General features: G+C 33.7%; 196 protein-coding genes and 3 tRNA genes (1 of these 199 cut by a window edge). 102 read left to right on the top strand and 97 right to left on the bottom strand.

Features of this window, described 5'->3' with window-relative positions:
* The 14 genes from CLV55_RS06420 to CLV55_RS06360 all read right to left on the bottom strand — a co-directional run.
* Positions 1-906: part of an Ig-like domain-containing protein coding region (locus CLV55_RS06420; RefSeq protein WP_449403972.1), annotated on the bottom strand (this coding region is incomplete at its 3' end). 2,022 nt of the annotated region lie to the left of the window's left edge; the window shows 906 of its 2,928 annotated nt.
* A 794-nt stretch (positions 907-1,700) separates the two neighbouring features.
* On the bottom strand, positions 1,701-2,852 hold the full coding sequence (locus tag CLV55_RS13060; RefSeq protein ID WP_112112921.1) for a glycoside hydrolase family 16 protein: 1,152 nt from the start codon (positions 2,850-2,852) through the stop codon (positions 1,701-1,703).
* A 53-nt stretch (positions 2,853-2,905) separates the two neighbouring features.
* The gene (bglX, locus tag CLV55_RS06410) at positions 2,906-5,194 is read right to left on the bottom strand and encodes a beta-glucosidase BglX (RefSeq protein WP_112112920.1); all 2,289 of its coding nucleotides are present in this window, start codon (positions 5,192-5,194) and stop codon (positions 2,906-2,908) included.
* Positions 5,195-5,275: 81 nt separating this feature from the next.
* A complete protein-coding gene (locus CLV55_RS06405) occupies positions 5,276-6,925 on the bottom strand; it encodes a family 16 glycosylhydrolase (RefSeq protein ID WP_112112919.1) in 1,650 nt (549 codons plus the stop codon).
* Positions 6,926-6,949: 24 nt separating this feature from the next.
* The gene (locus CLV55_RS06400; protein ID WP_112112918.1) at positions 6,950-8,032 is read right to left on the bottom strand and encodes a hypothetical protein; all 1,083 of its coding nucleotides are present in this window, start codon (positions 8,030-8,032) and stop codon (positions 6,950-6,952) included.
* 11 nt (positions 8,033-8,043) lie between these two features.
* Positions 8,044-9,516: a RagB/SusD family nutrient uptake outer membrane protein gene (locus CLV55_RS06395; protein WP_112112932.1), complete on the bottom strand. Its 1,473-nt coding sequence runs from the start codon at positions 9,514-9,516 to the stop codon at positions 8,044-8,046.
* 10 nt (positions 9,517-9,526) lie between these two features.
* Positions 9,527-12,574, bottom strand: a complete 3,048-nt coding sequence (locus tag CLV55_RS06390; RefSeq protein ID WP_112112917.1) for a SusC/RagA family TonB-linked outer membrane protein — start codon at positions 12,572-12,574, stop codon at positions 9,527-9,529.
* Between the two features lie 252 nt (positions 12,575-12,826).
* Positions 12,827-15,658: a triple tyrosine motif-containing protein gene (locus tag CLV55_RS06385; RefSeq protein WP_112112916.1), complete on the bottom strand. Its 2,832-nt coding sequence runs from the start codon at positions 15,656-15,658 to the stop codon at positions 12,827-12,829.
* 96 nt (positions 15,659-15,754) lie between these two features.
* Positions 15,755-17,689, bottom strand: a complete 1,935-nt coding sequence (locus CLV55_RS06380) for a T9SS type A sorting domain-containing protein (RefSeq protein WP_112112915.1) — start codon at positions 17,687-17,689, stop codon at positions 15,755-15,757.
* Between the two features lie 676 nt (positions 17,690-18,365).
* The gene (locus tag CLV55_RS06375; RefSeq protein ID WP_112112914.1) at positions 18,366-18,872 is read right to left on the bottom strand and encodes an ATP-binding protein; all 507 of its coding nucleotides are present in this window, start codon (positions 18,870-18,872) and stop codon (positions 18,366-18,368) included.
* Between the two features lie 84 nt (positions 18,873-18,956).
* Positions 18,957-19,409 (bottom strand): hypothetical protein, encoded by a 453-nt coding sequence (locus CLV55_RS06370; protein ID WP_146739543.1) that lies wholly within the window; start codon positions 19,407-19,409, stop codon positions 18,957-18,959.
* A 26-nt stretch (positions 19,410-19,435) separates the two neighbouring features.
* A complete protein-coding gene (locus CLV55_RS13000) occupies positions 19,436-20,524 on the bottom strand; it encodes a hypothetical protein (RefSeq protein ID WP_245902687.1) in 1,089 nt (362 codons plus the stop codon).
* The gene (locus CLV55_RS12995; RefSeq protein WP_245902686.1) at positions 20,431-21,693 is read right to left on the bottom strand and encodes a hypothetical protein; all 1,263 of its coding nucleotides are present in this window, start codon (positions 21,691-21,693) and stop codon (positions 20,431-20,433) included. The genes CLV55_RS13000 and CLV55_RS12995 overlap by 94 nt, the downstream gene beginning before the upstream one ends.
* Before the next feature lie 142 nt (positions 21,694-21,835).
* Positions 21,836-22,579 (bottom strand): hypothetical protein, encoded by a 744-nt coding sequence (locus tag CLV55_RS06360; protein WP_112112912.1) that lies wholly within the window; start codon positions 22,577-22,579, stop codon positions 21,836-21,838.
* Between the two features lie 232 nt (positions 22,580-22,811).
* On the opposite strand from CLV55_RS06360, the gene CLV55_RS06355 reads away from it, so the two are divergent.
* Entirely contained in the window at positions 22,812-23,864 is a 1,053-nt protein-coding gene (locus CLV55_RS06355) for a 2Fe-2S iron-sulfur cluster-binding protein (protein ID WP_112112911.1), read from the top strand.
* A 63-nt stretch (positions 23,865-23,927) separates the two neighbouring features.
* Here CLV55_RS06355 and CLV55_RS06350 read toward each other — a convergent pair whose 3' ends face one another.
* From CLV55_RS06350 to CLV55_RS06340, 3 genes are all read right to left on the bottom strand, one after another.
* Positions 23,928-24,623 carry a Lipl32 family lipoprotein gene (locus CLV55_RS06350; RefSeq protein WP_112112910.1) on the bottom strand — a complete coding sequence of 232 codons (696 nt, stop codon included), beginning with the start codon at positions 24,621-24,623 and terminating at the stop codon, positions 23,928-23,930.
* Between the two features lie 193 nt (positions 24,624-24,816).
* Entirely contained in the window at positions 24,817-26,622 is a 1,806-nt protein-coding gene (locus CLV55_RS06345) for a 1-deoxy-D-xylulose-5-phosphate synthase (protein ID WP_112112909.1), read from the bottom strand.
* Between the two features lie 54 nt (positions 26,623-26,676).
* On the bottom strand, positions 26,677-27,444 hold the full coding sequence (locus CLV55_RS06340; RefSeq protein ID WP_112112908.1) for an energy transducer TonB: 768 nt from the start codon (positions 27,442-27,444) through the stop codon (positions 26,677-26,679).
* 59 nt (positions 27,445-27,503) lie between these two features.
* Here CLV55_RS06340 and CLV55_RS06335 point away from each other — a divergent pair, with 59 nt between their 5' ends.
* The 3 genes from CLV55_RS06335 to CLV55_RS06325 all read left to right on the top strand — a co-directional run bounded on the left by CLV55_RS06335 (position 27,504) and on the right by CLV55_RS06325 (position 28,813).
* A complete protein-coding gene (locus CLV55_RS06335) occupies positions 27,504-27,947 on the top strand; it encodes a nucleoside deaminase (RefSeq protein ID WP_112112907.1) in 444 nt (147 codons plus the stop codon).
* An 82-nt stretch (positions 27,948-28,029) separates the two neighbouring features.
* The gene (locus tag CLV55_RS06330; protein ID WP_112112906.1) at positions 28,030-28,500 is read left to right on the top strand and encodes an Lrp/AsnC family transcriptional regulator; all 471 of its coding nucleotides are present in this window, start codon (positions 28,030-28,032) and stop codon (positions 28,498-28,500) included.
* Between the two features lie 34 nt (positions 28,501-28,534).
* Positions 28,535-28,813, top strand: a complete 279-nt coding sequence (locus CLV55_RS06325) for a hypothetical protein (protein ID WP_112112905.1) — start codon at positions 28,535-28,537, stop codon at positions 28,811-28,813.
* A 56-nt stretch (positions 28,814-28,869) separates the two neighbouring features.
* Here CLV55_RS06325 and CLV55_RS06320 read toward each other — a convergent pair whose 3' ends face one another.
* Together CLV55_RS06320 and CLV55_RS06315 are read right to left on the bottom strand one after the other, a co-directional pair.
* Positions 28,870-29,910: a glycosyltransferase family 9 protein gene (locus tag CLV55_RS06320; RefSeq protein ID WP_317048366.1), complete on the bottom strand. Its 1,041-nt coding sequence runs from the start codon at positions 29,908-29,910 to the stop codon at positions 28,870-28,872.
* 21 nt (positions 29,911-29,931) lie between these two features.
* Positions 29,932-30,537: a DUF4254 domain-containing protein gene (locus tag CLV55_RS06315; protein WP_112112904.1), complete on the bottom strand. Its 606-nt coding sequence runs from the start codon at positions 30,535-30,537 to the stop codon at positions 29,932-29,934.
* Positions 30,538-30,638: 101 nt separating this feature from the next.
* Here CLV55_RS06315 and upp point away from each other — a divergent pair, with 101 nt between their 5' ends.
* The gene (gene upp / locus CLV55_RS06310) at positions 30,639-31,292 is read left to right on the top strand and encodes a uracil phosphoribosyltransferase (protein ID WP_112112903.1); all 654 of its coding nucleotides are present in this window, start codon (positions 30,639-30,641) and stop codon (positions 31,290-31,292) included.
* Here the strand turns inward: upp and CLV55_RS06305 are convergent.
* On the bottom strand, positions 31,287-32,216 hold the full coding sequence (locus CLV55_RS06305; RefSeq protein ID WP_112112902.1) for a DUF6427 family protein: 930 nt from the start codon (positions 32,214-32,216) through the stop codon (positions 31,287-31,289). The two genes, upp and CLV55_RS06305, sit on opposite strands and share 6 nt — an antisense overlap.
* A gap of 48 nt (positions 32,217-32,264) precedes the next feature.
* On the opposite strand from CLV55_RS06305, the gene CLV55_RS06300 reads away from it, so the two are divergent.
* On the top strand, positions 32,265-32,495 hold the full coding sequence (locus CLV55_RS06300; RefSeq protein ID WP_112112901.1) for a DUF6341 family protein: 231 nt from the start codon (positions 32,265-32,267) through the stop codon (positions 32,493-32,495).
* On the opposite strand, the gene purD is transcribed toward CLV55_RS06300, so the two are convergent.
* Positions 32,487-33,761, bottom strand: a complete 1,275-nt coding sequence (gene purD, locus CLV55_RS06295; protein ID WP_112112900.1) for a phosphoribosylamine--glycine ligase — start codon at positions 33,759-33,761, stop codon at positions 32,487-32,489. The genes CLV55_RS06300 and purD overlap by 9 nt on opposite strands.
* Before the next feature lie 114 nt (positions 33,762-33,875).
* Between purD and CLV55_RS06290 the strand changes: the two genes are divergently transcribed.
* The 4 genes from CLV55_RS06290 to CLV55_RS06275 are packed head-to-tail and all read left to right on the top strand — an operon-like array spanning position 33,876 to position 38,858.
* Positions 33,876-35,216 carry a T9SS type A sorting domain-containing protein gene (locus tag CLV55_RS06290; protein ID WP_112112899.1) on the top strand — a complete coding sequence of 447 codons (1,341 nt, stop codon included), beginning with the start codon at positions 33,876-33,878 and terminating at the stop codon, positions 35,214-35,216.
* Between the two features lie 48 nt (positions 35,217-35,264).
* Positions 35,265-36,578 carry a phenylacetate--CoA ligase family protein gene (locus CLV55_RS06285; protein WP_112112898.1) on the top strand — a complete coding sequence of 438 codons (1,314 nt, stop codon included), beginning with the start codon at positions 35,265-35,267 and terminating at the stop codon, positions 36,576-36,578.
* Position 36,579: 1 nt separating this feature from the next.
* On the top strand, positions 36,580-37,671 hold the full coding sequence (gene wecB / locus CLV55_RS06280; protein WP_112112897.1) for a non-hydrolyzing UDP-N-acetylglucosamine 2-epimerase: 1,092 nt from the start codon (positions 36,580-36,582) through the stop codon (positions 37,669-37,671).
* A 2-nt stretch (positions 37,672-37,673) separates the two neighbouring features.
* Positions 37,674-38,858 (top strand): glycosyltransferase family 4 protein, encoded by a 1,185-nt coding sequence (locus tag CLV55_RS06275; RefSeq protein WP_112112896.1) that lies wholly within the window; start codon positions 37,674-37,676, stop codon positions 38,856-38,858.
* Here CLV55_RS06275 and CLV55_RS06270 read toward each other — a convergent pair.
* The 17 genes from CLV55_RS06270 to CLV55_RS06190 all read right to left on the bottom strand — a co-directional run bounded on the left by CLV55_RS06270 (position 38,855) and on the right by CLV55_RS06190 (position 58,350).
* The gene (locus CLV55_RS06270; RefSeq protein WP_112112895.1) at positions 38,855-40,207 is read right to left on the bottom strand and encodes an exopolysaccharide biosynthesis polyprenyl glycosylphosphotransferase; all 1,353 of its coding nucleotides are present in this window, start codon (positions 40,205-40,207) and stop codon (positions 38,855-38,857) included. The genes CLV55_RS06275 and CLV55_RS06270 overlap by 4 nt on opposite strands.
* Positions 40,208-41,191 (bottom strand): UDP-glucuronic acid decarboxylase family protein, encoded by a 984-nt coding sequence (locus CLV55_RS06265; protein WP_112112894.1) that lies wholly within the window; start codon positions 41,189-41,191, stop codon positions 40,208-40,210. It lies immediately after the preceding gene.
* Positions 41,188-42,498, bottom strand: a complete 1,311-nt coding sequence (locus CLV55_RS06260; protein WP_112112893.1) for an O-antigen ligase family protein — start codon at positions 42,496-42,498, stop codon at positions 41,188-41,190. Before CLV55_RS06260 ends, CLV55_RS06265 begins: the two co-directional genes overlap by 4 nt.
* A 181-nt stretch (positions 42,499-42,679) precedes the next feature.
* On the bottom strand, positions 42,680-43,414 hold the full coding sequence (locus CLV55_RS06255; RefSeq protein WP_112112892.1) for a class I SAM-dependent methyltransferase: 735 nt from the start codon (positions 43,412-43,414) through the stop codon (positions 42,680-42,682).
* 5 nt (positions 43,415-43,419) lie between these two features.
* Positions 43,420-44,541 carry a glycosyltransferase gene (locus CLV55_RS06250; protein WP_112112891.1) on the bottom strand — a complete coding sequence of 374 codons (1,122 nt, stop codon included), beginning with the start codon at positions 44,539-44,541 and terminating at the stop codon, positions 43,420-43,422.
* A gap of 12 nt (positions 44,542-44,553) precedes the next feature.
* A complete protein-coding gene (locus CLV55_RS06245; protein ID WP_112112890.1) occupies positions 44,554-45,819 on the bottom strand; it encodes an O-antigen ligase family protein in 1,266 nt (421 codons plus the stop codon).
* Entirely contained in the window at positions 45,782-46,852 is a 1,071-nt protein-coding gene (locus CLV55_RS06240; RefSeq protein WP_112112889.1) for a hypothetical protein, read from the bottom strand. The genes CLV55_RS06245 and CLV55_RS06240 overlap by 38 nt, the downstream gene beginning before the upstream one ends.
* 4 nt (positions 46,853-46,856) lie before the next feature.
* The gene (locus CLV55_RS06235) at positions 46,857-48,200 is read right to left on the bottom strand and encodes an MATE family efflux transporter (protein ID WP_245902684.1); all 1,344 of its coding nucleotides are present in this window, start codon (positions 48,198-48,200) and stop codon (positions 46,857-46,859) included.
* Positions 48,201-50,255 (bottom strand): OstA-like protein, encoded by a 2,055-nt coding sequence (locus tag CLV55_RS06230; protein ID WP_394338237.1) that lies wholly within the window; start codon positions 50,253-50,255, stop codon positions 48,201-48,203. It abuts the gene before it with no gap.
* A 127-nt stretch (positions 50,256-50,382) separates the two neighbouring features.
* Positions 50,383-51,267: a dTDP-4-dehydrorhamnose reductase gene (gene rfbD / locus CLV55_RS06225; RefSeq protein ID WP_112112887.1), complete on the bottom strand. Its 885-nt coding sequence runs from the start codon at positions 51,265-51,267 to the stop codon at positions 50,383-50,385.
* The gene (rfbC, locus tag CLV55_RS06220; RefSeq protein ID WP_112112886.1) at positions 51,261-51,812 is read right to left on the bottom strand and encodes a dTDP-4-dehydrorhamnose 3,5-epimerase; all 552 of its coding nucleotides are present in this window, start codon (positions 51,810-51,812) and stop codon (positions 51,261-51,263) included. The genes rfbD and rfbC overlap by 7 nt, the downstream gene beginning before the upstream one ends.
* A 1-nt stretch (position 51,813) precedes the next feature.
* Complete coding sequence (gene rfbA / locus CLV55_RS06215; RefSeq protein ID WP_112112885.1) at positions 51,814-52,677, bottom strand: glucose-1-phosphate thymidylyltransferase RfbA; 864 nt, start codon at positions 52,675-52,677, stop codon at positions 51,814-51,816.
* The gene (locus CLV55_RS06210; protein ID WP_112112884.1) at positions 52,674-53,642 is read right to left on the bottom strand and encodes a hypothetical protein; all 969 of its coding nucleotides are present in this window, start codon (positions 53,640-53,642) and stop codon (positions 52,674-52,676) included. Before CLV55_RS06210 ends, rfbA begins: the two co-directional genes overlap by 4 nt.
* Positions 53,643-53,645: 3 nt before the next feature.
* On the bottom strand, positions 53,646-55,334 hold the full coding sequence (locus tag CLV55_RS06205; RefSeq protein WP_112112883.1) for a DUF6909 family protein: 1,689 nt from the start codon (positions 55,332-55,334) through the stop codon (positions 53,646-53,648).
* A gap of 130 nt (positions 55,335-55,464) precedes the next feature.
* On the bottom strand, positions 55,465-56,343 hold the full coding sequence (locus tag CLV55_RS06200) for a carboxypeptidase-like regulatory domain-containing protein (RefSeq protein ID WP_112112882.1): 879 nt from the start codon (positions 56,341-56,343) through the stop codon (positions 55,465-55,467).
* A complete protein-coding gene (locus CLV55_RS06195; protein WP_112112881.1) occupies positions 56,330-57,829 on the bottom strand; it encodes a GH3 auxin-responsive promoter family protein in 1,500 nt (499 codons plus the stop codon). Before CLV55_RS06195 ends, CLV55_RS06200 begins: the two co-directional genes overlap by 14 nt.
* 11 nt (positions 57,830-57,840) lie before the next feature.
* Complete coding sequence (locus CLV55_RS06190) at positions 57,841-58,350, bottom strand: peptidase (protein WP_112112880.1); 510 nt, start codon at positions 58,348-58,350, stop codon at positions 57,841-57,843.
* A gap of 118 nt (positions 58,351-58,468) precedes the next feature.
* Here CLV55_RS06190 and CLV55_RS06185 point away from each other — a divergent pair, with 118 nt between their 5' ends.
* On the top strand, positions 58,469-58,669 hold the full coding sequence (locus CLV55_RS06185) for a Sec-independent protein translocase subunit TatA/TatB (protein WP_112112879.1): 201 nt from the start codon (positions 58,469-58,471) through the stop codon (positions 58,667-58,669).
* 79 nt (positions 58,670-58,748) lie between these two features.
* Here CLV55_RS06185 and CLV55_RS06180 read toward each other — a convergent pair whose 3' ends face one another.
* The 4 genes from CLV55_RS06180 to CLV55_RS06165 all read right to left on the bottom strand — a co-directional run bounded on the left by CLV55_RS06180 (position 58,749) and on the right by CLV55_RS06165 (position 63,200).
* Positions 58,749-60,872: a Tex family protein gene (locus CLV55_RS06180; RefSeq protein ID WP_112112878.1), complete on the bottom strand. Its 2,124-nt coding sequence runs from the start codon at positions 60,870-60,872 to the stop codon at positions 58,749-58,751.
* An 11-nt stretch (positions 60,873-60,883) separates the two neighbouring features.
* On the bottom strand, positions 60,884-61,801 hold the full coding sequence (locus CLV55_RS06175; RefSeq protein ID WP_112112877.1) for a cation diffusion facilitator family transporter: 918 nt from the start codon (positions 61,799-61,801) through the stop codon (positions 60,884-60,886).
* Complete coding sequence (rpiB, locus tag CLV55_RS06170) at positions 61,802-62,233, bottom strand: ribose 5-phosphate isomerase B (RefSeq protein WP_112112876.1); 432 nt, start codon at positions 62,231-62,233, stop codon at positions 61,802-61,804.
* 730 nt (positions 62,234-62,963) lie between these two features.
* Complete coding sequence (locus CLV55_RS06165) at positions 62,964-63,200, bottom strand: DUF2007 domain-containing protein (protein ID WP_112112875.1); 237 nt, start codon at positions 63,198-63,200, stop codon at positions 62,964-62,966.
* 142 nt (positions 63,201-63,342) lie between these two features.
* Between CLV55_RS06165 and rnr the strand changes: the two genes are divergently transcribed.
* From rnr to CLV55_RS06150, 3 genes are all read left to right on the top strand, one after another.
* A complete protein-coding gene (gene rnr, locus CLV55_RS06160) occupies positions 63,343-65,523 on the top strand; it encodes a ribonuclease R (protein ID WP_112112874.1) in 2,181 nt (726 codons plus the stop codon).
* A 44-nt stretch (positions 65,524-65,567) separates the two neighbouring features.
* On the top strand, positions 65,568-66,239 hold the full coding sequence (locus tag CLV55_RS06155; RefSeq protein ID WP_112112873.1) for a head GIN domain-containing protein: 672 nt from the start codon (positions 65,568-65,570) through the stop codon (positions 66,237-66,239).
* Between the two features lie 63 nt (positions 66,240-66,302).
* Positions 66,303-66,989: a LysE family translocator gene (locus CLV55_RS06150; RefSeq protein ID WP_112112872.1), complete on the top strand. Its 687-nt coding sequence runs from the start codon at positions 66,303-66,305 to the stop codon at positions 66,987-66,989.
* A gap of 150 nt (positions 66,990-67,139) precedes the next feature.
* On the opposite strand, the gene CLV55_RS06145 is transcribed toward CLV55_RS06150, so the two are convergent.
* Positions 67,140-67,210: transfer RNA gene (locus CLV55_RS06145), tRNA-Cys, on the bottom strand.
* 113 nt (positions 67,211-67,323) lie between these two features.
* A complete protein-coding gene (gene folB, locus CLV55_RS06140; RefSeq protein ID WP_112112871.1) occupies positions 67,324-67,683 on the bottom strand; it encodes a dihydroneopterin aldolase in 360 nt (119 codons plus the stop codon).
* Positions 67,684-67,799: 116 nt separating this feature from the next.
* Here folB and CLV55_RS06135 point away from each other — a divergent pair, with 116 nt between their 5' ends.
* The 4 genes from CLV55_RS06135 to CLV55_RS06120 all read left to right on the top strand — a co-directional run bounded on the left by CLV55_RS06135 (position 67,800) and on the right by CLV55_RS06120 (position 70,701).
* Positions 67,800-69,485, top strand: coding sequence for a glutamine--tRNA ligase/YqeY domain fusion protein (locus tag CLV55_RS06135; RefSeq protein ID WP_112112870.1), 1,686 nt, complete (start codon positions 67,800-67,802; stop codon positions 69,483-69,485).
* Between the two features lie 278 nt (positions 69,486-69,763).
* Positions 69,764-70,093 carry a YtxH domain-containing protein gene (locus tag CLV55_RS06130; protein WP_112112869.1) on the top strand — a complete coding sequence of 110 codons (330 nt, stop codon included), beginning with the start codon at positions 69,764-69,766 and terminating at the stop codon, positions 70,091-70,093.
* A complete protein-coding gene (locus CLV55_RS06125) occupies positions 70,093-70,443 on the top strand; it encodes a competence protein (RefSeq protein WP_112112868.1) in 351 nt (116 codons plus the stop codon). The genes CLV55_RS06130 and CLV55_RS06125 overlap by 1 nt, the downstream gene beginning before the upstream one ends.
* Positions 70,444-70,446: 3 nt before the next feature.
* On the top strand, positions 70,447-70,701 hold the full coding sequence (locus CLV55_RS06120) for a DUF6327 family protein (protein ID WP_112112867.1): 255 nt from the start codon (positions 70,447-70,449) through the stop codon (positions 70,699-70,701).
* A gap of 29 nt (positions 70,702-70,730) precedes the next feature.
* On the opposite strand, the gene CLV55_RS06115 is transcribed toward CLV55_RS06120, so the two are convergent.
* The gene (locus CLV55_RS06115; RefSeq protein WP_112112866.1) at positions 70,731-71,708 is read right to left on the bottom strand and encodes an SPFH domain-containing protein; all 978 of its coding nucleotides are present in this window, start codon (positions 71,706-71,708) and stop codon (positions 70,731-70,733) included.
* A 70-nt stretch (positions 71,709-71,778) separates the two neighbouring features.
* Between CLV55_RS06115 and CLV55_RS06110 the strand changes: the two genes are divergently transcribed.
* A complete protein-coding gene (locus CLV55_RS06110; RefSeq protein WP_112112865.1) occupies positions 71,779-72,426 on the top strand; it encodes a hypothetical protein in 648 nt (215 codons plus the stop codon).
* A 63-nt stretch (positions 72,427-72,489) separates the two neighbouring features.
* Here CLV55_RS06110 and gltX read toward each other — a convergent pair whose 3' ends face one another.
* Positions 72,490-74,010, bottom strand: a complete 1,521-nt coding sequence (gene gltX / locus CLV55_RS06105; protein WP_112112864.1) for a glutamate--tRNA ligase — start codon at positions 74,008-74,010, stop codon at positions 72,490-72,492.
* Between the two features lie 232 nt (positions 74,011-74,242).
* On the opposite strand from gltX, the gene CLV55_RS06100 reads away from it, so the two are divergent.
* The 6 genes from CLV55_RS06100 (at position 74,243) to CLV55_RS06075 (ending at position 84,062) form a co-directional block, all read left to right on the top strand.
* Entirely contained in the window at positions 74,243-77,617 is a 3,375-nt protein-coding gene (locus tag CLV55_RS06100) for a hypothetical protein (protein ID WP_112112863.1), read from the top strand.
* 1 nt (position 77,618) lies between these two features.
* The gene (gene ybeY, locus CLV55_RS06095) at positions 77,619-78,038 is read left to right on the top strand and encodes an rRNA maturation RNase YbeY (protein ID WP_112112862.1); all 420 of its coding nucleotides are present in this window, start codon (positions 77,619-77,621) and stop codon (positions 78,036-78,038) included.
* 63 nt (positions 78,039-78,101) lie between these two features.
* Positions 78,102-79,973 (top strand): tRNA uridine-5-carboxymethylaminomethyl(34) synthesis enzyme MnmG, encoded by a 1,872-nt coding sequence (gene mnmG / locus CLV55_RS06090; RefSeq protein WP_112112861.1) that lies wholly within the window; start codon positions 78,102-78,104, stop codon positions 79,971-79,973.
* A gap of 35 nt (positions 79,974-80,008) precedes the next feature.
* Positions 80,009-80,857 (top strand): class I SAM-dependent methyltransferase, encoded by an 849-nt coding sequence (locus tag CLV55_RS06085; RefSeq protein WP_112112860.1) that lies wholly within the window; start codon positions 80,009-80,011, stop codon positions 80,855-80,857.
* 233 nt (positions 80,858-81,090) lie between these two features.
* Positions 81,091-81,660, top strand: coding sequence for an OmpH family outer membrane protein (locus CLV55_RS06080; RefSeq protein ID WP_112112859.1), 570 nt, complete (start codon positions 81,091-81,093; stop codon positions 81,658-81,660).
* A gap of 131 nt (positions 81,661-81,791) precedes the next feature.
* The gene (locus CLV55_RS06075; protein ID WP_112112858.1) at positions 81,792-84,062 is read left to right on the top strand and encodes a helix-turn-helix domain-containing protein; all 2,271 of its coding nucleotides are present in this window, start codon (positions 81,792-81,794) and stop codon (positions 84,060-84,062) included.
* A gap of 4 nt (positions 84,063-84,066) precedes the next feature.
* On the opposite strand, the gene CLV55_RS06070 is transcribed toward CLV55_RS06075, so the two are convergent.
* Together CLV55_RS06070 and CLV55_RS06065 are read right to left on the bottom strand one after the other, a co-directional pair.
* Positions 84,067-84,399: a DoxX family protein gene (locus CLV55_RS06070; RefSeq protein WP_245902683.1), complete on the bottom strand. Its 333-nt coding sequence runs from the start codon at positions 84,397-84,399 to the stop codon at positions 84,067-84,069.
* A gap of 54 nt (positions 84,400-84,453) precedes the next feature.
* Positions 84,454-85,602: a DNA polymerase III subunit gene (locus CLV55_RS06065; RefSeq protein ID WP_112112929.1), complete on the bottom strand. Its 1,149-nt coding sequence runs from the start codon at positions 85,600-85,602 to the stop codon at positions 84,454-84,456.
* A 170-nt stretch (positions 85,603-85,772) separates the two neighbouring features.
* On the opposite strand from CLV55_RS06065, the gene CLV55_RS06060 reads away from it, so the two are divergent.
* The 5 genes from CLV55_RS06060 (at position 85,773) to CLV55_RS06040 (ending at position 92,752) form a co-directional block, all read left to right on the top strand.
* Positions 85,773-87,602 carry a hypothetical protein gene (locus CLV55_RS06060; protein ID WP_112112856.1) on the top strand — a complete coding sequence of 610 codons (1,830 nt, stop codon included), beginning with the start codon at positions 85,773-85,775 and terminating at the stop codon, positions 87,600-87,602.
* Between the two features lie 91 nt (positions 87,603-87,693).
* Complete coding sequence (locus CLV55_RS06055; protein WP_112112855.1) at positions 87,694-88,881, top strand: phosphoglycerate kinase; 1,188 nt, start codon at positions 87,694-87,696, stop codon at positions 88,879-88,881.
* Between the two features lie 89 nt (positions 88,882-88,970).
* The gene (locus CLV55_RS06050; RefSeq protein WP_112112854.1) at positions 88,971-91,277 is read left to right on the top strand and encodes a LysM peptidoglycan-binding domain-containing protein; all 2,307 of its coding nucleotides are present in this window, start codon (positions 88,971-88,973) and stop codon (positions 91,275-91,277) included.
* A 40-nt stretch (positions 91,278-91,317) separates the two neighbouring features.
* A complete protein-coding gene (locus CLV55_RS06045) occupies positions 91,318-92,301 on the top strand; it encodes a DUF4837 family protein (protein WP_112112853.1) in 984 nt (327 codons plus the stop codon).
* A gap of 1 nt (position 92,302) precedes the next feature.
* Positions 92,303-92,752, top strand: a complete 450-nt coding sequence (locus CLV55_RS06040; RefSeq protein WP_112112852.1) for a GNAT family N-acetyltransferase — start codon at positions 92,303-92,305, stop codon at positions 92,750-92,752.
* On the opposite strand, the gene CLV55_RS06035 is transcribed toward CLV55_RS06040, so the two are convergent.
* The 8 genes from CLV55_RS06035 to CLV55_RS06000 form a co-directional block, all read right to left on the bottom strand.
* A complete protein-coding gene (locus CLV55_RS06035; protein WP_112112851.1) occupies positions 92,749-93,597 on the bottom strand; it encodes an OmpA family protein in 849 nt (282 codons plus the stop codon). The two genes, CLV55_RS06040 and CLV55_RS06035, sit on opposite strands and share 4 nt — an antisense overlap.
* Complete coding sequence (locus tag CLV55_RS06030; protein WP_112112850.1) at positions 93,594-94,409, bottom strand: OmpA family protein; 816 nt, start codon at positions 94,407-94,409, stop codon at positions 93,594-93,596. The genes CLV55_RS06035 and CLV55_RS06030 overlap by 4 nt, the downstream gene beginning before the upstream one ends.
* A complete protein-coding gene (locus tag CLV55_RS06025; RefSeq protein WP_112112849.1) occupies positions 94,410-96,044 on the bottom strand; it encodes a S41 family peptidase in 1,635 nt (544 codons plus the stop codon).
* A complete protein-coding gene (gene rnpA, locus CLV55_RS06020; RefSeq protein ID WP_112112928.1) occupies positions 96,041-96,421 on the bottom strand; it encodes a ribonuclease P protein component in 381 nt (126 codons plus the stop codon). Before rnpA ends, CLV55_RS06025 begins: the two co-directional genes overlap by 4 nt.
* Positions 96,422-96,433: 12 nt before the next feature.
* Positions 96,434-96,844, bottom strand: a complete 411-nt coding sequence (locus CLV55_RS06015) for a hypothetical protein (protein WP_112112848.1) — start codon at positions 96,842-96,844, stop codon at positions 96,434-96,436.
* Between the two features lie 67 nt (positions 96,845-96,911).
* Positions 96,912-98,798 carry a M1 family metallopeptidase gene (locus tag CLV55_RS06010; protein ID WP_112112847.1) on the bottom strand — a complete coding sequence of 629 codons (1,887 nt, stop codon included), beginning with the start codon at positions 98,796-98,798 and terminating at the stop codon, positions 96,912-96,914.
* Between the two features lie 56 nt (positions 98,799-98,854).
* Positions 98,855-100,456, bottom strand: coding sequence for a S8 family peptidase (locus tag CLV55_RS06005; protein ID WP_112112846.1), 1,602 nt, complete (start codon positions 100,454-100,456; stop codon positions 98,855-98,857).
* A 68-nt stretch (positions 100,457-100,524) separates the two neighbouring features.
* The gene (locus CLV55_RS06000) at positions 100,525-101,385 is read right to left on the bottom strand and encodes an MBL fold metallo-hydrolase (protein WP_112112845.1); all 861 of its coding nucleotides are present in this window, start codon (positions 101,383-101,385) and stop codon (positions 100,525-100,527) included.
* Between the two features lie 165 nt (positions 101,386-101,550).
* Between CLV55_RS06000 and CLV55_RS05995 the strand changes: the two genes are divergently transcribed.
* The 4 genes from CLV55_RS05995 to sufD all read left to right on the top strand — a co-directional run bounded on the left by CLV55_RS05995 (position 101,551) and on the right by sufD (position 105,575).
* Positions 101,551-101,880 carry a HesB/IscA family protein gene (locus tag CLV55_RS05995; RefSeq protein WP_112112844.1) on the top strand — a complete coding sequence of 110 codons (330 nt, stop codon included), beginning with the start codon at positions 101,551-101,553 and terminating at the stop codon, positions 101,878-101,880.
* Between the two features lie 77 nt (positions 101,881-101,957).
* Positions 101,958-103,406 (top strand): Fe-S cluster assembly protein SufB, encoded by a 1,449-nt coding sequence (sufB, locus tag CLV55_RS05990; RefSeq protein WP_112112843.1) that lies wholly within the window; start codon positions 101,958-101,960, stop codon positions 103,404-103,406.
* A 37-nt stretch (positions 103,407-103,443) separates the two neighbouring features.
* A complete protein-coding gene (sufC, locus tag CLV55_RS05985; protein WP_112112842.1) occupies positions 103,444-104,193 on the top strand; it encodes a Fe-S cluster assembly ATPase SufC in 750 nt (249 codons plus the stop codon).
* Between the two features lie 65 nt (positions 104,194-104,258).
* Positions 104,259-105,575, top strand: coding sequence for a Fe-S cluster assembly protein SufD (gene sufD, locus CLV55_RS05980; RefSeq protein ID WP_112112927.1), 1,317 nt, complete (start codon positions 104,259-104,261; stop codon positions 105,573-105,575).
* Positions 105,576-105,649: 74 nt separating this feature from the next.
* Here sufD and CLV55_RS05975 read toward each other — a convergent pair whose 3' ends face one another.
* Positions 105,650-107,002 (bottom strand): serine hydrolase domain-containing protein, encoded by a 1,353-nt coding sequence (locus CLV55_RS05975; protein ID WP_112112926.1) that lies wholly within the window; start codon positions 107,000-107,002, stop codon positions 105,650-105,652.
* A gap of 141 nt (positions 107,003-107,143) precedes the next feature.
* On the opposite strand from CLV55_RS05975, the gene CLV55_RS05970 reads away from it, so the two are divergent.
* From CLV55_RS05970 to CLV55_RS05945, 6 genes are read left to right on the top strand one after another with little or no spacing between them, the layout of a single operon-like run.
* Complete coding sequence (locus CLV55_RS05970; protein ID WP_112112841.1) at positions 107,144-108,358, top strand: aminotransferase class V-fold PLP-dependent enzyme; 1,215 nt, start codon at positions 107,144-107,146, stop codon at positions 108,356-108,358.
* A gap of 11 nt (positions 108,359-108,369) precedes the next feature.
* Positions 108,370-108,810, top strand: coding sequence for a hypothetical protein (locus CLV55_RS05965; RefSeq protein WP_112112840.1), 441 nt, complete (start codon positions 108,370-108,372; stop codon positions 108,808-108,810).
* An 11-nt stretch (positions 108,811-108,821) separates the two neighbouring features.
* A complete protein-coding gene (locus CLV55_RS05960; protein WP_112112839.1) occupies positions 108,822-109,241 on the top strand; it encodes a SufE family protein in 420 nt (139 codons plus the stop codon).
* A gap of 4 nt (positions 109,242-109,245) precedes the next feature.
* Entirely contained in the window at positions 109,246-109,569 is a 324-nt protein-coding gene (locus tag CLV55_RS05955) for an SUF system Fe-S cluster assembly protein (protein ID WP_112112838.1), read from the top strand.
* 31 nt (positions 109,570-109,600) lie between these two features.
* Positions 109,601-110,107 (top strand): DUF2480 family protein, encoded by a 507-nt coding sequence (locus CLV55_RS05950; RefSeq protein WP_112112837.1) that lies wholly within the window; start codon positions 109,601-109,603, stop codon positions 110,105-110,107.
* Positions 110,108-110,124: 17 nt separating this feature from the next.
* Positions 110,125-111,012, top strand: coding sequence for a DUF3078 domain-containing protein (locus CLV55_RS05945; protein ID WP_394338238.1), 888 nt, complete (start codon positions 110,125-110,127; stop codon positions 111,010-111,012).
* Here CLV55_RS05945 and hflX read toward each other — a convergent pair whose 3' ends face one another.
* Positions 111,013-112,233, bottom strand: a complete 1,221-nt coding sequence (hflX, locus tag CLV55_RS05940) for a GTPase HflX (RefSeq protein ID WP_112112835.1) — start codon at positions 112,231-112,233, stop codon at positions 111,013-111,015.
* A 193-nt stretch (positions 112,234-112,426) separates the two neighbouring features.
* On the opposite strand from hflX, the gene CLV55_RS05935 reads away from it, so the two are divergent.
* The 9 genes from CLV55_RS05935 to CLV55_RS05895 all read left to right on the top strand — a co-directional run bounded on the left by CLV55_RS05935 (position 112,427) and on the right by CLV55_RS05895 (position 131,203).
* A complete protein-coding gene (locus CLV55_RS05935; RefSeq protein ID WP_112112834.1) occupies positions 112,427-121,858 on the top strand; it encodes a fibronectin type III domain-containing protein in 9,432 nt (3,143 codons plus the stop codon).
* Positions 121,859-121,889: 31 nt separating this feature from the next.
* The gene (locus CLV55_RS05930) at positions 121,890-122,813 is read left to right on the top strand and encodes a PorP/SprF family type IX secretion system membrane protein (RefSeq protein ID WP_112112925.1); all 924 of its coding nucleotides are present in this window, start codon (positions 121,890-121,892) and stop codon (positions 122,811-122,813) included.
* Positions 122,814-122,830: 17 nt separating this feature from the next.
* Positions 122,831-124,693, top strand: coding sequence for an OmpA family protein (locus CLV55_RS05925; protein ID WP_112112833.1), 1,863 nt, complete (start codon positions 122,831-122,833; stop codon positions 124,691-124,693).
* A gap of 144 nt (positions 124,694-124,837) precedes the next feature.
* Positions 124,838-126,304, top strand: coding sequence for a lipopolysaccharide biosynthesis protein (locus tag CLV55_RS05920; RefSeq protein ID WP_112112832.1), 1,467 nt, complete (start codon positions 124,838-124,840; stop codon positions 126,302-126,304).
* Positions 126,304-126,738 (top strand): dUTP diphosphatase, encoded by a 435-nt coding sequence (dut, locus tag CLV55_RS05915; protein ID WP_112112831.1) that lies wholly within the window; start codon positions 126,304-126,306, stop codon positions 126,736-126,738. Before CLV55_RS05920 ends, dut begins: the two co-directional genes overlap by 1 nt.
* A 23-nt stretch (positions 126,739-126,761) precedes the next feature.
* Positions 126,762-127,772: a sugar phosphate nucleotidyltransferase gene (locus CLV55_RS05910; RefSeq protein WP_112112830.1), complete on the top strand. Its 1,011-nt coding sequence runs from the start codon at positions 126,762-126,764 to the stop codon at positions 127,770-127,772.
* Positions 127,773-127,774: 2 nt separating this feature from the next.
* A complete protein-coding gene (locus CLV55_RS05905; protein ID WP_112112829.1) occupies positions 127,775-129,130 on the top strand; it encodes a tetratricopeptide repeat protein in 1,356 nt (451 codons plus the stop codon).
* A gap of 28 nt (positions 129,131-129,158) precedes the next feature.
* Positions 129,159-129,944, top strand: coding sequence for a DUF4292 domain-containing protein (locus CLV55_RS05900; protein ID WP_112112828.1), 786 nt, complete (start codon positions 129,159-129,161; stop codon positions 129,942-129,944).
* Between the two features lie 5 nt (positions 129,945-129,949).
* On the top strand, positions 129,950-131,203 hold the full coding sequence (locus CLV55_RS05895) for a murein hydrolase activator EnvC family protein (RefSeq protein WP_112112827.1): 1,254 nt from the start codon (positions 129,950-129,952) through the stop codon (positions 131,201-131,203).
* 5 nt (positions 131,204-131,208) lie between these two features.
* Here CLV55_RS05895 and CLV55_RS05890 read toward each other — a convergent pair whose 3' ends face one another.
* Genes CLV55_RS05890 through CLV55_RS05880 form a run of 3 tightly spaced genes read right to left on the bottom strand, consistent with a single transcriptional unit; the run spans position 131,209 to position 133,660 of the window.
* Positions 131,209-131,853 carry an HD domain-containing protein gene (locus CLV55_RS05890; RefSeq protein ID WP_112112826.1) on the bottom strand — a complete coding sequence of 215 codons (645 nt, stop codon included), beginning with the start codon at positions 131,851-131,853 and terminating at the stop codon, positions 131,209-131,211.
* 46 nt (positions 131,854-131,899) lie between these two features.
* Positions 131,900-132,889 carry an acyl-ACP desaturase gene (locus tag CLV55_RS05885; protein WP_112112825.1) on the bottom strand — a complete coding sequence of 330 codons (990 nt, stop codon included), beginning with the start codon at positions 132,887-132,889 and terminating at the stop codon, positions 131,900-131,902.
* Between the two features lie 36 nt (positions 132,890-132,925).
* Positions 132,926-133,660, bottom strand: a complete 735-nt coding sequence (locus CLV55_RS05880) for a lysophospholipid acyltransferase family protein (RefSeq protein ID WP_112112824.1) — start codon at positions 133,658-133,660, stop codon at positions 132,926-132,928.
* Between the two features lie 133 nt (positions 133,661-133,793).
* On the opposite strand from CLV55_RS05880, the gene recA reads away from it, so the two are divergent.
* The 4 genes from recA (at position 133,794) to CLV55_RS05860 (ending at position 137,283) form a co-directional block, all read left to right on the top strand.
* Positions 133,794-134,798, top strand: coding sequence for a recombinase RecA (gene recA / locus CLV55_RS05875; protein WP_112112823.1), 1,005 nt, complete (start codon positions 133,794-133,796; stop codon positions 134,796-134,798).
* A 91-nt stretch (positions 134,799-134,889) separates the two neighbouring features.
* Positions 134,890-135,297, top strand: a complete 408-nt coding sequence (locus CLV55_RS05870) for a hypothetical protein (RefSeq protein WP_112112822.1) — start codon at positions 134,890-134,892, stop codon at positions 135,295-135,297.
* A gap of 10 nt (positions 135,298-135,307) precedes the next feature.
* Positions 135,308-135,850, top strand: coding sequence for an RNA polymerase sigma factor (locus CLV55_RS05865; protein WP_112112821.1), 543 nt, complete (start codon positions 135,308-135,310; stop codon positions 135,848-135,850).
* On the top strand, positions 135,847-137,283 hold the full coding sequence (locus tag CLV55_RS05860) for a hypothetical protein (protein WP_112112820.1): 1,437 nt from the start codon (positions 135,847-135,849) through the stop codon (positions 137,281-137,283). The genes CLV55_RS05865 and CLV55_RS05860 overlap by 4 nt, the downstream gene beginning before the upstream one ends.
* Before the next feature lie 79 nt (positions 137,284-137,362).
* On the opposite strand, the gene CLV55_RS05855 is transcribed toward CLV55_RS05860, so the two are convergent.
* Complete coding sequence (locus tag CLV55_RS05855; RefSeq protein WP_112112819.1) at positions 137,363-138,100, bottom strand: lysophospholipid acyltransferase family protein; 738 nt, start codon at positions 138,098-138,100, stop codon at positions 137,363-137,365.
* 100 nt (positions 138,101-138,200) lie between these two features.
* On the opposite strand from CLV55_RS05855, the gene trpS reads away from it, so the two are divergent.
* Entirely contained in the window at positions 138,201-139,172 is a 972-nt protein-coding gene (gene trpS, locus CLV55_RS05850; protein ID WP_112112818.1) for a tryptophan--tRNA ligase, read from the top strand.
* A 62-nt stretch (positions 139,173-139,234) separates the two neighbouring features.
* On the opposite strand, the gene dprA is transcribed toward trpS, so the two are convergent.
* Positions 139,235-140,344: a DNA-processing protein DprA gene (gene dprA / locus CLV55_RS05845; protein WP_112112817.1), complete on the bottom strand. Its 1,110-nt coding sequence runs from the start codon at positions 140,342-140,344 to the stop codon at positions 139,235-139,237.
* A 115-nt stretch (positions 140,345-140,459) separates the two neighbouring features.
* Here dprA and CLV55_RS05840 point away from each other — a divergent pair, with 115 nt between their 5' ends.
* Entirely contained in the window at positions 140,460-141,407 is a 948-nt protein-coding gene (locus CLV55_RS05840) for an HU domain-containing protein (protein WP_112112816.1), read from the top strand.
* A 56-nt stretch (positions 141,408-141,463) separates the two neighbouring features.
* On the top strand, positions 141,464-141,973 hold the full coding sequence (locus CLV55_RS05835) for an acyl-CoA thioesterase (RefSeq protein WP_112112815.1): 510 nt from the start codon (positions 141,464-141,466) through the stop codon (positions 141,971-141,973).
* Between the two features lie 196 nt (positions 141,974-142,169).
* Here the strand turns inward: CLV55_RS05835 and CLV55_RS05830 are convergent, their stop codons facing one another.
* From CLV55_RS05830 to CLV55_RS05775, 12 genes are all read right to left on the bottom strand, one after another.
* Entirely contained in the window at positions 142,170-142,412 is a 243-nt protein-coding gene (locus tag CLV55_RS05830) for a hypothetical protein (RefSeq protein WP_112112814.1), read from the bottom strand.
* 67 nt (positions 142,413-142,479) lie between these two features.
* Complete coding sequence (locus CLV55_RS05825; RefSeq protein WP_317048365.1) at positions 142,480-143,295, bottom strand: helix-turn-helix domain-containing protein; 816 nt, start codon at positions 143,293-143,295, stop codon at positions 142,480-142,482.
* A 214-nt stretch (positions 143,296-143,509) separates the two neighbouring features.
* The gene (locus CLV55_RS05820; protein ID WP_211306485.1) at positions 143,510-143,989 is read right to left on the bottom strand and encodes a GyrI-like domain-containing protein; all 480 of its coding nucleotides are present in this window, start codon (positions 143,987-143,989) and stop codon (positions 143,510-143,512) included.
* Positions 143,990-143,994: 5 nt separating this feature from the next.
* Positions 143,995-144,201 (bottom strand): helix-turn-helix domain-containing protein, encoded by a 207-nt coding sequence (locus CLV55_RS05815; RefSeq protein WP_112112811.1) that lies wholly within the window; start codon positions 144,199-144,201, stop codon positions 143,995-143,997.
* A gap of 3 nt (positions 144,202-144,204) precedes the next feature.
* Positions 144,205-144,753, bottom strand: a complete 549-nt coding sequence (locus tag CLV55_RS05810) for a DUF2975 domain-containing protein (RefSeq protein ID WP_112112810.1) — start codon at positions 144,751-144,753, stop codon at positions 144,205-144,207.
* Between the two features lie 557 nt (positions 144,754-145,310).
* Positions 145,311-146,861 carry a Fic family protein gene (locus CLV55_RS05805; protein WP_112112809.1) on the bottom strand — a complete coding sequence of 517 codons (1,551 nt, stop codon included), beginning with the start codon at positions 146,859-146,861 and terminating at the stop codon, positions 145,311-145,313.
* 674 nt (positions 146,862-147,535) lie between these two features.
* Positions 147,536-148,474, bottom strand: a complete 939-nt coding sequence (locus CLV55_RS05800; RefSeq protein ID WP_112112808.1) for a HipA domain-containing protein — start codon at positions 148,472-148,474, stop codon at positions 147,536-147,538.
* Entirely contained in the window at positions 148,471-148,800 is a 330-nt protein-coding gene (locus CLV55_RS05795; RefSeq protein WP_112112807.1) for a HipA N-terminal domain-containing protein, read from the bottom strand. The genes CLV55_RS05800 and CLV55_RS05795 overlap by 4 nt, the downstream gene beginning before the upstream one ends.
* Complete coding sequence (locus CLV55_RS05790) at positions 148,787-149,002, bottom strand: type II toxin-antitoxin system Y4mF family antitoxin (protein WP_112112806.1); 216 nt, start codon at positions 149,000-149,002, stop codon at positions 148,787-148,789. Before CLV55_RS05790 ends, CLV55_RS05795 begins: the two co-directional genes overlap by 14 nt.
* A gap of 237 nt (positions 149,003-149,239) precedes the next feature.
* Positions 149,240-149,313: transfer RNA gene (locus CLV55_RS05785), tRNA-Asn, on the bottom strand.
* 128 nt (positions 149,314-149,441) lie between these two features.
* Positions 149,442-150,788 (bottom strand): RIP metalloprotease RseP, encoded by a 1,347-nt coding sequence (gene rseP / locus CLV55_RS05780; protein ID WP_112112805.1) that lies wholly within the window; start codon positions 150,786-150,788, stop codon positions 149,442-149,444.
* Between the two features lie 77 nt (positions 150,789-150,865).
* Positions 150,866-152,791, bottom strand: a complete 1,926-nt coding sequence (locus tag CLV55_RS05775) for a M1 family aminopeptidase (RefSeq protein WP_112112804.1) — start codon at positions 152,789-152,791, stop codon at positions 150,866-150,868.
* Positions 152,792-152,955: 164 nt separating this feature from the next.
* On the opposite strand from CLV55_RS05775, the gene serS reads away from it, so the two are divergent.
* The 6 genes from serS (at position 152,956) to CLV55_RS05745 (ending at position 159,856) form a co-directional block, all read left to right on the top strand.
* Positions 152,956-154,227 carry a serine--tRNA ligase gene (serS, locus tag CLV55_RS05770; RefSeq protein ID WP_112112803.1) on the top strand — a complete coding sequence of 424 codons (1,272 nt, stop codon included), beginning with the start codon at positions 152,956-152,958 and terminating at the stop codon, positions 154,225-154,227.
* 80 nt (positions 154,228-154,307) lie between these two features.
* Positions 154,308-156,086, top strand: a complete 1,779-nt coding sequence (locus CLV55_RS05765; protein ID WP_112112802.1) for a tetratricopeptide repeat protein — start codon at positions 154,308-154,310, stop codon at positions 156,084-156,086.
* Positions 156,087-156,130: 44 nt separating this feature from the next.
* Positions 156,131-156,454 carry a DUF4286 family protein gene (locus CLV55_RS05760; protein WP_112112801.1) on the top strand — a complete coding sequence of 108 codons (324 nt, stop codon included), beginning with the start codon at positions 156,131-156,133 and terminating at the stop codon, positions 156,452-156,454.
* Positions 156,455-156,707: 253 nt separating this feature from the next.
* Positions 156,708-157,487: a 16S rRNA (adenine(1518)-N(6)/adenine(1519)-N(6))-dimethyltransferase RsmA gene (rsmA, locus tag CLV55_RS05755; protein ID WP_112112800.1), complete on the top strand. Its 780-nt coding sequence runs from the start codon at positions 156,708-156,710 to the stop codon at positions 157,485-157,487.
* A complete protein-coding gene (gene mgtE / locus CLV55_RS05750) occupies positions 157,477-158,826 on the top strand; it encodes a magnesium transporter (protein ID WP_112112799.1) in 1,350 nt (449 codons plus the stop codon). Before rsmA ends, mgtE begins: the two co-directional genes overlap by 11 nt.
* Positions 158,827-158,902: 76 nt before the next feature.
* Positions 158,903-159,856 carry a 2-hydroxyacid dehydrogenase gene (locus tag CLV55_RS05745; RefSeq protein ID WP_112112798.1) on the top strand — a complete coding sequence of 318 codons (954 nt, stop codon included), beginning with the start codon at positions 158,903-158,905 and terminating at the stop codon, positions 159,854-159,856.
* A 1-nt stretch (position 159,857) separates the two neighbouring features.
* Here the strand turns inward: CLV55_RS05745 and CLV55_RS05740 are convergent, their stop codons facing one another.
* Positions 159,858-161,654, bottom strand: a complete 1,797-nt coding sequence (locus CLV55_RS05740) for a GNAT family N-acyltransferase (RefSeq protein ID WP_112112797.1) — start codon at positions 161,652-161,654, stop codon at positions 159,858-159,860.
* Between the two features lie 161 nt (positions 161,655-161,815).
* Here CLV55_RS05740 and CLV55_RS05735 point away from each other — a divergent pair, with 161 nt between their 5' ends.
* The 6 genes from CLV55_RS05735 to CLV55_RS05710 all read left to right on the top strand — a co-directional run bounded on the left by CLV55_RS05735 (position 161,816) and on the right by CLV55_RS05710 (position 170,016).
* Positions 161,816-162,577, top strand: coding sequence for an exodeoxyribonuclease III (locus tag CLV55_RS05735; RefSeq protein ID WP_112112924.1), 762 nt, complete (start codon positions 161,816-161,818; stop codon positions 162,575-162,577).
* A 92-nt stretch (positions 162,578-162,669) separates the two neighbouring features.
* Positions 162,670-163,635: an OmpA family protein gene (locus CLV55_RS05730; protein WP_112112796.1), complete on the top strand. Its 966-nt coding sequence runs from the start codon at positions 162,670-162,672 to the stop codon at positions 163,633-163,635.
* Between the two features lie 160 nt (positions 163,636-163,795).
* Positions 163,796-164,194, top strand: coding sequence for a hypothetical protein (locus tag CLV55_RS05725; RefSeq protein WP_112112795.1), 399 nt, complete (start codon positions 163,796-163,798; stop codon positions 164,192-164,194).
* 130 nt (positions 164,195-164,324) lie between these two features.
* Positions 164,325-165,407 (top strand): efflux RND transporter periplasmic adaptor subunit, encoded by a 1,083-nt coding sequence (locus tag CLV55_RS05720; protein WP_112112794.1) that lies wholly within the window; start codon positions 164,325-164,327, stop codon positions 165,405-165,407.
* A gap of 18 nt (positions 165,408-165,425) precedes the next feature.
* Complete coding sequence (locus CLV55_RS05715) at positions 165,426-168,590, top strand: efflux RND transporter permease subunit (RefSeq protein WP_112112793.1); 3,165 nt, start codon at positions 165,426-165,428, stop codon at positions 168,588-168,590.
* The gene (locus tag CLV55_RS05710) at positions 168,583-170,016 is read left to right on the top strand and encodes a TolC family protein (protein WP_112112792.1); all 1,434 of its coding nucleotides are present in this window, start codon (positions 168,583-168,585) and stop codon (positions 170,014-170,016) included. The genes CLV55_RS05715 and CLV55_RS05710 overlap by 8 nt, the downstream gene beginning before the upstream one ends.
* A gap of 40 nt (positions 170,017-170,056) precedes the next feature.
* Here CLV55_RS05710 and CLV55_RS05705 read toward each other — a convergent pair whose 3' ends face one another.
* The 3 genes from CLV55_RS05705 to CLV55_RS05695 are packed head-to-tail and all read right to left on the bottom strand — an operon-like array spanning position 170,057 to position 172,538.
* The gene (locus tag CLV55_RS05705) at positions 170,057-171,433 is read right to left on the bottom strand and encodes a saccharopine dehydrogenase family protein (RefSeq protein WP_112112791.1); all 1,377 of its coding nucleotides are present in this window, start codon (positions 171,431-171,433) and stop codon (positions 170,057-170,059) included.
* A gap of 5 nt (positions 171,434-171,438) precedes the next feature.
* Positions 171,439-171,765: a hypothetical protein gene (locus CLV55_RS05700; RefSeq protein WP_146739542.1), complete on the bottom strand. Its 327-nt coding sequence runs from the start codon at positions 171,763-171,765 to the stop codon at positions 171,439-171,441.
* A gap of 11 nt (positions 171,766-171,776) precedes the next feature.
* The gene (locus CLV55_RS05695; protein WP_112112789.1) at positions 171,777-172,538 is read right to left on the bottom strand and encodes a DUF3108 domain-containing protein; all 762 of its coding nucleotides are present in this window, start codon (positions 172,536-172,538) and stop codon (positions 171,777-171,779) included.
* Between the two features lie 122 nt (positions 172,539-172,660).
* Here CLV55_RS05695 and CLV55_RS05690 point away from each other — a divergent pair, with 122 nt between their 5' ends.
* The gene (locus CLV55_RS05690) at positions 172,661-173,053 is read left to right on the top strand and encodes a DUF423 domain-containing protein (RefSeq protein WP_112112788.1); all 393 of its coding nucleotides are present in this window, start codon (positions 172,661-172,663) and stop codon (positions 173,051-173,053) included.
* Between the two features lie 78 nt (positions 173,054-173,131).
* Positions 173,132-174,757 carry a phosphoenolpyruvate carboxykinase (ATP) gene (gene pckA, locus CLV55_RS05685; protein ID WP_112112787.1) on the top strand — a complete coding sequence of 542 codons (1,626 nt, stop codon included), beginning with the start codon at positions 173,132-173,134 and terminating at the stop codon, positions 174,755-174,757.
* A 63-nt stretch (positions 174,758-174,820) separates the two neighbouring features.
* Here pckA and CLV55_RS05680 read toward each other — a convergent pair whose 3' ends face one another.
* The 4 genes from CLV55_RS05680 to CLV55_RS05665 all read right to left on the bottom strand — a co-directional run bounded on the left by CLV55_RS05680 (position 174,821) and on the right by CLV55_RS05665 (position 180,934).
* A complete protein-coding gene (locus tag CLV55_RS05680) occupies positions 174,821-178,222 on the bottom strand; it encodes a hypothetical protein (RefSeq protein ID WP_112112786.1) in 3,402 nt (1,133 codons plus the stop codon).
* A 107-nt stretch (positions 178,223-178,329) separates the two neighbouring features.
* The gene (locus CLV55_RS05675) at positions 178,330-179,583 is read right to left on the bottom strand and encodes an aspartate kinase (RefSeq protein ID WP_112112785.1); all 1,254 of its coding nucleotides are present in this window, start codon (positions 179,581-179,583) and stop codon (positions 178,330-178,332) included.
* 13 nt (positions 179,584-179,596) lie between these two features.
* The gene (locus CLV55_RS05670; RefSeq protein ID WP_112112784.1) at positions 179,597-180,073 is read right to left on the bottom strand and encodes a GNAT family N-acetyltransferase; all 477 of its coding nucleotides are present in this window, start codon (positions 180,071-180,073) and stop codon (positions 179,597-179,599) included.
* 6 nt (positions 180,074-180,079) lie between these two features.
* Positions 180,080-180,934, bottom strand: coding sequence for a M48 family metalloprotease (locus tag CLV55_RS05665; protein WP_112112783.1), 855 nt, complete (start codon positions 180,932-180,934; stop codon positions 180,080-180,082).
* Positions 180,935-181,060: 126 nt separating this feature from the next.
* On the opposite strand from CLV55_RS05665, the gene fbp reads away from it, so the two are divergent.
* The 5 genes from fbp to CLV55_RS05640 all read left to right on the top strand — a co-directional run bounded on the left by fbp (position 181,061) and on the right by CLV55_RS05640 (position 185,971).
* The gene (gene fbp / locus CLV55_RS05660; protein ID WP_112112782.1) at positions 181,061-182,068 is read left to right on the top strand and encodes a class 1 fructose-bisphosphatase; all 1,008 of its coding nucleotides are present in this window, start codon (positions 181,061-181,063) and stop codon (positions 182,066-182,068) included.
* Positions 182,069-182,177: 109 nt separating this feature from the next.
* Positions 182,178-182,771, top strand: coding sequence for a HupE/UreJ family protein (locus CLV55_RS05655; protein ID WP_112112781.1), 594 nt, complete (start codon positions 182,178-182,180; stop codon positions 182,769-182,771).
* Positions 182,772-182,846: 75 nt separating this feature from the next.
* Positions 182,847-183,275 carry a deoxycytidylate deaminase gene (locus CLV55_RS05650; protein WP_112112780.1) on the top strand — a complete coding sequence of 143 codons (429 nt, stop codon included), beginning with the start codon at positions 182,847-182,849 and terminating at the stop codon, positions 183,273-183,275.
* A gap of 181 nt (positions 183,276-183,456) precedes the next feature.
* Positions 183,457-184,347, top strand: coding sequence for a transglutaminase domain-containing protein (locus CLV55_RS05645; protein ID WP_112112779.1), 891 nt, complete (start codon positions 183,457-183,459; stop codon positions 184,345-184,347).
* A gap of 49 nt (positions 184,348-184,396) precedes the next feature.
* The gene (locus CLV55_RS05640) at positions 184,397-185,971 is read left to right on the top strand and encodes a S41 family peptidase (protein WP_112112778.1); all 1,575 of its coding nucleotides are present in this window, start codon (positions 184,397-184,399) and stop codon (positions 185,969-185,971) included.
* A 19-nt stretch (positions 185,972-185,990) separates the two neighbouring features.
* Here the strand turns inward: CLV55_RS05640 and CLV55_RS05635 are convergent, their stop codons facing one another.
* Together CLV55_RS05635 and CLV55_RS05630 are read right to left on the bottom strand one after the other, a co-directional pair.
* Positions 185,991-186,191, bottom strand: coding sequence for a hypothetical protein (locus tag CLV55_RS05635; RefSeq protein ID WP_112112777.1), 201 nt, complete (start codon positions 186,189-186,191; stop codon positions 185,991-185,993).
* A gap of 37 nt (positions 186,192-186,228) precedes the next feature.
* A complete protein-coding gene (locus CLV55_RS05630) occupies positions 186,229-186,807 on the bottom strand; it encodes a MarC family protein (protein ID WP_112112776.1) in 579 nt (192 codons plus the stop codon).
* 127 nt (positions 186,808-186,934) lie between these two features.
* Here CLV55_RS05630 and CLV55_RS05625 point away from each other — a divergent pair, with 127 nt between their 5' ends.
* Entirely contained in the window at positions 186,935-187,507 is a 573-nt protein-coding gene (locus CLV55_RS05625) for a DUF3109 family protein (RefSeq protein ID WP_112112775.1), read from the top strand.
* Positions 187,508-187,540: 33 nt separating this feature from the next.
* Positions 187,541-188,146, top strand: coding sequence for a hypothetical protein (locus tag CLV55_RS05620; protein ID WP_112112774.1), 606 nt, complete (start codon positions 187,541-187,543; stop codon positions 188,144-188,146).
* Here the strand turns inward: CLV55_RS05620 and CLV55_RS05615 are convergent.
* From CLV55_RS05615 to CLV55_RS05595, 5 genes are all read right to left on the bottom strand, one after another.
* Positions 188,141-188,830: a porin family protein gene (locus tag CLV55_RS05615; RefSeq protein WP_112112773.1), complete on the bottom strand. Its 690-nt coding sequence runs from the start codon at positions 188,828-188,830 to the stop codon at positions 188,141-188,143. The genes CLV55_RS05620 and CLV55_RS05615 overlap by 6 nt on opposite strands.
* 14 nt (positions 188,831-188,844) lie before the next feature.
* A tRNA-Ser gene (locus CLV55_RS05610) sits at positions 188,845-188,931 on the bottom strand.
* A gap of 43 nt (positions 188,932-188,974) precedes the next feature.
* Positions 188,975-190,006, bottom strand: a complete 1,032-nt coding sequence (locus CLV55_RS05605; RefSeq protein ID WP_112112772.1) for an asparaginase — start codon at positions 190,004-190,006, stop codon at positions 188,975-188,977.
* Positions 189,990-191,126 (bottom strand): 1-acyl-sn-glycerol-3-phosphate acyltransferase, encoded by a 1,137-nt coding sequence (locus CLV55_RS05600; protein WP_112112771.1) that lies wholly within the window; start codon positions 191,124-191,126, stop codon positions 189,990-189,992. Before CLV55_RS05600 ends, CLV55_RS05605 begins: the two co-directional genes overlap by 17 nt.
* Before the next feature lie 61 nt (positions 191,127-191,187).
* Complete coding sequence (locus CLV55_RS05595) at positions 191,188-191,955, bottom strand: TatD family hydrolase (protein WP_112112923.1); 768 nt, start codon at positions 191,953-191,955, stop codon at positions 191,188-191,190.
* A 135-nt stretch (positions 191,956-192,090) separates the two neighbouring features.
* Here CLV55_RS05595 and CLV55_RS05590 point away from each other — a divergent pair, with 135 nt between their 5' ends.
* The gene (locus CLV55_RS05590) at positions 192,091-192,564 is read left to right on the top strand and encodes a retropepsin-like aspartic protease (protein WP_112112770.1); all 474 of its coding nucleotides are present in this window, start codon (positions 192,091-192,093) and stop codon (positions 192,562-192,564) included.
* Here the strand turns inward: CLV55_RS05590 and CLV55_RS05585 are convergent.
* From CLV55_RS05585 to CLV55_RS05570, 4 genes are all read right to left on the bottom strand, one after another.
* On the bottom strand, positions 192,535-192,792 hold the full coding sequence (locus CLV55_RS05585) for a hypothetical protein (protein WP_146739541.1): 258 nt from the start codon (positions 192,790-192,792) through the stop codon (positions 192,535-192,537). The genes CLV55_RS05590 and CLV55_RS05585 overlap by 30 nt on opposite strands.
* Before the next feature lie 91 nt (positions 192,793-192,883).
* A complete protein-coding gene (locus CLV55_RS05580; RefSeq protein ID WP_112112768.1) occupies positions 192,884-194,095 on the bottom strand; it encodes a TCR/Tet family MFS transporter in 1,212 nt (403 codons plus the stop codon).
* An 84-nt stretch (positions 194,096-194,179) separates the two neighbouring features.
* Positions 194,180-195,403: a 2-oxoglutarate dehydrogenase complex dihydrolipoyllysine-residue succinyltransferase gene (gene odhB, locus CLV55_RS05575; RefSeq protein WP_112112767.1), complete on the bottom strand. Its 1,224-nt coding sequence runs from the start codon at positions 195,401-195,403 to the stop codon at positions 194,180-194,182.
* 94 nt (positions 195,404-195,497) lie between these two features.
* Positions 195,498-198,272 carry a 2-oxoglutarate dehydrogenase E1 component gene (locus tag CLV55_RS05570; RefSeq protein WP_112112766.1) on the bottom strand — a complete coding sequence of 925 codons (2,775 nt, stop codon included), beginning with the start codon at positions 198,270-198,272 and terminating at the stop codon, positions 195,498-195,500.
* A 110-nt stretch (positions 198,273-198,382) separates the two neighbouring features.
* On the opposite strand from CLV55_RS05570, the gene CLV55_RS05565 reads away from it, so the two are divergent.
* A complete protein-coding gene (locus CLV55_RS05565) occupies positions 198,383-198,934 on the top strand; it encodes a hypothetical protein (RefSeq protein ID WP_112112765.1) in 552 nt (183 codons plus the stop codon).
* Here the strand turns inward: CLV55_RS05565 and CLV55_RS05560 are convergent.
* The gene (locus CLV55_RS05560) at positions 198,931-199,287 is read right to left on the bottom strand and encodes a hypothetical protein (protein WP_112112764.1); all 357 of its coding nucleotides are present in this window, start codon (positions 199,285-199,287) and stop codon (positions 198,931-198,933) included. The genes CLV55_RS05565 and CLV55_RS05560 overlap by 4 nt on opposite strands.
* Positions 199,280-200,254 carry a polyprenyl synthetase family protein gene (locus CLV55_RS05555; protein WP_112112763.1) on the bottom strand — a complete coding sequence of 325 codons (975 nt, stop codon included), beginning with the start codon at positions 200,252-200,254 and terminating at the stop codon, positions 199,280-199,282. The genes CLV55_RS05560 and CLV55_RS05555 overlap by 8 nt, the downstream gene beginning before the upstream one ends.
* Positions 200,255-200,523: 269 nt before the next feature.
* Here CLV55_RS05555 and CLV55_RS05550 point away from each other — a divergent pair, with 269 nt between their 5' ends.
* The 4 genes from CLV55_RS05550 (at position 200,524) to CLV55_RS05535 (ending at position 207,195) form a co-directional block, all read left to right on the top strand.
* The gene (locus tag CLV55_RS05550; protein ID WP_112112922.1) at positions 200,524-201,117 is read left to right on the top strand and encodes a TetR/AcrR family transcriptional regulator; all 594 of its coding nucleotides are present in this window, start codon (positions 200,524-200,526) and stop codon (positions 201,115-201,117) included.
* Positions 201,118-201,130: 13 nt separating this feature from the next.
* The gene (locus CLV55_RS05545) at positions 201,131-202,471 is read left to right on the top strand and encodes a TolC family protein (RefSeq protein ID WP_112112762.1); all 1,341 of its coding nucleotides are present in this window, start codon (positions 201,131-201,133) and stop codon (positions 202,469-202,471) included.
* 18 nt (positions 202,472-202,489) lie between these two features.
* A complete protein-coding gene (locus tag CLV55_RS05540) occupies positions 202,490-203,629 on the top strand; it encodes an efflux RND transporter periplasmic adaptor subunit (RefSeq protein ID WP_112112761.1) in 1,140 nt (379 codons plus the stop codon).
* Positions 203,630-203,718: 89 nt separating this feature from the next.
* Positions 203,719-207,195, top strand: a complete 3,477-nt coding sequence (locus tag CLV55_RS05535; RefSeq protein ID WP_112112760.1) for an efflux RND transporter permease subunit — start codon at positions 203,719-203,721, stop codon at positions 207,193-207,195.
* 63 nt (positions 207,196-207,258) lie between these two features.
* Here CLV55_RS05535 and CLV55_RS05530 read toward each other — a convergent pair whose 3' ends face one another.
* Positions 207,259-208,254, bottom strand: coding sequence for a TlpA family protein disulfide reductase (locus CLV55_RS05530; protein WP_112112759.1), 996 nt, complete (start codon positions 208,252-208,254; stop codon positions 207,259-207,261).
* A 187-nt stretch (positions 208,255-208,441) separates the two neighbouring features.
* Between CLV55_RS05530 and aspS the strand changes: the two genes are divergently transcribed.
* From aspS to CLV55_RS05435, 19 genes are all read left to right on the top strand, one after another.
* Entirely contained in the window at positions 208,442-210,223 is a 1,782-nt protein-coding gene (gene aspS / locus CLV55_RS05525; protein ID WP_112112758.1) for an aspartate--tRNA ligase, read from the top strand.
* Between the two features lie 213 nt (positions 210,224-210,436).
* Entirely contained in the window at positions 210,437-210,637 is a 201-nt protein-coding gene (locus CLV55_RS05520) for a cold-shock protein (RefSeq protein WP_112112757.1), read from the top strand.
* 206 nt (positions 210,638-210,843) lie between these two features.
* Entirely contained in the window at positions 210,844-211,209 is a 366-nt protein-coding gene (locus tag CLV55_RS05515) for an NADH-quinone oxidoreductase subunit A (protein WP_112112756.1), read from the top strand.
* Between the two features lie 51 nt (positions 211,210-211,260).
* Positions 211,261-211,806, top strand: coding sequence for an NADH-quinone oxidoreductase subunit B (locus tag CLV55_RS05510; protein WP_112112755.1), 546 nt, complete (start codon positions 211,261-211,263; stop codon positions 211,804-211,806).
* 3 nt (positions 211,807-211,809) lie between these two features.
* On the top strand, positions 211,810-212,328 hold the full coding sequence (locus CLV55_RS05505; protein WP_112112754.1) for an NADH-quinone oxidoreductase subunit C: 519 nt from the start codon (positions 211,810-211,812) through the stop codon (positions 212,326-212,328).
* Between the two features lie 19 nt (positions 212,329-212,347).
* Entirely contained in the window at positions 212,348-213,583 is a 1,236-nt protein-coding gene (locus tag CLV55_RS05500; protein ID WP_112112753.1) for an NADH-quinone oxidoreductase subunit D, read from the top strand.
* A gap of 80 nt (positions 213,584-213,663) precedes the next feature.
* Complete coding sequence (locus CLV55_RS05495; protein WP_112112752.1) at positions 213,664-214,194, top strand: complex I 24 kDa subunit family protein; 531 nt, start codon at positions 213,664-213,666, stop codon at positions 214,192-214,194.
* 4 nt (positions 214,195-214,198) lie between these two features.
* A complete protein-coding gene (gene nuoF, locus CLV55_RS05490; protein ID WP_112112751.1) occupies positions 214,199-215,566 on the top strand; it encodes an NADH-quinone oxidoreductase subunit NuoF in 1,368 nt (455 codons plus the stop codon).
* 86 nt (positions 215,567-215,652) lie between these two features.
* Positions 215,653-216,675 (top strand): 2Fe-2S iron-sulfur cluster-binding protein, encoded by a 1,023-nt coding sequence (locus CLV55_RS05485; RefSeq protein ID WP_112112750.1) that lies wholly within the window; start codon positions 215,653-215,655, stop codon positions 216,673-216,675.
* Between the two features lie 7 nt (positions 216,676-216,682).
* Positions 216,683-217,714: an NADH-quinone oxidoreductase subunit NuoH gene (gene nuoH / locus CLV55_RS05480; protein WP_112112749.1), complete on the top strand. Its 1,032-nt coding sequence runs from the start codon at positions 216,683-216,685 to the stop codon at positions 217,712-217,714.
* 7 nt (positions 217,715-217,721) lie between these two features.
* Positions 217,722-218,267 (top strand): NuoI/complex I 23 kDa subunit family protein, encoded by a 546-nt coding sequence (locus CLV55_RS05475; RefSeq protein WP_112112748.1) that lies wholly within the window; start codon positions 217,722-217,724, stop codon positions 218,265-218,267.
* Between the two features lie 2 nt (positions 218,268-218,269).
* Entirely contained in the window at positions 218,270-218,791 is a 522-nt protein-coding gene (locus tag CLV55_RS05470) for an NADH-quinone oxidoreductase subunit J family protein (protein ID WP_112112747.1), read from the top strand.
* 1 nt (position 218,792) lies between these two features.
* Complete coding sequence (nuoK, locus tag CLV55_RS05465; RefSeq protein ID WP_112112746.1) at positions 218,793-219,113, top strand: NADH-quinone oxidoreductase subunit NuoK; 321 nt, start codon at positions 218,793-218,795, stop codon at positions 219,111-219,113.
* 6 nt (positions 219,114-219,119) lie between these two features.
* A complete protein-coding gene (gene nuoL, locus CLV55_RS05460; protein WP_112112745.1) occupies positions 219,120-220,997 on the top strand; it encodes an NADH-quinone oxidoreductase subunit L in 1,878 nt (625 codons plus the stop codon).
* A gap of 10 nt (positions 220,998-221,007) precedes the next feature.
* Positions 221,008-222,444 (top strand): complex I subunit 4 family protein, encoded by a 1,437-nt coding sequence (locus tag CLV55_RS05455; protein WP_112112744.1) that lies wholly within the window; start codon positions 221,008-221,010, stop codon positions 222,442-222,444.
* A 57-nt stretch (positions 222,445-222,501) separates the two neighbouring features.
* Complete coding sequence (locus CLV55_RS05450) at positions 222,502-223,878, top strand: NADH-quinone oxidoreductase subunit N (RefSeq protein ID WP_112112743.1); 1,377 nt, start codon at positions 222,502-222,504, stop codon at positions 223,876-223,878.
* Positions 223,879-223,991: 113 nt separating this feature from the next.
* Positions 223,992-225,257, top strand: coding sequence for a Y-family DNA polymerase (locus CLV55_RS05445; protein ID WP_112112742.1), 1,266 nt, complete (start codon positions 223,992-223,994; stop codon positions 225,255-225,257).
* Entirely contained in the window at positions 225,248-225,682 is a 435-nt protein-coding gene (locus tag CLV55_RS05440) for a LexA family protein (RefSeq protein ID WP_112112741.1), read from the top strand. Before CLV55_RS05445 ends, CLV55_RS05440 begins: the two co-directional genes overlap by 10 nt.
* Positions 225,683-225,842: 160 nt before the next feature.
* A partial coding sequence (locus CLV55_RS05435; protein ID WP_394338235.1) for a beta strand repeat-containing protein occupies positions 225,843-230,686 on the top strand: 4,844 nt, incomplete at its 3' end.

Below are 230,686 nucleotides of genomic sequence, written 5' to 3'. Positions count from 1 at the left end.
CAATAAATTGTAACTATTCCATCCATTTTGAGTTGGAGTTAAATTAATTTGATGCTCTACATCATCTCCTCCTCCATAAGAAGCATCAGCACCGAAATCAACCAATTTCACTCCAAAAGTAGTCATATTTGGAGTGTACATGTCAATATGAAAAATATTCATATTTGTTGCATTTATTGGACTAGTTACGGCTTCAATACCTACAAATCCTAAATTTGTATATTTCAAAGTATTATTACCTGATAATAAAACATTTTCTAGGGATGCAGAAGACCAACTAGTTCTGTAAGTGTCAATTGTTGCTGTTGTAGCTCCAATGAAAGAATCATTATATATTTTAATGACATTTGATGAAGCAATTGTAGGACTTGGGGCAGCTGGAGTAGAATCAATAGCTCCTTGCTTTGCCAATTGAAAACACCACCATGCACCTCCAACATTGATATCGAGAGTAAGAGTTGTTGATGTCAATGAACTTATCTGATAGGTAACTGAACTAGGTGCAGAGTTTGGACTTGAAAGTTCGGAGCCGTTAACTGCTTTGGCAAGACCTATGTATGCTCCAACTCCTAACAAAGTTAAAGTGGTACTAGTAGAAGAATAGGTTGCAGCATTTAAACCATTATGAGGAGCCACAGGGGTACCACAAGAATCCGATCCCCCTTGCCAACCCTCTACCCAGGTCTGATTACCTTGAACATTTTGAAATGTTCCATTTTCATTAAACACATATGTGTCATCAAAAAAACATGCTCTTTCCCCAGAATTAACAGAAAGAGACCACCAACCAATATCTCCTTGATTTGGTCCAACACCTATAGAAGTAACTTTCCAAGTACCCGATAAGGTTTGTGATTGTCCTAATGAAAAAATCATTAAGAAAAATAGTAAAAAAAGTTTTTTCATTTAAATTAATTTTATGGTTTGAGATGTAAATGTAAAAAACAAGAATTCAAGACCGAAATCGTTTGCGTATACAAAAACTATACATTTTTAAATTACATTAAATAAGCTATTAACAGTGATTTTATTCTAATTTCATCGTTAATTTTAGCTTTTAATTTTAAAAAAAATTAAAAAATGATAAGGGAATGTAGAGGTAATTTATTAAATATTTTTTTGAAAAAATGTTGTTTTTAAAAGATGTTATTTTTAAATTAGTTTTTTGTGTTAAATAAAAAATAATAAAGCAAATATTCGGTTTACTATCACTGGAAATTCTAATTTAGATTAGAGTTTGAGTTAAAAGAAAAAATTAATTTTAACAATTGACACGAAAAAGAAAAATTTATAATTCTCTTTTTAAAACAAAACCTGTTGAATTAAGAAAAGTAAGGACATATCTCAGAATAAACCATAATAAATGGGATAAATATTTGCTTTACAGATGCCTAAGACAAAACAAAGAATTTAGAGAGACACTTTTTCCTAGAAAAGTAAATCTAAAAAACTCCCTAATAAAAGAGTAAATTAATGATGAGCTTAAAAAAATTGACATAAACAACGGATAAAAAAGCAATCTTTTAATAAATCACCGACATTTTTTCCACTTTTGATCAATGAAATATAAGTTCTTTAAAAAGAATAAATACGAATTACAGATTAAAAAAATGGTAATTATAGAAAATATATAACTAATTCCTCAATTAAACACTTCAAAAATAAAAGAAAACAACAAATAAGAACCATTTTTGATCACATTATTGATATACTCTAATATAATCTATTTCCATAGAACTTGAAGTAAAATTAGAATCAATAATGGGTTGCATAGCAATGTTTAATAATAAATATTGTGGAGCATCAAAAGGCCAAGTTGTAGCATCTTTTATAGATGGCTGGTATGTATAATGTACAATTCCATCAACACTAAATACTAATTTTTGTGAAGTCCATTCTAAAGTATATATGTGAAAGTCTGTTGATGCAGTAGAAATTATTTGACTACCTAAATTAATTGTATTCCCATAACTTGAAGGAGTATGTAAGGCACTTTGAATATAATTTTGATTGTTTCCCCAATGTTCCATAATATCTATTTCTCCGCATGCAGGCCAATTTGCTGTTCCAAATGCACTAGACCAATAAGCTCCAGTTTCAATTATATTTTTACCTAGCATCCATATTGCTGGCCACGTACCAACTCCACTAGGTAGTTTTGCTCTAACTTCAACCCTTCCATATGTAAAAGCAAATTTCGAATTTAATCTAGCTGAGGTATATTGTTTTGTTACTCCTTGATCTGTATAAGATTCTTTTTTTGCTACAATCTTTAAGGTTCCATTACTAACATATGCATTATCAATTCGATTAGTATAATGTTGTTGTTCATTGTTATACCAGCTATTCCCATTTACCAATTGTGTTTGCGCAAACCAATTATTTGAAGATACAGCACCTGAAGTACTAAATTCATCAGACCATATCAAATTATTAAAATTGGAACAAGACCCATAAATATATTGTCCATTGCAAAATGATACTAATTGACCTAAAGTGCCATTTTGATCAAATGGAATATTTACCCATTGACAAGAATTAGTTCCTGTAAAAAACTCAACAGTTAAATAATATGGTCCAGAAGTCCAATTAATTTGAGAAAATAATCCTATTGTAGGATATCCATTACCTATTAGTACAGAAATATTTCCTTGTGAATTTGTTAATGGATGCTGTATTTCTGAATAAACAGTTGTACCAGTAATTGCATATGATTTTATGTTAAATCTGAGAGAAATTATTTGATTACTAATAACTTGTCCAGTACTATTCCTTATTGTTGATTGATAATTAAATTGAGCTGAAGTTATAGCAACACAAAATAAAAACAGTAAAATAAATGGGTTTTTCATATGTATTATAATTATAAAATGTAAATAGATTATAAAATTCTTAAGAGTTTATATTATTCAAGTTTGAAATTACTCTCAAGAGTATCTACTGAATTACCTCCTATAAAAATTTTAAAATCTCCTGATTCTGCTTCCCATTTACCATTTGAATTATAAAACTTTAAAAGTTTTTCATCTATAATGAAAGTAACAGTTTTTTTCTCCCCTGGATTTAATTCTATCATTTCAAAACCTTTTAACTCTTTAACTGGTCGAGTAATACTTCCTATATCATCTCTAAGATAAAGTTGTACAACTTCTTTACCTTTTATGGAACTTGTATTCTTAACATTAATTGAAACTGTTATAAAAGAATTTCTGGGTAATATGTTTGAACTCAATTTTATATCTGAATATTCGAACTTTGAATAACTTAATCCAAACCCAAATGGATATAACGGAGTTTTTTCTTGATCGATATAATGTGACCAAAAAACGCTTTCAGGTTCATTCATTATTGGTCTTCCTGTATTTTTGTAATTATAATATATAGGTACCTGACCTACACTTCTTGGGAATGTCATAGGTAATTTTCCGCTAGGATTATAATCTCCATAAAGCACCTGTGCTATGGCATTTCCACTTTGTGTACCAAGATGCCAAGCTTCAAGAATAGTAGGTATATTTTCTGCTGCCCATGGTAGAGCTAATGGCCTACCATTATTTAATACTAATATTATTTTTTTATTAACCTTAAATAACTCCTCGAGTAACTCTTGTTGTACTCCTGGTAATCCCAAATCTGTTCTACTTCTTCCTTCTCCAGTTTGTAAGCCATGCTCGCCTAGAACGGCAACTACTACATCTGAATTTTTGGCCAGAGCAATAGCATCTTGAAATTGAGATGTATCATTGGTATTAATATGTAACTCTCGAACAAAACTTGTAGGCCCAATTGTTAAATCGGCTCCTTTGGCATATTGTAATTGATTTCCTTGATATTGTTGCATTCCCTCTAAAACAGATACCGCTGTATTATCATCAGCTCCAATTCTCCAACTACCTAATGGACTGGTTTTGTCGGAAGCTAAAGGACCAATTAAAGCTATTTTAAGACCCGTTCTTTTTAACGGTAATAAATTACTTTCATTTTTGAGAAGAACAATAGATTTTTTAGCAATATCCAAAACAGCTTCTTGAAATTCTGCTTTCCCTAATGTTGTTTTCTCTCGGTATTCATCACAGTATTTGTATGGGTTTTCAAAGAGACCTAATTCAAATTTAACCTTAAGTATTCTTTTAACAGCATCATCAATTGTGGTTTCTTTCACTTTGCCTTCTTTTACTAAAGAAGCTAAATTGTTTACATAAGAATATGATTCCATATCCATATCTGATCCTGCGCTAATTGCTATTTCAGCCGCTTGTTTGCTATCTTTTGCAAAACCATGAGATATCATTTCATTTATTGAACCCCAATCTGACACTACAAATCCTTTAAAATTCCAACCTTCTTTTAAAATTGTTCTTTGAAGATATTTACTTCCAGTAGCTGGTGTGCCGTTTAAATCATTAAACGAATTCATAAAAGTTTTAATATCTGCTTCAACACAAGCCTTAAATGGGGGCAATATAATGTTCTGAAGTGTTGATTCACTAACATCAACAGAATTATAGTCTCTGCCTGACTCGGCAAAAGCATATCCAGCAAAATGTTTTGCACAAGCAGCTATTGATCTAATAGAAGATAAGTCATCACCTTGAAATCCTTTAATTCTTGCAATAGCAATTTTACTACCAAGGTAAGGATCTTCGCCTGAGCCTTCCATAACCCTTCCCCATCTTGCATCTCTTGATACATCAACCATAGGTGCAAAAGTCCAATTAATTCCGACCGATGAAGCTTCCTCTGCTGCGATTGATGCTGATTTTTTTATTGCTTCCATATCCCAACTAGATGCTTCTGCCAAAGGTATAGGACTTATAGTTTTATATCCGTGAATAACATCAAATCCAAAAAGTAAAGGAATGTGCAACCTTGTTTCTTCAACAGCAATTTTTTGTAAGGCCTTAACTTCTTTAACACCTTTTACGTTTAATACTGCACCAACTAAACCTTTTTTTAAATTCGAATATTTAATAGCTTGCTGACCAAATTTAGGCGAAGGTCCTGTAACATCCCAAAATCCATTATATTGATTCATTTGACCTATCTTTTCCTCTAAAGTCATGATTCGTAATAATGAGTCAACCTTAAAATCAATACGTGTAGTATTTTTTTCTGAAGTAATAATTTTAGAAGAAGTACAGCTTAAAAAGAAAAGAAATAAAAATAATATATAATAATGTTTTGTATATTTCATCTTTTAATATTGACATTTTAAAAAAACAATTACAAGAAAGCATTTAACTTCCTCGTAATTGTAACTAACTAAATTGTTTTTTTATTGATATACTCTAACATAGTCAACCTCCATAGAAGATTGACTAAAACTTGTGTCAATTGTTCCACCAAATGTTCCACCCATCGCAACATTCATGATTAAAAAGAAATCATGATTAAAAGGAACAGATCCATTATTAATAAATGTATGAAATAAGACATTATCAACATAAAACCTTATGGAATTTGGGGTCCACAATACTTTATAAACTTTAAAACCAGTTGAAACACCAGGAAATAAAGAATTATTTGAAATACCTCCAGCACCGTAATGTCCTGGATAATGCAATGTGGCATAAATTACATTTGGATTATTTCCTTTATGTTCCATAACATCAATTTCACCACAATTTGGCCATGTATTGGTATCGTAATTCGCACCAAGTAACCATAACGCAGGCCATGTACCACCTCCTGTAGGTAGTTTTGCTCTAAATTCTATCTTCCCGTATGTAAATTCAAACTTGTTTTCAGATTTTAAACGAGCTGATGTATAACCTCCTGAAGATTGAGATTTAGCAGTAATTTTTAAACTCCCACCTTGAACAACAACATTATCTGAACTATTAGTATAGTTCTGTACTTCATTATTTCCCCAACCCCCTGACCCAAGATCATAACTCCATTTGGAAGAATCTGGTGCTCCATCTACATTAAACTCATCAGACCAAATCAAATTAGTATAGTCTGTAATAGGGTCTTGAACGGGTTGTACAGTTGTTAATATCAAATACCAAGCAAGGGCTGGATTATTACCTTGTATTACCCTAACTTTCATTCGATTATTTGTTATTGATAGTATTTCATATGAATTACTTCCAACATAATATGCCATAAACCCATTATCAGAAAAATTCATGATTGTACCTCTAGTTTGAGTTAAATGGTCAGTATTTTGCATAATTACAGATTCTGAAGGGGATAATGAGACATTCTTTTCTCCAGAAGCATCATAATTATAACAATAATCATATCCTACAGAACCTCCAGCAACGCTCTGATAATCTTTATTAAAAAAAGTACTTCCTCCATTATTTTGAGAATATTTTAATGAATTACCTACCTTAGAAAATGTCATAACAGCATTATATAAACAGCTACTATCTCCAGATGCTGCTTTTTCCCATGGCTGTGCCATATAATAATAAGCAAAATAATTTTGTTCACTATTATTACTATTAGGACCTACTCCCAAATGTCCTAGTTCAGACGCTGATACATACCAATTTTTAGATGTCCCACCTGTTAAAAATTGAATTGCTTCATCATCTGTAAAATTACTTAATACAGTAACTTGAATTGTTTTTGTTGTTGAAACTCCTCCTTTCCCAGTAGCTACAACTGTTAGATTATAAGTATGAACACCGTTAAGATTATATCTTTTTTGATAAATTCCACTAGGAACACTTTTAGATTCACCATCACCAAACTCAAACTTGTAAGAAATAGCATTTGTTGCACTAACAGTGAAATTAACTAAGCCTGATCCATCTCCATAGGGATTACTAGCATTTTTACCAACTATATCATAAGAAATTTGTAAATTAGTTGGAGAGTAAATTTCTCCAAAAGTAGCACTATCTTCTTGACAATTTACAAATAGTAAAGCTATAAACATACTTGTTATGTAATAAAAAATAATCTTTTTCATATACTATATTTTAATTTTAGGGAGTTAATTAGATTGTCTTATATCATCAAATAAATATGTTGAACCATTCCCAGAAGCACCAAAATCAAAGAAAACCACAACTCTTTGATAGGTATAAGACATATTAATCGATGAAAAATCAAATGTTAATTCTTGCCAACTATTAGCAGTTGCTACTGTCGCATCTACCTCTTTATTTTTTGTAGAATCAGCTAAATTTTCCAATTTCATTTTTACAATAATTCCTGATTGAGGGCACCATACTTTCATTTTTAGTTTTTTCATTACTGAAAAATCAATAGGACTAGATAATTCAATAAATGATCCGGCCCAAACTTGAGCACCTGCGCCTTTTACAAGAGATGCAACCTTTGTAGATGTATCAATTCCTACCTGATGACTATTTGATACTATAGTAGTATTAGCTCCACCAAAATTTGAAAATGTGTAAGGAAGAGTTGGAGATTCAAAATCAAGAGGAAGATTAATAAGTAGAGGAACTGTGACTGTTACATTTTGAGTATATTCAGCTGTTGCTGAACCACCAGTAACAGCAACAACCTTAACTTGATATGTTCCAGCATTTGCATAAAAATGTGTAATTACATCTCCTTCTAAAAAATTAACCGGAGTTTCTGTTGGACTTTCTCCAAAAAAAACTTTAAATCCATTTTCAAAATTAGCTTGAGCTTTTACTGTAATTCCTAATGAATTTGTAGGTATTGATGCAATCGTTACCAATAAATCTGTTGGAGCAAAAAACGAAACTGTAACAGGTATAGTTGTTTCAGAAATTTTTCCATTTAATGTAGTTCCTACAATCTTTACTGAAAAAGTCCCTTCTAAAAAAGTATGTAAAATGGAGTCTCCAGGATTTACTATTCCTGGTAATGTTGTTCCATCACCATAATAAATTTTAAATTGAGTTATACCTGTTCCTGAAGGAGTAATCAACACATCCCCAGAGTTATCGGGTTTGATACTTATAGCAGCAGAAATGTCTCCTGGCGCATTTATAGCATCTAAATTTGGAATTTCATTATCTTTTGAGCATCCTAATGACAAGGATAATATGAAAATGGTAAGTAATAAATGTATTTTTTTCATAATCTATATTTTTAGTACCCTGGATTTTGTTGCCAATTGCCATTTGAAAATTGAATCTCTTCATATGGAACTGGAAAAAGTTCATTTTTATTTGATGTAAAGCCAGTAATAGTTTGAGCAGCTTTTCCAGTTCTAACTAAATCAAAAAAGCGATGCCCTTCTCCCATTAATTCCAAGCGTCTTTCTGCCCAAATTACTTCTGTCAAAGCAGTACTGGTTAGAGATACATCATGATTTGTATCTCCAAAAGCCCTTCTTCTTACTTGATTTAAATAATTTAATGCTTTGGTGTCATTTCCACTTCTATTATATGCTTCAGCAGCCATAAGCAAAACATCTGCATATCGAATTGCACGATAATTGTTAGGATTTGTTAAGTTTTGATCTCCTATGTTTGAATCTCCTTTACGAGCAAGATATTTTCTATTAAAATAACCTGTATGTTTATATCCTGTTCCATAAGTAGCATTGTTAGCGGCAGCCCATGCAACAATATCAAGAATTGCAACATTTTTTCGATTGTCACCTACTTCATAAGCGTTATAAGCTTCTTGTGTAGGAACATTAAAGCTATATCCTCCGTCAAATACTGGCCCATTATAATTTCTAATACCATTAAATCCTACAGCTACGTTACCTTCACTACATTGTAAACATCCAAAATCTGCTCCTTCTGCATCTGTATACTGCACTTCAAAAACTGATTCTGGTCCATTTTCACCGCTATTTTCAAAAATAGAATTATAATCTGTAACTAATGAATAAGTATTTGAACTTATTAATTGCTCCAATACATTAGCCGATTGAGAAAATTTATTTTGATATAAGTATACTTTCCCCAACAATGCTTGTGCAGCTCCTTTTGTCGCTCTTCCTTTTTGAGCAGGAGTTATACTTAGATGATCAATTGCAAATAATAAATCGTTTTCTATACTAGCATAAACTTCTGAAACAGGGGAACGAGGTATTGTTTTTTCATCATCTATATTAAACCTTTTGTCACCATTCATTGGTATTGGTCCAAAAAATTTCACCAATTCAAAATGATAATATGCTCTTAAAAAACGTGTTTCTGCTATTACTTGATCTTTATTGGCAAAAGACGTTTTATCCTTAAATTCCATTATATAATTACAACGTTGAACACCTGCAAACATCCAATTCCACAAATCTTTTAAGTTTGAATTAACGGCAGTATGTGTCATTTCATCAATTTGTTGAATGCCTATTACGTCATTAGCACTTTCACCACCAGATAAAGTATTATCTGAAGCAATTTCTCCTATCATAACATTAATATAACTAGATTGTAACATATCATAGGCTGCAATCAATGCTTTATTATAATCAGATTCAGAATTAAAATAATTTTCAGCATCCAATGAGTATGGAGCTGCTTCATTTATAAAATTATCTGAACATGAATTAGATATAAATAAAATAACAGTTAAAAAAAGAATAGAAAATTTATTATATTTTTTCATTTTTAATAATTTAAAAATTAACATTTAACCCTAATGAGTATATTTTCGGTGCAGGATAATAACCGTAATCAATACCTCCTGATACAGGATTACCTGAATTTGCAGATGGATCATATCCTCTATACTTGGTAAAAGTTAGTAAATTATTTACCGAGCCATAAAATCTAAACTTCGAAATATGTGCTTTTTCAATGAGTTTAGAAGGTAAAGAATATCCCAATTGAAGATTTTGAATTCTTATAAAAGAGGCGTCTTCTACAAAATAATCTGAAAATAAGTTATTGCTTGAAGGACCAGTGCTAACCCTTGGAACGGTATTACTTGTTCCCTCTCCAGTCCAACGATCTAAAACATAATTTAATCTATTTAATTTGCTTTCTGTCCTTTCATAATTTCTTATTAAGTCATTTCCGACTGAAGCATAAGCATAAGCAACTAAATCAAATCCTTTGTATTTAAGATTAACATTAAACCCTAAAGTATAATCAGCTATTGGTTTTCCAATGTAAGTCCTATCTTTAATATCAACTACACCATCTCCGTTAATGTCTTTATATCTAATATCACCTGGAACAGTAGGTGTACCAAAATTTTGTACAGGTGCCGCATCTATTTCAGCTTGATTTTGAAATATTCCATCTGTTTTTAATCCATAAAAAACACCCATAGGTTGTCCTTCTTCCATTCTTGTAGGAGCTAACTGACCTATCCCAAATGAACCACTTTCTATAAAACCAGTAGAATTATTAACTTTCAGTACTTTATTGTTGATAGTTGTAATATTAAATCCTAGTTCATACTTAAATTTGTTTACGTTGTTTTTGTAATTTATGGAAAGTTCAAATCCAGTATTTCTTACAGTTCCCGCATTAACTGAAGGCGCACCAGACCCAGGAGCATATCCACCATTAATTCCTGATATAGGAACTCCACTAATAATTAAATCTGAACGAGTATCATTAAAATAATCAGCTGTTAGTTCAAATTTATTTTTAAACCACTTCGATTCTAAACCAAAATCTAATTTAGTGTCTGTTTCCCATTTTAATACTTTATTTGTGATTTGCCCTGCTGCAATTCCATTAACCAATGTGTTGTCAAAAACATAAGTCGCCTCACCAGTCAATAATCCTCTATATGCATTTGCAGGTGCAACATCATTTCCTAAAGTACCATAACTAGCTTTCAGTTTTAAAAAATTTATAGGCAAATCTTTATTAAAAAAATCTTCATTTGATAAAACCCAACCTAGTAATATTGATTTAAAATAAGCTACACTATACTTAGAAGAAAATCTGCTGGATTGATCTCTTCTTCCAATAAATGTTAATAAATATTTTCCTTTATAGTCATAATCAATTGTTGTAAATAGAGAAGGTCTTTTGTAAGGTGTTGATTTATAAGAACCATTTGTAATTACACCCTCTGGAGGAATTCCATTTGTAAGTGCAATATCTGCAAAATCCCATGAATTATTAGGTACATCATATCCTGTTGCATACAGTCCCTCACCCTTAGATTCATTTAATGTACCACCAATTGTTACTTTAACTTTATGTTTATCGTAAAAAGTATTTTCGTATTCTCCAAACATATCAAATGTAAAATCACTAAAACGAGTTGCGTTTTGAGATACACTGCTCCTATTTACGTTGAAAACCTTTGACTGCCCATAATAAATTTCTTTACTGAAAGATTTACCTACATCATTTCCTGAATTAAATCCATATCTAGTAGTCACTTTAAATGATTTACATGGCTTATATTGCATAACAAAATTTCCAAATATCTTCTTTTGATTATAACTATTATAAGTGTTTTCTATCTGAGCTAAGGGATTAATTACTTCATTTCCATATCCTGGTGTGTCTGGTACTAAAGAATAATTTCCATTAGCGTCATATAATGATATCGTTGAAGGAGTATTAATAGCATTAAATAAAACGGAACCAATACCATTTTCATTTAAACTCTTTCTGTTGTAATCCATATAATTAAGTGTTGTAGAAAAATTAATTTTTTTTGAAAAATCTACACCTAATGATAATCTTGCGTTACTCCTATCAAAACCAGATTTACTTAAACCAACAATACCCTCTTGATTAATATTTGAAGCACTAAAAGAGTAAATAATATTTTCCGAGCCACCTGATATAGAAATATCTTTGCTTAAAATTGGTGCTTTTTTAAACACTTCATCTTGCCAATTTGTTCCTTTACCTAGTCCAGTAACATTTGGATAAGGTATTGATTGTCCATTATTTGCATAGCTTTCATTCAATAGCATTGCGTATTCTGTAGCATTTAACAAATTGAGTTTTTTTGATGTTTGCTGGTTTCCTATATAAGTATTGAAAGACACTTTGGGTTTAGTATTTCTTTTTCCAAGTTTTGTAGTCACTAAAACTACTCCATTAGCACCTTTAGATCCATATACTGAAGCTTGAGCGTCTTTTAAAACCGTAATAGTTTCAATATCTGATGGATTTATTAATGAAATATCACCTTCATAACCATCAATTAAATAATATGGCTGGTTATTGGTGTTAGAAGACACACCTCTTATATTTATACTAAAACCTGAACCAGGAGCTCCTGAACCTGAATTTACTACTACTCCAGCAACTGTTCCTTGCAAAGCTTGAGCGGTAACAATAGGATGCAAATCTTCAATTGTTTTAGTTGATATTACTGATACTGATCCTGTAACATCTTTCTTTTTCTTTGAAGTATACCCCACTATAACTACTTCATCAAGAGTGTTTTTATCCTCTTTTAAATTTACGATAATATTTTGACTTTGATTTACAATTAACTCGAAATTTGCATATCCAATGTAACTAAAAATTACTTTTGACCCTTTTGGAATTTTGGTAATTTTAAAATTCCCATCCAAATCTGTTTGTGAACTTATTTTAGAACTTTTTACTACAATATTTACTCCAGAAATTGGTAAACCCGAAATAGCATCTGATACTTTTCCACTAATCTCAAATTCTTGAGAATATGTACTAATTGATAAAAGAAAAGTAAGTAGAAAAAATAATTTACACTTCATAATAAAAGTTTTATTTAAATGATTTTATAAAAATATTATTTAATATGATTTGATTTTTAAATAGAACCTCAACAAAAAACATACAATATTTTTTTTAACTCTCTTTTTGTTTTTTATATCAATGATTTTTAGTCTTTTAAATAAAATTTGAAACTATTTTTTTTTCGTTTTTTAAAAAAATGATTTCAAAAAAAAAAATCAAAAAAAAATGTGTTGTACTTATGTATAGGTGATTTGTGATTCATTTGATTATTATATCGAAAGAATGTACTCCACTAATCCTTGTTCATGTGGTAAATCCATTTTTTTTCGTAAACGGTATCGTTTAATTTCAACACTTCTAACAGAAATATTAAGTAAAGGTGCAACTTCTTTTGATGATAAATTTAATCTTAAATAAGCACATAATCTCAAATCATTTGGCGTTAATGAAGGATGGGCTGATTTTACTTTTTTCAAAAAATCTTTATCAGCAGTATCAAAAGCCTCTCTAAAAATATTCCAATTATCTTCTTCTTTTATATTTTTATTGATTGTTGAAATAACCGACTTAATATTTCTATTTCCTTCTTCAGAAGTTTTCTTTAAATCTTCTTTAATTACTGATAACAGTTCATTTTTCTTTATAAGATTCATCGTTGATACAGCCAATTCTTTGCTTTTACTATCGACATCTTTAGTTAATTGTTCATTTTTCAATTTCATTAACTGTTGATTGTTTTCGAGTTCTTTTATTTCTAAAAGTAAATTATTCTCTTCAATTAATTTTTCGCGTTGTCTTTGATAATATACCTTGTAAGTTTTGTTGATAAAATAAGCTATATAAATAGCTAATAAAAAATATAGCAACAAGGCAAAATTATTAGTATACCATGGTTTTAAAATAGTAAACTTGTAGGAAACAATATTTTTAGGGTTTGTATTTGCAATTTTTGCTCTTACTTTAAAGACATACGATCCTGGAGGTAGGTTTTTAAAATTAACGGATGTTTTTGAATTCCAGTCACTCCAATCATCTTGGATACCTTTTAGCAAATATTGATATTCTGGATTTATATACTTATTATATTCAGGTACTGAATAATTAAATGTTAAATTATTTTCATCATTGCTAAATTCTCCTTCAGAAAAAAGTGAAGTATTTATTATATTTTGGTTAAGCTTATTTTTTGTAATAGAAGTTATTGAAACACTATAATTTTTAAAACTTAAATCATTCAAATTAAGGGTATAATATCCGTCAGTAGTACCTATTAAATAAATTGATTTTGTCAATTGACTTATGTTCTCATAACCAAGCATGGAATTTGTTAAAGAAGCAGGGATAGGAATAATATTTTTCTTTAATTGAGTAGATAATTTTCCAGTAGTAAAATAATTAATGTAATTTTTTGTGAAAAACCAAAGCTTATTATATTTATCTACAATTAATTTTCCAGTTGTGTATTTTCCTTTTTTAAAAACATCACTTAAAACGGAATCTTTAATAAAAGATTTAGTAATTGGATTTAATTTAAAAACCCCTTGTTTATATGCATAATAAATGGTATTATTATACTTTACCAAGCTTGCATTTTTACCTTTTGGTGGGTTTTTATAAGTAAAAATTCCCTGTGCAATTTGTAATGATTTGTCAGTATGAAATCTAAAAATACCTTTATACTCATGGCTTACATAAAATTCTAAATTCGGTGTCAATTCAAAATACCTAGATGAATAATCAAATCCCTTTAGTTTGTTTTTGTAAATCCATTTTCCGTTTTCTTTCTTGAGGACTGATATGCCAAAATAATTCCCTTGAAAAATCAAATCATTTCTACCTGGCATTGTCTCAAACTTCCATGTTCCAGATTGAGAAAATATATTATTTGCTACTCCATTATCAACTAAAAAAGTTCCAGAATCATGTCCGCAAAATAATTTATCTTGATATTGAAATAATGACCAGACTTGACCTTTTGTACCAGATACGAATTGAAAGGATTCATTTGATTGAAAAGATTTGTAAAATAATCCTTGATTGGTACCAATATAGAGTTTGTTTTTATAAACTGTAGAAGCATAAACTGTTCCTAATATACCCGTATTATCTGAAAAACTCTTAATAGGTGATTGTAAATTAATACAGTTTATTCCGTTATCTAGCCCTATCCATAAGTTATTATCAATGTCTTCAAATAATGATAGTGCAGTATTATTACTTAATCCTTTATCTTGTGTAATGTGATACAATAATTCTTTATCTCTCGATGTGATGAAAATACCATTTGAAATAGTTCCTATTACAAACCCTTGATTTGCTAACTTTTGGAAACTATAAACACTACTATATTGTAAATCGGTGTCTAAAGTAGTTTTTATTGGGATAATAGTATTGTTGGATAATTTAAAAAATCCATTTTTTTGAGTAAGAAACTCTAACTCCTCATTATTGTTAAATACTCCTACAATCTTATTTTTTAAAAAGATAGAGCTATTTGAAATTAGTTTGCTTTTTCCGTTTTCAATTTCAAAAAAACCATCCATGGATGTTTGATAATAAATGCTTGAATCTGTTTTAAAAGACTTAAGAATACTACTTTTTGGAGTAATCAATGAGAATGTTTTTTTTATGGTATCATAGATATAAATTCTATTTAATGATTGAAATAAAACCCATTGATCATAGGTCAATATAGACCAAAATTGTTCATCATCTAATATTTTATTTTTAATAGTTTTACTCAATGAAAAGTACTTTAATCTTCCATTATTTTGTCTTTTCCAATAACCAAATTCCATGTAACAACCAGTAAAAATACAATCTCCTATTACTTTTACTGAACGAATTATCGTTTCATTTGGTGAGGGATATAAAGTCCAATTTGAACCATTATATTCTAATAAACCTTCGTTATTAGCAAAAAATAAATAATTATTTTTATCTTGAGTAATCATCCAATTCTGATTTCCTGCTGAATATAAAATTGGTGGATATTTAACAATAGGTGGGAAATCTTGTGAAAATATCGGTAGACTTATTAGAATTAATAATATTGTAATTAAACTTTGGGTAATGCTAAAAAAAGATTTGATATTTTTCATTTTATTAAAATTTAATTAACAATTTTATTAAATTTAAATCAAATTACAAAAAAAAAGCACGAAAGAATTCGTGCCTTGATTTTTGTGGAGGGTTAATTAATTTTTTATGAATTGTTTTTTTAAGAGCTCATTACCTACTTTAACCGTAATAATGTATACACCTTTAGCAAATTGTTGCGTTGGAATAGAAACTTCATTTGATAACCCATCTTGCTTTAAAACTAATTGACCAAGTGTGTTATAAATAGTAATATTTTCTATCACACTATCACTTCTTAAGTTTAATAAATTACTGGTTGGATTTGGATACAAATCAAACTTTGATTTATCAAAAACAGTTATTGCCAATGGAGATCCAAAAGTCACATCATCAAAATAATAGGTTTTTTCTCCAGCAGTTGAACCAGTTACACCAAAATTAAAGAAAATAGACGCCATATTAAACTGATAGGATGAATTGAATGCCGCAGTTCCTGTAGCTTGATTATTGAAATCAAACTCCATCATTTGCCAACCATTTGAAACAGTAGTAATCGATTCTGTCTCACATGATTGTGTAGGTTGACCTGAAACTTCTACTTTTAAACGTACTGGAATTCCAGAGTCAGGAGACCAAACTCTTACATACATTTTTCTATTTGATAATGTAAAAGGTATTGGAGAACTAAATCCTGAATTTGTTCCTATTGTTGTTCCAGCCCATAATTCGGAACTAGATGTTTTTATAGTTTTAATTACAGTGTTATTTGAATTTGTTGGATCTATAATTTTTGAAGATACATTTCCACCAAAATCGGTAACAGTATAATCTACAGTATTCCCCTCAAAAGTCACTGGTAAATTTATCTGACTTAAACAAGTATTTGGACAAGAACCTCCGCAATCAATCCCAGTTTCATCTCCATTTTGTATACCATCTGAACAAGTTCCTGAACCTCCTTGTTTTGTTAAAATAAATCGCCACCATAATCCTGTACCAACATTAATATCTAAAGTCATTAGATTTGAAGAAATAGAACTAATTAAATAAGTGATAGATGCAGGTGCGCCAGATGGACTCGTAAGCTCACCCCCATTATACGCTTTTGCCAAACCTAAGTAGGCGCCTACTCCATTTAGTGTTATTGTATTTGCTGAAGAATTGTATGACCAAGTAGCTGCATTTGAACCATTGTGAGGAGCCACAGGAGTTCCGCAAGAATCTGTTCCCCCTTGCCATCCTTCAATCCAAGATTGGGAACCCAAAACGTTTGCAAAAGTCCCATCAGCATTAAAAATATATTGATCATCAAAAAAACAGTTTCTTGTAGCAACATCTGTAAGGGTATTTGAAAAATAAGAACCATTGCCTTGTGAAGGTCCAACTGCAAAAGCACCAGCTTGAGGGCTCATTTTCCATGTACCCGCAAATAGATTAGAACATGGAGTACATGAACCCCCACAATCTACTCCTGTTTCATTTCCATTTTGTATACCATCATTACAAGTAGGTGTAGTTGATTGTTTAGCGAGAATAAATCGCCACCACAATCCTGTACCCACATTAATATCTAATGTTAGTTGAGTGTTAGTAAAAGACGAAACTTTATATGTAATTGATAATGGTGCATTTGCAGGACTTGTTAATTCTGATCCATTAATTGCTTTTGCTAAACCTAAATATGCCCCTACCCCTGTAAGAGTAATAGTATTTGTAGTAGTATTGTACACATAAGAAGCAGGATTTGCACCATTGTGAGGAGCCACAGGGGTACCACAAGAATCTGATCCACCTTGCCATCCTTCAATCCAAGACTGGGAACCTAAATTATTTGAAAATGTACCATCTGAATTGAATATATACTCATCATCAAAAAAACAACTTCTGACTGTTATATCTGCAACTGTATTTGAAAAATAAGAACCACTACCTTGAGTTGGTCCGACTGCAAAAGCACCAGACTGTGGACTCATCTTCCATGTTCCAGTTAGTGTTTGTGATTGCCCAAATGAAATAATCAACAAGCAAATCAATAGAGTAATTTTTTTCATAATTAATAAGTTAAATATTTACATTAACAAACATAAAAATAAATGACATAAGATATTTTAATGTTAATATAAAAAAACTATACAATAATAATTGTTAATATCTAAATTAAAAAAGCTATAAAAGTATTGATAATTATAGTTTTTTACTTTTTCATTGATAAATCATAAATTTTATTTGTTGAGGTAATGTTAAGTTAAAATTTATGATTCTTTGAGATTATAGCATAAAGTGATGATGTTAAAAACCTTTATTTTAATCATCATATACATAAACTATCTGAATTTCTATTTTATAATAATTTATGTTTAGCTACTCAAATATGGTTTTATTCTCATTTGTGAAGACATTTTACAAGTTTTAAACTTTTTATTACTCACTTTTGAAAACATAAAGAGCATCAATAAAGCCCTAGAGTTAATGAATAGAATGTAAACCAGCCTCAACCGTCATCCCAAACGTCTATTTTATCATTAAGAATTTATTTCGGAATCTCATTATTAACCAAACGAACGCGAAAAGAGTAAGCTCGTTAAATTAGATTTCACACACAAACTTTTTTTGGAAATATTCTTTACTCTTTTTATTAATGAGGATTTGCTTTGCAAATAAAAAAACCTTGATAATCAACAGTTTTTGTTGTTTTGGGATTTACTTTGCAAATAAGATTTTATAGAATTATGCATAATATGGAATATATGTTGCGTATTTTTTTGATGTGATTTCAGGGTCTGAGGGTATTATTAAACCTGCTTCAAATGTGTCTGAAATTATTCTTGATGCCACAGACGAATCATTCTTTTTTATGCCAAAACGTTCTCTTACAGATTGATTGTTTAATTCTTTTCTATCTTCAAACAGCAAATAAGCATGTTGATAGCAAGCCATAATTTTTTCTGTTTTAGACATTGCTTTTAGCTCTTTAGGAGGAAATAAAATTACTCTGGTATGCGACTCGCTTTTTTCAAATTTAACTGCAGGTAATCTTCTTTCTTCTATCGCTTCAATGGCTCTATCAATTCCACTACCTCTTCTTTCGCAAATTCCAAGTCTTTCAGTTTTTGTAGACAATCCACTTTTCCAGTCCAATTCGTTTAATTCTATAGGTACTGGAAATAAACTATCTTGTAATATTTTTATAGCTTTATCTTTCCATGTTTCCATATTAAATTTTTCTAAAACCATATTTTTTAACTATCTCCTCGATAACAATCGCTTACACTCTTAACCAATATCCCTTTAAATAAAATTAAAATTGTTTTTTCGCTTTTAAGTTTTAAATTCAAACCAATCTGAATAATATTTTTTGTTGTGTGTATCTCTCAAGATGGTTTTTATTTTTGAAATATTATGTTGTTTTAATTCATCTATTATTTGATTAAATTCTACAGAATATTCATGAGTTTCACCAGACTCTAAAGGTAATGGATATTTTACTTTCTTGTCAAACAGCAATAAATTGAAAAACTTCTTGTTTTTTGAATTACTCACAAAACTTGGCTCATCAATATATCTTTTGTTTTTGCTAACATTAGTGATTTTAATAACTAAAAAATCAACACCTTTACTCATAATAGAGTTTGACATAGGAACCTTATAAATCTTGTTTATCTCAATATTGAATTTCCCCCTTCTATCATGATAAAACTCGTATATCCTCCAAATAAAAACTATTGTTGATATTAATGCAGCATATATTGAGATAATAACTTTATAATCCATTTGTTTTTTTAAATTTTAATAAAACTTTACTCCTTCAAAAAACCATACTCATACACCTTTGGCTTAATCTTATCCGCAAGTATAGCCAATTTGTTACGCAATTCACCAATGAGTGCCATATAGGTGACGTCATCACTTTTACTATTCATTCTCCCTTTGTCGTTTCTTCCTTGAAAATATTCTCTGATGTCATATAAAGAAGCGTTAACATTATAGTCATTGCGAGATAACGAAGCAATCTTATGATAGTACTTCCATAACTCACGACCTGCATCAAAAACGGCTGTGGCTTCTTCTGAGAAAACTAACGCTTTGTTGTGCTGAACTCCTTTGGTAGTGTCATGCTGAACTTGTTTCAGTATCTCGTTGGAACCTGAAACAAGTTCAGGTTGACAAGCGGTGTGTTCAGGTTGAGTAGGTATACTGAATAAATCAGAGGTTTTGGTTTCTGCTTGTATCTTCCCTTTTATAAAATCAGTCATGAAATTACTTTCAAACTTGGCTTGTGCATTGACTTCATATTCTGTAAACGGTATCCAATGGTTGGTGCCAAAACTAGAAGAAATATTATTACTAAAAAGCGTACTTACTAAACAATTATTTTGAAATTCAAAATCAGATTTCCAATTTTCATTAGGATAAAGAAATTGATCTCTATCATTTAACCAATTCGAATCAAAAATATGTCGTACAGTATAGTATATTGAAGTTTCAATTAAATTTTCCTTAGTAGTTTGCCAATTATGATTTGAAGCAGGAACTTTCATATGTGGCTCTCCAAACCTAACTAATCTTTGATTTTGGAAATCACTACCTACACCAATAATTGTAGCAATAGATTCAGATTTTGAATATCTAAATGTTTTTACCCACTCATTTATGAGCTTAATATTATCATAAGACCAAATATTTTTTGGACCAATATAATCCTCATGTTTATTAAAAACATCAGCTTCAAAATAATTAAACCTTTCCTTTTTATTCAAATTCCATATAAAAAAACCAATAGGAAATTGACCTTTCACATTATCAAAAGTATCCGCTGGAGTAATAAATAATTTTTCAAGTTTTGCCTGAAAAAAATCGCGAAATTCTGAGAATTTAGGTGCTTGCAAAAATCATCATTTAAAAAATCAAATTGAAACACATTGTTTTTAAGCAAGTTAGCACCATGATCAATGCGCTCGTGCATTACGTTTACATCGGCTTGGTCTAGTGTGCTGGCGTAAATGTTGTATTTGTTGGTCAAACCAGCTAAAAGGTTTCCGGTTCCTGCGGCACAATCCCAAATATAATAATCGTCTTGCCAGTTTTCGCCCAAATAATCGGTCAAGTATTTTTGTGATAATTCTACCCAAATACGTGGGGTGAAAAAAGCTCCTTTGCGCTCACGAATATCTTGAGGCACCAATAAATCGCGGCGTTCTATAATATAATCTTGAAATTCTTTAAGAGGTGGTCGTTTGTAGCGTTTCCAAAAATGCAAATAGGTGTCTTTGTTTTTGAGTGTAATGTTGGCATCAAACATTTGCTTAAGGTTTTCCTTAGCTATTTTATAGCCTTCATTTTGAAACATCACAAATAAATTTTCTCGAATAGACAAATCGTCTCCAATAGTTTGGGTGTCTTTATCATCAACAAACAAATCAGCCAAATAGAAATCGCTGTCTAAGATATTGGCTTTTTTTAAATCGGCCCAATTAACGTCAATGATGGGTTTTACAATGTCTAACCATCGTAAATAGATTGGGATGAAATTATTTTTATCAATTTTTAATTTACTGGTTGTGGTGGCTTTGGCTACATTGTTTTTTATAAACGCTTGGAGTTCTTTTTCGTCTTTTTGATAATCAAAAACATAAGTATTTTGGTTTAGTGTCGCTTCAATACGTTGTTTAATGAGCTGAAATTCTTTGGTTTCGTGATTACTTGGTGTAACGTTCCAATTGAAATCGTTTATATAAAAAATATCTTGAATATTGATATACGGTACAAACGCTATTTTTTTAAAATCGAAAGCTCCCAAAAAAGCAGGTGGCATGGTTTTATCAAAAGTTCTAGCCTTGCCAATAGTTAAAATGAGTTGCACAAACATGGTTGGCACATCAAAATTCCCAGTTTTAGCTTCAGCCCAAAGCAACGGTGTGCGCCCAAATAAATTATCTTGTTGTGGAAAAACAGTAAAATCGATGTTTCCTAAAATTTCGGTAGTATCAAATTGCTTGAACCAATCGGCACCTACTTTGTTTTTTAGTTCTTCTTCACGAATATTGTTGTATTTCATTTAACTAGGAATATTTTTATCAAACTTACCAATAATCTCATACTAAAAAAATTATTTAATACTAAATATTTTTAAAATCAATAAATTTTCACTTCAATATTTAAAATGTAATACTTCAATCTGTCCTTACAATACCCAACCACTACCCAACCACTGCAACACCAACATTCCCATCCTCACGCAAAACATACCGCACCCCATGAAGCTCTTGGTAAAAACACACCCCAAGAAAAGCAAAACGATGCAATCCCACTTCAGGCAAATGGGTTGGCGTCATCGCAAAAGTACCCGGGTGCTCCCCTTTTTCAAAAACCATAGGCGGTGCCATAAACATGTTATAAATACGAGCATCAAAAGCAACTCCCAAAACCCCAAATTTCAATTCTATATGTGTAGCCCCTTTAGGAAACTTAACCTGTGAGAGGTCTAAATGTTCAATCGTATAGACACATCCTTCTGCGTCATAATGCGCCTTCATAGGAACCTTGTGCTCAAAAATAAAAGAAGGCGTAAACCTAAAACTCTTAAACAAAGCCCTGCCTTCTAGAGTCAAGATTCCATTTTCAACCGTACGCAACCCCCTTGCAGAAACGGTGTCCAACTTCTTAATCTCTTGAAACAAACTCATCATCCTCCCATGCAAACGCCCATCACTATAATGTTCCAAAAAAGGATATAAAGCCTGTCTAAAAGCACTCTTAACCCTAGAACAATGCCCAAACTCAGAACCATTCTCCCTTACCCGCACCATATTAGGTTTCGTTTTAATAGCTTTCCCATTAAAACCCCCTCCTGCCTTTCGGGCTACAGGCTTCCCTTTTCTATAATAAAAATTCACACCACCCAAGGTGCCTACAAGTGGTAAAATCCCTTTTTGTGTTGCCATATTCGCAAGTGTTACTTGATACAAAAGTAATACTTTATTTATATATATAACATATTTATAACGTATATATAGCGTGTTTATAGCGTATATAAAACAAATTATATAAAATTGAAATAAATAGAAGCCTCAACACAAATAAACAAACTCATACTGTAACATTATGAGAACCTATAACTCAAAAACCCTAACACAAAACCATTATCTTTACTATCTTTGCCAAAAACAAAATACAATGTCCTCTTTTTATAAATTAAGCATTAAAGAAGTAACACGCGAAACACCAAATGCCGTTTCAGTTAGCTTCAACATCCCAAACGAATTACAAGCTGCCTACTCCTTTGTAGCAGGACAATACATAAACCTAAAACTAACCCTAGACGGTAAAGAAATTCGTCGCGCCTATTCCATTTGTTCAGCACCCAATAGTGGAGAAGTAAGAATCGCCATCAAAGCCATTAAAAACGGACACTTCTCAAAATTTGCCAACGAAAACCTCAAAGCGGGCGACATCCTAGAAGTGGGGCAACCTGAAGGAAAATTTACTTTCGAACCTCATGCCGACAAACAAAAAAACTACGCCGCCTTTGTAGCCGGTAGCGGAATTACACCTGTTATGGCCATCTTACAATCGGTGCTAGAAAACGAACCAAAAAGCTCATTTGTGTTAGTCTATGGCAACAAAACACCAGAAGAAACCATCTTCCACAAACAACTCCACCAACTGCAATCAAAATATGTAGGGCGTCTCTTTGTGCACTATGTATACAGTCAAACCAAAATAGAAAACGAATTATTTGGCAGAATCGACAAAGCCAATATCAACTTTGTATTAGACAACAAACACAAAGAAAAAGAATTCGATAAATTCTATCTATGCGGACCAGAAGCTATGATAAATCTGGCAACAACCGTTCTAAAAGAACACCACGTTGCTGACAAAAACATTAAATTTGAATTATTCACCGCTTCAGCAACAGAAAACACAGAAGCCGTGACCCACGACGGGCACACAACCATAACCATTCTAGTGGATGACGAAGAAACCACCTTCGAAATGAGTCAAAAACAAACCCTACTAGAAGCTGCCTTGAAACAAGGTCTTGATGTGCCTTATTCTTGTCAGGGAGGCGTGTGTAGCAGTTGTATGGCTAAAATAACACATGGAAGTGCAACCATGAAGAAAAACGCCATCCTCACCGATAATGAAATTGCCGATGGGTTGATACTAACCTGTCAAGCACATCCCACCTCAGCTCACATAACTATAGATTTTGATGATGTCTAAACCACCATAACAACAAAACGCCCCATATTTTGGGGCGTTTTCGTTTATTAAAATAGCGTCTTTTTATTTCGCTGCTTTAGCAATATCTTCAGGTTTTACAGCAACAGCTACACCTGGAAGTTTTATAGGAGCACCTAATTGTGCTAAGAAGCTACCTTGTACTTCTCCTGTTTTATACGTTGTAAACCCAATTCGGTACAATCCAACAACAATAGCTTTTGCAGGATTTGATGGGTCGCTTGTAATACGCATTAACGAATTGTATTTACTTCCAGAAGGTTGTGCAGGCATTTCTCCTGAATCGTCATTACTGTCTAATGTCGTCCATTTTGCCGTTTTAGCTTTAGCCGCCACATCTTCAATTTTAAAAATTCCTTCTGCTCTTTCAAAGGTTACCCATGTATCAAAGAAATTTTTAGTATCACTGGCATTAGCTGTAAAATCAGGTGACACATAATCTTTGTCTGTAGGTTTTACACTATCCGGTGCAGGTGAAATCATTCGAACCCCAATCTCAGGCGCCGCTACTGGAATCCAAACATATACATAATACATTTTCTTTCCATTTTTCACTTCGTCTGGTTTAGAACCTGGTTTGATATAGCCAAAATAGCTGGTCAAATCAGTATAAGGAATTCTAATTTCTTTTCCCATCATGGATTTTTTGCCCATTTCAGCTCCAAATTTATCTAGTTTTTGAGCTTGAGTGCTGGATAAAATACCTAAGCAAACGGCTAAGGTGAATACGCTTTTTTTCATTTTAGTTTTAGTTTGGTTATCTTTTTGCTCCTACTCTATTCATGGTTTTCGGATACCCCATACATTTTTTTGATAAAAATACCTTTTTTTTTGTAAAAAAGCACTTTTTAAGCATAAAAATACAACCCATGCATGTAATCAAATCAATTTCAATGCTTTTTTTAAAGAGAAGAAAACAACAAAAAAGAGACAACTAAAAGGTATTATTATCCGTGGTAGAATATTCCATTAACATTTTGCGAATATGTTCCACATCAATACCACAACGTGCTTGAAGTTCAGCAACGGTACCATGTGGAATGAATCCATCAGGAATCCCCAGTCTTGTTACAGGAAGAGAATAATGAAAACGCGCAGCAAATTCTACAACAGCCGAACCAAACCCACCTGTTATAGTTCCGTCTTCAAGAGTAATCACCCTTTCATAGTTAGAAAAAACCTCATGCAAAAGGGCTTCGTCTAAGGGCTTAACAAAACCAAAATCGTAATGCGCAATTGCATCAGAGCAAGGCAAGTGCTCTAGCGCAAGTGTGACATGATTCCCGATAAAACCTGTCGACAACACCGCTATTTTTGAGCCTCTTTTTAACACATGGGCCTTCCCTATTTCAATAGTTTGAAAATTGGAATTTGAAATTTGAAATTTGAAATTTGCATACTTCCCTCTTCCTCTTGGATAACGAATGGCTATGGGGTGTTCCAAACCTAATGAAGCTGTATACAAAATGTTTCTTAAATCCCATTCATCTTTGGGAGCATAAACAATTATATTGGGAATACATCGCAGGTAAGCTAAATCGAAAACCCCGTGATGAGTCGCACCGTCTTCGCCTACTAATCCGGCACGATCCAAACAAAAAATTACGGGTAAATTTTGCAAAGCTACATCATGAATCACTTGGTCATAAGCGCGTTGTAAAAACGTAGAATAGATGTTACAAAAAACCACCATCCCTTGCGTGGCCATTCCTGCCGCCAAGGTTACAGCGTGTTGTTCGGTAATACCTACGTCAAAAGCCCGTTCTGGAAAAGTTTCCATCATAAATTTTAAGGAACTTCCACTAGGCATCGCAGGCGTGATGCCAATAATTTTAGAATTATTTTGGGCTAACTCTACAAGAGTCCATCCAAAAACATCTTGAAATTTGGGTGGTAAATGAGCCTCTGCTTTTGTATAAATCTCGCCAGTAGTCTTATCAAATTTCCCAGGAGCATGATACTTTACTTGATCTTCTTCCGCTTGTTGAAGGCCTTTCCCTTTTGTGGTTATAATATGAAGAAATTTAGGGCCTTTTACATGCTTTAGTCGGTTCAATTCTGAAATTAGTATCTTAAAATCATGCCCATCAATAGGACCCGAATAGTCAAAATTCAACGACTTTATCATGTTGTTTTGCTTCGGATTCTTTCCCTCTTTAACCAAAGTCAAATAGTTTTTTAAAGCCCCCACGCTAGGGTCAATTCCAATAGCATTATCGTTTAAAATCACCAACAAATTCGCATCAGTCACTCCAGCATGATTCAATCCCTCAAATGCCATTCCGCTAGCAATAGAAGCATCACCAATCACCGCAATATGGTTTCTGTTTTCGCCTTTCAATTGGGAGGCAATCGCCATTCCCAGGGCCGCAGAAATCGAGGTAGAAGAATGTCCCACTCCAAAAGTATCATACACACTTTCCTCTCGTTTGGGAAATCCCGAAATACCATCTAATTGTCTGTTGGTGTGGAAAACCGTTCTTCGTTCGGTCAAAATTTTGTGTCCATATGCCTGATGTCCTACATCCCAAACCAATAAATCATTTGGCGTATCAAACACATAATGTAAGGCTATCGTCAACTCAACCACCCCTAAACTTGCCCCTAAATGCCCTTCTTTCACCGAAACTACGTCAATAATAAAATCCCGCAATTCACTAGCCAATTGAGGCAACTGCTCAATGTCTAATTTTCGTAAATCAGTGGGAGTGTTGATATGATGTAGAAGATTGCTTTTCATTGCAAATTAAAAAGCAAAGTTAAGATTTTGTTTTTACTTAATCATTTTGTTGTATCAGAATTCAGCTGTAATTTTGATCGGAACAAAATAAGAAACCCTAACATTTTGGTTATTAATTTTTCCAGGTATCCAAGGAATAGAAGATTGAAATACTCTAATAACTTCAGAATTCATTTCTTCATTAATTCCTTTTATAATTTTTATATCTGATAATTTCCCGTCTATTTCAACAACAAATGAAACAATAAATGTTCCTGTAATCTTTTTGTTCTGTTCAGAAATTTTAAGATTAGATGAAATATATTTATAAAATGATGGCATTCCTCCTGGAAACATTGGCTTGATTTCCACTTTAGCTGAAGAATATATTATTTTTGGTTCAACTTGAGTTGTATCTACTACATGTTCTCTTTTGGGTAATACCATTCCAGTAGTCATTCCTCTTTGTTGTACCGTATCTTCAACTACAACAGGCTCTCCAGTAACATAATCATTATTGTGATTTTTACAACTAAATAGAGTACTTCCCATAGCAATAAAAAGACTTAATAAAAAGGCTTTGTGAAAAGACATTTTTCTTTTCAGTAAGCTTCTAGGAATCTGAATCTCAAGTCTATTAACTTGTTCATTTTTAAATCTTCCACAAACATCTTTTCTTTGATTTTGAACAAAATACTGTTGAATTTCTTCAGTAGTTTTATTGGTAAAATCTAAAACTTGTTTCGTGCATACGTTACAAAACCTTCCTGTCTCATCAGGAGTCATGGCATTCCAATCTTCATGGCAAGGCTTTGGAATGGTAATTTTAAGTTTAGTCTCCATAAATATTTTTTTCCTCTATAAATTTAACGAAAATTATACCAAAATCGTATTTTTACAAAATGGAAAACATTTTCACCGACGAATACTTCATGAAAAAAGCATTGCAAGAAGCCGAAATGGCTTTTGAAAAAGGTGAAATTCCCGTGGGTGCTGTGGTGGTAATTGATAACAAAGTCATTGCAAAAAGTCATAATTTAACCGAAGTATTAAACGACGTTACTGCCCATGCCGAAATGCAATCGATTACAGCGGCAGCTAATTTTTTGGGCGGAAAGTATTTGAAAAACTGTACCTTATATGTCACGCTAGAACCCTGTCAAATGTGTGCAGGAGCTTTGTATTGGAGTCAAATTTCTAAAATTGTTTTTGGAGCTCGTGATGAACAAAGAGGATTCTTGACTTTAGGCACCTCGTTACACCCAAAAACACAAGTTGTAGAAGGGGTTTTGGCTTCAGAATGTGGCACCTTGATGAAAGCATTTTTTGCTTCAAAGAGAAAATAAGATTTAATATAACCCTAACACAAGTAGAACTAATTAAAGACTATATTGCTTTTCTTTAATATCTTTGTTATCATTTTATACTATGAAAACCAATCCGCTTCAAATAGAAATCGATGGAATTGATAAAGAAATTCTGAGAAATTTAATGGAAGATGCTAGGATTCCAATTCTAAAAATTGCAAAAAAAATTGGGATTTCTGGTGCTGCTATTCATCAACGATTAAAGAAATTAGAAGAGAGTGGTCTTATTTCGGGTTCTAAATTTATTATAAATCATAAAGTTTTAGGCTATAAAACAATGGCTTTTATTGGGGTTTATCTTGAAAAGGCCGCAAACAATTCTGAAGCTGTAAGAGAACTTAAAAAAATTCCAGAAGTATTGGAATGTCATTATACTACTGGAAATTGGAGTATTTTAATAAAAGTTATATGCCGCGATAATGAACATCTGATGCAACTTTTGAATAAGAAAATCCAACCCATAGATGGCGTTTCTAGAACAGAAACTTTTATATCTTTGGAGCAGCAAATTGAAAGACAAATTCAATTATAAATAGTTAGGATTATTATTTAGATGATTAGAAACCATGAATCTCAATAGATTTTCAAAAGAACACATTACCATAGCATTTTACATAATCTACATAACCATATCGGGGGTGTGCTTTGAACTTTTCCCAGGAGATGCTAAAAACCCAAATATGGGCGTATTATTAATTTATGTGATGATTCCCATCAGTTTGATTTATTTTATGTATCACTTAATCAAGCAATTGTATGGAACAACAAGTTATGCCAAATGTTTAATGATTCATGGCGTAGCGTGGTTGTCTATTGCTGTTATTTTATCCGTATTTTCGAAATAAAAGTGCTTTGTTTGATTTTCAAGAATTTTATTTCATTCAAACGAATTGAGATAAACTTATTGGAGTATTTTGTTTAGCTTTTCTAAAATAGCTTCAACACTAATAGTACGCATTGCGTCTTCATAGCCTGCTACCTTTATATTACCATATACTGAAGTGGGTAAGTAAGGATATTGTTCTCTATCAGAAGTCAAACAATTTTCAATAGGTTGGTTATAGGGAGCAAAACCTGCATACGGATGCGTAGCACCCCAAAGGGTAATGGTCTTTACTCCGAACATCGCTGCTAAATGCGCGTTGCCACTATCCATCGAAAGCATCACATCTAAATGGGATATCAACTGCAATTCTTCTTCAAATTGAAATTTTTTTGTGATATTGAAAACGTTTTCCAAACCTTCTGCCATTTTATCTAATACTTCTTTCTCATGACGACCCCCGCCTATTAAAATAATTTTGGCGTTGGGTCTTGTAGCTAATATTCGAACTACTTTTTGCATTAAATCGAGCGGATATGTTTTGCTTTTGTAGTGTGCAAATGGAGCTATACCTATCCATTCTGTTTGCTTATGGCCCAAAAGATTAGTTATTTCATCGGAAAGTGCGCGCTTTGGAAGCAACCAAGGCTGACTCATGTCGAGGGACAAACCAAGTTTATTAAACGTATGAACATGACGTTCTATCATGGTTTCCAAAGGAGAAATTTCCTTAGTTTGAAGTTGAGTGAGCGCTTTTTTTTCTTTTCTTCCTTTGTCTGTTGCGGCTCCTTTACAGCCTGATAAGGTAAAAAATATTCGTAAGATTTTAGAACGTAATACGTTATGCAAATCAGCGACTTGATTTACATTGCGCTCTTTTAAATCGCGATAAAGTCGATAGATTCCAATAAACCCTTTATGCCTATGATGGGTGTGTGCTGACAAAAAAGACACATTAGGGATTCGGTCAAAAATGGGTTTATAAAATGAACGCGAAACAACCGTAATCTTTACATCGGGGTATTGATCTACTACAGCTAACAAAACTGGAACAGTCATAGCTACATCACCCATAGCTGAAAGTCGTACTACAGCAACATGTTTAGTATCGTGATTCAAAGGTTGTTAAAAAGAATTAGTTTATTTTTTATTTTGGTACAAGACCGGATTCAATTCGTCGTCGTTATACATTTTCATTTGTTTGTATACTTTCATGAATTTGTCTCCGTTTTCAATATCCGACAATAAATCATCGATAGCCGTCGATAAATCGCTACGTTGTTCTAAAAGCACATTCAATTTTTCTTGACATTTATCTCTATGGTCTTGAGAAGCATCGGTTCTTGTTGCTTCTTCGTTCATGTGATAAATTTTAAGTGCTAATATAGACAATCGATCAATAGCCCAAGCTGGACTTTCTGAGTTGATTTTGGCTGTTGCCTTTACAGTAACATGACTGTATTTTTGAAGAAAATAGCTATCAATATATTCTACCATATCGGTTCGTTCCTGATTGGAAGCATCTATTTTTCTTTTTAAGGTCAGTGCTGCTACAGGGTCTATTTTTGGGTCTCTAATGATATCTTCATAATGCCATTGTACCGTATCAATCCAATTTTTAAAATATAATAAATGTTCTATTTTGTCTTTAGGATACGGATTGTTTATGGGTTGGTTTACACTATCATAAACATGATACTCTTTTATACTTTGTTCAAATATAGAATAGGCTAATTTTGAAAACATACTAATAAATTTTATTTGCAAAGATAGTTTTTATACTTTTGAAAATGCTTTGGATACCCAAAAAAGTTTACTTTATAAATTCTTAATTCTACATAAATCAAATGCACATTCACTACATTTCCGAACATAACAGCATTCTTAATCATTTTTTAGCCCAAATTCGTGATATATATGTTCAAAAAGACAGTATGCGTTTTCGAAAAAACATTGAACGAATTGGAGAAATTATGGCATATGAATTAAGTAAGACGTTGCAATATAAAGCAGTTGATGTACAAACACCTCTAGGAATAAAGCACACGACTACTATTGCAGATACAGTGGTGCTTTGTTCTATTTTAAGAGCTGGTTTGGCACTTCATCAGGGATTTATGAACATTTTTGACAACGCCGAAAATGGTTTTGTATCGGCATTCAGACATCATCCGAATCAAGACAATTATTTTGAGATAAAAGTCGAGTATCAGGCAGCCCCATCTTTTGAAAGTAAAAACCTCATACTTATTGACCCCATGCTTGCTACAGGACAATCGATGGTGGCGGTATTACACAAACTTTTATTGGAACAAAAACCAAAAGAGATTCATTTAGCTGTAGTAATTGCTGCCCCAGAAGGCATTGCGTATTTAGAACAGCACTTGCCAGAAAACTGTCATCTTTGGGTTGCGGCACTTGATGAGAAGTTGAACGAAAAAAACTACATCATCCCAGGATTGGGCGATGCTGGCGATTTGGCTTACGGAAGCAAATTATAATTGGATACAAAAACAAACTAAACTGCAAATCAAGGTAACCCACAAAATCATTTCTTGCTGAAATTTATTCTGCATGTATTCAATGCTATTAGTAGCCATGATAGCCAATGGCAAAAAAGTAAAAATAAGGAGTTGATTGTTTTTAGGGAAAGAAGTTACAAATAGAACGATTCCGATTAAGGTTGCAAAAATTACTTTTTTATAAGACGCTTGAAGATTCAAAGGTTTGTTCGTTAATGAAAAAATAGATGGAATGCTAAAGAACAATACACATACCACATAAACTGAAAAAGCGATATTTTGAGAATCATTTTTAAAATAATCCAACTCAAATGCAGTACTATCGGAATGTATGTAATGCATCACTATTGCCTTATCAAATAATAATGCATAAAAAATAAAAAGAATCAAAGCGGTAAAAAATGCTATTATTGGGAGTAACCAATTTCGATAGTCCCGAGAGACATGGAAAATGATTGAGATGTACACCAAAAAAAGAAAAAGAATACACCAAAAATTAAAAATACTTGCCACAAAAATCCACAAAGACGCATCAAATATCTTTTCTTTTGGTGCTTTGAGTGATTGTAAAGACACCAATCTTCTCATGGCGAGTAAAACAAACAAATTCGACAACAGCAACTTGAAATCATTCAATACTTCGGGAAAAATGAGTACAAAAAGAAAGTAAAATAATATAGTGTAGGAACTTTTTTTGGTAAGATTATTCTTTTTTACAATAAAATTTGAAAAGAATAAAGATGAAAAAAGCAACACTAGCATAGCTCCTTTTTGAAATAAAATTTCAATAGATACGGGGCTTTGCGTGTGTTTCACTTGATATATTAAAAAGAAAATAACCAACAATAATCCCAACAACGAATAATTTATTGGTGTAGATTTCTTAAAAACACTTGTAATCATACGGATATTTTATACTTTTGTGGATGTAAATATAATACTTGTTTAAAAATGAGAGCATTTTTTGAAGGAATACAATCACTTTTTGTTGATTTTTTATTCAAACCTTTGGATGGATTACGTGCATTAGAGCTAGACAATTGGTGGTTAGCTAATATTGTGAGTTGGACTTTAATGGCAATATGTGCAAGATACATTGTGTATTGGTGCAAACAATTGGCTATTCACCAAAAAAACAACGAAGAAAACCAAGATACTACGGCACATTCTTTCTTAAAGTAAGTCAAAACCGATATCGTTTCTGAAATACATCTTATCAAAATGTAGTTTTGCTATATTTTGATAAGATTTTTTTGTGGCTTCACTAAAATGATTCCCAAACGAGGTAATGGCTATAACGCGCCCACCATTAGTAACAATTTTATCGTCTTTTATGATAGTTCCTGCATGGAAAATCAAGGCATCTGTTACTTGTTCCAATCCTGAAATTTCATAGTGTTTTTCAAAGTGTTCAGGATAACCTCCTGAAACTAACATCACTGTTGCAGCACTTCTTGAATCAATTTCTAAAGGAAATAGATCTAACTTTTCATTTACTACAGCATCGAAAAGAGCGACTAAATCGGAGGTTATTCTTGGAATAACTACTTCCGTCTCAGGATCGCCCATGCGAACATTATATTCAATTACTTTAGGTTCTCCATTAACAATTATCAACCCTATAAATATAAATCCTTTGTATTCGATACCTTCATTTTGTAGTCCAAAAATTGTTGGTTTAATGATTTGGCTTTCTATTTTATCCATCAAAACCTCATCCACAAAAGGGACTGGAGAAATAGCACCCATCCCACCAGTATTTAATCCTGTATCGCCTTCGCCAATTCTTTTGTAATCTTTAGCTGTGGGTAAAATTTTATAGTTTTTACCATCGGTCAACACAAAACAACTTAATTCAATCCCATCAAGAAATTCCTCTATAACTACTTTGGAACTAGCAGTACCAAATTTGGCATGAACTAGCATATTTTGAAGTTCTTGTCTTGCTTCATTGCGGTCATGAAGTATTAATACCCCTTTTCCTGCGGCTAATCCATCTGCTTTTAAAACATATGGAGGCTGCAGTGTTTCAATGAAATCAAATCCTTCTGCTAAGGTTTCAGAAGTAAATGTTTTATACGCTGCGGTTGGAATGGCGTATTTTGAAAGAAATGCTTTCGCAAAATCCTTACTTCCTTCAAGCATCGCGCCTTGTTGAGAAGGACCAATAACAGGAATTTTTTTTAGCAAAGCATCCTTTTTAAAGTAATCATACAAACCCAACACTAGAGGATCTTCTGGACCAACCACGACCATTGTTACCTGTTTAGAGAGAACAAACTCTTTAATAGCTTGAAAATCAGAAAGAGCTAGTGAAACATTCTCCGCTATGGAAGCTGTTCCTGCATTTCCGGGAGCCACGCATAATTTTGAACATAAAGAAGATTGTAATATTTTCCAAGCAAAAGCATGTTCTCTTCCGCCTGAACCTAGTAGTAAAATTGTCATTGTGTTGTGTTTTGTTGCAAAAATAAATGATTCACAACGAGTAAATAGTACTATTTCTATATTTTTTGTGTTTTTTTTGATATTTTTGTTCTATTAATTCATAAAATACTGAAAATGAAAAAAACTTTACTTTCTATTACATTATTTTGTTTTGCCTTAATTTCTTCTGCGCAATCATGGGTATCACAAGCGACAGGCTTTACAAATCCAGCAAGAGACATTCAAGGAATTCAAATTGTAGATGCTAATACTGTTTGGGCCCTTGCAGGTGATGGCTCAGGTGTAGGAACAAACGTTCAAGAATTTACTCGAACCTTAGATGGAGGGGCTACTTGGATTCCTGGAACAATCAATCTAGGTGACAACACTTTAAAAATTGGAAACCTATGCGCAATTAGTGCTACGACTGCTTGGGTAAGTGCCTTTGATAACACGAATGGTTTAGGTGGAGTATGGAAAACTACAGACGGAGGTCAAACATGGGTAGCTCAAAATACAACTGCTTTTACAACTGCTGGTTCTTCATGGTGTGACGGTGTTCATTTTTTTGACGAAAATAACGGATTAGCTTATGGTGATCCTGTTGGGTCAAATTTCGAAATTTATACCACAAGCGATGGTGGAGCAACTTGGACAGCCGTACCTGCTGGAACTACCACCAACCCAAATGCATTAACAAACGAATGGGGTTATGCAGGAAGTTTTGCTTATGCAGGAAATTCTTTCTGGTTTACTACCAGTAAAGGGAAAATTTATAGAACTACTGACATGGGACTACATTGGACAAAATTAAACTCACCTTTAAGTGATTTTGGCGGAGGAGTTACCACAACAAATTTTGGTACTTTATATTTTAGTGATAATAATACAGGTATGATTTTAGGCACTAAAGATACAGCTAGTACATTTAAAATTTATACTACAACCAACGGAGGTACAAATTGGGCTACAGGTGTAGTTTATAGTGGTTTTTTAAATCTTTGCTATATTCCTAATACAACTACTCTAATTTCAACATCAGACAGTACAACTCTAGGTACAGGTTCTGCTTATAGCATGGATAATGGAGCAACATGGACTCCTATTGATGCAGACATTGCGCATGGTGTTCCTGCCTTTTTAAACCCAACTACTGGATGGTGTGGGGGTATAAATCAAAGCGCAACCACAGATGGTATTTTTAAATTCAACGGAAATCTAGCAAACCAAATGTTTGAAAAAACTGACGGATTTAAAGTATATCCTAATCCTGCTCATCAATTTGTAACTATTTCATCAAAAGAGGTTGATTCTTTTCAATTGACCGTGACAGATATTACAGGTAAAGTACTTTTAAACAATTCTTTCACTGGAGTGGAGAATTCAATAGATACATCTAACTTTATGGATGGTATTTATTTCTTTACAATGCGTTCAGATTCAAAAACACAGACTATAAAAATTGTAAAAAATTAATAATTTTTATAGTACTTTTAAGGGCTGAGATATTTCAGCCCTTTTTTTATGCTTAAAATTTTTAATTTATCTCTTCAAATTAATGGATTTCCTATTCAAAAGGCCATTTCTACGTATCATAAAATTTCATTATTAAACGAAGAAGATTTTGAAAAGTATATTATGAATCAGCGTGAAGAAATCGTATTGTTCCATTTACAGAACAATACATTTTACAAATCGTTCGCTGATAGAACTAATATTGAATCTTGGAACTCTATTCCAGTTTTGACCAAAAAAGACTTTCAAAAACCTTTAAAGGATAGACTTTCAAAAGGGTTTTCTTCTAAAAATAGCTACATCAATAAAACCTCGGGGTCGAGTGGGGATCCATTTATTTTTGCAAAAGATAAATTTTCACATGCTCTCACTTGGGCGAATATTTTTAATCGGTTTGGTTGGTTTGGAATTGATTTTAATTCGTCATTACAAGCGCGGTTTTATGGAATACCTCTAGATTTTATGGGGTATACTAAAGAACGCTTTAAAGATTTTTTGAGTCATCGGTATCGTTTTCCGATTTTTGACTTATCCGATATGATATTGGAAAAAACAGTAGAAAAATTCCGAACAAAAAAATTTGATTATATTAATGGCTATACTAGTTCGATTGTTTTATTTGCTAAATATTTACAAAAGCAAGACATTGTATTAAAAACGATTTGTCCTAGCTTAAAATGCTGTGTTGTAACTTCTGAAATGCTTTTTGAAGATGATAAAAAAGTTATGGAAAAACAATTTGGAGTTCCCATTATCAACGAATATGGTGCTTCCGAATTGGATGTAATTGCTTTTCAAAATCCAGATGGGGAATGGCAAGTAAATTCGGAAACCCTTTTCATAGAAATTCTTGATGAAAACAATAACGTTCTTCCTTATGGAAAAGAAGGAAGAATTGTAATCACATCTTTGTACAACAAAGCACACCCATTTATACGATACGATATCGGTGATATTGGTGTTCTGGACGAAAAAAGCACTAAGAAAAAACCCATTTTAAAAAAATTAATCGGTCGAACTAATGATGTAGCCATTTTACCTAGTGGAAAAAAATCACCAGGACTAACCTTTTATTACATCACAAAAAGTATTATTGAAGACGACGGAAATGTAAAAGAATTTGTAATAAAACAAACAAAAATTGATACTTTTGAAATTGAATATGTGAGCCAAAATAATTTAACAGAAGACCAAATTCTGAATATTGAAAAAGCTGTTCAGACCTATTTAGAATCTGGATTGTTAATTACCTTTACTCGAAAAGAGAAATTAGAACGAAGTAAAAGCGGAAAATTGAAACAGTTTGTTTCGTTAGTAAAATAATATGAAAATAACCCTAATTGCAGGCGCTAGACCTAATTTTATAAAAATAGCTCCCATCATTAAAGCGATTGAAAAAAAACAATCGGAAGGAATTCATGTATCTTACCGACTAATTCATACAGGACAACACTATGACAAAAATTTGAGCGATACTTTTTTTGAAGAGTTAAATATTCCTCATCCTCATGTCAATTTAGAGGTAAAAAGTGGGACTCAGGCGGAACAAACCGCTGCCATTATGGTTGCATTTGAAAGGGAATTACTACAAAACCCTTGTGATTTAGTATTGGTTGTGGGCGATGTCAATTCCACTATGGCTTGTGCTTTAGTGGCTAAAAAATTGAACACGAAAGTCGCTCATGTTGAAGCCGGAATTCGTTCAGGTGATATGACAATGCCCGAAGAAATTAATCGTATTGTAACCGATAGTATTTCGGATTATTTTTTTACCACATCAACCTCTGCAAACACAAATTTATTACAATATGGTACCCCATCTAAAAATATTCATTTCGTTGGAAACGTGATGATTGACACTTTATATCAAAATTTGAATCGAATTTCATTGCCTGACTTTTGGGAAACCTATAAGCTAGAACCTAAAAATTATGTGCTTTTAACGTTACATCGTCCTTCTAATGTTGATGAAGAACAATCACTCATTGCTTTGTTAAAAGGAATTGATGAAATGGCTGGTGACAAAAAAATTATTTTTCCTATTCATCCTAGAACAAAAGCGATTCTAGGAGAAACTCCTATACAATTCAAAAACATTCATTTTGTTGCACCTCAAGGCTATTTGAATTTCATGTATTTAATTAAAAATAGTTTTGCTGTTATAACTGATTCTGGTGGAATCTCAGAAGAAACCACCGTTTTAGGAATTCCGTGTTTTACGATGCGAACGAGTACCGAACGTCCTGAAACTATAACCGTGGGAACAAATCATTTAGTAGGAACTTCAACAACTAATTTACAAAAGATTTATAGCGAATTTCTTGAAAAAGGGTTAAAAAAAGCAGGGATTCCCGAGTTTTGGGATGGAAAAGCCTCAGAGCGGATCCTCGAAATTATTGTGACTAGTTATCAGTAAAAATGGAAGAAATTTTAATTGTCTCGAATTATTACCCCCCCGAAAAAGGAGCTGCTGCCAATAGAATTGAACAATTGGCGTTGAAACTACACGGAAATCACTATAAAATAACCGTTGTGTGTCCTTTAGGAAATTATCCAAAAGGGGTTTTGTTTGAGGCTTACAAAGGGAAATTCTTTGTAAAAGAAGAACGAAATAATATCACTATTAAAAGACTTTGGATTTACCCTAGTGTGAGTAAGAATATTTTAATAAGAATTATTTCTATATTATCTTTTACTTTTTGTTTATTTTTTTATTTACTGTGTAATAAGACTCCAAAAAAAGTACTTATTCAGTCACCTCCATTATTACTTTCGTTTGTTTCAGTCTTTGTTCTTTCTTTAAAAAAGAAAAAAATAATACTCAATGTTTCCGATTTATGGCCTATGGCTGCTATTGAACTAAAAGCTTTAAAAAAAAGATCTTTATCTCATACCCTTTCTTTGTTTATGGAACGTTTCATTTACAAAAAGGCGACAGTAATATTGGGACAATCTCATGAAATTATTCAACATATTCAGGCCCTATTTCCAGAAAAAAAATGTTTTTTATATCGAAATTTTCCTGAGCATCAAAAAGAAATCATATCATTAGAAACGAATGAAAACCAACATGTAAAATTCTTTTATGCAGGCTTACTAGGAATTGCACAAGGGGTATTGGAACTGTGTGAAAAGATAAACTTCAATAACTTGCCTATTGAATTACATATTTTTGGTGATGGCGCAGAGAAACATGAATTGGAAGCTTTGATTTCTCAGCAAAAAAATTCAAAAATTTATTTTCATGGGATGTTAGATCGAAATGCTTTACATGAAAAATTGAAAACTCTTGATATTGCTATTGTTCCTCTGAAAACAAGAATTTATGGCTCTGTTCCCTCAAAAATTTTTGAATATAGTATATTAGGATTTCCTATACTTTACTTTGGTGGTGGTGAGGGTGAAACGATTGTGGAAGCACATAATCTAGGTTGGGTAGCTCCTGTTAAAAATTATGAGAAATTAAATGAAATCATAACTCAACTATCGAAAATGCCTAAATCAGAGCTATCTGTTATGAAAGAAAAGGTATTTATACAAAGTAAAACTGCTTTTAATTTAGATAACCAGATCAAAAATTTAATTATGGAAGGTGTTTTTTAGTAGGCTTTTTCCTCGCCTTTGATAGCATTAATGACGGTCATGAATACAATTTTAACATCTAATATTAACGACCAATTTTCGAGGTAATAAATATCGTACTTCACTCTATTTATTATATCTTTTTCTGTTTCAACTTCGCCTCTGTAACCCTTTGTTTGTGCTAGTCCAGTTATTCCTGGTTTTATAAAATGTCTTACCATAAATTTATCTACTTTTTTTGCATACATCTCGGTATGACTTACCATGTGGGGTCGTGGCCCAACGACAGACATATGTCCTAAAAACACATTAAAAAACTGTGGAAGTTCATCTATACTGGTTTTTCGAATTATTTTGCCAATTTTTGTTATTCTAGGATCGTTCTTTGATACTTGCTCCAAATGAGCTTTTTCATTAATTGCCATTGATCTAAATTTATAACAATCAAATTCATGATAATTGAGTCCGTTTCTTTTTTGAATAAAAAAAATAGGTCCTCTTGACTCAATTTTTATTAGAATAGCTAGTAAAGGTGTTAACCAAGATAGCACAACTACTATTACAAAAATTGAAAAAAGTAAATCAAAAATTCTTTTTATGATTTTATTTTCTAGTATATCTAAAGGGATATTTCTTAAAGAAAAAATCGGAATATAACCATAATAAACTTGCTTAAAGTTTCTTACTTGAACTTCATTGTCTCCTGGTATAAACTTTAATGTTTTTAAATTGTTATCCGTGAAATCTATAAAATTATCTATATCGGTAGTTGTTAAATCATTTAAAACACAATAAATTTCATCTATCTTATTTCGTAATACAAATTCGAAACATTGATTAATTATGTCTTTTCTATTGTTATTTATGTTAAATGTTTTTACAAGTTTATAACCATAATTGGGGTTTTCATTAAAAAAATCACTTAGTTGTTTCGTGCCTGTTTCGCTTCCGACAATTACAACCTTTCTGAAATTTCCTCCAAACACTACCCTAATTTTCCTTAAAAAATAATATATAAATAACTTACAAAAAGCTATAAATATTGTAGCTAAAGTGATAAATTTCACTATTATAGAAGGCTCAGAAAATTTTATAAAATATCCTATATAGGCAAAGTTAATAATAATAAAAACAAGATATTGTTTTACTATTTTCTCAAAAATCTCAGAAACTTTAGTAAATCTATACACTTCATAGAATCCTACATTCCATGAAATCACTATCCATGAAAAAGAAAGAAAAACATGATAATAGATTCCATTAAGGACTTGCAATAAAAGTGCATATGCCAGACTATTTATAATAAATAAATCTAGACAATAAGAAAAAGGCCTAATGTAAACCGAAAACCTACCTATATGTTTTTTCACCTAAAAAATATATTTTGAAAAATCTTTATGTTCTTCTTTTAACAATTCTTCTGTTGAAAGTGATTTAAAGTACTCATAGGTAATTTTCATTCCTTCTTGTCTTGAAACTCTAGCTTCCCAACCTAATAGTTCTTTAGCTTTTGTTGTGTCGGGTTGCCTTTGAAGCGGATCATTAATGGGCAAAGGATGGTATACAACTTTTTGTTTTGTCCCCGTTAGTTTTATAATTTCTTCCGCAAAATCTTTTATGGTAATTTCATCAGGATTTCCAATATTGACAGGGTATACATAGTCGGAATGTAATAATCTAAAAATTCCTTCAACTTGGTCGTCCACATAACAAAAAGAACGGGTTTGACTTCCGTCTCCAAAAATTGTTAGGTCTTCACCTCTTAGTGCTTGACCAATAAATGCAGGGATAACACGACCATCATTCAGTCGCATTCTAGGCCCATAAGTATTGAAAATACGAACTATTCTCGTTTCTACACCATGAAAGGTATGATAGGCCATTGTGATAGATTCTTGGAACCGTTTAGCTTCATCATATACCCCTCTTGGGCCAATAGTATTAACATTGCCATAATATTCTTCTGTTTGAGGATGTACCAGAGGATCTCCGTACACTTCTGAAGTTGAAGCAATAAGTATTCTTGCTTTTTTAACACGTGCTAAACCTAGTAAATTATGTGTCCCTAAGGATCCTACTTTTAGCGTTTGAATCGGTATTTTTAAATAATCTATCGGACTTGCTGGAGAAGCAAAATGAAGGATATAATCGAGTTGTCCTGGTAAGTGTACAAACTTGGTAATATCGTGATGATAAAACTCAAAATTTTCTAATTTAAATAAATGCTCAATATTCTTTAAATCACCCGTAATAAGGTTATCCATTCCAATCACATAATATCCTTCTTTAATGAAACGATCACAAAGATGAGATCCTAGAAATCCTGCCGCACCTGTAATTAATATTCTTTTCATGATAGTGTTATACTTTTTTGTTCCGAATAAGTAAACCTATTGAACAAGCAATAGAAGAGGGTGAAAAACACAATGCCTCTTTGCCTGCAAAAAAACGATTCAGACAAAAATAACACTATCATTGAAATTGCGAAAGCAATATGAAGAAAATCTTTCTTTTTTATTCCATTTTTTAAATTCAAAAAAAGCATTACAATTAAAATCACAAATCCAAACAATCCTATTTCAGCTAACGTTTGAATGTATTGATTGTGAAAATTGTATCCACCATATTCTTCATTGAGGTTATGTCTTAAGGCTTTGTTTTTAATGAATTTTTGTGACGCATCCAATCCTAACCCTGTAAGAAAACTTTTTGTTTCATTGCTAATTTCAATGTAAACCCTACTTTGATATATTCTTAAAGCAGTTCCAGGAAAAAAATCATTTTTACTAAATTTATTTTTATTCCACGCTTCTTTAATTGTTACGTTATGGGTTTTATTTACAAAATTATTGCTTTTAAAATGAAAGATATTATCCACAAATGCCGTTTCATATTCATTAAAAAAACGATTTCTTACGTCTCTTACATAAAAAATTGAAAAGAATAAAAATAATGATACCGTTAATAATGTCGAAACTTTGGTTCCATAAGGAATTTTAGAAAAATAGATATAATAACAAATAATAATAATAAAATCAATTGTTATAATACTCTTGGAAGAAAGTAGAAAAATGAAAAGAGCTACAATGGATAATGCAATTTTTTCATAATTTTTTTTAATGTCCAGCTGAACAAAATAAAACAATCCAAATGAGGCAAAAACCGACATATAGATAGCTCCAGGGTCTAAAGGAACTAAACTATTGTTGAAAAAAACATCAATGTCATTGGTTTTATTATAATAAATACATGCTGCAGCAACATAGAATATTGCATAGCCTACCATCGCAAAACCGTACCCTCTAAATATCTTGTTGATAGATTCTTTTGAAAACTTTGGTACTATAAAAAACACCAATGGAATCACTAAAAATGATAATCCTTTTTGAAGTCCTGCTAAAGAAGCATTAAAATCTTTGGTCCACAAGAGAGATATGGTCATGATAGCAAAAAATACAACTGGTACAAAAAAAGCTTTTTGAAAATTAAGTTCTCGACTTCTATTTATAAAAATACTAGAAACAAGAAAACTTATTGTTGCTATACTAACAAAGATGTTTTTGATTGGTAATGATATTAACATCATAACAATTCCTAATACAGGAATTATTTCATTTTTATTGGATATTTTCTTTGGACAAAAACTTTTGTATGAGCTCATTTATTAATTTAATAATAAATGCAAAATTAATCTTATTGGTGTAAAATGGTATTAAATATTGGAAAAAGTTGTATAGAAAATATTTTTAGTTTAATTACTGTTTTAAAATTTAAATATCAAATTAAATTGACACATTGGAAATTGTAATTTATCAAACCCTCTTAATCTATGAGTGAGTTTATTATTTACACTCTCTTATTTTTTCTAGCACAAAAACATTATTAAAATAGGCGGTTTGATCGGTGGGAAGTAAATAGCTTAAAGAGAAACCTAAAAGGTTAAAAATAAATATAAATGGAATTAATAGTATTTGTTTAAAAATAGTATTTGGAATAATATTTTTGAAATAATTTATTCCAAATTGAAAGATAACCTCAATATAATTTCCTGTTTTATGAGTATGAATTATCTCGAAACCATTTTTTTTATAAAGATATTCCAATGCAGGAGTTGTATACCTTGCAAAGTCATAAGGCATCTCGTGCTCTTCCCACATAAACGGCGTTGTTATGATTGCTTTTCCATTAATTTTCAGGATTCTATTAAATTCTTTTAGAAGTTCATCTATATTAAAAACATGTTCTAAAACCTCTGTACTTAATAATGAATCGAAATTAGAATCTTGAAATGGAATTGTTTTTCCATCATAAAAAATATCTACTCTCTTTTGAATCTCTTCTCTTCCTTCAATTTTGTAATCTACGCCTGTGTAACTATTTATTTTATTAAATAATTTTTCGTAAGGCTTCGTTCCACAACCAAAATCCAATAAAGAACCTTTTAGGTATCCTTCATTTTTTTTTATTGCTTTTCTTAGGCCTAATCTAATAAGGAAATTGTTATTAATAAAGAAACTTAATAGAGTTGGGTGAAATTTTTCTTTTTGTATATTTTTTTTTATTCGTTCCTTTAACATTGTTTCTATTTTATTGAAAATTCTGTGTATATGTTTTCTAAATTTTTAATATTCTTTTCGATATTATACTTCTCTAAAAACTCTTTTCTTGAATTTTTAGAAAAAACTTCTCTTTCTTGTTCGTTATTAAGCAAGTGTAAAATCTTATCTTTAAAATCAACGATGTTCTCATTTTTAATAACATAACCATTATAGCCATCTTTTATTAAATCTTTATTTCCATCAGAATTCGTTACAATACATGGTGTTGAAAGTGCTAGACTTTCTATTATCGAATATGGCAATCCTTCATATCTTGCAGTTGATATGTAAAGTTTGGATTGTTTTATTATATTAAAGATATCTGTTCTTTGAGTCCATTCAATTAAGGTTACTTTACTACTCAAATTATATTTTAAAATTTTAGATTTAACTACGTCTAACTTATCCGAATGAAATCCAACACCCATCACTACTAAATGAACAGATTTATACTTATTAATTTCATTTAAAACATCGATCATTAATTCAATGTTTTTTTGGTATGAAGGTCTACCAACTGTACAAATATATTCATCAGGCCATGTTTTTGGTATTGATAAAGGTTCAATCTCTAATATATCACGAATTGAATTATTGAATAAAAGCGTTTTTTCCTTTTTGAAAATTTTATTTTCTATTCCTCTACTTCTTTCAGAATTTGATGAAGCTAATAAATAGGAGAATTTATTAGTAAAAACCTTCTCAAGCAAAATATAAATCTTTCTTTTTAGTCTATTCTCTGTACTCAAAAATGAAAAAGCTTGGGGTGTGTAGAGTACGTTTATATTTAATAAAAACCCCATAATTCTCCCAATAATACCCCCTTTAGCACTGTGGGCATGAATTAAATTAGGCTTTTCATTTTTAAGAATTTTATATGTTTTGATTATCGAATTAACATCTTTAAAAAAACTGATTTCTCTATATATTGAGGTCTTATAAGATCTTATTGATTTGTTCTTTCTATCTAAAAATTCGCATTGAGTGTCTTTATGGCCATGTATAATAATATTTTCAAATTTATCTTGATTAATGTTTTCCGTAATTAACCTCAATGAAACATCTACTCCCCCTACTGAATGTAAAATATGTGCAATTTTTATCATTATTTTATTTTTTTATTGATTTTTTTTTAAATAATAACAAACAAAAATGGTTAACCAAAAACCACTAAAAACAATTCCATCAAATCTAATCAAGAAATCATCTGTCATATTGCTGGTAAAAAATAAAAAAAAGAAAGATGTTATTAATGGATCCCTGACTAATATTCCTAATCTTAAAAAAGAAAAAATATAACAAACAGCCACTAATAATCCCAAAAAACCAAATTTAAGTAAATAATCTATATATTGATTATGTGTAGCAAACTCATATTTTGCAAGAAATCTTTGATTTGTTTTTTTAAAATATTTTACCAACTCCCTTTTCCCATCTGAAGAGCCTACTCCAAAAGGTAAATTTTCCCATGAGAGTTCAAGTGCAGACTTCCATATAGATAGTCTAGTTACCAAAGAGCTGTATACGGCTATTTCTGGATGATCTATTTCATCTAATTTTCCTATTTTATCAATATGTGCAAATGCAATATTGGTAAACTTTTCTTTTAAATAAGTATCTTTTTTTATAAACAATATGGAAACTATACTTATTGACAAAATAGAAATTAGTGTAGCCATCACAATTTTTGTTGTTATTTTTCTTTGAAATATTTGACAAAATACAATAATTAGACAGCCTATACCAGAGTCAACTATTGCTACTCTAGTATTAATAAACAACATAAGAAAAATAGATATTAAAAAAATAAGAAAAAATAAAATCTTTTGAAATATGTTTTCTTTGTTTAAAAAAAAGAAAAAATTAATCATCGTAACAAATGCTATATGCATATTTAATGCAGGTGCGTGCATACCAATAGTTTTGGAAAAAACATATCCCATCTCCCAAAGATGGATTCCGTTTAGGTATTTATTAAAATAATTTGGATATACTATAATGAAACGAAAGAAAAAAAATAAAACTATTATTGTTGTTGAAATTGAATAAATTTTTAATAGTTTATGAAAATTTATTTTTTCATAATTACCTATAAAAAACAAAGGAAAAACTAATAATGATAAATATTTTTCCAGCGATTTTGTTCCAAGTGTAAATGAATCGTTATTCCAAAAAAATAATATTTCCAGAAGTAATGGTGAGGCCACTAAAAGAATATTAAAAACATATTCTCTTTTAAGATTAATTCTTCTATAATTCAGAAGCGAAAACAAAGTAAATAACAAAATCAACCATGTTGCGGGCTTTCTAAATATTATAGAAATTGGTATAATAAATAAGAATAGGTTAAATACTTTTTGATAAATTTTTTCTGAAAGAGTCATAATATAAAGCATAGTATATTAAAGGGAAAACACCGATTTTGTGCCTTACTGCAGAACCTAAATCAGGTTCAAAAAGTCCTTGAATTATAAAATAAGAAAATAAAATTAAAAGAATCCATAACTCATCTTTATTGCGATTTTTTTCCTTTAAACATCTAGACAATCGAACTAGCAAAATATAAAATAATAATAATTGCCAAATAATAAAAGCGATGATTTGTGGAGATAAAATATGTTTAAAACCCTCTATTATTGGAATGTTAATTTCAAAGAATCCATAAACAATTCCCACTGCTTCACCATACCAAGTATTAGTATTTATTGGAGAAACTATCATTGAATTATTATCTTTCGTCCGTTCTGCATTTAAAGCTTCCCTATTGCTTTCTGATAAAAATTTTCCTTTGATTAATCCATATGATATTGAAAGGAAAATTATAATAACAATACCATAAAAAACAGAACTTATGGTCTTATTTTTGAAATTTATTTTAGTAATGAAATACATGCCAAATGAAATTATTGGTATTAAAGCATAGTATGATCTAAAAAATGTACTAAAACAAAAAAATAGCAACATTGATAAAATAACTTTTTTTGTAGTTGAAAAATTCTTGCTTTTAAAAATAAAAGGAATCAAAGAAATATATATAAAATTAATAAACTCTTTAGTAGGCATGGAAATAAAAATGGCTATCAGAAAAAAACAAATATAAACCAATAGATTTTTTACAGTAACATATTCAAAACGTCTTGGTATTCCTATTTTATATAAAATATAAAATACTATTGGAAATTGAATCAATGCAATAATGTAAAATGGAACATATTTTAATTTTGTGATATTATAAAATAATATTGTAAAAGGATAACTTCCAATCCAACCTATTTCATGATATTTATCAATTATAATTATTTTGGTATCATTAAAATATCTTTCTGGAAGAAAAAAACATGATAATATGGAAATAATTAAATTAATACCAAACAAAATTAAAAACCACAATCTATTTTTCTGCATTATTTTTTTCATAGCTTTAATTTAAAAATACAATTAGTCTATCCTTCTTATAAATCATAATTGTTGCCAATAAATTCCAGAAAAACATACTTGTTACATAAGATACCGCAGCTCCGTTCATTCCATAAATAGGAATCAGGATTTTGTTTAATATAAAGTTTATCAAAACTGCAAAAATCAAAATAATTTGAAAAATATTTTGCCTTCCTGTCATATTTAAATATACTTGGACTCCTCCAAAAAAAGAACATATTCCTTGACCTATCATCAGAATTATTAGGGGATCTCTAGCTACTAAATATTTTTTTCCGAAAAAACTCAATATGGGTGTTGAGAACAAACAAAAAAATAAAACTGTAGGAATTGAAATCATAAATATCATTCTAGCACTATGTCTCATCGTCTTTTTTAATTCTAATTTATTTTCTGAGAAAAATTGCTCAGCTATTTTTGGTGATATAGTAATATTTACCGAATTCATGATTACTAATAGTAAAGTCATTAATTTGACCGCTAAAGCATAGTAAGCAACTTCCTCATTTCCTTTATACTTTTTTAAAAACATAACATCGAAACTCATCAATAAAAAAATTGCAAGTGTACTTATAGCCATTGGATATGATTTTAAAAAAATAAAACTATATGAAACCGTCTCTTTTGACTTTTCTAAACGGCTTGTGTAATCTTTATTTAAAATAGAAAGAATTTTTATAGTTGAAATTATAGACAAAAAGAAAAAGCCTATTAAAAAAGTTTCCACTAAATAGATTTCTTGATGAATATAGAACAAGATTATAGAACCTAAAATAACCGACAAATACTTTAATGTATTTCTATATAATTCTGCAATATAAATACGATCTAAAGCTCTTAAGACTTCAGTATTAAAAATAGTTACACAATAGAAAAATAATAATACTGTAGCTTTTAAAATAATACTATATATTTTACCATCATTTAAAAAAAAATTGATGGTTTCTTTTCCAATCATTAAAACAAAAAGTATACAAATTATTGATATTAAAAAAATTAATGAAAACATTTTTATATATATCCCTTTTAATTCAAATAACCGATTTCTGCTCTTTAGCATACCTGTGAAATATAAAATAGATTGATCCGCACCTAAAATACAAATACTTCCAAGAATTAATAAAAGGGTTCTAATAAAATCATACTGTCCTATTATTTTGGGATCATAAGTTTTTGTCAAAAATAAGGTAAATCCAAAAAGAGTAACTACACCTATGATTCGTAAAATCATTGTTTTAATACTCTGCATCAAAAATTCATTTTTCATGATTTTTTTTAGAAAATTTATAGTCATTTTTTTATAACTACTTTCTTTATTTTTTCCCATTTATTCTTTTTCGTTTCCTGTGAACAATCCGCCATCATATTTTCCATATTGCATAGAATTCCAATCCCACAATACTTGATTAATTCTTACTACATTTCTATATTTAGGATTATTTGCTTTTAGTTTTTTTAGAGAATCAAAATCTGTAGGAAACTTAAACTTTCCATTCTTTACTAACAACTCCATTCCATTTCTGTCTATTATTACTCTATCGTTATACAATGAAAATATTTCATCATAGGTTAACTTTTCTTTTTTTGAAAGTTCAATTGTCTCTAATGGCTCAGTTCCCTTGAAAAAACCTCCATCATATTTTCCATATTGCATTTTTTTAAACCAAACTATTTGATTTATTTTGATTTCATTTTTAAATAACGGATGGCTTTTTTTGTAAATATTAAATGTGTTTTCATCTACAGCGAACCTAAATTTAAAATTCTTAACTAAAAGTTTCGTTCCGTTTTTATCTTCAATAATTCGGTTATTATACTTGATAAAAATTTTTTCATAAAAATCATCTCCATTTATATGATCTTCTAATTTATTATTCTGGACGGATTGGTTCAATTGTTCTTCCTGATACTTTCTCTTACTTTCTTCAACAATTTTCTGATCCATTTCCACTTCTTCGGGAGGGAAAATTTCTTCCTTATTTTTAATGCGTTCGGCGCCTCTCCAATTAAATCCTTTTAACTTTCTAGCGTTTTCAGGAAGGTCTTGTTCTGGATAAATATCGCCATCAATCATATCAAAAAAGGTTACGGTTTCAATTTTACTTTTATCGTCCATAACCATATTCACCTTACTACTGATTTTTTTATTAATTCCTATTAATTCTTTTTTGTTATTTCGCATGTAATAAATGACCTCAACATTTTTTACAATGTTCGCTTCGTGCAATCGATTTTCAAGGAATTTTCCATATAAATTTATTCCTTTTATTTGATTGAATCCACTACCAACAGTATCTTTTGAAATAATAAATGAGTTATTGAAAACTTTTAAAGAATCCAATTTTTCAGTTTTGTTATTACCTATTAAATGCATCAAATCTCCTGTTAATTGGTTTTCAAAATTCCACAGAATGGGTTGTCCAATTAATTTTGTCAGCGCCTTTTTTTGGTCGGAATGTATGGAATCACATTTTCCGCTTAATTCTGTTTTATAAAATCGAACATTATGAAATCCTCTCACGATACGTTCTCCTGTTTTTCCAGTAACAATAATCTTTTTAGCATGAATAAACATAGAGTCTTTTTCTACGAGATACCTAATTGACGCATGTTTGGTTACATAAAGTGAATCTTTATTCTTAAAAACCTCCCCATAATGACCTCTAATAATCGCTTTGTTAATGGAATCTGTGATTTTGACATTATTAGTTCCTGAAGCGTATTCTGTTTTTCGATCATAGTATAAACTATCTCCTTCTATGAGTCGGTCTTTGTACTTAATATAGGATTTTTTCTTAAAATTACCTATGTTTTTCTTGCTATTGTAATAGCCGTTTTCTGTATAAATAAAATTATCTTTTCCTGTAATGGTTGAAGGTCCATACAAATAGGAGTCTCCTTGTTTGGTGTAATAATCTAAATGATTTGATTTTATGGTATATTCTGGATTATTTAGCACGACCGAATTAAGAAATTGGTATTTCCTCTCTTTTACGTAATACCGACCTGAATTACTGGTTAAGGTATTCGTCTTATTGACAATATTTCCTTTTGAATTGAAATAAGCTTCTTGCGAATTTCTATCAAAATATAAGGTGTCTGTTGTCATGGTAGATTCGGGTGAATTCATAACAACATTTCCCGAAGCAAACGCTTTTTTTATATTTCCATTATATTCTGCATATTTACTATTTAGGAACAACGTGTCTCCTTGCACCATTTGCACCTCTCCAAAAGCTTTAATATAATTTTCATCTTGAAAGTAATAGGCTTTATTACAAGTCATTACAATCCCATCGTGGGTTACTCTCACATTTCCTGTTAAAAGTAAGGCATTGGGAAGCTCTGTCTGATTGATGTCAGAAAAGTCAGAATGTTCCACAACTATTTTGTTCTTTTTTTGGGCAAAAAGAAGGGAACAAAATAATAAAGAAAATAAAATAAAACGAGCTTTTTTCAAGGGTGTTATGGATTATATAATCCCTTCGTTAAAAGGGAAAAATTTACATTTACTTCTGAATTTCTATAGTTTCTTGCCAAGGTCTAATGGTTAAATCAAAAGTAGTCTTTATTTTATCTTTGTTTAAAACACTAAAATGAGGTCTTTTCGCTGGTGTTGGATAGCTTGTCGTTGGAATAGGATGCACTGCAATTGATACATGATTGACTTCAAATATTTTTTTTGCAAAATCATACCACGAACATCTCCCTTCATTGCTAAAATTATAAATTCCGTACAAACTATTCGTTTTATTTTGATTTTTTGCTGTATGAGTAATAATGGTCAGTAATGCTTCGGCTAAATCAACGGCATGTGTTGGCGTTCCAATTTGATCATTGACTACCGAAATCGAATCTCTTTCAGTGGCTAATCGTAACATAGTTTTCATAAAATTATTAGCAAATTGCGAGAAAACCCAAGACGTTCTAATAATAAAAAAACTGTTAAAAGTTGCCTGAATGGCTTTCTCTCCGTCTAATTTAGTTTGGCCGTAAACCCCTGTGGGTTTAGTTAAATCCTCCTCTGAATAGCCCTTCTCTTGTGATTCCGGTGACAACATAGCATTTTCCCCATCAAAAACAAAATCTGTTGAAACGTGAAGTAAGATTGTATGGCTTTCTTTACAAATTTCTGCTAGGTTTTTTGTCCCCACAACATTAATCAAGTGTGCTTTTTCAGGTTCGCTTTCCGCTTTATCAACAGCTGTGTAGGCCGCAGCATTTATACAATAATTTGGAGTATATTGTTCGAAAAGTTGCCTACATTGATCAATGTTAGTAATGTCTAAATCAGATAATGAACAAAATACAAAATCTATTTCAGTATACTTCCTTGAAATAGATTGTATTGCTTGTCCTAATTGTCCGTTAGCGCCCGTGACTAAAACTACCATACTTTTTTTGAATTTGGGAAGGAAGGAAGTACTTTGTCTTTTTCAGAAATAATGAGATTATCTAGTTCGAATTTCCAATCGATATTGAGTTGAGAATCATTGAAGATAATTCCTCCTTCACTTTCTTTATTGTAAAAATTATCACATTTGTAGAAAAATATTGCGGTTTCACTTAACACTAAAAAACCATGAGCAAATCCTCTGGGTATAAAAAATTGCTTTTGATTTTCTCCCGACAATACAATCGATTCATATTGCCCATACGTTTCAGATTTTGGTCGAATGTCTACAGCTACATCCAAAACTTCTCCTTGAAGAACTCGGACTAATTTGGCCTGAGCATGGGTGCCACATTGATAATGTAATCCTCTCAAAACTCCTTTTGAAGAATACGATTGATTATCTTGAACAAAATGAATACGTTCTCCTATTCCATTATAAAAAGTGTTTTCATTAAAACTTTCCATGAAACACCCTCGATCATCATGAATTATTTTAGGCTCAATAATGAAACATCCTTTTAACTTAGTTTCTGTAAATTTCATATTACTCTACTAAAATACTCATCAAATGAACTCCATAACCACTTTTTAACAAAGGGGTAGCTAGCTCTTTGAGTTGTGCTGCATTAATGAATCCCATTTTGTAAGCAGCTTCTTCAATAGAACCAATTTTCAAGCCTTGTCGCTCTTCTATGACTTGAACAAATTGACCGGCTTGCATCAAAGATTGAAACGTTCCTGTGTCCAACCAAGCCGTGCCTCTATCAAGAATACTTACTTTCAACTTCCCTCTTTTAAGATATTCTTTATTTACATCTGTAATTTCTAATTCTCCTCGAGTACTTGGAGCTATATTGGCAGCAATTTCAATAACCGAATTGTCATAGAAATAGATACCCGGTACTGCAAAGTTAGATTTAGGTTTTTCTGGTTTTTCTTCAATAGAAAGGACATTTCCTTCTTTATCAAAATCGACCACACCATAACGCTCTGGGTCAAGAACATGATATGCATATATAATACCTCCGTCAGGGTTTTTATTGGCTTTCAGTAATTCGGCTAATCCTGTTCCATAAAAGATGTTATCTCCAAGAATTAGGGCAACTTTATCATTGCCAACAAATTCTTTACCAATAATAAAAGCTTCAGCCAATCCGTTAGGATGATCTTGAACCGCATATTCAAATCGGCAACCGTATTTCTTTCCATCGCCTAACAACTGCCTAAACAAAGTTAAATCGTGCGGTGTTGAAATGATTAATATTTCGTTAATCCCTGCCCACATCAAAGTAGAGAGCGGGTAGTAAATCATGGGTTTGTCGTAAATTGGCATTAATTGTTTGCTTACTGCCAATGTCAAGGGGTGAAGTCTTGTACCCGAACCTCCAGCTAGTATAATGCCTTTCATGAGATATTTTTTGATTTTTTATTTAGATATATAATATAATTACCACATAAAAATAGTAAAACAAACAATAGTGGTAAAATAAATTTTAATTTATTAGATATACCTCTATTATTTGTTTGATTATATACAATCGTATTATCTCTTATTATTTTATTTTTTGTAATCAAATTTTCTTTATCGTACTCTACTCTTTTGATTAATTCGTTTTTTTGATTAATCAAATTATTTAGTTCACTATTTTCGTTCTTAAACATTACACTAGCATTACCTCTAGAAATACTAATTGTATAGCTTTGAATTAAATCATTTATTTGCTTTATTGTTGAATCATTTTTAGAAATTCGTTCCTTAATGTTTTTAATATTTAAATGAAGAATACTATCAAAATATGTATCTCTATTTAAATATTGTATTACTGATTTAATATCTTTTTCTTCTACTTTAGATTTTGAAAAAATATTAATTTTTTGATAATAATAATTTTTACTTGTAACCTGATCTTTAATTATCTTATTAATGTCTCCTGTTTCAGACATTAATTTTAGCATTTCAAAATTTTGAGAATTTTGGGCATTATTTGCTACTGCTTGATTATTTACAAATGCGTAAACATCAATTATAGGCTCAACTTCTATTTTAATAAACTTTTTGTAGTTTGAAATTGGCAATTCTTTTTTTGTCTGATTTAGTTGAGAATTTAATAAATCAACTTTCGAGTATAAATAATCGTTACTTGTAAAATTTGTATTAACAACTACCTCTGACAGATACGATTTAGCATAATTGTCAGCTATCACTCCTAAGGTTATTCCTAAAACAATAAGAAATAGAAATTTATAAATATTCTTTTTAAAGAAAAGAAACGTATTTAATATTGATTTACTAATTGCATTTGAAATCGACCTCTTTAACATTCCCAAATCTATTTCTTCAGAAATATTATTATGTTGTTGTTCTGTATTCATAATCTATTTGATGTTAAAAATTTGTTCTAAAATTTTAATGGTAATTAAGTATGTAGGTTTCACTCCTGTTGTTCCTAACCCACCTGAAGCTAATGTACTTCCCGTTTCTAAGGGATTATCAGAAGCATAGTAGGCGTATCGGACTTTTACATTTGGATTGATGCTTTTTCTAATTTTTGAGGCAGATTGTATCGCTTTTTGATAATAAGCTCCTTCCATTTCAAGACCTATAGCTCCCCATGTCGATTCATGAAAGAACTTCAATAAATCTTTATTCTGAAGTGAGGTTCCTAAAACAGTTACCATTGGTCCAGCAAAAACAGGAATGTCATTTCCTTCAAAAAGTTTTGCAGTTAATTCATTTTCAAAAGGATAATTATCGGCAGTTCCTTCATTAATGTGTGCGTTAGGAATCATAATATCTCCTTTCCCGCCTTGTAGGATTCCTGCTTTTCCCATGATTGACACAGATTCTACATTTAAAAACAACTGATTACTTCCTTTTTTATATGGTTTTAACAACTCGTCTATTGTTTCATAAGCTTGTTCTCCAAACGCATAATCCATTACGATAATAACTGGTTTTTCTTTTCCTAAATTAGCCTTTGGAAAACCTGTTTTTGACCAATCTATTTTAGCAGTGTCAAAAATTTGAACATCAATGTTGGTTCCTGATTGGTCTAAAAGCGAAATCATTCCTGATTTTAAAGCTAATTCTTCCACTTTTGCTCTCAAATCTTTATTTCCAGAAGCACTTAAATCTTCATAGATTTGATACTCAGACTTGCCTTTATACTTGGAAGCCAACACTCCATGTGCAAAAATAGAGTTCATAACCGAGTGCATGTTGGCACTAATAATGTGAATTGGTCTTCCTAATAGATTGTTTTGGTTTAATACTTCTTTAATCGTATTTGCCCAAATTTCTCCATGTATATGATGCCCCAATCGCTCTCTTAATATGGGACTAAAAGTAATTGTTCTTTTGTTATTGTCTATTACTTCCTCGATAGCTAGTTTGCCCAACCAATAAATCACATGTAAAAAACGATCTGGTTTTTCAGCGGTTCCAAAAGCATTATAAATATCTATAACTTCAGCAAAAGTTCTTCCTAATACATTAGCAGCATGGGAAATGGCTTTCTCTTTTTCAATTTGTGTTAGTTTTTTTGGCTGTAACGCTGCTTGTTCTAATTTCTGCCAATCACGAGAAATTCGACCCTCATCATCAATCAAAACTCTATCTTTAATTTTATGAGATTCTATAAAAATAAAAGTTAAATGTGTCAAAATATCGTATATATCCGATCGCCCTCGTGTGATTTCTACATTCATTTGTTCTTCATCAATTCGGTAGCAATTTCTTCTTCTTTTTGGAGGAATTATGGCTTTAAAATGAGATTTTGAATAGCCTTCATCCGAGGTTAAATTGATGTAACGGCATTCTTCAATGCCAATAGGAAGTCGTTCTATCACATAAAGTAAACCGTTAAGTTCTACTTTTTCTTCTGCAATACTTCCGTAAATTTCTGGTCGAAGCGCTAATAATGCTTCTCTTAAAGTATCTCCTGAAACACCCATTGGTTTATAAAAACCTCTGTTAAATAAATGTCTCATGGTAATGTACAATCGTTCGATAGCTGCCGACGATTCTTGCGCTCTAGAACGCGAAATGTTTTTAATTTCTTTCATCTGTTTTTGTTAATTCTTTTTCATTTGCCAGAGGTTATTCTAATCTAAATTTCTTTGTGATACAAATTACTTTTCCGACTCATTTCATTCTATGTTATTTTAGAACTTGCAAATATACTGATTTTATAGTTTAATTGGTTAAGATTAAATTTATAGCGGGTTCATTAACCATCCGCTTCATAGAGATTCCATTACTATCATGCAAAATGTCTTTATTCCATTTTCCACCTGAAAAAGAGAATATACATTCACGTTCCTCAAAATTATACAACACAAATGGATAGTAATTTTTTTTAATTTTTGTAGTATTCGAATTATAATCTGTTATTGTTGTTTCTACTTTATTTTTCTCTATAATCAATTTTTCAAAACCTACAAAAAGCCCCTTTTTAGGCATTAGTAAATTAAAACCTGAAATATCAAAAACATTTTTATTCACACCTTTTTTTACAGTAGTAATAAAGTCTTTTTTTAGCAATTCCTCCCCAGGATAGCCATTACTATCGACACTGTAAAAATGGATTTTTATGGTAGCATCGTCTATTTTACTATCGGTTTCAACGGTAACTTGCCTGATGTTTCTCGTTTTTTTATACTTTGTGAGGTATGGAAAAAATTTCACGTCTATTCTTGGTCCGTTATCAAAAGCTTGATAAATAGGTGTCTTAGATTTACCAATTTCTATAACTCTTGTCTCTAATTTTTTTGTGACTACCACTTCTTCGATTTCATAGGCTTGAGGATTCAATAGGACTTCGTTCGCACTTGAAGCGGTCATCTTTTTTTTATGATAGCCCAGGGCAGAAAAAACAAGTTTTTTAGTAGAATCTGTAGAAATGGAAAAAGTCCCGTCTTCTTCCGAACTCACGCCCACATTTTCGTTTTCAACCCATATATTGGCGTAGAAAATTGGTTTTCTTGTTAAACTATCCTTCACAATACCTTTTATTTGTGAAAAAGTCCATTGAGACATTATAACTAAAAGCAGAGTCAGTTTATTGGATATCATCGTTTTTCTTAAAAAAATCTACAATGGTTCTATCGTTAGATAATCGTGGTACCTTATTTTGTCCACCCAATTTTCCTATCGATTTCATATACCCTTGAAAGCCGTTTTTTGGAACTTTAGTAATCACCAAGGTTCGTAATACTTTGCCCACAATCAAATCATCATAGTATACGTTTTGCTTTCGCATGGCTACATCGATAGCTAATGCAAAGTCTTCCATATTATTGGGTTCGTTTTCAAATTCAATGAACCATTCATGATACGGTAATCCCGATCGTGGTGCGATTTGTGGAGCCACAGTAAATTCGTTCACACGAATATCAGTATGTTCCATAGCTTCTTGTAAAGCGCTTTCCACTTCTTTTCCAATAACGTGCTCACCAAAAGCGGAAATATAATGTTTGATACGACCCGATACAATTACGCGATACGGTTTCAAACTTGTAAATTGAATGGTATCGCCGATATTGTAGGCCCAAAGTCCAGCATTGGTAGAAATTATCAACACATAATTAACGCCTAATTCTACTTCACTAATCGTGTGTCGCTTAGGATTATCCATGACAAAATCTTCTGCTTTGATAAATTCATAGAACATTCCAGCATTCAATAGCAACAACATTCCCTTTTCCTTTTGAGAATCTTGATACGCAAAAAAACCTTCCGATGCTGGAAATAGTTCAATAGTATCTACTTTTCTTCCAATAAGATTTTCAAATGTAGCACGATACGGCTCATAATTCACGCCACCATAAATGAATAAATTGAAGTTTTTGAAAATCTCACCCACGGGTTTTTGTGCTTTTTGTTGAAGCTTCTCAAAATACATTTGCACCCAAGATGGAATTCCAGAAATGACCGCCATATCTTCTTTAATCGTTTCCTCAACAATGGCATTTACTTTGGATTCCCAATCGTCAATACAATTGGTTTTCCAGCTAGGCATGCGGTTTTTTTGCAAATATTTCGGAACATAATGCGCTACAATTCCCGAGAGACGCCCTAGTTTGATGCCGTTTTTTTCTTCAAAAATTGGACTTCCTTGCAAGAAAATCATTTTGCTCTCTACAAAATCAGCTTTACCCGTTTCGTGAATATAACTCAAGATAGCGTTTCGAGCGGCTTCAATATGAAATGGCATCGATTGTTTAGTGAGCGGAATGTATTTGGCTCCCGAAGTGGTTCCTGATGTTTTAGCAAAATAAATCGGTTTTCCTTTCCAAAGAATGTTTTCTTCACCTTGTACGATTCGGTCAATATAATAGCGTAATCCTTCATAGTCTCTAATGGGAACTCGTTGGGCAAAATCTTGAGTGGTTTTGATGTTGGTAAAATCATGATCTTTTCCAAATTGGGTGTTTTTTGCACTACGGATTAAATCTCGAAATACTTTTTGCTGAGTTTCAATAGGCTGGGAAGCCCATTTTTGAGTTTTGTTGTGAATATAATTAGCGACTATTTTGGCAGCAAATGATTTAATAGACATGGTTCTATTTTCTATTTTCTTTTCTCTTTTTTCTTTTCTTTAATCTCCTTAGCTTTTTTCTCTTCTTCAGCAACCTGTTGGCGAAGTTTTAATTCCGATTCGGTTGCGGTCAATTGCAAATCGGGTAGCGTATCTTCTTTAATGGCTAAAATAGAATCTTTATTAACTTTAGCATATTGTAAATTTCCATTTAACACTTTTTTAATCGATTCGAGATAGAGTTCGTTTTTCTTAATAGCAAACTCAAGAGAATCCGATTTTAGAGCCAATTCGGTAGCATCCTTTTTAAGTTTGGTTGATGTATATCCTGGAATGTATTCTCGTAAAGGTGTAAAAGCGATGATATAGGTTGTTACAAAAATTATCAAGATTGCCCCAAGCGAGGCCACCACAAAAACATTCATGAGTGTTAATCGTAAAGAAAAAAGCTCTTCAAAGGTGTCTTCGTTTAATATAACCAAACGGTTTTTGGTAAATAATTTTTTCTTTAATAATTGTTTTCTATGGCGTTTTTCAGGCATGGCTTTGTTAATTACACAAATATAAAAATTTGTTCTTATTTCTTTATTTTATTTTTAACGTTCTTTAATACAATTTATTTTTTACCTTTGCCCATTATTATCATTAATATTTGAAATTATGAACTTTTTAACTATATTTTTAGAGCTTACTCCTGGGCATATCTTTTTTATTTTAGCCATTGTTTTATTACTTTTTGGAGGTAAAAAAATTCCAGAATTGATGAAAGGATTGGGAACTGGTGTGAAAGAATTCAAAAAAGCTGCTCAAGAAGATCAACAACCTGCTAATTCTAAAAAAGAAGAAGAAACTAAAGAATAAGTTTTCTTTAAATTACAATTTTAAAATTCCAAATCCCAAGCTATATTGTTTGGAGTTTGGAATTTTCTTTTTTGGATTTTTAAAGTATCATCGTCAACTGAATTCGTTTTCGGTCTTCGTCCACCTCAACGACTTTGACTTGAACGTGTTGGTGGAGTTTCACTACTTCATTAACATCGGAAACAAAACCGGCTTTGAGTTGGGAAATGTGCACTAAACCACTTTCTTTAACACCAATGTCCACAAAACAACCAAAAGCTGTAATGTTGTTTACAATTCCAGGAAGAATCATTCCGGCACGAACATCTTGTATTGTTTTTACATTTGGGTCAAACTCAAAAACTTTAGCCGCTTTTCTTGGATCCAATCCTGGTTTTACTAACTCTTTCAGAATATCTTTGATTCCTAGAATTCCAATCGTTTCATTGGTATATTTTTCAGGTTGGATTAAAGCAATTTTTTCTTTGTTAGCAATTAATTCGTTAACCGAAATCTTCAAATCTTTTGCCATTTTTTCAACAATAGGATAGGCTTCAGGATGCACTGCCGAATTATCCAAAGGATTTTTACCGTTGTGAATTCGAACGAAAGCCGCCGCTTGTTGAAAGGCTTTTTCACCCAAACGTGGTACTTTTTTAATTTGTTTTCTATCATCAAACGGGCCATTTTCTGAACGATAGGCTACAATATTTTCGGCCATCTTCTCTCCTATTCCACTCACATAACCCAACAACGATTTGCTAGCGGTATTAATGTTGATTCCAACCGAATTCACACATCGAATGACTGTGTTGTCTAATTCTTCTTTCAACTTGGTTTGATCTACATCGTGTTGGTACTGCCCTACTCCTATTGATTTTGGATCAATTTTTACCAACTCTGCCAATGGGTCAGAAAGGCGTCTTCCGATAGAAACCGAACCACGAACCGTTACATCATAATTGGGAAATTCTTCTCTGGCAATTTTACTCGCCGAATAGACCGATGCGCCGGCTTCGGAAACCACAAAAACCTGAACAGGTTTGTCAAAAGCAATTTTTTTGATAAAAAATTCGGTTTCGCGACTGGCGGTACCGTTACCAATAGAAATAGCTTCAATGTTGTAAGCATTCACCATCGATTTGATTTTTTTCATCGCCATGGCGGTTTCATTTTGCGGGGGATGCGGATAAATCGTTTCGTTGTACAACAAATCGCCCTTTTCATCCAAACAAACCACTTTACAGCCGCTTCGATAACCGGGGTCGATGGCTAAAATTCGTTTTTCTCCTAGAGGTGGCGCCAACAATAACTGGCTAAAATTTCCAGCAAAAACCTCAATGGCTTTACTATCGGCTTTAGCTTTGGCTTCTTGCAAGGTTTCATTTGAAATAGCAGGTTCAAGTAATCGCTTATAGCTATCTTTTATGGCCAATTCGATATGTTCGGTTGTATCATTATTCGATTTTATAATTTCATTTTCTATAAAATCAATGGCTTCGTGTTCTTCGATGTCCACATTTAATTTGATGAATCCTTCATTTTCTGCTCGAAGCATCGCTAGTAGTCGATGTGATGGCGCTTTAGCAATAGGTTCTGCCCAATCGAAATACTGCTTATACTTTTGTGCTTCCTCTTCCTCTTGTTTTTTCTTCACTACTTTGGTTGCAACCACCGCTTTACGTTGAAACATTCTACGAAGGTTTTTACGAATGTAAATGTTTTCATTAATCCATTCGGCAATAATATCTCGAGCACCTTGCAAAGCCTCGTCTTCATTTTTTACTTTATCATTAATATATTGCGTTGAAAGATATTCGACATCTTCATTACGTTGACTAAAAATAATTTTAGCTAAAGGTTCCAATCCGTTTTCACGCGCTACATCGGCACGTGTTTTTTTCTTCTTTTTATAAGGCAAATACAAATCCTCAATTTCTTGTAGATCGAAACTTTTTTCAATTTTAGATTGCAACTCTGAAGTCAATTGCCCTTGTTCCACAATAGATTTTAAAACACTTTCTTTTCGTTTTACGATTTCGTCAAACTGTTTAGAAAGTTTAGCAATTTGCTCTATGATTACCTCATCCAGATTTCCTGTTTGGTCTTTTCGATATCTGGAAATAAACGGAATGGTACAATCTTCGTTTAAAAGTGCAATCGTGTTTTCAATTCCTTTAATAGGAACATTAATTTGGTTTTGAATGAAATTTATGTTGGTCATTGGTAGTGTTATCAGTCTTGAACAATAGTGTCTTTAGAATCTTCTTCTTTTTTAAATTCGGGTTGGATGTTGATGTGGTTGATATGAAATTGATCAAACAAAACGTGTTCTATTTGTTCTAAAAGTTTGTTGAATTCACTCATGTTAATATTTTGGGAACAATCGAGATGGGCTTCTAAATGCAATTCCTCGTCATTTAAATTCCAAACATGAATATGGTGTAACTTTTTTACACCAGGAATTTTATGTACTTCCTTTACCAGTTCCTTGATGTCAATACTTTCGGGGGTAAAAAGCATCAACATTTTGGTAGATTGAATTAGAAGTTTTGATCCAACCACAATTAAATATATAGCAATTCCTATAGTCATCACGCTATCAACCCAGTACCATCCATAAAATTTCATCAATAATCCGCCTACCAAAACGGCTACTGATGCCATCATATCGGTTAACAAATGTAGATACGCCGACTTCATATTGATATTATGTTCGGCGTCTTTTTGTAAAAATAAAACCGATAAGCCATTAACTAGAATTCCAAGTACCGCCAGCCAAATTACCAATCCTGATGTAATGGGCTTAGGATAAAAAAAACGTTCCATCGCACCATATATGAGTATAAACGCGACAATCACAAGAGTTGAAGCATTGACAAAAGCAGCAATTAATTCGGCTCGTTTATAACCAAAGGTAATATTTTCGGTAGCTTTTTTTCGAGATAATTTATGAGCCAACAAGCTGAAAAGCAAAGACAAAACATCTGAAAAATTGTGCAAAGCATCGGATAATAAGGCCAAACTTCCAGAGATAATACCTCCTACTAATTGCGCAATAGTAATCACTAAATTCAAAACAATAGAATAGACTAGGTTTTTGCTTTGTACCTCGTGTTTGTGAATGTGGACGTGTGAATGATTGTGCGACATTTATGAACATTTCATTTTATCAACTCTTTTTTGGTGTCTACCTCCTTCAAATTCAGTACTTAAAAACGTATCTACAATATCAACAGCTTGTTGAATAGAAGTAAATCGCGCCGGAATGCTTATTACATTAGCATTGTTGTGTTGGCGCGCCAGCGCCGAAATTTCTTTGGTCCAACAAAGTGCGGCTCGAATTCCTTGATGTTTATTGGCTGTCATAGCTATTCCATTTCCAGAACCACAAATTACAATACCAAAATCGGCTTTTCCTGATTCGACGTCCATAGCTACTGGATGACCAAAATCAGGATAATCCACACTATCAAAAGTATCGGTTCCATGATTAAACACATCGTGTCCTTTTGAATGTAAATAATCTACAATGGCTTTTTTATAATCTGGTCCTGCGTGGTCATTCCCGATGGCGATTTTCATATTTTTATAGATATTAGTAAACTACAAATTTAGTCATTCTAACGAATCTTTTGTTTTGATTTTAGTAAAAATATAACGTGCTGATTTTCTTTAAATAAGATTTTTAAGCTCTTACGATAATTTTATATCATATTGAATATCATTGCATTGTTTTTAATTAAACTGTTAAAATTTTTAAATGTTAATTATGATTTACAATTCGTTGATATTCAGGTAACTTTAAATTAACATCTTTTGTTAACAACTTTGAAAAGAAAATTAGAAGTTTTTTTGGTTCTATGATTAGAATTTACAATCAAAAACTGTATCGAGAAAATCAAAAAAAGTTTGCGTTTTTTTTAGAAAAGTTATCAATACAAAAAAATAGTTTTTCAACAGAAAATCAAACATGAATTTATCTACAGAAAATCATTTTTTAACCTTGTTAACAACTGTTGATTATTAATAAAAATCACTTAAAAATGAAGTGGTTATTTTATATTTTAGCTGTTGATAAATTGGTATAAAAAAGAATAAGTTAAAAATCAAATTTTGAATTCTAAAGTTATGCTACAAATTAACACGCTATAATATCCATCATAAATTAATTAAAAAATTAAAGTTTCTTTTTGTTGTTTTTAGTATGTGTTGAAAACTCTTTAAATTTTTGATTTAAGATTAACAAAGTTGGATTTTCTTTTTACTTCTGATTTACTATGTCAGTTTGAGCAAAACTCTCGATCAAAAATTATTAATCTACAATTGTTAATTTTGTAATTAAATTATTTAGAATTTCTTGTACTTTTTCAAAATCGTTAGGATGTACTTTAAGTTGAATTCCTCCATAGGCGTAACTTGCCATCGGATTGACCGATATTAGATTTTCATTTTGAAATAAAAATGGAATATGCTCATGTTCTAAAATCGATTTTAAAACAATGATTTCATGAGGAAAGTTGAAAATAGCAATGGTTTGGAATTCTGACATTCAAAACTCTTCAAAAGTTGAATTCAAATGTAAGTTTTTCTTTTAAATTTTTTTTTAAAAGTTATATTTTTGATAAATCTAACTACAAACTACAATTTACTAATTATGATTCACTAACTTTATACTTTATTAAAAATTAATTATGAGTAAAATGCCAAAAAAGTTTGGAAAAAAAGGAAAAAATTTTGAAGAGAAAATAATAAAAATACTTTCTCAAAATTCAAATAAACCTTTTAATTACAAACAACTATGTGCGAAGTTAGACATAAACGACACCAAAAATAGAAATGAAATTATAAAAAAGTTAAAGGTATTGGCTAGTCGAAAAACGATTATTGAATCGGAACCAGTAAAGTATCTTATTAAATCGCAAAGTCAAGATTATTACGAAGGAACTATAGACATGACCTCTCGAAAAACAGGTTATTTTATTTGTGAAGAACTAGAAGAAGATGTTTTTATTCCTTTTATAAACCTTAATCATGCTTTGGACGGGGATTTGGTAAAAGCTTATGTGTATAACAAAAGAAAATCTAGAAAACCAGAAGCTGAAGTTGTTGAAATTTTGGAACGTCATCGCGATGAGTTTGTAGGGGTGATTGATATTCAGAAAAATTTTGCTTTTGTATCTACAATGAACAACAAAATGTATACTGATATTTTTATTCCAAAAGGGAAGTTTTTGGATGCCGAAAATGGGGATGTCGTTTTAGTAAAAATTGAAGACTGGCCAAAAAAAGCTGATTCTCCCTTTGGAACAGTTATAAAAGTATTAGGAAAACCAGGCGAACATAATACAGAAATTCATGCTATATTAGCAGAATATGGTTTGCCATATAATTTTCCTATTGAGGTAGAAGCGTTTGCACAAAAATTAGATACCTCTATACATCCAGAAGAAATTGCTAAGCGTCGAGATATGAGGGATACGTTAACGTTTACCATCGATCCAAAAGATGCTAAAGATTTTGACGATGCTCTATCGTTTAAAGTTTTAGAAAATGGCAATTTCGAAATTGGAATTCATATCGCCGATGTATCACACTATTTACAAGAAGGGACTATTTTAGATGAAGAAGCTTATCAACGAGCAACTTCGGTCTATTTAGTTGATCGTGTTGTGCCTATGTTGCCCGAAGTATTGTCTAATTTTGCTTGTTCCCTTCGACCTAATGAAGAAAAATATACGTTTTCGGCTGTATTTGAAATAGATTCTAAAGCAACAGTGATTAACCAATGGTTTGGTAGAACGGTAATCAATTCTGATCAGCGATTTGCTTATGAAGAAGCACAAGTGATTATTGAAACTAAGTTGGCTACCATTCCTGCTGAAGTATCGTTAACCGGAAAAGAATATACTGTTTCAAATGAAATTAAGGATGCAGTTTTAAAATTAGATGAATTGGCTAAAATTCTTCGAAGAAACCGAATGAATAACGGTGCTATTTCTTTTGATAAAGTCGAAGTAAAGTTCAATTTAGATTCAGAAGGAAATCCAGAAGGAGTGTACTTTAAAGTATCTAAAGATGCCAATCATTTGATTGAAGAATTCATGCTTCTAGCAAATAGAAAAGTGGCCGAATTTATTGGAAAACAAAAGAAAACGTTTGTATATAGAATTCATGACGAACCCAATGAAGATAAGCTTTTTGCTATGCAAGCCTTGATTTCAAAATTTGGCTACAAAATTGATTTACGCGAAAAGAAAAACATTTCGAAATCAATCAACCAGTTGATGGAAGATGTGAATGGTAAAAAAGAACAAAATTTAATTGACACCTTAGCCATTCGTTCCATGAGTAAAGCGGTGTATTCTACTGAAAACATCGGTCATTATGGATTAGCATTTGATTATTATACTCATTTTACTTCCCCTATTAGAAGGTATCCCGATGTGATGGTGCATAGATTATTACAATATTATTTAGAAGGTGGAAAAAGTGTTGATACTGCCACCTACGAAGAAAAATGCGATCACTCGAGTGCTATGGAAAGTTTAGCCACTAATGCTGAACGGGATTCTATTAAATACATGCAAATCAAATTCATGCAAGACCATAAAGATGAAGAATTTTTAGGTGTGATTTCTGGAGTTACCGAATGGGGAATTTATGTCGAAATTATTGAAAATAAGTGTGAAGGCATGTGTCGAATTCGAGAAATCAAAGAAGATTATTATACTTTTGATGAAAAACAATACGCTCTTGTAGGGCAAGTTTCTAAGTCGTTGTTACAATTAGGAGATGAAGTCTATGTTAAAGTAAAAAATGCCGATTTAGTAAAAAAACAGTTGGATTTTAATTTTATTAGAAAAAACGAATAGTGTATCTATTTTTCTAAAAAGAGTATTTAAAGTTAAATAAAACTATGAAAAACAAACTATTAGTATTTTTATCTTGTCTCATTTTTTCCTTCACTAATGCACAGATTGAAAAAAAATTAGACGATTTTGATAAAGTAACTGCTTTTGATAAAATAGATGTTCTTCTTATCAAAAGTGATGAAAATAAAATACTTCTTAACGGTGCTGATGCTAATCAAGTAGAATTGGTTATTAAAAATGGTGAATTAAAAATCAGAATGCCTTTCACTAAGTTATTATCAGGTGATCACATTTCAGCTACTGTTTATTTTAAAGATATCAAAGCTGTAGAGGCAAATGAAGGTTCTAGAATTGCTAGTGAAGCGGTTTTTAAAACGTTATTTTTTGAGGTAATTGCAAAGGAAGGCGGACATGTAAAAATTAATGTTGATACGCAAAAAATAGTCGCTAAAGTAGCTAATGGGGCAGAAGTAAATATATCAGGGAATGCTATAAATCAAGATGTTGTAGTGAATTCTGGTGGTGTATACCAAGGAAAAAATTTAGTCACAAATCAATCTACGATAACAGTAAATGCTGGTGGTTCGGCGGACATTTATTCCAAAGAATTAGTAGACGCAAAAGTGAGGGCAGGGGGTACTATTCTAATTGCTGGAAAACCTAAACAAATCAATCAAAAGATCTTTGCAGGAGGAACAATCAAAGAAGTAAATTAGAAATAGTTTTAATTATTCAATTATAAATTTTAAATTGCCTTCCATTTTGATTTAAAATAATAGATGCTCAACGACATTATTTCTGCAATTCCATTAGGATTTTTTTTAAGTTTTATGATTGGTCCAGTATTTTTTGTGTTACTGGAAACTAGTGTTATTAAAGGATTTAAAGCTGCAATCATCTTTGATTTAGGTGTTGTTTTAGCTGATATGATTTTTATATTGATTGCCTATTTTAGTAGTTATCGCTTAATTCAAAGCATTAAAGACGATCCAGCTTTGTTTATTTTTGGTGGATTAGTCATGCTTACTTATGGAATCATTTCTTTTGTAAAAAATAGAAACGAATCTAAAAAAAGTGTTGACGAAGAAGATCCAAAAGAATTGGCAAAAAACAACTATTTTTCCTTATTTATTAAAGGTTTTTTCTTAAATTTTATCAATATCGGCGTTCTCGGATTTTGGTTGGCAATTTTAATAACAGTCGGACCTCAACTAGAATTGAAGGCTTCTAGAATGATTACTTTTTTCACGACACTTATTGCCACCTATTTTGTGACCGATATTTTTAAAATACTATTAGCTAAACAATTACGAAATAAATTAAATCCACACAATATTTTACTAATAAAGAAAGTTATAAGTATAGTATTAATTATTTCAGGTGTTTTTCTATTATCACAAGGGTTGTTTCCAAAAGACAAAAAAATTGTAAACTCTGCCATTGAAAAATTAGAAGAACATCGCTAATTTTAGTCATTTCGATGAAGGAGAAATCATACAATGTGATTCTTCGTGCCTCAGAATGACAAAAAAGTATAGATTATTAGACAGCTTTAATCAAGATTTTTATAAGAATTTAAAATAAAAAATCCTCTCAATTGAGAGGATTTTAAGATGAGGCATCGTCCGGATTCGAACCGGAGTACGCGGTTTTGCAGACCGATGCCTAGCCGCTCGGCCACGACGCCTTATTTCTGGACAGCAAATATACTAAAAAGTTTAAAGTGTAAAAGTTTAAAGTGTAAAAGTTTGAAAAAACTTTATTTTTTTACATTCCTACTTCCAACGTTGTACTTCATACCTAGTTTCGGTATTCTTCCATTTCAATGGTAACTGCTTCAACATCACCACCAATAGGCGGATTCAATTTTGAAACACCTAAAACAATTCTAGATACCGATGGTATTTCTTTAAAGATTCTCGTGATGATTCTATGCGCCACATGCTCTAATAATTTAGAACGAATAGCCATTTCTTCCACCACAATTCGGTTTAAAAGTACATAATCAACGGTATCATTTAAATCATCTGAAAGTGATGACTTTCGCAAATCGGTTTTTACCTCTAAATCAACACGATAATCTGAACCAATTTTTCCTTCTTCTTCCAAACAACCATGAAAGGAAAAAGTTCTTATATTTTGTAATTTAATAGTTCCCATTTTTTTAGTTTTCAGTCTCAGTTTTCAGTCTCAGCAATAAGTTTCTTAAAGAAAACTGTAAACTGTAAACCGAAAACTGTAAACTTTTTTATCTTTGCTAAAATTACAAAATAATTATGTCAACAGAAGAAAAGTCTTTAAATTTTATTGAGCAAATCATAGAAGAAGATTTAAAAAACGGATTATCAAATGATAAACTTCGTTTTCGTTTTCCGCCTGAACCAAATGGCTATTTACATGTAGGTCATGCCAGTGCGATTTGTTTAAATTTTGGATTAGGAATCGATTATCAAGCGCCAGTAAATTTGCGTTTTGATGATACCAACCCAGCCAAAGAAGAGCAGGAATATGTTGACGCTATTAAAAGAGACGTGGCATGGCTTGGTTATCAATGGGATAAAGAATGTTATGCTTCTGATTATTTTCAAGAATTGTATGATTGGGCCATTGAGTTCATCAAAAAAGGAAAAGCCTATGTAGATAGTCAAACGTCAGAAGAAATAGCCAAACAAAAAGGAACTCCCACTACACCTGGAACCGATTCACCTTATAGAAACCGTTCTGTTGAAGAAAATCTGGATTTGTTCGAACGCATGAAAAATGGCGAATTTAAAGAAGGAACTCATATTTTGCGTGCTAAAATCGATATGAAACATACTAATATGTTGATGCGTGACCCCATCATGTATCGTATTTTACATAAACATCATCATAGAACAGGTGATAAATGGTGTGTATACCCCATGTACGATTGGGCGCATGGTGAAAGTGACTATTTAGAACAAATTTCGCATTCGTTCTGTACTTTAGAATTTTTGCCTCACAGAGAGTTATACGATTGGTTTTTAGACCAAATTTATGATGCTACTAAAATACGTCCAAAACAAAGAGAATTTGCTAGAAGAAATTTATCGCATACCGTTGTTAGTAAAAGAAAATTACTACAATTAGTGGAAGAAAAGCATGTTACAGGATGGGATGATCCAAGAATGAGTACGATTTCCGGAATGAGAAGACGGGGTTATACACCAACAGCCATTCGAAATTTTGCGAAGACTATTGGTATTGCCAAACGTACTAACTTAATTGATGTATCGCTTTTAGAATTTTGTGTTCGTGAAGATTTAAACAAAATTGCACCTCGTGTAATGGCTGTTTTAAATCCAGTGAAATTGGTAATTACGAATTATCCTGAAGGACAAGAGGAATGGTTAGAAGCCGAAAATAATCCTGAGGAAGCAGTAATGACGTACAGAAAAGTGCCATTTTCCAGAGAATTATTTATTGAAAGAGAGGATTTTCAAGAAGAAGCCAACAAGAAGTTTTTCCGTTTGACTTTAGGAACCGAAGTACGATTGAAAAATGCCTATATCATTAAAGGAGAAAATGTTGTAAAAGATGCTAACGGAAACATAACAGAAATTCATTGTACCTACGATGTTGATTCACGAAGTGGAAGCGGGACGGAAGCCAGTCAACGAAAAGTAAAAGGAACGATTCATTGGGTTTCGATTGCACATGCCATTCCAGCAGAAGTTCGTATTTATGACCGCTTATTTTCTCATGAAAGTCCGGATGGAAATAAAGAAATCGACTTCAAAGAATTCATCAATCCAAATTCATTAGAAGTGATTACGGGTTATGTAGAACCGAGTTTGCAAACGGCTCAAAATTTAGATCATTTTCAATTCCAACGATTAGGCTATTTTTGTGCAGATAAAGATTCCTCGACAGAAAAATTGGTTTTTAATAAAACGGTTGGCTTGAGAGATACTTGGGCAAAAGTTGAAAGCAAGGAATAAGTTTATATAGATTTTATAAATAAAAAGTCAGCAGAAATGTTGACTTTTTCTATTATTGATAAACTTTATAATTACTAAAATAAATATATAAATTAACTATTAAAAACAGCTTTCATTTTTTGATTTTAACCCAATTTTAAAAAACGAGCATATGATTTTACCAAACCACCAATAAAAATGGATTGTTTCGCTTTAAAATAAGTTTTTTATGTTTAACGGCTATTTAACACTGCATTTCAAAATTTATTTGTAATTTTAATAGCATAAAAAATAAAATTATGTCCAATAAAACAAGTAGCAGTATTATTGCTCTTTTAGCAGGCGTTGCAATAGGAGTAGGGTTGGGAATTTTGTTTGCACCCGACAAAGGTTCTAAAACCAGAGAAAAAATAAAAGAGGGTTTGGATGATTTAAAAGATCAAGCCAAAACCCAATGGAGTAATTTAGAAGACGAAACGAAAGAGAAATTTTCTAAAACTAAAGACGAATTAAAAGAAACAGTAGACGATTTACTTTCCAATTCAAGTTATAAAGCCGAAGAAGCGATTACATTTTTAGAAGAAAAATTAGCCGAGTTAAAAAAGCAAAACGCCAAACTCCAGAAATAATGGCATTTGAAGAACTAAAAGAACATACAGAGGCTATTCAAAAGAATGCCAAAGCTTATATTGAAAGCAGTATTGCTTATTATAAGTTATGGGGTTTTAAAGTAGTTATGAAGTCCACTACATTAATACTTAAGCTTTTCTTGATTGCGATGTGTTTGATGTTGGTGTTACTTTTTGTTTCTATAGCTGCAGCCATGGCCTTAGGAAATATGTTTCATAGTTATCCTTTAGGATTTTTAAGTGTTGCTGGGATTTATTTAGTTCTAGGATTACTTTTATTTTTAGTAAAAGATAAAATTGTGGAAGGACCAATTCTTGAGAAATTTTCAGAAATATTTTTTAACGACTAAAGTATGGAACCTAAAAAATATTCATCGTATGCCCAAATTGATAGGGATTTGGAAATTCTGAAATTAGAACGAGACATTCATTATAGAAAAACGCTTTTAAGTATAGATAAAACGAAAGAAAGTATTATTCCAACGAATACTGTTTCGTTTATAGAAAAGGTTTATAAAAATGTTTTTTCTGGTACTTATGGCACGATTTTAAAGATTATAATTCCGTATGTAATCAATTGGTATATAAACAGAAAAAGAGGCGATTAAGCCTCTTTTTCTGTTATAAAGGGATTTAATTATTCTGCAGGATTGGACGTATCGTTTGGATTATAATCTAAGGAAGTTTTGTTATTTCTGTTTTTAACTTTTTTAGTTTGATGTTTCATTTGTTCGCCAATCATACTCGAAGCGGTAAAACTGGTCACCATATTGTTTAACATATCACTTGCTGCTTGAGGAGAATTGGGTAACAAAATCAAGTTTGAATTCGTATCGGCTCCAATTGCTTGTAATGTATCATAATGTTGCGTAATCACAATTAAAGCAGATGCTTCTTGTGAATTAATGCCTACGTTGTTCAACACCTCTACACTTTCTACTAGTCCGCGTGCGATTTCTCTACGTTGATCAGCAATCCCTTGACCTTGTAATTTTTTACTTTCCGCTTCTGCTTTAGCTTTAGCTACAATTCTAATACGTTGTGCTTCACTTTCAAATTGGGCCGCTGTTTTTTCTCTTTCGGCGGCATTAATACGATTCATCGCATTTTTTACTTGAATGTCGGGGTCTATATCGGTAACTAATGTATTGATAATATCGTATCCATACGCCATCATCGCTTCGTTTAATTCTCTTTTTACAGCAATAGCAATATCGTCTTTTCGCACAAAAACGTCATCCAAAATTAACTTTGGCACTTCGGCACGAACTACGTCAAATACATAGGCCGTAATTTGATCGTGTGGATATTCTAACTTATAAAACGCTTCGTAAACATGTTCTTGAATGACTTTAAATTGGACCGAAACTTTCATTTTGATAAACACATTGTCTTTGGTTTGTGTTTCGATAATTACATCCAATTGTTGAATTCGAAGATTCACTCTACCAGCTATTCGATCAATGATTGGCAATTTCATTTGTAAACCCGAGTTTCGAATGCTTTCGAATTTTCCAAAGCGCTCAATAACCACAGCCGTTTGTTGTTTTACTGTAAAACATGATAAAAAAATCACGACAGCAAGAATAAATAAAAGAAAAATAAATGAACCCATATAATATTGTTATTGATTATGTGATTATTATACGATATTACCTTATGTTTGTTACAAAAAAAAGTCATATATGAAAAAACATTTTTTTGGTATTGTTTTATTTATAAGCCATTCTTTACTATTTGGGCAGTACAATGACAAAGATGGCAATAGAATAGGACTATCTGGTGGTCTGACTCAAACAAATTTATTGAACACTAATTTTACTGTGAAACCAGGGAATGGATTTGCGGGAGGTTTATCAGTAAGAGGAAATTTTTTTGATAATTGGAGCATGATCTATGGAATGCAATTTTTTGCTAATAAATTTTCAATACAATCCAATTTGAATCAAGATGTTGTGTATTCATTAACCGGACTTAAAATTCGACTGTTACCTAGTTATAACATCATACAAGATCATTTGTCTTTTGATTTTGGGCCCGAACTTCAAGTCAATGACAAATTAGCTATCAATGGTTCTGATGAAACCAAAACCTTGTATGGAACCTCATTGAAAGCCAATCAAATTTTAGAAGTATCAAAAGTTAGTGCTAATTTGTATTTTGGATTGTCTGGTGGTGGAAAAGTAGTTAAACTCCTATTGTTTTATGAATATGGATTGAATAATATTTTTAACAAAATGAATAATGATCCTGAATTAAAAACATTAAACAACGGAAAGACTTTTCAAGGAAAACTAGGCGTTCTGAATGGTCAGATACTTTTTAATTTGTAAAAAGTTAACCGCAAATTCGTGAATTTTAATATCATAATTTGCGGTTATAAATTAGGTTTTTGTTTATAAACTAGCTATTGCTTTTTCCAATCGTTTGATGGTTTCATCTTTTCCAATCAATTCAACAATATCAAAAAGATGTGGTCCTTTTAAAGCACCGACTAAACTCAATCGAAATGGTTGCATTACTTTCCCCATTCCAATTTCGTTTTTTGTCATCCAATCTTTTACAACAGTTTCTATATTTACAGAAGTGAAATCGCTAATATTTTCTAAAACAGAAATCAATTGTTGCATTAAGTTTGGGGTATCTTCTTTCCAATTTTTAGTAGCTTTTTCATCATAAGTTGTTGGAGCTACAAAGAAATAATCAGACAATTCCCATAAATCAGATACAAAATCGGCACGTTCTTTCAGTATAGTCGTTATTTTTCGAATATTAAGTAAGGTTTGAATGCCTTTTTCTTCTAAAATTTTTTCAAAGTCTTTTACTAAACGTTCATCACTTTGTTTTTGTAAATACTGATGATTAAACCATTTGTTTTTCTCGGGATCAAATTTAGCACCTGCTTTATGTACTCGCGTTAAATCAAACGATTCTGCTAATTCTTCTAAAGTAAATAACTCCTGATCGGTTCCGTCGTTCCAACCCAATAATGCTAAAAAGTTTACCACGGCTTCTGGGAAAAATCCTTTCTCTCTATATCCTGAAGATTTTTCACCTGTTGTGGGGTCTGTCCACTCTAATGGAAAAACCGGAAACCCCATTTTATCACCATCCCGTTTCGATAATTTTCCATTTCCTATAGGTTTTAAAATCAAGGGTAAATGCGCAAATTCAGGAGCTTCCCAACCCAAGGCTTGGTATAAAAGAATATGAAGTGGGAGTGAAGGCAACCATTCTTCTCCACGAATGACGTGTGTGGTTTCCATTAAATGATCGTCTACAATATTCGCTAAGTGATACGTTGGCATTCCATCCGATTTGAACAATACTTTGTCGTCTAAAAGACTTAAATCAAAGGAAACATGTCCGCGAATTATGTCTTGCGTGTTTAAAAAAGTTTTTTCTTCTTTTTCTTTTTGCATTTTAAATCGGATGACGTAATCTTCACCCGCAGCAATTCGTTTTTCGGTTTCTTCTTTAGAAATCACTAACGACGTATCTAATTTTTCACGATTGTGCCAGTTGTAAATAAAGGTTTTTCCTTCTGCCTCGTGTTGTTTTCTGTGTGTATCCAAGGCTTCGGCGGTATCAAAAGCATAATACGCCCAACCCGTGTGTACTAATTGGTCAGCGTATTGTTTGTATAGGTGTTTGCGTTCCGATTGACGATAAGGTCCGAATTTTTCATTTTTTCCCACCGTTTCACTTGGAGCAATGCCAAGCCATTCTAGCGCTTCCATAATATAAGCTTCAGCGCCAGGAACAAAACGATTTTGATCGGTGTCTTCAATTCTCAAATAGAAAACACCCTTATTTTTTTTTGCAAATAAATAGTTAAATAAAGCAGTTCTTACGCCTCCAATATGTAAAGGCCCAGTCGGACTTGGTGCAAAACGCACACGAACTTGTTTTGACATTTTAGTAAAATTTGTTGCAAAGATACAACTTCGTTACGCAATTACAATTTACCATACTGTTACAAAAACTTTATCGGTTTCGACTTTCTATTTCTTGTTTTTACCTTACTAATGTTTGGTATTTCATGTTGGTATAAGAACATCAGGTTCTTTTTTTTGTTTAGAAAGATTTAACTTTTATAGTTGTTAAAATTTAGTACTTTTATCGGTTATAAACAAAGTATTAACAATTTTGGAAAATCAACACATAATTTATAGTAAACTCGAACAGTTTATCAAGAAGTTTTACACCAATGAATTGCTTCGTGGAACCATTTTCTTTGTTGGAATTGGCTTGATTTATTTTCTTTTTACACTTTTTGTAGAATATTTTCTCTGGTTAAAACCTACAGCTCGAACCATTTTATTTTGGATGTTTGTTGTGGTAGAGCTTTTTTTATTGTCTCGTTTTATTTTATTTCCAACTTTTAAGTTATTCAAACTTCAAAAAGGAATTGATTATGAAGAGGCTTCAAAAATTATTGGAAATCACTTCCAAGAAGTAGGGGATAAGTTGACTAATTTTTTACAATTGGCCACCTACACACAGGGGAATATTCAAAATTCCGATTTACTTCTCGCTTCAATAGAACAAAAAGCAACGACATTAAAACCTATTAATTTTGGAAGTGCAATTAATTTTAGTGCCAACAAAAAATATCTTCCGCTTGCTTTAGTACCGGTTTTATTTTTTGCTTTTTTTTACATTTCAGGAAATAGTAATTTTATTACTCAGAGTTTGAATCGTGTGGTACATTACAAACAGCAGTTTTTACCGCCAGCGCCTTTTGAATTTCAAATTTTGAATCCCCATCTTCAAACAGAACAAAACCAAGATTTTCTTCTAAAAGTTAAAACTGTGGGTAAAGTAGTGCCTGAACACGCTATGATCTTTATTGGTAATGAAAGTTATTTTATGGAAAGCAGTGCTCCAGGGGAATTTCATTTTGTAATTCCGAAACTTAAAGAAACCACGGAATTTCATATCGAAGCCAATGAAATTGCCTCAAAAGATTATGAAATCAAAGTTGTTACCGTGCCTTCTATTGCTAATTTTGAGATGGTTTTGCATTTTCCAAGTTATTTGAATAAGAAAAGTGAAATCCTAAAAGGGACTGGAAATGCGGTACTTCCTGAAGGAACTCATGTCACTTGGAACATGAATACTGTGGCAACTCAAAAAGTAGAGTGGTTAGATGCTCAAAATCAATTTTCATTTTCTAAAAGCATTAATCAATTTTCATTTTCTAAAAGCATTAATCAAAATACAGATTATCAAATTGTTACATCAAATTCTAATGTTAAAAATTACGAAAAATTAAGTTACCAACTCTCTGTTGTAAAAGATGAATTTCCTACAATTTCTGTTGGGAATGCACCTGATAGTTTAAAAATAGAGAAAAAGTATCTTCTAGGGCAAGTTTCTGATGATCATGGACTTTCTAAATTACAAGTAGTATATTATCCAAAAGAGAATCCTGCTCAGGTTAAATGTGGAATTATAGCTATCAAACGAGATGTATATGATCAGTTTATTTTTTCATTTCCTGGATTTTTACCTGTAGAACAAGGAGTCACCTATGAATATTACTTTGAAATTTTTGACAATGATGCTATTCATCATTTTAAATCTACAAAATCTTCTATCTTCTCAAATCGTATTCAAACCGATTCTGAAAAACAAGATCAAGTTTTACAACAGCAAAATGATAATATTAATTCACTAGAAAAATCCCTAAAAACTCAAGATAAGCAATTGAACGAAATGGAAAAATTGCAGAAAATGGGTAAAGAGAAAGATAATTTAGAGTATAAAGAGCAGCAAAAAGTATCGGATTTTCTAAATAAACAAAAACAGCAAGAGGAATTAATGAAAAATTTCTCTGAAAAGTTGAAAGATAATTTAGATAAAGTAACTCCTGATAAAAAAGATCCCACTAAAGAATTGCTCAAAGAGCGTTTAGATAAAGTTTCAAATGAATTGGATAAGAATAAAAAGTTATTAGAGGAGTTAGAACGACTTAACCAAAAACTTGAAAAAGAAGAATTGTTTGAAAAAATGGATCAATTAAAGCAGCAATCCAAAAATCAAACTAAAAGCCTACAACAATTGGTTGAATTAACTAAGAAATATTATGTAGAAAAGAAGGCAGAACAAATAGCTGATAAATTAGATAAACTTTCGGAGAAACAAGATAAACTTTCCGATAATGAAAAAGAAAATTCACTTTCTAAACAAGAGGAAATCAATAAAGAATTTGATAAAATTCAAGAAGATTTGAAAGACTTGAAAAATGAAAATAAAGAATTAAAGAGTCCTTTAGAGTTACCAGATACGCAACAAGACGAGAAAAAGATCGAAGATGATTTAAAAAATGCTTCCGACCAACTTAAAAAAGATTCTAAATCAGGGGCAAAACCAAAACAAAAAAATGCTTCAAAAAAAATGAAGCAAATGAGTCAGGAAATGCAAGCCGGAATGGAAGCGGGAGAAAAAGAACAAATGGAAGAGGACGCTGCTATGCTACGTCAGATTTTAGACAATCTTTTAGCGTATTCTTTTTCTCAGGAAGATGTGATGAAACAATTTAAAAATTTGCAACGGGGTGCGCCATCGTTTAATAAAAATCTTAAAATCCAACAAGATATTAAACAGCAATTCAAGCATGTTGATGACTCCCTTTTTGCGTTGTCAATTAGAAACCCAAAAATAGCTGAAGATGTAACTAAAGAGGTTGGAAATGTACAATACAACATTGATAAAGCTATTGAAACTTTAGCTGATGCTAATGTGTCCAAAGGAGTTTCTCATCAACAATTTGCCACAAGCGCTGCTAATAAGTTGGCCGATATGTTAGCGGCTACGCTCAATAGTATGCAAATGTCCATGTCTGGCTCTGGGAAAGGAAAACCCAAGCAAGGAAAAGGGGGAGATATGCAACTTCCAGATATTATTAAAAAACAAGAGGGCCTCGGAGAAAAAGCTAAAAAAGGGATGAAACCCGGACAAAAACCCGGCTCTAGTTCTGGTGGTAAAGAGGGACAGAGTTCCGATTCAAAAGCTGGTCAAGCAAAAGAAGGAAAAGAAGGTAGTGGAAAACAAGGAGCTAATGGTCAGTCGAATGGTGGATCTTCCCAAGGGAATAAGCAAGGTGATGATGGCGAAGGTAATGCTCAGCAAATCATGGAAATTTATAAAGAGCAGCAACAACTTCGTGAAGCTCTACAAAATGAATTAAACAAGCAAGGTATTGGCGGTCAAGGTCAAAATGCAATTGAGCAGATGAAACAAATTGAAAAACAACTTTTAAATAAAGGATTTACTAATGATGTTTTGCAAAGAATTCTTAGTTTGAAATACGAATTACTTAAACTTGAAAAAGCGATACAAACTCAAGGTGAAGATAAGAAGCGTCAATCTGAAACTAATACTAAAACATATCAAAATAATACTAACGCACTACCCAAACGTTTACAAGATTATTTAAAAAGTATAGAAATATTAAACAGACAAACTTTACCTTTGCAGCCAATTTTCGAAAAAAAGGTACAAGATTATTTTAAATAAGATGATAGAATTTTGTTACGAAACAGATTTTGTGTTAGAAGACGAAGTGGTATTTAGTAGTTGGATAACAAAGGTAATACAATCTGAAAATAAAAAAGCAGGAGATATTACTTATGTTTTCTGTGATGACGAGTATATATTGGAGATAAATAAAAAATATCTTAATCATGATTATTATACCGATATTATTAGTTTTGATTATTCTGTAGGAAATGAACTACACGGAGATATTTTTGTTTCTATAGACAGAGTACACGAAAATGCATCATCTTTCAATGTTTCTTTCGCCGAAGAGCTTAAAAGAGTGATCATTCATGGAGTGTTACACTATTGTGGATATAAAGATAAATCTCCAAAAGAAGAGCTTCAAATGAGGTCTAAAGAAGATGAAAAAATAAAAATGTTCCACGCGGAACTATAATTTCTTTCTTTGTTCCACGTGGAACATTGTATCGATTTCTTTTTAAAATAAAATTAGTTTATAATGTTTTTAGAAAAATATGATGTAATCGTAGTAGGTGCTGGTCATGCTGGATGTGAAGCTGCTGCTGCTGCTGCTAACTTAGGTTGTAAAACATTATTGGTTACTATGAGTTTGCAGAATATTGCTCAGATGTCATGCAACCCAGCTGTTGGGGGTATTGCTAAAGGTCAAATTGTACGTGAGATTGATGCTTTAGGTGGGTATTCAGGTATTGTTTCCGATAACACTGCTATACAATTTAAAATGCTGAATAAATCTAAAGGACCTGCTATGTGGTCTCCAAGAGTTCAGTCAGATCGCATGCGTTTTTCTGAAGAATGGAGATTACGATTGGAGAGCACTCCTAATTTAGATTTTTATCAAGAGATGGTTTCTGGATTGGTGGAACGAAATGGAACGATACAAGGTATTAAAACTACACTAGGACTAACCATCTATGCTAGCACGGTTGTTTTAACCAATGGGACGTTTCTTAATGGCTTGATTCATATTGGAGAAAAACAATTTGGTGGGGGTAGAGCAGGGGAAAGCGCAGCTTACGGTGTCACGGAGGATTTAATCTCTTTTGGTTTTGAATCGGGGAGAATGAAGACAGGTACGCCACCTAGAGTCGATGGCCGCTCTTTAGACTATACTAAAATGAGAGAAGAACCCGGTGATGATTTTCCTGATAAATTTTCATATTCGAATGAAACTAGACCGCTTACGAAGCAAAAATTATGTCATATGACGTATACTTCTGATGAAGTTCACAATATTTTACGGGAAGGGTTTGACCGTTCTCCTATGTTCAATGGGCGCATTCAGTCACTTGGCCCTAGATATTGTCCTTCTATTGAAGATAAAATTAATCGTTTTGCTGATAAAGAACGGCACCAACTTTTTGTCGAACCAGAAGGATGGAATACTGTCGAAGTGTATGTAAACGGTTTTTCTACTTCTTTGCCTGAAGAGATTCAATTTAAAGCCTTACGTTCAGTTGCTGGATTTGAAAACGTCAAGTTTTTTAGACCAGGATATGCCATAGAATATGATTATTTCCCTCCAACTCAGTTAAAACACACCTTGGAAACGAAACTCATTAAAGGTTTGTATTTTGCAGGTCAAATAAACGGAACTACAGGTTATGAAGAAGCAGCCGCGCAAGGGTTAATGGCTGGTATAAATGCCGCATTACAAGTTAAAGAACAAGAACCCTTAATATTAAAAAGAGATGAAGCTTATATTGGAGTATTAATCGACGATTTAATTACAAAAGGCACTGAAGAACCTTATCGTATGTTTACCTCAAGAGCAGAATATAGGACATTATTAAGACAAGATAATGCTGATTTTCGTCTTACGCCAAAATCTTTTAAAATCGGTCTTGCTTCTGAGGAAAGATTACAACGAATGGAGGAAAAATTTTCAAAAAGTGAGGCTATGGTTTCATTTTTCAAAGAGACTAGTGTAACCACAGAAGAAGCTAATCCCATACTTGAAATGAAGAAGAGTTCTTTAATGATACAATCAGATAAAATGTTTAAAGTTTTTTCTAGACCACAAATTGAATTAGAGGATATGATAGTGTTTGAAAAAGTAAAACAATACATTGAAGATAATAATTTGGATCAGGAAATTATCGAACAAGCAGCCATACAAGTAAAATATTCTGGTTATATCGAAAAAGAACGGAACAATGCTGATAAATTAACTCGTTTGGAAGATATTAAAATACCTGAGGATTTTGATTATTATAAAATCAAATCCATGTCTATAGAAGCTAAACAAAAATTAACAAAAATCAAACCAGTAACAATTTCACAAGCATCAAGAATCAGTGGGGTATCTCCTAGTGACATTTCCATTTTATTGATTTATATGGGAAGGTAATTTTGTTCCACGTGAAACATATTAAAACCAAGTAAATGAATTTTGAAAAAACAACTCTTTTTTTAACAGTAAAAGATTATTCCGTTTCTCAAGAAGTATTCGAATTGTATTATAACGAAGAGTACGATATGTTAGTGACACATCCACAACCATCATTAACACAACTTCCAAGGTATTATGAGGACAGTAATTATATTTCTCATACAGATGCGAATACTACTTTATTTGAAAAAGTTTATCAAATCGTAAAAAAAAGAGCAGTAAAAAAGAAAGTCACATTAATCAATAAGCTTTCAAAAAAAGGAAAATTACTAGATATAGGTGCTGGTGTAGGTGATTTTTTATATGCAGCTAAGGAACAAGGATGGGAAACCCTTGGATATGAACCGAATGATAATGCTCGAAAAATTGCGAGTTCCAAAGGAGTTGCTTTTACAAACGAAACAAAGAATTTAGAGTCTAATTCGTTCGATGTGATTACCATGTGGCATGTGTTAGAGCATGTTCCCGATTTAGAATGGCAGTTGGATGAGTTAAGAAGATTGTTGAAACCTGGAGGAATAGTATTAGTAGCTGTTCCAAATTACAAATCCTTCGACGCAAAATATTACAAAAATTTTTGGGCTGCTTATGATGTTCCTATTCACTTTTGGCATTTCTCAAGAACATCAATTATTAAACTGTTTTCTCAAAATAATTTTACTTTGATAAAAACAATTCCAATGCTATATGATAGTTTTTATGTAAGTCTCTTATCAGAAAAGTATAAAAGAGGAAAAATGAATTTTATCAAAGCATTTTACATTGGATTGGTGTCAAATAGTAAAGGAATGATAAATAAAGAGTTTTCCTCCCATATTTACGTCTTAAAAAAGGGTAAATAACTAAAATAAAGAGAAATAAAGCGCTTTTTATTAAAAAACAATACTAGATAAGCCTTTTTTTATTTTGTTTCTTAAATCGCATTTAAAAAGCTTGTTTTTTAATAACGATTTTCTATATTCATTTTTAAAGATATAGTAAATACTTATTATTAAAAAATAGGCATTTTAATTTTAAATTCGACACATAGCATAAAAATTCATATTTTTGACAAAAAGTAAAATAATAAAAAAAAATGAAAAAAATTTTAGTTTGTATAGCATTTGGATTTGCTATTATTTCGTGTAACAAAGCAACAGATGCAAAAGATTTTAAAACAGCCTATATTGACACCAATAAATTATTGGAAGAATCAACGGAAGCTAAAGATATCAAAGCAAAATATGAAAATATTGCAGGAGAAAAAGATAATCGCATTAAGGTAGAGGTAGATAAACTAGAAGCTGAAAAAAAATCATTTCAATCGAATGCTCAAAAAAAAGGTCAAGCTTGGGCACAACAAAAATATGCTGAGCTTCAACAAAGAGAACAACAAATACAATATGCTCAACAAGCTGTAATTCAACAACTTCAAGGTCAACATGGTGCAGAGATGGACACTCTAGTAACCAAATATAGAAAGATATTCAAAGATTATGGAAAAGAAAAAGGGTATGATTATGTTTTTGGAACAGGGGAATCAGCCACCGTTTTATATGCTAAAGATCAATATGATATCACTAAAGAAATCATTAAAATAGTAAACGATAAATACAAGTCGGAGAGTAAAAAAGAAGAAAAGAAAGAGGATAAAAGCAAGAAATAAAAATAAAATTTTATCCATTTTAATAAATTCCAAATTCTAAAACAATTTTCAATTTAGAATTTGGAATTTTTTTAGTTTCTTTTTTTATTGACAAACAAACAGTTATATTTGTAATTCTAAATTTATAAGCCATGGTATCATTATCAGCCGAAGCAACATATGTTTTGCGATTCATCAATCAAACCAATAAGTCTATTTTTCTAACAGGAAAAGCGGGGACTGGAAAAACAACTCTTCTAAAAGAAATCATTAAAACCACGCACAAGAACACCGTAGTAGTAGCGCCAACTGGAATTGCTGCTCTTAATGCTGGCGGAGTTACTATTCATTCCATGTTTCAACTCCCCTTTGGAGGTTTTATACCAGATAATCAAGTTTTTAATAATTTTTATGGTTCTTCAAAATTTGAATCAAAAGACACACTAAGACGGCATTTTAAGATGAGCGCTATCAAGCGAAAAGTAATTCAAAATATGGAATTACTAATCATTGATGAAGTGAGTATGCTTCGTCCAGATGTGACAGATGCTATAGATTTTATGTTACAAAGCGTACGGAAAAAGCGAATTCCCTTTGGGGGCGTCCAAGTCCTTTTTATTGGAGATTTATTACAGCTTCCCCCGGTGATTAAAGAAGATGAATGGAGGGTATTGCGAAATTATTACAAGGGTAAATTCTTTTTCCATGCTCAAGTTGTTTGTTCCAATCCGCCCTTATACATCGAATTATCGAAGATTTACAGACAATCTGATGAAGCATTTATTGAAATTCTTAATCATTTAAGAAACAATAACATAACTCAAGAAAACATTAGCTTTCTAAATCAGTTTGTATACCCTCAATTCGATTTTAAATCCAATCAAGGCTATATTACTTTGACTACACATAATGCTAAGGCAGATGTTATTAATGCAACTTCATTGTCTAATCTAAAAGCAAAATCTTGGATTTATAAGGCTACGATAACGGATGACTTTCCTGAAAAAATTTATCCTATAGAAGAAACTTTAGAATTAAAAATAGGAGCCCAAATTATGTTTGTAAAAAACGATAGCTCCTTAGAAAAAAAGTTTTTTAATGGTAAAATGGGAGTTATTAAGTCATTACATGCAGACGAAATTTTAGTTTATTTTCCTGATGAAAAAACCACAATTGAAGTAGAAAGGTATGAATGGCAGAATATTAGATATCAGGTTAATGAAACCACAAAAGAAATTGAAGAAGAAGTATTGGGAACTTTTGTACATTACCCAATAAAATTAGCTTGGGCTATCACAGTACATAAAAGTCAAGGATTAACCTTTGACAAAGCAGCGCTCGATGTGTCACAAGTTTTCTTGCCAGGCCAAGCCTATGTAGCACTTTCACGTTTACGTTCGTTAAAAGGCTTAATTTTACTTTCCCCAATACAGTTAAATGGTATTTCCAATGATGAAGAAGTCATGGAATATGCTTCTACCAGAGCCTTGCAACAAATTCTTGAGAATGAACTCCAAAAAGAGACTAAAAAGTATTTAAAAGAGTATTTATTTACTTGTTTTAATTGGGGCGAACTCGCCCAAGAATGGCGTAATCACAAATACAGTTATGCAGAGAGTGATCGATCAATAAAGGCAAAGCATTTGAATTGGGCTAAACAACAACTCGAAGCCATCGAAACATTACTAGACCCAGCTAGTAAGTTTATTTCTCAATTAAATGGTTTGTTTTCTGATGATAGTGTTGATTATGAGTATATAGACCAACGAGTTCAAGCAGCTTGTAAGTATTTTTTCGAAAAACTCGATCGAATGGAATATGAACTTTTGTATAAAATTGAGGAAATTAAACGGGTCAAGCAAGTAAAACAATTTTATGATGAATTGTTGATTCTTGAAGATATTCAAACCAAAGCCGTGATGCAAGTATTGAAAGCTCCTTTGATTCTAAAAATGATTGTACAACAAAAAATGCTTTCGAAAGAACTCATAATGTCAACAGAAATAAGCACCTATAAAGCGAAAAAACTTGAAAAGGTGCTCGAAGATTATAAGAAAAAAAATCAAAAGTTACTTAAAGATGCTGACGATGTAAGTTATTATGAGCCAAAGAAAAAAAAATCGGACAAGGAACCCAAAAAAGCTACAACCCAAGTTACTTACGAATTATGGCTTGAAAAAAATTCTATTGCTGAAATAGCACGAATTAGGAAATTAACCACAGCAACTATTTTGAATCATTTTACAAAGCTCATCCAAGAAAAGTTAGTTGATATTCAAGATATTATGTCTGAGGATAAAATTGCGCTTCTTACTGAGGCCTTTTATGGTTATAAAGAAGAATCGTTGGGCCCTATGAAAGAACAACTAGGAGATGCGTTTACCTGGGAAGAGTTACGAATTTTTAAAGCAAGCCTACACTAATTTTTTAAGAACCTAAGAGCCAAACACCCAAAACAGCCACAATAAAATAAATGGTAATAGTTCGGGCCCCATCAAAATCTTTAGCTAAACGTTGACCAAACAGCATCAATAGGAGAGAAATACAAGAAAAAAGAGTGCCATAATATCCAAATAAGCGTTCCTTATTGATGAAAAACTCAACAATTCCGATACAACAGAGTACAGCAGCAATCAGTTCGAAAACGACTAAGATCCAAGTAGCTAATGGGACATGATTTTTTAAATCCGTATTTGAAAAATGACTTTTTAGCCAGTCTAGAGTTTCTTGCCAATGAAATATTTTTTCATGTACAGACATCAAAAAAGTTAGAGCTAAGAAAATCAAAATCAGCACAGCAGCCATTGAAAGCAGTTATTTTTTGTGAATTAATCGGGTCAATTTTATAGATAAATCGGTCAAAATTATTTTTGCATTTCCATTCCTTTCGATATGGTAAATGGCATCAGAGATTTCATCAAATACCTCTGAAATATTATTTCCCGTAACAAATGGAGCAAAATTTTCGAGTTTAAAATTAGCAACCGAAGGCTCTAAATAAACCAGTTTTTGGGCATTATAGTTTAGCAATAATGCTTGCCGAAACATGTCAATGCAATAATTTAAAAACTGTTTTTGAGTTTCTCGACCCAAGGCGGCAATTTGTTCGCTCCATACTATCAAATCTTGAATGGCTGCCGCATTACCTTTTGCTTTAAAAGCGGCTCTTACCCATTCCACAAACCACGTTTCAAAAGGAAACTCATCGTTATTTTCATTCAATATTTTTAAGGCCTTATTGTAATTTCCTTGGGCTTGATGTGCTATTTTTAAAGCTTGTTTATCAGAACAGTTTTTATGCTCCATTAAGGCCTGTGCAATAGTATCTTGAGTCAGATTATTAAAATGTAAAACTTGGCATCTGGACCGTATGGTTTGGATGATATCTTCCTCATTTTCGGTGATTAAAACAAAAACGGTCTTATCGGTAGGTTCTTCAAGAAGTTTTAAAAGTTTATTAGAGGCTTCGATATTCATTTTATCAGCCATCCAAATAATCATTACTTTGTAACCCCCTTCATGGGCTTTTAAGGCTAAAGATTTTAAAATTTCTGAAGCATCCTCCACTCGAATCATACCTTGCTTATTTTGGACACCTAAAGTTTTGTACCAATCAAATAAGCTCCCATATTTATTTTCAAGTAAAAACTCTCGCCATTCTCTTATGAAATCAATACTTTTTGGTTTTGATTTTACGTCTTCCGTAGCGACAGTAGGATAGATAAAATGCAAGTCAGGATGCTGTAACGTATCAAATTTTAAAATACAAGCTTGGTTATTTTCTGCATTTTCATAATTTTTGGTTTGACAAATAATGTATTGAGCATACGCAATTGCCATAGCCAGTGTGCCAACACCTTCAGGTCCTACAAATAATTGTGCATGAGGAATTCTTCCCTTTTGAATGGAAGTAATTAAATGATTTTTAATGGGTTCGTGTCCTAAAATTTCTGAAAAATGCATAGAGCAAATATAATTTAAAAATAAAAATTTGACTCTTTTTTTATTTTTAAAATTCAAAAATACAGAACCCATCCTATTAAGTTGTCAAAAAAAACGCTGAAACACGATATTATTTATAATTTTGTTCTCAGAAACTGATGCATTAGATTTCGAAGAAACATTAATGGAACATGATTAATACACTCCGATTTACCTTTTTTTTATTTTTGAGTTCTATCTGTTCTTATTCCCAAACCAATCAAGTTTTCAAAACTCGATATCAGGGAATTGTGAAAGGAGGAACAGCTATTATTGGAAATAATATTGTTAACCGAGTAGATTACAATAATACAGCCAATGATCCCTATTATAACCATACCAAACAAGCGCTTTTAAACGATGAGTTTGAGATGGAATACATAGATATTGATAATGATGAATCGACGTTTTCCTCTAGTAGTGCCGAATTATTTTTAGACAATTCCCAAAACAAAAAAATTGTTTATGCAGGACTTTACTGGGCAGCAACCTATAAATATACTAGTGGAAGTCAAAATACGAACGGAAAATTTGGTCCTGAAGATCTAGCGAGAGAACAATTTACGTCAGTAAAAATTAAACTTCCCAATCAAACAGAATATACCTCGGTACAAGGCGTAACACTTTTTGATGGAATAGAAGACAAAAACTATAATTACGCAGCGCCCTATGTAGTTTATGCTGATATCACAAACACCATTAAAGCACTACCCAATATTACAGGAGTTTATACCGTGGCTAATATCAGAGCAACTCAAGGAGCTCTTGAAGGAGGTGTTGCAGCAGGGTGGACTCTTTTTTTTGTGTTTGAAGATCCAACAATGACCGAAAAATCTATTTCTTCTTCTGATGGTTTTATAGGTAGTATATCAACCCCATCCGATGTAGTCTTCTCAATACCTCAACACACAAGTTTAAATTCGATTCAAGCGATGGTTTTAGGGGCGGCTTTGGAAGGAGACAACAATCAATTGGGCGACAAACTTTTTATTGGAAATCAAACGACCAATACATTTACTGCCCTAAGTACTCCCATCCGAAAAGAAGATAATTTTTTTAATAGTTGTATTACTCAAGGCGATCAATATCTCTTTAATCGTTTTCCAGATAGCAAAAACACTTTGGGATTTGATGTGTTTATGACACCCATTCCTAGTTCATTTATAAATTCAAATTCAGAAGAACTCACTTGTAGATTTCAATCAAAAGGTGATCAAGTTTTTGTGTTTTTTTCAGCATTACAAACAGAAATAAATCCACAAAATTTAGAAAAAGAGTCGTCTACTTTAGTAAAAACTAAAAAAGGACAAGCAATAAAGTTTTTACCCCTAAACAATGATTTATTAGTTGATGATACCAAAACGTTTTCTTCAATCAACAGATTACAAAAAAACAATACAATTAATGAGGTTCAAGATATATATACGATTAATAGCGCAACGTTGTCAGAAGGGTATTACTTACTCGCAAATATTTTCAAAACCGAACAAAAAGCACAAGAATTTATTTATTATGTCAATTCAAAAAAAATCCAAGCTGATTTTTTTGTAAACCCTTTAAACAATTATTATTACGTGTATTTGGCTAAAGTGTCAACTCCAGATGAAGCCATTGAGTTATACACCACAAAGATGAATACATCCTACAAAGAGCGGTTACAAATGCTTTTTGTGAATGATGGAAAACCGGAAATCGAACCAAAAGAAGTGCCGATACAAACCTTGACTATTCCCAACCAACCTAAAGGCTTTTATATTGTGGCCAATGTATTTGCGGTAAATGATAATGCAACTAATTTTATCAAACAGCTTACATTAAAAGAATTACAACCAAAAACATTTACAAATACTGTAACCCATTTTAAGTATGTGTATTTAAAAAAATTTGATACGGTTGATGAGGCCAAAAAAGAATTGGAAATGTTAGTACGTTTGAACTACACCGACAAGTTATGGATTTTGTCTGTAAATAATTCAAAATAAAACCAATGAATAGTTCGCTCCAAATATTTATCATGTCTAAGAAAAAACGAAATAGTTATATTTGCAAATTAATTCCAAAAAAACAATCAAAATGAAAACAGTTGCCGACTTCAATTTCAATAATAAAAAAGCGTTAATCAGAGTAGATTTTAATGTGCCACTTGATGAAAAATTTAACGTAACGGATGTAAATAGAATTGAAGCAGCAAAGCCAACAATAGATAAAATTTTATCTGAAGGCGGCAGTGTTATTTTGATGTCTCATTTGGGACGACCAAAAGGGAAACAAGATCAATATTCATTAAAACATATTGTTGAAACGACTTCAAAAGTCTTGGGAGTAGAGGTACACTTTGCTTCAGATTGTATTGGTGATGTAGCTCAAAAAGCAGCAGCTTCTTTACAAAAAGGGCAAGTACTTTTGTTAGAAAATTTACGTTTCTATGCTGAAGAAGAAGCGGGTGATGTTTCTTTTGCCAAAGAGTTAGCTTCTTTAGGAGATATCTATGTGAATGATGCTTTTGGAACAGCACACAGAGCGCACGCTTCAACCACAATAATCGCACAATTTTTTCCAAATGACAAATGTTTTGGTTTGTTGTTAGCTAAAGAGATAGAAAGTTTAAATAAGGTATTAACTCATTCTGTAAAACCTGTAACCGCAGTGCTTGGAGGATCGAAAGTATCTTCTAAAATTACGGTTATTGAAAACATTTTAGATAAAGTAGACCACATGATTATTGGTGGTGGAATGACTTTTACTTTTATAAAAGCCTTGGGAGGACACATTGGAAATTCAATATGTGAAGATGATAAATTGGATTTGGCTATTGAAATTTTACATCAAGCAAAACAGAAAAATGTCCACATTCACATCCCTGTTGATGTTGTGGCAGCCAATGCTTTTTCTAATGATGCAACTACACAAATTGTTGATGTACGTGAAATTCCAGATGGATGGCAAGGGCTTGATGCGGGTCCACAATCGTTAGAAAATTTCAAAAAAATTATTTTAGAGTCAAAAACCATATTGTGGAATGGTCCATTGGGGGTTTTTGAAATGGAAAATTTTGCAAAAGGAACCATTCAACTTGGGGAATACATAGCAGAATCAACCAAAAATGGAGCTTTTTCTCTTGTTGGAGGAGGGGATTCTGTTGCTGCCGTAAAACAATTTCAATTGGAAGATAAAATGAGTTATGTTTCTACTGGAGGTGGCGCTATGTTGGAAATGTTAGAAGGTAGAATATTACCAGGAATTCAAGCCATTTTAGATTAAATTTGATTTTTTAACAATAATTAAACGATTTAAAGCGTTATATGTCAGTAAGTTTATGAAATTTATTTACTGAAATTAAAAAAAAATTTATGATAAAAAAAAATAAAATTACAACCTTTTTGTTGTTTTCATCGTTTGTTTTTTTTGCACAAACAAATGATAAACAACAAGATACAATTGTAAAACCCATTCAAAAAATTTCATATCTCGATTCTATCAAATCCACCTTTGTTCATGATGAAATCGCTTCTTGTATAGATAGTCTATGGATGAAAGAAATGACATTGTTAGACGTTTATAATGAAATGTTATTGGATATTAAAAACGTAGACGTTGATCAAGAAGTTGATTATGAATTGCCTACAGAGCTTTTAAAAGAGCGATTAAAAAAACTTGACGAAAAATCACCGTTCAATATCGAATACAATGTTGGATTGGAAAATGTTATAAAATCGTTCTTAAAAAATAGAAAAAAAACGTTTGAGCGACTGTTGGGTGTTTCTCAATATTATTTTCCGATGTTTGAGGAAGAATTGGCTAAAAACAACATTCCTTTAGAGATTAAATATTTAGCTGTTGTCGAATCTGCTTTGAATCCGCGTGCAGTTTCACGAGTAGGCGCAACAGGATTATGGCAATTTATGTATCAAACAGGAAAACAATATGGTCTCGATATAGATTCTTATGTTGATGATAGAAGTGAACCATTAAAAGCCAGTCAGGCTGCTTCTCAATACATGAATAACATGTATAAAATTTTTGGTGATTGGGATTTGGTATTAGCCGCTTACAATTCTGGTCCTGGAAATGTAGCTAAAGCCATCAGAAGATCTGGGGGTCAACAAAATTATTGGAATATTCGTAAAAACTTACCTAAAGAAACGCAAGGGTATCTTCCTGCTTTTTTGGCAACTATGTATATTTTTGAATACCATAAAGAACATGGCATTGTCCCAGAAAAACCAGTAGCCAATCTTTTTGCTACTGACACGATTATGATTAAAAAACATATTACGTTCCGACAAATTTCTGATTTATTAGACATGCCGGTTGCTGAATTGCAGTTTTTCAATCCCTCATTCAAGAGAAATGAAATACCAGTAATTTCGGGAAAACAAGCTTTTTTGAGATTGCCAAAAGATAAAATCGCTGTTTTTACGTCCAATGAGGATAAAATTTATGCTTATGTGGATTATGAAGAAAGCAAAAGAGAAAAACCTTTTGAAAGACTTGTTGTCAAAAGAGTTAAAGATTCATTACCTAATGACGTAGTTCATTTGGGTGCAAAAACCAAGTATTACAAAGTTAAAAGAGGTGATAATTTAATGGAAATTGCACAACGATATGATGTTACTCTTGCCAATTTAAAAAGTTGGAACCATCTAAAGTCCAATCGCGCGCCACGTGGTAAAATGCTGAGAATTGTCCTTGAGAAAGAAGCGATAGTTCAAAACACCAATACAAAATGGAACGACACACTTGCTTCAACAACAAAAGAAAAACCTACTACGGATGCCAAAACGTTTAGAATCGATAAACAAGTATCATACAAAGACGTTGTCAAAACTTATAAAGTTTCGAAAGGAGATAATTTAGGAGCTATTGCTTCAAAATATGGTGTTACTGTTGCCGATATCAAAAAATGGAATAAGCTTCAAAATGATAATCTTGGTTTGGGAGACAATTTGAAAATTATCAAAAATGAAAAAGTAGTAACCCTTGTCAAAAAAGAGCTGAAAGTAACGAATAATGATAAAAATGAAGCATTAACAACAATTGAGAATAAAAATAGTAAATCGGATAAACTAAAAAAAACAGAATATCAAGATACTATTGACACTGAAAATTATTATGTGGTAGCCAAAGGTGATAATTTGTTTTCCATTGCCAAAAAAAATAATGTCAGTGTTGAAAACATTAAGGAATGGAATAATTTAATAGACACTAATGTAAAGGTTGGAACACAATTAATTATTTCTTCGCAACCTCTAACGGAATCTAAAAACCAAGATACTAAAGAACTAGTAGAGAGTAAAAATATTGAACATATTGTAGAAAAAGGGGAGTTTTTAGGAACAATTGCGCGCAAGTATAATGTGTCTATTGATAATTTGTTGGAATGGAATGCGCTATCGGACACAGCCATCAAAGTAGGAACAAAATTGATAGTAGGAAAAGAACAACCAACGGTTCAAATTAATAAAATAAATAAAAAAGATTCTTATGCGGCTAATGGTAAAAAGGAAAAAGCCAATATGTACCAAGTGAGAAAAGGAGATACCCTTCTCAAAATTTCACAAAAATTTCCTGGAGTCACCATTGCCGATATCAAAAAATGGAACCATATTAAAGGTGAAAATATAAAACCCGGAATGAAATTAAAAATTAACGGATAAATTAAAAATCTTCTCTACATTTGGACTTTATTTACAGATCATGAATAAAGTCCTTTTTTTATGTGTAATAGTCCTTCTTTGTTTTACCTCCTGTAGTTTTAAAGAAAAAAAAACCACCACAGATTCATCGGGTAAAATCAATAATGTTTCTGTGATTATTGATGATCAATTATGGAACGGCGAAGTTGGTGATAGCATTCGAAATAAGTTTGCCGCACCCGTTTATGGCCTTCCTCAAGAAGAGCCCATTTTTACATTAAATCAATATCCTGTTAAATTGCTTGAAGGATTTATGTCAAATAATAGAAATATTATTGTGGTAAAGAAAGAATCTAAAAGTCAGTTTCGAATTGAAAAGAATGAATATGCCAATCCACAAGTCGTTGTTCATATTTCTGGAAACTCAGTCCAAGAACTTTTAGATACTATTGAAAAAAACGATTCTCTTATTGTTAGCGATTTTAAGAAGTCTGAAATTCAAATATTGCAGCATAAAATCAAAAGTGATTCATTAGCAGACACAAAAGCCATTTCTAAAAAATTTAATATAAAAATTGATATACCAATAAAATATAAGTTAGTTCTTAAAAAACGAAATTTCCTTTGGTATAAAAAAGAAATAACCAGTGGCAATTTAAGTTTGATTTTTTATCAATTGCCCATGAAAAGCATCAAACACAATTCGAATATTGCCAAAAGAATTACCAAAATTAGAGATTCTATTGGGAGAAGATATATTCATGGCGCAGTCTCAAGAACCTGGATGGCAACAGAACAAGCGTTTTCTCCTTTTGTTTCAACAGTAGAAATTTTCAAAAGAAAAGCCTATGAAACAAGAGGAAGTTGGGAGTTAGTCAACGATTTTATGAACGGTCCGTTTATCAATTACGCTTTATTAGACACTTCAAATAAGCGTATTTTGGTTGTGGAAGGCTTTTGTTATGCTTCTTCAAAACAAAAAAGAGATTTGGTCTTTGAATTGGAGTCTATTATAAAATCTATTATTTTTCTAAAAAAGAAATAACATGCCAACAATAAAATGGAAAATAAAGCCTTTTAAAGCACTTTCTGCTTCGGAGTTGTATTCTTTGTTGCAATTGCGATCAAAAGTCTTTGTGGTCGAACAAAACTGCGTTTATCAAGATGTTGATGCTAAAGATAAAAAAGCAATTCACATTATCGGAGAAATTGAGCAAACCGTAGTAGCTTATGCTAGAATTTTTGACCAAGGTGATTATTTTGATGAAACATCCATTGGAAGGGTTGTGGTTGACCCTGAATATAGAGGGAAAAAATTAGGGCACGAACTTATGGTACAAGCAATACAAGCAATTAAAAGCCATTTTCATAGCCATACAATTACCATTTCAGCACAACATTATTTAAAAGATTTCTACGAAAGTCATCAGTTTATACAAATTAGTGAAATCTATCTTGAAGATGGAATTCCTCACATTCGTATGAAACGGGGTTAATTACATTTTGTAATGACAATTTCAACACGTTTGTTTTTTTCTTCTTCTGTATTTGAAAGCGGAAATTGTCGTCCATACCCATGATGCGTCATCCTAGATGAAGAAACGCCTTTTTCTACAAGCATATCAAAAATTCTCTCGGCACGGGTTTCCGATAAATTGTTTTTCTGTGAAATTCGATCATAAGCGTCTGAAAAACTTCCTGAAATACAACATACGTGTCCTTGAATTTCAATACACACCGAGGGATGATCTTTCAAATAGTTAGCTATTTTGTCTAGTTCTTTGTTTGCTTCTGTTTCATCAAGAAAAAAAGTGAGACTTCCTTTAAAAAGAATTTTATTTAATATGATTTTGTCTCCCACTTTTAAAGGTTCTTCAAAAGTTTTGTATCCGGCATAAATGTTTTCTTTTTCAGCAATGGGTATGTGTAGCGCTGCATATTTTTCATTGGTATAATGAATCGTGATAATGGCTTTTCTATTTTTTTTTCTAGATTCTTCTAGATTTTTTTCTGTTTGAACCACCTGAATTTCACCTTTTCCATGTACTACATTAGAATCTAAATTTAATTGTAATTTTAAATAATCAGATACAGCTTGAGCTCTTTTAGTAGATAGTAGTGCATTAGAACTAATGGTGCCAATATCATCACAAAAGCCTTCTATTTCTAAAGATTTGATATAGATTTTCTCTCGGCTAAAAAACGAACTAATTTTTTCCTTTTCTTTTGCTTTTAACTCAAAACCATTGGTATCAAAATACACCACCATCGTGTCTTTAATGTTTTGAGCCAAGGCTACACTGCACGAAAAAAAGAAAAAAAACAGAAAAGGACGTATCATATTTTAGTAATTACAAGTTCAACACGTCTGTCATACTCAGGATCTTTCCCAAGCGGTACAGTATTTCCGTACCCTTTAAAAGTCATCCTGCTTTTTGGAACACGTCTAAAAGCGAGATACTTAAACACTGATTCTGCTCTATTGGTAGACAATTGTCTTTTTCGAGTGTCTTTATCAATTGCTTCTCTTTGGTTGGGTGGGGTACAACACACATGTCCTTGAATTTCAAATTCAATGTTTTTATACCGTAAACACAACAGCGCTACTTTATCCAATTCTGCTTTTGCTTTGGAAGTTAAATGACTACTTCCTTTATCAAACAAGATGTTTTCTAGATAAATATGATCGCCAACCACATGATTTTTTTGAAGCATATTATAAAATCCTGGAAGAACAATTTTTGGTAATTCTTTTAAATTTAAAACCACGTCTACCCGTCTATTTTTTGATCTTTTTTCGGGTAAATTGTCTATAATATCATCATCAATTAAGACACGCCCTTTACCTTCAATGGTGACAATAATTTTACTCTTGATACCACTTTCAATAATTTTTTTCTGAATGGTAGTAGCGCGATTTGTAGAGAGTTTAAAATTGTAGGCATCTTTTCCAATATCATCGGTGTAGCCAAAAATTTGAATAGATTCAATACGTGTAGAATCGGTGTTTTTAATAAAATCGACCACTTCATTAGCTTGTTTATCGTCTAAAGAAAATTTATCAAATTCGAAATATACAGACTTTACGGCTTCTTCTTGCGCGTGGAGTAATCCAAAAATAAGTAGAGGAATATACTTTAAAAAACGTTTCATTTATTCTAGAATTTTCTTGTATTCAGTTGGATTAGCCAATAAGGAAGTTGCTTTTGCTATTTCGGGATTGTTTTTCGTATTGTATTTATGCCAACCTTCTTTGTATTGATAGCGTTTGATGATTTCATCTAAAATTAATTTCTTAATCTCCTTTTGGTTTTTATCTAAGAGTGTTTCTTCACTTTTTTGAAGGGCATTAAATAATTGTTCATATTGTGGCGCAATAGTTTCGTCAATTTTTTCTTTTTTCGCTTTTTCAAGAGTGTTTTTCAAAGCCAATTCCGTTTCTGTGTCAAAACTGATTTTTTCTTTCTTGAGAAACGATTTAAAATCGGCAAAATCGGTATCGGTTAGGGTTGGGATTTTATCACCGAGATTGGGGTTTTTATAGTAATATGCGGTCACATAATTAAAAATCCCATCATTTTTTTGTAATACTTCAGCAATTGTACTCAGTTTAGTTTCAGCCATTTCAATGTCGGGTTGAATGCCACCACCATCATATACCGTTCGCCCTTTTTTGGTTTTAAAGGCATTATATTTTGAAGCGTCGGTTCTCACTGCCTTTCCATCTTTATCTTTATGCCAATAATCGAGTGCTTGAATGCATCTTCCAGAAGGAGTATAATAACGCGAGATGGTTACTTTTACTTGTGTTCCATAGGTCATATCGATTGGTCGTTGTACCAATCCTTTTCCAAAACTTCGACATCCTATAATCACAGCTCGGTCTAAATCCTGCAAAGCTCCCGATACAATTTCTGAGGCAGATGCACTCTTGCCGTCAACAATTATGGCTAAAGGAATTTCAACATCGATAGGCTCTTTGGTGGTTTTGTAAGTCGTGTTGTATTTAGGGTTTTTAGATTTTGTTGTTACGATGGTTTCTCCTTTGGGAACAAATAGATTACAAACATTTACCGCTTCATTGAGTAATCCACCAGGATTTCCTCTCAAGTCTAAAATAATTCTTTCAGCTCCATCAGCTTTAAGTTTTTCAAGTGCCTCTTTGGTTTCTTGAGTAGTTTTTTGGTTAAAAGCCGATAAAACGATGTATCCTGTTTTGTCATCAATTTTAGTGAAAAATGGCACGGCTTTTATTTCCACTTCATCCAAAACGATTTGACCAGTTAGTGTTTTTCCTTGTCGAATGTACTTGATATCTACTTTAGTGTTTTTTGCTCCTTTCAACAATTGTGAAGCATCATCTTTAAAATCAGAAAGCATGACATCTCCAATTTGAATAATAGCATCTCCAGCTTTCAAACCCGCTTTATCTGCCGGAAATCCTTTGTAGGGCTCTTTGATGATAAGCTTATCCTCTTTTCTGGTAATCATTGCACCAATACCTGTATACTCGCCAGTATTGTTGATTTTAAATTTAACAACATCCTGTTCGTTGAAGTAATTCGTATAGGGATCTAAATCGTCCAACATGCTTTTGATAGCCTTATCCATCAATTCGGCAGGATTGACTTCGTCGACATAATTTTGATTGATGGTTTTGAATAGCGTAGTGAAAATTTCAATTTGTTTAGCAATTTCAAAGAAATCATCTTTAAAACTAGCCCCAACAAACAAAAACCCTGCGGCTAAAAAAGGAATTACATATCTTTTTTTTAGGTATTTTATCATGCTTTCTCGTTTTTTTGTACTACCCATTTTTCAAACAATTCTTTCGTTTTTGTATTAATACTCTGAAAATCCAATCGTTCTTTTGTTTGGTAAAAAAACATCATATGATAAGGTTGTTCTAGATTTTCATATAATATTTTTTTATTCAAGCGGTAACATTCTCGTAAAACGCGTTTGTAATAATTTCTATCTACGGCTTTTTTAAAATATTTTTTAGAGACTGAAACCCCAAATTTAAGTGTTTCTTCTTCAAAATTTTCATGAGAAGTATACACCAAACGCAAGGGAAACTTTGAAACAGATTTTCCTTCTGTAAACAAAACCTCTATTGCTTTTCTACTTTTGAGTTTTTCTTTTTTTGGATATTTAAAGCCTATATCTGTCACCTTTTAGCTTTTGTAAATGTTATAAACCATTTTCAAATCGGGATAGATGATGTAAAATTGTTTTCGATTGTTTTCTTTTTTTCGTGTCACTATCATGATGATACATTTGGCACCATCGTTATCAATACAATTAAAACCCAATGTTTCGTTGTCGGCATCTACTACTTTTTGCAAATAAGATTCTATTCGATACAATTGAATATCTTTAGAATTAACTACAAAACGATCTTTTTTGGCATCTAACGTAATAATAATTTCTGCTTTTTTAAATTCTGACCAATTGTTCCAAGCTCCTTTTTCAGTCTTATCCATGATGCTAAGACTAGAAGTTCTAAAAGTATAGGTTTGTGCATTGGTTTTTTGAATACCAACACTAACAAAAAACAAAATAAAAATATATTTAAAAAGTTTCATATCAAAAAAATAGTGTGTAAAACTACAAATTCTATTTCAATAAATCGTTTAGGGAAAAACGTAAAATTTATGGTTTTATTTCATAAGTATTATTCGACGGATTTACGTCAGCCATAAGACTATTGGGGTCTATTGTAATTTTTTTGATGCTAGATTTTGGTGAATTGATTTCAAACGAATAATTAGGATTTCCCCAAGTCCAGTCGTTTAATACGGTTCTTTTTGAACCAGGAATTTGATTTTCCTTGACAAAACTCATCATACGCAAGGGGATATAAAAATATTCTTGTGTCCCGTCGGTATATTCAACTAAAAGATCAATAGGCATTGGTGTTCTTCCAAAACGTTTTAAAGAAACCGTTGTTTTTACAAGATCATTCACGGAATTTTCAACACTATTAATTCCATAGTCAATCGTGTTTAGTGTTTCTGTCCAATCTGTTAAAAACCAATCTAAATTAGCGCCCGAAACCCGTTCTGCGGTCCTTTTAATATCGTTTGGGGTGGGGTGTTTGAATTTAAAATCTTCGAAATAACGGCGTAATGTTTTCATCAAATTTTCTTTTCCGATGAGGTATTCTAATTGTACTAAAAACACTTCTCCTTTGCTGTAGGAGGCAACACTATAGCTTCTGTTTTCGTCATAACGATCGCCATGAGTGGAAAGAGGTTGTTCTTTTCCTGAATTTACCAAAGCGATATAACTTCTAAGAGCTCCAAGAAATGGATTGTCAACCTTTTTGTCTGAAATTTCATTCAGTCCCAAATCTTCAATAAACGAAGTAAAACCTTCATCCATCCACGGATGTTTACTTTCATTGGATGCTAAAATATGTTGAAACCACGAGTGTCCCATTTCATGAGCAATGACTCCTACTAATCCGTCTAGTTTTCCTTCACCCAAAATTAGTGTGCACATGGCATATTCCATACCGCCATCGCCCCCTTGAATAACCGAATATTGCTGGTAGGGGTATTTGCCCACAATCCTATTGTAATAGTCCATCAATTGAACTGTTTTAGGCTCGGCTTGTTTCCAATTGTCAATAATTTTTGGGTTGTTTTTGTATAGAAAATGTAACGTAGTTCCAAATGAAGTGGGCACCACGTCGTGAATATAATTTTTATCGGCAGCCCAAGTAAAATCATGTACATTAGGTGCGATAAAGTGCCAAGTCAGTGTTTTTTGTTTTTTTGGAATAGAAACAACTACATCTTTATCTTGATAATTATAACCAATTTCGTTGCCGTTTTGTAAATAACCACTTCCGCCCAAAAGATAGTTTTTATCGATAGTTATTTTAACATCAAAATTTCCCCAAACCCCATGAAATTCTCTTGCGATGTAAGGGTCGGCATGCCATCCTTCAAAGTCAAATTCGGCCATTTTCGGATACCATTGTGCCATAGAAAGTTCAACGCCTTCTTTATTGTTTCTTCCAGAACGTCGAATTTGAATAGGAACTTGACCTTCAAAATCTAGGGTAAATGTTGTTGATGTGCCTGGCAAGAGTGGTTGGGCAAGAGAGACCTCAAGTATGGTTTCCACTTCTTTTGCTGTAACAGCGACCCCATCTTGTTTCATATTGGAAACATGCAAAAAGCCAATTTCATTCGGTTTCAATTTAGAAATCCGACTTTCTTTTACTTCATTTTCACCTACTTTGATTTTGTTTACCATTCGTCCATCAGGGTCTTTTATGTTTTGCAAACGCATGTCCATTTCGCTTCCTGGTTGAAAGGCATTGTTGTATAAATGATAAAAAACACGACGTATGGTATCTGAAGAATTATTGGTGTAAATTAACTTTTGTGATCCCTGATAACGGTATGTGTTTACATCCATCAGAACGTCCATCGTATAATCTACGTGTTGTTGCCAATAGTTTAGTTTCTGTCCAAAAGACTTGAAAAATGTGAGATACAGTAATGATAACAAAAACAATCGTTTCATACATTATACAAATTAAAAAAAGGAAGGTATTACCCTTCCTTTAGTGAGTTAGGACATTATTTTTTCTTTCCTTTTTTTAAAGGAGTTTTTTTCGACATTTTCTCAGCCATAAGAAGGGCATTGTAGGCATTCACAATTTTTCCTGACACACACGCACTTGAAAAAGGAATGGTTTTTTTTGTTTCATCTACAACTACATTTTCAGCAATCGGAGTTCCAGAGTCCATCAAGATATGTTTTACTTGTGAAGCAGTCAAATTTGGATAATAGGAACGAATTAGAGCAGCAACTCCGGCAGCATTTGGTGATGCCATAGAGGTCCCTTGTTCGTATTTATATTTGTTATTTGGAACCGTAGCGTAAATTTCAACTCCTGGAGCAAAAACGTCTACATTTTTAGCCCCATAATTGGAAAAGTCAGCTACTATTTTATCACCATATACATTGTTTAAAGCACCAATGGTAATTAAGTTGTCTGCGATTTCTTTTCCATTAACTTCATCCGTTGGAAAATTAGGTTCTGTATCAACATCTTTAGCATCATTTCCTGCGGCATGTACAATCAATACGTCTTTTTTAGCGGCATATTTTATAGCATCCCAAACCCATTCTTTGTGAGGCGAATAGTCTTTTCCAAAACTTCCATTAATGACTTTAGCCCCATTATCAACCGCATAACGAATGGCTAGAGCAATATCTTTGTCATATTCATCTCCGTTTGGAACAGCACGAACGGCCATAATTTCAATGTTTTTATCAACCACACCATCACCCCCTTTGTCGTTTCCACGAATTTGAGCAATAATACCCGCTACGTGAGTTCCGTGAAGCGCATCTTCAACGTCTGGACCTTTTACATTACCATTTCCGTAATGCGTCATTTCCATAGTATCTGGATTATCGCCTACTTTTCTTCCGTTGAAATCAACATTTAAATTGTAGTTTAGTTGGTCATACACATAATCAACATACGATTTGATTTCTTCTTGAAAACCGTCTCCTGCTTTGGAAGCAATGCTCATCATGATCATTTTACTTCTCAACAAACCTGAATCTGTGGTGGTTATTGTTTTCAAGTCCTCAAGCGTATAGGTTTCTTTTTTCAAATACGTTTGAATATCCTTATCAGCTTTGGAAATCATATCGACTTGAAATTTTTGTTGGTTCAGTTCGCCTCGTTTTTCGTCTAGCTCTGCTTTTGCTTTTTTGTAAGTTTCAGAACCGTCATCACCTTTTTTTACAATACGAGTTAGTTCTAAATTTTCAGCGGTGCCTTCGCCCAAGAAATTCCATCCGTGTACATCATCTACAAAACCATTTTTGTCATCGTCAATATTATTTCCCGGAATTTCTTTAGTATTTGTCCAGATTTTTCCCTTTAAATCCTCGTGGTCAATATCTAATCCAGAATCGATGACACCTACAATGATTTTCTTTCCTGTTTTTCCTTTCAAGAGTTCGGTATAAACTTTATCGACACTCATGCCAGGAATAGTGTCTTTTTCAAGATCTAAATCACTCCAACGTTTCTTTTGAACCTCTGTGAGTTCTGCTTTTTTGGTTGTGAATTTTTTAATTTCCGCTTTTTGCTGTGCTTGGATAGATGCACAAGCCAACAAAGCAATTGATGTTACGTAAAGTGGTTTTACTAATTTCATTTTTTATATTGTTTTTGTAATCGGTATAAAAATAGTTGAATTTGTTACAAATCGGACTCTAGTTAACATTAGATTAAGATGTCTTCACAACGAAAAACTTCTTTCAAACGAACTCCTTTATCGGTTTTTTCAACCGTAATAATTTCGTTATGAGCATCATGTTCGAGCATCAAATAATAATTATTTTCGGCAGCAGCGTTCATGAATTTTGTTTTTTCGTCTAATGTAAGTAATGGCCTAGTGTCATATCCCATCACATACGGAATCGGAATATGTCCTGCTGTAGCTAATAAATCACCACAAAAAACAATGGTTTTATCTTGGTATTGAATATGAGGTATCATTTGTTTTTCGGTATGTCCGTCGGCATAAAAAATTCCAAACCCTAATTCTTCCGAAATTCCATAATCTCCTTCAGCTCTTTTGATGAAATTTAGTTGACCACTTTCTTGCATCGGAATGATGTTTTCATGTAAAAACGAAGCTTTTTCTCTCGAATTGGGTTTCGTAGCCCATTCCCAGTGGTTTTCATTAGTCCAAAATTTTGCATTTTTGAACGCAACTTCATACCCTGTTTTATCTTTGTTCCAATTCACACTACCACCACAATGGTCAAAATGCAAATGTGTCATAAAAACATCAGTCACGTCATCGCGATGAAAACCATATTTAGCCAATGATTTGTCTAAAGAATGTGTTCCCCAAAGTGAATAATAACTAAAAAATTTTTCTGATTGCTTGTTGCCCATTCCTGTATCGATCAAAATCAACCGATTCCCGTTTTCAATTAATAAACAACGTGCAGCAATATCGATTAAATTATTAGCATCTGCAGGATTGGTTTTATTCCAAATAACTTTTGGGACTACGCCAAACATGGCGCCACCATCAAGTTTAAAATTTCCTGCTTCGATGGGATATAGTTTCATAATTATGAATTTAAATGGGTGCAATTTAATAAATAGCTTGCTTCTTTTTGCGATTATATCAATTTTTTCTATACTGTTATTCGTTATAAAAATGTTATGAGATGTTGAGAAAATAGATATTTGTAGTAACTTTGCTGTTAATTTAGACAAAATCAAAATAAGGTTATGATAAAAGTATCAGATACAGCCAGCAAAAAAATCATCGAAATGATGAAAGAGGACGGTTTTGACGCTACTAAAGATTACGTAAGAGTAGGTGTGAAAAGTGGTGGATGTTCGGGTTTGTCTTATGAATTAAAATTTGACAAAGTATTAACAGAAAACGATAAAGTTTTTGAAGATAACGCTGTTAAAATTGCCGTTGAGAAAAAGTCGTTTTTGTATTTAGCAGGAACGATTTTGGAATACTCAGGCGGATTGAACGGCAAAGGATTTGTTTTTAATAATCCAAACGCCTCTAGAACTTGTGGTTGTGGCGAATCATTTTCACTTTAGTCGAATGTCGAAAGTCATCAAGTCGTAAGATTGAGATGGCTTTAAGACTTTGGACTTTTAAACTTTAAGACAAAAAAATGAGCAAATACACCGAAGAAGACTTAAAAGTCGAATTAGAAAATAAAGAATACGAATACGGTTTTTATACCGAACTCGATTCGGAAACCTTTCCTGTTGGGTTGAACGAAGACATTATTCGTGCCATTTCTCAAAAGAAAGAAGAACCGCAATGGATGACCGATTGGCGTATTGAGGCGTTTCGTGCTTGGCAAGAAATGGAAGAACCAGAATGGGCTAATGTGCAGTATGAAAAACCCGATTTTCAAGCGATTTCGTATTATTCGGCACCCAAAAAAGTCGATCCCAATAAAACCCTGGACGATGTGGATCCCGAACTTTTGGCGATGTATAAAAAATTGGGAATCTCTATTGACGAGCAGAAAAAAATGAACAACATTGCTATGGATATTGTCGTTGATTCCGTTTCTGTAGCGACAACTTTCAAAAAAACATTGGCCGAAAAAGGCATTATTTTTATGGGTATTTCTGAAGCAATTAAGGAACATCCTGAGTTGGTTCAAAAATATTTAGGAACAGTAGTGCCTCAAAAAGATAATTTTTATGCAGCTTTAAACTCGGCGGTTTTTTCCGATGGAAGTTTCTGTTACATTCCAAAAGGCGTGAAATGTCCAATGGAATTATCAACCTATTTCCGTATCAATCAGGCTGGTACAGGTCAGTTTGAACGCACGCTTCTAATTGCCGATGAAGGCAGTTATGTTTCGTATCTTGAGGGTTGTACGGCTCCCAGTCGTGATGAAAACCAATTACACGCAGCAGTGGTGGAATTGATTGCTTTAGAGGATGCGGAAATCAAATATTCTACGGTTCAAAACTGGTATCCTGGAAACAAAGAAGGAAAAGGGGGTGTGTTCAACTTCGTAACCAAAAGAGGGTTGTGTGAGAAAAACGCCAAAATCTCGTGGACGCAAGTAGAAACAGGTTCTGCTGTAACTTGGAAGTATCCTTCGTGTGTATTGAAAGGAGATAACTCCATTGGAGAATTTTATTCGATAGCTGTGACTAATAATTTCCAACAAGCGGATACAGGAACTAAGATGATTCATTTAGGAAAAAACACCAAATCGACCATCATTTCTAAAGGAATTTCGGCAGGAAAATCACAAAACAGTTATCGTGGTTTGGTTCAAATAGGTTCACGAGCCGATAATGCTCGTAATTTTTCACAATGTGATTCGTTGTTGATGGGAAACAATTGTGGCGCACACACGTTTCCGTATATTGAAAGCAAAAATGCTTCAGCCAAAATCGAACATGAAGCGACGACGTCCAAAATAGGAGAAGACCAAGTATTTTACTGCAATCAAAGAGGGATTCCAACAGAGAAAGCCATTGCGTTGATTGTGAATGGATTTAGTAAAGATGTTTTGAACAAATTGCCGATGGAATTTGCCGTAGAAGCGCAAAAATTACTTGAAATTTCATTGGAAGGTTCGGTAGGATAATAGAAACAAAATCAAATAAAAAAAACACATTCAAAAAATGTTATCAATAAAAAATCTACACGCTTCAGTTGAAGACAAACAAATATTAAAAGGTATTAATCTTGAAATAAAAGCAGGAGAAGTTCATGCCATTATGGGCCCGAATGGGGCAGGAAAATCAACACTTTCGTCTATCATTGCTGGGAATGAAAACTACGAGGTTTCAGAAGGCGAAATTTTTCTTGATGGAGAAGATTTATCGGAATTAGCTCCAGAAGAACGCGCAAACAAAGGCGTATTCTTGTCTTTTCAATATCCAGTAGAGATTCCGGGAGTTTCGGTTACGAATTTTATCAAAACAGCCATTAATGAAAAGCGTAAAGCTAACGGACAAGACGAAATGCCTGCCAACGAAATGCTAAAATTAATTCGTGAAAAATCAGAATTACTAGAAATGGACAGAAAGTTCTTGTCGCGTTCGCTAAACGAAGGTTTTTCGGGTGGAGAAAAGAAACGTAACGAGATTTTCCAAATGGCGATGTTAGAGCCTAAAATTGCTATTCTAGACGAAACCGATTCTGGTTTGGATATCGATGCCCTTCGAATTGTGGCTAATGGTGTAAATAAATTAAAAAACGAAAACAATGCCGTGTTGGTCATTACGCATTATCAACGCTTATTAGATTATATCATTCCGGATTTTGTTCATGTGTTGATGGACGGAAAAATCGTAAAATCAGGCGGAGCAGCATTGGCTTTAGAACTTGAAGAAAAAGGATACGATTGGATTAAGAGTGAATTGAATTAGAGTTTACAGTCTCAGTCACAGTTAACAACAACTGCGACTGAATGCTGCGACTGAATACTAAAAAAATGGATTTAAAAGAAAAATTAATATCGTCTTTCATGGCCTTTGAAGAGCAAATTGATGTGACTTCCCATTTGCATGAGGTGCGTACTTCGGCTATTAAAAACTTTGAAAATAAGGGGTTCCCAACCAAAAAAGAGGAAGCGTGGAAATACACGTCGCTGAATGCCATTTTAAAAAATGAGTATTCAGTATTTCCAAAACACGAAAATGCGATTGAATTTGCGGAAGTAAAAAAATACTTTTTGCATGAAATTGACACGTACAAAGTAATTTTTGTAGATGGAAAATTCTCCTCTTTTTTATCGGCAACCACGCACGACGGAATTGATGTTTGCTTGATGTCATCGGCATTAACCAAACCTAAATACAAAATGGTTATTGACGAATATTTCAATAAAATTGCGAGCAAAGATGAGAGTTTGACGACATTAAACACTGCTTTCGCTAATGAAGGAGCGTATATAAACATTCCAAAAAGCAAAATAGCTGATAAACCTATAGAAATTATATATTTCTCTACTGGAGTTGAAAACGCCTTGATGGTGCAACCCCGAAATTTGGTGATTGTAGGTGAAAATGCACACGTTCAAATCATCGAAAGACATCAAAGTTTGAATGAAAACCCAGTGTTAACCAATGCCGTTACGGAGATTTTTGCTCAAAAACGCGCCATCGTTGATTATTATAAAATTCAAAACGATTTGCAATCTTCCAACCTGATTGACAATACGTATATTTCTCAAAAACAAGAAAGTAGAGTTTCGGTTCATACCTTTTCTTTTGGGGGAAACATCACTAGAAATAACCTGAATTTCTATCATTTTGGGGAAAGAATCGATTCAACCTTGAAAGGAATTACGATTATTGGCGACAAGCAACACGTAGACCATTATACATTGGTACATCATGCCTCACCCAATTGTGAAAGCCATCAAAACTACAAAACCATTTTGGCCGATAGTGCCACAGGCGTTTTTAACGGAAAAATATTTGTAGAAAAAGAAGCACAAAAAACAGACGCTTTTCAGCAAAATAACAACATTTTAATTGGTGATAAAGCTACGATAAACGCTAAACCGCAATTGGAAATCTTTGCCGATGATGTAAAATGTTCACACGGTTGTACCATTGGACAATTGGATGAAAGTGCTATGTTTTACATGCAACAACGAGGTATTCCGAAGAAAGAAGCAAAAGCATTGTTGATGTATGCGTTTTCAAATGAAGTTATTGAAAGCATCAAAATACCCGAATTGAAACAACGCATTACTAAAATTATTGCAAATAAATTGGGCGTAAATTTAGGGTTTGATTTGTAATCTTTAACCGCAAGGGTTGTTAAGATTTACGCAAAGAGCGCAAAGATTTTAAACCTTGCGCTCTTTGTGTTTTTTTACTTTGTACTCTTTGCGGTTATAGAAGAAACAACCCCATGCAACAACCCATTAAAATCAAATTCTTCACTTAATCCCATACGTACAATTACCAAATCGTTACTTGGGAAAATCGCTACCATTTGTCCTTGAAAACCACTCGCATAGTACATGTCTTTAGGCACATCAGGGAATTTTCCGCCAGCGTTTAACCAAAATTGCGCACCGTAATTTCCATTGGAAGTATTGGTTGGTGTAGCAACATATTTAGCCCAACTTTCGTCAAATAATTGTTCGCCATTCCAATTGCCTTTGTGCAAGTATAATAAGCCGAATTTTACCCAATCGCGAGTCGTGGCCCAGCCATAAGACGACCCTACAAAGTTGCCTGCCATATCGGTTTCTACAATGGCCGAATTCATACTAATTTTATCCAATAAACTGCTGTACCAAAAATCCAAATATTCTTGATGAGTTTTGAATTGTTTTCTCAAAATGCCACTCAATAAATTAGTAGTTCCCGAGGAATAGTTCCAATGCGTGTTGGGTTCGAACGCTGATGGTTTTTCTAATTGACTTCGACTCATGTCTTCTGCTTGAAAAAGCATTTTGGTAGCATCACAAATTTTATCATATTGTTCTTCCCACTCCAAACCCGAATTCATGTGTAATAAATCGTTTAAAGTTATTTTTGCTCGTTTATCGTTTTTCCATTCGGCAATCGGTGCGGGTTTCATGATGTTCATTTTTCCTTGTTTTTGTAAGATTCCGAATAAAGTTCCCGTAATACTTTTTGTCATTGACCAGCCTAAAATTCTTGAATTTTTATTGAAACCATCGGCATATTTTTCGGCAATGATTTTGTCTTTATAAATCACAAGTACGGAACGAGTTCGTTTATTCTTTTGGCCTTTTTCATCAAAAGCATTGTCAACAGCAGCCTGTAATTTTTTGTAATCAATGTTTGAAAAAATAGTATCTTTTGGTTCTACATTGCCATAAGGAAACGGTAAATGGTTATTGAGTTTGGTTCTTTTGGGAACCTCATACGGTTTAGTAGCATCAAAATCATCGTTAATTAGTGTCGCCCCCAAGCCCTCACGATAGATCGCCTTACGTTTCTTTAATCCGTAAACAGAAGCCGTAGCATATTTTCCAATGTCGTCATAACCAAGTTTGGCCAAACGAACCAAGGGAATGTCGTTGTCTCCTTGTTGGATCATTTCCGTAGAACGGTTGTCCAAAAAATGCCCTGAAGCCATACTTTTAGCCGAAAAACCAGAGATTAAATCTAGCTTAGGATAGGTAGTGATGCCAAAATAAATAAGAAAGGCAAGAAAACCAAAAGCAACGTATTTGAAGAATTTTTTCATAGTAACACGATTTTCATGCAATGTATAAAAAAACATTCAATCTTTTTAAACAATAAAAACTTTAATTTTATTAACATCTCTTTGGTAAAATTCCATTTCAAATGTATTACTTTTGTATTTATAAAAATTCTAAATAAACAAATGTTAGACATTCAAAAAATACGTGCCGATTTTCCGATACTTGCACAAAAAGTAAATGGAAAACCGTTGGTATATTTCGATAACGGAGCGACATCGCAAAAGCCTCAAGTGGTGTTGGATGCGATTACTAAATATTACAAAGAAATAAACGCCAACATTCATCGAGGCGTGCATACATTGAGTCAATTAGCTACCGATGCTTACGAAGAAGCCCGTAGAAAAATTCAAAATCATATTCATGCTCAATTTGCTCATGAAGTGATTTTTACTTCAGGAACAACTCATTCGATTAATGCGGTTGCCAATGGTTTTGCCTCAATCCTAAAAGCAGGGGATGAGGTCTTAGTTTCGGCATTAGAACATCACAGTAATATTGTACCTTGGCAAATGCTCTGTGAACGAACAGGCGCTACTTTAAAAGTCATTCCGATGAATGAACAGGGCGAATTGATTCTTTCGGAATACGATAGCTTATTATCTGAAAAAACTAAGATGGTTGCAGTCAATCATATTTCAAACGCTTTAGGGACGATCAATCCTATTGAATACATGATTGAAAAAGCACATCAAGTGGGAGCTGCGATTTTGATTGATGGGGCACAAGCAACACCTCATTTAAAACCCGATGTTATAGCTCTGGATTGTGACTTTTATGTGTTTTCGGGTCACAAAATATGTGGTCCAACAGGTGTTGGAATTCTCTATGGTAAAGAAGAGTGGTTGCAAAAATTACCCCCTTATCAAGGGGGAGGAGAAATGATTGCTACCGTTTCTTTTGAGAAAACGACGTATGCCGATTTACCCCATAAATTTGAAGCTGGCACTCCAAATATTGAAGCGGGTATTGTCTTGGGTACGGCGATTGATTATTTGAATGGAATTGGTTTTCAAAATATTGCGACCTACGAACAGCGATTATTGGAATATGCTACAGCAAAATTACTTGAAATAGAAGGCTTAAAAATTTATGGCACGGCTAAAGAAAAAACTTCGGTAATTTCGTTTAATCTCGAAGGCATTCATCCCTATGACGTGGGAACGATTATTGATAAATTGGGCATCGCTGTACGAACTGGGCATCATTGTGCACAGCCGATTATGGATTTTTATAAAATTCCCGGAACAATTAGAGCCAGTTTTGCTTTCTACAATACTACAGATGAAATCGATATCTTTGTTGAGGCTCTAAAAAAAGCTCAGAAAATGTTACTATAAATTAAGAACTAATGAAAACTTTAGGAATATTGCTATTAACCTTTTTTATGATAAAAGGATGTTCAAAAGAACAAGTGAACGATTTAGCATCGGTTCAAATAGAATATAGCGCTAGTAAAAGAGGGTTTTATGAAAAAATTACCATTGAAAACCATACGGTGTATTGTAGTAAAAACAGAGAAGACGAAACCAAAGGAGAGGCAATAGCGCTTTCCAAAGAAGATGGGGAAGACTTACTTCAAATAATGAAAAACACTGACTTAGAGCATTTAGCTTCATTTGAAGGGCCTACTCAAAAAAGATTCTACGACGGAGCTGCCATTGCTAGTATTAAAATCACCTATAAAGGGAAAGAATACCAATCAAATACTTTCGATCATGGATTTCCTCCTAAAGAGATAGAAAAATTAGTATTTAAAGTAGTTGAATTAGGCGAAAAAAGAGCGCATTAAAATGAATAGAAATGACAATTCAAGAAATACAAAATCAAATTATAGAGGAGTTTTCGTCGTTTGACGATTGGATGGACCGTTATGAATATATTATTGAGCTAGGAAAATCGCTTCCATTAATTGATGAGGCCTATAAAACAGAGGAGAATTTAATTAATGGTTGTCAATCTAAAGTATGGGTTCATGGGGCATTACATGAAGACAAAGTAGTCTACACCGCAGATAGTGATGCGATTCTTACTAAGGGTATTATTGCTGTTTTAATACGCGTTTTTTCAAATCAAACACCTGAGGCAATTTTAGAGGCCTCGACCGATTTTATTGATGAAATTGGATTAAAAGAGCATCTTTCGCCTACAAGAGCAAATGGCTTAGTGTCTATGATCAAACAATTAAAAATGTATGCTTTAGCATTTAATCTAAAAAAATAAAAAAATGGAAGAATTTAATGATGACATCAATCTTGGAGAAAATGTAGTTAAAGTACTCAAAGGAATCTATGATCCTGAAATTCCTGTAGATATTTACGAATTGGGATTGATTTATGACGTGATGATAAATGAAGATCATGAGGTAAAAGTATTGATGACGTTGACCTCACCAAATTGTCCCGTAGCAGAGACGTTACCCCGAGAAGTGGAAGAAAAAATAACGAAAATAGATAAGGTAAAATCGTGTGAAGTAGAAATTACTTTTGATCCGCCTTGGAGTAAAGATTTAATGAGCGAAGAAGCTAAATTAGAATTAGGAATGCTGTAAATTTAGATTAATAAGAAAATTAGAATAAACGATGTCTGATGAAATTATTAATAAAGTAGCTAGTTCTGCACTTGAAGTTTTCGATTTAGAGGACTACTATCCCATTGGCATACGTACACAAATTGATATTTCACAATGGCTTTACGAGGGAGAATTGCTGAAAGAAAAAGATTTTAGAGAAGCTTTAAAAAAACACGATTGGTCGCAGTATCATAATCATTTTGTATCGATTCATTGTGCTACAGACGCCATAATTCCGGCTTGGGCGAGTATCTTGGTAACTACTTATGTAGCATCTTTTGCTCAAAAAGTAGTTTTAGGAACCTTTACGGATTTAGAAACTACATTATATCAAGACCTTCTCTCTAAAATCGATTATTCAAAATATTTAGATAAGCCCGTGATCTTAAAAGGGTGCTCAAGAAAACCAGTTCCTGAAAGTGCCTATGTCATGGCTATTCAATATTTACAAACTTTTGCAAAAAGTATCATGTACGGAGAAGCTTGTTCGGCTGTTCCATTATTTAAGAAAAAGTAAAAAACAACATGAGAGTTATTAAAAAAATTCTGTTTTTTGTACCAATTTATTTTTGTTCGATGCTTAGTGTTTTTGCTCAAACAAGTGAAAAAGATTTACTTAAAAAAACAGAAGAAACCATAGTAAAAATTTCCCAAGAAAAACCCAATGGATGGACCAAAAAAGGGCAGTTTACTTTTTTGGCCAATCAGGCGACATTTAATAATTGGTTGGCTGGTGGACAGAGTAATATTTCGGCTAGTTTTGGGTTTAATTGCGAATTAAATTACAATAGTGACAGTTGGACATGGGATAATAAAGTACAAGGCGCCTATGGTCTTACAAAGATACAATATCAGCCTATACAAAAATCAGATGACCGATTTCTATTTAATTCTCTTATAGGTAAAAAAGCCAATGGAGAATGGTATTATTCGGGCTTTTTAAATTTTAAAACGCAATTTGATTCCGGTTTTGAAACAGTAATAAAAACTTCACATTTTTTTTCACCTGCCTATCTTCAATTTGGACCCGGTATGTTGTGGAAACGGAATGATAATTTAAAAATAAATCTTGCACCAGCTACTTCAAAAGTAATTTTTGTAGATACAAACTTTACTCAAAATGGTCCTTCATTTGGTGTGCAACAAGGCTATTCTTACAGATACGAATTTGGAGCCTCTGTAAACGGATATTGGAAATTTAATATCATGGAGAATGTCACTGCCGAAAACATACTGAATTTATACTCCAACTATAATGACCAACCCAAAAATGTGGATATAGATTATACCTTAAATATTGTGATGAAAGTAAATAAGTATTTATCGACTAATTTTGCGTTCCAAACGATATACGATGACAATGCCTTTGCGGGTTTTCAAACCCGTCAAATTATTGGCTTGGGCGTAAATTACAGCATATAATCAATCTTCCAAAGCGTCTTTATAATCTGGATACAAGAAATTATTGTATGGAAAACGAGTGATGTGAATTTCTCGAACGGCATTGTAAACTACTTCTCTAAACTGTTCAAAATTTTCTTTTTCAGTAGCAGAAATAAAAAGGGTGTTTTTTTCGCCCAATTGATGCATCCATGTTTTTTTCCATTCCTCAAGGGTATAATGTTTGGATGTTTTTTCCGTGATAAGATCATCTGCATCAATAACCAAATGTGTGTAGGCATCAATTTTATTAAAAATCATGATGGTTGGTTTATCATTACTTTTAATATCTTGTAATATTTGATTTACCGATTCGATATGATCTTCAAAATCGGGATGAGAAATATCCACTACATGTAATAATAAATCTGCTTCCCGAACTTCATCAAGCGTACTTTTGAATGATTCCACGAGTTGGGTAGGCAGTTTTCTAATAAAACCTACAGTATCCGACAATAAAAAAGGAAGGTTTTTTATTACCACTTTTCTAACAGTAGTGTCTAGTGTTGCAAAAAGTTTGTTTTCAACAAAAACATCGCTTTTACCAACTGCATTCATTAGGGTAGATTTTCCAACATTAGTATATCCAACTAACGAAACACGAACCATGGCCCCTCGGTTGCTCCTTTGAATAGCCATTTGTTTGTCGATGGTTTTGATTTTATCTTTTAATAAAGCAATACGGTCTCTAACAATTCGTCGATCGGTTTCAATTTCGGTTTCCCCCGGGCCACGTAGTCCAATTCCTCCTTTTTGACGCTCAAGGTGGGTCCACATTCCCGATAACCGTGGTAATAAATACTGACATTGTGCCAATTCTACTTGTGTTCGAGCATAGGAAGTTTCTGCCCTTTGTGCAAAAATATCTAATATGAGGTTGGTTCGGTCAAGAATTTTACAATTTAAAATTTTAGAAATATTTTTTTGTTGTGAAGGAGAAAGTTCATCATCAAATATAGCCGTGATGATATTGTTTTCTTTGATATAATGTGCAATTTCATCCATTTTCCCTGTACCGAGAAACGTTTTAGGATTGGGCCTATCCATTTTTTGCCAAAAACGTTTAACCACTTCTCCTCCAGCGGTAATGGTTAAAAATTCAAGTTCATCGAGGTATTCTTTTAGTTTTTCCTCTGTTTGATATTGAGAAATTACACCGATTATTACAGTCTTTTCGAAATATACTTTTTCCTTTTCTAACATATCCTATTAAGTATTGCTACAAAAGTAACCAAAAACAAAAAAAAGCGAAAGGGACACTGAATATTATTTACTAAATCGGCTCTATTAAGTTAAAAAAAAGAATTTTTATTGGATATTCATAAATTTTATTAAATTTGGGGATTATTTTTTTCAACATAGAAATAATAAAAAACTATTTAATCAATAATAAATAATGAGAAACTTTACTTTTTTACTGTTCGCTTTATTGTTTTCATTAGTTGGATATTCACAATTTCCAACTCCTGGAACGGAAGGGTTTGAAAACACAACTGGGCCAGATGTGGCATTGCCAGTTGCTTCTTCTAGTTGGACTCTAGGAACTGGAGCCACTGGAAATCAATGGGCGGTTTTTGACAATGGTGTGACTGGTTCACCACAAAGGCGATGGGATCGTGCAATAACTAATTTTTATGCGGGAACCCAAGCAGCATTTATTAACAGGAAACAAAATGGGGCTGCAGGAGTTACTTCTGAGGATTATTTAGCGACTCCATTAATCACTGTGCCAACCAATGGCCAATTGACTTTTTGGACACGAACAGGTTTTAATACAGCAGATGTAGTAAACTATTTAATTAAAGTAAATACAAATACAACAGCAGGATCGCAAACAACCCCAGCTAATTATACTATAACGGCACAAACTTGGGATAACACAACTATTGCTGCAACTTATAATGTATATGAGAAGAAAACCGTAGATTTATCAGCTTATGCGGGACAACAAGTATATATTGCTTTTGTTAGATCTTTTACACAACCTACTGGGGCACTTGGAGGAAACAGTTGGTATGTTGATGATGTGAAGTTAGTACAACGTTGTGTGGAACCAACGAATCAAACAGCATCAAACTTCTCTACAACAACTGCAAACTTATCATGGACACCTAATGGCTCTTCGTCATGGGAAATAGAAGTTGTTCCAGTTATTGGAGGAACTCAAACAGGAGTAGGAACAATTTATAGTGGTAGTTTACCATACACCGCTACAGGTTTAAATCCAGGGACTTGTTATGTATATTATGTACGAGCAAAATGTGCAGAAAGTGATAGTAATTGGGTAGGCCCTTTTAATTTTTGTACTTTAACACCAGGTTTGACATGTAACGCCCCGATAACGATTAGTTCTTTACCATATAGCACTACTGATAATACTGCAAATTATGGAGATACATATGATACAGCTCAACCAACGGCTTGTACGGGAAGTGCTACAAATTATATGCAAGGTAACGATGTATTTTATTCCTATACAGCTTCTACAACAGGAGCGATAACAATTTCCATGACTCCAACGGGAACTAATTCTAGTATTTTTGTATATCAAGGATGTGCTAATGTCGGAGTAACTTGTTTAGCGGGTGTCGCGAATACAGGAAGTGGAGTGAGAACTATAGCAAGTGTCAATGTAACTGCAGGTCAGACTTATATTATTGTACTGTCTTCAAGTGCTACAACACAAACGTATCCATATAATTTAGTAATACAACAATTGAATTGTGCACCTCCATCAACACTAACAGCAACAACAACAACAACAACAGCTACTTTGGGATGGACAAATCCAACATCTTCATCTTGGCAATATGTTGTACAGCTTCAAGGTGGATCTATTCCAACTGGAATAGGAGTTACAACGAATACAAATACAAATAATATTGCTACTGGTTTAGTGTCTGATACAGGTGTGGTTACTACACAGCTGAATTGTGATACTGCCTATCAATATTGGGTAAGAGCTGATTGTGGAAATGGAACGTTTAGTCCATGGACTGGACCATTCCTTTTTACAACTGCAGTATGTGTTCCAGGATGTGGTACAATATTTACTGATCCAGGTGGGCAAAATGGAAATTATGCTAATAACGCTAATGTTACTACACCTATATGTCCTGTAAATCCAGGGGAACAAGTAACAGTAACCTTTACGGCTTTTAATACCCAGTTGAATAATGACTTATTGAAAGTATATAATGGGAATGGGACATCTGGAACGTTGTTAGGAACTTATTCAGGTACAACAATACCACCAGCTATTACTTCATCATCTCCAGATGGATGTTTAACTTTTGTATTTACTTCCAATGCTTCAACTGTAGCTGCGGGATGGGTTGCAAATGTGACATGTGCACTAGCACCAGGTTGTCAAAAGCCAATTTTGTTAACAGCACCTTCAGCTTCAATTACGTATAATTCTGTAACTGTAGGTTGGACACAAAATGCTAATCCAGATACCACTATTCCATCACAATGGGATGTTATAGCTGTACCTTGTGGAAGTCCAGCACCAACTGCGTCTACAACGCCAGGTGTTATAGCAACAACTTCAAATCCATTAGTTTATAATGAGGGGCTTTCCCCTTTAACTTGTTATGATTTTTATGTAAGAGCTAATTGCGGAAGTGGAAACACAAGTGCATGGAGTGGTCCTGTATCTGCTACAACAACGATTGCACCACCAATTTGTGGAGGAAATTATGTTGATTCAGGAGGTACAACTGGAAATTATGCTAATAACGCTAATGTTACTACACCTATATGTCCTGTAAATCCAGGAGATCAAGTTACAGTAACTTTCACAGCCTTTAATACGGAAGCAAATAATGATGTACTGAAAGTATATAATGGAAACGGAACAACAGGTACCTTGTTAGGAACATATTCTGGAACAACTTTACCACCAGCAATAACTTCTTCTTCACCAGATGGTTGTTTAACATTTGTGTTTACATCAAATGCTACTACAGTAGCTGCAGGTTGGGTTGCTAATGTAACTTGTGCGCCAGCCCCTGCTTGTCAACAGCCAATATTATTGACGGCTACATCTGTTCAAAGTACAACAGCAGTATTTGGATGGACACAAAATGCTAATCCAGATACGACTATTCCTTCTCAGTGGGAATATGTAGCAGTAGCTTGTGGTTCACCAGCCCCAACTGCATCAACTATTGGTACAGCAGCAACTTCAAATCCATTTACAATTACAGGATTAACACCATCGACTTGCTATGATTTGTATGTACGAGCAAATTGTGGTAGCGGAAGTTATAGTGCTTGGGTTGGACCTAAATCTATTACAACAACAGCTTGTGATAACGGTTGTAACTATACTTTTACTGTAAGGGATTCTTTCGGAGATGGATGGAATGGAAATACGATGAGTGTTATCCAGAATGGAGTTACAGTAGCCACATTGACTGGACCAACAGCAGCACAAGGAACTACTTCTATTCCAGTTACAGTTGCATTATGCCCTGGTCCATTCCAATTATTTTGGAACGCAGGAGGAACTTTTGCAACAGAAGTTGGTGTAACCATTACAAGTTTCTTAGGAGATTTGTTATATACACATGCGCCTGGTACCTCATTACAAAATACACAATTGTATTCTGATGTGACTATATGTTCACCTCCAACTTGTCCAAAACCAACTAATTTAACGGTATCAAACATTAATACTACTTCTGCATTATTATCTTGGACAGAGGCAGGTACTGCCACCCAATGGCAAATTGTAGTTCAACCTGTTGGAACAGGTTATCCTACTGCATCTTCTACAATAATTACTCCTCCATCAAATCCTTATACTATTACAGGACTTACTGCAGGAACAAATTATGAATATTATGTAAGAGCCGTTTGTTCGGCAACCGATTCAAGTATTTTTAACGGACCTAAAACTTTCACAACGACATTATGTAACTCTGGGTGTAATTATACTTTCACTGTAAAAGATTCATTTGGTGATGGTTGGAATGGAAACACGATGAGTGTAATTCAAAATGGTATAACTGTCGCTACATTAACTGGTCCAACAGCGGCACAAGGAACAACACCAGTGCCTGTTTCAGTATCACTATGTCCTGGGCCATTCCAATTATTTTGGAATAATGGAGGAACATTTGCAACAGAAGTAGGAGTGAGTATAACAAGTTTCTTGGGAGACGTGTTATACACACATGACCCTGGTACCTCACTACAAAATACCTTATTATATTCTGATGTTACCGTTTGTACACCTCCAACGTGTCCTAAAGTAACTAATGTAGTGGCAACAGGAACCTCAAATACAACCGCAACGGTTTCATGGACAGAAAATGGTTCGGCGACACAATGGGAAATTATTGTAACCCCTTCTCCATCTACTGCACCTACTGCAGCTTCAACGGGAATTATTGTTTCTACGAATCCTACTACATTACAAAGTTTAACACAAGGTGTTTTCTATGATGTTTATGTGAGACCAATTTGTTCTTCTACAGATGTAGGTTTATGGACTAATGCTACTTCTTTATATATTACTCCACCGCTACCGACATGTGCAGGGGTTGATGTTACAACTTCAACCAATTTGCCGGGTGTTATAAATGTATGTCCAAATAGTTGCGTTAATTTAGCAGCAAGTTATACGAATTCATACACAACATCCTCTTATGCAGTAAGTTCAATTCCTTACGCTCCCTTGTATCCATATACAGGAGGTACTCAGGTTTCAGTGAATACTGATGACGTTTGGTCTGGAGATATTCCTCTACCTTTTAAATTTTGTTTTTATGGTAATACATATAATGCGATTAATATTGGTTCAAATGGCGTAGTAACATTTAATACACATGCAGCTGGATCAAACTGTCCATGGGCATTTACAGCAACGATACCAAATACAACATTTCCTATATTAAATGCTATTTATGCACCTTATCAAGATGTTAACCCAGCAACGTTAACATCGCCTGCTCAACCAAATATTAATTATCAAGTATTGGGTACGGCTCCTTGTAGAGCAATGGTAATTAATTTTAGTAAACTTGCACAATTTAGTTGCGGAGTTACAGTAGGAATTCAGACAAGTCAATTAGTATTATATGAAACATCAAACATGATTGATATTAATATTAAAGACAGAACTTCTTGTACTGGATGGAATTCAGGTAGTGGAGTAGTTGGTGTTCAAAATGCTGCTGGTACTAGTGCTGTTGTACCTCCTGGAAGAAATACAGGAACTTGGTCAGCTACTAATGAATCTTGGAGGTTTACTCCAAATGGACCATCAAATGTTACTTTTGCATGGCTACAAGAAGGATCCGTACTTAGTAATAATACTAACGTAACAGTATGTCCTACGGTTAACACTAACATGACAGCTCAAGCAACTTATACGGCTTGTGACGGTACTACTATTGTAAAAACTCAAAATGTGTTGTTAAATATAACTAATACAATTCCAACGTTTACTCAAATAGGACCACTTTGTCAAAATTCTGTTGCACCTTTATTACCGACAAGTTCAACAAATACACCTACACCAATTACAGGTACTTGGAATCCAGCAACGATTAATACATCTATTACAGGTCCAACGGTTTATACATTTACACCTGATGCAGGACAATGTGCATCAACTGTACAGATGACGATTATAATTAATCCGCAAACAATAACTACATTTGTAGATCCAGGACAAATATGTGCAGGTACACCTGCTCCAATATTACCGACAAGTTCAACAAATGCACCCACACCAATTACTGGTAACTGGATTCCTCCTGTTATTGATAATACAACATCCGGTACATATGTGTTTACACCTGATGCTGGCCAATGTGCTACACCAGTAACATTAAATATTTCAGTTAATCAAAACTGTAATTTTGGAAGTTTTGCAAGTGCAGTTTGGTTACAAAATTGTTCAACCTCTAATTTCTTTAATACTACAGGATCAGGTGTTGATTTAATTGGTCCTGCAAGTAATGTGTTTACAAGCACTAACTTAGGTACTTATATTCAAAATTCTGGATCACTACAATTAAAAGGAGGTGAGGTAAAAACATATAAAGCTTCAACAGCGAATGTTTGTAGTGCAAATTTATATTATAGAATCTATCCACAATCTGGAACTCCAGGTACTTTCCAATCGATGAATCTACCATGGTTTAGCGATTGTGGTTCAGGAACCTTCAATAATGGCGGTGGGCCTTGTAATACTGGAGATCAAAAATGGCAAAAGGTATTACCAAATGCACTTTATCCATCAGAATTACCAGTTGATTTAACTACATTTACTCCTGGAAATTATGTAGTTCAAGTTTATTATGATATTACAGGAAGTGCTACATCTACATCGTCTTGTAATGAAACGATCTTGATAGATAATTCAGGGGCATTTTATACCTCGACATTCACGATTCAAGCACAGCCTTCATACACTTACACTAATCCAACAACTTGTGGAGGTGTTGATGGAACTATTACAATTTCAGGATTGGCTCCAAATACAAATTACGATATTACTTACGAACAAGATTCAAATGTTGTAGGTCCTACAACGATGACTTCAAGCGCAACAGGAGAAATATTACTAGATGTATTAGTAGCAGGAACCTACTCTAACTTTGTATTAAGTATTAATGGATGTACTTATCCAAATAATATACCTATTATATTAGAAGATCCAGCGACACCAACTGTTACTGTTAATAGTGCATCAGTATGTGCTGGTCAATCAGTAGTTATGACGGCAACACCTGGAACATCTGGATCCTATTCATATTCTTGGACTATTCCAGGTGGAACTGCGCCTGGAGATGTTGCAAGTTTTAGTACTACCATACCAGGTACTTACAGTGTAGTAATAACAAATACTCTCACAGGATGTACTAGTCCTAGTGCTTCAGGAACATTGACAAATAGTACTTTAATTGTTCCGACATTTAATACTATTGTGCCATTATGTTCTGGAGCTACAGCACCGGTATTACCATCATCGTCAACTAATTTACCAATTGCTATTACGGGTACTTGGATTCCACCAGTTGTTAATAACACAACTTCTGGTTCTTATACTTTTACACCAGATGCTGGTCAATGTTCACAGCCAATAACAATTAATGTTACTGTAAACTCAGTACCTGATCCAGTGGCTAATATTGTTACACAACCAACATGTACAACAACAGGAACAGTGGAAATTATGTCTCCGCTTACTACTACAGGTACTGTCCCTACAGATTTATTTATTTCTGAATTAACAGATTCTAATGCAGGATCGTTATCTTATATTGAAATCTATAACGGAACAGGTAATGCGGTTAATTTATCTAATTATACTTTAAAAACAGCTTCCAATGGTAATACTACTTATTCATTTTCATTACCTTTAAATAATGTTATGTTAGCAAATAATGCTAAATATGTAGTTGCTTTAGGTAATGATAGCACTTGTTCATCAATACCCGGAGGAGATGGTTCGTACGCTTCACAAACAAGTGGATCAGGATCAGTTAATTTTAATCCAAACGGTAATGATCATATAGGTCTTTTTAATGGGTCTACTCTAATAGATAGTTGGGGTGTTTATGGAAGTAATTCATGGGCACCTTCTTCAATAGAAACAGAAGGAGCAGATTTTAGAAGAAAAATTACTGCTGTTGTTCCAAATACAACATTTAACAATAATGATTGGGATATTCTTGATTATGCTGGTAGTGGTGTTTGTGCAAACAATGATTACTCAGATATAGGTATTTATAACTATCCTACGACATCAGTTACTTATCAATATAATGTTGATGGGGGTACATATCAATCAAGTACAATATTTACTGGTTTGACAGCAGGTTTACACACATTTACAGTTCAAGATGTTGTAACAGGTTGTATTTCAAATCCTGTAACGGTTACTTTTACGAATAGTTCAGTTCCAACGGTAACGGTAAATAGTCCAACCGTTTGTCAAGGACAACCAGTGTCGGTTACAGCTACGCCAGATGTACCTGGTACCTATACATATGTATGGACAGGACCAACAAACCCTGGAAATGTTGATAGTTTTACACCTACTGTTTCAGGAACATATACAGTTACAATCAGTGCGAATGGATGTACAAGTGCACCAGCAACAAGTACAGTAACGATTAATCCAATACCAACGGTAACGGTAAATAGTCCAACCGTTTGTCAAGGACAACCAGTATTGGTTACAGCTACGCCAGATGTACCTGGTACCTATACATATGTATGGACAGGACCAACAAACCCTGGAAATGTTGATAGTTTTACCCCAACCGTGTCGGGAACATATACAGTTACAATCAGTGCGAATGGATGTACAAGTGCACCAGCAACAAGTACAGTAACGATTAATCCAATACCAACGGTAACGGTAAATAGTCCAACCGTTTGTCAAGGACAACCAGTATTGGTTACAGCTACGCCAGATGTACCTGGTACCTATACATATGTATGGACAGGACCAACAAACCCTGGAAATGTTGATAGTTTTACCCCAACCGTGTCGGGAACATATACAGTTACAATCAGTGCGAATGGATGTACAAGTGCACCAGCAACAAGTACAGTAACGATTAATCCTATACCAACTGTAACGGTAAATAGTCCAACCGTTTGTCAAGGACAACCAGTGTCGGTTACAGCTACGCCAGATGTACCTGGTACCTATACATATGTATGGACAGGACCAACAAACCCTGGAAATGTTGATAGTTTTACACCTACTGTTTCAGGAACATATACAGTTACAATCAGTGCGAATGGATGTACAAGTGCACCAGCAACAAGTACAGTAACGATTAATCCAATACCAACTGTAACGGTAAATAGTCCAACCGTTTGTCAAGGACAACAAGCAGGAGTAATGGCTACACCAGGAGTTCCAGGAACATATACTTATACTTGGACTTATCCAGGAGGTGCGACAGATCCAGGAAATGTATCAAACTTTACAGCTACAGTTTCAGGAACGTATACAGTTACAATCAGTGCGAATGGATGTACAAGTAATCAAGCTACAAGCACAGTTACAATAAATTCTTTACCAACTGTAACTGTTACTGGAGATTCAGTTTGTCAGGGTGCCAATGCAACAGTAACTGCTAATCCATCACCATCAGGTACGTATAATTTTGCTTGGTCAGGTCCTTCAAATCCTGGAAACGTACAATCGTTCACTACAACTCAAGGAGGAACATATTCTGTAATTGTGACAAATACATTAACAGGTTGTACAAGTACATCTGCCTCAGGACAAGTAGTTGTAGCACCAGCATTTGACTTTGATTTGACAGATGGATGTCTTGATAATAATTTTGATGTGAATGTAGTACCAACTAATGGTTCATTTGATATTAATTCTGCATCCTACAGTTGGCAAGTTGGTGGAGTACCTGTTTCAGGTGCAACAGATGCTACATTCAATGTAACTAATTATGTAGCAAGTTTAACACCAACACCATCATTGCCATTAACAATTTCTGTTACAGTAACAACAAATCAAGGATGTACACAATCACATGCAGTTACTGTAGATAGAATTTATTGTGACATTCAGAAAGGTATTTCTCCAAATGCTGTTCCTGATGGTAAGAATGACTTCTTTGACTTAAGATTAATGAATGTTCAACAATTGACAATCTTTAATCGTTATGGTACTAAAGTCTATTCTAAGGTAGACTATACTAACGAATGGATAGGTCAATCTAATAATGGAGATGAATTACCAGACGGAACTTATTATTATGTAATTGAGTTTAAAAATGCTCAAGCTACTAAGACAGGTTGGATTTACATCAACAGAGAAAATAAGTAACAAACAATAATAAATGAAAAATTTCAATGCAATGAAAAAAATATATTTCTTAAGTCTGTTTGCTATTATGGCATTTGTTGATGTTCATGCACAACAGGATCCACATTATACGCAATATATGTATAATATGAGTGTTATGAATCCAGCTTATGCCGGTTCAAAAGAGACAATGACAGGAGGTTTGTTATATAGAAAACAATGGGTAGACATTGAAGGTGCACCATCCACAGGGACTCTTTTTATTAACAGCCCTGTGGGTAAAAACGTTGGTTTAGGTCTTTCAGCAATCAATGATAAAATTGGACCAGTTGAAGAGACAAATGTTTATGCTGACGTTTCTTATACATTAAATTTGGGAGGTGAACATCGTCTGGCATTTGGTATGAAAGGTGGAGGAACATTCCATAAAGTAGGTTTATTTTCTCAAATTGGAGATGGTCACGTACCTGATTTAAATGACCCAGCTTTTCAACAAAATTCTAGCAAGTCGTTTTTAAATTTAGGTTCTGGTTTGTTTTACTACACCGATAAATACTACGTTGCTTTTTCGGTGCCAAATATGTTAAAATCTAGTTATTTAAGTTATAGTGGAGTTCGTTATGGAACAGAGGTATTACATTATTTCTTAACAGGAGGTTATGTATTCCAATTAAATCCTAATTTGAAATTCAAACCTTCTGCAATGTTAAAGTCTGCTTTTCACGCACCAACTTCATTAGACTTATCGGCAAATTTCTTGTTTAATGAAAAGTTTGAAATAGGGGGGACCTATAGAACTCAAGACTCTTTTGGCGCAATGGTTAATTATGCTATTAATCCATCTTTACGAATTGGATATGCTTATGACAATGTAATTTCAGATTTGAAAGTAACCACACCTTCTTCTCATGAAATTATGATTTTGTTTGACTTAAATTTCCCGAAAAAAGTATCTCGTTCACCAAGATATTTCTAACATAAAAATAGTAAAAAATGAAAAATCTATATATAGCATTATTTTTTGGTGCAGTTAGCACTTCAATGGTTGCTCAAAATAAGGATACTAAATCTGCGGATAAATTGTTTAACAGATTCGAATATGTGTCTGCCGTTAAGGAATATATGAAATTAGTTGATAATGGGAAAGCCGACACTTATGTTTATAAACAATTAGCCGACTCCTATTATAACATGTTTAATGCAACAGAAGCTATAAAATGGTATGCCAAAGCGACTGATAAAAGTCAGGATGCAGAGTCTTTTTATAGATATGCTCAAATGCTTAAAGCTACAGGAAAATATGAACAAGCGAATAAACAAATGCAAAAATTTGCATCTCTAGTGCCAAATGATCAAAGAGCAAAAGCGTTCCTTGAAAACCCAAATTATATTCCTAAGATTTTAGAAAAAACAGCTAAATTTGAAGTAAAAGCAACTTCATTAAGTTCTGATAAATCAGATTTTGGAGCGGTACTTTATGACAAAACAGTTTATTTCTCTAGTGCTAGAAATGGTGCTCGTAAAAATTATTCTTGGACTAACGAACCTTATTTAGATATCTATAAATCTATTTTAGGAGATAATGGTATTTATTCTGAACCCATTCCTGTAACGGAGTTAAATACTAAGTTCCATGATGGAACTATCACGATTTCAGAAGATGGAAATACGTGTTATTTTTCTACTGAGAGCTTCAAAGACAAAGCCTTCGAGAAAGTAAAAGCAAGTAATTCTAAATTTAGTCAAATTTACTTATATAAAGCAAATAAGTCTGGTGAAACTTGGACAAATATTAAAATGTTACCTTTTAATAGTAAAGAGTATTCTTGTGCTAATCCTTCTCTAAGTAGAGATGGAAAAACATTGTATTTTTCTTCAAATAGACCTGGCAGTATTGGGGGTAATGATATTTGGAAAGTAGAAATAACAAAAGATGGTTATGGCGAACCCGTAAATTTAGGTTCCAAAGTAAATTCTGAAGGGAATGAGAACTTTCCTTTCATATCTGATGATGGGACTACATTATTTTATGCCTCTAGTGGTAAACCTGGTTTAGGAGGACTAGATATTTTTCAAATAGATTTAGCTAAAGATACTGATGCAGTAAATATGGGTAAACCTATTAATACTGAAAAAGATGATTTTGCCTTTACGTTTAATAAAAAAAGTAACTCAGGTTTTTTATCTAGCAATAGAAATGGAAATGACGATATTTTCCTAGTAACCCCAATTTGTGGAGTTGATGTTAATGTTGTTGTTACTAACGCTAAAACAGGAGAAATACTTTCTAACGCTAAAGTGGCTATTGTTGATGAAAAGAAAAATGTAATTGCTACTCAAACTTCAAATGAAAAAGGGGAAGTATCTTTTAGAGTGGAGTGTGATAAAGTATATTCAATTCAAGCAACTAAAGATGGATTTGAAGGAAACATATTTGCTGTTGCAAAAAGTAAAGGACCATCACTCAATGTTCCAGCGCCATTACAGCCTATTGATGTTATTGTAACGCCTACAGAAATTGTTTTAAATCCAATTTTCTTTGAGTATGATAAAAGCAATATTACTCAACAAGGTGCTTTTGAATTGGATAAGCTAGTTCAAGTTATGAAAAATAACGAAAAGCTAGTAATATTTGCTAAATCCCATACTGACAAGAGAGGTAGTGATAAATACAACTTAGCTTTGTCTGAAAGAAGAGCTCAAGCTACAGTTCAATATATTATTTCTAAAGGGATTCCTGCTAGTAGAATTTCAGGTAAAGGATTTGGAGAATCTGAACTTAAAGTTCAATGTGAACCTTGTACAGATGAACAACATGCTCAAAACAGAAGATCAGAGTTCTTAATTGTAAAATAATTATCAAATAAATACTAATAAAGGCGATTCTAAGGAGTCGCCTTTATTAGTATTTATTTGAAATATCAAAGTACTTTTGCATCACTATGTCTCTGTAACCTAGAAATAATTACATTTGTTTTTATAATCAATACAATCTTATCATTGAGTTTATATAAAAATCTTTTTAAACAAACACTAATATATGGGTTAGCCACGGTTTTCCCTAGGATTATTAGTTTTATTCTTAACCCATTATTTGTAGTTTATTTGAAAGATAAGAGCGAAATGGGTCAAGTATCGGTAATTTTTTCCTATTTAGTATTTTTTAATGTCGTTTTATCCTACGGAATGGAAACCGCTTTTTTTAGGTTTTATAACACGGCATCAAATAAGAAAACTGTCATTTCAACCACAATAATATCCATCTTTTGGTCAACGATTGTCTTTTTAATTTCTGCATTATTGTTTCGAAAACAGTTGGCGTTACTTTCCGGAATACATGTTGAATATATAACCTATACAGTTTGGATTTTAACCTTAGATGCTCTTGCAATTGTTCCCTATTCCAAGCTCAGAGCTGAAAAAAGACCTATGAAGTATGCTTTTATTAAAATGCTTAATGTTACTGTAAATTTAGTGTTAAATATTTTCTTTCTTGCCTTTTTACCTTCTATAGCTAGTCATGATCCCAATGGATTTTGTAGTACTCTTTTCATAGATAATTTTCAAATAGGGTATATTTTTATTTCAAATCTTTTAGCCAGTTTGATTACTTTGCTTTTGCTTTCATCCAATTATTTTACCATTGAATGGGTCTTTGATTATTCTTTATGGAAAAAAATGATGCAGTATGGAATTCCAATATTAATTGCTGGAATTGCCTTTGCTATTAATGAACATTTCGATAAGATTCTTTTAGATTGGATGCATGTACCCATGGCAGATATTGGCGCTTATGCAGCGTGTTACAAGATAGGGATGTTTATGGTTTTATTCCGTACAGCTTATACCTTGGGTATTGAACCTTTTTTCTTCAGTCATGCCAGTCATGAAAACGCTCAACAAACTTACGCAACCATAACTAAATATTTTGTGATATTTGGTTCTTTTATTTGTTTATTCGTAATCGTATTTATAGATTTACTTAAAAAACCATTAGTACCAAATCCTAATTATTGGGATGCAATAAAAGTTGTGCCTTTGATTGTTTTGGCGAATTTCTTCCTTGGTATTTACACAAACTTATCCGTTTGGTATAAACTCATTGATAAAACAAAAATAGGTGCTTATATCTCTTTAATTGGCGCTGCAGTAACTTTGATACTGAATTATCTATTAATACCAACTATGAGTTACTATGGTTCTGCAATAGCTACTATAGCAGCATACGGAAGCATGATGGTATTGTCATATCAAATGGGTCAGAAAAAATATCCTATTCCTTATGATATGAATCGGATTTTTAGTTATTTAGGGTTGACCGTTGTGTTTTCTGGAGTTTCATTTTACATTCCTTACATACGAGAAAATTATTTTATAAAAATTGCCTTACTAAGCTTATTTTTATATTTTATCTATTACAGTGAAAAAGATACTTTGTTACGAATCATTAAAAGAAAAGCAAAATAATGACGATTAAAATCATTAATAAATCACAGCACGAATTGCCAAATTATGAGACCTTAGCCTCGGCTGGAATGGATTTACGTGCCAATATATTAGAATCTATTACATTAAAACCGCTAGAACGAACTCTTGTTAAAACAGGACTTTTTATAGAATTACCGATTGGCTATGAAGCCCAAGTGCGACCACGAAGCGGATTGGCCGCTAAAAAAGGAATTACAGTTCTAAATTCACCTGGAACAATTGATGCTGATTATCGTGGGGAAATAGGCGTAATTTTAGTAAATTTATCCCAAGATGATTTTGTGATAGAAAACGGTGAACGTATTGCACAGTTAGTTATTGCAAAACATGAACGTGCTGAATGGATTGAAGTTCAGGAATTGTCCGAAACGTCTCGAGGTGAAGGCGGTTTTGGCAGTACAGGTGTTAAATAAAAATAAGAATTAAAAACTAAGATATGAAAATAATAGTACCCATGGCAGGACGAGGATCTCGATTAAGACCTCATACATTAACCATTCCAAAACCATTAATACCTATTGCAGGAAAACCAATTGTGCACCGATTAGTGGAAGATATTGCAGGCGTATTAAACCAAGATATTGAAGAAGTAGCCTTTATTATTCATGAAAGTTTTGGTAAAAAAGTTGAGGAAGAACTTATAGCCATTGCACAAAAACTTGGTGCTAAAGGAACCATTTATTATCAAAATGAAGCGTTAGGTACAGGACACGCCATTATGTGTGCTAAAGAGTCTCTAAGTGGTCCAGCTGTAATTGCTTATGCGGATACCTTAATTCGCGCCGATTTTGATTTAGATACTACTGCTGATAGTGTGATTTGGGTCAAACAAGTCGACCAACCTGAAGCGTTTGGTGTTATTAATTTGAATGCATCTAACGAAATCATCGAGCTTGTTGAAAAACCAAAAGAGTTTGTTTCTGATTTGGCGGTTATTGGAATATACTATTTTAAAGATATTGCCGTTTTAAAGAATGAATTGCAAGCCGTTTTAGATAATAATATCATTCACGGTGGAGAATATCAAATCAATGACGGGATTAAACAAATGATGGCTAAAGGCATGAAATTTGTTCCTGGAAAAGTAGACGAGTGGATGGATTGTGGGAATAAGGATGTTACAGTAGACACCAATTCTAGAATGTTGAATTTTCTGCACCAAGATGGAGTTTCTTTGGTCGATGGTGATGTAAAAATGCAAAATGCAACAATAATCCCACCGTGTTATATTGGGCAAGATGTGGTTTTGATTGATGCCGTTGTAGGTCCTAATGTCTCTTTAGGTAAAGGAACACATGTTGTAAACACCACTATAAAAAATAGTTTAGTACAAACACATGCGCATATAAAAAATGCTACATTAGACCAAGCAATGATAGGGAATCATGTGAATTTTGATGGCAATTTTACGAGTATTAGTCTTGGAGATTATACGGTTTTAGAATAAAAATGATAAATAAAAAAATAATTTTAGTATTCTTTTTTGGACTATTTATGATTCCTGTGACCAACTGGGCGCAAACGGAACCTTTGGATACTTTGGCTCTAGCAGAAAATAAATTTCAAGATGCTTTTTATGAGTCTTTAAAACAAAAAGGAATAGAAAATTATGATAAAGCCATTGAATCCCTTGAAAAATGTAGCGCACTACAAGCAGATAAAGCGGTGGTATATTTTGAACTGGGTAAAAACTATCTAGCCTTAAAAAAATATAAAGAGGCCTATGATAATTTTGAAAAAGTAACCAAAATGGAACCCAAAAATCGCTGGGCATGGGCAGGAATGTATGACGTGTGTTACGAAACACACGATTACAATCAGGCGATAGTCGTGGTTCAAAAACTTATCGAATTTAAAACAGACTATAAAGAAGATTTAGTTTCACTGTACATGAATACGCAACAGTTTGATAAAGCGTTACAGTTAATTAATGAATTGAATGATACTGTAGGAAAATCAGAAAAACGTGAACTTTATAAAGCACAAATTCTACAAGATGCCTCATATCAAAGTGTTGAAAAAGTAAATCTAATTCAAAAAATTAAAGAATTCCCCAAAGAAGAATCAAACTATTTGGCTTTAATCTATTTATATTCTCAAAGCAATCAAGAAGATAAAGCTTTGGAAGTAGCCAAACAGTTAGAAAAAGAAATCCCTAATTCTGATTGGGCACAAGTGAGTTTGTTTAAATTTCATTTGAATAATAACGATGGCGAAAAAGCGGTAAAAGCCATGAATATCGTTTTAGCAAGCGCGAAAATCGATCGAAAAATAAAACATCGAATCCTAAACGAATTTTTAATATTTACCAAAAATAATCCACAGTTCGATACGGATTTAGATAAAGCAATAGGATATTTTAGCGAGGATAAAGAAGTAAAAGTAGCTAAAGAAATAGGAAAATTTTATCAAAGCAAAAAAGAATGGAACAAAGCCATTAAATATTATGTAATGCATTTAAAAAGTAATGCGGATGATATGGAGGGAATTTTATTGTTAATGCAAGCCTACACAGAAAACATACAATTTGATGAGCTTCAAAAGGCCTCAGACAATTACATACAACTGTTTCCCACTCAACCTCAATTGTATTACTATAATGGTTTAGCAAATAACCAACTTCACAATTACAAAAAAGCCAAGGAAATTCTTGAAACAGGCATCGATTTTATTGTTGACGATCTCTATTTAGAAATAAATTTTAATCTTCAGCTTGGTGAGGCTTTTAATGGATTAGGTGATATGAAAAAGAAAGAATTTTATTTTCAAAAAGCCAACGTATTATTAGAAAAAACAAAAAAATAATTGTTTAAAAGAGTTTAGTTAAAAACCTATGAAAAAATATATTGTGTTATTAGTTGTATTGTTGGCTTCTTGTAAACCTAAGGCAATTCTTTTAGAATCTCAAAAGCCAATAGTAGACGAATCAACGATTACGGTCGATAAAATAAGCGAAAAGAACCAAGAAAATAATATTGATTTTTCAACGCTGAATATCAAAGCTAATGCGCAATATGACGACGAAAAAAACGCTCAAAATGTCACCGCCGAAATAAGAATCAAGAAAGATGAAAAGATATTGGTCATTATTCGCGTTTTAGGAATAACCATGGCCAAAGGGTTGATTACTCCTACCTCTGTCCAATATTATGAGAAAATTGGAAATAAATATTTTGAAGGAGATTATCAAGGACTCAGTAAATGGCTTGGAACCGATTTAGATTTCCAAAAAGTTCAAAATATGTTTATTGGGAAAACATTTGAAAGCATAAAAAAAGGGGCTAAGTACCAGGTTTCTGTGAACAATCAACAATACCAACTCAAAAAAGAATCAGAGACCAATACTGAGACGACTTTTTTGTTTGAAAACGAACATTTTTTATTGAAACAACAAGAGATTTCACAACCTCAAAACAATCGTTTGTTGCAAGTAAATTACGCTAATTATCAGAAAATAAACAATCGGGTGCTTCCCACTTTACTTCAAATCAATGCCCACCAAAACGAGACCAAAACAACTCTTTCAATAGAATATAAAAACATCCAATTTAATGAAGATCTAACGTTTCCCTATAACGTTCCAGATCGATTTGAACGAGTTTACATAGAAAAGAACTAGTAGCTATGCAAAAAAAGGTATTTACCCTAATGTTTATGTGTTTTTGCGCTCTTGTTTGGAGCCAACAAACACAAGAAGAATTAGAACAAAAGAAAGCTAAAATTCGAGAAGAAATTCTTGAAAAAGAACGAATGTTGCAAGAGGTTAAGTCTAAAGAAAAATCGGTAGTGAAATTACTTTCTTTACAGAAAGAAAAAATCGGATTGAAAGAAAAATTAATAAATACCACAGCAAAACAGACCAAATTATTGAGTGATGATATTTATCTAAACCAACTTCAAATCAACAAATTAAATAGAGAATTAGTGGTGTTGAAAGAAGACTATGCTCAAATGATAGTAAAGTCCTACAAAAGTCGGTCTCAATTGAGTAGAGCCATGTTTTTATTGTCTTCAGAGAACTTTTCTCAAGCCTACAAAAGATTGCAATACATGAAGCAATATTCGAGTTATCGAAAAATGCAAGGCGATGAAATAAAAGATAAAACACAAAAGTTAGCAGATTATAACGCGAAACTTAGCGGACAAAAAACAGAAAAGGAACTCTTATTAGCGGAACAAGAGAAGCAACGACAAGATTTAGAAAAAGAAAAACAAGAACAAGAAAAAATAGCAAGCAGTTTAAAGAAAGATAAAAAACAAATTGCAGCCGAAATCAAGAAAAAACAACAAGAATATCAACGAATTGATGCTCAAATCCAAAGGTTGATTAGGGAGGCCATTGCAGAAGCCAATAGGAAAGCTGCTGCCGAACGGGCTAAAGCTAATCCCAAGACAACAACTGTAGCAGAAACCAGAAAAATTGAAGAATCTACTAAAATTGTATTAACACCAGAAGGTCAGTTAATTTCTAATAATTTTAAAGCTAATAAAGGGAGATTGCCTTGGCCTGTGGAAAAAGGGGCTATTACATTAGGGTTTGGAAATCAGACGCATCCCGTATATAAATCACTAACGATCCACAATAGTGGTGTGGAAATCACTACAGAATCTGGTGCCTCAGCACGAGCTGTTTTTGGAGGTGAAGTAACTAAAGTTATTGTGATTTCGCCCCTCAATAAAGCCGTTTGTATCCAACATGGGGATTTCTTCACAATTTATCAAAATCTTAGCAGTGTTACGGTAAACGCTGGGGATAAGGTTTCTCCAAAAGAAGTGTTAGGAAAAGTACGCACTAATCCAGAAGGAAAGACAATTCTTAAGTTTATGATTTCACAAAACACAAACTATGTTAATCCAAGTTTGTGGTTGAGAATGTAATTATATTACTTTTCGCCATCCCATTCGGCATAAAATTGTGATAAAAAGAGCTCCATAAATTTATGGCGTTCATGAGCAATTCTTTTGCCAGTTTCTGTGTTCATTTGGTCTTTTAAGAGTAATAATTTTTCATAAAAATGATTCAAGGTAGGTCCCTCACTATTTTTATATTCCTCTTTTGTCATGTTCAATTTGGGTGCACAATCGGGATTGTAAATGGGTCTGTTTTTAAAGCCACCATAATTAAACGTTCGTGCAATTCCAATAGCACCAAGGGCATCCAATCGGTCGGCATCTTGTACTATTTGAAGTTCAATCGAATGAAAAGTTCTTTCAAAATTTCCTCCTTTAAACGAAAGGTTCTCAATAATAGAAACCACAGCAGTAATCATCTCTTCAGACACGTTTTCAGCTTCCAAAAAGGTACGAGCTACCTTTGGACCAACCGTTTCGTCTCCCTGATAAAATTTACTATCAGCTATATCATGAAGCAATGCTCCAAGTTTAACGACAGTCAAATCACAAATTTCATTTTGAGCAATTAGTAAAGCATTTTTATACACACGTTCAATATGAAACCAATCATGACCCGATTCGGCATGGGTTAATTGTTGCTTTACAAAATGAATAGTACGATCAATTAAAGTCATGTTAATGAAGTAAAAATCCTTTTCCGAAAGAAAGGATGATTCGTTTTTACTTTATCAAAGCAGGTTGAACCCATTTAAAGACATAGTTATCTTCGGGTAAAACCAAGCGTTCAGAAATTTTAGCCATTCGTTGTGGCAATTTCATTAAAAAATCTCTTGCTTTTTCGGCTTCATCTGTAAGATTCACTATTTTATCAATTTCCCATTTGTCGATCAATTTTTGCAAAATGTCCACATAATCCGTTGCAGTATATACGCCAAGTTTTTGTGCTGAATCGGAAAAATGATTAAAAGCGGTACTGATTGACTGCCCTGATTCTCTTAAAAAGTGAGCAGGCATAGTAATTTTTTGTTTCATCATGTATTGAAACGCCAACATCATTTCGGAGGGATCCACCTTAAAAATTTGGGTAACAAATTCACTGTAAGCGGTGTGGTGCCGCATTTCATCTCCAGCAATTAATTTACATGCTTTTGAAAGCTTTTTGTCACCATATTTTTTAGCAATTTGAGACACACGATGGTGTGAAATATAAGTCGCTAATTCTTGAAAACTAGTATATACAAAGTTTTTGTAGGGGTCTCTCCCAGTACCAATATCAAATCCATCATTGATTAAATGATGCGTGGTTAGTTCCACTTCTTTCATATTGACACGTCCTGATAAATACAAATATTTATTAAGCAAATCGCCATGACGATTTTCTTCACCAGTCCATAGGCGTACCCATTTTGACCAACCATTTCGTTCTTTGTTATCTACTCCTTCAACTTCCATAAGCCAAGATTCATATGTAGGGAGCGCTTCTTCAGTGATTGTATCTCCTACCATGGCTACCCAAAATTCGTAAGGAAGTTCTTTAGCAATTTCTTGTAATTCTTTGACATCTTCAAAAAAAGTATCACTTTGAGAATCGGGTATCAAATCGGAAGGTTGCCAAATTTGTTCTACTGGAATTAAAAATTGTTCTACGAAGTCATCAATTTTGTGTTCTAAAAATTGCATTACTTCTAATCGGATGTTTGTTATAGACATTTTAAGTTGGGATTTAATATCAAAAATTTAAATAAGTTATAGTTTGATAGCTTGTGTTATGGTTTGTTCTGTTTTTGACATGATTTCTTCAAAAGAAAAATCTTTTACGGGTATTGCCTCGTGAATAATGAATTCGAGATGATTTCCAAGACCCATCGGAAAAGAGCCAAATTTAACCATTTTCCAAGAATTGTTGATAGTAATGGGAACCACATAAGCCGATGGAGCATTTTTACATAAAATTTTTAATCCACTTTGCGCAAATTCTTTAGGTTTACCGGTTTTACTTCGTGTGCCTTCTGGAAAAATAACCGCTGCTCTTTTGTGATGTTCAATATATTGTGCCAATTCTTTAATTACGGGAATGGCTTGTTTAGGATCTTTTCTGTCAATTAGAACAGAGCCACCATGTCTCAAGTTATAAGAAACACTCGGAATGCCTTTCCCAAGTTCCTTTTTGCTAACAAATTTCGCATGATGCTTTCTTAAATACCAGATAATCCCAACAATATCGTAAAGACTCTGATGGTTTGCCACAAAAATGATAGGAGCATTATTTGGGATAGTATCTCTGTTTTTAAACGTATATTGGGTTCCAAGAAGGTTCGTGCATTTTACTAGAAAAAAATTCAAATAATCTACACTTTTTTTGTGTGCTTGATAACCAAAAACATTGAAACACACCCATTGTATGGGATGAAACACACATAATGTAATTCCAAAAAAGAAATAATATAGAACAGAAATCGGATATGAAAATAACTTTTCCATGTGTAAAGAAAATAGTTTGCTAAAGTAATAAATATATTTCGGTTAGAATTGTTTAAAACTCATTTTGATAACAATCATTTGCATTATTTTTTTACTTATTTTTACAAAATTAAATGCCTAAAAATTTTTAAAAATGAGTACAGAGAAAGAAGCCAAGTTAAAAGCGTTACAGCTTACCTTGGACAAATTAGACAAAACATACGGTAAAGGAACCGTAATGAAAATGGGAGATAAAGCCATAGAAGAAGTTGAAGTGATTTCTTCTGGTTCTCTTGGATTGGATTTAGCGTTAGGGGTAAATGGCTATCCAAAAGGAAGAATTATCGAAATATATGGTCCAGAGTCTTCAGGGAAAACGACACTGACGTTGCACGCTATTTCAGAAGCTCAAAAAGCAGGAGGTATTGCTGCTTTTATTGATGCGGAACACGCTTTCGATAGACATTATGCCGAGAAACTTGGCGTAGATATTGAAAATCTTATTATCTCTCAGCCTGACAATGGGGAACAAGCTTTAGAAATTGCAGAAAATTTAATCCGTTCTGGAGCTATTGATATCGTGGTGATTGATTCCGTTGCAGCTTTAACTCCGAAAAGTGAAATTGAAGGAGAGATGGGCGATTCAAAAATGGGGTTGCATGCTCGATTGATGTCGCAAGCGCTTAGAAAGTTAACGGCAACGATTAGTAAAACCAATTGTACGGTGTTTTTTATAAACCAATTAAGAGAAAAAATTGGTGTTATGTTTGGAAACCCCGAAACAACTACTGGAGGAAACGCTTTAAAATTTTACGCCTCGGTGCGATTAGATATTCGACGCGTTTCTCAAATTAAAGATGGAGAAAATGTTATTGGAAACCGAACCAGAGTCAAAGTTGTTAAAAACAAAGTGGCACCACCTTTTAGAACAGCAGAATTTGATATAATGTATGGAGAAGGGGTTTCTAAAACAGGGGAAATCCTTGACTTAGCGGTTGAATTTGAAATTATTAAAAAAGCGGGTTCTTGGTTTAGTTATGGGGATACCAAATTGGGGCAAGGACGAGATGCGGTGAAAACCCTCATTAAAGACAATCCCGAATTAGCTGATGAATTGGAAGATAAAATAAAAGAAGAAATCAAGCAAAACAACGCTTAAAAGAAAGTCCCGTTACATGTTAACGGGATATTTTTTATACAAACGCAACCTTTTTCAAAAGGTTGCATCTAAACAATAAAAACAATAATTTATGAGAACTTTATTTTTAGTAATAACACTTAGTTTTTTACTTTTTTCTTGTAGTAAACATGATGATGATTCTAATCAAACGTTAGAAACAATCCCTGTAAGCCAAGTTGATATGCCTACTAAATTTGCTAAAGACAGTATTACAGAAATTCCATTAAGCTATATTCGGCCTACTGTATGTCATAGTTTTTATGATTTTTACTATTATCGAGATGGAAATACAAGAACTGTCGCAATCATTACCTTAAATCAAAATACAGGGAATTGTCCGGTAAGTCAAACCACCTATACGATTCCGTTAAAATTTAAACCAATAGCATTGGGAACGTATCATTTTAAATTTTGGATTGGAACTGATTCACAAGGGGTAGATCAATATGCTGAATATGATGCTGTGGTAAACCATTAATAAAATTCTCTTGGATTTAGAGCAAATAATACATGATTGTAAGAAAAACCAAAGCAAAGCACAAGAACAATTATACATGCTATATGCTCCTAAAATGTTCACGGTTTGCCTAAAATATTCGCGTAATTATGCCGAAGCTCAAGATCATTTACAAGAAGGATTTTTATTGGTGTTTAACAAGATTTATCAATTCGAATTTAGAGGAAGTTTTGAAGGCTGGATAAAGAAAGTATTTATCAACTATATTTTACAACAATATAGAGGGAAAAGTTTTCTGAGTGTGATTGAAGAGGATGTTGAAGAAGACGTTGAGGTTGAAGTCGATGAAGAAATACCTATGGAATTTCTGATGAAAATTATTCAAGAATTACCCGATCGCTACCGTTTGGTTTTTAATTTAAGTGTTTTTGAGAATTTTTCACATCAAGAAATAGCACAACAACTTGGAATTACTGTTGGGACATCTAAATCTAATTTATCAAGAGCTAAAATGATACTAAAACAAAAAATAGAACATTATAAGGGAACTTCTAAAATTCCCATTACAAGATGAAAGAAAGCAAAAACATACAATCCTTTTTTCAAGAAAAATTTGAAAATCTAGAAATTCAACCCAATCCTATAGTTTGGGACACAATCTATCATGAATTACATGAGAAGAAAAAAAGAAGGACTGTCTTTTTTTGGTGGTTTTTTTCTGGAGTTGCAGCAGGTTTTGTTTTGTTTTTTTCAATCAATAATTTGTATTTCCAAGAAAGAGAAGGATTGCGTCCCGATTCTGTTTCCAGTCAAAAACAATCTGTGAGTAGTGATGAACTAAAGAAAACCAAAGAACCTCAAAAGACAAGCAATCCTCAAGAGATTAAAAAAAATGCCCCAGAATATGTTGTTGATAGAATAAAGGACAAACACACGCTATCAAATACACGCGTATCAAAAATTGAATATGACAAAACAAGTGGTTTTGCAGTCACATATAAAGAAAAACAAACGAGCACATACACACATAAGTTACATTATAAAACCGCTAATGACAATCAAGATGATCCTAAAAATCATTCAGAGGCATTAAAAACTCTGGAAGACCATGCTTTAGTAAACGAAGCCAATTCCAAGTTATATAGTAATGAACTAAAAGAAGCTTCACCAAAAGCAGTACTCGAAATTAATTCAAGCGAAGATAAAAAACTTGACTCCACAAAGATAGTTGTGGCTGTTCAAAATCCGTTGGAAGAATTGCTCAATGAAAAAGAAAGCAAGCTTGAAAAAGAACCGAAAGTAAATAGGTGGCAAGTTTTTACCAACATTGCGCCTATTTATTTTAGTTCTGTCACGGAAGGTTCTCCATTAGATAGTAACTTAAAAAATAATAAAAAAAGTTATTCGCTTAACAATCAAAGTTATGGTGTTGGATTGGCTTATGACGTGAATAAAAAAGTAAAAGTTCGCGCAGGAATCAACATCCTTAATGTCGATTATTCTACGCAAGATATTGTGTATTATTATCAATCGGATATGGTAAGTGGAAAAATAGATCATTTAAATACAAATGCTATTGGGGGCGCTATCATTATTGAAAGCTTAAATAATGTTACGATTCCTTTTAACAAGATGGGAGAAAAATCACAAGGAAGTATCAATCAAAAATTAGGTTATGTAGAAGTACCTTTAGAATTGACGTACGCTTTGTTAAACAAAAGATTTGGAATCGATTTTATTGGAGGAATGAGTACGTTGTTTTTAAATAAAAATGAAATTTTTCTTCAATCGCCTACCTTACAGGTGAAAATTGGAGAAGCAGACAACTTGAATAACACACACTTTAGTGGTAATCTTGGATTGGGAATAAAATATGCGTTGCGAAGAAACTTTTTAGCAAGAGTAGAACCTACGTTCAAATATCAAGTGAATACTTTTAGAAATGATTCCGGTAATTTTAATCCTTATGTGTTTGGGATTTACACAGGCTTAAATTATATTTTTTAGATAGTTTAGTTTAGAATTAGTTAAGTGAAATTATTACGAAAGTAATGATTTGAAAAGAGCGAAACCCATCGCTCTTTTTTTATGAATTATAATTTTTTAATTGCTCTAAAATAATTTGATGCGCACTTTCTTTTAGTTCCTTTTTATGCTCTGATGTCAAGCCTAGGGTTTCAATAAAAGGATGAATAGTTGCTCTTAATTTACCCGGACTTCCACTAAAAAAAGTATAGGAAAACCGTTTTTTATTGTCCCCAAAAGTGAGAGGAACAATTGGGATTTGATGTTCAATGGCAAGACGAAAGGCACCTTCTTTAAATCCATCCAATTCAATGGATTCGTCTGGGACTCCGCCTTCTGGAAAGATACAAATACTTAATCCTTGTTTCAGCCTTTTTTCTGCTCTTCCATAGACATTGCCTCTGCTTTTTGAGCTCGAACGATCGACCAAAATACAGGTTCTTTTGTAGAAAAAACCAAAAAGTGGAATTTTAGAAAGTTCCTTTTTACCCACAAAAACAAAAGGGTTCCTTATCAAAACTAACATCAACATGATGTCTATCATAGAAGTGTGGTTAGCTATCAACATATAACTTTTTTTTGAATCTAGTTCTTGTTTCCAATCGGCTTGAATGTAAAAGCCCATAAGAAATAAAATAACTTTGGCCCAAATCCTTGCTAGCATAAAAAAATAGGGATACCATTTCTCTTTCAGGATGGATAGGGTTAAAAAAGGGAACAAGAGTACTATCATCGAACCCAATACAATGTAGAACCAAATCCTCCAAAGAATCCAAAAAATAGTTTTTAATACAATCATAGGTCAAAAATATGGAATAGTCTTCAATTATTAATACATAACAATTAACTTTGCCCTTAAAATCAATTATTGGTTCGATTATTCACAAATATTTTAGGCTATGGCAAAAATTCTAACAGGAGTACAAAGTACAGGAACCCCGCATTTAGGAAATCTATTAGGCGCGATAATTCCTGCAATCGAATTATCTAAAAACCCCAAAAACGAATCGTTTTTATTCATTGCCGATTTGCATTCGATTACTCAAATTAAAGATGTCGAAACGTTACGGTCAAATACGTATAGTACTGCTGCTGCTTGGCTTGCTTGTGGTTTAGATGTCGAAAAAGTAATTTTTTATCGTCAAAGTGATGTGCCCCAAACGGCTGAGTTGTCTTGGTATTTAAGTTGTTTTTTTCCTTTTCAACGTCTTACGTTAGCTCACTCTTTCAAAGATAAAGCCGATCGACTTGAAGATGTAAATGCAGGATTATTTACTTACCCTATGTTGATGGCGGCCGATATTTTATTGTATGACGCCGAATTTGTTCCTGTTGGAAAAGATCAAATGCAGCATATTGAAATTACACGAGATGTGGCATCGCGATTTAATCATCAAATGGGAGACACGTTTGTGCTCCCAGAAGGAAAAGTACAAGAAGAAACCATGTATATTCCAGGCACCGATGGTCATAAAATGAGCAAATCAAGAGGAAATATCATCAATATTTTTAGTGAAGATAAAGCGCTTCGAAAACAAATCATGAGTATTGAAAGCGATAGCACCCCTCTTGAAGAACCTAAAAATCCAGACACATGTAAGATTTTTGCGATTTATAAATTGATTGCCAATGAGGAACAAATTGCCGCAATGAAAAGTAATTATTTGAGAGGGAATTATGGCTATGGGCACGCCAAGCAAGAACTTTTCGAATTGATTTGCGACAAATTTAAAAACGAAAGAGAACAATATAAGTATTATATGGAACATCTTGACGAAGTTGATGCTTTGTTACAACAAGGAGCTACAAAAGCTCAGCAAATTGCCAATGAAGTACTTGGTAGAGTTCGAACAAAACTCGGATTCCTTTAAAAATAATGCAGCATTATCCGTCAATCGTTTTATTATGATGGATGCTGCTGTTTTTATACAATTTAAATGGCTTCATATAGTTTACCTGGAAGAGGACGAACCACTCCTTTCAATTCCATATTAAGTAAGATTGGGGAAAGTTTAAAGATTGGGAAATGACATTCGAGCGCCACTTGATCGAGTACTTGTTTTCCATGTTGAGTCAAGTACTTGTACACCTTTTGTTCCTCCTCGTTTAATGCCACAAACAATTGTTTTTGAATTGCCTTTGAAGGATTGTTATTTGATGGGATGTCCCAATTCAGGAAATACACAATATCAGCAGCACTAGTTAATGCGTTGGCTTGTTGTGTTTTTATCAAATAATTGCAACCAAAGCTATAGGTATCGGTCACTCTTCCAGGCACTGCGAAAACATCCCGATTGTAATCATTGGCTAGTTTTGCGGTAATTAAAGAACCTCCTTTTTCTGCGCTTTCAATGACGATAGTCGCTTCAGTCATACCTGCCACAATTCGATTTCGTTTCACAAAATGTTCCCTTTCAGGATTTGAATCACTCCAAAACTCTGTTAGGAAACCTCCATTGGCTTCCATTTTCGAAATGTATTTTTTGTGAGATTTTGGATAAATTTGATTTAATCCGTGAGCTAGTACTCCTATCGTTTGAAGTTGACAATCCATGGCGGTTTTGTGAGCCATAATATCTACACCATAAGCAAAACCACTTACAATAATTGGGTTGAATGGTACCAAATCTTCAATCAATTTTTTACAAAAATCTGCTCCATAAGGAGTTACTTCTCGTGTGCCAACAATGCTTACAATCTTAGAATGATTAAAATCTAAAGTACCCGAACCAAACAATAAAATTGGGGCATCAATACAATGTTTTAAACGATGAGGATATGATTCGTCTTGATAATGAAAGACTGCTAGTTGGTTTTTAGTAATAAATTGTAATTCAGATTCGGCCCACTTAAAAATAGATTTGTTTTTTAAGTTTTTTGTGATTACTTGTCCAATGCCATCGATAGCGTTTAATAGATGCGGTTTGGTTTTAAATATTTCTTCAGCAGAACCTAAGTGAGAAATAAGTTTTTTAGCAACAACATCCCCAATGCCTTCCACTTTGAGGAGCGCTAATACGTGGAGTAATTCAGTATCATTCATATAATAAAACGGTATGGAGTATAATAAAACGTTTCAAATGTAATGCAATAAAAATTGTTAACAAAGTTTGTGAATAAAATTTTGCAGAATCCTTTTATTCTTTAATTTTGTCATTATGAAGATAGAACAACACATAGCGCAATTGCTTTATCGTTATCAATGTGTAACGGTGCCTGGTTTTGGTGCTTTTTTAACCGAAATTCAGTCAGCCCAGTTACATCTAGCTTCACATTCCTTTTATCCTCCTAAAAAGAACATTTCTTTTAATTCTTTTTTAAAGAATAACGATGGATTGTTAGCAAATCACATTGCTTTGATTGAAAAGATGTCTTATGATGTTGCAGTGTCTTGCATTCAAAGGGAAGTTCAATCTTGGAAAGAAAAGCTTGAATTGGAAGGTGCTTTACAGTTAAAAAACATTGGAGTTTTTTCTTTGAATGCTGAACATAATTTAGTGTTTGTTCCAACGGATCAGGTTAATTACTTGACGTCCTCATTTGGTTTGACTACGTATAGTTCTCCAAGTATAGTCAGAGAAAGTGTTGAAGAAACACAAGAGCAACAAGAAGAAATCCCTGTGGTTCATTTAGATACTGAAAAATCTATTGGCAATCCTTTTATAAAATATGCTTCTATTTTTCTAATAGCATCTGGCTTATTGGGGGCGAGTGGTTATTTTGGAAATCAGTATTACCAACAACAACTTCAACAAGAAACGTTGGCTGTTCAAACAAAGGTTCAAAAACAAGTAGAGAAAAAGATACAAGAAGCCACGTTTTTTATACAAAATCCATTACCAACGGTTACGCTCACATTATCAGAATCTAAGAGACCATATCATATAGTAGCTGGTTCTTTTTTGGAAGAACAAAATGCCGATAGAATGTATGAAGAACTTCTAAAATTAGGTTACCAAGCCAAAAAAATTCGACAAAACAAACATGGGTTATACCCTGTTATTTATGGGAGTTTTGCTTCCTACACAGAGGCTCAAAATGAATTAGATAAAATAAAAAAGTCCCACAACCCCGAGGCGTGGTTACTTATAGAAGAATTACAATAAAGTCCCAATATCTTTGGGATTTCTTTTTTTATAATAAATCATATTAATAGCGTACAATGCAACCAAAACATCCTATAGATTCTCTTACTGTCTTAACAGATTTAGTATTGCCAAGTGAAACCAATCCTTTGAATAATCTTTTTGGAGGAGAACTTTTGGCACGAATGGATCGTGCAGCAAGCATAGCTGCTCGGAGACATTCCCGACGTATTGTGGTAACGGCATCAGTAAATCACGTGGCATTCAATCGTTCCATTCCCCTAGGAAGTGTCGTTACTATTGAAGCCAAAGTATCCCGCTCGTTTACGTCGTCTATGGAAATTTTTCTAGATGTTTGGATAGAAGATCGAGAATCGGGAAATCGTACCAAAGCAAATGAAGCCATCTATACTTTTGTGGCCGTTGATGAAACAGGTAATCCTGTAGCTGTTCCGCCACTTAAACCTCAAACAGAGGAAGAAAAAGCCCGTTTTCAAGCCGCTTTAAGGAGAAAGCAGTTAAGTCTTGTATTGGCAGGAAAAATGAATCCGCATGACGCTACAGAGTTAAAAGCATTATTTGTATAACTTGGAAAAACTCATGGAACTTCTATAATGTTATAGAAATGTATGACCTATAAAAACAAAAAAGACTTCACAGCAATGTGAAGTCTTTTCTTTTAGTAGCTCCCCTATTGGAGAAAGTTACAAATTTGATGCGATGAATACTTACACAATCATTAGGAAATTATACAGATAGACTTCGTGTCATTTTGCAGAATGTTTATTTATCATTCAACCCAATTCCAAGACCAAACATCGCAGCTACTAATCCAAGATGAATGATTAAGACGGCTTTTTGCCAAAAAGATCTGTCATTCCACTTTTGTTCTTGGTCGAAGGGGTCAAATGCCAACGCTATTCCTAATGAAGCAGTAGCTTGCATATAATCTTTAGAAAAAAATGCCTGGAACAATCCTAAAAGTAAAAATCCGATGTAAAGAAATTTGTTAATTTTTGTGTTCATATTTTTGTATTTTGATTTGATACAAAATTAGAATCAAAAAAATACTCAAAATTGTACTTTTAGGACACTACTTTAATTCCCAAACTATCTTGTCGCCATCTACTTTACTTGTTGATTTAAAAAAGTCTTTGGGGTTATGATTCGTAAGTTTACGGAATTCCTTAATGAAATAGGATTGGTCATAGTACCCTTCTTCATAAGTTATTTTGGTTAAATTTTTTAATTCAGAACTATTGAGCTTACTGGTTAATGAGTTTCTGAATCTACATATTCTTCGATATTCAACAGGGCTACAACCCATATGTTTGTTGAAATGCCTTTGAAAGGTTTTTAAAGTTAAACCTACATTAGTAGCAATAGTATCAATAGTAGTTTGTTCATTACCTTTTTCTAATAATTTAAGAGACTCTTCAATGACGATTAATTCTTGCTTTTCTGAAAATTGAGAAAGTAAAAAAGATTCTAATTTACTTAAGTCGTTCTCTCCTGAAAAAAGTTCTTCTCCAAAATTACGCCAAACGCTATTTGTAAATTCTTGTGAGAAATTAGAGGCTATAGAATGATAATTATCTAGAATAAATCGGTTAATTCCCATCGGCTTAAACACAATCGAAATTTCTCTCACTAATCCATTGTACTCTAACAGAACAGGACTAGTATACTTACCTAATATTTCAATATGAAGACCATTAGTAGTGCTTTCTGAAATTTCTATACTCCGATGGCTTCTTTTAATAGTTGCTCCTTTGAAAAATGATAGTCCTGTATTATAGTGAGGGAAAGCTACATAAGTGTATTTTGAGCTGGACTTGCCATCATAAATATAAAAGCACTCGATGTGCTTTTTCAAAATCGGTGAATTTGGAATTATTGTCTCTATCACAAAAAGATAATTAAACCATAAATTTAATCAAAAAATAAAACGCCACAACAACATTATATCACTTATAGACACAACAAAACCCGATACGAAAGTATCGGGTTTTGTTGTGCTCCCCCTATTGGAGAAAGTTACAATTTTAATGCGATGATTGCCTATTCAATCATCAGAAAATTAAGGCGTTGAACTTGTTATTAACTTGCAGGAAGTGAATTGCTTATTTTGCCTTAATAGGTATCCAAATTTCTTCTTCAGAAGAAGGGTCATTGTTTTTGTATTTTTCACCTAAAACTTCAAAATGTGCTCTATTATCTAATGTGAAATCTGAATTTGGCACCCATTCACTATAGATGTACTGAAAAAAAGCTGAGGCTCCTGAACTCATTCCTTTGTAATTAAAAACTGCATAAAGTCCACCTGATAAAATAAATGTTTCCATTGTATCTGGCACATTATTGAAATTTTCAACTTCTACAGTTGCCCATCTTTCAAATTCATTAGTGAGTTTGAAATCTACGAAGTGAATTGGCGAGTAGACAACTAAAGATATAAGGTCGTTTGTCAAGTTGTTTGTTATTTCCCTCCTTCTTGGCATAAAACTACCCCATAATTCGCCAATTCTGTAATTCGCATAACTCATCGTTATTCGCTTTCCAACCAATTTCTTATCGGTTATTGTTTCTATTCTTGGTGTCATTTTCATTATTTGTTTATGAATTCTAAAATATCAGCTGGCTGACAATCTAATGCCTTACAAATGGAATCTAATGTGCTAAACCTTATTGCTTTGGCTTTTCCTGTTTTAAGAATAGATAGATTAGCCAAAGTTAATCCCACTTTTTCTGAAAGTTCATTAAGGGAAATTTTTCTTTTAGCCATCATTACATCCAAGTTCACTATTATTGCCATTGGTTATACCGTTAATTCGTTTTCAGTTTGCAATTCAATTCCCTTTTTGAATATTTTGGCAAATATTAAAAGCGTGATTCCCATAAATAACCACACATCAGCACCTCCTAATTTTACATTTTCAAGAGCAGGCATTTGAAGACCTTGACTTATTAGCCAATTAGAAAATGATTTTCCGGCATATGAAAACAAGCCTATTGCAAATGCTATAAAAGCAAATTTGAAAATAAAATTTTTAATAGTTTCGTTGAATGGATTTGCAAGATTAAATTTCTTTTTATGAAATACAGAAACCGTTTGGTAAAATAAAATGGTCTTCAAAAGCGAGACAATAATTAATACAACTGTAAAACATATAAAAAACCCTAAATCATAATTATATAAATCAGATAAATCTAAATTTCTCCAAAATCTTGAAGCAACATTTGAATTAAAAAACAGCATATAAATCGTATTTGTTATATAACCACCGGTATCTATTGCAAGTCCTATAAATATAATCCAAGATAGGACATTGAGTAGTTTGAATGTAAAATCAGTAGTAGTTTTCATAGTATATGATTATATATTAGCGCGTCAAATATAATTATTTTTTATTGATAATCAATAAATATTTATTTATTTTCATAAATTTTTGTTTATAAAAAAACCCGATACGAAAGTGTCGGGTTTTGTTTTGCTCCCCCTATTGGAGAAAGTTATAATTTTAATGCGATGATTGCTTATTCAATTCTCTTAAAATCAAAGGGATATATTTTATAAATATTATTTATTTATTAGTTTTTCATTTCTATTTTCTGCTAAGAAAATGGAAAGTTTCTTGTTTTTTGTTGGGCTGGGGAGAACAAAGTTTATGTTCTCGCTCAACAATTAAGTTGAACCTGGTTGCTCAACTGATTTCTCAGCCCTACAGAGTTTTTAACGGAATTACCGACTACCCATATCCAACAACGTTCAAGGTAGATTTATAAAAATAGATATCATATTCCCCCACTTCATATCCTCTTCTTCTCGTGGTGGGGTTTGCCGGTCTTTACGACCCATCATTATCTATTACTATAATAAATATAGTATTATTTGAAAAAGTAAAGTAGTGATATTAATTTTATTTATAACTCTGCAATGGGATTACCATCCATAGTTGATTTAACCAAATCTCCAATAAATTTTGCAAATGGTTCAATATTTTGTTGAACACTTGCTAATTCAAGGGCACTCATATATTCATCTCTTTTTTGTACGGGGATTACCATCCATTTATACCCTCCTGAAGCCAATATTGCATTCATTAAAAATCTTCCCATCCTTCCATTCCCATCCATATAGGGATGAATATAAACAAATATAAAGTGCCCTAAAACTGCTCTAACTGATGCTTCGGGTTCTTCTGCTATCAACTCAAATAAAATTGGCATTACATCCCTTACAGCATCAACATTTACAGGGACGTGTTGGGATTGTCCAATATACACTTGATGTCTTCTATACCCTGCTAAATCTGAAGGCTTTAGTATTCCTGATGTAACACTTGGAGAAAATAATTCTCTAAACCAATCACTATGGTCTTCTGAAAGGATTTTACCTAAATCCCCTCCATCTATTATCTTTTCTATACTCTTTTTAACACTATTAAAAGCCAGCCAATAACCTCTTGCCGCCATAGCATCTCTATGTTTTTTGTCTTCTTCATTGTCTTCTAAATTCCATTTCCCACTCATAACTCTCTCTATCAATTCCGGAGTAACTTTGTATTTTTCAATAGATAATGAGTGGTACGCATCAGTAACGTATATGTCATCAATGTTTTTAAGGAAAGAAGTTTTATCTGAAAATTGAGGGTTTATTGGTTTTGGAAAAACTTTTATTATGGCATCACGCATTTCAAACCACATTAAACGAATTCTATTACAATAGGGTGAACGTTCTCTTAAAGACAATGAAATTGGTGTTTTTTGTTCAAAAGGGTCTATCTCTCTCACATCATAACCTGCCGATTTCATAGTTTTCAAAATCTCATCCGCTATTTTAGAATTGCCAATATTTCTAAAAGCACCTACTATTCTTCCTGCTTTCAAACTATGTCCTTTATCCAATAATAAACTTAATATTTCAGAAGCATCATTTATCATACTTAATGCTGTTCTTACATCTATTGGATTACTAACAAATATTGAAGGAGAGCTATAAATAATAGATGAAGGTAAGTTTAGAATTCTTAATCCATTTTTAATTTCTACACTTTCCAATTCAGATAGAGGGGATTTCATACTGAATAAAGAAGTGTTAAATAATAATTGAGTAAGATTGTTAGTTCCCTTAACTGACCTAATTATCATTTGGTTTGGAACCACTTCATTTCCTGAATGTAACAGCAACGATTGTTCTGCTGATATACAATATTCATCACCATACCTATCTTCTAAAAATCTTGAGCAGAAGCCCCAATAAGAAGTGAACCAAGAAGTGCTATTTCCTTTTTTTTCTTCGGGATTTACAGCTATATACCACCCTCTTACAACCTCTCTTATAAAACCATTAGTGATGAGTCGGTCTTTATTAGTTCTACTTAAATCATCTGATTTAATAGCAACAATGCCCTTGTCCTGAATTGTTTGGAGAACTTTTAGTGCTTCTGCAAGTTTTTCTGCTGGTGTTGCCATTGTGCATTTGTTATATTTAAGTGTTGTGTGTTTATTATAATTTGATGCTGTGTGTTTATTATAATTTGATGCAAATATAAATAATTAAATCGTAAATGATTGGAAAGAAATATTTTGTATTTGTATAAAAAACGCGATTTTTTTATCAAAGCAACTCTGGTCTGTAAAGAAAATGGAAAAAGTTTTACAAATGTTTGACCCATTAAACAAAAAAGACCTCACATGTCTGTGAAGTCTTTTCTTTTAGTAGCTCCCCCTATTGGAGAAAGTTACAATTTTGATGCGATGGCAATTTACTTAACTATCAGGAATATAAACAGATAACTTGTACTAAAAAAGATTGTTATAATAAAGTTATATTTTCACATTAACTATTTACTTCAAAAAAAATGACCTTATTTTTTATAAAAATTACTTTCTAGCATTAGTTATTAATTTTAATTCTTCTTTTAATTAACATTTAATAATATACAATACTTCTTGAATAGTAAAATCAATATAATATTAAGCATACATACTTTATAAAATCTTTAATACTTGGTTTAGTAGGTTATTCAAATTATAAGCTGATTTATTCAGTATTTTTTAATTAATTGGCTTGTATAAATTAGATATTGTGCATTTATTATACTTTGGCGCTGTGTGTTTGTTATAATTTGGTGCTTAGTTGGAAGCTAAGCAATTCTTTCAAATCTATTTTTAAGCAATTCTTTATAGGCAACCTTAAACTCATCACTCATAAAACTATCATCAATACAACGAAACCATTTATCCTTAGCCTTCTCCATTTTATTAAAAATATTTTCCTGTTGTTTGTTGTCTAACTTAAATGAATTGAATACCGTTGTGAAATCTTTTCTGCTAATTTTTTTCTTCTTAGCATTTAGAGTTAGAGCCAAATCTTCATCATCGGCAGGATTAACGATTGCGGTTGCCACCATATCATAAGCGGGAGATAGAATGTAACCTTGCTCATTTGTTTTGATTATAGAGAAGTTTTTTAAGTGCATATCAGCATTCCCCGTTAAGAATGAAAACAACACTTGCTCAAAGAAATTTACCAAATCCAACCCCGGATTAGTGGAATGTTTCAAAAGAACTTTAGCAATCTGTTCATAAGACCCGTGATACTTGTTTTCTGTCATTCTTTCTGTCAATTGACACATATCCTCCATTAAAAGTTTTTGTCCTTTTATGCGGTCAATTCTCTTGGTGATGTAGGCAAGATTTCCTGATTGTAATCGTATCAAACTATGGGGTACCATTTTTATTTTTGCTATGGCTCCCAAGTGCATTGTTAGGTCTTCCACCTCCGGTAATTGATTAAAATTCTTAGTCGGTGGTTTTAATATATAATCTCCCCACAGACCAACTATTGTAAATCGTTTGGCTTCTCCCTTTTCACTTGGGGTTAATTCCAAAGATAATTTTGCTTGAACTCCCGTTAAAGTAGTTTGACTTTTCACCACTTGTAAAGCCAATTCTTCCATTTGGTTTTCTGTATAAGGTAATTCAGGAGGAGTAGATTGTCCAAATATTTTTTTACAACAAGAAGGATGAAAATCTACTTCTTTTTCAGATAATGTTTCGTAACAATAGAGACATTTTTTCATAGTTCTTCATTATTTAATGGATGGACACTAACGGCTCCTATACAATCTTTACAACAAGCCATTAAAAGACCCATTCTATCTCGTGGGTTTAGTTTCCAATTGTTTTGAGCAATATCTAGCAACCATCCTTCGGGTATAAGACCATCAAAAAAAGGGAACAAGATTTTACTCGTATAAGGTTGTTCTTTTAGTGGCAGGGTCAAACTAATAGGGTCAGGATTTGAAGATTTCAAATAAGAACTATCATAGTTAAAATGATATCCATTTTCATCTTCTACCAACCACCCCGCAGTTGTATCATATATTTTTATTTCAGCCTTTCTCATCTTCCTCTACTATTAGTTGAACAGCTCCTACCTTATATCCAAATAATTTTAACACCTGATTTACTTTGTCTAATCGCAGTGATTCTTTACCTTGTTCCAATTCTCTTAGGAATCGAAGACCTACACCTGCTTTCTCTGCCAATTCAGGTTGAGTTAATTTAGCGGAGGTTCTTTTTTGTTTTACAAACTTACTTAATTCCATAATATGCACCTTTTCGGGTATAAAAATAAGGATATATTTTTAATTTATACCCTTTAAGGTGTAAATTTATTTTTCCAAGAGATAATATACCACAAAGGGTATAATAAAAAGAGAATTTTTTGATATGATAAGAAAACGCGGTTTTTTTATCAAAGCAACTTTGGTCTGTAAAAAAATGGATTTTTCTTTACAAATAAAAACAGAAAACCCGACACTTTCGTATCGGGTTTTCATTTGCTCCCCCTCTTGGGCTCGAACCAAGGACCCTCTGATTAACAGTCAGATGCTCTAACCAACTGAGCTAAGGAGGAAACTGTATATTGTATATTAGTTTTAAGAACTTTTTATTTGCTATGGTTTAATTTATCGGCTTAGCGGTTGCAAATATAAGGCGTTTTTTAATTTATGCAAATAAAATTAATGAATTTTTTTAAAAAAATTATTTTCCAAATAATGCTTTATAAATGTCATTTCCATTTGCAAAGAGTAACAAAGAGATAAGTAAAACAATACCAATTGTTTGTGCTTTTTCTAAAAATTTATCGCTAGGTTTTTTACCCGAAATCATTTCATAGATTAAAAACAACACATGTCCTCCATCAAGCGCTGGAATAGGTAATAAATTCATAACACCCAACATGATCGAAAGAAGTGCAGTGATGTTCCAAAAATCAAACCAACTCCAAGAAGCTGGAAACACATTAAAGATTGCTCCAAATCCTCCCACTCCTTTATATGCTCCTGTACTCGGATTGAAAATAAGTTTCAGTTGTTTCCAATAATTTCCTAATTGAGTCACGCCTTTATCTAAACCAATAGGAACAGCCTCAAAAAAGCCATAATGAACTTTGCTGAATTTATAATATCCTAGTTTTTCTAAATTATCTTCTTTCAAGGCTCCAGCAATAACACCAAGTTTCCCTTTATTAGTAACTGTTACTTGAACAGGCGTTTCTTTGTCATTTCGGAGTACAATTGCTGGAATTGTTTTGCTTTTATTTGTTTCTAAGATAGAAGAAGCTTCATCAAAATATTTTATTTTTTGACCGTTTAAAGACAAGACAATATCTTTTGTTTTAAGATTATTTTTATTTGGTGAATCACTAGCAAAACCGCCAATTACAAATGGCATTCGTAACGAAATCAAACTTTTTTTATCCGCATCGATAAATTTTCCAATAAAATTGTTAGGAAGAAAAATGGTTTTTGGTTCTCCATTTCTGTCAACCACAACTTTTTTGGATGTAAGGATATCCATATTAATCGCTGGAACAAACGTTGTTATTTTTTTATCATCAATTGAAATTAATTTATCACCTGTTTTAAGTCCTGCTTTTTCAAGTTCGATATTATTTACCTCAATACCATCTTTAACGTCTTTGTTTTCAATGTAATAATCTCCAAAAACATAAGAAATACCAATGTATATGATAAAAGCAAGAATAAAGTTTACAATAACGCCACCAAGCATAATGATTAAGCGTTGCCAAGCAGGTTTTGAACGAAATTCCCATGGCTGGGGTTCTCCTTTCATTTGTTCGGTGTCCATGCTCTCGTCAATCATTCCGGCTATTTTTACATATCCTCCCAAAGGCAACCATCCAATTCCATATTCCGTTTCACCAATTTTCTTTTTAAATAAAGAAAACTTAATGTCAAAAAATAAATAAAACTTTTCAACTTTAGTTTTAAAAAGTTTAGAGGGAATAAAGTGCCCTAATTCGTGAAGAATAATAAGGATTGATAAGCTCAAAAGAAACTGAGCGAGTTTAATTGCAAATTCCATTTTTGTGATTCTGTCTTGTTATAAAAAAGCAAAAGTAAGGTTTTCGCCTTACTTTTTACTAAATATATTGTTTATGCCTAATTTTTTATAATTTTTTTATGAAATGTTCCTTGAGAGGTCTGAATTTCAGCATATAAAACGCCAGCAGAAAGTGAAGCAACTGAAAAATCTAAAGCATTACTTTCTAAAACCAATTGTCCGATGTTGTTAAAAAGACGAACATTTTCTATTTCAATAGTAGAAGGCATTTGAATGTGTACTCCATCAGTTACCGGATTCGGATAGATTGCAATTGCTTTTTCTATTTCGAAAGTATCGTTGCCTAAAGTTACCGTATTGTTTTTAGATATAATGTCTTTTTCTGGGTCAAATTCTACGCCAGTAATTGCAAATGGTACGGAAACAATAATTTCTTGATTGTTGAAGGTGTTGTTAATCGTTGTGTCAAAGGTTTGTCCGCCAGCACCTGTGAATCGTATAGGCAATGGCATTTCGAAATAACTCACGGATGCGTGTGATTGCGTTTGATTTACCACAACTTTAGCTTGTCCTGTTCCCCAATTTTGAGCCGTAATCGTGTAAGTAGGATAGCCTTGATTGTAAATCCAGTCGTTAAAAAATTCGGTTAAGTCACCTCCAAAAGCGGTTTCCATGTGTCCTTTAAAATCGGTAGTCAACGCATACTTATAAGCCAAATTAGTATCTGCTAAATAGGCTCTCATACCTTGAAAGAAATTAGTATCACCCAATTTTAATCTAAGCATATTAAGCACCATTGCTCCTTTGTTGTAGGTTAGTCTGGAGCTAAAAATTCTATTTACATTGGTTGCTTCAGTATCGGTTAGATAAACAGCGCCTCCTGGTTGCGTAGTGATGTAGTCAATCATATTGGTTTTGTCATTAATAAATGCGGCATTACCATCAAAGTTTTCAATGGTTAAACTAGCCAAATAGGTAGCAAAACTTTCGTTGAGCCAAATATCTTTCCAAGTACCGCAGGTGATTTTGTCGCCAAACCATTGGTGTGCCATTTCATGAGCAATCAAGCTTCTTTCAAAATTGTTCATAAAAGATACGGTAGTATGTTCCATTCCGCCTCCCCAACCAAATTGAGCGTGACCATATTTTTCATTGTGAAAAGGATATAATTCGAACAAATTACTATACAGATTCAAAATTAAAGGGGTTTGATCTAGTTGTGTTTGAACGGTAGCATCAAAATTTTCAGGATATACGTAATTCACAATTGGATATGTATTCGGAATGGTTCCAGCAGACTGCGTATAAACGGTATAATTGGTAACCGCCATGCAAATTAGATAAGCCGGAATTGGGTATCCGTGATGAAAATGCGTTGTTTTGTTTGTGCCATTCGTTACAGGCGCTTCAGGTTCAATACCGTTGGATACTGCGATATATTGAGAAGGTGCTGTGATGTAAACGTCTATACTATTGACTTTATCATTTAAATCTTGTTTACATGGCCACCAATCGCGTGCGCCAAAAGGTTCAGATAATGTGTATAATGTATGGCTTCCATTTAATCGAACTTGGGTAGTAAATGCATTAAAACCATTTAAAGGAGGTGCACCAGAATAGGTGATTTCAACACTTGCTGAAGATCCTGTAAGTTGTGTTGTTGGGAGCGTGATGACTAATTCATTATTTCCATTTTGAACAAAAGTTAGATTCTGATTGTTTTGAGTTACAGCACTTACACTAAGCTCGTTTGCCAAGTCAAATGTAATCGTATTCATGTTAGAAAGTGCGGTGAACGTAGTAGTCACGGTACCTGATATAAAATAAATTGCTGGGTCTACCGTGAATTCAAGCTTGTGATAGGTAATATCATAATTTTGGGTGTTTGGATTCAAAGTAACATTCATTTTATGTGAGGCACTTTGTTTTTCAAAACAAACTATTTTTTTTAGCGTTTCTTGAGAGTTTTGAGCCCAATTACAAGTTCCAATAAACAATAAGATGAGGTAGTAAAAATTTTTCATAACGGAGGATTTTTTTGCTAAAGTACTAAATTAATGTAAAGAAGGTTTTTGTTCTACATAAGGAACTACAAATTAATGAATTATTAAGGAAGACATTCTTTGTTAGAATCGTGAATAAATAGAAAGCAATTTCATAAATTTGCAATCCTATTAAATTTTAAATCATGTTACAGATAGCGGTTATTAGAGAAAATCAAGAGAAAGTAATAGCAGCACTAGCCAAAAGAAATATGGATGCTAGAGTGCTTGTTGAAGAAGTCGTTCAATTGGATGAAAATAGAAGAACAACTCAAGTGGAATTAGATAACACTCTTGCAGAATCCAATAAGCTTTCTAAAGACATCGGAGAACTGATGAAAAATGGCGAAAAAGCTAAGGCTGACATTTTAAAACAAAAAACAGTTTCTCTTAAAGAAAGAAGTAAAGAATTATCGGACAAACTCGACGAATTCACCAAAGAGTTGACCGAAAAAATGTATTTGTTACCCAATACACCTACTGACATCGTTCCAGAGGGAAAGTCAGCCGAGGATAATTTGAATGTATACCAAGAAGGAGAAGTGCCTCAATTGTTTGAAGGAGCGTTAGCTCATTGGGATTTGATTAAAAAATACGATATTATAGATTTTGAATTGGGAACTAAAATCACAGCGCCTGGTTTTCCAATTTACAAAGGGAAAGGAGCTAAATTGCAACGTGCGTTGATTTCTTATTTTTTGGATAAAAATATTGATGCAGGATATACGGAATTTCAAGTACCTCACTTAGTCAATGAAGCTTCGGCTTATGGAACGGGACAATTGCCCGACAAAGAGGGACAAATGTATCATGATGCTAAAGATAATTTATATTTAATTCCAACTGCTGAGGTTCCGGTAACTAATATTTTTAGAGATGTCATTTTGCAGGAAAATGAGTTGCCTGTTTTATGTACTGGATATACGCCATGTTTTAGAAGAGAAGCAGGGTCATGGGGTGCTCATGTTCGTGGGTTAAATCGTTTGCATCAATTTGATAAGGTGGAAATCGTTCGTGTGGAACATCCTGAAAAATCCTATGAAGCTTTAGACGCTATGGTAGAGCATGTAAAAACGATTATGCGAGAATTAAAATTACCTTTCAGGGTTTTGCGTTTGTGTGGTGGGGATATGGGATTTGCTTCTGCACTTACGTATGATTTTGAAGTTTACTCAACCGCACAACAACGTTGGTTGGAGATTTCTTCCGTATCAAATTTTGAAACCTACCAAGCCAATCGTTTGAAATTACGATTCAAAGGAAAAGACGGTAAGACACAATTAGCACACACTTTAAACGGAAGTTCGTTAGCGCTTCCAAGAGTCATGGCAGGAATCCTAGAAAACTATCAAACGCCAGAAGGAATTGTGATTCCTGAAGTGTTGAGAAAGTACACAGGATTTGATATAATAAATTAAAAAGTTAATCTTACTATAAATAATGTACTATAGTAACACAAAATGTGTTATTTTAGTACATTGTTTTTTATAAATCACCGATGAAAAAGATTTTCTCTGTTTTGTTTTTCCTCTTTCTAACTTCTTTTGTTCGAGCACAATCGGAACAATTGGCGCAAAATTATTTTGATAGAGGAGAATTTGAAAAAGCGTTAGTAAGTTATGAAGCGTTGTCAAAAGCCCAACCCACAAACCTTTCTTATTCGCTTAAAATGGCGGAATGTTACCAACAATTGTCGCAATTTGATAAGTCTGAAAAGCTTTTACAAGATTTGTATGATAAGTACAAACAAAGTAATTTCTTAGTAGAATTAGGGTACAATTTTCAATTGCAAAAAAATCTCGATAAAGCCAAAAAATACTTTGACCAAGCGGTTGATAGAATAAAGAAAAACTCCAATGAAGTCTATCAGGTTGCGTATGCTTTTGAACACAAAACATTGGTTGATTATGCGTTGCAGTCCTATCAAACGGCACTTTCTTTGGATTCTAAATTTAATTTTAATTTTCAAATGGCCGTTTTATATGGTCAAAAAGGAGACGTCGATACGATGATAGATTTGTTTTTGAATGAATCGTTTAGAAATCCACAGAATTTGGTCATTATTCAAAGTCAGTTGTCGCGATTTATGATTGAAGACACAACCACATCCTTTAACGAGACTTTAAAAAAAGCGCTTTTGCTTCGCATACAGAAATCACAAGATATTTTTTGGAATGAGTTTTTAAGTTGGTTTTTTGTACAACTCAAAGAATACGGAAAAGCCTTTGTACAACAAAAAGCCATTTACAAACGAAATCCTGAATCTTTTTCAAATATTATAAATCTAGGGCAATTGGCTATCGCAGAAAATGATTCAACCAACGCTGTAGAAATATTGAGTTTTGTTTTAGAAAACACAAGCGATTTGGATTTACAAATCCAATGCCATTCGTATTTGATGGATATGAAAATAAAAAAAGCGACCGCTGCGGAGTATCCATCGCTAAGTCAAGAATTAGATCTTTTAATAAAAAAATATGGTGTTTCTCCCTATTCTTTGTCGTTACTCAAATTGAAAGCTCATTTTTTAGCCTTTTATTTAAAACGACCTGAAGAAGGTAAAGAAATTTTAAAAAATGCGCTTGAAATACCTATTAATAGAGAGCAGATAGCTTATGTAAAAATGGAACTCGCAGATATTTTGCTTTTTGAGGAAAAATTTAATCAGGCGTTAATTTATTATTCTCAAATAGAATCTGAAGGAAATAATAGTCCGATGGGACAGGAAGCTAATTTAAAAATTGCAAAAACTAGTTATTATAGAGGCGACTTTAAATGGGCAAATCATCAATTGGAAGTACTTAAATCGGCATCTACTCAATTAATTGCAAATGATGCCCTTGATTTATTTTTATTAATTTCTGACAATACGGTTGAAGATTCGACACAAGTAGCCTTAAAAAAGTTTTCAAGAGCTGATTTTCTTTTATTTCAAGATAAAAAACAAGATGCACTGGCTGCTTTTCAAGCTATATTAAAAGAAAATAAAGGGGATGCCATAGAACCTGTTACCCTTTTGAGAATAGGTAAAATTTATGAAAGCAAGGGCGACACAACATCGGCATTGGTAAGTTACAAACAAATTATTGACAATTTTAAAGAATGTATTTATATAGATGAAGCGTTGTTTTACTCGGCAGAATTGTATTATCAAACCAATGATTTTGATAAAGCCAATCCCTTGTATGAGGAACTAATTACCAAACATGAGGACAGTATTTACTATGTCACGGCACAAAAGAGATATCGTAAGTTGCGGGGTGATAAAGAAATATAAGCAATCTCAATTTCAAAAATCAAAAATCAGCAATCAAAATTCATATGATTTTATATAACGTAACTATAAATATTCACGAAAGTGTACACGACCAATGGATGCATTGGATGCAAACCAAACATATCAACGAGGTTTTAGCCACGGGTAAGTTTAGCTCTGCCAGAATGGTAAAAGTTTTGGTTGAAGAAGAAATGGGAGGAATTACCTATGCCATTCAATATACAACCGATAGCAAAGAAACGTTACAGCGCTATTATGATGAAGATGCCCCCCGATTACGAGAGGAAGGCGCTCGTCTTTTTGGCGACAAAATGCTAGCTTTTAGAACCGAGTTGGAATTTGTTTCCGAGTTTTTTCAGACAAATTAGAACACATCATGGAAATTTGATTTCAGACCAAGGAAGAAAGCAACAAACAACAACAGGAAGCTTTTTTAAAACTATCAGGTGTGGAGCGTGTTTATGCTTTTTGGCGTTTAATGGAACCAGTGAATCGATTTTTTGGAAAAAAATAAAATAGTTATTCATAAGTATAATTTTGTAATTTAAATAAAACACTGCTTTGCGGTTTTGCGACGTTGCGAGAATTAAATAATAGAAACTGAAAACACATTCAGCATTAATGGAAAAAGTAAAAGCCAAAAAACACCTCGGACAACATTTTCTAACGGATGAAACCATCGCCCAAAATATCGCCGATACCCTTGATTTAAAAGGATATGATAATGTGCTTGAAATTGGTCCTGGAATGGGGGTTTTAACAAAATATTTATTAGAAAAACCCATAAAAACCTATGTTATCGAAATTGATTCAGAGTCGGTGAATTATTTAGAACGTCATTATCCAAAATTGCATGGAAAGATTATTTCCAAAGATTTTTTGAAGTATGATATTAATGAGGTCTTTAAAGGTGCCTCTTTGGCTATTATTGGAAATTTTCCCTACAATATTTCTTCTCAGATTGTTTTTAAAACGTTAGAACTCCGTCATCAAATTCCAGAATTCTCAGGCATGTTTCAAAAAGAAGTTGCCGAGCGAATTTGTTCCAAAAAAGGAAATAAAGTCTATGGAATTTTGTCTGTTTTAACACAGGCTTTTTATGAGGCTGAATATTTATTTACAGTGCATGAAAATGTGTTTAATCCACCTCCAAAAGTAAAATCGGGGGTGATGCGACTCAAAAGGAAAGCTGACTTTACTTTGCCTTGCAATGAGAAGCTTTTTTTTACGGTGGTAAAGACTGCTTTTCAGCAAAGAAGAAAAACACTAAGAAATGGTTTAAAATCATTAAATTTGCACGATAATTTGAAAGAAGAAGCTATTTTTGATCTTCGTCCCGAACAATTATCAGTAGAAGATTTTATCGAAATCACCAAAAAAATAGAGGCTTATGCGGTTTAATATCAGCAAAGAACTTTTAGATCAAATACAAGAACTCATTCATCAAAGAAATGACAAAGACTTAGAGCTTTTGTTGAATGATTTACACTACGCTGATATTGCCGAAATTTTTGACGAAATAGCCATAGAAGAAGCCATTTATATCTTCAAAATACTCGATAGTGAAATCACAGCAGACATCCTGAAAGAATTGGAAGAGGATGTTCGTGAAAAAATATTACATGGCCTTTCTCCAAAAGAAATTGCAGAAGAACTAGACGAATTAGACACCGACGATGCTGCCGATATTATTGCCGAACTTTCGCAGAGTAAAAAAGCAGAAGTAATCTCTGAACTTGAAGATGTTGAACACGCTAAAGACATCGTTGATCTTTTGCGTTATGATGAGAATACGGCTGGAGGATTAATGGGGAAAGAATTGGTTAAAGTCAATGAAAACTGGAATGTCCTTACCTGTGTTAAAGAAATGCGAAGTCAGGCCGAACACGTAACTCGGGTGCATTCTATATATGTTGTAGATGATGACAATCGACTAAAAGGTAGACTTTCATTAAAAGACCTTTTAACTACTTCAACAAAAACCCCAATAAGCGAGGTGTATATTAAGAAAGTCGACTTTGTACGAGTGGATGATTCTAATGTTGAAGTTGCCCGAATAATGCAAAAATACGACCTAGAGGCAATTCCTGTTGTAGACGAATTAGGCCGCTTGGTAGGCCGCGTAACTATTGATGACATTGTAGACGTTATCAAAGAAGAAGCAGATAAAGATTACCAAATGGCTGCGGGGATTACACAAGATGTAGAAGCTGGGGATAGCGTTTTTGAATTAATAAAAGCGCGCTTGCCATGGCTTTTAATTGGAATGGTGATAGAAATCGTAGCTTCTTTTGTATTGAAAGATAACGAATCAGCGTTTAAACAATATTCTACATTAATTATTTTTGTGCCTTTATTATCAGCAACAGCAGGTAATATTGGGGTACAAGCGTCTGCGATTGTGGTACAAGGATTAGCGAATGGCTCGTTAAAAGAATTTAGTAAAAACTATTTCAAGAAAGAATTGGTTGTAGCAATGATTTCAGGAATTACCATTTCATTGTTTTTACTTTCATTTCATTCAATTGTGTATGGACAATATCATGTGGGTATAGCCATTTCTATTTCGATTATCGTTGTTATTATGTTTGCAGCGATGTTGGGTACAGTCGTTCCTTTGTTTCTTCATAAAAACAAAATCGATCCCGCCATTGCTACAGGACCATTTATTACTACCACAAATGACGTGTTTGGAATTTTGCTCTATTTTGCTATAGCTAGATTGATATTAGGGTTGTAAAATTTGGATATTTTGAAATTTTGTCAAATCTGATTTATACCGTGACAAACGAATGAAATTCTTTTATACTTAAAAAATGAAACCTTCTAAAATTAAAATCCTTCATATCGACAGCAATCATCCTTTGCTTTGGGAGCAATTGGAACAAGCGGGTTTTAAAAATGAGGCTGATTTTACCGCTACTAAAGAAACAATAGAAGCTAAAATTCAACAGTATCATGGTATTGTTATTCGTTCACGATTCAAAATTGATAAGACCTTTCTGGATAAAGCCACACAATTACGATTTATTGCTCGTGTAGGTGCTGGATTAGAAAGTATCGATTGTGACTATGCTCAAACGAAAGGAATTCAATTAATTGCAGCTCCTGAAGGAAATCGAAATGCGGTTGGCGAACATGCCTTGGGGATGTTACTTTCGTTAATGAATAAATTAAATCGTGCTGATCGTATGGTTCGTCAAGGGCATTGGATTCGTGAAGGGAATCGTGGGTATGAGTTGGAAGGAAAAACGGTAGGAATCATCGGGTATGGGAATATGGGAAAATCATTTGCCAAAAAACTACGTGGGTTTGATGTACGAGTCCTTTGTTATGACATTCAAGAACAGGTTGGTGATGCCAATGCCACACAAGTTTCCTTAGAAGAGCTACAACAACAAGTAGATGTCTTGAGTTTACACATTCCTTGGACCCCAGAAACAGATAAAATGCTACAAAAAGACTTTATAAATGCCTTTGCCAAACCGTTTTGGTTTATTAATACTTCTCGAGGGAAAAATGTAGTTACCGCCGATTTAGTAGACGCATTACAGTCTGGTAAAATTCTCGGAGCGGGATTGGATGTTTTAGAATATGAGAAATTGTCTTTTGAAAATTTGTTTCTTGATCAAGAAAAGCCCATAGCGTTTCAGGTTTTGTTAGAATCAGAAAATGTCTTACTTACTCCGCATATAGCAGGTTGGACCTATGAAAGTCACGAGAAATTGTCTCAAACCATAGTCGATAAGATTTGTAAAATAGACTTCTAAATTACTTTTTTTCAAGTTTTCGTTCGAGTTCCGCTTGAAATTCTTCCATTACGGGTTTCATGGTGCTTTCTGGAATATCAGCAATGCGAATGTACATCAATCCATCGATGGCATTGTTGAATAAAGGGTCGACGTTGAAGGCGACTAATCGAGCGTTTTGTTTGATGTATTTTTTTATTAACACAGGAAGTCTTAAGTTTCCAGGTTCTAATTCGTCGATGATTTTGTCAAATTTGTTCAAATCCGCTTCGGCTTCATCAAAAATGAAGTCTTTGTCGGCATCTTTTAATTTTACTTTAAATTCTTTTTTAGGGTGAACATATTGTGCGATGTAAGGATCGTAATAATTCGATTTCATAAACTCAATCATTAAGGATTTAGAAAAATCGGTAAATTGATTGCTAATACTTACACCACCTAATAGGAATTTATGTTCGGGATAGCGCAGGGTAGTATGAATGATTCCGCGCCATAACAAGAATAAAGGCATCGGTTTTTGTTGGTATTCTTTTACGATAAAAGCCCGACCCATTTCGATGGATTGCTTCATCATGTCATACAATTCTGATTCAAATCGGAATAAATCATTTAAATAGAACCCTTCCATACCATATTTTGGAAAGATTTCAGAACCTAGTCCCATTCTATAGGCTCCTGCCACTTGTTTGGTGTCTTCATCCCACAAAAACATGTGATGGTAATAATTGTCGTATTTGTCTAAATCGATAGATTCATTAGTTCCTTCTCCAACTTCTCGAAACGTGATTTCTCTTAATCGTCCAATTTCGTGAAGAATATTTGGGATGTCTTTTGCTTCCGTAAAGAATACTTCATAGTTTTTGCTTTGAAAAAATCTAGAATCTGTTTTTCTAAGTTTTTCAACTTCAGCAATCATTTTGTCTTTACAAGCAGGGGTTGCTATTTTTTTTGGATTTTTTTGAGTTTTTAAATTAGGAACCGATAGTATTTTGTTTTCCTCATTAAAAGAATTGGCCAACATGTAGGTTTTTTTTCTCAAAAATTCGCAGTACTCTTCAAGAGTAGTATGTTCATTTTGTTCTGCTACAGAAATCGGTTTACCAATTCGGACTTTAATCACTCTTCTTTTTTGAGTGAGTAATTCCGAAGGGAGCTTAGCAGTTCTTAAGGTGTCGCTAATTTTTGAAAGTAAGTAAAATAGCTTGCTGTTTTGTGCGTGAAAATAAATCGGAACAACGGGAACTTGAGCTTTCCGAATGACTTTCATGGCACCTTCTTCCCAAGCTTTATCCACAATTAATTTTCCATCTTTGTATGTAGAGACTTCTCCAGCAGGGAACATCCCTAAGGGTTTTCCATCGCTCAAGTGACGCAAGGTTTCTTTTATTCCAATCACACTTGATTTGGCATCCTTGTGGTTTTCAAAAGGATTGACAGGCATGATGTAGGGCTTCATAGGTTCGATTCTATGAAGTAAGAAATTAGCAATAATTTTAAAATTTGGTTCTCTTTCGAGCATTAATTTTAACAACAATATGCCATCAATTCCTCCTAGAGGATGGTTTGAAATGGTAATATAAGGGCCTTCTTTTGGAAGGCGTTTCAAATCTTCTTCAGGAATCTCAAATTTAATTTGAAATTCGTCCAAAATAGCATTAAGAAATTCTAACTCGCTCAAATGTTTATTTCGGTCGTAGATTTTATTAAGCGTAGAAATCTTGAGCACTTTCATAAGCAACCAGCCTGAGAAAGTTCCTAAAACGCCGTATTTATCTGTATTTATTGCCTTTGCAACTTCTTTTGCAGTGACTAAACCCATTTGGTATTTGTTTTTTGAGCAAGTAACAAAGATACTAATTCTAATCAATTAACCTTAAAAAGATATTAACAGCCCTTTTAGGTTGTTAAACTTTTACTATTTTTTGAAAAGCACGTCTTTGATTTTAAGTCATTTTGTTACATTTGGAAAAACAAAAAAAAATGAGAATTATTTCCTATAATGTTAATGGCATTAGAGCAGCCATAAGTAAGGGTTTTTTAGATTGGTTGAAGCAAGCCAATCCCGATGTGATTTGTTTACAAGAAATTAAAGCTACAGAAGATCAAATCCCTACAGAGGAAATAACGGCTGCAGGATACCCTTTTCAGTATTATTATTCTGCCAATAAAAAAGGATACAGTGGTGTGGCTATTTTGTCAAAAATAGAACCCAAAAGTATTGTGTTTGGAACAGGAATTGACCATATGGATTTTGAAGGTAGAAATTTACGTGTCGATTTTGAAGATTTGTCTGTTATGAGTTTGTATTTACCTTCTGGAACCAACTTGGATAGACTTGACCATAAGTTTAAATATATGGCCGATTTTCAAGACTATGTTAACGAATTAAAAACAACCCTTCCAAATTTAATCATTTGTGGTGATTACAACATTTGTCATCAAGCGATTGATATTCACGATCCCGTTAGAAACGCTACTATTTCGGGTTTTTTGCCAGAGGAGCGCGTTTGGTTGGACGCCTTTATGAAATCAGGATTCATCGATAGTTTTAGACATTTTAACAAAGAACCGCACCAATATTCATGGTGGAGCTACAGAGCAGGAGCTCGTGGTAACAATAAAGGCTGGCGCATCGATTATAACTTGGTTAGCGAAAACTTAAAAGACAGAATGACTAGGGCGTTGATATTACCAGAAGCCAAACATTCTGATCACTGTCCTATTGTAGTAGAGATAGAATAAGTTGTCAATAACAATGTCAATAACAAAAAAAGAAAAGGTTGAAAAATAACTTTTGAAATTCTACTTTTGAAAGAATACTAAAAATAAAAATAATGATTAAAAAAATTTCCTTTAGTTTATTAGTCTTAGCATTGTCTACATCATGTGTTTCTAAGAAGATTTATAATGACCTAGAAAATAAGTATGCCGATTTAAAAAAAGAAAATAGAAAGCTATCAGATGATTTGGATGCGCTAACGAAATCCAAAAATCAATTGGATACCGATGCGGCAAAGCTTAAAGCAGAATATGATAAATTAAAAGCAGAACACGATAAACTTGTGGCTGATTATAATGCAACCGATAAAAGTTTAAAGACCTTACAAGCTTCCTATAATGCATTAGAAAAAGACAGTAATGAAGCCTTGGCTGCTAATGTTAATAAAAATAGAGAGCTTTTGGCGAAACTTGAAGCCAAAGAAAAATCGCTTGCTGCAGAACAGGAACGATTGAATAAATTGAAAGCTGATTTGGAAGCCAGTTCTAAAAGACTTAGCGAGCTTGAAGCCTATATTGCTGCTAAAGATGCAAACATGAAAAAATTAAAAGAAACGCTCATGAAATCTTTGAAAGCGTTTGATGGTAAAGGATTGACAGTTCATGAGAAAGACGGAAAAGTATATGTTTCTATGGAGAATAAACTTTTATTTCAAACGGGGAGTTGGTCAGTAAATGCAGAAGGAAGAACAGCAGTTATAGAAGTTGGAAAAGTATTAGCTCAAAATCCTGATTTATCGGTCTTAATTGAAGGACATACAGATGATGCTAAAATCACAGGTTCAATTGGTGGAGGCATAGAAAACAACTGGGATCTATCTACTAAAAGAGCTACAGCCATTGTAAATATTCTTTCTGAAAACAAAGGAGTTAATAAACAAAATTTAACGGCTGCCGGGCGAGGAGAATATGCGCCAATCATGTCCAATGATACACCAGAAGGAAAAGCTAAAAACAGAAGAATTGAAATTATTCTTACTCCAAAATTGGATGAGATTTCAAAAATGTTGAATGATTTATAAAATAGGTCAATAATAATAAAAAGGTTCTAATCGTTATTAGAACCTTTTTTGTTTATATTCAATTTAATACCATTGAAAATAACGTTTTCGTTAGTTTATATTTTTCTTAACTATCATTTTTGTTAATATTTTTCAAAATTTACTTAATTTTGGCTCAATTATGAGAATAATCACCTTTTTTCTGTTTTTGAGTTTTCTTTTGCTGGGGGGGGGCAAAGAGTATTCATATGCGTCTGAAAATCAGTCTAAAAAAGGTTGTGAGTCGTTTCAAGATTTTCTTAAGAAAGGACAAATAAAAACGGTTAATGAAAATCATTCTTTCACTTTAATTGAAGATACCGATATTGATATAGAGGAAGAATGTCATACTTCTTCAGGAGATAGAGAACAAAATCTGAATTCATTTTTTTCAGGAAAGTACGAATTATTTTATTTACGATATTATTTGCTTTCTAAAAAAATAACATTAAGTTATTATCGCAATAGAATTAAAGTAATTCTTTTAATAATTGAGTGCTCATGTCCTTTATATCTCACTCAAAGAGTTCTAAGAATTTGATATAAACGATATTGGTTTCAAAATAGATCATTTGTACAAATATAATTTCAATGCATTAGATTATTGAAATTTTAGTGTTACTAATGTTATCCAATCTTAAAAAATAAATCGCATAATTTCCATTTTAATCATGAAAAGAAAAGTCGTGTTTACAGGCTTAATTGCCTTATTAAGCTTAATAAGCTGTAACAACAAGAAAGAAGAAAAAGAAGAAGCTATAACATACACTGTTACTAATCCTGTAGTTGTAGATACTTCTTTCACTAAGGAGTATGTTTCACAAATACGATCTGTTCGAAACATTGAGATTCGTGCTCAAGAAAAAGGATTTCTACAAAATATTTATGTAGATGAAGGGCAGTATGTAAGTGTAGGGCAATTGTTGTTTAAAATTATGCCTAAAATTTACGAAGCCGAATTATTAAAAGCGCAATCTGAGGCACAGGCAGCTCAAATAGAATTACAAAACGCTAAAATGCTAGCGGATAAAAACGTAGTTTCTAAAAGTGAGCAAGCTATGGCTCAAGCCAAATATGAACAAGCCAAAGCTGAAGTAGCTTTGGCAAAAGTGCATTTATCATTTACTGAAATTAGGGCTCCATTTTCGGGGACTATAGATAGATTACCTAAAAAACTAGGAAGTTTGATTGATGAAGGAGAACTTTTAACAACCTTATCCGATAACAGTAAAATGTTTGCTTATTTTAATGTTTCTGAGCCGGAGTATATTAATTATCAGCAAAATGTTAAAGATAGAGCCGATAATGTTGTGAATTTACTTTTGGCTAATGGCAAACAATTAAAGTATAAAGGAAAAGTTGAAGTAATAGAAAGTGAATTTGACAATGAAACAGGAAATATTGCTTTTAGGGCTAGTTTTCCAAATAATGATAAATTGCTAAAAAATGGAGAAACCGGTCAGGTACTTATGAAAGTTCCAATGCATAAGGCTTTGGTAATACCACAAAAAGCAACTTATGAGATTCAAGATAAGAAATTTGTTTTTGTGGTTGATAAAAATAATATTTTAAAATCCAGAGAAATAACAATAAAAGGAGAAATGCCCGATTTATATGTTATAAATTCTGGAATATCTGTTGATGATAAAATTCTGCTTGATGGTATTCAAAAAGCGAATGACAATGACAAAATTAAGTATGATTATCTAGAACCTAAAAAGGTAATAGCGAGTTTGAGATTGAAAGCAGAATAATCCAAAAAGTAAAGAAAAATGTTTAATAAATTTATTCAAAGACCTGTATTATCGATTGTAATATCGTTAATTATAGTTTTTCTAGGAATACTTGCAATGGTTGGTTTGCCAGTAACGCAGTTTCCTTCTATATCTCCACCAAAAGTAAATATTACAGCTGATTATCCTGGTGCAAACGGAGAGTTAATGGTGAAGGCTGTAGTTATTCCACTTGAGAGAGCCATAAACGGTGTGCCAGGGATGAAGTACATCACCTCTGATGCTGGTAATGATGGTGAAGCTTCCGTTCAAGTGGTTTTTAACTTGGGAACTGATCCCAATCAAGCGGCGATTAATATTCAAAACCGTGTTGCATCTGTAATTAATAAACTTCCTCCATTAGTAGTAAGGGAAGGTTTGAAAATTACCCGTGAAGAGCCAAACATGTTGTTGTATATTAATTTGTTTAGTGATGAGAAAGGTACCGATCAAAAGTTTCTTTTTAACTATGCTGATATCAATATTCTCTCCGATTTAAAACGTGTTAATGGGGTAGGGTTTGCCGATATTTTAGGGAATCGTGAATATGCCATGCGTATTTGGTTGAAGCCTGATAGAATGTTGGCTTACAAGATTTCTGCCGATGAGGTAATGGAGTCGTTAAGCAATCAAAGTTTGGAAGCTTCTCCAGGTAAAACAGGGGAAAGCTCGGGTAAAAGATCACAAGCTTTCGAATATGTATTGAAATACAAAGGAAGATATACCAACAAGGAAGGTTATGAGAACATAGTAGTGCGCGCAAATTCTAATGGGGAATTACTTCGATTAAAAGATATTGCCGATGTGGAATTTGGAAGTTCTATGTATGATATTTATTCTAGTATAGACGGAAAACCTTCTGCTGCTATTACGGTTAAACAGTCTTATGGTAGTAATGCAAGTCAGGTAATTAAAGATGTTAAGTCTAAAATGGAAGAGATAAAAAAATCTTTTCCAAAAGGTATGGATTATGAAATAAGTTATGATGCTTCAAAATTCTTAGACGCTTCTATTGAAAAAGTAGTCCACACTCTTATTGAAGCCTTTATTTTGGTAGGTTTGGTTGTATTCTTATTTCTTGGAGATTGGCGTTCAACACTTATTCCTGCTATTGCAGTACCGGTTTCTTTGATAGGTACGTTTGCTTTTATGCAATTATTTGGCTTGAACATCAACTTAATTACACTTTTTGCTTTAGTACTTGCGATTGGGGTAGTAGTTGATGATGCCATCGTTGTAATTGAGGTAGTGCATGCTAAAATGGAGGAAGAACATCTCTCGGCTAGGAAAGCCACTAAAAAAGCCATGACAGAGATAGGTGGGGCAATTATAGCCATTACCTTCTTAATGGCTGCCGTATTTATTCCTGTTGCTTTCATGTCTGGACCTGTTGGTATTTTTTATCGTCAGTTCTCTATTACAATGGCAACTTCAATTATCCTTTCTGGTATTGTAGCTTTGACTTTGACTCCCGCACTGTGTGCTTTGATGTTAAAAAACACACATGGTGTTGCTAGACCTAAAAACTTAGTAATTAGATTTTTAGATGGATTTAATAATAAGTTTAATATTTTATCCTCTAAATATCAAAAGATACTGTCATTATTTATCAATAGAAGGTCGGTATCGTTAGGAATATTGCTATTATTCTGTACGGGAATATTTTTTATCAATAACAGCCTTCCATCAGGATTTATTCCAAGTGAGGATCAAGGGATGTTTTATGCCATTATTCAAACGCCTCCCGGATCTTCGTTAGAAAGAACCAATCAAATTGCTGAGAAACTTCAAAAAATTGCCGAAAAAATAGATGGTGTAAAAACGGTTTCGGCTCTTGCAGGATATGAAATATTAGCTGAAGGAACAGGGTCTAACACAGGAACCTGTTTGATTAATCTAAAAAGTTGGGAAGAGCGTCATGAAAATGTTGAGGAAATTATTAAAAAACTTGAGGAAGAATCTAAAAACATATCAGGTGCTACGATTGAGTATTTTCAGCCACCAGCCGTTCCTGGATACGGTGCTGCGGGAGGATTTGAAGTACGTCTTTTAGACAAGACAGGTTCAGGAGATTATAAGAAAATGGAAACGGTGAGTAAAGATTTTGTTCGCGAATTGAAAAAACGTCCAGAATTAACTTCGGTATTTACTTTCTATAGTGCTAGTTTCCCTCAATACATGTTGGATATAGATAATGATATTGCACAACAAAAAGGGGTTTCCATTGAGAATGCAATGAACACTCTGTCGACCTTGATAGGAAGTAATTACGAGACCAATTTCATCAAATACGACCGTCAATACAAAGTGATTGTTCAAGCATCACCGCAATACAGAGCACTTCCTGAAGATATTTTGAAATTGTATGTGAAAAATGACAAAGATGAAATGGTACCCTTTTCTTCTTTTATGAAGATGAGAAAAGTTTATGGTTTATCAGAAATCACTCGGCATAATATGTACAATGCCGCAGAGATTAGTGGTGCACCTGCTATTGGTTATAGTAGTGGTACTGCCATTGAAGTGGTTAAAGAAGTAGCAGAGAAGACTTTGCCAAGAGGATTTGGGATCGATTGGGCAGGTATTTCTGCCGATGAGGTTGCAAGAGGGAATGAAGCCATCTATATTTTCTTGATCTGTCTAGGATTTGTTTATTTGGTTCTTGCGGCACAATATGAAAGTTTTATTTTACCATTAGTAGTTATTTTATCCTTACCAGCCGGTATTTTTGGAGCATTTTTATTTTTAAAATTATTTGGCTTGGCGAACAATATTTATGCTCAAGTTGCCTTTGTAATGCTTATCGGATTGCTGGGTAAAAATGCCGTATTAATAGTTGAGTTTGCTGCCCAAAAGCACAGTCAAGGAGCGTCCGTGCTTAATGCTGCAATGCAAGGAGCGGCAGTACGTTTTAGACCTATTTTAATGACTTCTTTTGCTTTTATTGCAGGATTGATACCCTTAGCATTAGCATCTGATCCAGGTAAAATTGGAAATCGAACTTTAGGCTCAGCAGCAGCTGGAGGAATGCTTGTAGGTACCGTTTGTGGTGTGTTGATTATTCCAGGATTGTACTACATTTTTGGTAGGATTTCTGAAAGAACACAATTTATTAAAGACGAGGATGAAAATCCATTAACAGAACAGATTAATAATCATGAATAAATTCAAATTATATCAATTCATTATTTCGTTAGGGATAGGTCTAGCAGTTGTAAGTTGTAAGGCTCCTGCTATTGCGCCAAATCCTGTTAGTGCATCATTACCAGATTCGTATGCTAGTAGTAAGGATACTACCAACATGTCTATGACTCCTTGGAAAAACTTTTTTAAGGATAAAAACCTATCTGATTTGATCGATGTGGCTCTTAAAAACAATCAAGAATTGCTCATTACTTTGCAAGAGATTGAAATTGCTAAAAATGATATCAGAGTTAGAAAAGGTGCTTTATTACCTACCGTTGGAATAGGAGGAGGAACTGGAGTTGAAAAAGTAGGACGATATACCAGTCAAGGAGCCGGAGATGCTTCTACAGATATTACACCAGGAGAACCTGTGCCCGATGTTTTGAGAGATTACAATATGTCTTTTTATGCAAATTGGGAAGTTGATATTTGGAAGAAACTCAGAAATTCTAAAAAAGCAGCGGTAAATCGCTATTTGTCTACTGTTGAAGGAAAAAATTTTGTAATTACTAATCTTGTAGCTGAAGTAGCCAGTTCTTATTATGAATTGGTGGCTTTGGACAACCAATTAGAAATTGTTAGACAAAATATTAAGCTTCAGCAAAATGCTTTAGAGATTGTTAAAGTTCAAAAAGAAGCGGCTAGAGCAACTGAATTGGCTGTTCAAAAATTCCAAGCTGAAGTATTGTCTTCCCAAAATATGGAATACGAAATCCTACAGGAAATAAAGGAAACAGAAAATAAAATCAACTTCTTATTAGGAAGATACCCTCAAGTTATAAAAAGGGAAAAATCGACATTTATGAATTTAGTTCCTGAAACCGTAAATACAGGAATTCCTTCACAATTGTTAGCGAATCGTCCTGATATAAAACAAGCTGAATTGGAATTGGCAGCAGCTAAACTAGACGTAAAAGTAGCTCGTGCTGAATTTTATCCATCCTTAGATATCTCTGCTTCGCTTGGTTTTCAAGCGTTTAAACCTTCCTATTTGTTTACATTTCCTGAATCTTTATTATACTCTTTAGCGGGAGATATTGCAGGACCACTTATCAATAGAAATGCTATTAAAGCCGAATTCAAAAATGCCAACGCACGTCAGTTGCAGGCTTTGTATAACTACGAGAAAACTATTTTGAATGCGTATTTTGAAGTTTCTACTCAAATGGCTAAAGTATATAATCTAGATAAAAGTTATGCTTTAAAATCGAAACAAGTAGATGCCTTAAATAAAGCAATTGAATCATCGAACGATTTGTTTAAAGCAGCACGGGTTGACTACTTTGAAGTATTGATGACCCAACGTGATGTTTTAGCTGCACAACTCGAATTGATTGATGTCAAGAAAGAACAACTAAATGCCGTGGTTCATATTTATAGAAACCTTGGTGGTGGTTGGAAATAGAAAATAAAAGAAAAGGGTGTTTTTAAAACACCCTTTTCTTTTATACGGATACCGTGAGTTTATCAGGATTATATCCAATGTATGGAAGTTCAGTTTCATGGAAAGTCACGCCATAGGATTCAAGTTCTTTAAGAATAGGCTCATAGACTTCTTTTTTAATGGGTAACTGAACACCAGGGGTTTTAATTGTCCCATTTAATATATGAATCGCAGCCATAGCAACGGGTAAACCAACTGTTTTTGCCATAGCGGTATACGTTTGGTCTGTTCCAATACAAACCATTTTAGAATCTATCTGATGTTCTGAACCATTCCATTCATAGCCAAATTTATGATACATTACAATCATATCTTTATCGTCAGGTTCTAAGGCCCATGCTTCTGCTAAAATACGTTCCAAAATTTGCGCAGGAGTGGCTTCTTTTAGCCCCACTATTTTATTTGGATTAAAAATGTCAAGTTCTACCAATTTTTCCCACATGATGTCATCTTGTTCAATATTCAGTGCAAGACGAGTTTTTATTTCTACAGAATCTGTTGGGTGATAGGGCAAAAAAGAATTGATAAACTCTCTAAAGCTCATGTTTTCTGAGTTTTCCATAATATACGTATCGTCTGTCATCCCCAATTGTACAAACATATTCCATGCTTTAGAAAAGCCCACACGTCTGATAGTGCCTCTATACAAAGTTAGAACATCGTCTAAACCGTAAACACTTCTATATTTCAAAGAGTCTCTGTTGGCATACCCTTCAAATTTTCCATACCCTTCAATAGCTAAAAATTCTGTTCTCCTAAAAAGTTTAGTATAGGGGATGTATTTGTATTTGCCTTCTTGTATAAATTTTGCAGCTCGCCCTTGTCCTGCTAGCACTACATTTCGAGGTGCCCATGTAAATTTGTAATTCCAAAGATTTGTATCCGATTCAGGAGCCACTAAGCCTCCACAAAAGGATTCAAATAGTAGCATTTTGCCTCCTTTTGCTCGTATTTCATCAATAATTTTCATGGCGCTCATGTGATCAATCCCTGGGTCTAAACCAATTTCGTTCATGAAAATTAAGTTGTTGGCTTTTGCTTCGGCATCCAATTTTTGCATGTCTTCCGAGATGTATGAGGCTGTAACGAGATGTTTTTTATAAGTGATGCAATCTTGAGCCACATTAATGTGCATGTGCGCGGGTAACATGGAGATGACAATATCTGCTTTTTGAATTTCCTTTTGGCGTTGTGTGTCATTGGTAATATCAAATTGCAACGCGGTAGCATTTGGGTGGTTAAGCGTCTTCTTTTGTGCTAACTCTAGAGAAAGATCACCAATGGTAAGATGAAGTTTTTCGGCTTCAGATTTGTTTAATAAATAGTGTATCAACGATGAAGCTGAACGACCAGCTCCTATAATTAGGATGTTTCTCATGGGGTTTATTCTAAATCTTTTTCTAATTGTTCTAAGTCTTTTTTAGCGTCTTGCTTTGTGTTTTTTTTCTGTTGTTCAAATTGCGTATCGACAGCTACTTTATCTTTTATAAAAAAAGTTTTTCCTAAAACTATTAGTGCGCAGAGGTATGCAATAATAAAAAGTCTTTTTGGAAATTTTCGTTGTGCCACATCCGATTTTTTAAATGCTAAAAAGATAAATAACAAAGCTAGTAAAATAGGAGCAAACGCTAGGGTATCCATGGGTAGTGCTGCAAAAACGACACTTAAAAGGGTAAAGGATATGGCAAGAATTAATAAAAATGTTCTCATAAGCAACTCAATTAAATTCCTGAAGCACTAGTTAAAGTAAGTTGTCCAGTGCCAACAGGGATGCTGAACTTCATTAGCACAGGTATTTTTTTACTATCAGAAGTCAAATATATTAAATTGCGATCTTTTCCTTTTAAAACATCTGTTTTGGCACCAATAGATAGTTTATAACATTCTTTTTCGCCTAAATTTCCTGCGTGAACACTTTCTCTTCCAAGCATTTTTACCGTAACTGGAATTTCTTCTTCATCAAAAACAATTCGAAAACCCATACTTTGTCCGTTTTTTAGTTTGGACACATCCAACATTCTTAATTTGTACATGAGCGAAACGACATCTTGTGTGGCTGGATTTATTGAAAAAGTAGCTACTTTTTCAGGCTTGTTTTTTCTTTTAACTGTACTTGTAATAATGTTGTTTTTAAAGACATATTTTTCTGTTTTAGTCCAACCTCCTTCGTCAACACTCCTTTTGTATAAACTTGGTTTTAGTGTCGCGGGGTCTACATAAGCTTCGTATAAATCTCTGATTTTAAAAAATCGATCCCATTTAGAAAAAGTTTCCAATTCGCAATTCAAATGTAAATACGATTTTTTTGAAGTAGTCACGATATCAGTAGACAAAGTCACTTGAGCCAACTGTGTCATGAGCCCACTCATGTTGTATGAACCTGCATAAATAAGTTTTTCTCCTGTAGGAATACTTTTGCTTTTTTCTGAGGTAAAAGAGCAGAAAATCAATAGTGTGCTAAAAACAAAAAGATATTTTTTCATACTTAAATTTTATCATGCAAATATAACGGATTAATATAGTTAATGGTATTTTCTAAAAAAGAAAAATAGCTTTAGGATTTAACCTATAATACCATACCTTTGTATGACAAATAACCATGTTTATGCATATAGATACAAAAATACGTTCCATGGCTGCTTTTTTGGGAATGACGGCTATTATTTTAGGAGCCTTTGGCGCTCATGCTTTAAAAAAAGTATTGCCCATAGAGCAACTTAATACCTTTGAAGTTGGAGTAAAATACCAAATGTATCATGCGCTTTTTCTTCTTTTTATAGGGTTTACCGATGCCATTCAGGAATCTCTAAAACAAAAAGTGTTTTGGTTCACAAGTCTAGGGGTTTTTCTTTTTTCAGGATCGATTTATTTGCTTGCAACCGATTCTTTAAATGAAATAAATTTTAAAACAATTGGCTTCGTTACACCCATTGGAGGATTACTATTAATCGTTTCTTGGGGAATGCTTTTATTTCATTTTTTGACTAAAAAAGTATAATTTATCGTTTACTACAACGTTGTAATAATAATTTTTTACCTTTGTAGTCAAATACTTATTATATCTAACTATTTTTTTATGGATAACTACACACAAATTACGAAATCGATTTCGTTAGAACAATATGGAATCAAAAACACCCAAGAAATTATATACAATCCTTCTTTTGAATTTTTATATGATGAAGAGTTAAATGATGCTTTACAAGGCTGTGAGAAAGGACAACTCACCGAACTTGGCGCAGTGAATGTCATGACAGGAGAATTTACAGGACGTTCTCCAAAAGATAAATACATTGTTAAAGACGCTGTAACTGAAAATACAATTTGGTGGAATTCTGAAAAAGCGGTAAATGATAACAAACCCATCTCTCAAAACACTTGGGAAGCATTAAAAGAAACTACAGTTTCCCAATTGTCTGGAAAAAAACTATATGTAGTAGACGCTTTCTGTGGCGCCAATGAAAACACCCGATTAAAAGTTCGTTTTATTATGGAAGTGGCATGGCAAGCGCACTTTGTAAAAAATATGTTTATTCGTCCTACAGAAGAAGAATTGCAAAATTTTGGTGAACCCGATTTTATCGTCATGAATGGTTCGAAAACAAGTTTCAAAGACTATAAAAACCACGGTTTAAACTCTGAAGTCTATATCGCTTTTAATCTTACAGAAAAAATCCAATTGATTGGAGGAACTTGGTATGGTGGTGAAATGAAAAAAGGCTTGTTCTCTATGATGAATTACTATTTACCTCTACAAGGGATTGCCTCCATGCACTGTTCTGCTAACAAAGGTAAAGACGGAGATGTGGCTATTTTCTTCGGATTATCAGGAACTGGAAAAACAACCTTATCAACCGATCCAAAACGTGAATTAATAGGAGATGACGAACACGGCTGGGACAACGATGGCGTATTCAACTTTGAAGGAGGATGTTACGCAAAAACCATTGATCTTAGCGCAGAAAACGAACCCGATATTTATGGTGCCATCAAACGCAATGCATTATTAGAAAATGTTACCGTTGATGCTCATGGAGTTATCGATTTTAAAGACGGTTCGGTTACTCAAAACACTCGTGTTTCTTATCCTATAGACCACATTCACAATATTGTTAAGCCAATTTCTAAAGCAGGTCATGCCAATAAAGTAATTTTCTTAACGGCAGATGCTTTCGGAGTTATGCCGCCCGTGTCTATTTTGACTCCAGAACAAACGAAATATTATTTCCTTTCAGGTTTTACAGCAAAATTAGCAGGTACTGAACGTGGGGTAACTCAACCAGAACCGACTTTTTCTGCTTGTTTCGGAAAAGCATTTTTATCATTACACCCCACAAAATACGGGGAAGAATTGGTGAAAAAAATGGAAGAACATCAAGCTACTGCCTACATGGTTAATACAGGTTGGAATGGTACTGGAAAAAGAATCTCTATAAAAGATACCCGTGCAATTATTGACGCTATTTTAGATGGTTCTATTGAAAAAGCCGCTACCAAAACCATCCCGGTATTTAATTTTGTAGTTCCAACAGCGTTACACGATGTGAATCCTGCGATTTTAGACCCAAGAGATACTTATTCAGATAGCAGCGAATGGCATACTAAAGCCGAAGATTTGGCGTCACGATTCATTAAAAACTTTGTTCAGTATACGGATAACGAAGAAGGAAAAAATCTGGTACAAGCGGGTCCTCAAATTTAAAACTAACAAACAAACTATAAAATGCGAAAAAGTTCAACAGCAATGTTGGACTTTTTTGTTGCTTTAGAAAAAAGCTCTTAGTTGCACATTTCCTGTATGAATCACAGGGCTTGAATTGGATTTTCGTCCTTGATAATTGATGTTGATGTCTAAATATTGCGTGAGATTCTTTTGCAATAAAAACCGCCAAGTACTATTTTTTCCGGCTTGTAATCCTTCGAGCATTTGAAAGGCAACGGGTGTATTGGCATTGCCTATAAAAGCATTGTTGTACAAAGAAAATTCTCCAGTACAGGTAATTTTTCGTTCGCTCGAATAGTTAAACGAAAGCCCCAAACGTTGGATGGATAACGTTTCTTGGTCGTTAATCGCATTGCTTTTGGTTTTATATTCATAAAACAAGCTCAAACTTTTATTGTTTGAAAAGATATACGAAACTTTTGGGGCCAATATGATGCTTTTTAACTGATAATTTCTACTAGTATAGGTGTCAGAAATACTACTCGATTGCGTTCGGGAAATATCAGCATTAAACAACCAACTTTTTTGCAACAAATGTGCATATTGCAATTGGTTTGAACTCGAATTGTTTTCTTGTGTGCCAATAGAAAGCAGGCTTTTCGTTCGACTTTCTAAAAAGGTGTAGGTTACCGAATGATGTTGTTTCCCTCGGTTAAAAAATAAACTATTTCTTAGCGAACTATTAAGTCCTAACAAATTGTCATCACTAAAGGAAAACGGATTCAAATTGAAATGTGCTCCGGTTCGGGCGACTTTTCGGTCAAGAGAAAGTGCCGTTTGATTGTAAAAATAGGACAGCAATTTTTTTAATGAGGCACCATTATTCCAACGAGCTGGGTTGATTGTTAACGTTTGCGAATATTTATTTTGATTGGTTTTTATAAAGATTTGATTGGGAAGAAATACTCGAACATACTTTGCCAAATCGGGAAAAGGCGCTACTTCAAATTCCTGTAATTGCTGAATGCCATCGCCATTATAGTCATTCCACATATAGATTCCTTGCCCTGGATTGACCTGCAAATAGGTAAATTCTTGTTGTGCAATTGTGCCTGAAGCTGTTTCATAAACCGTGTTTAATGCAAGAAATTGATTCCAAAAACTATCACTATACACGATTCTTGAGTTTAAAGAAGGTTCCTCGGGTTTGGTTGCATCATTAAAACGCAGCTGGCGGTAATTGGCAAAAAAAGACAAATTTGTTTTTTGATTTTGTATCAATTTTGATTTGATATAATAGGAACTCGAACGATTTACACGTGTCAAAACTCCCGATTGTACACTGTCGTTGTTTCGATGCAAATATCCCATCTCGGCATAAACACGGGTACTGTCCCCACGTCCAATAAAGGCGCCCAACTCGGAAAAACGCTGACTCAAAGCGGTTAACTGTTGTGTGGCGTTGGTCATGATTTGGTTGTCTTCCAGACGCACACTAGAACCCACCCAATTTTTCTTTACAAAATATTTTAATCGGGATTGATTTCTAAAAAAATTCGAATTTGAAACCATCCCCGTGCTGGTTAAATAACTGCTCAAGTGTTGTACTTGAATATTTTTGGCTTTGTATGTTCCTTGCAATCCATGTTTGATACCCGAAAAAGCCGTTCCAATTTGTAGCTTTTCCATTTGATATTTCAACGAACCTCGTTCCTTCAAATCAAACAATAGACCTCCGCTATAAATACTTTTGGTACCTTCTTGGTCGGTAATGTTCCAATCGCGATTAAATTCTATAGAGAACAACCGTTCTACGGTTTTAAAATTGTTTTGTACCAATTGATAATTTCCAAATACATCTATAGAAAACGTCCCAGTATACACGCGTTGTTTTAGAGTAAATTTCGACGCTATTCCTTTATTGTTGTTGTCATCAATAGTAGAAAATAAGTTTTGGTCGTTGTTGCTGACACCTGCCTCAAAATCGACTAAGGTTTTTTCACTGGGGTTGTATTTTCCGACTACAGTAGCAATTTGTAATTTGGTAGGCGGAATGAGTTTAATAATGGGTTCGTAACTTCCTTGCGGGATGCCGTTTACAGGAGGCACATAGTAGTATATTTTTCCAATGGTAGCTGTGTTTGATAGTACATAATTTCCCAAATTAGCCCCCATATAGGTAAACTTTACATTGTATAATTCATCGGTTGCATTGTTGGAATACTGATATACAGTTACTCCATTAACAGTGATTTTCTTATATAAAATTTTATTTTCCGAATAGGTATCAAGATAGGCAGAAGGGGCATTCATCAAGCTTGGGTCATCTCCAGCATTTTGTAGAATAGCCACTTGGTCTGCCGATAAATTTTGTTGCAACGGTTGATTTTTTACATCACTTTCTGAGTAAATATAACTGCCCAAGCTCCAAGTTTCCGCCTGATGGTTTACACCTCCATAGGTTACAAATCGGGTGTAGTTTCGGTCAGAATATTGGTATTCTACAACAATACGCATCTCTGAAGTTATAGGAAAAAGGGAGGTAAACTTAATTTCTCCTGCATTGTAATCAATAGTATAATCGTTGTTTTCACCTCGTTTCAGCAAAAGGCCATTCACATAAACCCGTTCCGAACCCGAAATCACTAAGACATACAACTCGCCTTGGGTTCCTTTTAGTTTATAAGGTCCTTGGTTGCCCTCTTGCCCAGTAAAACTGCTCTTGGCATAGTGTCCCCGAACCACAGCACCTGCCACAAAAACATCGGTTTGGTTTTCTTTAGTGCCAAAACGAAAACGAGTGGAGAGTCCTTGTACTTTTTTATTAAAATTCAGAAATTGAGATTGCCTATTTTCCAGAAATAAATCGCCCGCTCTGATGTTCCATGTATCCGAAAACAATTCAATAAAAATTTGGTCAAATTCATCCAATTTTTGCGAATATCCCCCACTTTGCATGGGAATATTACTGTCTTGTATGGAAGCCCTTAACGAAACTTTGTTGGAAAGGCGCCCTGTGATTTGCAAATCTAAGTTCGAATTAACGCTCGTGTTTTGGTTGTTTCCAATAGTGACACCCCGTGTAATGCTCCCCGAAGTATTGAGGCCATCAAAAGGCTTGAAAGGCTTTACAGGATCTTTTTTTATCACATACAGACTGCCTGCTTCGTTGGGAACAATGCGCCCACTATCATAAACAGCATAGGTTTTGGTTAAAAAATCTGGGAATTTTAAAAACCGTATTGTAATAGAATCTTGGGAAACATAGGTGTTTTTGAAAATTAATTTACTTTTTTGAAAATCAATTTTATAAAAGGAAGTGTCAATAACAGAACCTTGAGCATTTAATACTTTAAAAAAAGACCGATTAATGCTTGTGGCATCAAGGGTAATGGTATCTTTTGTGAACGCAATTTTTTTGGTTTGATAGGGATAAGCAATGTCTTGTGCCCATAGGCCCAAAGAAAAAAGAAAAAAGAAAAAAAACACACTACCTTTCCACATGCTATGATAACTCCTAAAGGTCAAAAGTAGTATAAATTAGCGATAAAAAATAAAAGAGAACTAAGGTAAATGGTTTTAAGTTAGCACCTTTGACTTTAATTTAGTTCCTACTCTTTTGTCACTACTTGTAACGTTTCTCTAGAAATTTGTTTTACCAAAATAGTTTTATCTTGTTCAACCCGCGAGGCGGCTTCTGGGGTAAAGTGCCGAATGGTGTAGAGCGATACGTTTTCGTTATAGGCTACTTTAAATTTTTTAGACAGTTGTGCTCTCAAATCTTCAAAATGGTTAAACGTATCTTCAATACAAATGGTAAAACTAATGGCGGTGTTTTGTATCAAACTTACTTTGATTTTGTATTTGTGTAGCAACATAAAAATCTCACTGATGTTTTCTTCCATAATAAACGAGAAATCTATAGAAGATAATGACAACAACAACTGGTTTTTCTTTACAATAAAACATGAGGTTTTGGGGTCTAAATCGGCACCTTTAGACACTACAGTCCCTGGCAAAAGCGGTTCGATAAATGATTTTACATGAAGAGGAATTTCCTTTCTTTGCAGGGGTTGCAACGTTTTTGGGTGAATTACTGAAGCCCCATAAAACGCCAACTCAATCGCTTCTTTATAGGATATATGATGCAACAACCCAGCATGGTCAAAATACCTTGGGTCGGCATTCATTACTCCAGGAACGTCTTTCCAAATGGTCACACTTTCGGCATTTAAACTGTAGGCAAAAATAGCCGCCGAATAGTCCGATCCTTCTCGTCCCAAGGTTGTGGTAAAGTTATTTTCGTCAGAACCTAAAAATCCTTGCGTGATGTAAAGACTCTTTTTTTTCAGGTTTTTCACAATATTTTGCTGGGTTTTTTCCCAATCTACGTTGGCATCACGATAGGACGCATCGGTTTTAATAAGATTTCGAACATCAATCCATTCGTTTGGTAGCCCCATTGCGTTAAAGTAATGACTAATAATGGTCGTAGAAACCAATTCGCCATAACTAATCACTTGGTCGTATACAAAATTATAATTGGGCGATTTATTGCTTCTTAAAAAATACTCTAAATCGGCAAAATGACTGTTAACAGCAAAGAACACATCATGTTCTTCGTCGTCAAATAAGTCTAACAAAATTTGGTTGTGGTATTTTCGTACGTCTTGCAATGACGCATGGAATTCATTCGATTTTTCAGAGTAGTTTTTAATGACAAGCTCTAGAGCGTTGGTGGTTTTTCCCATAGCAGAAACCACAAGCAACACGTCTTGATGGCCCACTTTTTGTAGGACGTTAAAAACATTTTTTACACCTGCGGCATCTTTAACCGATGCACCTCCAAATTTGAAAATTCTCATGCTAAAAGGTATTTTATAATTCTTTGTTTAAAAAGTTTTCGATTCCTGCTTCGTCCATTTGTGCCACCCGCCAATCCTCAAGCACCCGTGCATTATTTTTTTTGTAAAAATCGATAGCAGGGGTGTTCCAATCGAGTACCGCCCACTCTATGCGACGTACGCCTTCTTTTTTTCCTTGACGAATGATTTCGCTGTAAAGCGCAAAACCAATGCCTTTTCCTCTATGAGCCGCTTTAACAATCAAATCTTCCAAGTGGATGGTTTTTCCTTTCCAAGTAGAATATCGGTAATAATAGAGCGCCATACCCACAATGGTGTCTTCAAGCGTTGCCACAAAGGTATAAAATAACGGAGTGTCTCCAAAACCATCACGAACCAAATCGGATACCGTGATTGCCACGGCGTTGGGTTCTTTTTCAAAATGGGCCAGCTCTTGAATTAACGAAAGCACTTCAGGCATGTCTTCGAGGGTGGCTTTTCTAATTATCATAACCAGTTATTTCTTTTTCTTAGAGCCTTTTCCTCCTTTTTTCTGAGTAGTAGCTTTATTACTGAATGGTTTTTGTACATACGGTTTATACAATCCGTCGGCTTGGGCACGCATTTGTGCTTTTTCGGCTCTGTCTTTTGGGTCAGGGTGCGAACTCATGATTTTTGTTAAGAAGTTGGCTTCATTCCCTTCGCTCAATTTAGCCAGAATAGTAAAAGCCGCAGCAACAGCATTGACATCATATCCGTGTCGTTTCATAAACTCGTAGGAATATAAATCGGCCTCAGATTCTTGTTTTCTACTATAACTACAGTCAATAATCGCATTGCCAATCTGACCTGCCTGACTGTCTGTGGCTTTGGCAATCGTGCTCGATTGTGATGCAAGCCCTTCAAGAACAAATGCTTTTCGGTAGGCTACTTTCATAGCATCTCTAGAATCATGGTTGGCTACGTGTCCAATTTCGTGTCCAATTACAGCCAACAATTGGTTGTCGTCCATAATGTCCATTAAACCCGAAAACACCCGTACGCTTCCATCGGCAGTAGCAAAAGCATTCACTTCTTTGGTGAGATAGACTTTATAATTAAGTTGCAAACCATTTTCGTTACTATGTTTTCCAAAAACACGGTTTAACCGAAGCGTGTAAGGGTCGTTCGAAGCTGCCACCTTGTTGATAGAATCGAGTTTTTTTACGCCAGCTTTTGATAAAACCGCAGCATCACTGTCGCTAAAAGTAAAACTAGCAAGACCATTTTGCAGTGCTCCAAGAGCTCTTTCGTCGAGTTTTATTTGTGCTTGTATCGGAGCAAACGTTACCGCAAAAAAAGCAGTTACTAGAAGAATGGAAAATTTGTTCATGAGTATCGGTTTTTAAAAATCAAAGATAAAATAAGTTTGGTAAAATTGCCTAAAGAAAAAAACTACTTTTTTTGTAAAGATTCCTAAAAAAAACGATATTTGCATCAACAACTACAACGATTTCGTATGGAAGAACGCAACAAAACCTTAGGCGAATTTATTATTGAAAATCAAAATGCGTTTCAATATTCATCAGGAGAATTATCTCGAATCATCAATTCCATTCGATTGGCGGCCAAAGTGGTCAATTATAAAGTAAACAAAGCTGGTTTAGTCGATATTGTGGGCGCTGCTGGAGAACAAAACATTCAAGGTGAAGACCAACAAAAATTGGACGTGTATGCGAACGAAGTCTTTATACAGACGTTGATTAACCGAGAGATTGTGTGTGGTATCGCCTCAGAAGAAAATGATGATTTCATTACAGTAGCTGGCGGAGATAATAGTCATAGTAACAAATATGTAGTTTTGATGGATCCTTTGGATGGGTCTTCCAATATTGATGTGAATGTATCTGTTGGAACCATTTTTTCGGTTTTTAGAAGAGTTACTCCCATTGGAACTCCAGTGACTATTCAAGATTTTCTTCAGCCAGGAACCCAACAAGTCGCAGCGGGATATGTAATCTATGGAACGTCTACCATGTTAGTTTACACTACGGGTCATGGGGTGAACGGGTTTACCTTGAACCCCGCAATAGGAACTTTCTACCTTTCACACCCCAATATGAAATACCCAAAAGATGGGACGATTTATTCTATAAATGAAGGGAATTATGTGCATTTTCCACAAGGGGTAAAAGATTATATAAAATACTGCCAATTGGAAGAAGGAAACAGACCCTATACGTCCAGATATATCGGAAGTTTGGTTTCAGACATGCACCGAAACATGATCAAAGGCGGGATTTATATTTACCCAACGAGTTCTAAAGCTCCTAAAGGAAAATTAAGACTCTTGTATGAGTGTAATCCTATGGCGTTTATTGCCGAGCAAGCGGGTGGAAAAGCCTCGAACGGCTACCGCAGAATCATGGAAATCCAACCTACAGAGCTCCACCAACGTGTGCCATTCTTTTGTGGCAGTTATAACATGGTCCAAAAAGCAGAATCTTTTATGGAAGCGGCCAAATAAAATACACCAAAGACTGTTTAAAAAGCCTCAAATAAATGTCTATTTGAGGTTTTTTTATTTCGTAAAAAAATAAATAGTATGTTTGTGTAGCTAATATAAATAGAAAGCCATGAATGATTTTTCAATGTATTGTACTATAGGACTTCGTCATGTTTTAGCTCTCAATGCTTATGACCATTTGTTGTTTTTAGTGTTGTTATTAGCCCCCTATGTTGGGCAAGAATGGAAAAAAATGCTTCTTTTGGTGTCGTTTTTTACTATAGGACACACGCTTTCATTATTAGTTACTGCATTTAAACCACTTCCATGTTCAGAAAATTATATTGAATTGGGAATTTTGGCAACCATTTTTTGTACGGCATGGTTCAATATGGTTATGCTTTTAAAAACGTCAAAAAGAAATTCTATAGTTGCAATAGCTACAATTACTTTTGTGTTTGGGTGCATTCATGGGCTAGGATTTTCAAGTTCATTCCATGCGCTTTTACCTGGATCTTCTGTAGAAAAAATGATTCCATTGGGCGCCTTTGCCTTGGGGATTGAAACGGCACAATTGGTGGTTCTTATTCTTGTCTTACTTATGCAATTTGTTTTACATACTCTTTTCCGATTTAATAAAAGAGATTTTATATTGATGACGTCTTGTTTTGCTCTTGGGGTTTTGATGCCATTATTTTTGCAAAACCCAATTTGGAAAAAATAAGTTTTATTTAACAATTCCCTACCTATATTTGTAGAACCTTCAGTGAACGGTAAAATTTTCAATAAAAAAGAGTGTATGAATAGTGCAAAACAGAATAAATACGATAAAGCCTATTTGAGAATTGCCTCAGAATGGGGTAAATTGTCCTATTGCAAACGCAAACAAGTAGGCGCTATTATTGTTAGAGATCGCATGATTATTTCTGACGGATACAATGGAACCCCATCAGGATTTGAAAATTGTTGTGAAGATCACGAAGGACTTACGCATTGGTATGTATTGCACGCCGAAGCGAATGCGATATCTAAAGTCGCGCGTTCTACTCAAACGTGTGAAAATGCTACACTCTACATCACACTTTCGCCCTGCAAAGAATGTAGCAAACTCATCCATCAATCGGGTATAAAAAGAGTGGTCTATCAAAATGGGTATCGAGACACTTCGGGCTTAGATTTTTTACTCAAAGCAGGTATTGAAGTGACTCAGATAGAAGAATTGGAATAAATTATTACGTCTGATGTATAAAAGTTACCTTGTCATACTTTTTATTTCTCTTTTTTCGTTTTCACAAAATAATACACATCATTTTGACTTTGAAACTTTGGATAAAAAATCAAGAGAAATAAAGTATAATAATAACTTGAATCAACTAACATTCTAATTAACAAAGGATTGTGAAACTTCAATTGAAAAAGTTCGAGCAATATTCATTTGGATTACAGATCATATAAAGTATGATTGTAAAAAGTTTAATAAAATGCAAAGGAAAGGCACACGTGTTACTTTCAAATGTAAAACAAAAGAAGAATGCGATTTAAAGAAAGCTGAATTTGATAATAAAGAAATAAATAAAACATTAAAGAAAGGAAAAGGCGTTTGCGAAAATTATGCTAAGTTATTTGAAAGGATGTGCAACATAGCAGGGATTAACTGTTATTATGTAAGTGGTTATACAAAATCAGAAGCGTTTCAAATTGGGAAAATGGGATATTTAAATCATGCATGGAATGTAGTTGTATTGGATGGAATTTATTATTATTTTGACCCAACTTGGACTGCAGGAGGATGTACTCGCAATGAAGATGGAGAATTAGATAAATTTCATAAAAAATATAATGATTATTATTGGATGACACCAATTGATAAGTTGTCAAGAAATCATTATCCGAAGGATACTACTTGGATAAAAAACGCTGTTTATTTAAAAGAACTTTTTAAAAATAATCCATTTATTGACAATTCTATCATTGCAAAAATTGAAATTTTGACGCCAAAAACGGGGGTTATTGAAGCTAAACTTGGAGATACTTTAAATTTTGTTTTTAGATATAAAAACGAAATGGACAAAATACAAATCAATACAAATTCAAGAAGAAATCCTTCAGTATGGTACAAAACAAAAACGGACTATATAGTTAATGAAAAGGTATTGTCAAAACAACAATATGTAGATTATACAAGAGATGATGATAACATAAGGTTTAATTATGTTATTAAAGAAAAACCTATTAGTTATCTTGAAATACTGTTTGATTATAGATTAGTGATAAAATACAAAATAAAAATTAGTAATTAATCTAAACAACTTTAAAGAATTTTTTAAAAGTAAGGTAATATAAATATCCATGAAAATTAACAAAATCTACATACCGATACTACTTTTTTCTTGCCTAGCCTTTGGGATGCTTCTAGGCAATTGGGTTAATTTTCCAGCGTCTTCTTCAGCATTATCCAAAAAGAATTACAAAAACAAAATCAACACGCTAATCGATTTTATAGACAAGGAATATGTCGATGAGGTTAAAACCGATTCTATAGTAGATTTAACCGTCACTCATATTTTGGCCAATCTTGATCCCCATTCTGTCTATATTCCGTCGAGCGAACAATCTACCCTTGCCGAAAACATGAAAGGCGATTTTGTGGGTATTGGCATTAACTTCTATGCGCTAAACGATACTATTGCAGTGGTAAAACCTATTGAAAATGGCCCTGCTTTAAAATCGGGGATTCAAAGAGGAGACCGAATTTTATATGCAGATAATTTCAAACTTTTCGGTAAAAACATCAAAAACGAGCTCATTTACAGCAAACTCAAAGGTGAAAAAGATTCGGAAGTAATGCTTACAATCTATAGAAAATCGGCTAATAAACTGTTAAAAATTAAAGTCAAAAGAGACGTAATTCCTCTAAAAAGCATTGACGCAGCTGTAATGCTCAACCCAACCACGGGGTACATAAAAATAAATCGTTTTGCAGAGACTACTGGGAAGGAATTTCATAATGCCCTTCTTACATTAAAACAAAAAGGCATGCAATCGTTGGTGATAGATGTCAGAGAAAATGGAGGCGGCATCATGGAAATGGCAATTCAAATTGCCGATGAGGTCTTGCATGATAAAGATTTGATTGTCTTTACTAAAAATAAAAAAGGTGCTATCGAAAAAACCTATGCTACAGCTGGAGGTAGTTTTGAAAAAGGTAAAGTATCGGTGTTGCTTGATGAAAATTCGGCTTCGGCAAGTGAGATTCTTGCAGGAGCGATTCAAGATAATGACCGAGGACTTATTTGTGGCAGACGTTCGTTTGGAAAAGGTTTGGTGCAACGAGAAATGACCTTTGACGATGGGTCTGCGGTTCGTTTAACCATTGCGCGTTATTATACACCAAGTGGGCGTTCCATTCAGAAACCTTACATAAAAGGCGCTAGTGAAGCTTATTACAAAGAATCGGAAACCCGTTTTGAAAGTGGCGAATTGTATGAAAAAGACAAAATAAAAATCGCCGATTCCTTAAAGTTCAAGACAAAGCGAGGAAGAACGGTCTATGGCGGCGGCGGGATCGTGCCCGATATTTTTGTACCTCTCGAAGTGACTCATGGCAATGAAAGTTTGGAATACATTTTGCAAACAGGTATTGTAGGACATTTTGTTTTTGAACAATTAGACCAACATCCGAATCTATTTCAAGACGTCAGTTTTTCACAATTTCAAATGCAACTCAGTCATACAAATCCCTACGTGACGTTATTCGAGCACTACCTCAAAAATATGGGGCTAAATATAGATTTATCTCATAACAAAGCTGTTGTTAATCGGTATATTGTTGCAGAGTTTGCCCGACAATGTTATGGCGAAAATCAATATTATCAAGTCCTGCTCAAGGATGATCCCGTGATTCAAGCGGTTTTGAAAAGGTAGTATTTGTAGTCTTAAAAAATTATTGATTCTTAAGTTTGGCTTCTATTTTCTTTGAAATTTTAAATATCAAAAGAATGAGAATCGCACAAAAAGAAGCGGCAATTCCTATCAAAGCGACCATGCCATTTCCTTCAAAAGGGTTTTTGAAATCCAACATAGTTACATTGACTACTATAAGCGCCAAGGCTATAAAGATAAGTATTGTGGTGAAAATTTTCATGGATTGAAATTAAAGCGTAAAAGTAGTAAAAATAGCTTTATTGAAATAATCCTTTAACATTAGCGGCAAATAATTTAACAGCAATTGCCAAAAGAACTAAACCAAATGTTTTTCGAATGACGCCCAGACCATTTTTGCCTAAAAGAGTTTCAATTTTTGAAGACAGGCGTAACACAAGATAAACCAACACAATATTTAATATAATAGCAGTAACAATATTGATGGTTTGATATTGAGAGCGTAAAGACAGCAAGGTGGTCATGGTTCCGGCGCCTGCAATAAGAGGGAACGCTAAAGGGACGATCGAGGCCGAACTGGCTTCTTCTTGTTTGTAAATTTGGATGCCGAGTATCATTTCGAGTGCTAAAAAGAATAATACAAATGAGCCCGCCACAGCAAACGAATGCACATCAATACCAATCAATGCTAAGAATTCTTCTCCTAAAAACAAAAAAACAATCATAATCACACCCGCAGCAATCGAAGCTTTCTCGGCGTCAATATGTCCATATTTTTGACGCAAGTCTACTATAATTGGAATGGTTCCTACAATATCAATAACAGCGAAAAGCACCATGCTAACGGTTGCAATTTCTTTAATGTCAAATCCGAACATATCCTTTTTTCGGCAAAATTACTCCTTTTATTTGGTACAGCGAAACCAAGGATTTATTTTTTAAAAGCAACGTCCGTCAAATAATGGAAAAACCTTTGTAAATTTGACCCTCTATAACTAGACAACTATGTTTCAATTAGGCAAAACCATCGTTTCAGAAGATATTTTACAAAAAGAATTTGTATGCAACCTCACGGCTTGTAAAGGAGCCTGCTGTATTGATGGCGATGCAGGTGCACCTCTATCAGAGGAAGAAACCAAAATTATGGAAGCCATTTATCCCAAAGTGAAGCCATTTTTGCGAAAAGAAGGAATCGAGGCAATTGAAACCCTAGGTGTTTGGGTTAAGGGGAAAGAACAAGATTTGGAAACTCCGCTCATTGACGAAAAAGATTGTGCCTATGTTATTTTTGATGGGGATACCGCGCTTTGTGGGATTGAGCAAGCGTATAATCAAGGGGTAATTGATTGGAAAAAACCCGTTTCGTGTCATTTATATCCCATTCGGGTTAAAGACTTCACCGAGTTTGCCGCTGTAAATTATGATCGTTGGGATATTTGTGATGATGCGTGTGCCTTAGGCAAAGAGTTGGAGGTTCCTGTATACAAGTTTGTGAAAGAGGCTTTGTTAAGAAAATTTGGTGAAGATTGGTATGCCGAATTGGAGAAAGTAGCCCAAGAATTACAAAATGAAAAGTAAGGAATCGCTCTATTTTTACTCCTATTTCTAAACATGAGAAAATTTATACTTCTTTTTTCATACCTTTTTCATCCTGTTTTTATTCCTACTTTCGGAACGCTGTTCTATGTGTTTTTAAGTGATAATTATTTGATAAAAGAACAATATACATTGCTTCTTATTCAAGTTTTTATGTTGACGGTGCTAATGCCGCTTACCTTTTTTTATGTTTTTAAAGCCTTAGGGAAGATTGATTCTGTCATGGTTTCAAATGTTTCCCAACGAAAAATTCCTTTAGTCATGCAACTCTGTCTTACGGAAATATTACTTTACAAAAGTGTTACTTTGGACCGTTATTTTGAACTTTTCTTTTTCTTTTTAGGAGGAATGGGGAGTATGTTTGCTGCTTTTGGATTAATCTTTGCACAAATCAAAGCCAGTTTGCACATGCTTGCCATGAGTTCGTTAACCTTTTTTGTTATGGGGTTGATGCATCATTACCAAATTAATGGGGTTTATACTTTAGCAACATTAATGGTCTTGTGTGGCATAGTTGCTTCTTCCCGATTGGAAATGAAAGCGCACACTTTTGAAGAACTAGCGCTTGGGTTTGTCTTAGGAATGATGCCGCAGGTGGTATTATGGATATTTTGGCTATAAAATATAAAATTGCACACCAAGGTTGAAATTGTTCATGGTATTGTGTTGACCATCCACATAAGACGATTTAAAAATTGGATTTAAACCATAATAAAAATACACATTTAAACTATTATAACCCGAAGCAATATAACAACCATATTGCATTTTGTTTAAATTATTGTCGTTTTTTAAACTGTAATTGTTTTCGTCACTTTCAAAAACATACTTGCTTGAAAGAAGGTAGCTTATTTTAAATCCGGTATAGATGCGCCAAAATTTATGACTATCAAATGTTGCGTTGCGCCATCGTAATTCGATGGGAAATTCAATATAATGTAGTGTTGTTTTGTTTTTAGAATAGTGCACGGTGTTTCCAACCATGCTGTAATTGAAACTTGCATCAGGAGTTTGAGTTACTTGTAGGTTGTTGTTGAGCACTGAAACAGCATAGCCCACCCCTGCTGCTATCGCATAAGTCCTGTTTTTGTTGATGGGCATGTCTCTCAGTATTCCAAAAGCAAAGTAGGGAGAGATTTTTTGTTGCCGAAGACCACTTGGCGGATGTTGGATATTGTTTATCGATACGTTACAATAAAATTGGTCCTCACGAAACAAGGAATCTACTTCTTTTTTTACAAGTTCTTCCTGAGCCCATAGTCCTGAAAATACCAATAATGCAAGTAAAGTATAACAGCAACGCATCGGTTAAGATTTTGCAGAGAGGATGGGATTCGAACCCACGATACAGTTACCCATATACAAACTTTCCAGGCTTGCTCCTTCAACCACTCGGACACCTCTCTAATTGTTATGCAAAGAACAATAAAAATTACTAAAAATCCAAAACTATTCCATTTCTCCTCTCAAAGAGGTTTCGAAAATGGTTTTAAATACAGAAGGAGATACCTTTTGTCCCAATAAATACATGAGTTTTGTTACAGCTGCTTCGGTAGTAATGTCTTTTCCAGAGATAACGCCAATTTTTTTCAGTTGGGTACTCGTTTCATATTGTCCCATATTGACACTCCCTCCAGAGCATTGGGTAACGTTTATGATGTATAGCCCACGTTTAATGGCTTTTTTAAGTATTTGAATAAACCAATCCTCATTGGGTGCATTTCCAGAGCCATAGGTTTCTAAAATGATTCCTTTTAATTTTGGAATATCAAGTAGTGCTTCCAAAATGGATTCGTTAATCCCAGGAAACATTTTAAGAATGATAACTTGATGATCTAGGGTGGTATGAACGATTAATTTTTTATGTTGGCGAGGTAGTAACGCCTGTGTGTTTACGTTTAAGTGTACTCCCGATTCGGCAAGAGGCGTATAGTTGGGAGAAGTAAACGCATTGAAATGTTCGGCGCTGATTTTAGTGGTTCGATTGCCGCGGTATAATTTGTATTCAAAATAGAGGCATACTTCTTGAATTACAGGTTTTCCTTTTTGTTGCAAGGAGGCAATTTGAATAGCAGTAATAAGATTTTCTTTAGCATCTGTTCGTAAGTCACCAATAGGCAATTGTGAACCCGTAAATACAACGGGTTTTGATAAATTTTCCAACATAAAGCTCATTGCTGATGCTGAATAAGACATGGTATCAGAGCCATGTAGTACCACAAATCCGTCGAAAGAGTCGTAGTTTTCTTCAATGACTTTTGCTATTTGTACCCATTTCTCCGGATTCATATTAGACGAATCAATGGGTGTTTTAAAAGAATAGGTTTCTATGGTACAATCCAATTGATGCAGTTCGGGGATTTTCTCAAGCAGTTGATTAAAATCGAAAGCTCTAAGTGCTCCTGTTTCAAAATCCCTCATCATACCAATAGTTCCACCTGTGTAGATGAGGACTATTTTGGGTTTAGCGCTGGTTTTCATATTTTGATTTGTTTACCACAGGATTGGCATACATGGCTAAAAATCCCTCCACCATCAGTGGATTAGTCATGTCGATTTTCATTTCCAATCTTCGTTCAAAAAGCGATTTTTCGTCGGAAGTATAGTGTGCGCTATATGTGTTTGTTTTGTGTAATAAATCGTATGCAATATAGTTGGTTGGCCACAATTTATAGGATTGCAGTATCGAATCGTCAATGGCTTGTGCTAGCGCCTGAATTTGTTTATTGGCGTTATCATTTTCTACAGCAAGCGTATCAATTTCTTTATTTAAAACATCGCCCACATGAATATGAATGCGTTTTTTTTGTCCGATAATGCCGCTTAAAAGCGTTATAAAATCTTCATTTTTTTCTTTGACGTAAATTTCAGCTTTCGCTTCGGCCATTAATTGAGGCATTTTTAAGGCATCAGTTGGGTCATATTCGTAAGAAATTGAAACGGGAACAATTTTAATCTTTTTGAAATAATCCATCAAATGCTTCTCGTCAGATCCCATTCCTAGCATTTTTAAAACACCAGTATGTGTGGCGTCATTGCCATCTTTAGTGCGTCCTTCACGTTGGGCAATCCATACCGAACGATTTTCTCTTAAAAGCAATTGTCCAATATATTCCGACATTAATTTGGAACTTAGTAACAATTCTTTTGGTGGTAATCCACGTTGAACTAAGAAATTCCGATTTAATTTTGAGAGTTTCAATAAAAAATCTTTCTTCACTAAATTATCTCCAATCGCTGATGCGGTCATAACCAGTCCGTGTTCAAACAATGAAACATTTAGAAGAGATGTATCAAGAATGATGTCTCTATGATTGGAAATAAAAAGATAGGAAGTGTTTTTTTCTAATTTTTCAAATCCAGAAGTAGTCAATCCATCCGATGATTTTTTGAGTACTTGCTGAATAGAATGGTACAAAAAATTACATTGAAAATCTCTAATGGAATGCGTTCGGCTTAATTGAGATTTCCATTCATCGTCGGCCATGTCGGGAAAAGTAAAGTTCATGATGGCTTTCATCATAGGATGATGTAAACACGAACGAATTCCTTCATTTACTTCAGTATCGTAATAGGGGCGAATGGAATCAAACTTCTGCATTTGGGTGCTAATTTAGAAAACAAATGAACAAAAAAAATATGACTTATAGGTAAATTAATGATTAAATTCCGAAAATAGCCTTAGAATTTTCGGTAGTGATTTGTGCAATTTCAGCTACGGATACGTTATAAATTTCAGCCAATTTTTGAGCCACTAATAATGTATAACTGCTTTCATTTCGTTTTCCACGATGAGGTGCAGGAGCTAAATAGGGTGAATCGGTTTCTAATACAATATGTTGCAAATCGATTTCGTGTAAAAATTGATCGATTTTTCCGTTTTTAAATGTCGCTACACCGCCTATTCCGAGTTTTAATCCTAATGAAATTGCACGTTCCGCTTGTGCCAAATCTCCTGTGAAACAGTGAAAAATTCCGAATAAATCGGATGCTTTTTCGCTTTCTAACACCTCAAAAGTTTCATCAAACGCATCACGACAGTGAATATTAATTCCTAATTTGTTCTTCTTAGCCAATTGAATTTGATGCTGAAACGCATGCTGTTGCTCTTTCAAAAATGTTTTATCCCAAAACAAGTCAATACCAATTTCACCCACCGCATAGAATTTTCTTTTGGCAAACTCCGCTTCAACATGAGCCAATTCTTCCAGATAATTTTCTTTTACGTAAGTCGGATGCAATCCCATCATCAAGAAAACATTTTCAGGAAATTGCGTTTCTAAGTCATACATGCGTTGTGTATAACTCGAATCTATTGCGGGTACAAAAAAACGGGTAACACCTGCATCCATAGCGCGTTGGATCATTTCGTTACGGTCGTCTTGATATTGTGAAGAATATAAATGGGTATGGGTATCGGTAAGAATCATGATATTGTATTTCATTGCAAAAGTAATAAAAATAGAATAGGAGAGAAGGAGGTCATTTTTTACACAATTTGAGTTGGTAGTTTCATTTGGTACCATTCTTGCAAAAACCCTATCTTTGTTTGATTTTACATCATTATGAAAACACTTCCTGATATTCTGAAAAAAGAAGGCTATCAAAAAATTAAGTTTACGGTTTCCAAAACGCAACATTTGTTACTCAAGGTACGGATTAACGGAATTCTAGGGCATTTTATTCTGGATACAGGTGCGAGTAATACTTGTGTTGGATTTGAAGGAGTCTCTTTTTTTCAGTTGATAGCAGGGAGTTCGCCTACCAAAGCTGCCGGTGCAGGAGGTACTGGTATGGAAACCCTTTTGTCGTCACATAATCAACTTAAAATAGGACGTTGGCAAGTGAATGATTTTTCTATCGTTATTTTTGATTTATCACACGTTAATGAGGCCTTGAAGCATTATAAAGCGTCGTCTGTACACGGAATTATTGGTGCCGATGTTTTGTTGAAAGGAGAAGCAATTATTGATTATTCAAATCAATGGCTGTATCTTAAAAAAAGCAATTTAAGCCCATTTTCCAAACCATTTCACTAAAACATCATGCCAAATCGTAATTTCTAAACAGAGTAAAATCCAAAAAACAAGGAAAAATGTAGCTAGTTTTGCGAAATATAGATTTGAATTATTTCGTTCAGTCCAAGTAATTTTCAAATGAAATAAAAGAGCCAAATACATTACAATTTTCCATACAATCCCTTCATAGCCAATACTATAAGAAATGTTTTTAAAAAGAGAACTTAATGAAATAAGTATTAGTTCCATAATAATAATACTTATGTTGTAAATTTTTCCTGAATGGGTATGGTTTGAAAATTTACTTTTAATGTATTCTATTGAATGTGATGGAACAAAATTATTTCTTTTGAAAGGAGACATATACGATAACAGTACTAATAAACATTAAACTCGCTCCTAAAACAAAAGGAGCTCCTGCAAATTTAAAAGGAGCTTCGTTGTGCGTAAAATAATAGAATAGGCTTGACATCATTGGCGGACCAACTATAGTAGAAAGACTCATCAAACTGGATAAGGTCCCTTGGATTTCGCCTTGTTCAGAGGCATCAACTTTACTTGAAATAACTGCTTGCATGGCTGGACCAGCTATCCCGCCCAAACAATAAGGCACTAGATATACAAAGACCATCCAGCTTTCTGTAGCTGTTGCAAAAAGTAATAATCCAATGGCATACAACGCTAAACCCACGTAAATACTCCGTTCATTTCCTAATTTTGGATTTATCCATCGAATTAAAACCCCTTGAACTAAACCAACCAATAATCCAATGACGCCTAAAGAAATTCCAACCATTTTTTCATTCCAGTGAAACTGATACATGGTAAAATAGCTCCAATTTCCTTGAATGGCATGAGACGCAACATATACAAGAAATAAGGCTATCATCAATCCATATAAAGCAGGACGTTTTCTGATGTTCATAAAGGCACCGATGGGGTTTGCACGTTTTAAGTTAAAATTTCGTCTGTTTTCTATAGAAAGGGATTCTGGTAGAATAAAATACCCGTATAAAAAATTAATCATGCACAATAGCGCTGCGGCAAAAAAAGGCACCCTAGAACCATAGTGACCTAGAAGCCCTCCAAGTACAGGGCCTATGATAAATCCCAAACCAAAAGCCGCCCCAATCATCCCAAAGTTTTTTGCACGGTTTTCTGGAGAACTTACGTCTGCAATGTATGCCGATGCTGTAGTAATGCTTGCTCCTGTCAGTCCTGCAATAACTCTACCTACAAACAACCAAGTAATGGAAGGAGCAAAAGCCAATAATAAATAATCCATTGAAAAAGCAAATAAAGACAATAAAATCACGGGTCTTCGTCCTATTGTGTCGCTCAAGCTTCCAATTAAAGGCGCAAAAAGAAATTGTGTGATGGCATAAGCAAAGGTTAACCAGCCTCCATATTTAGCCGCTTCACTGATGTCTACAAGAATTAATTCTTTGATCAATTTTGGAATTACAGGTATAATGATTCCCCAGCCTGTAACATCAATCAACATGGTGATAAAAATGAAACCTATTGCCGCTGATTTATTTTTTTGAAACATATAAAATGAAGAATGAATAGACAAATAAACAAAAAATCCTGTTCATTTCTAAACAGGATTTTAAAATTTATATAAAATTTAGTTTTATAACTCTAACGCTTTTTTAGGATTGCCTCCCATTAAAATTTCAACGGGATTCTCTAACGCTTCTTTTACGGCAACCAAGAACCCAACCGACTCACGTCCGTCAATGATTCTGTGGTCATACGATAAGGCTACATACATTACGGGTGCAATTACGATTTGTCCATTTTTAACAATGGCTCTATCTACCACATTGTGCATGCCTAAAATTCCTGACTGTGGAGGGTTAACAATTGGCGTGGACAACATACTTCCAAAAACACCACCATTAGAAATGGTAAACGTGCCTCCTGTCATTTCATCCACTGTAATTTGTCCGTCACGAGCACGTAAAGCCAAACGTTTGATTTCGGCCTCTACGCCTCTAAAGGATAGCGTTTCGGCATTTCTCATTACAGGAACCATTAATCCTTTTGGACCCGATACAGCAACTGAGATATCGCAGAAGTCATACGAGATTTTCTCTTGACCATCGATCATGGAATTTACGTCTGGGAATAATTGTAATGCTCTAGTTACCGCTTTAGTAAAGAACGACATAAATCCTAAACCTAATCCGTGTTTGTCTTTGAAGGCGTCTTTGTATTCTGCTCTGATGGCATAGATAGCCGACATGTCTACTTCATTGAATGTAGTCAACATTGCAGTTTCATTTTTAGCTGAAACCAATCGTTCGGCTACTTTACGACGTAACATAGAAAGTTTAGTTCTTTCTGTTCCTCTATTTCCACCAGTTGGAGTTCCCATTGAAGGAACGGCATTAACAGCGTCTTCTTTAGTGATTCGACCGCCTTTTCCAGTACCAACAAGATCTGATGGATTGATATTTTTTTCATCTAATATTTTTCGAGCTGCCGGAGAAGGCGCTTGAGTAGCATAAGTTGAGGCAGGAGCTGTAGACGGTTTTGGAGCTTCTGCTTTCTTCTCTTCAGCCTTTGGAGCCTCTGTTTTTACTTCAACAACTGGAGCTGCTCCATTAGGTTTAGCCGCGCTAGTATCAATTAAGCAAACGACAGCACCTACAGCAATAGCATCCCCTTCTTCTGCTTTTAGGGTAATAATCCCACTAGCTTCTGCGGGTAATTCCAAAGTAGCTTTATCTGAATCTACTTCAGCAATTGCTTGGTCTTTTTCTACATAATCGCCATCTTTTACTAACCAAGTTGCGATTTCAACTTCTTTTATCGATTCTCCCGGTGAAGGGACTTTCATTTCTAAAATCATTGTATATTATTTTAAATGATGAATTTTATATTTTAAATTATTGGGTTCTTATCTTCTACTCCTTAGCCCCGATTGCTGTGGCATTAGCTTCTAATTATCTAAACAAATTTTTGTCAAAAACCATTCTGATCGCGTCTGCATGACGTCTGCGATCTCTTGTGTGGCTCCCTGCGGCTGGTGCGGCATAGGCTTTTAAAGAAGCCAAACGCCAAGGAACCAAATCAAAATTCATTAACATGTAGCTGTAAGCCCCCATGTTTTTTGGTTCTTCTTGCGCCCAAACATAATCATCTGCATTAGGATAACTCGCAATAATCGCTTTCAACTGCTCTACCGGTAATGGAAATAATTGTTCAATACGAACCAAAGCTACATCTTTTCTTTCTAATTTTTCTCTTTCTGCAAGTATATCGTAATAGAATTTTCCAGTCACAAAAACTACGGTTTTTACTCTTTTCTTGTCAACTGATGCGTCATCAATAGTTTCTTGGAATTGACCATTGTATAATTCCTCTTGAGTTGATACACACAAAGGATGACGTAACAAACTTTTTGGAGAAAATACCACTAAAGGCTTACGGAAATTGGTTTTCATTTGTCTTCTCAATAAGTGGAAGAAATTAGCAGGAGTAGTACAATCAGCCACATACATGTTGTGACGGGCACATAATTGCAAATACCGCTCCATTCGCGCTGAAGAGTGTTCGGCACCTTGTCCTTCATAACCATGAGGTAACAACAGCACAATACCATTTTGATTGTTCCATTTGTCTTCACCACAAGAGATGTATTGATCAATCATAATTTGTGCGCCATTAGAAAAGTCTCCAAATTGAGCTTCCCAAATCGTCAAGGTTTTTGGGGATGCTAAGGCATAGCCATAATCAAATCCCAAAACACCATATTCTGAAAGGAAAGAATTGTAGATGTAAAAGTTTCCTTTGCTGTTCTTAAGAGATTTAAGAAGTACAACTTCTTCTTCGCTATCTTCTACTTTTATCACAGCATGGCGGTGTGAAAAAGTACCTCTTTCTACGTCTTGTCCCGACAAACGCACATCATATCCTTCATACAAAAGGGAACCATACGCTAAGGTTTCGGCAGTACCCCAATCGATAACGTTGTTGTCATACATGGTTTTTCTATCGGTAACGATTTTTTGAATCTTACTAATAAATTTTTTATCTGAAGGAAGAGTGGCTATCACTTCAAGGATTTCGTCGAGTTTCTTTTTATCGAATGTGGTGTCAAATTTTTGTAACATCACATCGTCAGAAACTTGCTCGAAACCATTCCATTCGTCTTGCATAAAAGGTTTGATAATGGTCAAATCTTTTTTACGAGAGGCTTGCAAATTTTCGTCAAGACGTTCTTTATAGTCGTTTTCTATTTTTGTTAAATAAGCAGCGTCAACAATACCATCTTTAATGAGTTTTTCGGCATAAATATCTCTTGGATTTTTATGACGTGCAATGAGTTTGTATAATACAGGCTGTGTAAATCGAGGTTCATCGCCTTCGTTATGACCATATTTTCTATAGCCTAATAAATCAATAAACACATCTCTTCCAAACTCCATTCGAAAATCTAATGCAAATAACATAGCATGAACGACCGCTTCAGCATCGTCTGCATTCACATGAAGTACAGGAGACAAAGTAACTTTTGCAACGTCTGTACAATAGGTAGACGAACGCGCATCTTGATAGTTTGTAGTGAACCCCACTTGATTATTGATAACAATGTGGATGGTTCCTCCCGTTTTATACCCGTCTAATTGGGACATTTGAACAATTTCATATACAATACCCTGACCGGCTACTGCTGCATCACCATGAACTGCAATAGGAAGTACCTTGGAAAAATTATCTGGACAATGATGATCTTGTTTGGCACGAGCAATACCTTCAATCACAGCGCCAACGGTCTCTAAATGCGAAGGATTTGGAGCCAAATTGATGTTGATTTTTTTGCCCGATTTAGTTTTTCTTTCCGAGGTTAGACCCAAGTGGTACTTCACGTCTCCATCGAAATATTCTTTATCGTAATCTTTTCCGTCAAATTCAGAGAAGATATCTTGTGTGTTTTTACCAAAGATGTTAGCTAATACATTCAAACGTCCACGGTGAGCCATTCCCATCACAAAGTGTTCTACTCCCTTTTCTGCAGCTGCTTCAATCACCGCGTCTAATGCTGGAATAATACTTTCACCGCCTTCCAGGGAGAATCGTTTTTGTCCAACGTATTTAGTATGTAAGAAATTTTCAAAAGAAACCGCTTCGTTTAGTTTTCCTAAAATGTGTTTTTTTTGTTCACCATCAAAATTGGGAAGGTTATCGTTGATGTTTATTCTATTTTGAATCCATTGAATCACTTCAGGTTTTCGCATGTACATGTATTCAATTCCAATGTGTTGGCAGTATACATTTTTTAAATGCGTGAGGATGTCTTTTAAGGTGGAAGGTTGATGGCCTAAGGTTCTAGCGGCATCGAATATCGTGTTTAAATCGGCTTCTGATAATCCGAAATTTACCAAATCCAAGTTGGGTTCATACGTTCTACGTTCCCGTACAGGATTGGTTTGTGTGAATAAGTGCCCTCGAGTTCTATAGCCTTCAATTAATTTTAAAACGTTAAATTCTTTTTGAAGTTTTTCCGAAATAGACCCATTATCAACAGCTTGAGTAGCATAAGAAACCAATTGGGAGGATGTGCCTTGTTCTTCATTGTAGGTTTCTAGTCCAAAGTCAAATCCTTGAAAAAAAGCCCTCCAACTATGTTCTACACTATCTGGATTATTTGTATATTGTTCATATAAATCGGCAAAAAACTGAGTATGTGCCGCATTTAAAAAGGAAAACCTATCCATATTTTTTTATATAAGTGCGCTTGAAAATGAAAAAATTAATGCAAAAGTATAATAAATATAATAATCTTTCAATGTTTTTACTATATTTATATCGCTAATTAAATATACACATGAGAGCAAACTTCTTTTCTCAATTTTCTATCTTTAAATCCGTTGCAATTTTATTGTTGTATACGTGGAGTTATAGTTCGCATGCCCAGCAAGATGAGGAGCATCCTAAGAAAAGTGATTTTCTAAAACATGTGCAAGTTGGGGGTGGTTTTGGGATTAATGTAGGATCTGGATTTACAGATTGTACTTTGGCTCCAAGTGCGATATATAATTTTAACCGGTACTTTGCAGTAGGCGTAGGACTCCAAGGAAGTATTGCCTCTCAAAAAGGATTGTATAATTCTACACTATACGGGATTAATGTACTCACGCTTTTCAATCCGATTCGGGAAGTCCAACTTTCATTAGAATTGGAACAAGTACGGGTAAATAATACATTTAGAAATCCAACAGGAACCCTGAAAGATAATTTCTGGAATACTGCTATCTTTGTTGGGGCAGGCTATAAAATGGATAATGTTACAGTGGGAATGCGTTACAACCTACTTTTCAACAAAGATAAAAATGTCTATACGGATGCATTAATGCCTTTTATTCGAGTGTATTTTTAATAATGTGCTCTAAACCACACCTTCATCCATTCGCGTTTTAAAATCAAAAAAGCAACTTGTTCAGAAAGTGCCATAATATCTGTGCCGTCTAGTTTCTTTACTTCATTTTCTGGTACATCAACGATGTAAAGCAGACTTAAATATTCGGCAAATTTATATTGAATAAGTTGGTAAATCTTTTCGTGTAACTCTATTTTTAGTTCTTCGGGTGTGATACTCGAATGAAAATCTACAGCTTCGTTGGCAAAATTAAAATCCTTATTTAATTGCTCAATGAGTTTGAGGTAGAGGTTTTCTTTTGCTGCTTGTGAGAGTAAATCATCGGTCGATAGAGGGGTTAAAAAATTAGACATTACGGTTCATTAAATTTTCTCCAAATGTTTTTAAAACTGCTTTTTTTTCTTCTGAAATGGTCATAAGATCTAGTTTTTCAAAAGCTTTGAAGGTGTATTCTTGAATGGCTTTTTGAGTAGCCTTAGACGCTCCTGTTTTTGTAAACAAGGCTTTTACAGAATCAATTTTTTCAGAATTATCCGAAGGTTTTATAGAAAATAAATGCAGTAATTGTTCTTTGTTATCACGAGTCCCAAATTCTAAAGCTTTCAAATATAAGTACGTTTTTTTGTTTTCAATAATGTCGCCACCAACTTGCTTTCCAAAGGTTTCTGGATTTCCAAAGGCATCCAAATAATCGTCTTGTAATTGAAAAGCAATTCCTAAATTCAATCCGAAGGCGTATATCAAATTGGCATTTTCTTCCGAGGTTTCAGCAACGATAGCGCCCATTTTCATGGCAGCTCCCACCAAAACAGCGGTTTTATATTCTATCATTTTGAGGTATTCGGGAATTGTAACATCATCACGTGTTTCAAAATCGACATCATATTGTTGTCCTTCACAAACTTCAAGTGCTGTTTTGCTGAACAATTTGGCTAATTCTCTAAAAATCTTTGGTTCGTAGGCTTCAAAATGTTGGTAGGCCAAAATCAGCATGGCATCACCAGAAAGAATACCTGTATTAATATTCCATTTTTCGTGAACGGTTTCATTGCCTCTTCGCAAGGGAGCCTCATCCATAATGTCGTCATGAACCAAGGAAAAATTATGAAAAACCTCTACCGCAGTTGCTGCGGCCAAAGCTTTTGTACAATCCACATCAAAAACCTCTGTTGCCATCAAAGTCAAAACAGGCCGCATTCTTTTCCCTCCCAAAAGAAGAATGTATTCTATTGGCTCATAAAGATTTTTGGGTTCTTTAGTAAGATGCAATTCCGATAAATAATTTGAAATCAGAGTTTGATAATGAGAAAGTGCGCGCATTGATATTTCAGCGTTTAAAGGGTGAAACGTTTAGACGTTATGAGTTAAAATAAGATTTTTACAAAAGTATATTTTTTTACGCAAATTAAAGTATACCTACTAATTTATCAAGAGTCGATTTTTTTTTTCAATGTTAAATTTATGTAAATACTTAGGAAACTATTTTGGTATTAAAAGTTTCCATTATATATTTGCACACCAAATCACGCTATTTAAAGTCAATTTTAAAAAAAACAATTCAAAATAGTGAAAAATTAAAGCCTACTATTATGAAAGAGAAAATCATCAAAAAAGCTACAGAAATGTTTTTGAAACTCGGTTTCAAGAGCGTGACTATGGACGATATAGCTTGTGAAATGTGTATTTCAAAAAAGACGATTTATAAATATTTCAGCAATAAAGAAAAACTTATTGAAGAGGGAACCGAAGTCGTACACCAAAAGATTCATGCGTTGATGGATGACATAGTTCAAAAAAATCATAACGCCATTGAAGAAAATTTTGAAATCAGAAAAATGTTTAAAGAAATGTTTCAATCTTTTGATCATTCACCTGCATATCAATTAAAAAAACATTATCCTGAGATTTATAATAAGATGATAGCTAACGAAATTGAAGATTGCAATGTGCTCTTTTCTCAAAACATTATCAAAGGCATAGCGCAAGGTTTGTACCGAAAAGACACGGATGTAGAAGCGGCTACAAAATTTTATTACACATTGATTTTTTCTATAAACGAAAACACATTATTAGAAAGAGATGCTTATGTATTAGAAGGGAAAGCACTCGAATACCATACTAGGGCCATTGCCACTCCCGAGGGAATTGTGGAACTTGAAAAACAATTATCAAATTTAAATTAATACTACTTTGTTCATGAAAAATAAATTCTTCCTTTTTGCACTGATGTTTGTAGGAATTTTACAAGCTCAAGACAAAAAACAGTCGTATTCTTATACCTTAAAAGAAGCGATAGAACACGCTATTCAAAACAACTATTCGGCTATCAATGCCAATAGAGATGTTGAAGCTGCTAAAAAGAAAAAATGGGAAACGACTACTATGGGTTTGCCTCAAATTAATGGAAGCGTAGGCTATCAAGACAATTTCAAACTTCAAAAATCATTAATTCCTGCCGAGTTTTTTGGCGGTGCTCCAGGGACTTTTGTTCCGGTGACTTTTGGAACCAAACACAATATGAATTCGGCAGTAACCCTCAGCCAGTTGATTTTTGATGGCTCCTATTTGGTGGGCTTACAATCGGCTAAAACGTATTTGAAAATTTCTGAGAACGCCAAAATCAAAACGGCTCAAGAAATAAAAGAAATTGTCATCAATTCGTATGGAAACGTATTGCTTGCAGAAGAAAGCATCTCAATTCTTCAAAAAAACAAAGGTATTCTGGAAAAAACACTTTCTGATACTAGAGAAATATACAAAAATGGTTTGATTGAGGAAGAAAATGTGGAACAATTACAAATTACATTGGCTTCTGTCACAAGTGCCTTAGAGAATGTTAAAAGGCAAAGAATTATTGCTAACGATATGTTGAAACTTCTGCTTGGAATGGATCTTTCCAATGAGTTAAAGCTAACCGATAAATTGGAGGCATTAACGACAACCAATGTGGATTTGAACTTACTTAAAGAGGAGTTTAATGTAACTAATAATATCGATTATCAAATTGGACAAAATGTTAAAACAAGCAAAGAATTATTGTTAAAACTTGAAAAAAGCAAAGCGCTTCCTTCTCTTGGTGCTGCAGTGAATTTTGGCTACAACGCTTTTGGAAATGACTTCAAATTTTTTACGCCTAGCCAGCAGTGGTTTAATTATTCGAATTTAGGAATCAGTCTTAATGTTCCGCTATTTAGTAGTTTGGGAAGAAGTGCACGCACACAACAAGCCAAAATTGCTTTAGAACAATCCAGAACACAATTGACGGAAACCGAACAAAAATTGAAATTACAATTTGAAAAAGCGAAAAGCGATTATGAATTTAGTATCGAGCAATTAGCCACCTCAAAGAGCAATTTGAGTTTGGCAGAGCGAATTGAAAACAAAAATCAAATCAAATTCAAAGAGGGGCTTTCATCGAGTTTTGATTTAACCAAAGCCCAAGAGCAATTGTATTCGGCACAACAAAGTTACCTTCAAGCCATGGTAGATGTCATCAACAAAAAAGCCTCATTAGAAAAATTATTAAATAAAAACTAATCCATATCCCTATATAAAATGAGAAAAATAATCCTAATAACTGTTTTATCATTGTCGTTGTTTTCTTGTTCAAAAAAAGAAAATACCGCAACCATTGACGATTTAATTAAATCAAAAAACACTAAAGAACTTCAAGCTAAAAAGGCACTTATTCAAGCTGATTTAGCTAAAATTGATGAGGCTTTGGCTTCTCTTGATGTTAAAAAAGACGAAGCTTTGGTGTCTGTATTGACTCTAAAAGACACGTTGTTCAATCATTATCTTGAAATTCAAGGGAATGTGAACACAAAAGAAAATATTTTGGTACAACCTGAATTCAGCGGAACATTAACCTCATTGACTGTAAAAGCGGGACAACACGTAACGAAAGGTCAAATTATTGGAAAAGTGGATGATGCCGGAATGAGTCAACAATTGGCGAGTCTAGAAAATCAATATGCTTTGGCTAAAACGTCGTTCGACCGTCAAAAAAATCTTTGGAACAAAAAAATTGGTTCTGAAATTCAGTATCTTCAAGCACAAACGCAAATGATTTCAGCTCAAAAAGGCGTGGCTCAAATGAAAGCACAATTAGCTAAAACAGTTATTCGTGCGCCATTCACTGGAACAATTGATGAGGTTTTTGTAGAAAAAGGACAAGTAGTTGCTCCAAGTCAACAAGGATTGATGCGTATTGTGAATTTAGGAAATATGTATGTTTCAACCTCGGTTCCTGAAACGTATATAGGAAAGCTAAAAGTAGGTACCGAAGTAGATGTTTACTTGAATGCACTTGGAAAAACCTACAAAGGGAAAGTGCGTCAAGTAGGTAGCTTTATCAATCCAAATAATAGAAGTTTTGGCATTGAAGTGGCCGTTCCAAATCCAGAAAACTTGTTACGTCCCAACCAAGTAGCCAAACTTAAAATTGTGGATTACATTAGTAAAAATGCGATTGTCGTTCCTACCAATGTGGTGCAAGAAGATGCACAACATAACAAATATGTTTACACTGTTTCTAATTCGGACGGAAAAACAGGAACCGCTAAAAAAGTTTTGGTTAAAGTAGGACAATCGTCTGATAATGTAACCGAAATTTTAAGTGGCTTATCTTCAAATGATATCATCGTAACCGAAGGGGTTAACACCATTTCTGAAGGAATGAAATTGAATTTCTAAATCAGTTTAAAAGCATAAATTTTAGATGTTTACCATTTGTTAAACGAAACTCTAAATTTTTAAACTTTTAAACTCTTAAACTAAAATTTATGAGTCATCAAAACAAAGAATTCAGTATATCAAGTTGGGCTGTAGACAATCGTGTCACGGTATACATCCTAACGTTTATGATTGTAATTTTAGGAATTACTGCCTACATTACCATGCCGCGAGAGGATTTTCCAGAAATCATCGAAAACAAAGTATATGTTTCTTCTGTATTTCCAGGGAATTCAGCCGAAGACGTAGAAAAATTGGTTATTAAACCATTAGAAAAAGAATTTAAAAACATCAGCGGTGTAAACAAAGTAACGTCGAGTTCGTTTCAAGATTATGGAATGATAATCGTAGAATTTGACGATAATGTTACTATCGAACAAGCCAAACAAAAAATCAAAGACAAAGTTGATAATGCCAAAGCCGACACCGACTGGCCGAATTTGGACAACGGAAGTAAGGTGGAGCCTAACGTTTTTGAATTGAACATTTCAGAAGAAGTGCCTATTTTGAACATCAATTTGCAAGGAAATTACACCACGCAACAATTGAAAAAATATGGCGAATTACTACAAGACGATTTAGAAGAAATATCAGAAGTTAAGAAAGTAGATATTCTTGGTGTGGATGATAAAGAAGTTGAGATTGCTGTAGATATTTTTAAAATGACAGCGGCACAAGTAACTTTTGACGAAATTCAAAATGCGGTGAAATACGAAAACATGACGCTTTCTGGTGGGAACTTGGTTTCGCAAGGTTCGAGAAATAACATCCGTATCACGGGTGAAATCAAAAATCCAAAAGAACTGGAAAACATTATCGTTAAATCGTATGGAGGTTCGGTTTATCTTAAAGATATTGCTACAATCCGTTTTAAAGAGAAAGAAAAAACAACTTATGCTCGTGAAAAAGGAACCGAAGTGGTAATGCTTAACGTTAAAAAACGTTCGGGACAAAACATGATTTCGGCTATTGAGCAAGTCAAAGAACATATTGAAAAAGCCAAAGCTTCGTATTTGCCTAAAAACCTAAAAATTGAATTGACCAATGACCAGTCATCACGTGTAGAACATCAAGTGGACGAATTGTCCAACCACATCATTTTCGGAATTATTCTGGTTATGATTGTGTTGATGTTTACTATGGGATTGCGTAATTCCTTGTTTGTAGGTGCTGCGATTCCGTTGTCTATGATGATTGCGTTTGCGATTCTTTCAGCTTTAGGATTAACGTTAAATACGATGGTACTTTTCGGATTGGTCATGGGATTGGGTATGTTGGTAGACGACGGTATTGTGGTAGTCGATAACGTATTTGCCAACATGAAAAAAGGATTGCCACGCGTGCAAGCTTCTAAAATTGGTATCGGAGAAATCGCTTGGCCTGTAATTTCGTCTACAGCTACTACCTTAATGGCGTTTTTACCCTTTGCATTATGGCCTGGAACTATGGGTAAATTCATGAAGTATTTTCCAATGACCTTGACGGTAACCCTTACGGCTTCGTTATTTGTGGCAATGGTTATCAATGCAGCCATGACAGGGGGCTCCATGGATACGGAAGATAAAAACATCTCTAAAAAGAGTTTGAAGTTTTATACCGTTCTGTTTTTAGCTTTCGGAATTCTATTTGCATTCTTAGGTTCCAAATATACGTATGACAATAAACTGGTAAGAGGAATCGGGCATTTATTGTTGATTGCTATCGGATTAATGTGGGCGTATCATTTGAAAATCTTCCAATGGACACAAGAGTTCCAACACAGCTTCTTCCCAAGAATGGAGGAGAAATACAAATTGTTTTTGGCTAAAATATTAGAAGGTAGAAAAGCATGGTATGCCTTGTTAGCAATCATCGGAATGTTGTTCTTGTCTTTTATTCTGTTAGGGATTTTCCCAAGAAAAGTGTTGTTTTTCCCTGAGAACATTCCAAATCAGGTGATTGCTTATATTGAATATCCGCAAGGAACTTCGATTGAAAAAACCAATAAGGCTACGCTATTTGTAGAAAAACAAGTCATCAACATATTACAAAAATATGTAGATCCAAAAACCGATAAAAACTTCCTAGCCGAGTCGATTGTTTCTCAGGTTGGAAAAGGTGCTGGTAATCCAAATGTTGATGCGGGTTCGGCTTCAGAAACCCCTTTTAAAGGAAAAGTAACAGTCAATTTCTCAGAATTCAAATTCAGACGCGGCATCAACACGGCCGATATTCTAGAAGAAATTCGTAATAAAGTAAAAGGAATTGCTGGCGCTACGGTTACGGTTGAAAAAGATGCCAACGGACCGCCTGCAGGATATCCTATCAGTATTCAGTTAACGGGTACCGATTATGACGAAATGTTGAAAGAAGCGGATAAAATGATTGCGTTTATCAATTCGAAAAACATTCCGGGTATTGAGAAATTGAGTATCGATGTAAACAAAGAAAGTCCAGAATTGGAAGTTCATGTAGATAGAGTAAATGCAGGAAGCGCTGGAGTTTCTACAGGTCAGCTAGGTTTCAATTTGCGTCGTTCGGTTTATGGTCAAGAAATCTCAACCTATAAAGAAGGGGATGACGATTACAACATTGTCATGCGTATGCAAGATGACCAACGCAAAAATGAAAATGTGTTGTTCAATCAATCGTTGACGTTTAGAAACATGAACAATGGACAAATTGTGCAAATTCCAATTTCTGCCATTTCAAAAACCGATAAAACTACAACGTACAATCAAATTAAAAGAAAAAATTACAAACGAATCATGACCGTTTATTCCAATGTAATTACGGGATATAATGGAAATGAAATCACGCAACAAATTCAAGCGGAATTAAAAAATTATAAACTTCCGCAAGACATTACCTACTCGTTCTCTGGAGTTCAAGAAGAGCAAGGTAAAAATCAAGGCTTCTTGTTTTATGCATTATTCCTAGCGATGGCTGGAATCACGTTGATTATTGTGTTACAATTCAACTCGGTTTCAAAAACGTTGGTGATTTTATTCACGGTGTTGTTGAGTTTTAGTGGGGTGTTCTATGGCTATGTGATTGCCAATATGGATTTCGTAATCTTAATGACCATGATGGGAATCATTTCGCTAGCGGGAATAGTGGTGAAAAACGGAATTGTATTGATGGACTTCTTCGTCTTACTATTAGACAAAAAAGTAGCCGACAAACATTTAGACAGTCACGACGATTTATCGCTAGAAGAAATCAAAGAAGTGATTATCGAATCGGGTAAATCGAGATTGCGTCCGGTATTGTTAACGGCATTAACGGCAGTTTTAGGATTAATTCCGTTAGCGATTGGATTGAACTTCGACTTCTATACTTTGGTAACCGATATGAATCCGCACTTCTTTATGGGTGGAGACAATGTGATTTTCTGGGGGCCATTAGCATGGACTATCATCTTCGGATTGACCTATGCAACTGTTTTAACTTTGGTTATGGTACCGGTGATGTTCTACTTGGTGAAACGAGTAAAATATAGACTAAGAGACCGAAGAATGAAAAGAAAGATAGCTCTTGAAAATTAGTTATACATGTGGTTAAACAAAAAAAGCTGCTTCAATACTTTTGAAGCAGCTTTTTTTTAATTTTTATTTCAATAATTTATCTAGTGTTTCCACCAAACTTGGTTCAGAAGGCCGCGTTTCGTCCGCATGAATCACCTTTCCTGTTGGGTCAATTAAGATAAATCTTGGAATAGATTCGATGCCAAAGGCCTTGATAAAATCGGAATACCAATCTTTATCAGCAATTAATTGGATACCGCCTAAAGATTTATCTTTTACAAAATTTTTCCATTTATCATGATCTTTTTGGGTATCAATAGAAATACTCACAAAGGCAATGTTTTTCCCGTGGTATTGTTCTTCAATTTTTTGCAAAAAAGGAATTTCGCCACGACAAGGCCCACACCAAGTTGCCCATACATCGATATACACATATTTACCGCGTAAGTCTTCCAGTTTGGTTTTGCCCCCTGCATAATTTTCGTACTCAAACGAAGGCGCCTGGGTATTGTTTAGTTTTTGTTGTTCTTGTTTTTGTTTGAAATACATTTTTAACTCGAACAATTCTTGCATCATGGCTTTCTTTTGTAATTCGACAAAATCAGGATCAAATCTTCCTTGTTCAAGTCTCGCTTTTTCTGCATTTTGCTTGTCGGTTATTTTTTTCGAAAAATCATCTGGGGAAGAAGCTAGTAAATCGTCATAATTAAAATCGCCTTCATGTCTTATTTTTTCAGCTAAATAGTTGTTTTCGGGGGCGCCTTTTCCAGTGTACACGATGGATTCATCAAAGTTTTTAGCATCCAATTTAAGTGTGATGTCGAAACCATTTTTCAAAAACACATCGGTATATTCAGCTCCATCAAATAATTGATACATGCCTGTTTTGACATCAAAGGAAGTGCTAAAATGCCCGTTTTCCTCTAGTTTAATTTCTTTTACAATAACTTTGTTGTTTTTTATAAACAAAGTTGCGCCATTTTTATTAGCAATAGCTCCCTGAAATTTTAACACCGTTTCTTGACCAAAACTCACATGCGACCAGACCAAAACGACTACTAACAATCCTAATTTTTTCATATTTCGATTTTTTTAATTATTCCATTTCAAATATAGTTAAATTAATTTAGCACGTATTTATCAATAAGAAAATATTTAATGTTTATTTCGCGTGAAGTTTTTTACTTTTGCACCCAAGACCTTAGGTCGACTCGAAGCTTTAGCTGAATAGGCGAAGCAATTGTACATAATAAAAAAATCATGTCAAATGTATAGAAGTCATTCATGTGGCGAATTGAACGCCTCACATATCAATCAAGAAGTAACCCTTGCGGGTTGGGTACAAAAAGTTAGGGATAAAGGATTTATGAATTGGGTGGATTTACGCGACCGATACGGAATTACACAATTGGTATTTGACGAAAGTCGTTCTGATAAGACGGTTTTCGAATTGGCCAAAACACTCGGAAGAGAATTTGTGGTTCAAGTGAAAGGAACGGTAATTGAGCGTGAAGCCAAGAACAAGAACATTCCTACTGGAGATATCGAAATTTTGGTTAAAGATATGACCATTTTGAATTCTGCATTGACACCGCCTTTCACTATAGAAGATGAAACCGATGGAGGTGAAGATATTCGCATGAAATACCGTTACTTAGACATTCGTAGAAATCCGGTTAAAAACAGTTTGTTATTTCGTCATAAAGTGGCGCAAGCCGTTAGAAATTACCTTTCTGATTTAGATTTTTGTGAAGTTGAAACGCCTTATTTGATTAAATCAACTCCAGAAGGCGCAAGAGATTTCGTCGTTCCAAGTAGAATGAATGAAGGTCAATTTTACGCCTTACCACAATCGCCACAAACGTTCAAACAACTATTGATGGTGGGAGGCATGGACAAGTATTTTCAAATTGTAAAATGCTTCCGTGACGAAGATTTGCGCGCTGACAGACAGCCCGAATTTACTCAAATCGATTGTGAAATGGCGTTTGTAGAACAAGAAGACATTTTAAATGTATTTGAAGGATTAACCCGTCATTTACTTAAAGAAATAAAAGGCATTGAAGTAGAAAAATTTCCAAGAATTACCTACGATTATGCTATGAAAACCTACGGAAACGACAAACCCGATATTCGTTTTGATATGAAATTTGGTGAGTTAAACGAAGTGGCTCAGCATAAAGATTTTCCAGTTTTCAACTCGGCTGAATTGGTAGTTGGAATTGCAGCTCCAGGTTGTGCTTCTTATACAAGAAAAGAAATTGATGCGTTAATTGATTGGGTAAAACGTCCGCAAGTTGGTGCTTCTGGAATGGTTTATGTAAAATGTGAAGCCGATGGAACGTACAAATCATCGGTAGATAAATTTTACGATCAGGACGATTTGGCAAAATGGGCCGAAATCACAGGCGCAAAGGTTGGCGATATGATTTTTGTACTTTCGGGTCCTGCAAACAAAACTAGAGGTCAACTTTCTGCCCTACGAATGGAATTGGCGACGCGATTAGGATTGAGAAAGCCAGACGAGTTTGCGCCTTTATGGGTGGTTGATTTCCCATTATTAGAATTGGATGAAGAATCGAGCCAAACTGGCGAACTGGCGCAGCAATCTGGAAGATGGCACGCCATGCACCATCCATTTACATCGCCAAAACCAGAAGATATGGAATTATTAGCAACAGATCCAGGAAAAGTTCGTGCTAATGCCTACGATATGGTTTTGAATGGAAATGAAATTGGTGGTGGTTCTATCCGAATTCACGATAAAGCTACACAACAATTGATGTTCAAATATTTAGGGTTTACCGAAGAAGAAGCTCGTAATCAATTTGGCTTCTTGATGGATGCCTTCCAATATGGAGCGCCACCTCACGGAGGATTAGCTTTTGGTTTGGATCGATTGGTAGCAATCCTTGGAGGTCAAGAAACTATTCGTGATTTTATAGCGTTTCCAAAAAATAATTCTGGTCGAGACGTTATGATTGATGCTCCTTCAAAAATAGATGAAAATCAACTCAATGAATTACATATTAAAGTCGCATTGAATTAATATCATATTCTCATTTTTTTAAACGTTGTGGTTTGATTAGTATAAAACAACAACGTTTTTTGTTTAAAAAAATGAATTATATTTATAAAAATGCTAAAAAAACACACAAGATATTTTAAAAATAAAAAAAACTTTTTATTTTTTTAACATTTAAATGTTGTTTGTGAACGAAATAAACATACCTTTGGGCAATAATATTATTTTTTTAAAAAAATGCACACAGGTAAAGTTAAATTTTATAATGAATCTAAAGGTTATGGATTCATTACTGATGACCAAGATGGTAAAGACATTTTTGTTCATGCAACAGGGATCAAATCAGAATCATTAAAAGAAGGTGATTCGGTTTCTTACGAAGAAGAAGAAGGAAGAAAAGGTAAAGTAGCTGCGCAAGTAGTAGTTATCGAAGACTAATATATATTATTTTTTGGTTACCTAGAATGGTTAAACGCCTCAATAACGTATTGAGGCGTTTTTTTTTGATACATTTTACAATTTAGAATTAATTTAAATAAACGATTTTAAGAAAGAAATAAGTAACGTTTAGAGTTTGATTTTTGTGAATTAAATAAAGCCACGTATATTTGTGGCTATTTTATTAAAGTCTAAATTTTAACGACATGCAATCTACACAACATGATTTTTTGCCCATCCTCATGCAAGCGGGACTTGCGATTGGGTTTGTAGTAGCAACCATAATAGGATCGGGGTTTTTAGGTCCTAAAAGACATTCGAAAAGTAAAGATAAAAACTTCGAATGCGGGATTGAATCGGTGGGGAATGCTCGTATTCCTTTTTCGGTAAAATATTTTTTAGTAGCGATACTTTTTGTGCTTTTTGATGTAGAGGTAATATTTTTATATCCTTGGGCAGTAAATTTTAGAGAATTAGGCGAAACAGGAATGATAAAAATGGTAATTTTCATGTTGTTTCTTTTGGTGGGATTCTTTTATATTATCAAAAAGAAAGCCCTTGAGTGGGAATAATTGCATCATAATCGAGTTGAATTGATATACTAATTTAAGTACGAATTATAAATGAGTGATTCTAAAACAAAAATGGTTGCTCCGCCAGAAGGAGTTGTAGGTGAAGGCTTCTTTGCTACAAAATTGAACGATGTGGTAGGTTTGGCACGTGCCAATTCGCTTTGGCCTTTGCCTTTTGCTACATCATGTTGTGGGATAGAATTCATGGCTACTATGGCATCTCACTATGATTTGGCACGTTTCGGTTCAGAACGAGTAAGTTTTTCACCTCGTCAGGCAGATATGTTGTTGGTTATGGGAACTATTTCCAAAAAAATGGCCCCGATTCTTCGTCAAGTATACGAACAAATGTCCGAACCCCGTTGGGTAATCGCTGTAGGGGCTTGTGCTACTTCAGGAGGAGTGTTTGATACATATTCTGTTTTACAAGGTATTGACAAAGTTATTCCAGTTGATGTATATGTACCTGGATGTCCACCGAGACCGGAACAAATCGTTCAAGGCGTAATGCAATTGCAAGAATTGGTAAAAAATGAATCTGTAAGAAGAAGAAATTCTCCAGAATATAAAGAATTATTGGCCTCATATAATTTATAGAAAATGGCTTTAGAAATTGAGTTTATAAAAGAAAAAATGATTTCAAAATATGGGAATAAAGTACTGAATTTTGAAATGAGTAGAGATATTTTTTCATTCGAAGCTACACCAGACGAAATCCATGACGTCATTCGTTTCTTGAAAGAAGATGAACAATTAAATTTTCATTTCTTGACGGATTTAGCGGGTGTTCATTTTCCGGATAATGATGAAAATCATCAATTTGCTATCGTTTATCACTTGCACAATTGGGTTGAAAATGTAAGAATACGTGTCAAGACGTATCTTCCTGAATCTCCTGAGGTGCCAACCATAACCGATTTGTTTTTATGCGCCAATTGGATGGAAAGAGAAGCATGGGATTTTTATGGAATCAATTTTATAGGACATCCCCAACTCAAACGAATATTAAATATGGAAGAAATGGTGTCGCATCCCATGAGAAAAGAATTTCCTATGGAAGATGGAGGAAGAACAGACAAAGACGATCGTTTCTTCGGAAGAACCCCAGCTAATTGTTAAAATAATTCAACATTATAAAATGTCAGACTTATTACTACCTCCCGAGCATCGATATGCTAAAATAATTGAAAAAATGCGTAATGAAGATGGAAGCGAGTTGTCTATCCTAAATTTAGGACCCACGCACCCCGCTACCCATGGAATTTTTCAAAACATTCTATTAATGGATGGTGAGAAAATTCTCGACGCAGAGCCTACTATCGGATATATTCACAGAGCTTTTGAAAAAATTGCTGAAAACAGACCTTTTTATCAGATCAATGTATTGACCGATAGAATGAATTATTGTTCCTCACCAATCAATAATATGGCTTGGTGGATGACCGTAGAAAAATTATTGAATATTGAAGTGCCAAAGAGAGCACAATATTTGAGAGTCATTGTTATGGAATTGGCGCGTATTGCAGACCATTTGATTTGTAATTCTATCCTAGGGGTAGATACGGGAGCCTACACAGGATTTTTGTATGTTTTTCAATTTAGAGAAAAAATATATGAAATCTACGAAGAAATTTGTGGAGCTCGTTTAACAACTAATATGGGTAGAATTGGAGGTTTTGAAAGAGCTTGGTCTGACGAAGCTTTTAAAAAGCTTAATGTCTTTTTAGAAGAATTTCCCATAGCTTGGAAAGAATTTGAAAATCTTTTTGAAAGAAATAGAATTTTTATTGATAGAACAGTAAACGTAGGACCAATTTCTGCTGAAAAAGCAATGCAATATGGCTTAACAGGTCCAAATTTACGAGCAGCAGGAATTGATTATGATGTTCGAAAAGCAGCACCTTATTCCTCCTATGAAGATTTCGATTTTGATATCCCTGTTGGACAGTCAGGCGATACTTACGACCGTTTTTGTGTGAGAAATGCAGAAGTATGGCAAAGTTTAAGTATCATTCGTCAGGCATTAGCTAAATTGCCAGAAGGCCCTTATCATGCCGATGTTCCTGATTATTATTTGCCTCCAAAAGAAGACGTTTATCACAATATGGAAAGTTTGATTTACCATTTCAAGATTGTTATGGGAGAGGTACCCGTACCCGTTGCTGAAATTTACCATGCAGTGGAAGGAGGAAATGGAGAATTAGGTTTTTATTTAATCACCGATGGTAGTAGAACGCCTTACCGATTAAAATTTAGAAGACCTTGTTATGTATATTATCAAGCCTATACTGAAATGATAAAAGGAGGTATGTTGTCTGATGCTATCGTGATATTATCAAGTTTAAATGTTATTGCAGGAGAATTGGACGCATAATGAAATTATAAATGATGAATTTTAAATTTTAAATTATCCAAACATTTAAAATTTATAATTCAAAATTTAAAATAATAAAAATGGAAAAATCACATATAAAACAAGAAATACACATGACCGAAGCGTTGATGAATCGCATCAACGAGTTAATCAGTCATTACCCTGCCGATAAAAAGAAATCGGCTTTGTTACCCGTATTGCATGAAGTCCAAGATGCTCATGATAATTGGCTTAGTGTGGAATTGCAAAACAAAGTAGCTGAAATTCTTGAGATAAAACCTATTGAGGTCTATGAAGTGGTAACCTTTTATACCATGTTCAATCAGAGACCTATTGGAAAGTATATGTTTGAATTTTGTCAAACGTCGCCTTGTTGTCAACGAGGAGTAGAGGATTTGATGGATTACACGTGTGAGAAACTTGGCGTAAAAGTAGGAGAACCAACCCCAGACGGACAGTTTGAAGTGAGAGGCGTAGAATGTCTTGGCGCTTGTGGCTATGCACCCATGATGCAGTTGGGGGATTTCTACCAAGAACACTTGACCAAAGAAAAAATAGATCAGTTAATTGCTGATTGTAAAGACGGAAAAATCACCTTACACGATAAATAATATTATGGGAAGAAAAATATTATTAGACAAAATCAATGTTCCAGGCATTAAAACTTACGAAGTGTATCGTCGTGAAGGCGGTTATGCTTCGGTAGAAAAAGCCCTAAAAACATTAACCCCCGATGAGGTTACCGAAGAAGTAAAAACATCAGGTCTTCGTGGTCGTGGAGGCGCGGGTTTCCCAGTAGGAATGAAATGGAGTTTCATCGATAAAAAGTCGGGTAAACCTCGTCATTTAGTGTGTAATGCCGACGAATCAGAACCAGGAACATTCAAAGATAGATTTTTAATGGAGTACATTCCTCATTTACTCATTGAAGGAATGATTACCTCTAGTTATGCACTTGGGGCAAATTTATCTTACATATACATCCGTGGGGAATATATGTGGGTATACAAAATTTTAGAAAGAGCCATTGCTGAAGCCCGTGCGGCAGGATGGTTAGGAAAAAATATATTAGGAACAGGGTACGATTTGGACTTGTATGTGCAAATTGGTGGAGGAGCTTACATCTGTGGTGAAGAGACTGCTTTGATTGAAAGTTTAGAAGGAAAACGCGGAAACCCTAGACTAAAACCACCCTTTCCAGCCATATCTGGTTTATGGCAAAACCCAACCGTGGTAAATAATGTTGAAAGTATCGCTTCTGTGCCATGGATTGTGAATAATTCGGGAGCTGAATATGCTGCTATTGGTATTGGACGTTCTACAGGGACCAAATTAATTTCGGCTTCTGGGAACATCAAAAATCCGGGCGTTTATGAAATTGAGTTAGGACTGTCCGTATACGAATTCATGAATTCTGACGAATATTTAGGTGGAATGCAAACGGATAGACCTTTAAAAGCTTTGGTGCCTGGAGGAAGCTCAGTGCCTATTTTACCCGCACATTTAATTTATAAAACTGCCGCAGGAGAAGATCGTTTGATGACCTACGAAAGTTTGTCTGATGGGGGCTTTGCTACAGGATCAATGTTAGGTTCAGGGGGATTTATAGTATATGACGATAGAGCTTGTATTGTTCGAAATACATGGAATTTTTCAAGATTCTATCATCATGAAAGTTGCGGACAATGTACGCCTTGCCGCGAAGGAACAGGATGGTTAGAAAAAGTATTATGGCGTATTGAAAATGGCCAAGGGCGTGAAGAAGACATTGAATTATTATGGAGTATCCAATCCAAAATAGAAGGAAATACTATTTGTCCATTAGGGGATGCTGCTTCATGGCCAGTAGCTGCGGCTATTCGTCACTTTAAAGAAGAATTCGAATACCATATTCGCTTCCCAGAAAAAGTTAAAAATAGAGATCATTTTGTGGCAGAACCTTTTGAAAAGGTAAAACATTTAGTAGCAAAAGAAACAGTATAATTTAGAAGTACGAAGTTAGAAGTTGGAAGGAAGAAGTGGAAGCACTTAAAACTTTTAAACTTTTTAAACTTTTAAACAAATAGATAATGAAAGTAACCATAGACGGTCAAGAGATTGAAGTAGCACCAGGAACAACCATCCTACAAGCTGCTCGTATGATTGGTGGAGAATCGGTTCCACCAGCCATGTGTTATTATTCAAAACTAAAAGGAACCGGCGGAAAATGTCGCTGTTGTTTAGTTGATGTAACTAAAGGAAGTGAAGCCGATCCTCGTCCGATGCCAAAACTTGTCGCTTCGTGTGTAACAGGATGTCAAGATGGAATGGAAGTGGCTAGCACGTCTTCAGCAAGAGTTAAGGAAGCGCGAAAATCAGTAACCGAATTTTTGTTAATCAATCACCCCCTAGATTGCCCAATTTGCGATCAAGCAGGGGAGTGTGACTTACAAAATTTAAGTTTCGAACATGGTAAATCGGAAACCCGTTTTATTGAGGAGAAAAGAACGTTTGCACCCGAAAATATTGGTGATAAAATTCAATTACACATGAACCGTTGCATCTTGTGTCAACGATGTGTGAAAGTAGCCGAAGAGCTCACAGACGACCGTGTACATGGAGTGTTAAATCGTGGCGATCATGCCCAAATTTCAACCTACATTGCGGCTGCTATTGAGAATGATTTTTCGGGGAATATGATTGATGTATGTCCTGTTGGTGCTTTGACCGACAAAACATTCCGATTCAAGTCGAGAGTTTGGTTTAACAAACCATTCAACGCACACAGAACATGTACTACACCAGGATGTTGCGGTAAAACAACTTTGTGGATGTTTGGAAATGAAATCCAAAGAGTTACTGCACGAAAAGACGAATATCATGAAGTAGAAGGGTTTATTTGTAATACTTGTCGTTTCGACAAAAAAGAAGTAGCCGATTGGACGATTGAAGGGCCACGTAAATTTGAAAAAGATTCTGTTATAAATCAGAATAATTATACGAGAAAACTAGATAAAGTAGTAATCAATACTGAAAAAGGAATTCTCGAAGGAAGAGACATTGACAGAAAAAAAATTAGTATGGCTAAAATTCCATTAGACAATAATAAATAAGATAAAAATGGAAAGTGCATTTATAATAGAAAAAAGTATTTTTATTGTTGTAATTTTTGCTTTTACAATGATTATGGCCATGTATTCTACTTGGGCAGAGCGTAAAGTTGCTGCTTTTTTACAAGATAGAGTTGGGCCAAACCGAGCAGGATGGGGCGGATTATTACAACCCCTAGCAGATGGAATGAAACTCTTCGCGAAAGAAGAATTTGAGCCAGATACTAAAAACCGATTTTTATTTTTTGTTGGGCCTGCTATTGCCATGAGTACCGCATTAATGACTAGTGCTGTAATTCCTTGGGGAGATAAATTACACCTTTTTGGTCGTGATATTATTTTGCAAGCTACAGATATTGATGTTTCCTTATTATATATATTCGGAATCGTTTCAGTAGGGGTCTATGGTATTATGATTGGAGGCTGGGCATCCAACAATAAATTCTCGCTTATGGGAGCGGTTCGTGCTGCTTCGCAAATGGTATCCTATGAAGTAGCGATGGGATTGTCTATCATTGCCTTATTGATGATGACAGGAACTTTGAGTTTAAAAGAAATATCAGCCCAACAAACAGGGTTTCATTGGAATGTTTTTTACCAACCGCTTTCATTCTTAATCTTTTTAATTTGTGCTTTCGCAGAAACCAATAGAACCCCATTCGATTTGGCCGAATGTGAGTCAGAATTGATTGGAGGATATCACACAGAATATTCTTCTATGAAAATGGGATTCTATCTGTTTGCCGAATATGCTAATATGTTTATTTCCTCTACCATCATTTCTATTTTGTTTTTCGGAGGATACAACTATCCGGGAATGGGTTGGGCATTAGAACATTGGGGTGTAAATGTTGCTAATAGCATCGGAATTGCTGCCTTGTTTGTAAAATTATGTTTCTTCATCTTTTTCTTTATGTGGATTAGATGGACCATACCAAGGTTTAGATACGATCAATTGATGAATTTAGGTTGGAAAATATTGATTCCATTGGGAATTGCTAATATTATTATAACGGGTATTTGCATTTTAGTTTTTAAATAGAGTAAATATGTCAACAGCAATACAAAATATTTCATTATCAGGTAAGAAAAAACAAGTTTCCAATAAGGAAATGACCTTTTTAGAGCGACTCTATTTGATCGCCATTGTAAAGGGTTTGTGGATTACCATCAAACATTTTTTTAGAAAAAAAGCAACCATTCACTATCCGGAGCAAGTACGCCCTTTTAGTCCTTTATACCGCGGAAGACACATGTTAAAACGAGATGAGCAAGGACGTGAGAATTGTACAGCTTGCGGATTGTGTGCGCTAACTTGTCCTGCTGAAGCTATATCCATGAAAGCTGCTGAACGCCAACCTGGAGAAGAACATCTGTACAGAGAGGAAAAATATGCCGAAATCTACGAAATCAACATGTTGCGATGCATCTTTTGCGGGCTTTGTGAAGAGGCTTGTCCGAAAGACGCCATCTATTTGACCATCTCTAAAGAACTTGTTCCAGCACAATATCATAGAGAAGATTTCATTTTTGGTAAAGATAAATTAGTGATGCCTCTCGAAATGGCTATTGCAAATAGTAAAAAACAAAATTAAATATGGCACCAGTACTTATAATATTTTATGTTTTGGCCGCAATTACATTGGCCTCTGCATTTTTGACAATTTACAGTCGAAATCCAATACATAGTGCCATTTATTTGGTAATTTGTATGGTTTCAATTATGGGACATTACCTATTATTCAATGCGCAGTTTTTAGCCTTGGTACAACTCATTGTATATGCTGGAGCCATCATGGTATTATTCCTTTTTACCATCATGTTGATGAACTTGAATAAAGAAGATGAAGTTCATAAACCACGTATCACCAGACTAGGAGCCATCACAGTTTTGGTTTTATTGTCTACGGTATTACTTTTATTGTTTAGACATTCAAAACCATTCTTTGGGGATTATGCTCCCATTGAAGGTGATTTTCAATCCATAAAAAAACTTGGAACCGTGTTATTGGATAATAAAGACGGTTTTATGGTTCCTTTTGAATTCACGTCGGTGCTTCTTTTGGTAGCCATGATAGGAGCTGTGTTATTATCTAAAAAAGAAAAACAAACAAAATAAAATGGACAATATATTAAATCAAATAGGGATTGAAAATTATATCTTTCTGTCAATACTTTTATTCTGTATAGGAGTTTTTGGAGTATTATATAGAAGAAATGCGATTATTGTTTTTATGTCGATAGAGATTATGTTGAATGCAGTTAATTTATTGTTTGTTGCGTTTTCGACCTATCATCAAGATCCAAAAGGACAAGTATTTGTATTTTTTTCCATGACCGTAGCCGCAGCCGAAGTAGCCGTTGGTTTGGCCATTCTAGTTTCAGTATTTCGTAATATTGGTTCGGTTGACATTTCTAATTTAAAAAACTTAAAAGGATAATCCCTAATGGACAATAGTTTAGTTTTACTTTTATTATTAACCCCATTTGTTGGGTTCTTATTCAATGTTTTCCTAGGAAAGAAAGCTGGAAAAGGCATTTCAGGAGCCCTAGGAACACTAGCAGTAGTCGTTTCATTTGCGATGAGTGTGTATTTTTTCATGCAATTAAATGCTTCTGGAAAACCAATAGCAATTAAATTATTGGATTGGATTCAAATAGGAAATCTTAAAGTAGATTTCGGAATTTTACTAGACCAATTATCATTACTTTGGTTGTTATTCGTAACAGGTATTGGTTCCTTGATTCACTTATACTCGATCAGCTACATGCACGATGACGAAAATATGCACAAGTTTTTTGCGTATTTGAATTTATTCGTGTTCTTCATGATAACTTTGGTTGTAGGAAGCAACTTATTAGTCATGTTTATTGGATGGGAAGGCGTAGGACTTTGTTCGTATTTGCTCATCGGATTTTGGCATAAAAATCAAGAGTATAATGATGCTGCTAAAAAAGCATTCATCATGAATAGAATTGGAGATTTAGGCTTCTTGATTGGGATTTTTATTTTGGCAAGTTTATTTTCAACATTAAACTTTGTTGAAATGAAACAAGCTTTATCAGCTGGAAATACAAACACTGCTTTATATTCAATTGCTGCCTTATGTTTATTCATTGGAGCAACTGGAAAATCGGCACAATTACCACTTTACACTTGGTTACCTGATGCCATGGCTGGTCCAACACCAGTTTCAGCGTTAATCCACGCAGCTACGATGGTAACCGCAGGGATTTTTATGATTACTAGAATGAATTTCTTATTCGATGTAACTCCAGAAGTTCAAAATATTATCGCAATTGTTGGAGCCATTACCGCTTTAGTGGCTGCATCCATTGGATTATTTCAAAATGATATTAAAAAAGTACTAGCTTATTCAACCGTTTCACAATTAGGGTTAATGTTTTTAGCCTTAGGTCTTGGAGCTTACAATGTTGCTGTTTTCCACGTAATTACACATGCGTTCTTCAAAGCGTGTTTATTCTTGGGTTCTGGTTCGGTGATTCATGCGCTACACGGCGAACAAGACATGCGTAAAATGGGTGGTTTGCGTAAAGCAATGCCGATTACCTTTGCAACCATGTTAATCTCAACTTTAGCCATTGCGGGTATTTTTCCATTCGCTGGATTCTGGTCAAAAGATGAAATCTTGATGGTAGCTTTCGAACACAATAAAGGGTTATGGATAATGGGTTCAATTGCTTCTATCATGACAGCGTTCTATATGTTCCGATTGATGTATTTAACGTTCTTCAGAGACTTTAGAGGAACCGAAGAACAAAAACATCATTTACACGAAAGTCCGAGTTTAATCACATGGCCATTAATTATATTAGCCGCATTAGCAACCTTTGGGGGTTTGATTAACCTTCCTGGAAGCAATTGGTTAAACCACTTCTTAGAACCAATTTTAGCCCGAAAACACGAAGAACATGCTCTTGGAAGCCAAGAATATATGCTAATGGGAATTGCTTTAACTGGAGCAATCATCGGAATTGGTTGGGCTTATTCAAAATACATCAAAGAAGGATTTGTACCTAAACAAGATTCAGAAATTGTTGGTTTTTCAAAAACCATTTACCATAAATATTACGTTGATGAATTTTATATGTCATTAATTTTAAAACCCTTAAATGCCCTGTCAAATTTCTTTAGAACGACTCTAGAACCTGCATTAGGTAATATAGTATACGGATTGGGTACTGTAGCCAATGGACTTGGAAATCAAGGTAAAAAAGTACAAACGGGAAGTATTGGATTATACTTGTTTGCCTTTGTCATTGGTGTTTTAGCATTAGTTAGTTATTTGTTTTTAGGTCAATAAATCAGAGAAAATGAACGTATCACTTATATTACTTATTCTTTTACTTGGTGCTTTAGCAACGTTTCTTTCAGGAGATAAGTTTGCTTCTAAAGTCGCTTTGTTTTTCAGCTTAGTAGCATTAGGTTGCTCATCAGTATTAGTAAATCACTTTTTAGGAGGCGTTGATATTAATGTAAACAATCCATGGATTTTACAACCTCATGTATCGTTTGCCTTAAAAGCTGATGGTTTGTCATTGGCCATGGTTTTATTGACGGTTTCATTAACGCCCTTAATAATTCTAACAGGCTTTGGTAACCACTTCGAAAAATCGAAAAACTTCTATGCGTTGGTTTTGTTTATGGCATTTGCCATGACGGGCACTTTCTTAGCCGCTGACGGTTTGTTATATTACATATTCTGGGAATTAGCATTAATTCCTATTTACTTCATTGCCTTAATTTGGGGTAATGGCGATGCCGACGAACGCAAAAAAGCGGTAGTGAAATTCTTTATTTATACTTTAGGAGGTTCGTTATTTATGCTAATTGCTTTCGCTTATTTATATATCAACGCAGGTAGCTTTTTATTAGAAGATTTATACAAATTAAATTTAACCGCTACTGAACAAACATGGATTTTCTTCGCATTCTTTTTAGCGTATGCGATTAAAATTCCGATTATACCTTTCCACACTTGGCAAGCAAAAGTGTACCAAAAAGCACCAACTATTGGAACCATGCTTTTATCAGGTATTATGCTAAAAATGGGATTATACAGCGTAATTCGTTGGCAATTGCCCATTGCACCTTTGGCAGCCAAAATGTATATGCCAACATTAATCGGATTGAGCATTGCTGGAGTAATTTATGGTTCGATAGTGGCATTACGTCAAAAAGATTTGAAAAAACTATTAGCCTATTCGTCTTTAGCTCACGTGGGATTAATTGCTGCGGGTTGTTATACTTTAACTGCTGATGGTTTAAGCGGAGCTGTTTCACAAATGATAGCACACGGTTTTGTTATTGTAGGCTTGTTCTTTGCAGCAGAAGTAATTTTTAGAAGATTTGGAACCTACAAAATAGAAGATTTAGGAGGCATACGCCCACAAGCTTCAAAATTCACGTCGATGTTTATGATTTTGGTGTTAGCCTCAGTCGCTTTGCCTGGAACATTCAATTTCGTAGGAGAGTTTACGGTATTGTATAGTTTGTCTCAAGTGAATATTTGGTTTGCTATTTTCGGTGGAACAACCATTATTTTAGGAGCGTACTATATGCTTAAAATGTTCCAAAATGTAATGCTAGGAGAGACAAATACTAAGGTTTTTGCCGACGTTACTATAAATGAAACAATTGTTTTTGTAATACTTATTGCCTTTTTATTATTCTACGGTTTATATCCAAAACCAATTGTAGATTTAGTAAATCCAAGTATTACGGAAATTTTAAAAACTATTAATCGATAAATAATTTTGGAATTGAAGGTTGATACTAAACTTTTAAATCCTAAATCCTAAATAAAAATGATTACACTAATAGCAATAACAGCACTAGGCGTTTTTTGTTTAATTGCCGAAATTTTTAACCTTAGAAAAGCACTTGTACCCGTAACGGTTTTGGGTTTGTTAGGAATTCTTGGTTCTACATTGAATCTTTATTCATTAGGAGAATTAAGTAGCGACTACAACACGATGATTTTTGCTGATAATTACGCTAAAACATATTCGTCCTTGTTTATCCTATTGACTGTTTTTTTGGTAGCCATGAGTCATGATGTGTACAAAGAACATCAAACCAAGATATCTGATTATGTAGCCATCAAAGTGTTCCTTTTAGCAGGTGCTGTGGCTATGGTCTCGTTTGCTAATTTATCCATGTATTTTCTTGGAATTGAAACCCTTTCAATAGCGTTATATACCTTGGCAGGAAGTAGTCGTTTGGACATTAAAAGTAACGAAGCAGGAATGAAATATTTCTTAATGGGATCCTTTGCTTCTGGATTTATTCTTTTCGGAATTTGCTTGATATATGGAACTTTTGGAACCTTCGACTTAAAAGAAATTAGCGAGTTTTCAGGAGCTTTAGATAAAGCCATCTGGTTTTCCATTGGCGTTTCGTTAATCACTATCGGAATGTTGTTTAAAATAGCTGCGGTACCATTCCATTTTTGGGCTCCCGATGTATATGAAGGTTCACCGTCTCTAGTTACTGCGACGATGAGTACTTTAGCTAAAGTAGTCGCATTTGCCGCACTATACAAATTGTTAGCCGCGATGAATTTGTTCCCGACAATTCAATTTCAAAATATTATCGTTACCGTTTCCATTCTTTCCATGACGGTAGGAAATATCATGGCATTACGCCAAGAGAATGTAAAGCGTATGTTGGCTTTTTCAGGGATTTCTCATGCCGGTTTCATGTTGATGACGGTGTTAAGCATTGCCAATGCCGCATCTAATTTATGTTATTACACGTATGCGTATGCCTTGGCAGGGATGGCCGCTTTTGCGGTAATTATTGCTGTAACCAAAAACAAAGACAACGAAAACATAAGCCATTTTAATGGTTTAGGGAGATCCAATCCGTTATTGGCTGCGGTACTTACAGCTGCCTTGCTGTCTATGGCAGGAATCCCAATATTTGCTGGTTTTTTTGCTAAATTCAATCTGTTTACACAAACCATACAAGCGGGCTATTTGGTAGTAGTCATTGCAGGAGTAATTAATTCAATTATCAGTGTGGGGTACTACTTCAAATTGATTCTTGCGATGTACACTAAAGAGACTCAAGAAACGACTCAAAACATTCCTTTTGTGTATTATGCTGTTGGTGTGATTTCCATTCTAATTAACCTTGTAATTGGAATGCATCCCAATGTGATTACCGATTTATTGAACTAACCTCCTTTTTATATAGAGAACGACCATCAAAATTGCTTTTGGTGGTTTTTTTATTTATCAACAATCGATCACATTTAACACTTGCCTTTTTTAGTTTTTTGTAATTTTATCGCATGTATGCTTTAGTCGATTGTAACAATTTTTACGCCTCGTGCGAACGTGTTTTCCAGCCACATTTGAATGGGAAACCGATTGTTATATTGTCCAATAATGACGGCTGCATCATTTCGAGAAGCGATGAAGTGAAAGCCTTAGGTATTCCTATGGGAGGACCCGAATTTAAAGTTCGAGAAGAACTCAAACGACATCAGGTTCATGTTTTTTCATCCAATTACGTTCTTTATGGAGACCTAAGCAGTCGTGTAATGAAAATTTTGGAAGGCTTTACACCACAGGTTGAAGTGTATAGCATAGACGAAGCCTTCCTAAATTTTGATGGAATGAATCTTTCGGATTATCAGGAATGTGGGATTCAAATAAGAAAACGAATCTTGAAATGGCTCAGCATTCCTGTGTCGGTAGGATTTGCCCCAACCAAAGCATTAGCCAAAGTAGCCAATAAAATCGCGCGAAAATTTCCACAAAAGACAGGGGGTTCTTATGTGATAGATACTGACGAAAAACGCATCAAAGCCTTAAAGTGGACTAAAATTGAAGACGTTTGGGGCATTGGGTATCGTTTAACCAAAAAAATGAAAGCTACACACATTTTAACCGCTTTTGATTTTATCCAACCCTACCACGAAGCCTTTATTAAGAAAGAAATGGGCGTGGTGGGTTTGCGTCTAAAAATGGAACTCGAAGGAACATCGGTATTAGAAATAGAAGAACCCAAAGACAAAAAAAACATCACCATCACGCGAAGTTTTGATGGAACCATCACCACGTTTGACGACATGAAAGAACGCGTTTCGACATTTGCTACCATTTGTGCCGAGAAGTTGCGCAAACAAAAATCATGTTGTCATGGCATCATCCTCTATTTGCGAAAAGATCATCATAAAGTCGACCGTGAGCGTTATAGTTTTTACCGTATGACAACCTTGCCGTTTGCCAGCAATTCCAATATCACTCTGAGCACTACTGCCGTACAATTGCTCAAAGATCTCTTTGAACCTGGGGAATTTTATAAAAAAGCAGGGGTTATTGTGACTCAAATCATCCCTGAACAACAAAAACAATTTCATTTGTTTGAAGAAGAAGACCCCAGACATCAAAAACTCATGGAAGTCATCGATGCCTACCATAAGAAAATTGGAGAACGCAAAATCCGTTTGGGGAATCAAGATTTACAACGCACATGGAAAATGAAACAAAAGTATTTATCTCCTAAATACACCACAGATATTAAAGATGTTTTTACCGTAAGATGCCATTAAAAAAGCCTATTACTTTCTTTCTTCCCGATTTGGATACCACTAAAGAACTTCCTTTTGTTTCCAGTGGTATCAAAGCCGGATTTCCTTCACCAGCCGCCGATTTTGACGAAAGTAAAATCAGTTTGGATAACGTATTAGTAAAAAATAGGGAAGCTACTTTTTATGCTAAAGCTTCAGGAACATCTATGATAGGAGCTGGTATTGACGATGGTGATATATTGGTCATCGACCGAAGCCTCGAGCCTCAAAACCATAAAATCGCGGTATGTGTCATCGATGGTGAGTTTACCGTAAAAAGAATTCATATCGAACACGATGCGGTATACCTCATGGCCGAAAACAAAGACTATCCTCCCATCAAAGTTACCGAAGAAAATGAATTGATTATATGGGGAATTGTGACCTATGTGATAAAAAATCTGTAATTCAGATAGTTGCTAGATTGTTTTTTTATTAAGTATGATAAATATTTATTAACACTAAAACGTTTTCGTAAATATTTTATGTATTTTTTTTGCTTTTTTATTAATTTTGATTTTATATAATCTTTTTAATAAAAAACACACTTTATAAAAAATTTTTATTATGAAAAAAAATAATTCTGTTTTTTTGTTTTCTTACGATTCTAATCTAAAGATAAAACTAAAAAAAGTTTTATCTTTATTGTTCTTCCTAATTAGCTTTGCAATTAAAGCTCAGATATGGGTTAATCCATTGACCACAGGAAGACCTATAGCTAATTATTATCTTGGAGATAAAATTCCTGCTAATACCTATTTTCAATTTGAAATTGGTCAAATATCTTGGAATTCCTCTATGGTAGGACTTGGGCAAAATTCTGACGGCACTACCGGATGGAATTGGGCTGATGCAGCTTGGTATCAAGATGGGACCGGTTCAAATAAAAGAGTTCAGAGAAACATTGGAGGTATCCAATTTACTGCTACAGGGACTTGGTTTGTTGTAGGTAGAGCTAAAGCAAATTCAGGTGATACCTACACCTATGCCGACGAAGGAGGATGGACAAATGAAACAACATTAACTGCAAGTACATCAACTAAAAGTTGTCCTTATTACAACGTTAGTGCGCTAGGGAATCCAACCTCTTGCTCAGCATCTATTTCTGGTACAACGGCGAGTTTAAGTTGGACAAGATTTACAGGAGGTAGCACAAATTACAATGTAATGATAGTTAGATATCCAAAAGATGCTGTTCCGACCTCACCTGTAAATGGTACGAGTTATGCTTTAAACAGTTCAATAGGATTAGGAACGGTTGTTTATGCTACTGGTACGGGTACGGCGTCAACAAACCCCGTGACGGCGTCAACAAATTATGATTATTATTTTTATTCTGAGAATTGGTCGTATTACAGTTCTGGTCAAAAAGTTACTGCTTTAGCACCAGCGCCAACAATAACTTTAGGTTCAAGTCCTTCAATTTGTAAAGGTGTTGCTACTGCTAGTCTCTCGTACAGTGCAACAACTAATAGCCCAAATCAATACAGTATCGTTTATGATTCGACTGCTTTGAGTGTAGGATTTGCTAATGTTACAAACGCAACATTACCTTCTTCGCCTATTGTTTTATCTGTGCCTATTGGAGTTAGTGCTGGTACCTACAACGGTGTTTTAACTGTTAAAAATTCAACCTCCGGAATTGCAAGTAATAACTATCCTTTTACTATTACAGTTAATGCATTGCCCAATACCGGAACCTTGAATGGTTTGCAATCTTTTTGTTTGAATGGTACAAGTTCCTTTACAACTAATGGGACTTCAGGAGGGACATGGTCTTCATCAAACACTAGTGTGGCTTCTGTTAATGCTTCGGGAGTGGTAACAGGAACAGGTGTTGGATCTGCAATAATTACCTACTCTTTAAATAGTTCAGGATGTACAAATAGTTCTACAATTGCTGTTACTATTAACAGCAACACTTCATCTAGTCAGACAATATCAGCTTGTGATTCTTATACATGGTCACTTAATGGTCAGACCTATACTACAAGTGGAACCTACACTTATGTTAATGGATGTGATACAAAAATACTTAACTTGACAATTACTCCAAGTACGAGTAGTTCAAGTACTGTGGCTGCTTGTGGTAGTTATACTTGGACGGCTAATGGGCAAACGTATACTTCAAGTGGTATCTATACTTCGGTCAATGGATGTGATACTAAAATATTAAATTTAACAATTACTCCTGTTGCTAATAGTACTACAACAGTTTCAGCTTGTGATACCTATACATGGTCTGTAAATGGTGTAACTTATTCTCAAAGTGGAACATATTCTTTTGTTTCAGGGTGTGATACCAAAACACTAGAATTGACACTATTTGCTAGTACACCTTCAAGCCAAACTATTACTGCATGTGATAGTTATACTTGGTCTGTAAATGGTCAAACCTACACTAACTCAGGCACGTATGTTTTTGCTGGGACTAATACAGCTGGATGTTCACAAAATCAGACATTATATTTAACCATAAATAACAGTACCTCATCTACTCAAACCGTAACAACATGTGATAATTATACTTGGTCTGCAAATGGGCAAACGTATACTACATCAGGCACCTATACTTATACAACTACAAATGCATCAGGGTGTACCGATATTAAAACATTAAACTTAACCATAAATAGTAACACCTCATCTACTCAAACCGTAACTGCTTGTGATAATTATACTTGGTCTGTAAATGGACAAACCTATACTACATCAGGTACCTATACTTATACAAGTACTAATGCATCAGGGTGTACAGATATAAAAACATTGATTTTAACAGTTACTCCTAGTACGACAAATACTACATCAATAGCTACATGTGACAGTTATACATGGACTAGTGGAAACAATCAAACCTACACACAAAGTGGTACTTATACTTATGTTTCGGGTTGTACTACTCAAATTTTAGAGTTAACGATTACTCCAAGTTCAACAAATACAACAAATGCTGTTGCTTGTGATACCTACACGTGGTCATTAAACGGGCAAACATATACTACATCGGGTATTCGCTCAGTAGTTTCCGGATGTCATACAGAGATCCTTAATTTAACCATAAATAAAAGTACAACATCGAGTCAGTCAGTTAGTGCTTGCGATAGTTATACTTGGTCAGTAAATGGAATTACTTATACTTCATCAGGTACTTATGCTTATACTTCAATTAATGCTTTTGGATGTACCGATGTTAAAACTTTAAACTTAACTATAAATAACAGTACCTCATCAAATCAAACTGTTAGTGCTTGTGGAAGTTACACTTGGTCTGCCAACGGACAAACTTATACAACAAGCGGGATTTATACTAAAGTAGGAACAAATGCCTCAGGGTGTACGGATACTAAGACATTAAATCTAACGATCTCTCCAGTGAATATAAGTAGTGCTATTTCCTCATGGACAAATGGGCAAAATGATAATACAATTGGATTTGGTGCTTGGGATTTATCAACTATAGGAAGTACTGCAGGCTTTTTTACTGGTAGTTCTGATATAAATAATGGTGGAACTACTTCATGGGGAATGTACGCGCGCGGTGGAACAAATGTTGCTAATGCTTTTAGAACCGTAGCAATGAATATAGGAAATACGCTTTCATTCTCAATGGACAATGGTTATATAGATACTGGAAAAGTGATTGGTTTTGGTCTTCAAAATAATTCAGGACAAAATTTAATGGAGTTGTTGTTTGTTGGTGGTCAAACAAATTACCTTATTAATGATAGTGTCATCGGTTTTAATTCCACAATAGGATATACAGGTGGCGGATTAGACGTTGCAATCACTTATACAGGAGTTAACACCTATTCTATAACAATAAAAACAAAGGCAGGCGCTACAGTTACTTTTTCAGGAAGAACCTTTCTAACACAATCTGGAGGGCAGCGCCCTGCACAAATTCGTTTATTTAATGCTGGAGCGGGTTCAGGTCCAAATTATGATTTATTTTTTAATAGTTTAACATTAAATAATCCAATTATAACAACGCAACCAGCAACATCTAATCAAAATATATGTGTTGGAGCTGCGCCAAATAATTTGAGTATTTCGGCTAGTGGAAATGGATTAACTTACCAGTGGTATCGCAATTCCACAAGTAGTTATAGTGGAGCAACTAGTATTGAGGGAGCAACTTTAGCTACTTTTACACCTCAGAATACCTCTGCAGGAACTACTTATTATTATTGTGTTGTTACTGATTCATGTGGAACAACGTATTCAAATATATCAGGAGCGATTAATGTTACAGCTCCTAAAGATACCGGAGTACTATCAGGAAATGACGCTATATGTGTGGGTGGATTAACCACTTTTTCTACTAATGGAACATCAGGAGGTTCATGGACTTCTTTAAATCCTTCTCTAGTAACTATTAATAGTTCAGGAGTTGCAACTGGTCTTTCTTCAGGAACAACTGTTATTACGTATTCTTTAAATGGAGTTGGAGGCTGTCCAAATGCATCTGTATCAAAAAATATTGTTGTTAATGCATTACCCAACGCAGTAATTAATAACAATACTGGCGTTAGCAAAATAACTTGTTTAATTCCTTCAATAAACCTTACTGCAACTGGAGGAACGACTTACTCATGGTCAAATGGTTCAACGATTATTGGATCTACAGATACTCTGGAGGTTACTTCTGAAGGTACATATACAGTTACAGTTACCAATGCAAGTGGGTGTAGTACAATAGTAAATAGTATTATTACCCAAGACACTCTGGCTACATCTTCAAGCCAATCGGTAACTTCCTGCGATAGTTATACTTGGTCAGTAAATGGTCAAACGTATACTAGTAGCGGAACCTATACTTATACAAGTACCAATGCTTCAGGATGCACTGATGTTAAGACATTAGTGTTAACAATCAACAATAGTACATCATCGAGTGAGTCAATAACAGCTTGTGATAGTTATACTTGGTCAGTAAATGGTCAAACGTATACTAGTAGCGGAACCTATAATTATACAAGTACTAATGCATCTGGGTGTACTGACTATAAGACATTGGTATTGAACATTATTAGTAGCAGAATGTATTATGCCGATGTCGACGATGATGGATATGGAAATACATTAATAACACAACAGGCTTGTACACAACCTATAGGTTATGTAATAAATAATACTGACTGTAACGATTCAGATGCTAGTATGCATGCAACGTATTCGTTCTATGCGGATACAGATGCTGATGGTTATGGAGCAGGAAGCGCAGTAACTTTGTGTGCTGTTGATGCTTCAACAGCCCCAACAGGATATTCTGTAAACAATACAGATTGTGATGATTCAAATGGAGCTATTCATGTAGGCGCGATGTATTATGTAGATACCGATGCTGATGGTTATGATAATGGAACAGCAACGTTCTGTTTAACATCAGCGCCAAGAGGCTATTCAGC

The organism is Flavobacterium aciduliphilum, assembly GCF_003268855.1.
Classification (GTDB): domain Bacteria; phylum Bacteroidota; class Bacteroidia; order Flavobacteriales; family Flavobacteriaceae; genus Flavobacterium; species Flavobacterium aciduliphilum.
The sequence above is the reverse complement of the archived record's forward strand: the minus strand, read 5'-3'. Positions and strand labels throughout refer to the sequence as shown.

Coding starts and splice junctions, on each gene's coding strand:
- CLV55_RS06385 (WP_112112916.1), bottom strand. CDS start 15,658: ATGAAAAATATCAAATCTTTTTTTAGCATTACCCAAAGTTTAATTACA.
- rfbA (WP_112112885.1), bottom strand. CDS start 52,677: ATGAAAGGCATTATACTAGCTGGAGGTTCGGGTACAAGACTTCACCCC.
- CLV55_RS05475 (WP_112112748.1), top strand. CDS start 217,722: ATGTCAACAGCAATACAAAATATTTCATTATCAGGTAAGAAAAAACAA.
- CLV55_RS06005 (WP_112112846.1), bottom strand. CDS start 100,456: ATGAAATTAGTAAAACCACTTTACGTAACATCAATTGCTTTGTTGGCT.
- CLV55_RS05805 (WP_112112809.1), bottom strand. CDS start 146,861: ATGGCAACACCAGCAGAAAAACTTGCAGAAGCACTAAAAGTTCTCCAA.
- CLV55_RS05760 (WP_112112801.1), top strand. CDS start 156,131: ATGATTTTATATAACGTAACTATAAATATTCACGAAAGTGTACACGAC.
- aspS (WP_112112758.1), top strand. CDS start 208,442: ATGTATAGAAGTCATTCATGTGGCGAATTGAACGCCTCACATATCAAT.
- CLV55_RS06325 (WP_112112905.1), top strand. CDS start 28,535: ATGAATCTCAATAGATTTTCAAAAGAACACATTACCATAGCATTTTAC.
- CLV55_RS06205 (WP_112112883.1), bottom strand. CDS start 55,334: ATGAAAGAAATTAAAAACATTTCGCGTTCTAGAGCGCAAGAATCGTCG.
- CLV55_RS05775 (WP_112112804.1), bottom strand. CDS start 152,791: ATGAAAAATTTTTACTACCTCATCTTATTGTTTATTGGAACTTGTAAT.
- CLV55_RS05890 (WP_112112826.1), bottom strand. CDS start 131,853: ATGACTTTAATTGATCGTACTATTCATTTTGTAAAGCAACAATTAACC.
- CLV55_RS06275 (WP_112112896.1), top strand. CDS start 37,674: ATGGAAGAAATTTTAATTGTCTCGAATTATTACCCCCCCGAAAAAGGA.
- dprA (WP_112112817.1), bottom strand. CDS start 140,344: ATGAATGATACTGAATTACTCCACGTATTAGCGCTCCTCAAAGTGGAA.
- CLV55_RS05620 (WP_112112774.1), top strand. CDS start 187,541: ATGAGAAAATTTATACTTCTTTTTTCATACCTTTTTCATCCTGTTTTT.
- CLV55_RS05580 (WP_112112768.1), bottom strand. CDS start 194,095: ATGTTTCAAAAAAATAAATCAGCGGCAATAGGTTTCATTTTTATCACC.
- CLV55_RS05560 (WP_112112764.1), bottom strand. CDS start 199,287: ATGTCTAATTTTTTAACCCCTCTATCGACCGATGATTTACTCTCACAA.
- CLV55_RS05705 (WP_112112791.1), bottom strand. CDS start 171,433: ATGAGAAACATCCTAATTATAGGAGCTGGTCGTTCAGCTTCATCGTTG.
- sufB (WP_112112843.1), top strand. CDS start 101,958: ATGAGCAAATACACCGAAGAAGACTTAAAAGTCGAATTAGAAAATAAA.
- nuoF (WP_112112751.1), top strand. CDS start 214,199: ATGGGAAGAAAAATATTATTAGACAAAATCAATGTTCCAGGCATTAAA.
- CLV55_RS05585 (WP_146739541.1), bottom strand. CDS start 192,792: ATGGAACTAATACTTATTTCATTAAGTTCTCTTTTTAAAAACATTTCT.
- CLV55_RS05695 (WP_112112789.1), bottom strand. CDS start 172,538: ATGAAAAAATATCTTTTTGTTTTTAGCACACTATTGATTTTCTGCTCT.
- CLV55_RS05550 (WP_112112922.1), top strand. CDS start 200,524: ATGAAAGAGAAAATCATCAAAAAAGCTACAGAAATGTTTTTGAAACTC.
- serS (WP_112112803.1), top strand. CDS start 152,956: ATGTTACAGATAGCGGTTATTAGAGAAAATCAAGAGAAAGTAATAGCA.
- CLV55_RS05450 (WP_112112743.1), top strand. CDS start 222,502: ATGATTACACTAATAGCAATAACAGCACTAGGCGTTTTTTGTTTAATT.
- CLV55_RS06110 (WP_112112865.1), top strand. CDS start 71,779: ATGAAAAAACATTTTTTTGGTATTGTTTTATTTATAAGCCATTCTTTA.
- CLV55_RS06135 (WP_112112870.1), top strand. CDS start 67,800: ATGTCAACAGAAGAAAAGTCTTTAAATTTTATTGAGCAAATCATAGAA.
- CLV55_RS06010 (WP_112112847.1), bottom strand. CDS start 98,798: ATGAAACGATTGTTTTTGTTATCATTACTGTATCTCACATTTTTCAAG.
- CLV55_RS06195 (WP_112112881.1), bottom strand. CDS start 57,829: ATGTCTATTAAATCATTTGCTGCCAAAATAGTCGCTAATTATATTCAC.
- rpiB (WP_112112876.1), bottom strand. CDS start 62,233: ATGAAAATCGCCATCGGGAATGACCACGCAGGACCAGATTATAAAAAA.
- CLV55_RS06335 (WP_112112907.1), top strand. CDS start 27,504: ATGGAAAACATTTTCACCGACGAATACTTCATGAAAAAAGCATTGCAA.
- CLV55_RS05870 (WP_112112822.1), top strand. CDS start 134,890: ATGAGAACTTTATTTTTAGTAATAACACTTAGTTTTTTACTTTTTTCT.
- CLV55_RS06380 (WP_112112915.1), bottom strand. CDS start 17,689: ATGAAAAAAATTACTCTATTGATTTGCTTGTTGATTATTTCATTTGGG.
- CLV55_RS06000 (WP_112112845.1), bottom strand. CDS start 101,385: ATGAAACTATATCCCATCGAAGCAGGAAATTTTAAACTTGATGGTGGC.
- CLV55_RS06390 (WP_112112917.1), bottom strand. CDS start 12,574: ATGAAGTGTAAATTATTTTTTCTACTTACTTTTCTTTTATCAATTAGT.
- CLV55_RS06330 (WP_112112906.1), top strand. CDS start 28,030: ATGAAAACCAATCCGCTTCAAATAGAAATCGATGGAATTGATAAAGAA.
- CLV55_RS05665 (WP_112112783.1), bottom strand. CDS start 180,934: ATGAACAAATTTTCCATTCTTCTAGTAACTGCTTTTTTTGCGGTAACG.
- CLV55_RS06040 (WP_112112852.1), top strand. CDS start 92,303: ATGCCAACAATAAAATGGAAAATAAAGCCTTTTAAAGCACTTTCTGCT.
- CLV55_RS05625 (WP_112112775.1), top strand. CDS start 186,935: ATGTTTCAATTAGGCAAAACCATCGTTTCAGAAGATATTTTACAAAAA.
- nuoH (WP_112112749.1), top strand. CDS start 216,683: ATGGAAAGTGCATTTATAATAGAAAAAAGTATTTTTATTGTTGTAATT.
- bglX (WP_112112920.1), bottom strand. CDS start 5,194: ATGAAATATACAAAACATTATTATATATTATTTTTATTTCTTTTCTTT.
- nuoK (WP_112112746.1), top strand. CDS start 218,793: ATGGACAATATATTAAATCAAATAGGGATTGAAAATTATATCTTTCTG.
- CLV55_RS05820 (WP_211306485.1), bottom strand. CDS start 143,989: ATGACACCAAGAATAGAAACAATAACCGATAAGAAATTGGTTGGAAAG.
- CLV55_RS05950 (WP_112112837.1), top strand. CDS start 109,601: ATGTCTGATGAAATTATTAATAAAGTAGCTAGTTCTGCACTTGAAGTT.
- CLV55_RS06150 (WP_112112872.1), top strand. CDS start 66,303: ATGCTCAACGACATTATTTCTGCAATTCCATTAGGATTTTTTTTAAGT.
- CLV55_RS06315 (WP_112112904.1), bottom strand. CDS start 30,537: ATGTTTTCAAAATTAGCCTATTCTATATTTGAACAAAGTATAAAAGAG.
- CLV55_RS05650 (WP_112112780.1), top strand. CDS start 182,847: ATGAATAGTGCAAAACAGAATAAATACGATAAAGCCTATTTGAGAATT.
- CLV55_RS05570 (WP_112112766.1), bottom strand. CDS start 198,272: ATGGATAGGTTTTCCTTTTTAAATGCGGCACATACTCAGTTTTTTGCC.
- CLV55_RS05995 (WP_112112844.1), top strand. CDS start 101,551: ATGATAAAAGTATCAGATACAGCCAGCAAAAAAATCATCGAAATGATG.
- rseP (WP_112112805.1), bottom strand. CDS start 150,788: ATGGAATTTGCAATTAAACTCGCTCAGTTTCTTTTGAGCTTATCAATC.
- CLV55_RS06030 (WP_112112850.1), bottom strand. CDS start 94,409: ATGAAACGTTTTTTAAAGTATATTCCTCTACTTATTTTTGGATTACTC.
- CLV55_RS05710 (WP_112112792.1), top strand. CDS start 168,583: ATGAATAAATTCAAATTATATCAATTCATTATTTCGTTAGGGATAGGT.
- CLV55_RS05500 (WP_112112753.1), top strand. CDS start 212,348: ATGTCAGACTTATTACTACCTCCCGAGCATCGATATGCTAAAATAATT.
- CLV55_RS05485 (WP_112112750.1), top strand. CDS start 215,653: ATGAAAGTAACCATAGACGGTCAAGAGATTGAAGTAGCACCAGGAACA.
- CLV55_RS06060 (WP_112112856.1), top strand. CDS start 85,773: ATGATTAATACACTCCGATTTACCTTTTTTTTATTTTTGAGTTCTATC.
- CLV55_RS05790 (WP_112112806.1), bottom strand. CDS start 149,002: ATGGAATTAAGTAAGTTTGTAAAACAAAAAAGAACCTCCGCTAAATTA.
- CLV55_RS05810 (WP_112112810.1), bottom strand. CDS start 144,753: ATGAAAACTACTACTGATTTTACATTCAAACTACTCAATGTCCTATCT.
- CLV55_RS05905 (WP_112112829.1), top strand. CDS start 127,775: ATGATAAATAAAAAAATAATTTTAGTATTCTTTTTTGGACTATTTATG.
- CLV55_RS06180 (WP_112112878.1), bottom strand. CDS start 60,872: ATGACCAACATAAATTTCATTCAAAACCAAATTAATGTTCCTATTAAA.
- CLV55_RS06355 (WP_112112911.1), top strand. CDS start 22,812: ATGTCCTCTTTTTATAAATTAAGCATTAAAGAAGTAACACGCGAAACA.
- CLV55_RS05720 (WP_112112794.1), top strand. CDS start 164,325: ATGAAAAGAAAAGTCGTGTTTACAGGCTTAATTGCCTTATTAAGCTTA.
- CLV55_RS05680 (WP_112112786.1), bottom strand. CDS start 178,222: ATGTGGAAAGGTAGTGTGTTTTTTTTCTTTTTTCTTTTTTCTTTGGGC.
- CLV55_RS06200 (WP_112112882.1), bottom strand. CDS start 56,343: ATGATATCCAATAAACTGACTCTGCTTTTAGTTATAATGTCTCAATGG.
- rfbC (WP_112112886.1), bottom strand. CDS start 51,812: ATGAAATTTACAGAAACTAAGTTAAAAGGATGTTTCATTATTGAGCCT.
- CLV55_RS05835 (WP_112112815.1), top strand. CDS start 141,464: ATGCAACCAAAACATCCTATAGATTCTCTTACTGTCTTAACAGATTTA.
- CLV55_RS05955 (WP_112112838.1), top strand. CDS start 109,246: ATGGAAGAATTTAATGATGACATCAATCTTGGAGAAAATGTAGTTAAA.
- CLV55_RS05715 (WP_112112793.1), top strand. CDS start 165,426: ATGTTTAATAAATTTATTCAAAGACCTGTATTATCGATTGTAATATCG.
- upp (WP_112112903.1), top strand. CDS start 30,639: ATGCACATTCACTACATTTCCGAACATAACAGCATTCTTAATCATTTT.
- CLV55_RS06045 (WP_112112853.1), top strand. CDS start 91,318: ATGAATAAAGTCCTTTTTTTATGTGTAATAGTCCTTCTTTGTTTTACC.
- CLV55_RS05815 (WP_112112811.1), bottom strand. CDS start 144,201: ATGGCAATAATAGTGAACTTGGATGTAATGATGGCTAAAAGAAAAATT.
- CLV55_RS05600 (WP_112112771.1), bottom strand. CDS start 191,126: ATGCAGAAGTTTGATTCCATTCGCCCCTATTACGATACTGAAGTAAAT.
- CLV55_RS05655 (WP_112112781.1), top strand. CDS start 182,178: ATGAATGATTTTTCAATGTATTGTACTATAGGACTTCGTCATGTTTTA.
- gltX (WP_112112864.1), bottom strand. CDS start 74,010: ATGTCAAAACAAGTTCGTGTGCGTTTTGCACCAAGTCCGACTGGGCCT.
- CLV55_RS06075 (WP_112112858.1), top strand. CDS start 81,792: ATGGTATCATTATCAGCCGAAGCAACATATGTTTTGCGATTCATCAAT.
- CLV55_RS05505 (WP_112112754.1), top strand. CDS start 211,810: ATGGCTTTAGAAATTGAGTTTATAAAAGAAAAAATGATTTCAAAATAT.
- wecB (WP_112112897.1), top strand. CDS start 36,580: ATGAAAATAACCCTAATTGCAGGCGCTAGACCTAATTTTATAAAAATA.
- CLV55_RS06245 (WP_112112890.1), bottom strand. CDS start 45,819: ATGACTCTTTCAGAAAAAATTTATCAAAAAGTATTTAACCTATTCTTA.
- CLV55_RS06240 (WP_112112889.1), bottom strand. CDS start 46,852: ATGAAAAAAATAATGCAGAAAAATAGATTGTGGTTTTTAATTTTGTTT.
- CLV55_RS06340 (WP_112112908.1), bottom strand. CDS start 27,444: ATGGAGACTAAACTTAAAATTACCATTCCAAAGCCTTGCCATGAAGAT.
- rnr (WP_112112874.1), top strand. CDS start 63,343: ATGAGTAAAATGCCAAAAAAGTTTGGAAAAAAAGGAAAAAATTTTGAA.
- CLV55_RS06395 (WP_112112932.1), bottom strand. CDS start 9,516: ATGAAAAAATATAATAAATTTTCTATTCTTTTTTTAACTGTTATTTTA.
- mnmG (WP_112112861.1), top strand. CDS start 78,102: ATGTTTTTAGAAAAATATGATGTAATCGTAGTAGGTGCTGGTCATGCT.
- CLV55_RS05730 (WP_112112796.1), top strand. CDS start 162,670: ATGATTAAAAAAATTTCCTTTAGTTTATTAGTCTTAGCATTGTCTACA.
- CLV55_RS06080 (WP_112112859.1), top strand. CDS start 81,091: ATGAAAAAAATTTTAGTTTGTATAGCATTTGGATTTGCTATTATTTCG.
- ybeY (WP_112112862.1), top strand. CDS start 77,619: ATGATAGAATTTTGTTACGAAACAGATTTTGTGTTAGAAGACGAAGTG.
- CLV55_RS06360 (WP_112112912.1), bottom strand. CDS start 22,579: ATGGCAACACAAAAAGGGATTTTACCACTTGTAGGCACCTTGGGTGGT.
- CLV55_RS06155 (WP_112112873.1), top strand. CDS start 65,568: ATGAAAAACAAACTATTAGTATTTTTATCTTGTCTCATTTTTTCCTTC.
- CLV55_RS05555 (WP_112112763.1), bottom strand. CDS start 200,254: ATGCGCGCACTTTCTCATTATCAAACTCTGATTTCAAATTATTTATCG.
- CLV55_RS05470 (WP_112112747.1), top strand. CDS start 218,270: ATGGCACCAGTACTTATAATATTTTATGTTTTGGCCGCAATTACATTG.
- CLV55_RS06370 (WP_146739543.1), bottom strand. CDS start 19,409: ATGGATTATAAAGTTATTATCTCAATATATGCTGCATTAATATCAACA.
- trpS (WP_112112818.1), top strand. CDS start 138,201: ATGGCAAAAATTCTAACAGGAGTACAAAGTACAGGAACCCCGCATTTA.
- CLV55_RS06250 (WP_112112891.1), bottom strand. CDS start 44,541: ATGATAAAAATTGCACATATTTTACATTCAGTAGGGGGAGTAGATGTT.
- CLV55_RS05635 (WP_112112777.1), bottom strand. CDS start 186,191: ATGAAAATTTTCACCACAATACTTATCTTTATAGCCTTGGCGCTTATA.
- fbp (WP_112112782.1), top strand. CDS start 181,061: ATGGAAGAACGCAACAAAACCTTAGGCGAATTTATTATTGAAAATCAA.
- CLV55_RS05670 (WP_112112784.1), bottom strand. CDS start 180,073: ATGATAATTAGAAAAGCCACCCTCGAAGACATGCCTGAAGTGCTTTCG.
- CLV55_RS05765 (WP_112112802.1), top strand. CDS start 154,308: ATGAAAAAGATTTTCTCTGTTTTGTTTTTCCTCTTTCTAACTTCTTTT.
- CLV55_RS05515 (WP_112112756.1), top strand. CDS start 210,844: ATGCAATCTACACAACATGATTTTTTGCCCATCCTCATGCAAGCGGGA.
- CLV55_RS13060 (WP_112112921.1), bottom strand. CDS start 2,852: ATGAAAAACCCATTTATTTTACTGTTTTTATTTTGTGTTGCTATAACT.
- CLV55_RS06185 (WP_112112879.1), top strand. CDS start 58,469: ATGAACTTTTTAACTATATTTTTAGAGCTTACTCCTGGGCATATCTTT.
- CLV55_RS06050 (WP_112112854.1), top strand. CDS start 88,971: ATGATAAAAAAAAATAAAATTACAACCTTTTTGTTGTTTTCATCGTTT.
- CLV55_RS06025 (WP_112112849.1), bottom strand. CDS start 96,044: ATGATAAAATACCTAAAAAAAAGATATGTAATTCCTTTTTTAGCCGCA.
- CLV55_RS05690 (WP_112112788.1), top strand. CDS start 172,661: ATGCATATAGATACAAAAATACGTTCCATGGCTGCTTTTTTGGGAATG.
- CLV55_RS05590 (WP_112112770.1), top strand. CDS start 192,091: ATGAAAACACTTCCTGATATTCTGAAAAAAGAAGGCTATCAAAAAATT.
- CLV55_RS05900 (WP_112112828.1), top strand. CDS start 129,159: ATGAAAAAATATATTGTGTTATTAGTTGTATTGTTGGCTTCTTGTAAA.
- CLV55_RS05595 (WP_112112923.1), bottom strand. CDS start 191,955: ATGATTCTTACCGATACCCATACCCATTTATATTCTTCACAATATCAA.
- CLV55_RS05960 (WP_112112839.1), top strand. CDS start 108,822: ATGACAATTCAAGAAATACAAAATCAAATTATAGAGGAGTTTTCGTCG.
- CLV55_RS05830 (WP_112112814.1), bottom strand. CDS start 142,412: ATGAACACAAAAATTAACAAATTTCTTTACATCGGATTTTTACTTTTA.
- CLV55_RS05540 (WP_112112761.1), top strand. CDS start 202,490: ATGAGAAAAATAATCCTAATAACTGTTTTATCATTGTCGTTGTTTTCT.
- CLV55_RS06285 (WP_112112898.1), top strand. CDS start 35,265: ATGCTTAAAATTTTTAATTTATCTCTTCAAATTAATGGATTTCCTATT.
- CLV55_RS06345 (WP_112112909.1), bottom strand. CDS start 26,622: ATGAAAAGCAATCTTCTACATCATATCAACACTCCCACTGATTTACGA.
- CLV55_RS05795 (WP_112112807.1), bottom strand. CDS start 148,800: ATGAGAAAGGCTGAAATAAAAATATATGATACAACTGCGGGGTGGTTG.
- CLV55_RS05445 (WP_112112742.1), top strand. CDS start 223,992: ATGTATGCTTTAGTCGATTGTAACAATTTTTACGCCTCGTGCGAACGT.
- CLV55_RS05745 (WP_112112798.1), top strand. CDS start 158,903: ATGAAACCTTCTAAAATTAAAATCCTTCATATCGACAGCAATCATCCT.
- CLV55_RS12995 (WP_245902686.1), bottom strand. CDS start 21,693: ATGAAATACAACAATATTCGTGAAGAAGAACTAAAAAACAAAGTAGGT.
- odhB (WP_112112767.1), bottom strand. CDS start 195,403: ATGATTTTAGAAATGAAAGTCCCTTCACCGGGAGAATCGATAAAAGAA.
- CLV55_RS05740 (WP_112112797.1), bottom strand. CDS start 161,654: ATGGGTTTAGTCACTGCAAAAGAAGTTGCAAAGGCAATAAATACAGAT.
- hflX (WP_112112835.1), bottom strand. CDS start 112,233: ATGTTAGAAAAGGAAAAAGTATATTTCGAAAAGACTGTAATAATCGGT.
- CLV55_RS05455 (WP_112112744.1), top strand. CDS start 221,008: ATGAACGTATCACTTATATTACTTATTCTTTTACTTGGTGCTTTAGCA.
- CLV55_RS05495 (WP_112112752.1), top strand. CDS start 213,664: ATGGAAAAATCACATATAAAACAAGAAATACACATGACCGAAGCGTTG.
- CLV55_RS05885 (WP_112112825.1), bottom strand. CDS start 132,889: ATGTCTATAACAAACATCCGATTAGAAGTAATGCAATTTTTAGAACAC.
- CLV55_RS06260 (WP_112112893.1), bottom strand. CDS start 42,498: ATGAGCTCATACAAAAGTTTTTGTCCAAAGAAAATATCCAATAAAAAT.
- CLV55_RS05910 (WP_112112830.1), top strand. CDS start 126,762: ATGAAAATAATAGTACCCATGGCAGGACGAGGATCTCGATTAAGACCT.
- CLV55_RS05895 (WP_112112827.1), top strand. CDS start 129,950: ATGCAAAAAAAGGTATTTACCCTAATGTTTATGTGTTTTTGCGCTCTT.
- CLV55_RS05930 (WP_112112925.1), top strand. CDS start 121,890: ATGAAAAAAATATATTTCTTAAGTCTGTTTGCTATTATGGCATTTGTT.
- CLV55_RS06070 (WP_245902683.1), bottom strand. CDS start 84,399: ATGTCTGTACATGAAAAAATATTTCATTGGCAAGAAACTCTAGACTGG.
- CLV55_RS05615 (WP_112112773.1), bottom strand. CDS start 188,830: ATGCGTTGCTGTTATACTTTACTTGCATTATTGGTATTTTCAGGACTA.
- CLV55_RS05545 (WP_112112762.1), top strand. CDS start 201,131: ATGAAAAATAAATTCTTCCTTTTTGCACTGATGTTTGTAGGAATTTTA.
- sufD (WP_112112927.1), top strand. CDS start 104,259: ATGGATTTAAAAGAAAAATTAATATCGTCTTTCATGGCCTTTGAAGAG.
- CLV55_RS05975 (WP_112112926.1), bottom strand. CDS start 107,002: ATGAAAAAATTCTTCAAATACGTTGCTTTTGGTTTTCTTGCCTTTCTT.
- CLV55_RS06235 (WP_245902684.1), bottom strand. CDS start 48,200: ATGGGAAAAAATAAAGAAAGTAGTTATAAAAAAATGACTATAAATTTT.
- CLV55_RS05925 (WP_112112833.1), top strand. CDS start 122,831: ATGAAAAATCTATATATAGCATTATTTTTTGGTGCAGTTAGCACTTCA.
- CLV55_RS06190 (WP_112112880.1), bottom strand. CDS start 58,350: ATGCCTGAAAAACGCCATAGAAAACAATTATTAAAGAAAAAATTATTT.
- CLV55_RS05735 (WP_112112924.1), top strand. CDS start 161,816: ATGAGAATTATTTCCTATAATGTTAATGGCATTAGAGCAGCCATAAGT.
- CLV55_RS05605 (WP_112112772.1), bottom strand. CDS start 190,006: ATGAAAACCAGCGCTAAACCCAAAATAGTCCTCATCTACACAGGTGGA.
- mgtE (WP_112112799.1), top strand. CDS start 157,477: ATGCGGTTTAATATCAGCAAAGAACTTTTAGATCAAATACAAGAACTC.
- sufC (WP_112112842.1), top strand. CDS start 103,444: ATGTTATCAATAAAAAATCTACACGCTTCAGTTGAAGACAAACAAATA.
- CLV55_RS05510 (WP_112112755.1), top strand. CDS start 211,261: ATGAGTGATTCTAAAACAAAAATGGTTGCTCCGCCAGAAGGAGTTGTA.
- CLV55_RS05970 (WP_112112841.1), top strand. CDS start 107,144: ATGTTAGACATTCAAAAAATACGTGCCGATTTTCCGATACTTGCACAA.
- CLV55_RS06125 (WP_112112868.1), top strand. CDS start 70,093: ATGGCATTTGAAGAACTAAAAGAACATACAGAGGCTATTCAAAAGAAT.
- CLV55_RS05530 (WP_112112759.1), bottom strand. CDS start 208,254: ATGAAAAAATTAGGATTGTTAGTAGTCGTTTTGGTCTGGTCGCATGTG.
- CLV55_RS05640 (WP_112112778.1), top strand. CDS start 184,397: ATGAAAATTAACAAAATCTACATACCGATACTACTTTTTTCTTGCCTA.
- CLV55_RS06175 (WP_112112877.1), bottom strand. CDS start 61,801: ATGTCGCACAATCATTCACACGTCCACATTCACAAACACGAGGTACAA.
- CLV55_RS06035 (WP_112112851.1), bottom strand. CDS start 93,597: ATGATACGTCCTTTTCTGTTTTTTTTCTTTTTTTCGTGCAGTGTAGCC.
- CLV55_RS05840 (WP_112112816.1), top strand. CDS start 140,460: ATGAAGATAGAACAACACATAGCGCAATTGCTTTATCGTTATCAATGT.
- CLV55_RS06255 (WP_112112892.1), bottom strand. CDS start 43,414: ATGTTAAAGGAACGAATAAAAAAAAATATACAAAAAGAAAAATTTCAC.
- CLV55_RS06130 (WP_112112869.1), top strand. CDS start 69,764: ATGTCCAATAAAACAAGTAGCAGTATTATTGCTCTTTTAGCAGGCGTT.
- CLV55_RS05535 (WP_112112760.1), top strand. CDS start 203,719: ATGAGTCATCAAAACAAAGAATTCAGTATATCAAGTTGGGCTGTAGAC.
- CLV55_RS06115 (WP_112112866.1), bottom strand. CDS start 71,708: ATGGGTTCATTTATTTTTCTTTTATTTATTCTTGCTGTCGTGATTTTT.
- CLV55_RS05565 (WP_112112765.1), top strand. CDS start 198,383: ATGAGAGCAAACTTCTTTTCTCAATTTTCTATCTTTAAATCCGTTGCA.
- CLV55_RS06210 (WP_112112884.1), bottom strand. CDS start 53,642: ATGAATACAGAACAACAACATAATAATATTTCTGAAGAAATAGATTTG.
- CLV55_RS06305 (WP_112112902.1), bottom strand. CDS start 32,216: ATGATTACAAGTGTTTTTAAGAAATCTACACCAATAAATTATTCGTTG.
- recA (WP_112112823.1), top strand. CDS start 133,794: ATGAGTACAGAGAAAGAAGCCAAGTTAAAAGCGTTACAGCTTACCTTG.
- nuoL (WP_112112745.1), top strand. CDS start 219,120: ATGGACAATAGTTTAGTTTTACTTTTATTATTAACCCCATTTGTTGGG.
- CLV55_RS05630 (WP_112112776.1), bottom strand. CDS start 186,807: ATGTTCGGATTTGACATTAAAGAAATTGCAACCGTTAGCATGGTGCTT.
- CLV55_RS06265 (WP_112112894.1), bottom strand. CDS start 41,191: ATGAAAAGAATATTAATTACAGGTGCGGCAGGATTTCTAGGATCTCAT.
- CLV55_RS06065 (WP_112112929.1), bottom strand. CDS start 85,602: ATGCATTTTTCAGAAATTTTAGGACACGAACCCATTAAAAATCATTTA.
- CLV55_RS06055 (WP_112112855.1), top strand. CDS start 87,694: ATGAAAACAGTTGCCGACTTCAATTTCAATAATAAAAAAGCGTTAATC.
- CLV55_RS06375 (WP_112112914.1), bottom strand. CDS start 18,872: ATGGTTTTAGAAAAATTTAATATGGAAACATGGAAAGATAAAGCTATA.
- dut (WP_112112831.1), top strand. CDS start 126,304: ATGACGATTAAAATCATTAATAAATCACAGCACGAATTGCCAAATTAT.
- CLV55_RS05440 (WP_112112741.1), top strand. CDS start 225,248: ATGCCATTAAAAAAGCCTATTACTTTCTTTCTTCCCGATTTGGATACC.
- CLV55_RS05860 (WP_112112820.1), top strand. CDS start 135,847: ATGAAAGAAAGCAAAAACATACAATCCTTTTTTCAAGAAAAATTTGAA.
- CLV55_RS06015 (WP_112112848.1), bottom strand. CDS start 96,844: ATGAAACTTTTTAAATATATTTTTATTTTGTTTTTTGTTAGTGTTGGT.
- rfbD (WP_112112887.1), bottom strand. CDS start 51,267: ATGGTAGTTTTAGTCACGGGCGCTAACGGACAATTAGGACAAGCAATA.
- purD (WP_112112900.1), bottom strand. CDS start 33,761: ATGACAATTTTACTACTAGGTTCAGGCGGAAGAGAACATGCTTTTGCT.
- CLV55_RS06165 (WP_112112875.1), bottom strand. CDS start 63,200: ATGTCAGAATTCCAAACCATTGCTATTTTCAACTTTCCTCATGAAATC.
- CLV55_RS05880 (WP_112112824.1), bottom strand. CDS start 133,660: ATGGAAAAGTTATTTTCATATCCGATTTCTGTTCTATATTATTTCTTT.
- CLV55_RS06400 (WP_112112918.1), bottom strand. CDS start 8,032: ATGAAAAAAATACATTTATTACTTACCATTTTCATATTATCCTTGTCA.
- CLV55_RS05520 (WP_112112757.1), top strand. CDS start 210,437: ATGCACACAGGTAAAGTTAAATTTTATAATGAATCTAAAGGTTATGGA.
- CLV55_RS06300 (WP_112112901.1), top strand. CDS start 32,265: ATGAGAGCATTTTTTGAAGGAATACAATCACTTTTTGTTGATTTTTTA.
- pckA (WP_112112787.1), top strand. CDS start 173,132: ATGGATAACTACACACAAATTACGAAATCGATTTCGTTAGAACAATAT.
- CLV55_RS05725 (WP_112112795.1), top strand. CDS start 163,796: ATGAGAATAATCACCTTTTTTCTGTTTTTGAGTTTTCTTTTGCTGGGG.
- CLV55_RS06405 (WP_112112919.1), bottom strand. CDS start 6,925: ATGAAAAAGATTATTTTTTATTACATAACAAGTATGTTTATAGCTTTA.
- CLV55_RS06120 (WP_112112867.1), top strand. CDS start 70,447: ATGGAACCTAAAAAATATTCATCGTATGCCCAAATTGATAGGGATTTG.
- CLV55_RS06290 (WP_112112899.1), top strand. CDS start 33,876: ATGAAAAAAACTTTACTTTCTATTACATTATTTTGTTTTGCCTTAATT.
- folB (WP_112112871.1), bottom strand. CDS start 67,683: ATGGGAACTATTAAATTACAAAATATAAGAACTTTTTCCTTTCATGGT.
- CLV55_RS05935 (WP_112112834.1), top strand. CDS start 112,427: ATGAGAAACTTTACTTTTTTACTGTTCGCTTTATTGTTTTCATTAGTT.
- CLV55_RS05675 (WP_112112785.1), bottom strand. CDS start 179,583: ATGAGAATTTTCAAATTTGGAGGTGCATCGGTTAAAGATGCCGCAGGT.
- rsmA (WP_112112800.1), top strand. CDS start 156,708: ATGGAAAAAGTAAAAGCCAAAAAACACCTCGGACAACATTTTCTAACG.
- CLV55_RS05700 (WP_146739542.1), bottom strand. CDS start 171,765: ATGAGAACATTTTTATTAATTCTTGCCATATCCTTTACCCTTTTAAGT.
- CLV55_RS06350 (WP_112112910.1), bottom strand. CDS start 24,623: ATGAAAAAAAGCGTATTCACCTTAGCCGTTTGCTTAGGTATTTTATCC.
- CLV55_RS06085 (WP_112112860.1), top strand. CDS start 80,009: ATGAATTTTGAAAAAACAACTCTTTTTTTAACAGTAAAAGATTATTCC.
- CLV55_RS05800 (WP_112112808.1), bottom strand. CDS start 148,474: ATGAAAAAATGTCTCTATTGTTACGAAACATTATCTGAAAAAGAAGTA.
- CLV55_RS05965 (WP_112112840.1), top strand. CDS start 108,370: ATGAAAACTTTAGGAATATTGCTATTAACCTTTTTTATGATAAAAGGA.
- CLV55_RS05855 (WP_112112819.1), bottom strand. CDS start 138,100: ATGATTGTATTAAAAACTATTTTTTGGATTCTTTGGAGGATTTGGTTC.